Source organism: Cryobacterium sp. 10C3 (assembly GCF_034314285.1).
In the GTDB taxonomy this organism is placed as follows: domain Bacteria; phylum Actinomycetota; class Actinomycetes; order Actinomycetales; family Microbacteriaceae; genus Cryobacterium; species Cryobacterium glucosi.
On the sequence record NZ_JAVIWF010000002.1, the window covers coordinates 803,907 to 1,034,592 of the forward strand.

197 protein-coding genes, 5 tRNA genes, 26 pseudogenes and 1 riboswitch (2 of these 229 only partly in view) are annotated in these 230,686 nt (G+C 66.6%); of the genes and pseudogenes, 156 read left to right on the forward strand and 72 right to left on the reverse strand.

Annotated features, from left to right (window positions below; genetic code table 11):
- The 4 genes from RGU41_RS04415 to RGU41_RS04430 all read right to left on the reverse strand — a co-directional run.
- Positions 1 to 488 carry the start of an MFS transporter gene (locus tag RGU41_RS04415; RefSeq protein ID WP_322135646.1) on the reverse strand. 787 nt of this gene lie to the left of the window's left edge, so the window shows 488 of its 1,275 coding nt (coding positions 1–488); its start codon is at positions 486 to 488; its stop codon lies off the left edge, out of view.
- A complete protein-coding gene (locus RGU41_RS04420; RefSeq protein ID WP_134447575.1) occupies positions 485 to 1,066 on the reverse strand; it encodes a helix-turn-helix domain-containing protein in 582 nt (193 codons plus the stop codon). Before RGU41_RS04420 ends, RGU41_RS04415 begins: the two co-directional genes overlap by 4 nt.
- 24 nt (positions 1,067 to 1,090) lie before the next feature.
- Positions 1,091 to 1,906 carry a sirohydrochlorin chelatase gene (locus RGU41_RS04425; protein WP_322135647.1) on the reverse strand — a complete coding sequence of 272 codons (816 nt, stop codon included), beginning with the start codon at positions 1,904 to 1,906 and terminating at the stop codon, positions 1,091 to 1,093.
- Between the two features lie 252 nt (positions 1,907 to 2,158).
- Positions 2,159 to 3,409: an FAD-dependent oxidoreductase gene (locus tag RGU41_RS04430; protein ID WP_322135648.1), complete on the reverse strand. Its 1,251-nt coding sequence runs from the start codon at positions 3,407 to 3,409 to the stop codon at positions 2,159 to 2,161.
- A gap of 146 nt (positions 3,410 to 3,555) precedes the next feature.
- Between RGU41_RS04430 and ftsY the strand changes: the two genes are divergently transcribed.
- The 4 genes from ftsY (at position 3,556) to RGU41_RS04450 (ending at position 7,461) form a co-directional block, all read left to right on the forward strand.
- Positions 3,556 to 4,431, forward strand: a complete 876-nt coding sequence (ftsY, locus tag RGU41_RS04435; protein WP_134447580.1) for a signal recognition particle-docking protein FtsY — start codon at positions 3,556 to 3,558, stop codon at positions 4,429 to 4,431.
- 7 nt (positions 4,432 to 4,438) lie between these two features.
- Positions 4,439 to 4,942 (forward strand): DUF2004 domain-containing protein, encoded by a 504-nt coding sequence (locus RGU41_RS04440; RefSeq protein WP_134447581.1) that lies wholly within the window; start codon positions 4,439 to 4,441, stop codon positions 4,940 to 4,942.
- Between the two features lie 40 nt (positions 4,943 to 4,982).
- Positions 4,983 to 6,575, forward strand: a complete 1,593-nt coding sequence (gene ffh, locus RGU41_RS04445; RefSeq protein ID WP_322135649.1) for a signal recognition particle protein — start codon at positions 4,983 to 4,985, stop codon at positions 6,573 to 6,575.
- Positions 6,576 to 6,669: 94 nt separating this feature from the next.
- Positions 6,670 to 7,461: an LLM class F420-dependent oxidoreductase gene (locus RGU41_RS04450; protein WP_134560945.1), complete on the forward strand. Its 792-nt coding sequence runs from the start codon at positions 6,670 to 6,672 to the stop codon at positions 7,459 to 7,461.
- Here the strand turns inward: RGU41_RS04450 and RGU41_RS04455 are convergent.
- Positions 7,458 to 8,597: a glutamate--cysteine ligase gene (locus tag RGU41_RS04455; RefSeq protein WP_134447585.1), complete on the reverse strand. Its 1,140-nt coding sequence runs from the start codon at positions 8,595 to 8,597 to the stop codon at positions 7,458 to 7,460. The genes RGU41_RS04450 and RGU41_RS04455 overlap by 4 nt on opposite strands.
- Positions 8,598 to 8,877: 280 nt before the next feature.
- Between RGU41_RS04455 and rpsP the strand changes: the two genes are divergently transcribed.
- From rpsP to RGU41_RS04510, 11 genes are all read left to right on the forward strand, one after another.
- Entirely contained in the window at positions 8,878 to 9,297 is a 420-nt protein-coding gene (gene rpsP / locus RGU41_RS04460; protein WP_134447587.1) for a 30S ribosomal protein S16, read from the forward strand.
- A gap of 2 nt (positions 9,298 to 9,299) precedes the next feature.
- Positions 9,300 to 9,536, forward strand: coding sequence for an RNA-binding protein (locus RGU41_RS04465; RefSeq protein WP_134447589.1), 237 nt, complete (start codon positions 9,300 to 9,302; stop codon positions 9,534 to 9,536).
- A 16-nt stretch (positions 9,537 to 9,552) separates the two neighbouring features.
- The gene (gene rimM / locus RGU41_RS04470; RefSeq protein ID WP_241975527.1) at positions 9,553 to 10,227 is read left to right on the forward strand and encodes a ribosome maturation factor RimM; all 675 of its coding nucleotides are present in this window, start codon (positions 9,553 to 9,555) and stop codon (positions 10,225 to 10,227) included.
- A gap of 92 nt (positions 10,228 to 10,319) precedes the next feature.
- Entirely contained in the window at positions 10,320 to 11,189 is an 870-nt protein-coding gene (locus RGU41_RS04475) for a formate/nitrite transporter family protein (RefSeq protein WP_134447593.1), read from the forward strand.
- A gap of 9 nt (positions 11,190 to 11,198) precedes the next feature.
- Complete coding sequence (gene trmD, locus RGU41_RS04480; RefSeq protein ID WP_322135650.1) at positions 11,199 to 11,975, forward strand: tRNA (guanosine(37)-N1)-methyltransferase TrmD; 777 nt, start codon at positions 11,199 to 11,201, stop codon at positions 11,973 to 11,975.
- A 9-nt stretch (positions 11,976 to 11,984) separates the two neighbouring features.
- Positions 11,985 to 12,500 (forward strand): MFS transporter, encoded by a 516-nt coding sequence (locus RGU41_RS04485; protein ID WP_322135651.1) that lies wholly within the window; start codon positions 11,985 to 11,987, stop codon positions 12,498 to 12,500.
- Positions 12,501 to 12,685: 185 nt separating this feature from the next.
- Positions 12,686 to 13,030 carry a 50S ribosomal protein L19 gene (gene rplS, locus RGU41_RS04490; RefSeq protein WP_134447599.1) on the forward strand — a complete coding sequence of 115 codons (345 nt, stop codon included), beginning with the start codon at positions 12,686 to 12,688 and terminating at the stop codon, positions 13,028 to 13,030.
- 86 nt (positions 13,031 to 13,116) lie between these two features.
- On the forward strand, positions 13,117 to 13,866 hold the full coding sequence (gene lepB / locus RGU41_RS04495; protein WP_134447601.1) for a signal peptidase I: 750 nt from the start codon (positions 13,117 to 13,119) through the stop codon (positions 13,864 to 13,866).
- Positions 13,867 to 14,292 (forward strand): hypothetical protein, encoded by a 426-nt coding sequence (locus RGU41_RS04500; protein ID WP_322135652.1) that lies wholly within the window; start codon positions 13,867 to 13,869, stop codon positions 14,290 to 14,292. It begins immediately after the preceding gene.
- Positions 14,229 to 14,510 (forward strand): hypothetical protein, encoded by a 282-nt coding sequence (locus RGU41_RS04505; protein ID WP_322135653.1) that lies wholly within the window; start codon positions 14,229 to 14,231, stop codon positions 14,508 to 14,510. The genes RGU41_RS04500 and RGU41_RS04505 overlap by 64 nt, the downstream gene beginning before the upstream one ends.
- A 12-nt stretch (positions 14,511 to 14,522) precedes the next feature.
- On the forward strand, positions 14,523 to 14,846 hold the full coding sequence (locus RGU41_RS04510; RefSeq protein ID WP_134447605.1) for a DUF2469 family protein: 324 nt from the start codon (positions 14,523 to 14,525) through the stop codon (positions 14,844 to 14,846).
- A 13-nt stretch (positions 14,847 to 14,859) separates the two neighbouring features.
- Here the strand turns inward: RGU41_RS04510 and RGU41_RS04515 are convergent, their stop codons facing one another.
- On the reverse strand, positions 14,860 to 15,300 hold the full coding sequence (locus RGU41_RS04515; RefSeq protein WP_134447607.1) for a nitroreductase family deazaflavin-dependent oxidoreductase: 441 nt from the start codon (positions 15,298 to 15,300) through the stop codon (positions 14,860 to 14,862).
- 91 nt (positions 15,301 to 15,391) lie between these two features.
- On the opposite strand from RGU41_RS04515, the gene RGU41_RS04520 reads away from it, so the two are divergent.
- The 10 genes and pseudogenes from RGU41_RS04520 to RGU41_RS04560 all read left to right on the forward strand — a co-directional run bounded on the left by RGU41_RS04520 (position 15,392) and on the right by RGU41_RS04560 (position 26,561).
- The gene (locus RGU41_RS04520; protein WP_134560758.1) at positions 15,392 to 16,516 is read left to right on the forward strand and encodes a dipeptidase; all 1,125 of its coding nucleotides are present in this window, start codon (positions 15,392 to 15,394) and stop codon (positions 16,514 to 16,516) included.
- A gap of 76 nt (positions 16,517 to 16,592) precedes the next feature.
- Complete coding sequence (locus tag RGU41_RS04525; RefSeq protein WP_134560757.1) at positions 16,593 to 17,285, forward strand: SGNH/GDSL hydrolase family protein; 693 nt, start codon at positions 16,593 to 16,595, stop codon at positions 17,283 to 17,285.
- Between the two features lie 148 nt (positions 17,286 to 17,433).
- Positions 17,434 to 17,790: a YraN family protein gene (locus RGU41_RS04530; protein ID WP_134560756.1), complete on the forward strand. Its 357-nt coding sequence runs from the start codon at positions 17,434 to 17,436 to the stop codon at positions 17,788 to 17,790.
- A gap of 41 nt (positions 17,791 to 17,831) precedes the next feature.
- Positions 17,832 to 18,889: pseudogene (locus RGU41_RS04535) on the forward strand (YifB family Mg chelatase-like AAA ATPase); the annotation flags it as partial.
- A 255-nt stretch (positions 18,890 to 19,144) separates the two neighbouring features.
- A pseudogene (locus RGU41_RS20750) lies at positions 19,145 to 19,378 on the forward strand (site-specific integrase); the annotation flags it as partial.
- A 117-nt stretch (positions 19,379 to 19,495) separates the two neighbouring features.
- Positions 19,496 to 20,446: a tyrosine-type recombinase/integrase gene (locus tag RGU41_RS04540; RefSeq protein WP_322135654.1), complete on the forward strand. Its 951-nt coding sequence runs from the start codon at positions 19,496 to 19,498 to the stop codon at positions 20,444 to 20,446.
- 265 nt (positions 20,447 to 20,711) lie between these two features.
- Entirely contained in the window at positions 20,712 to 22,220 is a 1,509-nt protein-coding gene (locus RGU41_RS04545; RefSeq protein ID WP_322135655.1) for a hypothetical protein, read from the forward strand.
- 580 nt (positions 22,221 to 22,800) lie between these two features.
- The gene (locus RGU41_RS04550; RefSeq protein WP_322135656.1) at positions 22,801 to 24,300 is read left to right on the forward strand and encodes a hypothetical protein; all 1,500 of its coding nucleotides are present in this window, start codon (positions 22,801 to 22,803) and stop codon (positions 24,298 to 24,300) included.
- Positions 24,297 to 24,707 (forward strand): hypothetical protein, encoded by a 411-nt coding sequence (locus RGU41_RS04555; protein ID WP_322135657.1) that lies wholly within the window; start codon positions 24,297 to 24,299, stop codon positions 24,705 to 24,707. Before RGU41_RS04550 ends, RGU41_RS04555 begins: the two co-directional genes overlap by 4 nt.
- Before the next feature lie 603 nt (positions 24,708 to 25,310).
- The gene (locus tag RGU41_RS04560) at positions 25,311 to 26,561 is read left to right on the forward strand and encodes a serine/threonine-protein kinase (protein WP_322135658.1); all 1,251 of its coding nucleotides are present in this window, start codon (positions 25,311 to 25,313) and stop codon (positions 26,559 to 26,561) included.
- Between the two features lie 1,197 nt (positions 26,562 to 27,758).
- On the opposite strand, the gene RGU41_RS04565 is transcribed toward RGU41_RS04560, so the two are convergent.
- Together RGU41_RS04565 and RGU41_RS04570 are read right to left on the reverse strand one after the other, a co-directional pair.
- Positions 27,759 to 28,064 carry a hypothetical protein gene (locus RGU41_RS04565; protein ID WP_322135659.1) on the reverse strand — a complete coding sequence of 102 codons (306 nt, stop codon included), beginning with the start codon at positions 28,062 to 28,064 and terminating at the stop codon, positions 27,759 to 27,761.
- Positions 28,061 to 28,369, reverse strand: a complete 309-nt coding sequence (locus RGU41_RS04570) for a hypothetical protein (protein ID WP_322135660.1) — start codon at positions 28,367 to 28,369, stop codon at positions 28,061 to 28,063. Before RGU41_RS04570 ends, RGU41_RS04565 begins: the two co-directional genes overlap by 4 nt.
- A 214-nt stretch (positions 28,370 to 28,583) precedes the next feature.
- On the opposite strand from RGU41_RS04570, the gene RGU41_RS04575 reads away from it, so the two are divergent.
- Positions 28,584 to 29,174: a hypothetical protein gene (locus RGU41_RS04575; RefSeq protein ID WP_322135661.1), complete on the forward strand. Its 591-nt coding sequence runs from the start codon at positions 28,584 to 28,586 to the stop codon at positions 29,172 to 29,174.
- 121 nt (positions 29,175 to 29,295) lie between these two features.
- On the opposite strand, the gene RGU41_RS04580 is transcribed toward RGU41_RS04575, so the two are convergent.
- Positions 29,296 to 29,619, reverse strand: coding sequence for a hypothetical protein (locus RGU41_RS04580; RefSeq protein ID WP_322135662.1), 324 nt, complete (start codon positions 29,617 to 29,619; stop codon positions 29,296 to 29,298).
- Positions 29,620 to 30,052: 433 nt separating this feature from the next.
- On the opposite strand from RGU41_RS04580, the gene RGU41_RS04585 reads away from it, so the two are divergent.
- The 4 genes from RGU41_RS04585 (at position 30,053) to RGU41_RS04600 (ending at position 37,926) form a co-directional block, all read left to right on the forward strand.
- Positions 30,053 to 32,035, forward strand: a complete 1,983-nt coding sequence (locus RGU41_RS04585; protein WP_322135663.1) for a class I SAM-dependent DNA methyltransferase — start codon at positions 30,053 to 30,055, stop codon at positions 32,033 to 32,035.
- A 47-nt stretch (positions 32,036 to 32,082) separates the two neighbouring features.
- A complete protein-coding gene (locus tag RGU41_RS04590; RefSeq protein ID WP_322135664.1) occupies positions 32,083 to 33,381 on the forward strand; it encodes a restriction endonuclease subunit S in 1,299 nt (432 codons plus the stop codon).
- Complete coding sequence (locus tag RGU41_RS04595; protein ID WP_322135665.1) at positions 33,381 to 36,464, forward strand: type I restriction endonuclease subunit R; 3,084 nt, start codon at positions 33,381 to 33,383, stop codon at positions 36,462 to 36,464. The genes RGU41_RS04590 and RGU41_RS04595 overlap by 1 nt, the downstream gene beginning before the upstream one ends.
- A 145-nt stretch (positions 36,465 to 36,609) precedes the next feature.
- On the forward strand, positions 36,610 to 37,926 hold the full coding sequence (locus RGU41_RS04600; RefSeq protein WP_322135666.1) for a PIN-like domain-containing protein: 1,317 nt from the start codon (positions 36,610 to 36,612) through the stop codon (positions 37,924 to 37,926).
- Between the two features lie 455 nt (positions 37,927 to 38,381).
- Here RGU41_RS04600 and istB (RGU41_RS04605) read toward each other — a convergent pair whose 3' ends face one another.
- Both istB (RGU41_RS04605) and RGU41_RS04610 read right to left on the reverse strand, forming a co-directional pair.
- A complete protein-coding gene (istB, locus tag RGU41_RS04605) occupies positions 38,382 to 39,224 on the reverse strand; it encodes an IS21-like element helper ATPase IstB (protein WP_322135512.1) in 843 nt (280 codons plus the stop codon).
- Positions 39,221 to 40,546: a Mu transposase domain-containing protein gene (locus RGU41_RS04610; RefSeq protein WP_322135513.1), complete on the reverse strand. Its 1,326-nt coding sequence runs from the start codon at positions 40,544 to 40,546 to the stop codon at positions 39,221 to 39,223. The genes istB (RGU41_RS04605) and RGU41_RS04610 overlap by 4 nt, the downstream gene beginning before the upstream one ends.
- Before the next feature lie 245 nt (positions 40,547 to 40,791).
- On the opposite strand from RGU41_RS04610, the gene RGU41_RS04615 reads away from it, so the two are divergent.
- Together RGU41_RS04615 and RGU41_RS04620 are read left to right on the forward strand one after the other, a co-directional pair.
- On the forward strand, positions 40,792 to 41,391 hold the full coding sequence (locus RGU41_RS04615) for a hypothetical protein (protein ID WP_322135667.1): 600 nt from the start codon (positions 40,792 to 40,794) through the stop codon (positions 41,389 to 41,391).
- Positions 41,392 to 41,482: 91 nt separating this feature from the next.
- Complete coding sequence (locus tag RGU41_RS04620) at positions 41,483 to 41,881, forward strand: hypothetical protein (protein ID WP_322135668.1); 399 nt, start codon at positions 41,483 to 41,485, stop codon at positions 41,879 to 41,881.
- 50 nt (positions 41,882 to 41,931) lie between these two features.
- On the opposite strand, the pseudogene RGU41_RS04625 reads toward RGU41_RS04620, so the two are convergent.
- Positions 41,932 to 42,927: pseudogene (locus tag RGU41_RS04625) on the reverse strand (serine/threonine protein kinase); the annotation flags it as partial.
- Positions 42,928 to 43,147: 220 nt separating this feature from the next.
- Between RGU41_RS04625 and RGU41_RS04630 the strand changes: the two are divergent.
- From RGU41_RS04630 to RGU41_RS04660, 7 genes are all read left to right on the forward strand, one after another.
- Entirely contained in the window at positions 43,148 to 43,525 is a 378-nt protein-coding gene (locus RGU41_RS04630) for a hypothetical protein (RefSeq protein ID WP_322135669.1), read from the forward strand.
- A gap of 56 nt (positions 43,526 to 43,581) precedes the next feature.
- Positions 43,582 to 44,058: a hypothetical protein gene (locus RGU41_RS04635; protein ID WP_322135670.1), complete on the forward strand. Its 477-nt coding sequence runs from the start codon at positions 43,582 to 43,584 to the stop codon at positions 44,056 to 44,058.
- Between the two features lie 449 nt (positions 44,059 to 44,507).
- Positions 44,508 to 44,993 carry an ATP-binding protein gene (locus RGU41_RS04640; protein WP_322135671.1) on the forward strand — a complete coding sequence of 162 codons (486 nt, stop codon included), beginning with the start codon at positions 44,508 to 44,510 and terminating at the stop codon, positions 44,991 to 44,993.
- Between the two features lie 36 nt (positions 44,994 to 45,029).
- Positions 45,030 to 45,683, forward strand: coding sequence for a DNA-processing protein DprA (locus RGU41_RS04645; RefSeq protein ID WP_322135672.1), 654 nt, complete (start codon positions 45,030 to 45,032; stop codon positions 45,681 to 45,683).
- A gap of 2 nt (positions 45,684 to 45,685) precedes the next feature.
- Positions 45,686 to 47,179 (forward strand): hypothetical protein, encoded by a 1,494-nt coding sequence (locus RGU41_RS04650; RefSeq protein ID WP_322135673.1) that lies wholly within the window; start codon positions 45,686 to 45,688, stop codon positions 47,177 to 47,179.
- A gap of 350 nt (positions 47,180 to 47,529) precedes the next feature.
- Entirely contained in the window at positions 47,530 to 49,014 is a 1,485-nt protein-coding gene (locus RGU41_RS04655; protein ID WP_322135674.1) for a hypothetical protein, read from the forward strand.
- Positions 49,011 to 49,847, forward strand: coding sequence for a hypothetical protein (locus tag RGU41_RS04660; RefSeq protein ID WP_322135675.1), 837 nt, complete (start codon positions 49,011 to 49,013; stop codon positions 49,845 to 49,847). Before RGU41_RS04655 ends, RGU41_RS04660 begins: the two co-directional genes overlap by 4 nt.
- Positions 49,848 to 49,911: 64 nt before the next feature.
- Here the strand turns inward: RGU41_RS04660 and RGU41_RS04665 are convergent, their stop codons facing one another.
- Entirely contained in the window at positions 49,912 to 50,664 is a 753-nt protein-coding gene (locus RGU41_RS04665) for an ATP-binding protein (RefSeq protein WP_322135676.1), read from the reverse strand.
- The gene (gene istA, locus RGU41_RS04670) at positions 50,661 to 52,229 is read right to left on the reverse strand and encodes an IS21 family transposase (RefSeq protein WP_322135677.1); all 1,569 of its coding nucleotides are present in this window, start codon (positions 52,227 to 52,229) and stop codon (positions 50,661 to 50,663) included. Before istA ends, RGU41_RS04665 begins: the two co-directional genes overlap by 4 nt.
- 202 nt (positions 52,230 to 52,431) lie before the next feature.
- On the opposite strand from istA, the gene RGU41_RS04675 reads away from it, so the two are divergent.
- The 3 genes from RGU41_RS04675 (at position 52,432) to RGU41_RS04685 (ending at position 55,592) form a co-directional block, all read left to right on the forward strand.
- Positions 52,432 to 53,673, forward strand: a complete 1,242-nt coding sequence (locus RGU41_RS04675; protein ID WP_322135678.1) for an IS256 family transposase — start codon at positions 52,432 to 52,434, stop codon at positions 53,671 to 53,673.
- A 151-nt stretch (positions 53,674 to 53,824) separates the two neighbouring features.
- On the forward strand, positions 53,825 to 55,198 hold the full coding sequence (locus tag RGU41_RS04680; RefSeq protein ID WP_322135679.1) for a hypothetical protein: 1,374 nt from the start codon (positions 53,825 to 53,827) through the stop codon (positions 55,196 to 55,198).
- Between the two features lies 1 nt (position 55,199).
- A complete protein-coding gene (locus RGU41_RS04685) occupies positions 55,200 to 55,592 on the forward strand; it encodes a hypothetical protein (RefSeq protein WP_322135680.1) in 393 nt (130 codons plus the stop codon).
- A 516-nt stretch (positions 55,593 to 56,108) separates the two neighbouring features.
- Here RGU41_RS04685 and istB (RGU41_RS04690) read toward each other — a convergent pair.
- Entirely contained in the window at positions 56,109 to 56,810 is a 702-nt protein-coding gene (gene istB, locus RGU41_RS04690) for an IS21-like element helper ATPase IstB (RefSeq protein WP_322137298.1), read from the reverse strand.
- A 58-nt stretch (positions 56,811 to 56,868) separates the two neighbouring features.
- Positions 56,869 to 58,110: a Mu transposase domain-containing protein gene (locus RGU41_RS04695; protein WP_322135681.1), complete on the reverse strand. Its 1,242-nt coding sequence runs from the start codon at positions 58,108 to 58,110 to the stop codon at positions 56,869 to 56,871.
- Here RGU41_RS04695 and RGU41_RS04700 point away from each other — a divergent pair.
- Complete coding sequence (locus RGU41_RS04700; RefSeq protein WP_322135682.1) at positions 58,103 to 58,606, forward strand: hypothetical protein; 504 nt, start codon at positions 58,103 to 58,105, stop codon at positions 58,604 to 58,606. The two genes, RGU41_RS04695 and RGU41_RS04700, sit on opposite strands and share 8 nt — an antisense overlap.
- Before the next feature lie 590 nt (positions 58,607 to 59,196).
- Here RGU41_RS04700 and RGU41_RS04705 read toward each other — a convergent pair.
- The 5 genes from RGU41_RS04705 to RGU41_RS04725 all read right to left on the reverse strand — a co-directional run bounded on the left by RGU41_RS04705 (position 59,197) and on the right by RGU41_RS04725 (position 66,433).
- Complete coding sequence (locus RGU41_RS04705) at positions 59,197 to 59,580, reverse strand: hypothetical protein (protein ID WP_322135683.1); 384 nt, start codon at positions 59,578 to 59,580, stop codon at positions 59,197 to 59,199.
- Between the two features lie 100 nt (positions 59,581 to 59,680).
- Positions 59,681 to 62,248: a DEAD/DEAH box helicase gene (locus RGU41_RS04710; protein WP_322135684.1), complete on the reverse strand. Its 2,568-nt coding sequence runs from the start codon at positions 62,246 to 62,248 to the stop codon at positions 59,681 to 59,683.
- On the reverse strand, positions 62,245 to 65,109 hold the full coding sequence (locus RGU41_RS04715) for a hypothetical protein (protein WP_322135685.1): 2,865 nt from the start codon (positions 65,107 to 65,109) through the stop codon (positions 62,245 to 62,247). The genes RGU41_RS04710 and RGU41_RS04715 overlap by 4 nt, the downstream gene beginning before the upstream one ends.
- Before the next feature lie 229 nt (positions 65,110 to 65,338).
- A complete protein-coding gene (locus RGU41_RS04720; RefSeq protein WP_322135686.1) occupies positions 65,339 to 65,905 on the reverse strand; it encodes an HAD domain-containing protein in 567 nt (188 codons plus the stop codon).
- A gap of 297 nt (positions 65,906 to 66,202) precedes the next feature.
- Positions 66,203 to 66,433 carry a hypothetical protein gene (locus tag RGU41_RS04725; protein WP_322135687.1) on the reverse strand — a complete coding sequence of 77 codons (231 nt, stop codon included), beginning with the start codon at positions 66,431 to 66,433 and terminating at the stop codon, positions 66,203 to 66,205.
- Positions 66,434 to 66,666: 233 nt separating this feature from the next.
- On the opposite strand from RGU41_RS04725, the gene RGU41_RS04730 reads away from it, so the two are divergent.
- From RGU41_RS04730 to RGU41_RS04750, 5 genes are all read left to right on the forward strand, one after another.
- Positions 66,667 to 66,948, forward strand: a complete 282-nt coding sequence (locus RGU41_RS04730; protein WP_322137299.1) for a helix-turn-helix transcriptional regulator — start codon at positions 66,667 to 66,669, stop codon at positions 66,946 to 66,948.
- 79 nt (positions 66,949 to 67,027) lie between these two features.
- Positions 67,028 to 67,285, forward strand: coding sequence for a hypothetical protein (locus RGU41_RS04735; protein ID WP_322135688.1), 258 nt, complete (start codon positions 67,028 to 67,030; stop codon positions 67,283 to 67,285).
- A 496-nt stretch (positions 67,286 to 67,781) separates the two neighbouring features.
- On the forward strand, positions 67,782 to 69,449 hold the full coding sequence (locus tag RGU41_RS04740; RefSeq protein WP_322135689.1) for a hypothetical protein: 1,668 nt from the start codon (positions 67,782 to 67,784) through the stop codon (positions 69,447 to 69,449).
- 146 nt (positions 69,450 to 69,595) lie between these two features.
- A complete protein-coding gene (locus RGU41_RS04745) occupies positions 69,596 to 71,650 on the forward strand; it encodes a hypothetical protein (RefSeq protein ID WP_322135690.1) in 2,055 nt (684 codons plus the stop codon).
- Positions 71,651 to 71,946: 296 nt separating this feature from the next.
- Positions 71,947 to 72,597, forward strand: coding sequence for a DNA-processing protein DprA (locus RGU41_RS04750; protein WP_322137300.1), 651 nt, complete (start codon positions 71,947 to 71,949; stop codon positions 72,595 to 72,597).
- 26 nt (positions 72,598 to 72,623) lie between these two features.
- Here RGU41_RS04750 and RGU41_RS04755 read toward each other — a convergent pair whose 3' ends face one another.
- Complete coding sequence (locus tag RGU41_RS04755) at positions 72,624 to 74,051, reverse strand: pyridoxal phosphate-dependent decarboxylase family protein (protein WP_134447615.1); 1,428 nt, start codon at positions 74,049 to 74,051, stop codon at positions 72,624 to 72,626.
- Positions 74,052 to 74,216: 165 nt separating this feature from the next.
- Here RGU41_RS04755 and RGU41_RS04760 point away from each other — a divergent pair, with 165 nt between their 5' ends.
- The 3 genes from RGU41_RS04760 (at position 74,217) to RGU41_RS04770 (ending at position 76,749) form a co-directional block, all read left to right on the forward strand.
- Positions 74,217 to 74,774 (forward strand): DinB family protein, encoded by a 558-nt coding sequence (locus RGU41_RS04760; protein ID WP_322135691.1) that lies wholly within the window; start codon positions 74,217 to 74,219, stop codon positions 74,772 to 74,774.
- A 68-nt stretch (positions 74,775 to 74,842) separates the two neighbouring features.
- The gene (locus RGU41_RS04765; protein ID WP_322135692.1) at positions 74,843 to 75,769 is read left to right on the forward strand and encodes a phosphodiesterase; all 927 of its coding nucleotides are present in this window, start codon (positions 74,843 to 74,845) and stop codon (positions 75,767 to 75,769) included.
- A gap of 23 nt (positions 75,770 to 75,792) precedes the next feature.
- Positions 75,793 to 76,749: a tyrosine recombinase XerC gene (locus RGU41_RS04770; RefSeq protein ID WP_322135693.1), complete on the forward strand. Its 957-nt coding sequence runs from the start codon at positions 75,793 to 75,795 to the stop codon at positions 76,747 to 76,749.
- 5 nt (positions 76,750 to 76,754) lie between these two features.
- On the opposite strand, the gene RGU41_RS04775 is transcribed toward RGU41_RS04770, so the two are convergent.
- Positions 76,755 to 77,387 (reverse strand): M23 family metallopeptidase, encoded by a 633-nt coding sequence (locus tag RGU41_RS04775; protein ID WP_322135694.1) that lies wholly within the window; start codon positions 77,385 to 77,387, stop codon positions 76,755 to 76,757.
- Between the two features lie 335 nt (positions 77,388 to 77,722).
- Between RGU41_RS04775 and rpsB the strand changes: the two genes are divergently transcribed.
- The 9 genes and pseudogenes from rpsB (at position 77,723) to RGU41_RS04820 (ending at position 84,469) form a co-directional block, all read left to right on the forward strand.
- On the forward strand, positions 77,723 to 78,628 hold the full coding sequence (gene rpsB / locus RGU41_RS04780; protein ID WP_134447624.1) for a 30S ribosomal protein S2: 906 nt from the start codon (positions 77,723 to 77,725) through the stop codon (positions 78,626 to 78,628).
- Between the two features lie 10 nt (positions 78,629 to 78,638).
- Complete coding sequence (tsf, locus tag RGU41_RS04785) at positions 78,639 to 79,466, forward strand: translation elongation factor Ts (protein WP_134447626.1); 828 nt, start codon at positions 78,639 to 78,641, stop codon at positions 79,464 to 79,466.
- Positions 79,467 to 79,592: 126 nt separating this feature from the next.
- Positions 79,593 to 80,309, forward strand: a complete 717-nt coding sequence (gene pyrH, locus RGU41_RS04790; protein ID WP_134447628.1) for a UMP kinase — start codon at positions 79,593 to 79,595, stop codon at positions 80,307 to 80,309.
- A gap of 90 nt (positions 80,310 to 80,399) precedes the next feature.
- Complete coding sequence (frr, locus tag RGU41_RS04795) at positions 80,400 to 80,954, forward strand: ribosome recycling factor (RefSeq protein ID WP_134447629.1); 555 nt, start codon at positions 80,400 to 80,402, stop codon at positions 80,952 to 80,954.
- Positions 80,955 to 80,970: 16 nt separating this feature from the next.
- Positions 80,971 to 82,002 (forward strand): phosphatidate cytidylyltransferase, encoded by a 1,032-nt coding sequence (locus RGU41_RS04800; protein WP_322135695.1) that lies wholly within the window; start codon positions 80,971 to 80,973, stop codon positions 82,000 to 82,002.
- Between the two features lie 68 nt (positions 82,003 to 82,070).
- Positions 82,071 to 82,619 carry a DivIVA domain-containing protein gene (locus RGU41_RS04805; protein WP_134447631.1) on the forward strand — a complete coding sequence of 183 codons (549 nt, stop codon included), beginning with the start codon at positions 82,071 to 82,073 and terminating at the stop codon, positions 82,617 to 82,619.
- A 54-nt stretch (positions 82,620 to 82,673) separates the two neighbouring features.
- Positions 82,674 to 83,351, forward strand: coding sequence for a lytic transglycosylase domain-containing protein (locus tag RGU41_RS04810; RefSeq protein ID WP_322135696.1), 678 nt, complete (start codon positions 82,674 to 82,676; stop codon positions 83,349 to 83,351).
- 60 nt (positions 83,352 to 83,411) lie between these two features.
- A complete protein-coding gene (locus RGU41_RS04815) occupies positions 83,412 to 83,714 on the forward strand; it encodes a hypothetical protein (protein WP_134447633.1) in 303 nt (100 codons plus the stop codon).
- 31 nt (positions 83,715 to 83,745) lie between these two features.
- Positions 83,746 to 84,469: pseudogene (locus RGU41_RS04820) on the forward strand (alpha/beta hydrolase).
- 18 nt (positions 84,470 to 84,487) lie between these two features.
- On the opposite strand, the gene RGU41_RS04825 reads toward RGU41_RS04820, so the two are convergent.
- Positions 84,488 to 85,537 carry an AI-2E family transporter gene (locus tag RGU41_RS04825; protein WP_322135697.1) on the reverse strand — a complete coding sequence of 350 codons (1,050 nt, stop codon included), beginning with the start codon at positions 85,535 to 85,537 and terminating at the stop codon, positions 84,488 to 84,490.
- Between the two features lie 28 nt (positions 85,538 to 85,565).
- Complete coding sequence (locus RGU41_RS04830; protein WP_134447639.1) at positions 85,566 to 87,179, reverse strand: DivIVA domain-containing protein; 1,614 nt, start codon at positions 87,177 to 87,179, stop codon at positions 85,566 to 85,568.
- A 226-nt stretch (positions 87,180 to 87,405) separates the two neighbouring features.
- Between RGU41_RS04830 and RGU41_RS04835 the strand changes: the two genes are divergently transcribed.
- From RGU41_RS04835 to RGU41_RS04845, 3 genes are read left to right on the forward strand one after another with little or no spacing between them, the layout of a single operon-like run.
- Positions 87,406 to 88,158: a hypothetical protein gene (locus RGU41_RS04835; RefSeq protein WP_322135698.1), complete on the forward strand. Its 753-nt coding sequence runs from the start codon at positions 87,406 to 87,408 to the stop codon at positions 88,156 to 88,158.
- On the forward strand, positions 88,074 to 89,213 hold the full coding sequence (locus RGU41_RS04840; protein WP_322135699.1) for a hypothetical protein: 1,140 nt from the start codon (positions 88,074 to 88,076) through the stop codon (positions 89,211 to 89,213). Before RGU41_RS04835 ends, RGU41_RS04840 begins: the two co-directional genes overlap by 85 nt.
- Positions 89,210 to 90,184, forward strand: a complete 975-nt coding sequence (locus RGU41_RS04845) for a tetratricopeptide repeat protein (protein ID WP_134447643.1) — start codon at positions 89,210 to 89,212, stop codon at positions 90,182 to 90,184. The genes RGU41_RS04840 and RGU41_RS04845 overlap by 4 nt, the downstream gene beginning before the upstream one ends.
- Before the next feature lie 95 nt (positions 90,185 to 90,279).
- Here the strand turns inward: RGU41_RS04845 and glgB are convergent.
- Together glgB and RGU41_RS04855 are read right to left on the reverse strand one after the other, a co-directional pair.
- Positions 90,280 to 92,516: pseudogene (glgB, locus tag RGU41_RS04850) on the reverse strand (1,4-alpha-glucan branching protein GlgB).
- A pseudogene (locus tag RGU41_RS04855) lies at positions 92,513 to 94,599 on the reverse strand (maltotransferase domain-containing protein). The pseudogenes glgB and RGU41_RS04855 overlap by 4 nt, the downstream one beginning before the upstream one ends.
- 104 nt (positions 94,600 to 94,703) lie before the next feature.
- Between RGU41_RS04855 and glgP the strand changes: the two are divergent.
- Positions 94,704 to 97,292 (forward strand): alpha-glucan family phosphorylase, encoded by a 2,589-nt coding sequence (gene glgP, locus RGU41_RS04860; protein WP_322135700.1) that lies wholly within the window; start codon positions 94,704 to 94,706, stop codon positions 97,290 to 97,292.
- Here the strand turns inward: glgP and ybaK are convergent.
- Complete coding sequence (ybaK, locus tag RGU41_RS04865; RefSeq protein WP_370294844.1) at positions 97,289 to 97,777, reverse strand: Cys-tRNA(Pro) deacylase; 489 nt, start codon at positions 97,775 to 97,777, stop codon at positions 97,289 to 97,291. The genes glgP and ybaK overlap by 4 nt on opposite strands.
- 29 nt (positions 97,778 to 97,806) lie before the next feature.
- Complete coding sequence (gene glgX / locus RGU41_RS04870) at positions 97,807 to 99,849, reverse strand: glycogen debranching protein GlgX (RefSeq protein WP_322135701.1); 2,043 nt, start codon at positions 99,847 to 99,849, stop codon at positions 97,807 to 97,809.
- Positions 99,850 to 99,933: 84 nt separating this feature from the next.
- Between glgX (RGU41_RS04870) and RGU41_RS04875 the strand changes: the two are divergent.
- The 3 genes and pseudogenes from RGU41_RS04875 to ligA all read left to right on the forward strand — a co-directional run bounded on the left by RGU41_RS04875 (position 99,934) and on the right by ligA (position 104,769).
- Positions 99,934 to 101,168, forward strand: a pseudogene (locus tag RGU41_RS04875) (cysteine desulfurase family protein).
- 64 nt (positions 101,169 to 101,232) lie between these two features.
- Positions 101,233 to 102,441 carry a tRNA 2-thiouridine(34) synthase MnmA gene (gene mnmA / locus RGU41_RS04880; RefSeq protein WP_322135702.1) on the forward strand — a complete coding sequence of 403 codons (1,209 nt, stop codon included), beginning with the start codon at positions 101,233 to 101,235 and terminating at the stop codon, positions 102,439 to 102,441.
- Positions 102,434 to 104,769: pseudogene (gene ligA / locus RGU41_RS04885) on the forward strand (NAD-dependent DNA ligase LigA). Before mnmA ends, ligA begins: the two are co-directional and overlap by 8 nt.
- A 21-nt stretch (positions 104,770 to 104,790) precedes the next feature.
- Here the strand turns inward: ligA and RGU41_RS04890 are convergent.
- Positions 104,791 to 105,555 carry an alpha/beta hydrolase gene (locus tag RGU41_RS04890; RefSeq protein WP_322135703.1) on the reverse strand — a complete coding sequence of 255 codons (765 nt, stop codon included), beginning with the start codon at positions 105,553 to 105,555 and terminating at the stop codon, positions 104,791 to 104,793.
- Entirely contained in the window at positions 105,552 to 106,088 is a 537-nt protein-coding gene (locus RGU41_RS04895; RefSeq protein ID WP_322135704.1) for a PadR family transcriptional regulator, read from the reverse strand. Before RGU41_RS04895 ends, RGU41_RS04890 begins: the two co-directional genes overlap by 4 nt.
- Positions 106,089 to 106,797: 709 nt before the next feature.
- On the opposite strand from RGU41_RS04895, the pseudogene RGU41_RS04900 reads away from it, so the two are divergent.
- The 13 genes and pseudogenes from RGU41_RS04900 to RGU41_RS04960 all read left to right on the forward strand — a co-directional run.
- A pseudogene (locus RGU41_RS04900) lies at positions 106,798 to 107,142 on the forward strand (alpha/beta hydrolase); the annotation flags it as partial.
- Between the two features lie 56 nt (positions 107,143 to 107,198).
- Positions 107,199 to 107,591 carry an alpha/beta hydrolase gene (locus RGU41_RS04905; RefSeq protein ID WP_322137301.1) on the forward strand — a complete coding sequence of 131 codons (393 nt, stop codon included), beginning with the start codon at positions 107,199 to 107,201 and terminating at the stop codon, positions 107,589 to 107,591.
- A gap of 35 nt (positions 107,592 to 107,626) precedes the next feature.
- A complete protein-coding gene (gene gatC / locus RGU41_RS04910) occupies positions 107,627 to 107,923 on the forward strand; it encodes an Asp-tRNA(Asn)/Glu-tRNA(Gln) amidotransferase subunit GatC (protein WP_134447662.1) in 297 nt (98 codons plus the stop codon).
- Positions 107,924 to 107,925: 2 nt separating this feature from the next.
- Complete coding sequence (gene gatA, locus RGU41_RS04915) at positions 107,926 to 109,473, forward strand: Asp-tRNA(Asn)/Glu-tRNA(Gln) amidotransferase subunit GatA (RefSeq protein ID WP_134447664.1); 1,548 nt, start codon at positions 107,926 to 107,928, stop codon at positions 109,471 to 109,473.
- A pseudogene (gene gatB / locus RGU41_RS04920) lies at positions 109,473 to 110,979 on the forward strand (Asp-tRNA(Asn)/Glu-tRNA(Gln) amidotransferase subunit GatB). The gene gatA and the pseudogene gatB overlap by 1 nt, the downstream one beginning before the upstream one ends.
- Positions 110,979 to 111,287 carry a hypothetical protein gene (locus tag RGU41_RS04925; protein WP_134447668.1) on the forward strand — a complete coding sequence of 103 codons (309 nt, stop codon included), beginning with the start codon at positions 110,979 to 110,981 and terminating at the stop codon, positions 111,285 to 111,287. Before gatB ends, RGU41_RS04925 begins: the two are co-directional and overlap by 1 nt.
- A 5-nt stretch (positions 111,288 to 111,292) precedes the next feature.
- Positions 111,293 to 112,444 carry a VIT1/CCC1 transporter family protein gene (locus RGU41_RS04930; RefSeq protein WP_134447670.1) on the forward strand — a complete coding sequence of 384 codons (1,152 nt, stop codon included), beginning with the start codon at positions 111,293 to 111,295 and terminating at the stop codon, positions 112,442 to 112,444.
- Positions 112,445 to 112,782: 338 nt separating this feature from the next.
- Positions 112,783 to 114,417: an HNH endonuclease signature motif containing protein gene (locus RGU41_RS04935; protein WP_322135705.1), complete on the forward strand. Its 1,635-nt coding sequence runs from the start codon at positions 112,783 to 112,785 to the stop codon at positions 114,415 to 114,417.
- A 167-nt stretch (positions 114,418 to 114,584) separates the two neighbouring features.
- Entirely contained in the window at positions 114,585 to 115,643 is a 1,059-nt protein-coding gene (locus tag RGU41_RS04940; RefSeq protein ID WP_322135706.1) for an ABC transporter ATP-binding protein, read from the forward strand.
- 26 nt (positions 115,644 to 115,669) lie between these two features.
- Positions 115,670 to 116,866, forward strand: a complete 1,197-nt coding sequence (locus RGU41_RS04945) for an ABC transporter substrate-binding protein (protein WP_322135707.1) — start codon at positions 115,670 to 115,672, stop codon at positions 116,864 to 116,866.
- A complete protein-coding gene (locus RGU41_RS04950) occupies positions 116,866 to 117,777 on the forward strand; it encodes an ABC transporter permease (protein WP_134448085.1) in 912 nt (303 codons plus the stop codon). Before RGU41_RS04945 ends, RGU41_RS04950 begins: the two co-directional genes overlap by 1 nt.
- An 8-nt stretch (positions 117,778 to 117,785) precedes the next feature.
- Positions 117,786 to 118,388: an ABC transporter permease gene (locus tag RGU41_RS04955; protein WP_322135708.1), complete on the forward strand. Its 603-nt coding sequence runs from the start codon at positions 117,786 to 117,788 to the stop codon at positions 118,386 to 118,388.
- 17 nt (positions 118,389 to 118,405) lie between these two features.
- Positions 118,406 to 118,585 (forward strand): hypothetical protein, encoded by a 180-nt coding sequence (locus RGU41_RS04960; protein ID WP_322135709.1) that lies wholly within the window; start codon positions 118,406 to 118,408, stop codon positions 118,583 to 118,585.
- Positions 118,586 to 118,597: 12 nt separating this feature from the next.
- Here RGU41_RS04960 and RGU41_RS04965 read toward each other — a convergent pair whose 3' ends face one another.
- Positions 118,598 to 119,155 carry a TIGR03086 family metal-binding protein gene (locus tag RGU41_RS04965; protein WP_322135710.1) on the reverse strand — a complete coding sequence of 186 codons (558 nt, stop codon included), beginning with the start codon at positions 119,153 to 119,155 and terminating at the stop codon, positions 118,598 to 118,600.
- A 116-nt stretch (positions 119,156 to 119,271) separates the two neighbouring features.
- Between RGU41_RS04965 and RGU41_RS04970 the strand changes: the two genes are divergently transcribed.
- Positions 119,272 to 120,558, forward strand: a complete 1,287-nt coding sequence (locus tag RGU41_RS04970) for a DNA polymerase IV (RefSeq protein WP_322135711.1) — start codon at positions 119,272 to 119,274, stop codon at positions 120,556 to 120,558.
- A gap of 39 nt (positions 120,559 to 120,597) precedes the next feature.
- Entirely contained in the window at positions 120,598 to 120,957 is a 360-nt protein-coding gene (locus tag RGU41_RS04975; protein WP_322135712.1) for a spore germination protein GerW family protein, read from the forward strand.
- Positions 120,958 to 120,960: 3 nt separating this feature from the next.
- Here RGU41_RS04975 and nhaA read toward each other — a convergent pair whose 3' ends face one another.
- Positions 120,961 to 122,334: a Na+/H+ antiporter NhaA gene (gene nhaA, locus RGU41_RS04980; RefSeq protein ID WP_416172944.1), complete on the reverse strand. Its 1,374-nt coding sequence runs from the start codon at positions 122,332 to 122,334 to the stop codon at positions 120,961 to 120,963.
- 129 nt (positions 122,335 to 122,463) lie between these two features.
- A riboswitch (TPP riboswitch) is annotated at positions 122,464 to 122,573 on the forward strand.
- Between the two features lie 36 nt (positions 122,574 to 122,609).
- On the opposite strand from nhaA, the gene RGU41_RS04985 reads away from it, so the two are divergent.
- The 5 genes and pseudogenes from RGU41_RS04985 (at position 122,610) to RGU41_RS05005 (ending at position 126,480) form a co-directional block, all read left to right on the forward strand.
- Complete coding sequence (locus tag RGU41_RS04985; RefSeq protein ID WP_322135713.1) at positions 122,610 to 123,242, forward strand: ECF transporter S component; 633 nt, start codon at positions 122,610 to 122,612, stop codon at positions 123,240 to 123,242.
- A gap of 3 nt (positions 123,243 to 123,245) precedes the next feature.
- Positions 123,246 to 124,813 (forward strand): annotated as a pseudogene (locus RGU41_RS04990) (ABC transporter ATP-binding protein).
- The gene (locus tag RGU41_RS04995; RefSeq protein WP_134561231.1) at positions 124,810 to 125,601 is read left to right on the forward strand and encodes an energy-coupling factor transporter transmembrane component T family protein; all 792 of its coding nucleotides are present in this window, start codon (positions 124,810 to 124,812) and stop codon (positions 125,599 to 125,601) included. Before RGU41_RS04990 ends, RGU41_RS04995 begins: the two are co-directional and overlap by 4 nt.
- Before the next feature lie 4 nt (positions 125,602 to 125,605).
- Complete coding sequence (locus tag RGU41_RS05000; RefSeq protein ID WP_322135714.1) at positions 125,606 to 126,223, forward strand: ATP-binding protein; 618 nt, start codon at positions 125,606 to 125,608, stop codon at positions 126,221 to 126,223.
- The gene (locus RGU41_RS05005; RefSeq protein ID WP_134447692.1) at positions 126,220 to 126,480 is read left to right on the forward strand and encodes a hypothetical protein; all 261 of its coding nucleotides are present in this window, start codon (positions 126,220 to 126,222) and stop codon (positions 126,478 to 126,480) included. The genes RGU41_RS05000 and RGU41_RS05005 overlap by 4 nt, the downstream gene beginning before the upstream one ends.
- Positions 126,481 to 126,483: 3 nt before the next feature.
- Here RGU41_RS05005 and RGU41_RS05010 read toward each other — a convergent pair whose 3' ends face one another.
- From RGU41_RS05010 to orn, 4 genes are all read right to left on the reverse strand, one after another.
- Entirely contained in the window at positions 126,484 to 127,758 is a 1,275-nt protein-coding gene (locus tag RGU41_RS05010) for a hypothetical protein (RefSeq protein WP_322135715.1), read from the reverse strand.
- 23 nt (positions 127,759 to 127,781) lie between these two features.
- Positions 127,782 to 128,147, reverse strand: coding sequence for a metallopeptidase family protein (locus RGU41_RS05015; RefSeq protein ID WP_134559944.1), 366 nt, complete (start codon positions 128,145 to 128,147; stop codon positions 127,782 to 127,784).
- A gap of 72 nt (positions 128,148 to 128,219) precedes the next feature.
- A tRNA-His gene (locus tag RGU41_RS05020) sits at positions 128,220 to 128,295 on the reverse strand.
- A gap of 48 nt (positions 128,296 to 128,343) precedes the next feature.
- Positions 128,344 to 128,964 (reverse strand): oligoribonuclease, encoded by a 621-nt coding sequence (gene orn / locus RGU41_RS05025; protein WP_134447698.1) that lies wholly within the window; start codon positions 128,962 to 128,964, stop codon positions 128,344 to 128,346.
- Between the two features lie 123 nt (positions 128,965 to 129,087).
- Here orn and RGU41_RS05030 point away from each other — a divergent pair.
- Positions 129,088 to 129,163, forward strand: a tRNA-Arg gene (locus tag RGU41_RS05030).
- Positions 129,164 to 129,212: 49 nt separating this feature from the next.
- Here RGU41_RS05030 and RGU41_RS05035 read toward each other — a convergent pair.
- The gene (locus RGU41_RS05035; protein ID WP_134447813.1) at positions 129,213 to 129,893 is read right to left on the reverse strand and encodes a VOC family protein; all 681 of its coding nucleotides are present in this window, start codon (positions 129,891 to 129,893) and stop codon (positions 129,213 to 129,215) included.
- A 125-nt stretch (positions 129,894 to 130,018) separates the two neighbouring features.
- On the opposite strand from RGU41_RS05035, the gene nadE reads away from it, so the two are divergent.
- Positions 130,019 to 130,840: an ammonia-dependent NAD(+) synthetase gene (nadE, locus tag RGU41_RS05040; protein ID WP_134447815.1), complete on the forward strand. Its 822-nt coding sequence runs from the start codon at positions 130,019 to 130,021 to the stop codon at positions 130,838 to 130,840.
- Between the two features lie 125 nt (positions 130,841 to 130,965).
- On the opposite strand, the gene RGU41_RS05045 is transcribed toward nadE, so the two are convergent.
- From RGU41_RS05045 to RGU41_RS05060, 4 genes and pseudogenes are all read right to left on the reverse strand, one after another.
- A complete protein-coding gene (locus RGU41_RS05045) occupies positions 130,966 to 131,679 on the reverse strand; it encodes a hypothetical protein (RefSeq protein WP_134559940.1) in 714 nt (237 codons plus the stop codon).
- A 92-nt stretch (positions 131,680 to 131,771) separates the two neighbouring features.
- The gene (locus RGU41_RS05050) at positions 131,772 to 132,029 is read right to left on the reverse strand and encodes a hypothetical protein (RefSeq protein WP_134447819.1); all 258 of its coding nucleotides are present in this window, start codon (positions 132,027 to 132,029) and stop codon (positions 131,772 to 131,774) included.
- A 124-nt stretch (positions 132,030 to 132,153) separates the two neighbouring features.
- Positions 132,154 to 133,107, reverse strand: a complete 954-nt coding sequence (locus RGU41_RS05055) for a DMT family transporter (protein WP_322135716.1) — start codon at positions 133,105 to 133,107, stop codon at positions 132,154 to 132,156.
- Positions 133,108 to 134,117, reverse strand: a pseudogene (locus RGU41_RS05060) (aldo/keto reductase).
- Positions 134,118 to 134,323: 206 nt separating this feature from the next.
- On the opposite strand from RGU41_RS05060, the pseudogene RGU41_RS05065 reads away from it, so the two are divergent.
- The 4 genes and pseudogenes from RGU41_RS05065 to RGU41_RS05080 all read left to right on the forward strand — a co-directional run.
- Positions 134,324 to 134,620, forward strand: a pseudogene (locus tag RGU41_RS05065) (single-stranded DNA-binding protein); the annotation flags it as partial.
- Positions 134,621 to 134,889: 269 nt separating this feature from the next.
- Positions 134,890 to 135,345 (forward strand): DUF6993 domain-containing protein, encoded by a 456-nt coding sequence (locus RGU41_RS05070; RefSeq protein WP_241975440.1) that lies wholly within the window; start codon positions 134,890 to 134,892, stop codon positions 135,343 to 135,345.
- Positions 135,346 to 135,350: 5 nt separating this feature from the next.
- A complete protein-coding gene (gene ettA, locus RGU41_RS05075; RefSeq protein WP_134447826.1) occupies positions 135,351 to 137,033 on the forward strand; it encodes an energy-dependent translational throttle protein EttA in 1,683 nt (560 codons plus the stop codon).
- Positions 137,034 to 137,053: 20 nt separating this feature from the next.
- Positions 137,054 to 137,545 carry an acyl-CoA thioesterase gene (locus RGU41_RS05080; protein ID WP_134447828.1) on the forward strand — a complete coding sequence of 164 codons (492 nt, stop codon included), beginning with the start codon at positions 137,054 to 137,056 and terminating at the stop codon, positions 137,543 to 137,545.
- An 11-nt stretch (positions 137,546 to 137,556) separates the two neighbouring features.
- Here the strand turns inward: RGU41_RS05080 and RGU41_RS05085 are convergent, their stop codons facing one another.
- Complete coding sequence (locus RGU41_RS05085) at positions 137,557 to 138,006, reverse strand: ubiquinol-cytochrome c reductase iron-sulfur subunit (RefSeq protein ID WP_134447830.1); 450 nt, start codon at positions 138,004 to 138,006, stop codon at positions 137,557 to 137,559.
- Between the two features lie 217 nt (positions 138,007 to 138,223).
- Between RGU41_RS05085 and RGU41_RS05090 the strand changes: the two genes are divergently transcribed.
- Both RGU41_RS05090 and RGU41_RS05095 read left to right on the forward strand, forming a co-directional pair.
- Entirely contained in the window at positions 138,224 to 138,760 is a 537-nt protein-coding gene (locus RGU41_RS05090) for a sigma-70 family RNA polymerase sigma factor (protein ID WP_134447832.1), read from the forward strand.
- Positions 138,757 to 139,533, forward strand: a complete 777-nt coding sequence (locus RGU41_RS05095) for a zf-HC2 domain-containing protein (protein WP_322135717.1) — start codon at positions 138,757 to 138,759, stop codon at positions 139,531 to 139,533. Before RGU41_RS05090 ends, RGU41_RS05095 begins: the two co-directional genes overlap by 4 nt.
- Before the next feature lie 27 nt (positions 139,534 to 139,560).
- Here the strand turns inward: RGU41_RS05095 and RGU41_RS05100 are convergent.
- Positions 139,561 to 140,425 (reverse strand): annotated as a pseudogene (locus tag RGU41_RS05100) (acyl-CoA thioesterase).
- Between the two features lie 79 nt (positions 140,426 to 140,504).
- On the opposite strand from RGU41_RS05100, the gene RGU41_RS05105 reads away from it, so the two are divergent.
- Positions 140,505 to 141,182 carry a hypothetical protein gene (locus RGU41_RS05105; RefSeq protein ID WP_134447836.1) on the forward strand — a complete coding sequence of 226 codons (678 nt, stop codon included), beginning with the start codon at positions 140,505 to 140,507 and terminating at the stop codon, positions 141,180 to 141,182.
- A 55-nt stretch (positions 141,183 to 141,237) separates the two neighbouring features.
- Positions 141,238 to 142,110 (forward strand): pentapeptide repeat-containing protein, encoded by an 873-nt coding sequence (locus RGU41_RS05110; protein ID WP_322135718.1) that lies wholly within the window; start codon positions 141,238 to 141,240, stop codon positions 142,108 to 142,110.
- A 9-nt stretch (positions 142,111 to 142,119) separates the two neighbouring features.
- On the opposite strand, the gene RGU41_RS05115 is transcribed toward RGU41_RS05110, so the two are convergent.
- Together RGU41_RS05115 and RGU41_RS05120 are read right to left on the reverse strand one after the other, a co-directional pair.
- Complete coding sequence (locus RGU41_RS05115) at positions 142,120 to 143,082, reverse strand: helix-turn-helix domain-containing protein (protein ID WP_322135719.1); 963 nt, start codon at positions 143,080 to 143,082, stop codon at positions 142,120 to 142,122.
- Entirely contained in the window at positions 143,058 to 143,720 is a 663-nt protein-coding gene (locus RGU41_RS05120; RefSeq protein ID WP_322135720.1) for a PucR family transcriptional regulator ligand-binding domain-containing protein, read from the reverse strand. The genes RGU41_RS05115 and RGU41_RS05120 overlap by 25 nt, the downstream gene beginning before the upstream one ends.
- Before the next feature lie 142 nt (positions 143,721 to 143,862).
- On the opposite strand from RGU41_RS05120, the gene gabT reads away from it, so the two are divergent.
- The 4 genes and pseudogenes from gabT to RGU41_RS05140 all read left to right on the forward strand — a co-directional run bounded on the left by gabT (position 143,863) and on the right by RGU41_RS05140 (position 149,545).
- Positions 143,863 to 145,227, forward strand: a complete 1,365-nt coding sequence (gene gabT, locus RGU41_RS05125) for a 4-aminobutyrate--2-oxoglutarate transaminase (RefSeq protein WP_174774849.1) — start codon at positions 143,863 to 143,865, stop codon at positions 145,225 to 145,227.
- 121 nt (positions 145,228 to 145,348) lie between these two features.
- Positions 145,349 to 146,509, forward strand: coding sequence for a Glu/Leu/Phe/Val family dehydrogenase (locus tag RGU41_RS05130; protein WP_416173138.1), 1,161 nt, complete (start codon positions 145,349 to 145,351; stop codon positions 146,507 to 146,509).
- A gap of 117 nt (positions 146,510 to 146,626) precedes the next feature.
- A pseudogene (locus tag RGU41_RS05135) lies at positions 146,627 to 148,089 on the forward strand (NAD-dependent succinate-semialdehyde dehydrogenase).
- A 55-nt stretch (positions 148,090 to 148,144) separates the two neighbouring features.
- Positions 148,145 to 149,545: an NAD(P)/FAD-dependent oxidoreductase gene (locus RGU41_RS05140; RefSeq protein ID WP_322135721.1), complete on the forward strand. Its 1,401-nt coding sequence runs from the start codon at positions 148,145 to 148,147 to the stop codon at positions 149,543 to 149,545.
- Between the two features lie 143 nt (positions 149,546 to 149,688).
- Here the strand turns inward: RGU41_RS05140 and RGU41_RS05145 are convergent, their stop codons facing one another.
- The 6 genes from RGU41_RS05145 to pepN form a co-directional block, all read right to left on the reverse strand.
- Complete coding sequence (locus tag RGU41_RS05145) at positions 149,689 to 151,395, reverse strand: FAD-binding dehydrogenase (protein WP_134559329.1); 1,707 nt, start codon at positions 151,393 to 151,395, stop codon at positions 149,689 to 149,691.
- 28 nt (positions 151,396 to 151,423) lie between these two features.
- The gene (locus RGU41_RS05150; RefSeq protein WP_322137304.1) at positions 151,424 to 152,530 is read right to left on the reverse strand and encodes an HNH endonuclease signature motif containing protein; all 1,107 of its coding nucleotides are present in this window, start codon (positions 152,528 to 152,530) and stop codon (positions 151,424 to 151,426) included.
- Entirely contained in the window at positions 152,449 to 153,111 is a 663-nt protein-coding gene (locus tag RGU41_RS05155) for a hypothetical protein (protein ID WP_322135722.1), read from the reverse strand. The genes RGU41_RS05150 and RGU41_RS05155 overlap by 82 nt, the downstream gene beginning before the upstream one ends.
- A 156-nt stretch (positions 153,112 to 153,267) precedes the next feature.
- Positions 153,268 to 153,756, reverse strand: coding sequence for a globin (locus tag RGU41_RS05160; RefSeq protein ID WP_134559771.1), 489 nt, complete (start codon positions 153,754 to 153,756; stop codon positions 153,268 to 153,270).
- Positions 153,746 to 155,065 carry a mechanosensitive ion channel family protein gene (locus tag RGU41_RS05165; protein WP_322135723.1) on the reverse strand — a complete coding sequence of 440 codons (1,320 nt, stop codon included), beginning with the start codon at positions 155,063 to 155,065 and terminating at the stop codon, positions 153,746 to 153,748. Before RGU41_RS05165 ends, RGU41_RS05160 begins: the two co-directional genes overlap by 11 nt.
- 117 nt (positions 155,066 to 155,182) lie before the next feature.
- Positions 155,183 to 157,726, reverse strand: a complete 2,544-nt coding sequence (gene pepN / locus RGU41_RS05170) for an aminopeptidase N (protein ID WP_322135724.1) — start codon at positions 157,724 to 157,726, stop codon at positions 155,183 to 155,185.
- 108 nt (positions 157,727 to 157,834) lie between these two features.
- On the opposite strand from pepN, the gene RGU41_RS05175 reads away from it, so the two are divergent.
- Positions 157,835 to 158,533 carry a helix-turn-helix transcriptional regulator gene (locus RGU41_RS05175; RefSeq protein WP_174774628.1) on the forward strand — a complete coding sequence of 233 codons (699 nt, stop codon included), beginning with the start codon at positions 157,835 to 157,837 and terminating at the stop codon, positions 158,531 to 158,533.
- Positions 158,534 to 158,651: 118 nt separating this feature from the next.
- On the opposite strand, the gene RGU41_RS05180 is transcribed toward RGU41_RS05175, so the two are convergent.
- Positions 158,652 to 159,017 (reverse strand): VOC family protein, encoded by a 366-nt coding sequence (locus RGU41_RS05180; protein WP_322135725.1) that lies wholly within the window; start codon positions 159,015 to 159,017, stop codon positions 158,652 to 158,654.
- A gap of 113 nt (positions 159,018 to 159,130) precedes the next feature.
- On the opposite strand from RGU41_RS05180, the gene RGU41_RS05185 reads away from it, so the two are divergent.
- The 4 genes from RGU41_RS05185 (at position 159,131) to RGU41_RS05200 (ending at position 162,079) form a co-directional block, all read left to right on the forward strand.
- Complete coding sequence (locus tag RGU41_RS05185; RefSeq protein ID WP_322135726.1) at positions 159,131 to 159,748, forward strand: GNAT family protein; 618 nt, start codon at positions 159,131 to 159,133, stop codon at positions 159,746 to 159,748.
- Between the two features lie 52 nt (positions 159,749 to 159,800).
- Positions 159,801 to 160,607, forward strand: a complete 807-nt coding sequence (locus RGU41_RS05190; RefSeq protein ID WP_134561202.1) for a GNAT family N-acetyltransferase — start codon at positions 159,801 to 159,803, stop codon at positions 160,605 to 160,607.
- A gap of 129 nt (positions 160,608 to 160,736) precedes the next feature.
- Entirely contained in the window at positions 160,737 to 160,928 is a 192-nt protein-coding gene (locus RGU41_RS05195; protein ID WP_241975418.1) for a DUF1059 domain-containing protein, read from the forward strand.
- Positions 160,929 to 160,933: 5 nt separating this feature from the next.
- The gene (locus RGU41_RS05200) at positions 160,934 to 162,079 is read left to right on the forward strand and encodes an EAL domain-containing protein (protein ID WP_241975419.1); all 1,146 of its coding nucleotides are present in this window, start codon (positions 160,934 to 160,936) and stop codon (positions 162,077 to 162,079) included.
- Positions 162,080 to 162,141: 62 nt separating this feature from the next.
- Here RGU41_RS05200 and RGU41_RS05205 read toward each other — a convergent pair whose 3' ends face one another.
- Together RGU41_RS05205 and RGU41_RS05210 are read right to left on the reverse strand one after the other, a co-directional pair.
- Positions 162,142 to 163,635, reverse strand: coding sequence for an SDR family NAD(P)-dependent oxidoreductase (locus RGU41_RS05205; RefSeq protein WP_134561201.1), 1,494 nt, complete (start codon positions 163,633 to 163,635; stop codon positions 162,142 to 162,144).
- Positions 163,636 to 163,749: 114 nt separating this feature from the next.
- Positions 163,750 to 165,342 carry an MFS transporter gene (locus RGU41_RS05210; RefSeq protein WP_134561200.1) on the reverse strand — a complete coding sequence of 531 codons (1,593 nt, stop codon included), beginning with the start codon at positions 165,340 to 165,342 and terminating at the stop codon, positions 163,750 to 163,752.
- 186 nt (positions 165,343 to 165,528) lie between these two features.
- Here RGU41_RS05210 and RGU41_RS05215 point away from each other — a divergent pair, with 186 nt between their 5' ends.
- The 12 genes and pseudogenes from RGU41_RS05215 (at position 165,529) to RGU41_RS05270 (ending at position 175,301) form a co-directional block, all read left to right on the forward strand.
- A complete protein-coding gene (locus RGU41_RS05215; protein ID WP_134447866.1) occupies positions 165,529 to 166,131 on the forward strand; it encodes a DsbA family protein in 603 nt (200 codons plus the stop codon).
- Positions 166,132 to 166,194: 63 nt separating this feature from the next.
- Entirely contained in the window at positions 166,195 to 166,728 is a 534-nt protein-coding gene (locus RGU41_RS05220) for a ribose-5-phosphate isomerase (protein ID WP_134447868.1), read from the forward strand.
- 1 nt (position 166,729) lies between these two features.
- Positions 166,730 to 167,728 (forward strand): Fpg/Nei family DNA glycosylase, encoded by a 999-nt coding sequence (locus tag RGU41_RS05225; RefSeq protein WP_322135727.1) that lies wholly within the window; start codon positions 166,730 to 166,732, stop codon positions 167,726 to 167,728.
- Positions 167,729 to 167,765: 37 nt separating this feature from the next.
- Positions 167,766 to 168,446 carry an FMN-binding negative transcriptional regulator gene (locus RGU41_RS05230; protein ID WP_322135728.1) on the forward strand — a complete coding sequence of 227 codons (681 nt, stop codon included), beginning with the start codon at positions 167,766 to 167,768 and terminating at the stop codon, positions 168,444 to 168,446.
- Positions 168,443 to 169,933 carry an amidohydrolase gene (locus RGU41_RS05235; RefSeq protein ID WP_322135729.1) on the forward strand — a complete coding sequence of 497 codons (1,491 nt, stop codon included), beginning with the start codon at positions 168,443 to 168,445 and terminating at the stop codon, positions 169,931 to 169,933. The genes RGU41_RS05230 and RGU41_RS05235 overlap by 4 nt, the downstream gene beginning before the upstream one ends.
- 107 nt (positions 169,934 to 170,040) lie before the next feature.
- Positions 170,041 to 170,697, forward strand: a pseudogene (locus RGU41_RS05240) (sensor domain-containing protein); the annotation flags it as partial.
- Between the two features lie 206 nt (positions 170,698 to 170,903).
- Positions 170,904 to 170,978 (forward strand): annotated as a pseudogene (locus RGU41_RS05245) (hypothetical protein); the annotation flags it as partial.
- 306 nt (positions 170,979 to 171,284) lie between these two features.
- Positions 171,285 to 171,467 carry a hypothetical protein gene (locus tag RGU41_RS05250; protein ID WP_322137413.1) on the forward strand — a complete coding sequence of 61 codons (183 nt, stop codon included), beginning with the start codon at positions 171,285 to 171,287 and terminating at the stop codon, positions 171,465 to 171,467.
- Positions 171,468 to 171,471: 4 nt separating this feature from the next.
- Complete coding sequence (locus RGU41_RS05255) at positions 171,472 to 172,152, forward strand: response regulator transcription factor (protein WP_322135730.1); 681 nt, start codon at positions 171,472 to 171,474, stop codon at positions 172,150 to 172,152.
- A gap of 131 nt (positions 172,153 to 172,283) precedes the next feature.
- Positions 172,284 to 173,261 (forward strand): L-lactate dehydrogenase, encoded by a 978-nt coding sequence (locus RGU41_RS05260; RefSeq protein ID WP_134447880.1) that lies wholly within the window; start codon positions 172,284 to 172,286, stop codon positions 173,259 to 173,261.
- Between the two features lie 27 nt (positions 173,262 to 173,288).
- Complete coding sequence (locus RGU41_RS05265) at positions 173,289 to 174,104, forward strand: sulfite exporter TauE/SafE family protein (RefSeq protein ID WP_134447882.1); 816 nt, start codon at positions 173,289 to 173,291, stop codon at positions 174,102 to 174,104.
- Positions 174,105 to 174,158: 54 nt separating this feature from the next.
- Positions 174,159 to 175,301, forward strand: a complete 1,143-nt coding sequence (locus tag RGU41_RS05270; RefSeq protein ID WP_322135731.1) for a hypothetical protein — start codon at positions 174,159 to 174,161, stop codon at positions 175,299 to 175,301.
- A 44-nt stretch (positions 175,302 to 175,345) separates the two neighbouring features.
- Here RGU41_RS05270 and RGU41_RS05275 read toward each other — a convergent pair.
- Positions 175,346 to 175,419, reverse strand: a tRNA-Gly gene (locus RGU41_RS05275).
- Positions 175,420 to 175,585: 166 nt separating this feature from the next.
- Here RGU41_RS05275 and RGU41_RS05280 point away from each other — a divergent pair.
- From RGU41_RS05280 to RGU41_RS05310, 7 genes and pseudogenes are all read left to right on the forward strand, one after another.
- A tRNA-Pro gene (locus RGU41_RS05280) sits at positions 175,586 to 175,662 on the forward strand.
- Positions 175,663 to 175,703: 41 nt separating this feature from the next.
- A pseudogene (gene tig, locus RGU41_RS05285) lies at positions 175,704 to 177,150 on the forward strand (trigger factor).
- A 192-nt stretch (positions 177,151 to 177,342) separates the two neighbouring features.
- Positions 177,343 to 177,942 carry an ATP-dependent Clp protease proteolytic subunit gene (locus tag RGU41_RS05290; protein ID WP_134447888.1) on the forward strand — a complete coding sequence of 200 codons (600 nt, stop codon included), beginning with the start codon at positions 177,343 to 177,345 and terminating at the stop codon, positions 177,940 to 177,942.
- Positions 177,943 to 177,958: 16 nt separating this feature from the next.
- Entirely contained in the window at positions 177,959 to 178,630 is a 672-nt protein-coding gene (locus RGU41_RS05295; protein ID WP_134447890.1) for an ATP-dependent Clp protease proteolytic subunit, read from the forward strand.
- Positions 178,631 to 178,882: 252 nt separating this feature from the next.
- Positions 178,883 to 180,166, forward strand: coding sequence for an ATP-dependent Clp protease ATP-binding subunit ClpX (gene clpX / locus RGU41_RS05300; RefSeq protein WP_322135732.1), 1,284 nt, complete (start codon positions 178,883 to 178,885; stop codon positions 180,164 to 180,166).
- 114 nt (positions 180,167 to 180,280) lie between these two features.
- A complete protein-coding gene (locus RGU41_RS05305; protein WP_322135733.1) occupies positions 180,281 to 180,958 on the forward strand; it encodes a GntR family transcriptional regulator in 678 nt (225 codons plus the stop codon).
- A gap of 74 nt (positions 180,959 to 181,032) precedes the next feature.
- Entirely contained in the window at positions 181,033 to 182,055 is a 1,023-nt protein-coding gene (locus RGU41_RS05310; protein ID WP_322135734.1) for a 1-aminocyclopropane-1-carboxylate deaminase, read from the forward strand.
- Between the two features lie 30 nt (positions 182,056 to 182,085).
- Here RGU41_RS05310 and RGU41_RS05315 read toward each other — a convergent pair whose 3' ends face one another.
- Positions 182,086 to 184,152, reverse strand: a complete 2,067-nt coding sequence (locus tag RGU41_RS05315) for a M3 family metallopeptidase (protein WP_322135735.1) — start codon at positions 184,150 to 184,152, stop codon at positions 182,086 to 182,088.
- A 227-nt stretch (positions 184,153 to 184,379) separates the two neighbouring features.
- On the opposite strand from RGU41_RS05315, the pseudogene RGU41_RS05320 reads away from it, so the two are divergent.
- From RGU41_RS05320 to RGU41_RS05340, 5 genes and pseudogenes are all read left to right on the forward strand, one after another.
- A pseudogene (locus RGU41_RS05320) lies at positions 184,380 to 185,179 on the forward strand (methyltransferase domain-containing protein).
- Positions 185,180 to 185,648: 469 nt separating this feature from the next.
- Positions 185,649 to 186,719: pseudogene (locus RGU41_RS05325) on the forward strand (class I adenylate-forming enzyme family protein); the annotation flags it as partial.
- Complete coding sequence (locus RGU41_RS05330; protein WP_322135736.1) at positions 186,700 to 187,986, forward strand: thiolase family protein; 1,287 nt, start codon at positions 186,700 to 186,702, stop codon at positions 187,984 to 187,986. The pseudogene RGU41_RS05325 and the gene RGU41_RS05330, both read left to right, overlap by 20 nt.
- Positions 187,987 to 188,070: 84 nt before the next feature.
- Positions 188,071 to 188,634, forward strand: coding sequence for a dihydrofolate reductase family protein (locus RGU41_RS05335; RefSeq protein WP_134447906.1), 564 nt, complete (start codon positions 188,071 to 188,073; stop codon positions 188,632 to 188,634).
- Between the two features lie 111 nt (positions 188,635 to 188,745).
- Positions 188,746 to 189,917: pseudogene (locus tag RGU41_RS05340) on the forward strand (MFS transporter).
- A 20-nt stretch (positions 189,918 to 189,937) separates the two neighbouring features.
- Here the strand turns inward: RGU41_RS05340 and RGU41_RS05345 are convergent.
- The 10 genes and pseudogenes from RGU41_RS05345 to RGU41_RS05390 form a co-directional block, all read right to left on the reverse strand.
- The gene (locus RGU41_RS05345) at positions 189,938 to 190,201 is read right to left on the reverse strand and encodes a hypothetical protein (RefSeq protein WP_241985047.1); all 264 of its coding nucleotides are present in this window, start codon (positions 190,199 to 190,201) and stop codon (positions 189,938 to 189,940) included.
- Positions 190,202 to 190,212: 11 nt separating this feature from the next.
- On the reverse strand, positions 190,213 to 190,659 hold the full coding sequence (locus RGU41_RS05350) for a GNAT family N-acetyltransferase (protein WP_134447910.1): 447 nt from the start codon (positions 190,657 to 190,659) through the stop codon (positions 190,213 to 190,215).
- Positions 190,660 to 190,669: 10 nt separating this feature from the next.
- Positions 190,670 to 193,251, reverse strand: a pseudogene (valS, locus tag RGU41_RS05355) (valine--tRNA ligase).
- A gap of 84 nt (positions 193,252 to 193,335) precedes the next feature.
- Entirely contained in the window at positions 193,336 to 193,905 is a 570-nt protein-coding gene (locus RGU41_RS05360) for an ATP-binding cassette domain-containing protein (protein WP_322135737.1), read from the reverse strand.
- A 70-nt stretch (positions 193,906 to 193,975) separates the two neighbouring features.
- Positions 193,976 to 195,010, reverse strand: a pseudogene (locus tag RGU41_RS05365) (ATP-binding cassette domain-containing protein); the annotation flags it as partial.
- Positions 195,007 to 195,585, reverse strand: coding sequence for an ABC transporter permease (locus tag RGU41_RS05370; RefSeq protein ID WP_322135738.1), 579 nt, complete (start codon positions 195,583 to 195,585; stop codon positions 195,007 to 195,009). The gene RGU41_RS05370 and the pseudogene RGU41_RS05365, both read right to left, overlap by 4 nt.
- Positions 195,570 to 195,902: a hypothetical protein gene (locus RGU41_RS05375; RefSeq protein ID WP_322135739.1), complete on the reverse strand. Its 333-nt coding sequence runs from the start codon at positions 195,900 to 195,902 to the stop codon at positions 195,570 to 195,572. Before RGU41_RS05375 ends, RGU41_RS05370 begins: the two co-directional genes overlap by 16 nt.
- Entirely contained in the window at positions 195,899 to 196,153 is a 255-nt protein-coding gene (locus RGU41_RS05380; RefSeq protein ID WP_322135740.1) for an ABC transporter permease subunit, read from the reverse strand. The genes RGU41_RS05375 and RGU41_RS05380 overlap by 4 nt, the downstream gene beginning before the upstream one ends.
- Positions 196,093 to 196,902: an ABC transporter permease gene (locus tag RGU41_RS05385; RefSeq protein ID WP_322135741.1), complete on the reverse strand. Its 810-nt coding sequence runs from the start codon at positions 196,900 to 196,902 to the stop codon at positions 196,093 to 196,095. Before RGU41_RS05385 ends, RGU41_RS05380 begins: the two co-directional genes overlap by 61 nt.
- Positions 196,887 to 198,539 (reverse strand): ABC transporter substrate-binding protein, encoded by a 1,653-nt coding sequence (locus RGU41_RS05390; protein WP_134561189.1) that lies wholly within the window; start codon positions 198,537 to 198,539, stop codon positions 196,887 to 196,889. Before RGU41_RS05390 ends, RGU41_RS05385 begins: the two co-directional genes overlap by 16 nt.
- 329 nt (positions 198,540 to 198,868) lie before the next feature.
- Here RGU41_RS05390 and ileS point away from each other — a divergent pair.
- The 4 genes and pseudogenes from ileS (at position 198,869) to ndk (ending at position 204,512) form a co-directional block, all read left to right on the forward strand.
- A pseudogene (ileS, locus tag RGU41_RS05395) lies at positions 198,869 to 202,362 on the forward strand (isoleucine--tRNA ligase).
- Between the two features lie 39 nt (positions 202,363 to 202,401).
- Positions 202,402 to 203,738 (forward strand): annotated as a pseudogene (locus RGU41_RS05400) (bifunctional folylpolyglutamate synthase/dihydrofolate synthase); the annotation flags it as partial.
- 166 nt (positions 203,739 to 203,904) lie between these two features.
- Positions 203,905 to 204,093 (forward strand): DUF4233 domain-containing protein, encoded by a 189-nt coding sequence (locus RGU41_RS05405; RefSeq protein WP_322135742.1) that lies wholly within the window; start codon positions 203,905 to 203,907, stop codon positions 204,091 to 204,093.
- Entirely contained in the window at positions 204,090 to 204,512 is a 423-nt protein-coding gene (gene ndk / locus RGU41_RS05410) for a nucleoside-diphosphate kinase (RefSeq protein WP_134447922.1), read from the forward strand. Before RGU41_RS05405 ends, ndk begins: the two co-directional genes overlap by 4 nt.
- Positions 204,513 to 204,628: 116 nt before the next feature.
- Here the strand turns inward: ndk and RGU41_RS05415 are convergent, their stop codons facing one another.
- Positions 204,629 to 205,228, reverse strand: coding sequence for a vitamin K epoxide reductase family protein (locus tag RGU41_RS05415; protein WP_241985049.1), 600 nt, complete (start codon positions 205,226 to 205,228; stop codon positions 204,629 to 204,631).
- A gap of 101 nt (positions 205,229 to 205,329) precedes the next feature.
- Here RGU41_RS05415 and RGU41_RS05420 point away from each other — a divergent pair, with 101 nt between their 5' ends.
- Positions 205,330 to 208,221 carry an Rne/Rng family ribonuclease gene (locus RGU41_RS05420; protein WP_416173139.1) on the forward strand — a complete coding sequence of 964 codons (2,892 nt, stop codon included), beginning with the start codon at positions 205,330 to 205,332 and terminating at the stop codon, positions 208,219 to 208,221.
- A 107-nt stretch (positions 208,222 to 208,328) separates the two neighbouring features.
- Here the strand turns inward: RGU41_RS05420 and RGU41_RS05425 are convergent, their stop codons facing one another.
- Positions 208,329 to 208,601 carry a DUF4031 domain-containing protein gene (locus tag RGU41_RS05425; RefSeq protein ID WP_134447926.1) on the reverse strand — a complete coding sequence of 91 codons (273 nt, stop codon included), beginning with the start codon at positions 208,599 to 208,601 and terminating at the stop codon, positions 208,329 to 208,331.
- Positions 208,602 to 208,843: 242 nt separating this feature from the next.
- On the opposite strand from RGU41_RS05425, the gene rplU reads away from it, so the two are divergent.
- The 10 genes and pseudogenes from rplU to RGU41_RS05475 all read left to right on the forward strand — a co-directional run bounded on the left by rplU (position 208,844) and on the right by RGU41_RS05475 (position 215,682).
- Positions 208,844 to 209,152, forward strand: a complete 309-nt coding sequence (gene rplU, locus RGU41_RS05430) for a 50S ribosomal protein L21 (RefSeq protein WP_134447928.1) — start codon at positions 208,844 to 208,846, stop codon at positions 209,150 to 209,152.
- Between the two features lie 18 nt (positions 209,153 to 209,170).
- A complete protein-coding gene (gene rpmA / locus RGU41_RS05435) occupies positions 209,171 to 209,428 on the forward strand; it encodes a 50S ribosomal protein L27 (RefSeq protein ID WP_066595878.1) in 258 nt (85 codons plus the stop codon).
- Between the two features lie 79 nt (positions 209,429 to 209,507).
- Complete coding sequence (gene obgE / locus RGU41_RS05440) at positions 209,508 to 211,073, forward strand: GTPase ObgE (protein WP_134447930.1); 1,566 nt, start codon at positions 209,508 to 209,510, stop codon at positions 211,071 to 211,073.
- Positions 211,070 to 211,855 carry a glutamate 5-kinase gene (gene proB, locus RGU41_RS05445; RefSeq protein ID WP_134447932.1) on the forward strand — a complete coding sequence of 262 codons (786 nt, stop codon included), beginning with the start codon at positions 211,070 to 211,072 and terminating at the stop codon, positions 211,853 to 211,855. The genes obgE and proB overlap by 4 nt, the downstream gene beginning before the upstream one ends.
- A gap of 52 nt (positions 211,856 to 211,907) precedes the next feature.
- On the forward strand, positions 211,908 to 213,176 hold the full coding sequence (locus RGU41_RS05450) for a glutamate-5-semialdehyde dehydrogenase (RefSeq protein WP_134447934.1): 1,269 nt from the start codon (positions 211,908 to 211,910) through the stop codon (positions 213,174 to 213,176).
- A 70-nt stretch (positions 213,177 to 213,246) separates the two neighbouring features.
- Positions 213,247 to 213,393: a hypothetical protein gene (locus RGU41_RS05455; protein WP_241975425.1), complete on the forward strand. Its 147-nt coding sequence runs from the start codon at positions 213,247 to 213,249 to the stop codon at positions 213,391 to 213,393.
- 13 nt (positions 213,394 to 213,406) lie between these two features.
- Positions 213,407 to 214,000, forward strand: coding sequence for a nicotinate-nucleotide adenylyltransferase (nadD, locus tag RGU41_RS05460; RefSeq protein ID WP_255454114.1), 594 nt, complete (start codon positions 213,407 to 213,409; stop codon positions 213,998 to 214,000).
- Between the two features lie 699 nt (positions 214,001 to 214,699).
- Positions 214,700 to 215,116, forward strand: coding sequence for a hypothetical protein (locus tag RGU41_RS05465; RefSeq protein WP_322135744.1), 417 nt, complete (start codon positions 214,700 to 214,702; stop codon positions 215,114 to 215,116).
- 40 nt (positions 215,117 to 215,156) lie between these two features.
- Positions 215,157 to 215,533: pseudogene (gene rsfS, locus RGU41_RS05470) on the forward strand (ribosome silencing factor).
- Between the two features lie 73 nt (positions 215,534 to 215,606).
- Positions 215,607 to 215,682, forward strand: a tRNA-Ala gene (locus RGU41_RS05475).
- A 92-nt stretch (positions 215,683 to 215,774) separates the two neighbouring features.
- Here the strand turns inward: RGU41_RS05475 and RGU41_RS05480 are convergent.
- On the reverse strand, positions 215,775 to 216,026 hold the full coding sequence (locus RGU41_RS05480; protein WP_322135745.1) for a DUF1653 domain-containing protein: 252 nt from the start codon (positions 216,024 to 216,026) through the stop codon (positions 215,775 to 215,777).
- A gap of 169 nt (positions 216,027 to 216,195) precedes the next feature.
- Between RGU41_RS05480 and RGU41_RS05485 the strand changes: the two genes are divergently transcribed.
- From RGU41_RS05485 to RGU41_RS05505, 5 genes are all read left to right on the forward strand, one after another.
- Positions 216,196 to 216,492: a FeoA family protein gene (locus RGU41_RS05485; protein ID WP_322135746.1), complete on the forward strand. Its 297-nt coding sequence runs from the start codon at positions 216,196 to 216,198 to the stop codon at positions 216,490 to 216,492.
- Positions 216,489 to 218,459: a ferrous iron transporter B gene (gene feoB / locus RGU41_RS05490; protein ID WP_134561184.1), complete on the forward strand. Its 1,971-nt coding sequence runs from the start codon at positions 216,489 to 216,491 to the stop codon at positions 218,457 to 218,459. Before RGU41_RS05485 ends, feoB begins: the two co-directional genes overlap by 4 nt.
- 1 nt (position 218,460) lies before the next feature.
- Complete coding sequence (locus tag RGU41_RS05495; RefSeq protein ID WP_322135747.1) at positions 218,461 to 218,988, forward strand: NifU family protein; 528 nt, start codon at positions 218,461 to 218,463, stop codon at positions 218,986 to 218,988.
- Between the two features lie 178 nt (positions 218,989 to 219,166).
- Positions 219,167 to 220,573 carry a phosphoribosyltransferase family protein gene (locus tag RGU41_RS05500; protein WP_134447950.1) on the forward strand — a complete coding sequence of 469 codons (1,407 nt, stop codon included), beginning with the start codon at positions 219,167 to 219,169 and terminating at the stop codon, positions 220,571 to 220,573.
- Between the two features lie 67 nt (positions 220,574 to 220,640).
- The gene (locus RGU41_RS05505; protein WP_322135748.1) at positions 220,641 to 221,060 is read left to right on the forward strand and encodes a YchJ family protein; all 420 of its coding nucleotides are present in this window, start codon (positions 220,641 to 220,643) and stop codon (positions 221,058 to 221,060) included.
- A gap of 37 nt (positions 221,061 to 221,097) precedes the next feature.
- Here the strand turns inward: RGU41_RS05505 and RGU41_RS05510 are convergent, their stop codons facing one another.
- Entirely contained in the window at positions 221,098 to 221,472 is a 375-nt protein-coding gene (locus RGU41_RS05510) for a glyoxalase superfamily protein (RefSeq protein ID WP_134447954.1), read from the reverse strand.
- Between the two features lie 195 nt (positions 221,473 to 221,667).
- Between RGU41_RS05510 and RGU41_RS05515 the strand changes: the two genes are divergently transcribed.
- From RGU41_RS05515 to RGU41_RS05540, 6 genes are all read left to right on the forward strand, one after another.
- Positions 221,668 to 222,702, forward strand: coding sequence for an LLM class flavin-dependent oxidoreductase (locus RGU41_RS05515; RefSeq protein ID WP_134561183.1), 1,035 nt, complete (start codon positions 221,668 to 221,670; stop codon positions 222,700 to 222,702).
- Between the two features lie 98 nt (positions 222,703 to 222,800).
- Complete coding sequence (gene glgX / locus RGU41_RS05520; RefSeq protein ID WP_322135749.1) at positions 222,801 to 225,011, forward strand: glycogen debranching protein GlgX; 2,211 nt, start codon at positions 222,801 to 222,803, stop codon at positions 225,009 to 225,011.
- Entirely contained in the window at positions 225,008 to 227,386 is a 2,379-nt protein-coding gene (treY, locus tag RGU41_RS05525; protein ID WP_322135750.1) for a malto-oligosyltrehalose synthase, read from the forward strand. Before glgX (RGU41_RS05520) ends, treY begins: the two co-directional genes overlap by 4 nt.
- Positions 227,383 to 229,194, forward strand: coding sequence for a malto-oligosyltrehalose trehalohydrolase (gene treZ / locus RGU41_RS05530; RefSeq protein ID WP_322135751.1), 1,812 nt, complete (start codon positions 227,383 to 227,385; stop codon positions 229,192 to 229,194). Before treY ends, treZ begins: the two co-directional genes overlap by 4 nt.
- Positions 229,191 to 229,715, forward strand: coding sequence for a hypothetical protein (locus RGU41_RS05535; protein WP_134559812.1), 525 nt, complete (start codon positions 229,191 to 229,193; stop codon positions 229,713 to 229,715). Before treZ ends, RGU41_RS05535 begins: the two co-directional genes overlap by 4 nt.
- A 92-nt stretch (positions 229,716 to 229,807) precedes the next feature.
- Positions 229,808 to 230,344, forward strand: coding sequence for a hypothetical protein (locus RGU41_RS05540; protein WP_134447966.1), 537 nt, complete (start codon positions 229,808 to 229,810; stop codon positions 230,342 to 230,344).
- Positions 230,345 to 230,357: 13 nt separating this feature from the next.
- Here the strand turns inward: RGU41_RS05540 and RGU41_RS05545 are convergent, their stop codons facing one another.
- Positions 230,358 to 230,686, reverse strand: the final stretch of a protein-coding gene (locus RGU41_RS05545) for a DUF2252 domain-containing protein (RefSeq protein ID WP_322135752.1). Its footprint extends 1,054 nt past the window's final position; the window shows 329 of its 1,383 coding nt (coding positions 1,055–1,383); its start codon lies off the right edge, out of view — the gene reads right to left on this strand; its stop codon occupies positions 230,358 to 230,360.

Here is a 230,686-nt window from a genome sequence, read left to right on the forward strand (position 1 = left end):
CCGAGCGGGGCGCCGAGGAGGCGGGCGAGGCGTTCGGCTCCGTCGAGGAACCCGACGGAGCGTTCGAGACGGACGTGCGCCTCGGCAGAGAACGCGGGCAGCATGACCCGCCGCGCGGTCTGGCCGGGGGTGTCGAGGAGGCCGCTCAGGAAGACCAGGGCGAGCAGGCCCCAGAACGGGAGTCCGATCGTGAGCGCGAGGACGGGGATGGCGAGAACGGTCACCCCGCTGATCAGGTCGGCGAGGATGCTGGCGCGCCGGTAGCCGATCCGGTCGACGACGACCCCGCCGAGGGGGCCGCCGATGATGACCGGCGCCGTCGCGAAGAATGCCGCGGTGCCGACCTCGATCCCCGTTCCGCCCGTCGCGAGCACATAGAACGGAACCGCAAAGAGAGTGACGACGTTCCCGGTCTGAGACACGACGTGCGCCGCGAGCAGTGCGGTGAGAGACCGCAGCGCGCGGGTGGTCGCGACGGTCTTCGTCACGGGGTTCGGTAGGCCTGGTACACCAGGCTGACCCGCTCGGAGCCGTCCGCTTCGGTGTGGGCGGCGCTGAGTGCCAGGAACTTCTCGGTGATGACCTCGAGATCCTTCCGCAGCTCCGCGAGCTCGGCGACCGTGAGGCGCAGCCCTCGGTCGGAACTGGGGGCTGCACGCACCCAGTCCACGGGAAGAGCGGGCACGTTGTCGAGGTAGTGCGTGAAGTTGGCGGCGTAGATCTGCACGATCGCGCGCTGGAGAGCGGTCGATGCTGCCAGTGCCGCGGGGTCGCCGAGCAGGTCCGCCGGCTCCCAGGATGTGAGCGCGTGGCTCGACCGCCACCAGCGTTCGCGGCGATCGGTGCCAACGTCCGCGGCCTCCTGGATCAAACCGATGGACGCGAGTTTGGCCAGGTGGTAGCTCACAGTGCCCGGGGCCTCGTCGACGATGTCGCCGAGCAGGGCGGCGGTCTGGGGGCCGAGCTCGCGCAGGAGGCCGAGCAGACGCAGCCGGGTCGGGTGAGCCAGGACGCGCATGGATGCTGCGCTCGTGAGGTGTGCGGTACCACCGGTTTCAGGAGACATGCCGCCACGCTATCTCCACAACAACTATTGCGCAATAACTGTTGTGTTATTTGTTGGGGACGGGGAGTCGTGCCTGAGGTGCAGGACGGTCATGGCGGCGGAGGCGGAGGCGGAGGCGGCGGTGAGTGCGGTGCGATAGCGGTCGGTGACGACGGCGACGAGAAGCGGGCTCGCCGGCTCGGTGGGGAGGAGCAGGGGCGCCGTGACGGCATCCGCTCCTGCCTTCTCGACCAGCCGTTGGAAGAAGCCAGGGGCCAGCAGATAACTGCTCACCACGACCCGACGGCCGGGCCGCAGGATCCGCTCGATCGTGATGGCGCACGCGAGGCGTGGGCGCGCGGCGGACAGGAAACCGAGGGCGACATGGCGTCCGGCGGCGAGGGACAGCCGCTCGGCGACGACGCGGCACGCGGCGACTGCGCGGGCGTCGCTCGAGCCCGCGACCGCGAGCACGAGCGAGTCGTCGGCGTGGAGTGCGACCTCGTCGAGTCGTTCGCGGAGGAGCTTGATGAGGCGGTCGTCGGGTCCGAGCGCCTCGGTCAGGATGACCGAACGCGCGGAGGCCTCGGTTTCGCCGGTCACGGCATCAGTGAGATCGACGTAGACGTGGTATCCGGCGGACAGCAGCAACGGGACCACGACGGCCGGCACGCCGGCCGGGAGCGTCGCCAGCGTCGAGGGTGCGTCAGGCTGCTGGACGTCGACATAGCCGAGGGCGGTGAGGAGCTCGGGTTCCGCCAGGGTCACGGCAGCCATGAGCCCGGCGACGGCCGCCTGCCCGGCCGCGGACGAGGTGCCGTGGGCGATGCCGACGAGGGCGGGAGTGGTTGAGGCCGTCACCCCTCTATTCTGCACGCGCAGGCCGTTCGCGTGGCGACCGGTTGCCCGGTTCGGTTCGCTGCTTCCCTGTCCCGCCCGGTCGTGCTCGTCAGTCCGTGTCCGTGGTCGCGGCGGCCCCGGGCCCGAGGGGCCGGTTGCCGACGAAGATCCCGCCGGGATCGAGCCTGCGCTTGACGTTCGCGAGGCGCTCGAGCGATTCAGGAGGGAAACTGAAGGTCAGATCCTGGCCGGCGGTGAGGAAGGTCGGGAGGGTCAGGCCGAGGGTGCTCCCTCGAGCGCCCGGCGGAGCGGACCGAACACGGCCTCCGGGTCGGCGGGCCGCTGTTCCGTGAGGAACGAACCGGCGAAGGCCAGGAAACGTGCGTCGAGACGGCCGGCGACCGCCGCCGCATCCGCCCCCTGCTCGGCAATGGCACCGCCGAGGGCACGCAGGCCGAGAACGGTCAGGCCCGCAGGAGTGGCCTCCTGGAAGGCCCGCGCGAGGGCGCCGAGGCCCGCTTCGTCTCCACCGGCGAAGGACGTGATCGCGGCCGTCCACTCGATTGTGGCGGCCGGTTCGGTCGGTTCGGCCGCGACCTCGGCGAGGTGCCCGATCGTGAACGGCCGGGTCTCGTCGGCGAGCACCGGTGCGCTTGCGAGCAGCGGTGCGAGGAGGGGCGCGGCGTCCTCAGCGGTTCCGACGAAGACCACCTCGGCGCTCGCGATCGTCTGGCCGCGGAGCGGCGCGGGCACCTGTTCGATGTCGGGCAGATTGGTCAGGCCGAAGAAGATACTCAACTCGGGCGGGGCATCCGCCATGATCGCCGCAACGCTACCGAAGACGGTCCCTGCGGCGGACGCGGGGAAGACGATCGTTCCGCCGAAGAGGTCGGGAGCCGCATACAGGTCGATCTCGAGCGTGGTCACGATGCCGAACAGCCCGCCGCCGCCGCGCAGCGCCCACAGCAGTTCCGGATCGCTGTCCGCGGTGACCCGGCGCGGCTCGCCCCCTGCGTCGACGAGTTCGACCGCACGGATGCTGCGGGCCGCGATCCCGCGCCAGCGGCTGAACCAGGAGTGACCGCCCCCGAGGACGTGACCTGCGACGCTCACATCGGGATTGGACCCGGCGAGCGCCACGAGCCCGGAACCATCGAGGCGGCTCAGCAGGGCACCCCAGGACACGCCGGAGCCGACCCTGGCCACGCGTCGTTTCTGATCGATCACGATCTCGTCGAACGCGCTCGTGCGGACGAGGATGCATCCGGCGAGGTCGCCGCTCGGGCCGTGTCCGCGCGGCTGCACCACCACCCGGTGCCCGTCGGCGCGGGCGGCGGCGAGGATCCGCCGCAGGTCCTCCGGCCCGGCCGGGTACGCGACGGCGACCGGCCGTTGGTCGATCGCGAGGTTCCAGGGGGCGCGGGCACTGTCCCAGTCATCGTCGTATGCACGGACGAGCCTGCCGTCCATGGTCTCCGCGAGGTCGGTGAGCGCGCGGTCGGACGGAGATTCAGGTGTCATCATTCCTCCACAACGAGTCGGAAACGCGTACACGGCCGAGTCTCGGCCTATCCCGCCTCGCAGCCAACCCCGCGACTGAAACCGCGGCCGACCCGGTGTCGATGGCACGCTCGCGCCCGGAGGCAGGGTCCCGCGCTTAGGGTAGAGACATGGCAGAACGCACCCCGTGGTCACTCTCCGGCGCATTGCGCGGCATGTTCGCGAAGAAGACGATCGACGCCGACACCTGGGACGACCTCGAGGACGCACTCATCCAGGCCGACTTCGGCCCCCAGATCACCGAGGACATCGTCGCTGACCTGCGCGCCAAGGTCGCCAGGTACCACACGACAGACCCGGCCGACCTGCAGCGGATGCTGCGCGAAGGCCTCGAGGAACGCCTCTCCCGGCTCGACTCGACCCTCAACCTCAGCGCGCGCCCCGCCGTCGTGCTCGTCGTCGGCGTGAACGGCGTCGGGAAGACCACCACGATCGGCAAGTTCGCCAAGTTCCTGCGCGTCTATGACCGCAGCGTGCTGATCGGGGCTGCGGACACGTTCCGGGCCGCCGCTGTCGAGCAGCTCGCCACCTGGGCCGAACGCGCGGGCGCCGAGATCGTGAAGCCGCAGGCCCAGGGCCAGGACCCGGCATCCGTCGCCTTTCAGACCGTCGAGCGCGCGATCGCGACCGGCACCGAGATCGTGATCATCGACACAGCCGGCCGCCTGCAGACCAAGGGCGGCCTGATGGACGAGCTGACCAAGATCCGTCGCGTCATCGAGAAGCAGACGCCGATCGCCGAGGTGCTGCTCGTGCTCGATGCGACCACCGGCCAGAACGGACTGGCCCAGGCCGAGGCCTTCATCGAGCACGCCGGGGTCACCGGGCTTGTGCTCACGAAGCTCGACGGGTCCGCCAAGGGCGGATTCGTGCTCGCAGTGCAGGAGAAGACCGGTATTCCGATCAAGCTCGTCGGCCAGGGCGAGGGCATCAACGACCTCACCGGATTCACCCCGCACGTCTTCGCGCAAAAACTCGTCGGATAGGACGACCATGACCATCGAACACGATTTCTTCGGAATCCTCGGCAGCGACGACGAAGGCGAGATCTACTGGTCGGATTCGGCGGAACTGGGCGACCAGGACATCGAGATCGACCTCAGCTCGCCCGATGAATCCTCGGTTTCCGTCGAGGCGCTCGACATCGCGGCGTTCATGATCAATTCCCTCGAAGACCTCGACTCGCAGGCCCGCGAATCGCTCGTCGCCGAGCTCAGCGCCGAGGGGTCCGTCACCGCGCTCTACATCAACCAGTGCCTCGAGGAACTCGATGAGGAGGTCATCGACGACGCCCTGATCTGGGACTCCGGCGACAAGCAGATCGACTTCCTCCGCTCCATCCAGCTGCAGCGGATCGGCTTCCACCCGCACCACATCAAGAACGACGAGCACTTCGCGGTGCTCGACTATTCGATCAGCCCCACCGAGACCGACGCCCTGATCGTCGTGACGCTCGACGTGCACGGCGACACGATCGTGATCTCGCTCGACAGCTGAGGATTCGAGACCGGGCAACACCGGTTAAAGTAGAACCACAATGGCTACTTTTGGAAACCTCTCAGATCGCCTGGCCGAGACGTTCAAGAATCTCCGCACCAAGGGCAAGCTCAGTGCGGCGGATGTCGACGGCACCGTGCGCGAGATCCGTCGCGCCCTCCTCGACGCCGACGTCGCCCTCGACGTCGTCAAGGACTTCACCGCGCAGGTGCGCGAGCGCGCCTTCGGCGACGAGGTCAGCAAGGCGCTCAACCCGGCCCAGCAGGTCGTGCAGATCGTCAACGAGGAACTCATCCGCATCCTCGGCGGCCAGCAGCGCCGTCTCGAGTTCGCGAAGAAGCCGCCGACCATCATCATGCTCGCCGGCCTTCAGGGCGCGGGCAAGACCACCCTCGCCGGCAAGCTGGCGAAGTGGCTCGCCAAGGACGGGCACACCCCGATCCTCGTCGCCGCCGACCTCCAGCGTCCGAATGCCGTCACCCAGCTCCAGGTCGTGGGGCAGCAGGCCGGCGTGCCCGTGTATGCACCGGAACCGGGCAATGGCGTCGGCAATCCCGTCACGGTCGCCCGCGACGGCGTGAAGTTCGCCCAGCAGAAGCTCCACGACGTGGTCATCGTCGACACGGCCGGCCGCCTCGGCGTCGACGCCGAGATGATGAAGCAGGCCGCAGACATCCGCCGGGCCATCGACCCCGACGAGGTCCTCTTCGTGATCGACGCGATGATCGGCCAGGACGCCGTCGCGACCGCGAAGGCGTTCCAGGACGGCGTCGACTTCACCGGCGTCGTGCTGACCAAGCTCGATGGTGACGCCCGCGGTGGAGCAGCCCTCTCGGTCGCCTCGATGACGGGACGCCCGATCATGTTCGCGTCGACGGGTGAGAGCCTCGACGACTTCGAGCCCTTCCACCCCGACCGGATGGCGAGCCGGATCCTCGACCTCGGTGACATCCTCACCCTGATCGAACAGGCCCAGGGCGCCTTCGACGAGGACGAGGCGCGCAAGCTCGCCGAGAAGTTCCAGACCGACACCTTCACCCTCGACGACTTCCTCGGCCAGATGCAGCAGCTGCGCAACATGGGCTCGATCAAGAAGATGATGAGCATGCTCCCGGGCGCCGGGGCCATGAAGCAGCAGCTCGAGAATTTCGACGAGCGCGAGATCGTGCGCACAGAGGCCATCATCCAGTCGATGACCAAGGCCGAGCGCACCACCCCGAAACTCCTGAACGGATCACGCAGGCTGCGCATCGCGCGGGGCTCCGGCTCGAGCGTGACCGAGGTGAACCAGCTCGTGCAGCGCTTCGAGCAGGCCGCGAAGATGATGAAGACCGTCGCCCGAGGTGGAATGCCGAACATCCCCGGCATGGGGCCGATGCCCGGCCTCGGCGGTGGGCGCGGCAAGCCCCAGCAGGCGAAGAAGAAGGGCTCGAAGTCGGGCAACCCGGCCAAGCGTGCCGCGGAGAACCTCGCGATCGCGTCCGGTGAGAAGCCGGCGGGCGCCGGCGCTGAGGCACCGACCGGCGGCGGCACCGGTTTCGGCCTCGGCGGCCGCAAGCCGGCAGTCGCCGGCAAGCCCGGCGGTCCCACCGACGAGGAGATGGCCGCCCTGCAGAAGATGCTCGGCCGCTAACCGTACCGCTCCCTGTACCTTTCCGGTCGAGAGTGACCGCTCAGCGGGTAACTCTCGACCGGACAGGTATGCCTCGGGCGTTTAGGCTGGGCGCATGACACTCACGAAGCCCGGTCCCGTCCGCATCGGCGCGCAGGTGGCGCCCCAGCATGCCGAGTACACGAAGATCCGCGACACCGTCGCAGAGGTCGAAGCACTCGGCACCGATGTCGCCTTCAACTGGGACCACTTCTTCCCGCTTTCCGGTGACCCGGACGGGCTGCACTTCGAATCCTGGACGATCCTCGCCGCGTGGGCTGAGCAGACCTCCCGGATCGAGATCGGCGCCCTCGTCAACTGCAACAGCTACCGCAACCCCGACCTGCAGGCCGACATGGCCCGCACGATCGACCACATCAGCGGCGGCCGCTTCATCTTCGGCACCGGCTCCGGCTGGTTCGAGCGCGACTACGACGAGTACGGCTACGAGTTCGGCACCGTCGGCAGCCGGCTCGACGCCCTCGCGGAGAACCTCCCACGCATCGAGGCGCGCTGGGGCAAGCTCAACCCGCCGCCCACCCGGAAGATCCCGGTGCTGATCGGCGGAGGTGGGGAGAAGAAGACCCTGCGCATCGTCGCCAAGCACGCCGACATCTGGCATTCCTTCTCGAGCCCCGAGGTACTCGAGCACAAGCTCGGCGTCCTCGCAGACTGGTGCGCGACGGTCGGGCGCGACCCGGCCGAGATCGAGGTGTCCACGGAGCTGCGCGGCCGCACGGTCGACGAGGCAGACGAGCTCTATGCGCTCGGGGCCCGCCTGTTCACGATCGGGCTCTCCGGCCCGGCGTATGATCTCGCCCCACTGACCGACTGGCTGGCCTGGCGCGACGCCAAGAACGCCGCCTAAACGGGCAGCGTGCCGCCGCGGAGTTCCGCGCTGAGCGCGGCCACGACGGCGGGCAGGCTGCCGCCGTTCGCCGCGGCGACGCGCAGCTGGCGCTGGTAGCTCGCGCCGGCATCCAGGATGCCGTTCAGCTGCAGCAGTTCGGTGAGGCAACCGAGGCGTTCCGCGGTGGGGGAGAGCACGCCGATCAGCCGGCGCACGTCGTCGGTCACGAGTCGTTCGGCGCCGCTCGAGTCGAGGATGATCTCCGCATCGAGCCCATATCGCGACGCACGCCACTTGTTCTCGCGCACGAACCACGGCTGCATGCTCGGGACCGGGCGTCCGGCGTCGAGCTCGGTGGACATCCACTCGACGAGGCACTGGATGAGCGCGGCGATCGCCCCGAGTTCGGTGGCCGTCGACACGCCGTCGCAGGCGCGAATCTCGATGGTGCCCCAGCGGGCAGAGGGGCGGATGTCCCAGCGCACCTCGGTCATGTCGTCGATGATCCCGGTTCGGGTCATGTCCTCGACATACCGTTCCCAGCTCGCCCAGTCCTCGAGGATCCAGGGCAGCCCCGCCGTCGGCAGCTGCTGGAACATCTGCGCGCGATTCGACGCATAACCGGTCTCGACGCCCGCCCAGAACGGACTGGACGCCGAGAGCGCCTGCAGGTGCGGGAGATAGCCGAGCAGGCCGTTCAGGATCGGGATGACCTTGTCGCGGTCCTCGATGCCGACGTGCACGTGGATGCCCCAGATCATCATGTTCCGGCCCCACCACTGGGTGCGGTCGATGAGCTTGTGGTACCGCTCCTTGTCCGTGACCTCCTGGTCGAACCACTGGCCGAACGGATGCGAGCCGCTGCAGATGAGGTCGACGCCCCGTGGGTCCGTGATCGCCCTGACCTCGTCGACCTGGCCGTAGACATCCGCAACGGCGCCCGCCACGGTCGTGTGAACACCGGAGACGAGCTCGACGGTGTTGAGCAGCAGCTCTCCGGTGATGTGCGGGTGCGGCGACCCGTCGGGGCCGCGCAGGGCATCGAGCACCTCGTCGGCGATGCAGACGAGGTCACCGGTCGACCGGTCGACGAGCGCGATCTCCCATTCGATGCCGATCGTCGATCGCGCTGATCGGGCGAATTCGATTCCCACGTGCGGTCCTTTGGTCGCGTGGCACCCGGCTGGGTGCTGGTCACAATCCTGACACCGATTGCAGGCGGCCTCCCGCACGAACGCGGAATCCGCTTTCGGCGGACACCCGGTGCCCGGTCGATTATCACATTGGGGCCGACATCTGACAGAATGATTAGTCGAGTTCTCCTGCGCCCGACCCTCTACTCTGACGCAGGAAAAAACCATCTTGAGCTTGTGCCGAGTGTGCCCCCACGCTCACGGCCCTCAGTTCGCCAAAAATCAAATACACAGGAGAATTGTGGCTGTCAAAATCCGTCTGAAGCGCATGGGCAAGATTCGTGCGCCGTACTACCGCATCGTTGTGGCCGACTCGCGCACCAAGCGCGACGGTCGCGTCATTGAAGAAATCGGCATCTACCACCCCACGCAGGAGCCCTCGGTCATCGAGATCAAGTCCGAGCGTGCACTGTACTGGCTCGGCGTTGGCGCCCTGCCCACCGAGCAGGTTGAGGCTCTCCTCAAGCTGACCGGCGACTGGGGCAAGTTCAAGGGTGACAAGAACGCCGTCAGCACCGTCAAGATCAAAGAGGCCAAGGTCGCTTTCGTCGCCGACGAGAAGAAGAAGCCGGTTCTCAAGCCCAAGGCTGAGAAGCCCGTTGTCAAGGAAGAGGCGCCCGTCGCCGAAGCCGCTGACGCAACAGAAGAGGACAAGGCGTAATTTTGCTCGCACCCGCGCTTGAGCACCTCGTCAAGGGAATCGTTGACCACCCGGACGATGTGCACGTTGCTGCCCAGAACTCACCGCGTGGCGAGGTGCTCGAGGTTCGCGTGAACCCCGAGGACCTCGGCCGCGTCATCGGTCGTTCCGGGCGGACCGCAAAGGCCCTGCGCACCCTTGTGGCTGCCCTGGCCGATGGCAAGCGCGTGCGGGTCGACGTCGTCGACACCGATTTCTGAGCCGGCGGTGAGCCTCGTGAACGACACTCTGGTACCCAGAGCCCAGTCGCCCCGAGCCCAGCTGCGGGTTGGTCGCCTGACCAAGGCCCATGGCCTCAAGGGCGCCATCAAGCTCGAACTGTTCACGGATGACCCGGGGCGACGTTTCGTCCCGGGCGCCGTGTTCACGCTTCAGGTTCCAACCGGGTCCCCGTGGCACGGTAAGAAGATCGAGCTCGTCGAGCTCCGCTGGTACAACCAGCACGCCGTCGGCTTCTTCAAGGATGTCCCCGACCGGGAAGCGGCTGAGGCACTCGCCAAGGCCATCCTGTGGATCGACCAGGACGACGACGAAGAATCCGACGAAGAAGACGCCTGGTACGACCACCAGCTCGTCGGCCTCAAGGTCGTGCGTGACGGGGTGCAGATCGGTACCATCGGCCGTCTCGAACACCTTCCGGCCCAGGATCTCCTGATCGTCAAGACCGCGACCGGTGACGTCATGGTGCCCTTCGTGAAGGCAATCGTTCCCTCCGTCGACATCGCGACGGGTATCGTCACGATCACCCCTCCGCCCGGACTGCTCGAAGAGCTCCCCGAGGAGCCGGACGACGAGCCCGAAGCCCCGCTCGAAGCGGATGGCGCACCGCACGAACCCGACGCCGGTGCCGAGCCGGACGCCGAGCACACACCAGACCAGAACGGCGCATAGGCGCGACCGGGATCAACCCGGGGGAAGGCGCGCCGCGCCCGCTGGCTCCTCCACTCCCCACGACGCGGCAGCCCTTGCAAGGAGAACCGCCTGTGTCGTACGTCCAGCCCGACAAACTCATCGATGACATCATTCATTCGGGTGTCGTTAAATCGAACCTGACCATTAAGCAGATGATCATCCGCGGAACCCTGTCCGGGGCGATCCTGGGCGCGGCAACGGCGGTGTCCCTGACCGCGGCCGCCCAGACCGGGCTTCCCATCGTGGGCGCCGTGCTGTTCCCGGTCGGATTCGCCATTATCCTGCTGCTCGGACTCGAGCTCGTCACGGGAAGCTTCGCGCTGATCCCGCTCGCGATCCTCGAGGGACGAACGACCATTAAAAAGGGCCTCACCAATTTCGGTGTCGTCATCGCCGCCCACCTGTTCGGCGCCGTGCTCTTCGGCTTCCTCTACGTCGTCTCGATCACCTACATGGGCACCGTGACCACAGACCCGATGGTCCAGGCCATCGTGCATCTAGCCGAGCACAAGGTTCTGCCGTATGAAGCGGTCGGCCCTGGCGGAATCGTCGTCGCGATCATCAAGGCGATGCTCTGTAACTGGATGGTCGCGATCGGCACGATCATGTTCTACACGTCGAAGTCCACCGCAGGAAAGATCCTCGCGATGTGGCTTCCGGTCACGATCTTCTTCAGCCTCGGACTCGAGCACGCGATCGTGAACATGTTCGTCATCCCCGCCGGCATGATGCTCGGCGCCCCGATCAGCATCGGCCAGTGGCTGCTCTGGAACCAGATCCCCGTTCTCGTCGGCAACCTGCTCGGTGCGATCCTTTTCACCGCCCTGCCGGTGTACTTCTCGCACCGCACCCGGGTCAACCGTGCCGCCCACCTGGAAGCGAGCGCTACGACCGCGACCGACGCCGAAACCGCGGACGAGTCCGTTCCCGTCCACGCCTAGGCTTTCTTCGTGCGCATCGATATCCTCACCATCTTCCCGGAGTTCTTCTCTGTCCTCGACGTCTCCCTGCTCGGCAAGGCCAGGCAGTCCGGACTCATCGAGGTGCTCGTGCACAACCTGCGCGACCACACCCACGACCGGCACAACACCGTCGACGACACCCTGTACGGCGGCGGCGCCGGCATGGTGATGAAGCCGGAACCCTGGGGCGAGGCTCTCGACGCGATCCTCGACGAGACCACCGGCGCGCCCACTGAAGCTGGCGGCGACGCGGCAGCGGATGCCACGGCGAACGACGCAGGGCCGCTCCTGATCTTCCCGTCCCCGGCCGGCGACCTCTTCACCCAGAAGATGGCCCGCGAACTGGCCGCCGAACCGCACATCGTCTTCGGCTGCGGGCGATACGAAGGCATCGACCAACGCGTCTTCGACCACTTCGCCTCCCGCGGGCGCGTCAGGCTGGTCAGCCTCGGCGACTATGTGCTCAACGGGGGAGAGGTCGCGGTGATGGCCATGATCGAGGCCGTCGGCCGGCTCATCCCCGGCATGGTCGGCAACCCGGAGAGCCTCGTCGAGGAGTCCCACGAGGACGGACTCCTCGAATACCCGAGCTACACCAAGCCGTCCAGCTGGCGCGGTCTCGACGTACCCCCGGTGCTCCTGAGCGGCAACCACGGTGCCATCGCGACGTGGCGCCACGACCAGCAGCTCGAGCGCACCATGCGGGTCCGGCCCGACCTTCTGCCTCCAGCGAACGCAGAGCCAGCCGAAGGCGTCCGCGAGTAGTCTGGCTTCGTGTTCCTACGCAGGGTCTTCTATCGCTGGCAATTCCTTGCCGTGCTCGTGCTTCCGGCGTGGCTCCTGATCGGCGCGTCCCTCTTCAAGTCGAGCGGATGGGCCGTGCTCGGCAGCTTCTTCGGCGGCATCGTGCTCGGCCTCGGCCTGCTGGCCGTCGCCCTGCTCTTCTTCGCCCGCACCGAGGTGCGGCTGGAGCGGGCGGTGTCCTGGCGTGACGTCGGCGTGCTCACCCTGTGGCACGCCCTGATCGTGGCCTCCGGCTTCACGGCGGGTGCGAGCTGGCTGCCGTTCCTGGTCGTGCTCGTCGGGCTCGCAGCCTTCTGGTTCGCCATCTGGGAGCTCTTCGCGAGTGCCAGGAGCCGGATGCAGGCGATGATCGTGCTGATCGACAAGACCGCCAGAGGTGGCGCCCCGACCGAACCGGCCGCGGGGGAGCATCCGTCGCCCATCGGCTTCGAACCCACCCCTGACCCGTCGGTCATCGTCGTGCGGGAGAAGCCGAAAGACACCTAGCCGGCCCGGTTTTGCCGGAGGCGCGGATCGTGACATAATCAGCGATTGTGCCGTAGCATGCCTCTGCCACAGGGGAGCTGCACCGTTCGGCACGGTCTTAACCTCATCAGTCGTCGCCCAGCACCTGTGTGCGCGGGCGACCTCAGCCGTCTTCGTCCTGTGGCGGATACAGAGAGCGAACAAATATGCATATTCTCGACCAGGTGGATGCCCCATCACTCCGGAAGGACATCCCGGCGTTCCGTGCCGGCGATACCGTCAAGGTTCACGTCAACATCGTTGAAGGCGCACGCTCGCGCGTGCAGGTCTTCCAGGGTGTCGTCATCGGCCGTTCCGGCGAAGGCGTCCGCGAAACGTTCTGCGTTCGCAAGGTCAGCTTCCAGGTCGGCGTCGAGCGTACCTTCCCGGTGCACTCCCCGGTTATCGACCACATTGAGGTCGTCACCCGCGGAGACGTGCGTCGCGCGAAGCTGTACTACCTGCGCAACCTGCGTGGCAAGAAGGCCAAGATCAAGGAAAAGCGCGACTAAGACTCGTCACACCCGATTCCCAGCCCCGGCTGCGTTTCACCCTGAGCTCCTGACCCGTACACTGGGTCAGGAGCTCAGGCGGTTTAATGACAGACAATTCTCTGCCCACGCGATCGGATCGCCTGGCATCAGAAGCACCACAGCGCGGCAAGCGCGGCGTTGCGATCTTCTTTCGCGACCTCTTGATCATTTTTGTGGTGGCGCTGCTCATCTCGTTCCTGATCAAGACCTTCCTCGTCCGGTCGTTCTACATCCCCTCGGGGTCGATGGAGAACACCCTCCTGGTCAACGACCGCATCATCGTGAACGAGCTGGAACCGAAGCTCATGCCCATCCAGCGCGGTGACGTCGTCGTGTTCCGCGATCCCGGCGGGTGGCTCCTCCCGCAGGCTGCCGTGCAGCAGAACCCCGTCGCCGCCGGCCTTGACTGGCTCCTTTCCGTCGTCGGCCTCTCCGCGCCGGACAGCAACGACCACCTGATCAAGCGCGTCATCGGACTGCCCGGCGACCACGTCAGCTGCTGCAACGCCCTCGGCCAGCTGAGCGTCAACGACGTGCCCCTCTCCGAGCCGTATGTGAACCTCCCTGCCGGGGCGAGCGCCGTGTCCAAGGACAACTTCGACGTCGTCGTACCGGAGAACTCGCTCTGGGTGATGGGCGACAACCGGTACAATTCCAAGGACTCCCGGTACAACGGGGACACCCCTGGCAAGGGCTTCGTGCCGATCGACAACGTCGTCGGCCGCGCCCTCGTGATCAGCTGGCCGCTGTCCCGCTGGACCTGGCTCGACGACTACCCGGAAGTCTTCCGAGGGGTTTCCCCGGAGACGAAGTAGATGGCCGTCTGCGATCCGACCCTCGAGGTCGAGCTCGGCCTGCTCGCCGAAGGCGCGAGCTGCGTGATCGGCTGCGACGAGGTCGGACGTGGTGCCCTCGCCGGACCGGTCGGGGTCGGCGTCGCCGCGATCGACGGCACGCACGGCACGATGCCGGTCGGTCTCCGCGACTCGAAGATGCTCAGCGAGCGGCGCCGTGAGGCCCTCGCACCGCTCGCGGTCGCCTGGGTGCTGCACTCCGCGGTCGGACTCGCCTCCGCGAAGGAGGTGGACGAGATCGGCATCATCGCCGCACTCGGGCTCGCGGGCAAACGGGCCCTCGCCGAACTGTTCGCCGCCGGCGTGGACGTCCGGGGAGCGTCGTGCTGCTCGACGGCAACGACGACTACCTCAACAAGGCCCTCGCGACGCCCCTCTCCGTGCTGACCCGGATCAAGGCCGACCAGGACTGTGCGTCCGTGTCCGCGGCATCCGTGATCGCGAAGGTGCACCGCGACCGGCTGATGATCGCAGCGGATGCGGTCACGCCCGGCTACGGGTGGGCGGGCAACAAGGGCTACGGCAGTGCGGAGCACATGGCTGCGATCGGGCGCCTCGGACCGACAGGGCTCCATCGCAAATCGTGGCTGACCATCTCAGCGTAGGATTGTCTCACCATGGAAGAAGAAGAGTTCGAAGACTACGACCGCGAGGTCGAGTTGGCCCTGTACCGCGAATATCGGGATGTCGTCGGGCAGTTCCAGTACGTCGTCGAGACGGAACGGCGCTTCTACCTGGCCAATGAGGTCGAACTCGTGCGCCGGGACACCGAGCACGACTTCTACTTCGAACTGAACATGAAGGACGTCTGGGTCTGGGACGTGTACCGGTCGGACCGTTTCGTGAAGTCCGTGCGCGTGCTGACGTTCAAGGACGTCAACGTCGAGGAACTCGCCTCGAAGGAATTCGAACTGCCCAAGGAACTCGCGCTCGACGAGTAGCCGGCTGGTCGTTCTAGCGGGGCTCGCAGACCACGACGGGGATGTCCCGGCTGGTCTTCTGCTGGTAGCCCTCGTACCCCTTGTATGCGGCGACGATCTGCGGCCAGAGTTCCGCCTTCTCCGCTGCTTCTGCCGTGCGTGCCCTCAGCTTTTTCGTCGTGCCGTGCACGGTGAGTTCGACGTCGGGGTTCGCAACGAGGTTGAGGTACCACTGCGGGTTCCGGTCGCTGCCGCCCTTCGAGGCGATCAGCACGAAGCGGTTCCGGTCGTGGATCGGGGCCGTGAGCATGGTCGTGCGGCGCTTGCCCGTCGAGCGGCCGATCGTGTGCAGTTCGACCACCGGGATCGGCCCGAACGAGGCGAGCAAACGTCCACCGGATGCCTTGAGCACGGCCCGGTGCATCAGGCTCATCGTCTTCATGCCGAGGTCGACCAACCTGTCGCGTAGTCCCATGGGTCCAGCCTAGTAACCTGCATCGGTGCCGGTGCCGGTGCACGCGGGAACCCGGGTTCCGCGCGGGGAACCCCGGCACTAGCGTTGGACCATGCCCCCCGCATCCGCTGCCGAGAACCACGCCGCCACGACCGCCCCGACGAACCCTGTTGGCGCGGTCGTCGACCACGCCCTCGAACTCGCACCCCTCGTCGACGGCCACAACGACTGGGCCTGGGAATGCCGGGAGAACCGCGCGTACTCGGTCGAGGGACTCGAACGGGGACTGACGACCGACACCGACATCGAGCGCCTCCGGGCCGGCCGGGTGGGCGCACAGTTCTGGTCGGTCTATGTGAGCGACGAATCCCTCGGTGCCGACGCCGTTCAGGGCACCCTCGAGCAGATCGACTGGGTCTACCGCCTCGCCGCCCGCTACCCGGACGATTTCCAGATCGCCCGCAGCGCCGCCGACGTCGAGTCGGCCAGGTCCCACGGCCGGATCGCGTCCCTCCTCGGCGCGGAGGGCGCGCACAGCCTCAACGACTCCCCGGCCGTGCTGCGGATGTTCGCGCGGCTCGGCGTGCGGTACCTCACCCTCACCCATGTGCACAACACGACCTGGGCCGACTCGGGCACCGACGAGCCCGTGCACGGCGGCCTGTCCGCGCGTGGCGTCGAGTACGTGCGGGAGATGAACCGGCTCGGCATGCTCGTCGACCTGTCCCACGTGTCCCCGGCGACCGCGCACGCGGCGCTCTCCGTGACGACGGCGCCGGTGATCTTCAGCCACAGTTCGTGCGCCGCCGTCACGGACCACCCGCGGAACGTACCGGACGACGTGCTCGAGCGCCTGCGCGACAACGACGGCGTGCTCATGCTCACCTTCGTGCCGCAGTTCCTCTCCCCGGACTTCGCCGCCTGGTTCGACGGGCCCAGGGACAGCGCCGCGCCGACGGTGACCCTCGACGAGGTCATCGCCCACATCGAGCACGCTCGCCGGGTCGCGGGCATTCGGCACATCGGGCTCGGCGGCGACTTCGACGGCACAGACGAATTCCCGGTCGGTCTCGAGGGCGTCGACGGCTACCCGGCGCTCCTGACCGAGCTCGCCGCGCGGGGCTGGACCGCCGTCGAGCTCGCCGCCCTCGCCGGGGCGAACGTACTGCGCGTGCTCCGGGCGACGGATGCCGCGTTCGCGGCAGCGGGGAACGGCACGCCGCTGCTGGTGTCGTGACCGGTCCTTTCCCGCATTGCCGGGCAAACCAGAACGGATCCCGCTCCGAATGACTGGTGTGAGTGCACCCCGACGAATGACCCGAACCGTCATGGCCCTCTGGGTGGGGTCCGTGGCCGTCGTCGTTGGACTCGTCGCCGTGATCGGTTCGGTTGGACGTGCGGTACCGGCCGAACCGATTCCGGTGACTCCTGCGGGGTCTCCGGGTACCGGTCCCGTCGTGGCGTTCTACGGGGACTCGTACACGCTCGGGACCGGGGCTTCGAGCCCCGAACACCGGTGGTCGACGCTCCTTTCCATCGAGCACGGCTGGACCGAGGTGAACCCGAGCGTGAACGGTCTCGGTTTCGTGAACCACCGGGCAGACGTGTCAGAGGACCTCGTCGACCAGGTCATCGCCGCCCGCCCCGACATCGTGATCGTGACGATGGGTCTCAACGACAACTTCTCGATGCCCGCTCGCGCCGACCGCATCCGCTCCGCCATCACGGCCGACTTCACCAGGATCAGTGAAGCGCTGCCGGTCGCACGCGTCATCGTGGTCGAGCCGTTCTGGTACACCGACGATCGACCCGGCTCGGTTCAACAGATCATCGAGTGGGTGAGCGCGGGCGCTGCGGCGATCGACGCCGTCTACATTCCCGGCGCCTCGCACTGGCTCGACGGCCACCCGGAATGGAAGGCCGGCGACGGCCTGCACCCGAACGATGAGGGGTATCGGGTGCTCGCCGATCGCATGGACGAGGCACTCAGGAGCCTCGGCATCTAGGAGTCGCCCCTCGACGGTGTACGGACTTTCCGAAGGCGAATTCCCGACTCTCCTCACCAGGCGTCGACGTCTGCCCGCTGTCCACCGGTCGACGATGGCCCCCGCGGATGCTCGCCCACCCCCGGCATCCTGTCCGTGGGAGGCACTCGTGGCACGCAAAGATGATCTGGGCAGGCTCGGTGAGGAGCACGCGGCGCGGTTCCTCACCGACGCCGGGTATACGCTCCTCGCCCGCAACTGGCGGTGCGAGCAGGGCGAAATCGACCTGATTGTCGAGCAGGACGGCGAAGTCGCCTTCGTCGAGGTGAAGACGCGCTCGGGGATCGGCTTCGGGCATCCGTTCGAGGCGATCACCGTCGTCAAGCTCGCCCGGCTCCGCCGGCTTGCGGCGGCGTGGTGCGAGCAGGCGGATGCCTGGCCGGAGCGAATCAGGATCGACGCGATCGCGGTGATCCTCGCCCCCGGCGCCGTTCCGGTGATCGAGCACCTGCCCGGAGTGTTTTAGTGAGCGTGTTCTAGTGCGTGCCGTCTGATGGGCGCAGCCTGATGGGTCTCGCCCGTACCCACGCCGTCGCCCTGCTCGGGCTGACTGGCGCGCTCGTCGAAGTCGAGGCCGACATCTCTGGTCAGCTCCCCGGCATGGTGCTGATCGGCCTGCCGGATGCCGCGCTCTCCGAAGCGACAGAGCGGGTCAAGGCCGCGGCCAAGAACTCCGGCTGCCCACTGACCCATAACAAGCTCACGATCAACCTGTCGCCGGCGGCGCTCCCGAAGCACGGTTCGGGATTCGACCTCGCGATCGCGCTCGCGTGCCTCGCCGCGGACGGGGTGGTCGCGGCCGGGTCGGTCGGCTCGGTCGTGCACATCGGCGAGCTCGCCCTCGACGGGCGCCTTCGACCAGTCCCGGGCATGCTGCCGGCGGTGATCGCGGCGTCGCGTCTCGGCCACCGAACCGTCATGGTTCCGGCCGGAAACGCCGCGGAGGCGGAACTCGTGCCCGGCATCACCGTGATCGGGGTCGCCTCCTCCGCGAGGCGGCGATCTGGCACGGGGCGGAGCTGACGCCCGTGCCGGTCGAAACCATCGAGTGGCCCACCGAAGCCGGACCCGCCGGGAACGACGTCGTCGAAACCGGTTCGATGGACCTTGCCGACGTCATCGGCAATGAGGACGCCATCCTGGCCCTGCAGATCGCCGCAGCAGGCGGCCACCATCTCTTCATGCTCGGCCCGCCAGGCTCCGGCAAGACCATGCTCGCCGCCCGCCTGCCCGGACTCCTGCCCGACCTCGACCCGGCCGCCTCCCTCGAGGCGAGTTCGCTGCGCTCCCTCGCCGGGCGCGGACTCGGCCGGTCCCTCGTGACCCGGCCGCCGCTCGAATCACCGCACCACACCGCGACGGCGGCGGCCATGGTCGGCGGCGGCAGTGGACAGATCCGGCCGGGTGCAGCCGCCCGCGCCTGTCACGGGGTGCTCTTCCTCGACGAGGCTCCCGAGTTCGCATCGGCCGTGCTCGACGCCCTCCGGCAGCCGCTCGAATCCGGGATGATCAGCATCCACCGCGCCAACGCCGTCGCCCACTTCCCGGCGCGGTTCCAGCTCGTCAGCATTTATGTACTGCATGACACGTCAGTGGTACGTTGCGTACATGATGCCGCTCGGGACTGAGGATCATTCTCTCCAGCAACGTTGGAGGGTGTGGTTCACCACGCGCGCAGTTGCTTCAGCAACAACCGGTGGGGGGCGTGGCTTGATGACAACCGTCGGATGGAGGGCTCCCCATTCTTAATCGGACCAGATGGCGTATTCGACGTTTTGCTAAATAGCTTCTTCCAGAATTCCTGGATAGCAGGGCATTCGATGCACACTCAAGAGGCATACGCACGCGACCTTGCGAGGTTCCTCGATTTCGTGGCTGTTGAAAGCGCACAAGGTTTGACGCATCGTTTCGCTAGTCGAGGCTGGCGAGACGTTACGAGTGGAGATCGTGCAGCCTATTACCTATGGAGGAATCAGGACCCTGATGGCCCCCGAGTTACGGCGGCGACCTGGAACAGAGAGGTCGCAACTGTTTCGGAGTTTTACGGGTGGGCTGAAGACGAAGGCTTGGTGGTCAAATCCCCGTTTCTCCAACGCGATTCGAGATCGGCGCACGGAAGACGCACTGGCGTAACAGGACGTCAATCGCCGCGAGAATATCGACCCGACACGATGCAAACTCCCATGAAATGGCTATCGATCGCCGACTATAACCAATGGCGCGACGTGGGAATGAGAGGGTTCGCTTCGAAAGGCAACCGTGATCCATCGTTTAAAGGACCACTCGCCGGCAGGAATGCCAGTTTTACCGACTTGATGGTTCGCACTGGCATGCGTCTCACGGAGCAGTCGGTTCTACTGCTCACCGAAATTCCCATGCGGCGACCCGACGTCGCTCATGCGAAGGTCTGGATTACGGCGAGAACCGCCAAGAATATGAAAGGACGCCATATTTATGTGCCGAACAGTGTCCTTTCTTCGATAGACGCATATGTCCGAGGTGAGCGCCGAGCTGCGGTTAAACGAGGGACCCGAAACGGCCTTTACTCACCCGACAAGGGGTGGTTCGTCATCAACGAACGGAATCCGAAATGGGTACTGACTCCATCGGGTATGGGTCGAAGGTTGTCGTCATTGGCGCCGGTGGAGCGTGCACGCGTTCTGGTGTTGAAGGATGCTGTCCTACAGCCCGCCTGTCTCTGGCTAACCGACAAAGGTGCACCAATGTCGAGCAAGACTTGGCAGGGAATTTTCGCGGTCGCTAATGCTCGCTGCGTTCGTTTGGGAATTAACCTGAGTGCGCACCCCCATGCGCTTAGACATACCTACGCTGTCGCGACGTTGGACAAACTGCAGCGCGGCCATTTGTCAACCCTTGAGCCGCAGAACGAGCCATATCGAAAACGGTACGTCCAAGTGTTTGGCGATCCGCTCAACTGGTTGCGACTTCGACTCGGTCACAGCTCAGCGGACACGACCGCGATTTACCTCCATACGCTCGCAGAACTGGACTACGAAACAAGACTGGCCCTCATACCCGACGACGAAGAATGGGAACTTCCCTCCGAAGCTGCGGCCGATTTTGGCAACAACGAGGCCGACTTGGACTACCCGGATGTATGAGAAGGGCACTTCGTCTGGTCGGCGCTCCCCACTTCCGCCCATTGGGTACGGTGTTCCGGATAGTGTCACCACGCGCGAGGACGGTAACTTTGATGTTTTCGTCCGCGGGCTCGACGGCCGAGAGAAGACGTTCAAGACAGACAATTGGGCTCGCTCAAGCCTCACCGAGGAGGCCGTTCGCGGTTTTGCTGGGGCCACCAGCTTCTACGGATCCAGCAGGACGATTGCCACAGCCGAGGGGATTTGGACCTCCATCCGAAGATTCGTGGCATTCATGGAGGGCCACAAGCCGGGACTGACATCATTTGGTGACATAGGCGTTGGGAGCTTTCGGGAATATCGACGCGTACTCATTGAAGAAGCGGGATTCACGGCCGCTTCAGCGCACACGATGTTGGCGAGTTTGAAGGGCATCCTCAACACATTGGATGAGGAGGTCAAACTCGATGAGAGCGTCGTTGCCTATCTCAGTATCGCCGGGCCTGGCACCGGCAACCGACCCGGCGTCTCCGGCTATAGCGACGAGATCTTCAACCGCATCAAGATTTCCGCTAGGTCGGAAGTGGTGGCGATCAGAAGTCGAATTCGGGCCGGTCGCGCACTTGTCGAGCGGTTTCGCCTGCACCCCGAAGGTCTCACTGAGAGGCAACAAGACCATGCCAGGCTCCTCGAATGTCTCTTGCGAACAGGAACATTACCTAGCCAGGGGATCCGTTACACGGACCGGACGGCGTTAGCCTCGGAGGTCTTTCTGACCGAGAACGATTTGGCGCCACTTCTCATTCTGTTCGTCGCTATATCAGGAATGAACGTTGAAGCCATTAAAGAATTGCCGGCGGCTCACACTGTCCACGATTCGAGCGCCGTGCAGGTCCAGGTTGTGAAGCGGCGAAGAGGCGATGGTAGATGGTACGAGCCCGTGGTCTGGGCAGTCGGGACAAAGAGTCGGCAGCTCCATTCGCCCGGTGGCTTCTACCAACTTGTCGATGAGCTAAGCGCGCCTGCTCGCGCAATTGCTCGATCGGACAAGCTGTTAGCCGTCTGGACGAACACCTATGGGCGAAACACAGTCAGCTGTCGGTACCCCTGGGAAAAGAGGCTTTCGCACGTAAGTCTCTTCTTGAACCGGTGGGCTGAACGAAACAAAATTGTCGACGGATCGACGAAGCGCGAACTTACATTCAACAGGATCAGGACGACCTACCTCCGCCGCGAAACCAAGACCGCAGGAGGACACCTTCCATCTGCGACCCGCGGTAATACCCAAGATGTCTTGTTCAACAACTACCTCCGCGGAGACGCGACGGTCATCGACTGGGCTGAGGGAGTAATGGGTGAAACATTCGAGGAGTTAGAGGAGGATTTTCGGGCCCGCCGAAGCCATCCCAACGGACAAGGTCATCGCATTTCCACGGTGGGTGATTTGGGCCGTGCCGCAAGCGAGGCCACGCCGACTGCATTCTTGAGTTGTCGAGACATTCTGCATGGTCCATATGCCGACGGCGAAGTCTGCGACCAATCCGCGCTGATCTGTTTTAGTTGCCCAAATGCAATTGTCGGTGAGGGCAATCTGCCGGCGATAGTCAATCTCCTTGACGAACTACATAAACGGTCCGAAGAAGTCAGCGGGCCGCGCTGGTGGAGCGACTATGGCCAGGCTTGGCTAGCGATAACGGACGACATACTCCCGCGCTTCACTGCGGCACAAATAGATTCGGCAAAGTCCGATCCGTCCCTTAAAGTGCCGCTCAAGTTGTTGGAGGACAGGATCTGAATATGACTACGTCGCTGCAGAATCATTTCAGCCCAGAAGATCTCACTAATCGAGGTGCGTCGCTCTTTGGCACCCGGGCTCTTAGAATGGGCACGGTTAGATCCGAGATGTCCGTGTTCGCGGACGATATCTGGAGTCTCGAGCCCATCGTATTGAAGGAACACAGCAGGTTTCACCAGCTGCACTTTGCTTATTTTGCCAACCCTTACCGCACTACGGTGAAGGAACTGTTCTTTGCCCTTCTTGCTGTTGATGTCAGAGATGGAGCCGAGTACTTGCGCGCTGCGAGTATCCGGAGCTACTTCTCCAACATCCGACCTTTTTTGACTGGCTCACAGTGTCTGGGACGCCGCGCCTAGACACTCTCGGGCCTAAAGATATCGAGGCATTCGCGCGCTACCTAAGCGCTAAATACCCGGACCATCCGAACAAGTCGAAGCTCTCCATTTCCGCTGCGCGATTGTTTTACACGAATCGTGCAGCCCTTTCGTCGGACTTTCTCACCTTCGACCCGTTTAGGACCGTGACGTGGAAAGGGCTCCCGGGCCCTCAAAAGGGGCAGGAGAACAAGACGCAGCGGATGCCCGAAACCGTCCTGGTTCCGCTCATGACCTGGGCGATGAAATGGGTTGAGGAGCTTTCTGAAGAGGTTCTAGAGGCGATGGATGCGTATGTCAGTCTTCGGAACCGCGGCCCCAGATCTGCCCGCTACCGGACTGAAGGAGCACCGGTAGGAATTGGAATCGGAGAGCGCCGCATCGTGAAATTGTTGGACCGCTACGCAGTCGAAGGACGGAAACTGCCAGGGTGGTGGAACGAGAAGACGGGTTCGTACGTCGTCAACTATGCGCACATTGCACGCGAAGCGGATTGCACGCGGGATGCGGCCTACCGCGGTTCGAAAGCACTAATCACTCAAGCCGTCAATGACTTGGGCATCGACGATGGGTCATATCTTCAAGTACCCATCCGAGTCGTTGCACCGGGAGGCATACAGCTCCCGCGCTTCGAGTACAAGGACGTCCCGTTCTACCTGGAGATGCTTTCAGTTGCGTGCTACATCGTTATCGCCTTTTTCTCTGGGATGCGGGACGCCGAAATTAAGAGCCTTCGGCGAGGATGCCTGACGCTGGACAAGGACTCCACTGGACGGGTTGCAAGACGGAGAGTCTCTGGGATTGCGTTCAAGGGAGAAGCTGACGAAATGGGAGCCCCGGCCACGTGGATCGTTGGCGATCCGGTGCGGAAGGCAATTGCGGCTCTTGAGCGGCTCCAAGACGAGGGCCAGCTTCACCTCTTCGCCGCGTTGACCTACAGAAAGAGTGCCAGTGCTCGACAACGGGATGCCATGGACCACCGGAAGACGAACTCAGAAATGAACAGATTCGTTGCGTGGTGCAACGAATATAGCAAGGGCAAAGGCGTTGTGGATCAGATTGCCGATGACGATGAGAACGTGTGGAAATTGGCCACTAGCCAATTTCGAAGGACTTTGGCTTGGTTTATCGCGCGGCGACCGGGCGGCTCGATCGCTGGCGCCATTCAGTTTCGCCACCATAGCGTCCAAATGTTCGAGGGCTACGCGGGCACATCGGACTCCGGCTTTCGAGCTGAGGTTGAAAGCGAAATTGCTATGGCGCGGGGTGACTACCTCGTCGATTTGGAGAGCCGAGGGGTTGAACTCCTAGGCCCGGCCGGCGACATTGCTCGAGATCGCGCAAGTAAATTCGTTGGACGAATGCGGTTCGCCGGGATTGTCGCTGACAACCCAAAGCAGATGAAACTCCTAGTCGAACAAGAGGAGCCGGGTGTTTACCCTGGCGAATTCGTAACATGCGTCTTTGACGCGTCGAAAGCGAAGTGCTTGAGACATCGGGCCGATGCTCCTGAAATGGAGGCGTGCCTGCCATTCGAATGTCGGAACGTATCCCTTGACACCGCCAACGTGGAGGCTTGGCTCGAAGACTTGAATCTCATCGAGGGATTCCTGGAAAGTGGGTCGGTCACCGCCCCGTTCGTCCTGTCGCGCTTAAGGATGCGAGCTGGCAAGATTCGTGAATTGTTAGGTGTTACGTCATGAAAAACGACCTAATGAAGACACCGCGAAAACTGACCATTGACGCTGTCAACGAGATGCATCAGATCTTGTCCGCGGAAGCGTCTCGTGGCGGGCCGGCGCCTACCGTCACGGCACTGGCAGCGCGACTCGGGGTGAAGCGCCCGGCTTTCTATGCGGCGTTCCCGGACGTTGTCACGAAGATTGCTCAAGCAAGGCAGCAGTCCGGTGAAGGTCCTATCGGCAGGAAGAAAGACGACCGAGCGATTGCCGCAGAAGCGCAATTGCGCGTGGTCCGAAGAGAACGCGATGACCTCTTGTTGGAGCTCAACATCTATGCCGAACAGGTTCGTCGACTTACCGTGGAGAACGAAACGCTCCGACGAGCCTTGGAAGGTCGGGCGGACATCCCGCGAATCGGCTCTTCTTGAAGTCTCAACAGCATTGTGCGGCGAGGACTGGTCGTGCTCGTGTGGCGACGTTGCACGGAAATGCGGCTGCTGCAGCACTCTAAATTGGGTATTCGTCGCTCTGCGCACCACCCAATCGTGCGGTTCAGCACCACCGATCGTGCGAGAGAGCACCACGAGGTGCGGGACCACCGAGCCGATATTTGCGCCCGGATGAGACTTTTGGTTATGGCCCTGCAGGCCCGGTGGTCCCGGGCACCTCAAGTTGCGGATGCGCCGGTCCGTCATTGCGTCCACGTCGAAGCCGTGTCGGTCAGTTGGCACCTGGCGCCGTTGGCGACCAGCGCTCGTGAGTACGCTAGTCCTGGCACATGGTCGCGAACCCGGCTGCACTCGGGTCTGTTCGCTGCGAGGTGACGCTAATTTTGACGTTTCAGCTCATCTCCATGAGACGGGTATAGGAGGCCGCGCCGCTGCCAGTAGGGGATTCCTCACCGGACGCTTCAACTGACCCGGCGGTCCTCAGCATTGGTTCGCTGGCCTCAAGGAACCGACAGCACCGTTGATTGCGGGGTGGGGGAGATACGCCCGACATCAGAGAGCAGAAAGCAGAGAGGTGACTTCGTGGCGATACCCGACGGATACGACCTGGGGGAGAGAATCAGCGAGACGCCCGCAGCTCAAGTCTGGACTTCACAGAGCACTTCTGGCCGAACCGTTGTCCTGAAGATCGCCGCCGATGTACCCCAAGTGCAGGAGCGTTTTGAGCGCGAGCTCTTCGCCATGGTTGCGACTGCGAACAGGCACGTGATGCCGATTCTCGACTACGATTCTTCGCACAGCTGGTACACCATGCCGTACGCGTCGCACGCGCTGTCTGAGGCCGATGTGCCCTGCTCGGTAATAGAGTGCGTCGAGATTCTCGAGGCTGTTGCCGGAGGGCTCAGACCTCTCCATGCTGAAGGTCAGGTGCACCGCGACCTGAAGCCGCAGAACATTTTATGGCTCGACGGTGATGACGGAGCCCGATGGGTCGTTGCCGACTTTGGTATTGTTCGTAATCCCTTGGGCCTCACAATATCCAAGCTGACTCAATCTGGAGGTTTGACGGGAAGCGCCGGGTGGGCGGCGCCGGAGCAGTACAGCGATGCGCACGACGCGACGATCACTGCAGACGTGTACAGCCTCGGGGCAATCGCATCCTGGCTGCTGACTGGGCAGCCGCCTTCGTATGGACATGTGTCGGTGCCTCCTGACCCTCGTCTTGGCGCTGCTATCCGCAGGGCGACGAGGCCACACGGGCCGGACCGGTTTGCGAACCTGGACGCCTTTGTGAGGGCCTTCACCAAGGCGACACATCCATTCGTGGGCACGTTCGATGCGCTGATTCAGCAAGGAGAGTGGGCCGAGGTGAGCGCCTATATTCTCGGGCAACCGGGGGAACAAACGCGCGTGATCCGAGCTCTTCCGAGAGCTTCGCAGTCCGACGTGAATGCCTGGGCGGCAGCCGATAGCGCCGGCATGGTTGATGCGGTGTCGGATCTTCTTGGGGAAGTGCCAGGAATGCGCTACAGCGATATGGATCCGTTCCTCTCCTGGTGTGTGAGGGTGGTCCGGGCTCTGGTCAACGCGAACCAGTTCGAGTTGGCCGAGCAAGTCGCAGCAGTCCTGTTCGGCACCACCGCGAGTGTCGATCAGTTCGCCCCATCGCGCACGATCCTTGACTGGCTCGCTGTGCTGCCTGCGCGTGCGGGCAAAGCGATGGAGCGAGCCCTGCACTCGTCGGAGTCGTGGGAGTTCTTCCAGGAAAAGGCGCGCGACAAGTATGAGAAGTACACCGACACTGAGCTGATTGCGAAACTGCGTCAGAGCTGAAGCGCGATCTGGCCATTGTGGTTCTTGGTCGTGTGCGGCAGGTTGCCGACATACATGAGGACGAATCGCAGCGCTGGCCAGGCGCCGTCCATGACTGGTCTCAATTTCCCGGGCCGCTGCCGCCTCCGCGGGACTCTGCTACCAAACAACGTGGACTAGTGCTACCGACATGCTAATGACTCGCCAACCGTCGCGGCGCTTTTCAATCCAGACTGTGTGGCAGCCGATGGCAGTGAAAGCCGATCCAGATGGTGCTCAACCATACCGACCCTTGTGCTCAGCCATGCCAATCGCGCCGCCGTGCATTGGTGCTCAAGTGCACGACACGGGGGCTCTCGGAAGCGAATATTCATTGAATGGCCTGAACGATAAAATGTCAGACTCTCGTGCCATCGACTAGTTGACCCAGGCGAAGACTCCAGTCGCCGTAGGCCGTCCGGTTCATGCCCACTATCTTGAGTGCGGCACTTCGCGATGAACCTCTCGCGACGAGGCTGTCGACTTCAATTACTTGTTCGAAACGTGTCTCCTGGTGCGCCCGTCGCCTCGTTTCGTACGCGTTCTTCTTCGCAAAGCGCCGAACCCGCTGTCGCCGTGATTCGAAGGCCACACCCGAATTCGAGCGGATCTCGTTCACTGTGTTAGTCCCGGTCCGAAACGTAGCAAGCGCCGGATGCCCGGGATCCAGGGAACGGAGCGCATCTGCCAAGACGTCGATCTGGCGCAACAATGTGGTCCGAACGGAACGCTCGATATTGTTGAGGAGCGCCGTCGCGAGGGCTAGATGGTCGGGATTCATACATGCTCGCGTCCCACAGAGATGGTGCACAGGTGGAAGGTCGGAAAGGCGTCCAGGGAAGCCGATCGATCCCCACATCATGACTCGATGCGCGAGTCGATTCGTCTGAGCTCGGCCCAGATATGGATACCCGTCCGACCGTCGTGCACCATTCCAAATCCAGCAGGAACTTGGATTCTGACCATCAACGAGACAGCGGCTCTTGATGATTGCCAGGAGGGAAGTGAGGTCGTGGGCCCTGATAGCCGACTCCAATGATCCCAGCCTCGCCGACCCCACGTCGATACGCGTCTTTGCCGGCCTGGCGATGTCGCGCTCGATAAACGCACTTGGAGGTTCTTCTGCGGTGGGACGGGGAGCTGCGACAAGCCGCTCGAGAGACGTTGCTGACGAGATATTCATGAGGCTTCTGTTGCCTCAGTTGCCGATGCGGGTTCAATGCTTTGGATGATGCTCGAGAGATGCCAGTAGTGCTCCAAGAAGTCGGCTTCGAAATCGTCTGGTTTCATCAGCCAATATCCGCGTTCGCCAACCTTGCAGTGAACGATCTCCAAGATGGGTCGTGTCTGGTCGTTCACGGTGGGCGGGGCAGTTGGACCTGGCAAACGGGTGATGGTCCCGGCATCGAGATCGAATTGGAATGTGGAGGTAACCGTCGTGACGAGCCAGTTCCCGCCATCGAGGATGCTCAAACTCGCCTTCATGATCCTGAAACCTCCTCGGCAAGGTTCTCGATCCGTTTGACTTCGGTGCTCGCCCTCGTCGTCATCCAGACTCCGGGAGCGGCGAGGTTAATTCGGAGAATCATCCGTTTCCCGACTTCGCATTGAACCAGTTCGAGCAGGTCGACATCCTCGCCGTCTCGACGCAATCGGTGCAGTCTCGATTCAACGCCGAACTCTGGCACCCTGCTCATAACCCGCCGATCGAGGTCAAGCCGGTAGAGACTGCCGGAGGCGGTCGCTACCAGGTAGCGGCCTGTAGAGCCATCGGATAGCGAAGTCAACATGTCACGCCCCGTTTCCTCGTCGCAGCGTCGCGGGATTTCCAGTTTGTGGCTTGAGCGGAATCGACGCACAAATAACGGTAGGCAGCCGAAGCTCTTCTAAACCGCCGACTCATCGACAGAGCTGCGGCCCAATAGCGCGCCGTTGCCATCGGATGGAATGTGCCGCGCATGAATTCGTCGAGGACACCACTGGGGTGGCCACGACGGGCGACCCATGGACGGCAAGAAGGCTCGGAAGTCCCTCCACTGCAGAGCTTCGCAGATCTGGAACACTGGGAACGATCGTGACGCGCGGTCTGCAGAGTACGAGGTAGCGGACCGCTGCGGGGCCATCGACGAGGAGAGCCGGCAACGTGTCGGAAGACGCCCGTCTAACTGGGTCTCTGCCCTCTACGTCTACGAAGATTTCTGGTTTGAAAACGATCGCTCGCCACGCGAGAACACTCGTGTTCGCAGCAACATTCCACTTGCAGAACGGCACATGGGCGAGTGGGCCCGATACCAGCGTCGATTTGAGACCAGACTCTCGACTTACCAGCTGATACGCCTGGACGTGTCGCCGGCGTTCGCTTGGGACCCCCACGAGCGTGCTTGGCAGAAGCAGTTGGAAGCCTGCAAGCGTCACGTCACTGTCACCGGACAGCTTCCGTTCCTCAACGGCAATAACGCAAGGGAATTCGCGCTCGCTCGATGGCTTGGACGCCAACTGCGCCTCCTGCAGACCGGCACGCTGCTCGATAGCCGCGCCGTGCAACTTGGCGTCCTCCTTGCGCTCGGGAAGGACGGATATGTCTGGGATTCATGACGACCTTGGACTTATGACCGGACAGGCGACCAAGTTCGAGCAGGACGCGCCACTAGCTGCCCGCTATCAAACTCGTCGCGAATTCTGTGACAGTCCCGCGCGCGTTATGTCCGTTGCGGAACTATGCTCGTGTCGCCTCGCCGTCATCGTTTGAAGGGGCAACTCCATTAGCCATGTTCTCATCGGGTTTGGAAGCTTCCTCGAATTTGGCTTTCAACTGATTCTTTGCATCACTAGCAGCTACCTGATGGGCCTTGTACTTACGCGCAAGAAATTTGCCGCCCTTGACAACTCCCCTGACACCCGCGTAAACCACACCAGCCCCCAGAGCGCCCGCGGCCATCAGTTTTGGAGCCGCTTTTGTCACGGCGCCCGTTTCGATATTCTTGATGAGGTTGTCGACTCCGCCCAATTGCTTGGCCAGTCTGGTGATTTCCTCATACATGCCTAGATTTCCCATGGCCTATTTCTCACTCTCCTGCTTCTGCTTGATCCTCGCGGAGTGCCGCAATAACCACAACTTCAGGCTCGGAAATGAGCGCTTGCGGCGGGTTGGATGGTAGAGGATCCGTTAGTAGTCCTTCGGCGCAAACGTTTCTCCTACGATCATCGTCACTTGGCATTTCGGACATCGTTGGACAACTGCGAGACCACGTCGAGTCTCGACCACCGCCGCGTTCATTTCCTCGCAGCACGAGGGGCACTGCGGGCCGGTCCAGGGTACTTCGTCATCCATGACCGCAATCTTGCCCGGACCACGGCAGACGCGCTGGAATCTCATCACGCTGGCTGACTACTTGGTAGCGCCCTCAGAGTCGTAGGGTCGCCTCTCCCCATAGGCTGAGCACAGGCACTACGAGGGGAAGCACGGCACCACCATGGCTGAAGAAAACAACGGGGCATTCATCTGGTCGATCGCAAACCTGCTGCGCGGCACCTACAAGCAGTCCGATTACGGCAAGATCGTCCTTCCCTTCACAATCCTGCGTCGACTCGACGCGGTGCTGGAGCCGACAAAGGACGCTGTTCTCGCGGAGTTCGAGAAGCGCAAGGACGGCGCGATCCCGGTGGAGAAGCTCCTACCGGCGGTGTCCCTGCACGATTTCTACAACACCAGCCTTTACACAATCGAGAAGCTCAGCGGCGATCCGGCGAACGTGAAGGCGAACCTCCTCAACTACGTCGAGGGTTTCTCCCCGAACGTACGGGACATTTTCGATCGCTACGACTTCGCCGCACAGGTCGCCAAGCTGGATGAGAATGACCTGCTCTACCTTGTCGTGCAGAAATTCGCCGGCGTCGATCTGCACCCCGACCGAGTCAGCAACACCGAGATGGGCCTCATCTTCGAGGAACTCATCCGGCGCTTCGCAGAAGCCTCCAACGAGACGGCCGGTGAACACTTCACCCCGCGCGAGGTCGTGCGGCTGATCGTCAGCCTCCTCTTCACCGAGCACCCGGACGGTGACCCGGCGCGTTCCCTCTCCGTCCCTGGCGCGGTCCGCACCGTCTACGACCCCACCGCCGGTACCGGCGGCATGCTCAGCGTTGCCGACGAATACGTGCACACCCACTATCCAAACGCCTCCCTAACCCTGGTCGGGCAGGAACTCAACGCCGAGTCGTTTGCTATCGCGAAAGCCGATCTGGTGATCAAGGGCCAGGCCATCGAGAACATAATCTGGGGAGACACGCTCACCCACGACGGCCACCTCGGCAAGACATTCGACTACGGCATCTCCAACCCGCCCTTCGGCGTGGAATGGAAGAAGCAACAAGACTTCGTTCAGAAAGAATTCGCCGAGCGTGGCTTTGACGGCCGTTTCGGACCCGGACTGCCTCGTGTCTCTGACGGCTCGCTCCTGTTCCTGCTGCATTTGGTGAAGAAGATGCGTCCGAAATCGCAGGGCGGCGGCCGGGTCGGCATCGTACTCAACGGCAGCCCACTCTTCACCGGTGGCGCCGGCTCCGGCGAGTCCAACATCCGCAAGTACCTGATTGAGAACGACCTCCTCGACGCGATCATCGCGATGCCCACCGACCTGTTCTACAACACCGGCATTGCCACGTACATCTGGATCCTTGACAACGACAAGCCCACCAGTCGCAAGGGCCGGGTTCAACTTGTCGACGCCACCAACCAGTGGGTGAAGAACGTTCCCAGGTCCCTCGGCTCTAAACGCCGCATGATCAGTTCAAAACAGGTCAAAAACATCGTGCAGCTCTACGGCCACAACGCCGACGCCAGCACCGCCACGGACGGCGCGTCCAAGATCTTCACGAACGACGACTTCGGATACACCACCATCACGGTGGAACGTCCCCTTCAGCTCACATGGGCGCTCACCCGAGCGCGACTTGAAGCAGCTGTTGCTGCGAAGCCGCTCGTCACTGTCGCCGACCAGATTCGATCAGTCCTCGCCCCGGCCCTCGGGGTTGTTGGACCCACCACGTCGGACGCCAAGGCCTTCACGACCGGCATCAAGAAGACCCTCACTGCCGCAAACCTCATTCTCACCGCCGCGCAGCTCAAGGCACTGATTGCCGGGCTATCGGAGCGCGACGAAACCGCTCCCATCGTCAGAGACGCGAAGGGTAACGCTGTGCCGGACACAGACCTCCGCGACACCGAGAACGTTCCACTCACCGAGGACATCGACGCCTACGTTCAGCGTGAGATCGCACCGTACGTCGAGCACTTCTGGGTCGACCGCGCGAAGGATAAGGTCGGCTACGAGATCCCTTTCACTCGCCACTTCTACAAGTACGTTCCGCCACGTGCCCTAGTCGACATTGACGCGGACCTCAACAAGCTCGTGCAAGAGATAACTATTCTGCTCGGCGAAGTTGAGAGAGCCTAGTGTCTACAAAACGTCTGTCAGGAGCTCAAGACCAGAGCTTTCACTGGATGGGGAGCCTACCGAGCCACTGGTCAAAGGGTCGGCTGAAGGACATCGCAACGAGTACCGCCAGCACAGTGGACAAGAAGGCCTACAGCGGCCAATCCGAGATTCTTCTGTGTAACTACGTTGACGTCTACTATCAAGACCGCATTTCATCTGACCTCGCGTTCACGCATGCGACCGCTAGTCCATCGGAAATTGCCCGCTTTTCGCTGAGAAGTGGAGATGTCGTAATTACCAAGGATTCAGAGTCCGCCGACGACATCGGAATTGCAGCGTTCGTCCCGGTCGACCTCCCCGGCGTCGTCTGTGGCTACCACCTTGCGATTCTCAGGGCAAAGTCAAACGCTGACGGCTACTTCCTCAAATGGCTTTTTGACTCCACCTATGTCAACAGCGTTTTAGAGACGCGTGCCAACGGTCTGACACGAGTTGGTCTAGGACAATCTGCTTTGGCCTCGCTCCCGGTCCCAATACCTCCCGTTCGTGAACAACGCGAGATTGCTGCCTACCTGGATCGTGAGACTGGGCAGATTGACGCGCTCATCGCCAAGCAGGAGCAGTTGGTCGAGATGCTGACCGAGCGCCGCCAAGCTGTGATCGCCCATGCCGTTACTCGTGGAATCAACTCGAAGGTCGAATTGAGAGATTCCGGGGTGGAGTGGTTAGGTGTGGTTCCAATTGAATGGTCGGTCTCAAAACTTAAGCACGTAATTGCCGATCGCGAATCGGGAACCAGCGTAAACGCGACGGATACTCCAGCGGTTCTGGGAGAAATAGCGGTGCTCAAGACTGGCAGCGCGTCCAGAGGAGTGTTTGATTCGAGTCAGAACAAAGTGGTTCTAGAGGAAGATCTACCTCGAGTCTCTTGTCCGGTGCGTCTTGGAAAAGTACTTATCAACCGAGCGAACTCACCGGAACTCGTCGGTGCTGCTGCACTTGTGCGTGAAGCGCATGACAATCTCTACCTATCCGACAAGTTGTGGCAGATTGGCTTCCGGTGTGACCCGATCTTTGTCTATTGGTGGTTCCAGACTCGGACCTACAAGGATCAGGTTGGCGCTCAACGGGTGGGTTCAAGCAGCAGCATGCAGAATCTCTCCTATGAGGACTTCAGAGAGATTCGACTAGCGATGCCGAGTCGACAGGAGCAGGAGGCCATCGGGGCCTTCCTTGACTCCGAAACGGCGAAGATCGCAGATCTGGTTTCGAAAGCGCATCAAGTGGTAGGAGCCTTGAGAGAACGCCGGCAGGCGATTATCAGTGCTGCTGTGACGGGGAAGATTGATGTGAGGGGGCTGTGATGGGGGAGCACAACGAGAAGCCGTTTGAAGCGGAACTGGCGCTCTATCTGGAGTCGCAGGGATGGTTGTACTCGCCGACCAGCGCCGGGTACGACAAGGAACGCGCGATGTTCCCGGCGGATGTGTTCGGTTGGCTGGCTGACACTCAGCCGGAGGCGCTGGCGAAGCTCGTGAAGCCGGGCGACGCAGTACCTCTTCAAGCGAAGGCTCAGGAGGCGCTCCTGGACCGTCTCGTGAAGGCGCTGGACGCGCCGTTCGAGGGCATCGCCGGCGTGTACGGGGGCACCCTGTCGGTTCTGCGGCGGGGGTTCAAGCTCACACCGGTGTCATTACGGATGGCCCAGTTCAAGCCGGCGGATGCATTGAACCCGACGACGACAGCCGATTACGCGAAGATGCGGCTACGGGTGATGCGGCAGGTTTTCTACTCGACGTCGAGCAAGAAGAGCATCGATCTCGTCTTCTTCGTTAACGGCCTGCCGGTGGCGACGTTGGAGTTGAAAACGGACTTCACGCAGAATGTTCAGGACGCGATCATGCAGTATCGCACCGACCGCAACCCGAAAGGCGAGCCGCTTCTGTCATTCGGGCATCGGGCGCTGGTGCACTTCGCGGTGTCGAACTCCGAGGTCTTCATGACTACGCACCTACGCGGGCCGGAGACGTTCTTCCTGCCGTTCAACCAGGGCAACGACGGAAAAGCCGGCAACCCGGTGAATACGGATGGGTCAGCGACGGCGTACCTGTGGGAGCGGGTGTTCCAGAAAGATGCGTGGCTCGGTATCCTCGGGAAGTTCATGCATTTGCAGGTCGAGACGAGTATCGACCCCGTGACCGGGGTCGTCGAGAAGTCCGAGACCCTGCTTTTCCCCCGCTATCAGCAGTGGGAGTCGGTAACGAAACTGATCGAGGCTGCCCGGGACGAGGGGCCGGGGCATCGGTATCTGGTCCAGCATTCGGCAGGGTCGGGCAAGACAAACTCGATCGCGTGGACCGCACACCAACTCTCCACCCTGCACCGGGCGGACGGATCGAAAGTTTTCAACTCGGTCATCGTCGTCACCGACCGAACCGTGCTCGATACCCAGTTGAGGGACGCGATCACGCAGATTGATGCGAAGACTGGCGTCGTCGTCGGTATCGATACCAAGGGCGGCGGGTCGAAGTCGGCCAAACTCGCCGAGGCGCTCACGCAGGGCGTACAGATCATCGTCGTGACCATCCAGACGTTCGGGTTCGCGATGGCCGAGCTTGCCAAGCTTGAGGGCACCCTCGCGGGACGGAACTTTGCGATCATCGCCGACGAGGCGCACTCCTCGCAGACCGGCACGACCTCGAACAAGGTGAAATCTGTGCTCACCGATGAGGAAGTCAAGGATCTAGCCGACGGCGGCGAGGTCGACATGGAAGCCCTCCTCGCGGCGGACATGGAAGGCCGGGCGAACGCCTCCAACATCTCTTACTTCGCGTACACGGCCACACCGAAGGCGAAGACATTGGAGCTGTTCGGTCGGGTGCCGGCGGGCGGCGATCTGCCGCTTCCCTTCCACCTGTACACGATGCAGCAGGCCATCGAGGAAGGCTTCATCCTCGACGTGCTGCGGAATTACACGCCGTACAAGATGGCGTTCAAGCTCGCACACAACGGCCAGGAGTACGACTCCAACGAACCCTTGGTCGAGAAGACCCAGGCGCTAAAAGAGCTGATGCACTGGGTGCGGCTGCACGAATTCAACATTAGCCAGAAGGCCGCGCTCATCATCGAGCATTTCCGCGAGAACGTGGCCTGGCGGCTAAACGGCAAAGCGAAAGCCATGGTCGTCACCGGCTCCCGCAAAGAAGCCGTGCGGTACAAGCTCGCCTTCGACGACTACGTGGAGCGCAGCGGGCGATCGGATATCCGCGCCCTTGTCGCGTTCTCCGGCGAGGTCCTCGACGAGACTCTCAGCCCGGTGCCGTTCACGGAATCCAACATGAACCCGGGGCTTCATGGCCGCTCGTTGCCGGAGGCGTTCAAGACGGAGAGCTACCAGGTCATGCTCGTGGCCAACAAGTTCCAGACCGGGTTCGACCAGCCTCTGCTCGTGGCCATGTACGTGGACAAGAAGCTGTCCGGAGTGACGGCAGTGCAGACCCTGTCGCGGCTGAACCGGATGGCCAAGGGCAAGGACAACACCTTCGTACTCGATTTTGTGAACGATCCCGAAGTTATCCGAGAATCGTTTGAACCGTACTACCGGGACGCGAACCTGTCAGCGGTGTCAGACCCGAACATCGTGCACGACATCAAGACCAAACTCGACTCCCTACACATCTACGAAGAATACGAGGTCGACGCCGCCGCAGCCGTGGAGGTCTTCAAGAAAGGCAACAACGCGCTCACGGCGGCCATCGCACCGGGCAAAGAGCGCTTCAACACGCGCTACGAGGCAGCCGTGCTAGCGGGCGACGGGGTTGAAGTTGACCGGCTGGAGCTGTTCCGTAGCGACCTAACCGCGTACATTAACGCTTACGATTTCCTCTCGCAGATCATCAACTACGAGGACACGTCGGTCGAGAAGCATGCTCTCTACTATCGGGCTCTCGCGCGTGTCATCCGCGAGGATAGCCGGCGCAGCCCGATCGACCTCGCCAGCGTCGCCCTGATCGGCTATAGCCTCAAGAAACACGACACCCAGCACATTGCCCTCGGCGACGGCGATGTCGCGCTCGACCCGCTCACGGCTGCCGGCTCGAAGACACCGGTCGACCCCGTACTCGCCCGCCTCCTGGAGGCAGTCAACCAGTTGAACCAGCTCTTCGACGGCGACGGACTCACGGGCGCCGACATGAAAGGCTTCTTCACCCACGTCAAAGGCAAGGCCGCCGAGAACACCAAGATCACCACTCAGATCGCCGTGAACAGTGAGCAGCAGTTCCTAGCAAGCCCTGACCTAGGATCTACCGTGACGAATGCGATTATCACTTCGGGAAACAACTTCGGGAACATGGTCACCGAGGCCCTCAGTAGCGACGAGAAACTCGCGAGGATTATCGAACTAATCGGGCGGGCCCTCTATCAAGACGGAAAGGACGCTGCCTGATGAGTCACCTCGCTCACACGATGCGTGACCGTCGACGCTGCGGGAACGGTGCCGACGAGACCCCAGAGACGGTCGAATCCAGGAGCCAGAACTTGGCTGACGACAAACCGACACCTTCCAAAAGGTCACAGCCACAGGAGCGTCATTGAAATCTCAGTTCAGGGGCTACTACCCGCCAAGTACGGACGAATACGCCACGCTCTGGGCGGAGGGCACCGTCATCTTAGATACAAATTCGTTACTAAATCTGTACCGGTATTCAGAGGGTACCGGCCTTCAATTCTTGAATGTCCTCGAGGACCTCAAAGAACGCCTTTGGATTCCTGCTCAAGTCGCGCGCGAGTTCCTGGAAAACAGGCTGGGCGTTATTCACGAACAGACATCCGCCTATGAAAAGGTTAGGGAGGCTCTTGAGTCGAGCCGAAAAGCCTTTCGAGTTCCCGTATCTCATTTCAAGCGCCACTCCTCGCTCGACGCCGAACATCTGATTCAGTTATTTGAGGAATCTCTGGACATGGTTGCTGTGGAGATTAGCGTCAGTGAAAAGGGCCACCGTTTGACGGTTGAGCAAGCACGGGAGGCCGACGCCGTCTTGAGTGTCGTGACAAGTCTTTATGAGGGACGAGTTGGAACCGAGTTCACCGCATCCGAACTTGCAGCCGTCTACTCCGAGGGCGCGAAGCGATACGCCGCTGACGTACCTCCCGGATACAAAGACAGTGCAAAGGGCGACCCCGGCAAGTACGGCGACTTGGTCATTTGGAAGCAAATACTTCAGAAGGCCGAAGGCGCACGCTCATCAGCCATATTTGTTACTGATGACGGGAAGGAGGACTGGTGGCGAATATTCCACGGGCAGAGACTCGGGCCGCGTCCCGAGCTTGTCGATGAGTATTTTTCGATTTCCGGAAAGCGCGTGCACTTCTACAGTCCGGAACAGTTTCTCCGTGAGGCACAATCGCGATTTAGTCTCGGACTGACGGAAGAGACGATTGGCGAGGTAGAAGAGGTCTCCACGCAAAGTCCGGAGAGGTTGAAGCACGTGGCGGAGCGCCGGCTCGTCGAGCTAACAGCGCGACGAGAGAATCTTCTTAAGGTCATCGACCGGCCATCGCCTCGGAGCCGAAGAACAACTGAATTACGAAGCAAGCGCCTTGCGGAACGTGAAGGGCTACTGCAGCAGATTGAGACGCTCGAAGCTGCCTACTCGTCCCAAATTCGCGAGGCCGCAAGCCAAGGTCACGCCGATGCGGAGTCGACAGGTCTTGGTATGCGACGCATTCAGTCCGAGACTCGAGCGAGATTGCTCCGAGTTGATCAGGGCCTCGCTGAATTGGACGAGGCACCTTCCGGAATTGGGTCGCAGCATGAAGGTTTCCTGCGTCAACTGGCCATACTCGACGCGGAGCTCTCGGAGACGGCCGAGGCTCTAGCCGAGTATGAGGGGAATGAGCGAGTCTGAGATCCCGCCAGGAGGGACATTGCGTTGGTCCAGGATGTGGAGCACGCACACAGGTCCCACGCCAGCTCGTGGTCTTAGGGCAACCGCGACAGAGAGTGGGGCCAAGCAAACACCGAGTTTCAGAGTAGTTTCGTGACTTAGTTACCGGGGTGAGGTTAGTACTCGTATCTTGAGGGCATGCATTCTGGAAAACGGTCGGCGTGGTCTCAGCGCATCGAGTTAGCGGACTATAGCTGGACCCAAATTAGCCGGAAACGGCCATGACGCGGCTACCGAATCAAGGGAGCCTGTCAGCGGACCCTCACATCGGTTTCCTCGGCGATACACATGGAGATCTCCAGCACACGCTGACGGTCGCCCACACGATGTATCTCCGCGGAATTAAGAACCTCTGACGGCGCTCAGCGAATTTCCCCAGTCTTGCTCATCGGAGCTCCCCAGGTCGCGGGGTTAGGTTAGTGGAAGTTCGTGCCCGTTGTCACGCGGCGGAGCTCGTTGGATTGGGCGGCGTGGTTGCGGAGTCGGTAGGAGCCGCCGTCGAGGGTGACGACGACGGATCGGTGTAGGAGCCGGTCGAGCATCGCGGCGGCGACGGTGGTGTCGCCGAGGATCTCGCCCCAGGCGCCGACGGGGCGGTTCGTGGTGATCACGATCGATGTTTTCAGGTAGCGCTGGTTGATGACTTGGAACAGTGCTGACGCGGCCTCGGCGGGCAGCGGAAGGTAGCCGAGTTCGTCGATTATGAGCAGGGTGGGGCCTGCGAAGAACCGCATCATCGTGCCCCACTTGCCCTCGATCGCGGCGCGGTGGCAGCGGGCCGCGAGGTCAGCGGCAGAGGTGAAGTAGGTGCGGTAGCCGGCCTGGACTGCGGCGTGGCCGAGGCCGGTCGCGATGTGGGTTTTCCCGACTCCGGGCGGTCCGATCAGGAGCACGTTGGTCGCGGTCTCGAGGTAGCGGCAGGTGCCGAGCTCGGCGAGGAGGTTGCGGTCGATACCGGAGGCGGCGTCGAGGTCGAAGTCGTCCAGGGTGGCGCCGGTGGGGAGGTTCGCGAAGCGGAACCGGCCCGAGAGACGTCGGGCGTCGGTCGCGGTGACCTCGATGGCGAGCAGGCGCTCGAGGGCGTGGGTGAGGCTCCAACCCTCGGCTTGGGCCTGGTCCAGGACGCGGGGCAGAGCGTCGGCGGCGTCGGCGAGTTTGAGCTCGGTGAGGTGGCCGCGCAACTGCTGATAGACGCTCGCCGCCGTCGCCGTCGAGACAGGCGCAGCGGTCGTTTCGGTGGTGGTCAGGGGTGTGTTCATCGGAGGGTGTTCCTGTTCTTCGCGGCCGTCTCGTAAGCGGCCAGGCTGATCACGGTGGTGGGTTCGGCGGTGCCGGTCAGCGCCAGGGCGGCGCGGCGGGCCGCGATGCCGGGCGGGATGCGTTCCTTCTTCCGGTGCGGCCGGCCGGGAGGCGCTGAGGCCATCGCGATGGTCTCCAGGGCGGTGACGTGTCCGCTGTCGCGGATCGTGACTCCGAGGCCAGCCTCCGCGAGCGTGTGTCGGGCAAGGACGACGCCCGAGATCGTGGCGATGTCGATGGTTGCCGCGCCGAGGCGTTGGTGGACGACGACGCGGGCCGCGGCCAGCTCTGGCGGCACCGAGTACCGGTTCCCGCGCCAATCGATCAGGGCCTGCCGTGTCGCGGTGCGTTCCTCGGTCACCACGACCGGGAACACGGTCGGCGGCAACGGTTGGAGGCGCTCTGCGGCGAACATGACCGCGGCCGTCGTCGACCCGTCGCGGCCCTCGCGCCGCCGGCCGTCTTGCCCGGTCGCGAATGCGGTGAGGCGTTGCTGTGCTTGCTCGAGGGTGACGTCGTCGGGGAGGTTGCGCCACCAGCGCTGCGCGGCGGTGTGGTTGTTCTTCTCGACCACGCCCTTGCGGTTGCCCGACCGGGGCCGGCACGCGACGACGCTGACGGCGTGGTGCTTGGAGAACGCGGCGAACATCGGCGTCAGATCACTCGTCCCGGCCTTCAGCACGGTGCTCATCCGGTCGAACCGCCACGTTTTCGTCACCCCGCCCAGCAGCCCCAGCAGCACCGTCATTGCCGCGAGCAGGTGGGGCAGGTCCATCGATGGGGAGATCACCGCCCGCCAAACCCCGGAGTGCGCGAGGGACCCGACGAGGACGTAGGCGCGTTTGGTCGGGAACGCCCAGGCGGCTGGGGCGTCGGGCAGCTCGACCCAGTCGAACTGGGTCTCCTCGCCCGGCGGGTGCTCAATGATCGCGTTGGGCCGCTTCGTCACGTGCGCGCAGGCCGTGCAGGCGGGCCGGAGGTTCCGGTCCCGGATCTGGCGAGTCAGGGTTTGATACGACCCCGAGAAGCCCAGCGGGACGAGCTCGTCCCGCAGCGTCGCCGCCCACAAATGCGGGTCCTCGCCCAGGCGGGCGGTGACGTAGTCGATGAACGCGTCGAACGGGTCCGGGGCGGCGCGTTGACGCACTCCCGGGGTGCGTTGGCCGGCCAGGTAGGCGCGGATTGTCTTACGGTCGTGGTCGGTGCGGCGGGCGATCTCACTGATCGTCATCCCTTGCCGTTTGAGCGCGTGGATGTCCACGTCGTCCTCCTCTGAAAGCATAGGAGTAGGGCCTTCCTCGTACTGGTGTGTGGTCGAAGACCACCAGCATCGAGGAAGGCCCGCTTCTATGAGCGGAAGCGACCCGGAGTGGGGAATTTCAGTGAGCAGAACTGGGGAATTTCAGTGAGCGCCGTCACCTCGTCATTCTCGGCGATTTCGGATTCCTCTGGCCTGGCTACAACTGGGGAATCGTTGTCGACAAGCTGAGCCGACGCCTCTCCGCCAACGATCAAACCCTTTACGTTGTGGACGGCAACCACGAAGACTTCAACATTCTCTACCAGTTTCCAATTGGCGAAGATGGCCTCCGGCGGATCCGGCCCAACATCATCCATATTCCTCGGGGATATCGAAGTCTGCTCACCGCCGGACGTACGCTCGCAGTCCTCGGCGGTGCGAACTCGATCGACATCGGCAATCGCATCTTGGGAAGGTCGTACTGGAATGAAGAGTCGATTACGGAAGCTGACTTGACCGGGCTCGGCAATGTGCATGCCGACGTGATGATTGGGCATGACGCGCCGCTACACGTGCCAACCCTGGACACATCTTTGGAGGCAACCGCACATTGGTGGCCGCACACAGGACTCGCGTACGCAGCAGCCGGCCGTGCCATGTTTCATCGAGGATTTTTGCAAGTGCGGCCACGGATCTACCTAGGCGGCCACTACCACCTGCACATTGACGAACTGGTGGACTACGCGGTCGGCGACGAGGAGTTTCGCACACGAATCGTCATCCTCGATCAAGGAGGGTCAGCTACCGCGTTCAGCCAAGCAATTCTTAACGTCCGTAGTCTGCATTTACAGTTCTTCACGCGTGATGGAAGGCTATTGAGCACATGACTCTGCAACCTTGTCCGTCCGGCTTCATCGATAGACCAGCAGTGGATGGACCTGCTCTATCGGGCGGCAGACGAGGGGACGGATGCGGGACGTGACCCCAGTCAATCGTGAGGCTGAAGATCTGTCTGAGTCCCATTCGGCTATCAACCTCCACCAGAGCGGTATATGGGTATTGTCCACGGAATCGGGCGCCCGGATGCTCCTTGCAATCGTTGTGGAACCGATCTCGATGAGGCCCGTGGTGACGGTTACTAGGTACGCCGCCGACGGCAACGGATCTCAGGTGAACGGAGCGCCAATGACGGTGACTGCAACTGAAGCACCGCGCGTTGGCGCTCGTTGGCAAGCAACCGTCGTGGCTCTCGATTCGACCTATCCGGCCTACAGTGCTGTTCTCCAAGGTAGTGCGTCGCAAATCTACAGGAGCACGGCAGTTTCAAGGATCCAGAAGCTAAGTTTCGAGATGATTGCCAAGCTTGTCGATTCGTGACCTCTGAGGCCCCGTCCTGCCGCTAACTGACAAGCCCATGACTGCCGGGACTAATTGAAGTTTCGGAAGATGGATCGAAGGCGTTGAGGCAGCTGTGCCCGGGTTGCGGTCGCCAGCGGTATTGCATTACGCCCACTCGGCTGATGAGTTACCGCGATAGTCATATGGGAACTGCCGTTCTGGGTACTGGCGCAGACCTCGAGGGTTGACTTGCTCTTGACCCCAACAAAGCACTCCTCGTGACCGGGATGGCTGGGCTGCCGCGACCATTTTCGTTTGGGGTACGAATGCTTCGCGAGCGCATAGTCGAAGTCACCCGCGTTCGGATAACGATCTGACGGAAGCCGTGACATTGATTTTTCAACCACGTCACGAATGCCTCGCGGAACATGAGGCGTGAGCGAGCTGAGTGATGCTGGCGGGCCCGCGGTCACCCGAGTAAGAGTGTCTCGGACGTCATTGCCGTTGTACGGCGCTCTGCCGGCGAGAAGCCAGTAAAGCGAGGCGCCCAGGGAGTAAACATCGCTTGCAACGGAACATGGATCGGCAATTGGCGCGCCGGTCATCGCCACCAACGCAGCTGCTGCGACCTCGGGCGACATCGTCGCCGGCGTACCCCCGGTAAGAGGAGCGAATCCCGACGAATTCATCTCAGAAGCTAAACCAAGATCACCTAGAAGCGCGTCACCATTGGAGTTCAAGAACAGATTCTCTGGTTTGAGGTCGTTGTGCAGAAGACCCTGGTCGTGCATACGAGAGGCTCCCCGGCTCGCGTGGATCACCCATTGAACTGCGCGCTCGGGAGGAATCCCTATGTTGGGGATCATCTCGTCAAATGTCGTTCCGTGCTGCGCGATTTCCGTGACCACGAATGGAAGGCCCGAGGCGAGGTCCGCGTTTCGAACGGGCAATAGGAACTTACCCGACAGACGCGTCAGCAGAGATGCTTCTCGCCATACTTCGCTTGGAGCAGAACTCAAAAGTATCTTGAGTGCGCTCTCCTCTTGGAGGTGGTGGTCCAGTACCGCGTATACGACTCCCTGACCCCCTTGCCCAAAGACGAGATGACCTCATAGCGGTTTCCGATAATGAAACCGGCCGGAAGAGCGTCAAATGCGATAAGAGGAATTAAAGTCACCACCCTAGGCTATGGGGATGCGTGCATTAGGACTCTCCATTGATATTCCAGCCAGCAAAAAACCTACCCTTCGGGCAGTAGTGCTCGAGGACTCCTGCACAACTGGTGCGACCCCGTCTTTGTCAGACATGACGGTCACTGACACTTTTGAAGTCGCAGCGACAGGATCCGACCTCGCAGACCAGCTCAAGGAACTCAGTCACGCCGTAACGGGGAGGGTCGAGTCTTTGAAGCCCGACATAGTTGTAATCCGTCGCGCCGACCGATCACCGAGACCCAGCAATCTGGACGGCCCGCGACTGCGTCTCATGTTCGAAGGGGCCGTAACCGCAGCAGCGCGATCGCTCATCTCGTGTACGACCATCCGCACTGGCAAAGAGTGCGGAGCGGCGTACGGAAAGTCGAAAGCCGATATGGATTTCGATGCAGAGACGCTCGCCACGAAGAAACCATTGATCTCGGCCGTTGCGGCGGCGATGTGCGGATTGGTCGCCGATCGCAATTAGTGCGCCGCACACAGAATCTGCACTGAATCAGACGTTCCGAGGGGGATACTGTGCGCATGGACTATCGAGCGAGTGCACAGCGCGACGCGATCGCCCTGCTGTATGCCGCGCAGCGACACGCTGGAACCTTCGGAGGTGCGGACTTGTTGGCGGCGGCGCAATCGGCTTGGCGGCTGGCGAACGAGAATGGCTGGGCAATTATTGCCGCCGACTCGTCAGGAGAGCGAATCGTTGGAACCGCCACCACGATAGGCGAGTGCTCCACTGTGGACACGTCTCGCCGACAAGATGGCCTCGATGTCTTGGTTATTGCCGGAATGATCGCCGGCCCATACGGCCTGATGGAAACAGCGGCTCGTTCCCGTTTCATGGGCGCTAAGACGGTGCACTGCTTCTATGTCAGCGGATGGTCGGGAGACATACCCGGTTGCGACACGGTGCACCGCCTGATCACAGAATCAATATGGGAAGACGAGTCGCTCAGCCAACCAGCAACGGCTCATGAGACTCAGGTCGCCGCGTCGTTCACCTGAGATCGAGAAGCGCGCGTGATCTGCGTGCAGACCGTGACTCTCTCGGCGAGGGTTAGTCGTCGGGAGGCTACATTTGGGTGTGTTTTGTCGAGGGCGATTTCTGTATTCGGAGCCGAGAGAGTTGTGTGGCCGAGTCAAGAGACATCGCGTACGTGAAGGACTCATTTGAGAATGAGTTTCCGTCTCTGAATGGATGCTTCTCCTCGAATAGTAATGCCGGACCGTCATGTCACGGAGGCTCGTCCTGTTTGCGCGGGAGAGGCGGCCGGTAGCCAAGAAGTCCTTGCCGGTGCCTCCAAGAGGAGCGTTGAGGCTGCGTTGGACCTCCTGGCGTGAACTGGGACGTTCGTCAACACTGCGAAGTTGTCCCACCCGCACTGGGTCCGATGCCTCAATCCAAACATCAAACACTTATTGACATCTGACGCGTTCTAAATACCCGTCATAAGATGGCCGCGAATCCGTGCCCGTGCGGGCAGTACGGTGTTGCCGGCCTCGAGTGCTCGTGCCCGCCGAGCGCGCGCCGGCGGTACCTCGCCCGCATCTCCGGGCCGCTCCTGGACCGGATCGACATCCAACTTCACGTGAACCGGATCACGGCGGCCCAGCTGCGGCTCGCCGCCGAAGAACCGCGCCTGACGACCTCGGCTGCGCGGGAACGTGTGATCCGGGCCCGGCGCGCCGCACGGGAGCGCCTCGCCGGCACACCCTGGTCGCTCAATTCAGCGGTCCCAGGGTCCTGGCTCCGCAGCAGGCACCTGCGGCTGGACCGGGCGACGACCGCTGCGCTCGATCGAGCGCTGGAGCGCGGCGGCATCACTATGCGCGGCTATGACCGGGTGCTCCGCGTCGCCTGGTCGATCGCCGACCTCGAGGGCGCCGATCGGCCGGGTGTCGAGCAGCTCGGACAGGCGCTCTACCTGCGCACCGGCTGAAGCCGGACATCCACCGACGGAAGGACACGACGCACGATGCCATTCGAACCCGATGAGACCACCATGATCGACCTCGCGACCGGCGTGCGCGCACCCGGGCCCACCCTGACCCGGGAACTCGCGGCGGAGCTGCACGCTCGAGCGGCGTGGTCGTGCATCAGCGAACCCGGCGACGGAACTGCGGGCCTCGTTGTCGCGGCGCTCGGCGCCGTTCGCGCCCTGCGGATGATTATCGAGGCCTGGACCCACGACCATATCGCCGGGGAACTCCTGACCGCCGGGGTGGCGGAGGGTGTGATCGCTGCCGCCGGACTCGACCGCGCTCTGGAGCGCTGGCGTCCGCGGCTCGATCCCATCGTCGTCACGATTGCGCTGCGGCAGGCAGCCCGATCGGGGGCACGGCTGGCGATTCCCGGTGACCCCGACTGGCCGGCCGGGCTTGAGGACCTCGGGGTACACGCCCCGCTCGCCCTCTGGTGGCGCGGCCCTGCACATGCCCTCGGCGCGTTCGCCCAGTCGATCGCCCTCGTCGGCGCCCGGGCTGCTACCCGATACGGCGAGCATGTCGCGATGGAAGCCTCTGCCGGCCTCGTCGACCGCGGATTCGCGATCGTCAGCGGCGCGGCTCTCGTTCTCTGGACACTCAGTGTGTTGCAGCCTGCTTCTGAACACGATTTGGCTAGGTTTTGAGTATGGGCTCAGGGACGTTGCTAGGACAGTGGAACGTCTTCTTTCATCCTGCTCCCGATTCGGAGAACGAACCCATCGACGTTGACAGGTATGTGGCCGGGTTGGCTCAGGCTTCATCTCGTCGCATTCGTAAGCCAGGCACACCATTTCTGATCGGGCCCGATGGCTTCCCGGATCCATTGCTCAACGATTTCTTCGTGGGGCTTGGCGGCGGTCGAAAACTCGCCCTGTCGTCAGCCCGCGCCTATGCCTATAGTTTTGCTTCGTTCTGCAATGTTCTGCACTCCTGGGGCGTGTCTTGGCGGGAAGCGGATCAGAACGATATTGAGGCCGTTCGAACTTGGCGACTGCATGACCCTCGGAACCCGCGTCGGGTCCAAGACAAGACATGGGAAAAGCAATACGCGATGCTTACGTCGCTGTACTCGTGGGCGGCGGTGAAGGGTATCCGAAATCCCCTCCCTCGTTCTGTGGACAGCAGGGGAAGACGCGTTGCGAACGGTGGCGGCTCGTTTGTATCGAACGCCTCAGTTAAGTGGTTTTCCCCGTCAAGCTATGAGCGATGGCGCGACATCGGCTTGGTGGGAATACTGCCTGACGGCCGTGAGAATGAATCCTTCCGCGGCCGGAATTCGCAACGCGATTCGGCATTTGCCAATGCACTGTTTCAGACGGGGCTACGAGTTCAAGAACTGGGCAATGTCCTGCTTGGGCTGGAGTGGCCGGACACGACCGAACCGGGCCGCCGTTTCTACACGCGTGCGTTGGCAGATGGTTCTGCGAAAGGGAGTTCAGGGCGTAAGTACTGGATTCCCGCGAGCGCAGTTTCTGACACAAGAGGATATGTACTGGGTGAGCGAATGCGAGGTGTCTTGAAGGCTCAGAAGAATGGGGTCTACGACGCGATTCCGAGGAAGAGAGTGATCAAGAAGGTGCTCGGTTCCTCACTGCAACTTCTGGACTCCGATGGGGTCACTCGCACGATAGATTTGCGCGCCCTTGTGCCAGAAGAGAGGCTGCGGATCTACTCACGGGTCAACGGGGTGCTTGAACCCGTTGCGCTGTGGCTAGGCGCTGATGGGGTTCCCTACGCCCACCAGAACTGGAACAAGACCTTTGCGCGAGCAAATGATCGGATTGCAGACCTTGGGTTAGATTTTTCTCGACTCACGCCACACCACCTTCGGCACAGTTTCGCACTTCGATGGTTCAGCGTTGGCAGCATTCTTTGGAGCGAACGAGCTGTGGGGTTGACGCACGCTCAGGTACTGGACCTCCGTGAGGAAATGGGGTCCCATTGGTATTTGGTTCAAACGCTGCTCGGTCACAGGAACGAGTCCACAACGCGAGATATCTACCTGGAGCCGTTCCAGGGTCTCGATGTCGAGATATTGCTCGACAGCGCGAACGATGAATCCGTATCGCAGCTTCTTTCCTATTTTCTTTCCAAGAATTCTCGCGTTCACACAGTGGGTGCGCCCGGTGACTTGACGTGAGGGGTCGCCCCGCTGCCCTTCCGACAGCGAATGAACGACCCTCGTCAAAACGAGTTGGCCTTGTTGTTCGTCATGTCGATGCCGTCTCGGGCAAAGAAACCACGATGGACGTTTCGGCTCTGCCTGTTTCGGCTCAACTGCAAACAGATTTCGCTGAAGCTCTTGCTAACGCGGTTGGGCCCTTAGGGACACGCCAGACTCGTGGGTCGGTTCAGAAGCTCTTCATGGAGCTTGGCGTCTTTTGCCGCGTTCTACACCGTCAACCTAACCCGCCAGTTTCCTCCAGGCAGCTGCTCCCCAGCCATTTGTCGGAAGCCCGTTTCGAGCTGCAGTCGCGACAGATCGGTAGCTTGAAATCCCTGCTGCGCCGAAATCTCAACCTCTACAATCCCAATTTCCAGGTCGCGCTGAATGCTAAGAACCCAAAACGAGAGCCTTCGCTGGTTGACAGCGAATCGTATACTCAATCGGAATTGCGCAGGATCTTGGATGCTGCACGAGCCGATATCAGGGTTGCTCGCGACAGGATTCGTTCGGCTTTGATCCTGATGGACAGATGGCGCAGAGGTGAGTTCGATCAGGAACCACACGGCCCCGATTGGGTGCGAGGTGCATACCTGGACAATCTCGCCCGGACCGGCGATCTCCTCCGGTACCCAGCTTCCCCAGCGCATCCGGAGCGGGCGGCCGTTAACCCGGTGGCGTTGCGCAAGGCCGGTTTCTTGGGCGCCGCCGAAGCCCGGGGCGCACTTTTCCTGACGCCACTTGAAGCCATGGCCTTCGCAGTTCTACTCGTCGGGCTCACGGGAGAAAATGTCGGCACGATCTACTCATCGAAGGCATCGAGCCATCAGGCGGCCGCAGGAGACAAGGATCGGCCCGCAGTCGCAATCATTGATCTCATTAAGCCGAGACGAGGCAAGTCGCGCGCAGCCATGGCCAAGCCGCTCACCAGTGTTCCTGCTTGGGCTCACGCTGATGCCTATGAAGAGGGTCCGCAACTTCTGACTTCGTTCGGTGTATTCGCGCTTCTCGTGGAATTGGCTGGACCTGCTCGGTCGATAATGAGGTCCGACCACCTGTTCGCGTGCTCGAAATGGACAGGTGCCGGGGGACGAGGTTTTCGCATCGGCGGTTCAAAAGATGTGCCAGGGGAGTGGGGTGAAACGCATCGGCTGCTCCATGACGATGGCAGCCCTCTCAGAGTTCTCTTTCCGAGGCTCAGGCTGACCTATGTTCAGGCGCACGACGAACCGGTCGCACAAACCCGTTACACCCTGCGAGACTCCTACCAAGTGAAGGATCGTGGGTCACTCAAGCAGTACCAGGAAATTGTAGAGAAGACGCTCACCCAGCAGATTGCGTCTGCCCGTGCAGCTAATGCCCTCACCTTTCTTACGGATGTCGACGTTCAAGAAGCCAGGACCAATCCAGCTGAGGCAGCGCTGCGATATGGTGTGACCCCACACGTATTGACCCGCATACTCGATGGTCACCTGGACACAGTGTTGTCTGCATGTTCGGATAACGAAAATGGGCCGCTGACCCCTGGGCGGCCGTGCGAGGCGTCTTTTTTGATGTGTGCTGGGTGCCCGTGTTCAGTGTCGATTCCTGCACACTGGCCCGTGCAAGTTGCAACTCACGACGCGCTTGTTGCTCGTCGCAAGGACATGACGGCGTTGCAATGGGCGCAACGATACGCGGAACCTTGGGCGAGGTTGGCGGACATTGTGTCGAAGATGCCTGTCGGATCTGCCGAGGTCGCGAGGAAACGAATTACGCAAGACGATAGGAATCTGGTGGAACGCTTGTTGAACAGAGAGATGGACCATTGACGAAGGCCAGTGGGCGCATCCAGGCATTGGGCGAGGTCGATCCCCGATCCTTCGTTCTCATGGAGCGCCAGATGAACTCGACCTCGCCGTCCCTATCTCGTTTCGAGGACGAGCGCTGGCATCTAACGCCCGCAGTGATGGAGGCCCATTCGTCGGCGATTTCGATTAGTTGGAAGAGGTTTCATCCGTCATTTGTTTTGCCGATAAAGACTTACGTGTGGTTCCTTCTGAACTACCAGCCCACGGCCGACGACAGCACAAATGGCTATCGTCGCCTCGCGGTCGGGACTATTAGCCAAGCGGTATTTCGTTTGTTCCTATTTACCGAGTTCATCTCTAATCGAGGGTGCAGATCGCTGACAAACGTGGCCGAGTCAGACTTGGACGAGTTTGCACTTGCTACGTCTGCGTCCGGAATCGGCGTCAAAGCTCAACGAACAATTCTGCGGGAAGTCCTCCGGCTGTGGGAAACGCGCGATCTTCTTCCAGCTTCATGCCGTTTACCCGATGCGCCGCCATGGGGCGCGCTGCGGCCCGCTGACATCAGTGGCGACCTACCTGATGCGCCTGAGAACCGCACTCCGAGAATTGCTGAAGCGACCATGGGCGGACTTCTCGTGTGGAGTCTTCGTTTCGTTGAAGAGTTTTCGGTCGACATTGTGCCCGCCGTCAACGCGTATCGTGCGATCCGGAAACGATGTGAACTGTTTGATCCCGCATACAGAGAACAACACGGCCTGGGGAGTGTCGAGCGCACGACTACGTCCCAGATGACGGCGGCTGAGTATTTGCGGGTTTGGGGGCCAGTGAGTATTGCCTTCGGGGGCCACTGATATTGCCGCCGGGTGCCAGGCTGTCGCGCGGTCGGGGGCCGCTGGCTCCCGACCGCGCGAACCTTTATGCGTTGACCTGTCCGGCGGTGTGTTCTCGCATGTTGTGTCCGCCGGTCTCGACCCAGATGGTGTTGTGCACGATGCGGTCCATGATCGCGTCGGCGTGAACTCCGGAGCTGAGGCGTTGGTGCCAATCCTTCTGGGCGTATTGAGTGCAGAACACCGTTGATGCCTGGTCGTAGCGGCGCTCGAGGAGTTCGAGCAGCATGCTCCTGGTGCTCTCGTCGGGCTCGTCCAGGAGCCATTCATCGATTACCAACAGCGAGAACGCGGCGTACTTGTTCAGAAACTTCGTCGACCCGGACGGCTTATCGCGGGCCAGCTGCCAAGCCTCTTCGAGCTCCGGCATCCGAATGTAGTGCGCTCGCACCCGGTGCCGGCAGGCGGCCTTCGCCAGCGCGCAGCCCAGATACGATTTCCCCGACCCGGTGAAGCCCTGGAAAACGACATTCTGCTGTCGATCGATGAACGAGCAGGTGCCGAGCCCCGCGAGCATTGACCGGTCGAGGCCGCGTTCTTCGACGAGGTCCAGGCGGCGCAGGTCAGCGTTTGGGTAGCGCAGGTTCGCCCGGCGAATCAGCCCCTCGACTTTGGTCTGGGTGAAGACGGAGTGCGCGTCGTCAACGGCGAGTTTGACTCGCTCCTCGAACGCGAGGCCGAGGGTGAGGGTGGCGTCCTGGGCGTCGAACGCGTCCAACAGGGTGGCCACTCCCATTTCACGGAGCTTGCGTTTGGTCTCGATATCGATCCGGCTCACCGTGCACCGCCTCCGTAGTAGTCGGCGCCGCGGACGTATCCGCCCGATTCAGGTTCGACGGGTTCGAAGCGTGGAATCCTGCGGATGCCTGTCTTGTCTTGCCCGGTCTCCAGGATCGGTTGCAAGTGCGCATACCGGGGCGAGCGAACACGACCCTCCAAAGCGATCTGGCACGCTTTGTCCACTCGCTCGCTGGAGTAGCGGCGGCTCAGCCGCAGCACGGCCAGCGCGGCGTCGAACCCCTGTTCTTCCACCGGCACGGCCTCGAAGATCCTGTTCACCACGGTCACCATGTTCGGTCCGACTCGTTCGGCCCAAGCCCGGATCCGGACGGTGTCCCACTCCCGATACTTCTCGCCCTGGGGCTGGTCGCCATCGTTGGTGCGGTATTCGTTCACGACATGCTCACCCAACAACAGGTGGCTGGTGAGCCGCTCATGGTTGCGATAGACCTCGAGCACCTGGCTGGTGATGCGCAGGTCGACGCCCTGTCCGATATGCGCGTAGGGGACGGAGTAGAAGTTCTTCTCCCAGACCACATGCCCGTTCTTTTGCACCCGACGCCCCACGATCCACCGGCTGATCTCGAAAGGCGCCGACGGCAACGGCCGCAACAGCGCCTTCTCCTCAGTTTCGAACACGCTGAGGCGGGAGCCGGCGCGTTTCTGGAACGGTTCCCGGTTGTAGGCATTCATCCGCTCCCGGATCGCGGCCCGCAGTTCGGGAAGCGTTCCGAAGCTCCGATGACGCAGTCCGGCGATCACCCAAGTAGCAACATGAGAGACCGTGTTCTCCACGGACGCCTTGTCTTTGGGTGACCGGGGTCGGCCCGGCAGCACCGCGGCCGAGTAGTGCGCCGCCAGTTCCCGGTAGGCGTCGTTCAACACGACCTCACCCTCGCGAGGGTGCTTGATTACGCCGGTCTTCAGGTTGTCGGGCACGATCCTAGGAACCGTTCCGCCAAACCACTCAAACATCGCAACGTTCGCCAACAACCAGGTGTCTTGCCGCATATCCAACGCCGGTTCCACGAACGCATACCGAGAAAACGGCAGGCACGCGACGAACAAATACACCCGAGACGTCTCGCCCGTGACCGGGTCGGTGAGTTGCATCGTTGGCCCCGACCAGTCGACCTCGACCGTCCGCCCGGCCTTGTGGCCCACCCGCGACGCCGCCCCCGTGACCAGGGTGTGCGCCGCGTAGGACTTGCAGAATCGGTCATATCCCATCGCCGGCTGCCCTGTCACCGTGCAGCCGTCGACGTACTCGCCATGGAGCAGCTTCAGCGTCACCCCGACCTTGGCGAGCTCTTTGTGCACCCCGTCCCAATCAGGCTGCACGAACACACTCTCGTGTTCGCCCCGGCCCGGGAACAGCAGCGCATACACCTCGGCCTCGCTGCGGCCGGCATGGCCGTCACTGCCGACGCCGGTCTTCTCCGCGGCATCGAACACCGCCAGCACACTCTTCCGCGACATGCCCTGCGCGAGAGCGATCGCGCGCCCCGTCATGCCCTCGGCGCGGAGTTGAAGCACGAGCTTCGCGTTGATCCTTCGTACCATTGTTGATTACTCCTTCTGCCGGGTGCCTATACACGCGGCGGAAGGAGCTAAGCAGACGGCCCCCAACAGCAATATTCGGTGGCGGTTGCGTCCAATAGCGTGGTGTAACCCCGGCCCTGATGGGCGTGTTGCACCGATGTGAGGCGGCCACCGCGTGATTCTTGGAAAGACCGATCAAGTCTTTTCCGAAGGAGTACACGCGATGACCGCACCCCATTTTATTGACCCTGCCCGTTTCCTGTCCGAACAACTCGAGCAAGCCTCGCCGGACCTGATGCGGCAGATGCTGACCACCTTCATCAACGCGCTAATGAGCGCCGAAGCCGAGGCCGTCTGCGGCGCCGAATACGGCCAGATCTCCGCCGACCGAACCAACTCGCGCAACGGCTACCGGCACCGGGACTTCGACACCCGCACCGGCACCCTCGACGTCGCGATCCCGAAGCTGCGCACCGGCACCTACTTCCCGGACTGGCTCCTCGAGCGCCGCCGCCGCGCCGAGGCCGCCCTGACCAGCGTCGTGGCGACCTGCTACCTCCTCGGGGTGTCGACCAGGCGGATGGAGAAACTCGTCGAGTCCCTCGGCATCACCCGCCTCTCGAAGTCGCAGGTGTCGATCATGGCCAAGGACCTCGACGAGCAGGTCGAGCAGTTCCGCACCCGCCCCCTCGACGCCGGCCCCTACACGTTCGTCGCGGCCGACGCCCTGGTGCTGAAGGTGCGCGAGGGCGGCCGTGTCGTCAACGTCCACGCGCTCCTCGCGACGGGCGTGAACAAGGACGGGCACCGCGAGATCCTGGGCTTGCAGATCACCAGCGCCGAAGACGGCGCCGGCTGGCTCGGCTTCTTCCGCGACCTGACCGCCCGCGGCCTGACCGGGGTGAAGCTCGTCACCAGCGACGCCCACGCCGGCCTCGTCGCCGCCATCGGGGCCACCTTGCCCGGTGCGACTTGGCAGCGCTGCCGCACCCACTACGCCGCGAATCTGATGTCCGCGACCCCGAAGTCCAGCTGGCCGTGGGTCAAGACCCTGCTCCACTCCGTCTACGACCAGCCCGACAAGGACGCCGTCCACGCCCAGTTCGACCGGGTCTTGAACGCTCTCGAGGAAAAGCTCCCCGCGGTCGCCACCCACCTCGAGACAGCCCGGGCCGACGTGCTCGCGTTCACCGGGTTCCCGAAGGAAATCTGGCGTCAGCTCTGGTCCAACAACCCCCAGGAACGCCTCAACCGTGAGATCCGCCGCCGCACCGACGTCGTGGGCATCTTCCCCGACCGCGGCTCCCTGATCCGGCTCGTCGGCGCGGTCCTGGCCGAACAACACGACGAATGGATCGAAGGCCGCCGCTACCTCGGCCTCGACGTCCTCAACCGCTCACGCCTCACCCCCACCCCGACCGAGAAGGAGGAACCCACAACCGAACTCAGCGCCCTCAGCGCCTAAAAATCCAAGAATCACGCGGAAAACTCGTTACACCACACATTTGGACTTGACCTCGGTGGCCCCCGAGCGCACTACTGGCCACACCGCCCGGTGGCCCCCAAAGTCAATAACGGTGGCCCCCACAAGCGCTAATACTCAGGCGGCGGTAAGCATGCTGATCGACTCCCTTCGCCTGGCGGGGATGACCCTTCCTGGACAGCGGGTCGACGGTGAGCTTCGTCTGGACCGCAATCACCTCTCGCGTCTTCTCACGGGCCGAAAAGGGAGAGTCTCGACACGCGTCCAGAACCAGATTCTAGAAAGCGGCCTGGAGGTCGCTGAATTCGCGGCATTGACGCCCGGCAGGGCAACTGTTCCCTTTGACGGTCAACCTTGGCTAATCAGGCCGATCGCCTATGGGGAGGCTGAGGAACATGAGCGAAGGCTACGGACAGCTTGCATGGTGGTCATTGCATATCTGTCCGGGATGCGTCCAGGTGAGGTCCTGAACCTCGAGAGGGGATGTGTCAGCCAAGAGGGAGGACTGTGGGTCGTAACGGGCAGAACGTTCAAATCGATCACAAACGAATTCGGCGAAAAGATGCCTGAAGGTGAAGAGCGCGAAGTTCCCTGGGTCGTTGTTGAGCCGGTAGCCAAGGCTATTCAGGTTTTGGAATCGCTTCATAGCGATCAGCTACTTTTCCCGGCTAAGAACTTCCGCCCCCGAGACGGGATCAGTGGTCGCTCGATGAGATCCTCGGCCGCGGCAGTCGACATTGGACTCTTCGTGGCGTGGGTAAACGAATATTGCGCATCGAGCGACAGGCCGGACTTTATCCCGAGGGATACCGCAAACCCAGGATTGAATTTGAGTCGGTTCAGACGCACTTTGGCTTGGCATATCTGTCGACGCCCACGAGGATTGGTGGCCGCCGCGATTCAGTACGGCCACGTCTTCACACAAGTCACGCAGGGGTACGGGGGCAATGCAACCTCTGGGTTTCCAGATGAATATTCATTCGAGCGTTTTTTGGCCCGCATGGAGGACCTGGGGGAGGCGGAAAGACGAATGGTTGAAGGCGAGCAGGTCAGTGGACCTGCGGCGGATCGATACAGATCGAGGATTGCTACAACGAATAGCACCTTCGCCGGCTTGATGGTCAAGACTGGCAAGCAAGCGCAGGCGCTGCTGAACAACCCTGGATTGCAAATATTCCAGGGCCGCGGCATGGTCTGCGTTTTTGATCCGGACCGGGCACTGTGCCAGCTCCAAAGAGGACTGGCACGAGAAACAAGTACGCCGGACCTGACTGATTGCCAGTCGAACTGTAGAAACATCGCTCGCACTGACACGGACCTGGAAGATATATCGTCCAGAATCGACATGCTGCGACCGATTGTGGCCGATCCGTTTGCACCTTCGATACGTCTCCAACGTGAACGTGCAGAACTGACGCGCCTCGAACGCATTCAGGAGGAGCACCAGATGGCTTGTGGTCGTTATGACGAACCGAAATCTGACCTTGATCTGATGAAGGACGCGTGAGGTGACCAAAGAGCACGCCGACGAACGCGCGGCCATTGTCGAAGCTTCAGCCAGACTTCTTGATCGTTCGCCTACGGAGGCGAGACCCACGATCGTCGAATTGCTGAGAAACGTCGAGATACCTCGCTGGAAATTAACGCATAGGCACCGAGATCTCAACGATGGCTTTCTGGCTGCCGTGGAACGAAAATGGGGTTCAGATAGTCCCAGCGCAGCAGCAGGTATCGTCAAGCTGGCGGCTCTCCAGGCGAAATACCAGCTCGCAAACGAACGACTAGTCGAGCTTGAAGCCCTAATCGATGTGTACGCTGTTGCGTTAGAGGAACTCCGCAGGCAGAACGACGAGTTGACGCAAGCCAGCAAGAGAAACGTTCTCGCTTTTCCGACACGCTAAGCGGGTGTCCAAGCTGTGGCCGCTGACCGTGGGAGCCAAGGCCTGGTTATCCGATCACGGTCCCGAATACGACTTCGATCAAGCCGCGCATGCCCAGAGCCCAAGAACGCTCCTAGCATGCCCCGCTGGCTCAAGTACGAGCACCAGTCGAATGTGTACTTCCGTGAGCGACATATGTGGTGCGCGTGAGAACCAATGCGTGGCGGCGCGATTGGTTTGGCTGAGCACCACCACGGCGGGCCTTGTCGAGCACCACCTCGATCGGCGACAAACGTTACATAATGGTGGGCTGGACGAATGCGTGGCGTCCCGATGGCAGACCCTTCTGCCGACGGCAGCCGTTTTCGTCCGGAATACACTGACCAGGACAGGACTCGGGCCAGCGATCTATTCCGGGCGCACACTCTGCCATTGTTAGGTCATGGACCTTGACGCTTTGCATGCCGCCGTGTGTTAACGCCAACCGAAAATAGGGCCACTTCTGCCAACTGAAAACAGGGCCACTCTCGTGTGGTTCTAGTGTGCCGTAGTCGCGGTGGGTTGGTGTTGCTTGAGCCGGTAACTGTTGCCTTTGAGGCTGATCACGTCGGCGTGGTGAACGATGCGGTCGATCATCGCGGAGGCGATGGTGAGGTCGCCGAACACGTCGCCCCAGCGGGCGAAGGGCAGGTTGCTCGTCATGATCAGTGAGGCGTGTTCGTAGCGAGATGACACGAGTTGGAAGAACAGGTTCGCGGCGTCCTGGTCGAAGGGGATGTAGCCGACCTCATCGACGATCAGCAGGCTGTAACGGCGCAGCCTGATGAGTTCGGCGGCGAGTTTGCCTCGTGAGTGGGCTTCTTGGAGTCGAGTCACCCAGCCCGTCGCGGTGTCGAAGAGGACCCGGTGGCCGGCTTTGGCGGCCTTGATCCCGATGCCGACGGCGAGGTGCGTCTTCCCGGTTCCGGGAGGCCCGAGGAGGACGACGTTCTTCGCTTCGGTGAGGAACACGCTCGTGCCCAGGTGCGCGATCAGTTTCCGGTCTGCGGAGGGCTGGTGGTCGAAGTTGAAGTCCTCGAGGGTTTTGTGACCCGGGAACCGGGCGGCCTTGATGCGGAGCGCTGCCCCGGAGGCTTCGCGTTCGGAGACCTCTTTGGAGAGCACTGCGGCGAGGTATTCCTCGTGGGACCAGCCCGCGTCGCGGGCCTGGTCGCCCAGGCGCCGGAAGGCTTCGCTGATCCGTGGGCCCGCAGCGCGCGGGCGTAGTACTCGATCTGCGAGGCCGCTTCCGACCCGGTCATGACGCGACCGCCAACACGGTCGGGGTGGTGTCTAGGTCAACGCTGAAGAGTTCGTCGTAACGGGCCAGTGAGGCCATCTCGACGACGGCCGTGACCGCGGGCCGGCGGGCGCGTTGGGCTTGGAACTGTGCGCGCAGCTCGGCCGCGCGGAGGACATGCGCCGGGTCGGTCACGGTCAGTTGCCGAGCCCATTTCCGGCGGTGGCTGGCGATGAGGACCCCGTCGTGGTGGACGGTCACGCGCTCGAGGCTCGCAGCCACGTCAACAACCCGGCCGATCATGGCCGGGTCGACGGAATAGTCGTTGCTGAACGCGCGAACGTAGTAATCCCGTGGGAGCCGGACGCTATTTCGGAACATCACCTCCGGCGCCAGCGGAGGCAGTCCGCGCATCGCCGCCCGGTCGATGCGGACCAGATCGCCCGGTCGCCCTCGCCGCGACCGGGAGAGACGGTTGTTCGCGATGGGCAGCCACCCGGCCAACTGCTCGTTGAAGTCGTCGGGCGACGTGAACGCCCGGCCGGACATGAAGCGGCTCCGGAAGAAGCGATTCATCCGCTCGACCATGCCCTTGGACTCGGGGTCACGGGCCTTGAGTAGCTTGATCTGGGTGCCGAGCGTGCCGGCGAACGCGGCGGCGGGCTCGGTGAGTTTCCCGCGCCCGATGCCGGTCTCGTTGTCCCAGGTCAGCCGGGCGGGAACGGCCTCGGCCTCCTGCAGCAACGACCACATCCCGCCGAGCAGATCCGGCGTCGTCCGAGACGGCAACATGCGGGCCTGGATGAATCCGGAGAACGTGGACGTCATCACCAGCACCGGCGGTGCAGCAGCCTGGTCATGGCCCAGCGGCAGGTCTTCGTGCGGGAACCAGAGATCACACTGGACCTGGAACCCGGGCGGGTGCACGAGCCGGTCCGCGGGGTCCGGCACCGCGTACTCCGGCCGGAGCTCGGCGATTTTGGCCCGGAACAGCGATGGAGACCCCGACCAGCCCACCCGCTCAGCAGCGGTCGCTGCCGGCATCGTTGGCGTTGCTGCGAGCAACACACGCACCTGGCCGGCGAACGCGTCGAAACTCGACCCGGTCGGCTCGCGCTGATACGTCGGCGACCTATCCACGGCCAACGCCCGATCCACCGTTCCCCGGGACACTCCGACCAGCCGGGCTATCTCCCGTTTCGAATGCTTCCCCGTCGAATGCAGGTGGCGAATCTCTGCCCAATCATCCAATTTGATCACCTTCCATAATGGTTGGTGGCCCTATTTTCAGTTGGCGTTTCTGGCCCTGTTTTCAGTCGGCGTTAACACCGTGGACGACACGCTCAAGGCCATGTTGGCGACTGATCCCATGGAACATCGATTTCTCCGGGGGTTCGGCTGGCCCGCTGGGTCGTGCGAGGACGCCTCGGCGGTGTTGGCGGCCGTCCTGGAAGACCGGCGATTGGGGCAATGGATCTTCGTCTCGGCTGGTCGGCCCGATGGCGAGGCGGACGGTCACGCCTGGCTTGAATGGCGTGCAGCAAACGGCGGAGTGCTCTTCTCGATCGATCCGACAATCGAGCAGTTCCCCGGGCATTCCGAGCCCTACATCGGCGAGGGGCAGACGCCGGTCGCCGCAATTTTCTCAGTTATTCGGTGGGAAGGAGTCATTTGGGATTGGCCCGATCTCGGATATCCTGACATGCCGCTTAGACGGCTGATTGCGGCCGTGAGAATGCGGCTCGTCAGCTCCTAGGCGATCAGACCACGCTGCAAGCGGTTGGCGCAACGAGGCTACCGTGGACTCTTGACGAAAGATAGGCATTACCCATCTTGCTCAAACAGAACCAGTAAGAGCGGCGTCACAACGGTCCAGCTGCGCCACCCACGGGAAGGCGCCGACGGCCCAAGACGGTTCCGCCGGCTGCAAGGTTGACGTGGGTGCAATGCGCACGATACATACGCCGGGTAGACGGCATCGGAGATTGAATATCAGGCCATAGACCGCACCCATAACGCTCAGCCGCGTTGGGTAGGTGATGGAGCACGCTTCTTGGCTAAAGCGATTGACTCGGTCGTCCTGTGGATAACTCGTGGACCCTCAGCAGCCTTCTGGATAAGGTCTGAAGGCATGTGGATCTGTCCCAACGATTGCGGCGAACTGGTGTCTCTGTTCGAGTGCGATGCCGGCTTCTATTGGGGATGTCAAGAGTGCCTCTGGGCTGGAATAATCAGCGACGTTGCAACGGGGATTATGGATGCGGAGCCCCAATGAGTGGGTGATTCCACGGCACCATACGACAGGTCCCGACCGTTCGTTTCGTACCTGATGTCTTTCGTTTCGCCTTAATGGTTCCAAGTCTCGACGAAATTCGATGCCTCCATGAGAACAGTGTCGACCTCGCCTGACCGCAGAAGTTCGACGGCGCTTGTGTCCCTCTGGGGGTCGTCGTTGACGAGCCAGAGCGCGGTACTCCAGTCATTGAGGTTGCTTCGACGCATGATTCTCAACACCAAGGAGAGGTGCGGGAGGAATGCACCCTCCTGACCGAATTGCTTGGAGGGAAAGAGCAACTCGCCCTCCATCGTCTCGACCGAGAGAATGTGCCCTTCGACCACCAAATCGAGGACAGCCTGTTCCGACAGTCCGAGCCAAGCTTGGAGTCCGTCCATGTCGTAGAATGGTCCAAGTGCGGCATCGAGCCTCTTCGTCGCCTCTTGTTCATCCATACTCAGGACGCTACCCAGGCTTGACGTTCGAAACCATCGATATCCCATGTTTTGCGCCGAACCGCGAAACGGACATTGCGGTTCCCACCCATTCGTCCATCTAGCGGTCGAATACTTCGGCGACATCAATGGACTGCAGCAGTTCGGAGTTCTCCGACGACAGCAGCTCATCGAGCCAATCCCCGGGCGGAAGCCTAGGGTCAACCAGTTCGCGTGCCTGCCCTCGCTCGACAGCGGATCCTGCCCCTGAGGCCGACTGATAGGCCACGAAGCGCTCGGCCATCGCGTCGTAGAGTGCGAGTGCCGCATCCGTATGGACAAGAGCTACGTGAGCGTTTGCAGCGGCTGTAATCGCAGCCGCAGTCAACTCGGTGGTGTTGGTCAGGTGGCAACCAACGACTCTGGATTTCGGGTGAAGATGCTGCTCCTCGACAGCAGCACCAACAACTTCATTGATATCTGCGCGGTCAATACGTGTCGAATTCGCATCTTGAACCGACCAGATTCTGCGTTGACCGTTTACAGAGCTAGCCCATGCCCATTTGCTTCCACTGTTTCGGGCTCCTGCTGCTCGATTCGCGCTTGCGCCGCACAAACGGCCGAGAACTGTCAGAGCTTCCACGGTTTCTTCGTGGGTCCCACGAAGTCCCTGGCGAGACGAGGCAATGATCGGCGCAATCTTGCTTCCAGCCTCCCGGATCCATCCGTCCCAGGCCAGAAAGAGCCTGTCATGTGAGATGCCCCCTGGTGCGGATCCGTCCATTCCGTCAGCTGTCCGCTGAAGACGGACGAACCATGCCGTCTGAGGTGCTGCTGCCACAGCTGATTCCAACGCCGCCCTGGAACGCTCGACATCTCCGGGACCTTGTCTATCGAAGTACGCGTGTGCCTCGACATATTTCCAGAAGGCGGCATGTTCAAGTTCGGCTGAATCATTAAGAGTGGCAGCGGCATGTGAGGCGCTCTCCGCTGCGTCGGCGTGCGCGCCAAGCCAGAGCCGCGTGGTTGCGGTCACTTCCATCGGTGCGCTTTCGACCTGCGCAACACCACCTACACGTCTGCCTGGCCGCGTCCGAGTGGGAACCGTGGCGGGGATGCTTTCAAGAGGCAACCGGTGCGTAGCCCAGAACTTCTTTGCGGCCTCGCTGACCTGCGCCCATGAACCTCCGTGTAGTTGTAGGCCTTCCGAGATTGCGGGTTGAACGTCACTCCCGAGTGCGGCATGCACTGCAGGATCGGCGAGGATCGCGCCAAATCCCGGATCCAAACCAAGGTACATCGCAGAATCTGTGGGCGTGCGATTTGCACGCCCCAGCGCCTGTGTCAGTCGTTGTCCAATTCGATACCGCATGTATGCAGCGTCGCCCAGGTACGCGACGACAAACCTCTCGAATTCCGTTGAGGCTGCAGGAACCGATGGAACGATCACCAGCCGACACACCTCGTCCGGAAAATCCAGCCCATCGAAACGGCCAGCCGTTACCAAGTGCGCGAAGTCATGATCCTTCCAACGATCGACGGCCGCGTCGTCGCCAGTTTGCAGTCGGTAAACCGTGTACGCCGCATCTTCGAGTTTGCCCGCGACCTCTGCCGCTTCCGCCGAGCTGGCGCACAGCCAGGCCACCCGACCCTTCCCATGGAGACCCGCTGCATCGACCTGATCAATCGCGAATTGCCAGGTTGCATCATCAAGCGCAGCGTCTGTACCGGGATTGAAAAGGAACGTACGACGCCCCAGACGTTGGGGATCGGATTCAATCCTGGGCGTCGTCACAACGGTGCGCGTTCCGAGTCGGCGCTGGATATCCCCGGGCTGGCCGAGGGTTGCGGAGAGGTAGACCCGTTCAGTTGACCTGGCGTAAGCCTGGATCGTCTGGGTAGGCACATGGTAGGGACGGATTTCGATCCCTGTGGGTCCAACCAATACACCGCACCGCCTCAGCGCATGCTGGATTGTCTTCCACACAAACCGAGCAGAATTGTCGTTGGCGAGGAACTCTGATTTGGCTATTTCGCCGATAATTCCGTTCGACACCGCCGCCCAATCGACGAACGAGATCAACTCAGGTGGATTGCCACGAGGGGCCGCTCCATCACGCATCGCTGGGAGGCTCGGATAGAGACCAGGTGAAACCTGCAGAATTGCTTCACATATGCTCTGATACAAAGCAGCACCGCCCTGTGAGTCACGAGGGATGCGGAGTGTATACATTCCTGCGATAGCTTGCTCTGCAAGGTGCGCGTCGTCAAAAATGATGAGGTCTGCCGGCTCCACCCGGGGGTTTGTATTGAAGTAGACCCAATAGTTCATGACACCGACTGCTTGGGCCTGATGGTAATCAAGCAACTGGGCGGCCGGATAGTTCTTACCCCAGAAATGGTGTACTTCCAAACCATCGAGGTGATCAGCCTGATCGAGCACCTGTTTGGATAGTTGCTTCGTCCCAGTCAGATAGGCAACCCTCAACCCGCGATCCAGGGCAGCGTCGGCGATCAGCAGCGCGATCAGTGTCTTACCGGCCCCTGTCGGTAGTTCGATCCCAATATCCGTAGCCATCGCGGCAATTCGCAACTCTTCGTACTTTTCCAGCGTTGAAAGCTGTGCTGGACGCAACGATGGGAATGCTGGCGATTGGAAGTCCCGCAATCGCGCTGAATAATCGGTCATTTCGTAAGCCCTTCCATACCCTCAGGAATGCGAAGGTCGCCGCCAACTGATCGCTGTTCGTCGAGGATTACAATCACTTGACGTAGCCAAATGGCCGCATGTGCTTCAGTCACCGGTAAAGAATCCACGGCAGACATCAGCCTTTGCAAGATCTCCTCGTCCCTAAGCGCAGCCTGCAATTGCGGGATAACCTGCGAACTAATGACATGGCGCGAGTATCCAGTGGCCTCGGCTGCGCTAATGCCAAGCATTACCTCTTGGCCGTCTAGTAGGGTCAGGATTCGCTGATGGGCGGCGCCCTGACCTTCAGTAAGATTTTCTGAGGTGAAATACGGCGAGATTGCTTCACTGATAGTGTGGCGCGCCTTGGCCGGGCGGTCGGCATCTGTGGGGTCCGGACGCCATCCGGTGGATTGAGCAAGAAGCCGGTTTGCCAATGCGCCACCGTGCCCTGGCTTCCGCATCCAGATCTTCAATACGGAAACAGCGCTTATATTCGCTCGACCGGTCGAGGAAAAGGCATCTGTCAATGCACGTTTGACGATATCCGCGGCTTGTTTGTCCGTGCCATCTATCGCCAATTGTGCGGCGTACGCGAGGCGGCGAATCTCTGGCTGTGGCCATCGATCCAACGCGCCCAGCGATTGGTCCAGAAGCGCCTTTCGGATTCTCGGTACAGCCAATGCCAAGTCGTCATTCAGGAGATCCAGCGCGAGTCGTTCTCCGTGCCCCACGAACATGCCGATAGACGTTGTCGTGTTTAACTGCATTATGCGTGCGACTACCGCGTCCCTGAGATGGGGCTTGGTGGTGAAAACGCGTCCAATCGTGAGAAGTAGAGTGTGTCGCCAGTACGCGGACGAGGCTAGCGCGTCGATTCGCTCCAAGACCAGTTCGTCTGGTCCGGAAGCTAACGCTCGTGCGGCCATGTACTCCTGGAGTGCGCGGACCTCGAAGCCGACGTGGTCGGCCCGAACTGGGACTAATAGAACAACGCGCTGGCGAGCCGCCTTCTTCAGATCAGCTGCAAGCAGCTTCACGTCATCTTCTGGGTGTCCTTCGTGTCTAAGCCGATCAACGAAGGCCTTTTCCAACTCTTCATCTCCAAGTAGCGTCTCGGAGGTCCCTCCCAATTCGCCCTGTATCTGCAGATACAGACCCACCTGCGCATGAACGAAATCCACATCGTCTCGATGGAGATCCAATATGCTCCCCAGCCGTCCGGCCTTTGTCACCTCGCGTGCGTAAATCGTCCCGTAGTAGGCGTCGAAGAGTGCGTGCCTAGTGTTGGGTACCCGCGCAATTTGTTCCAACAAAGTGGACATGATGGTCACTTGGAGCGGCGAACACATGAGTCGCGCTGTATCGACGTTGGTCGTCGCTGCCTTTAGGCGAACAAGAACCTGCTCTGCTAGCTCTGGGTCATGGGCGTGACGCACACTGACTAGCTTCTTTCCATAGTCGAGGCCCTCATCCGGATTGAGGTCGCGTAACTCAAGCTGTTCTGGCCTGAACTCCGCAAATTCGCCGTGGTACCCCTGCGGCCTCGTTGTAGCGACTATGAGCACGTCGTCGTCACGCGAGTTCGTTTCGATAACAAAATCAGACACGCGGTCGATCACGTTCTTTCGAGTCTCCCGGGCGGCAACTTCATCAAGTCCATCTAGCACCAAAACCCATGGCCAGTCGCGTCGCCATCTCTCAAGCTGACTTGCCTTGAGCTTCTTCCCGGAGACAGTGATGGCATCCGCAATGAATCGCAGCAGGGACGTTTGCGGGTCCTTTTCTAGGGCATCTGCGAACGCCGAGAGCTCCACAAGAACCGGCCAGCGCCTGTTAACCGGGAGGTTCAAACCGAGGCTCTCAATATTCGCCCGCGCCGCAGAAAGTAGCGACTCAACATTTTCGCCAAGGCTCGGTCCTGACAAGTTGTCGAGCAACGCAACTCGATACGCCTGGCACACCAATTGCCCTAGAGTGCTCTTCCCTTGACCAGGGCCACCCACAACCACGATGCCAAATGCGTCAGACCCGCGGTATTTTTCGCGAAGGCTCAAGTCCCCACGCCTCAATACGTGTTCGACCACATTCACTTCAGATGCTGGCTCAGGTCTACTCTCGTCTTCTTGGTCTGAATCGACGTTGCGTCGAACGATTAGCGCGGGTAAATCGATTCCTACTTGGCTAAGTGGCAGTTTCGATTCGTCTGGTAGGCCCGAGTCCGCCATCCGCACCCATTGTTTGGCCCGCAACTGCTGACCGGCATTCGTCCGTAGCTGCGTGGCAATAGGAACGGTTGCACCACTGAAATAGTCCGCCATCGAGGACAAGACATCACCCGCGGTGACGAAGCCTGCGAATGCACGTCGGATATCCTCGTGGTTTTCCAACAGTCGAGAAATACTCGAATAATGCCACACGTGCGTACCTCGAAGGCCCAGCTTGGTTTCCCAAGTTGCCAATTCCGCGAGGACCGAGTCGAGACCGCCGTCCTCGCCTGGTGACAATCGGACATTACTCGCGATCAGGTAATACTCCGGCATCGGCGTCCGGGCTACCCGACCGTTCTTGTCCGCCATGAACTTCTTGAGTTCACCCCGGATGTCCTGAATTAGAGATGCTGCGTTTTCCGCTGGCGATGGTGATGGAAAGTGCTGATGCTTTGCCTGGATCACCCCGTATCCGTTCCACTTCGCGCCATCGCCTTCGGGGAAGTCCAGCAACCCCCGAAAAGTTGCTTCCCTACCCCCGTCTGACCCGTCGCCGTAGATCTGCACACCATTCCCAAGTTCAGCCAGGGAAAGAGCCTGCACTAAGTGCTCAAACTGACGCCACCCCATACGGTCCAAGTCGAAGTCCATATCTGAATCATGTCGCACTCATGAAAGGACAATTACCCAAACGCATTGCGATCTGAGTTCAATTGGTCACCGAGGAAATCGCCGACCGGAAGCCGAATTAGGTCGGCGCGGGTCGAAACAGGAACACATGAACTTGCGAAAACCGCCTAGCCCCCGCAGAACGGAATGAGCACGGCGTCAAATCAACGCGCTACCCCGTGATCACGTCGATGCCAGCCGTCGCTGACTCTTATGGTTCCGACCTGAGCGCTTCCAACCAGCTGCGCATTGCGCGAATGTCGTCCGGGCGCAGACCGACCATGGGGTGTGGAGGGATCATCAGGCTGGGGATGCCGATCGTCGCTCCGAGAACTTTCCACCCGTGCAGTTCAACTTCGCTATCGTCGACCCAGATGAAAGGGCTCGCGTTGGAGGCTTGATCCTCGAGGATGCGTTGCGCTTTCCACCAGCCCCGAGTCTCGCCCGGGCGGCGAGGTCCGGGTGGCAGGCGCAGGATTCGTGCGTCCGCTAGTCCGCCCAGGTGTGGGACCAGGAAGCGGCGAACAGCGTCGGCTTCCACCCAAGTGGTCACCCAGACGAGATCTATGCTGAATTCAGCACGAAGGCGCTCCAAGCTATCAATAAGTGCGGGCGCCCAGACGACGTCGTATGTAATGGTTCTGTCTTCGCCATAGTCCACGAAAACTGAAGCCGAGGTTGCAGGACCCCATCCGGAGTCTGGGCGACCAAACGGGCAGACGCATCCGTCGATATCCAAGTACAGTCTCGCCGCGACCGCTTTAGTCTCCTGGCTCATGACGGCCTCCTCTCGCTTTTGCCGGGGATGTGGAGAAAGTCTGCTGAGCAGACTTGCTCTGCTTCGGACGACGGCAAGTCCCACAGGGACGGGAGTTAGCCTCGTTGATTAGGCCAGCCGCGAATTTACTGTGGGGTACCTAGCCCCTTGAATGCGAGCGGTAGATCGCGAGCCAGTTCCAGTCATCACGGTCTCAATATGTGACGCGCACGCGGGGAGTTCGCTCGCGTGGCAGCAAGAGTTCTCGGAGCTAGCGGGGCGTCAGGCGACGGCATCTCGATCATCTTCGACCCGCGGTTAAAATGGCAGACCCCGTTCAGCCAGGTTGTGCATAGCCTGATCCTGAGCGACAAAGACACCAGCAATGTTCTCCGTCAGATTGTTCTGTTGCACGCTGGATATATCGGCCCAACGTGGACGCTGCCCAGCAGTGGCCGTGGATTGCTGATCTGCCAGACACCGAGCTGTCTCGTCGACGAGAGCCACCCGAAACGGCGGCCAATAGTCGCGCCAGCTTGTTTCAGCCATTCTGCACTCCTCCACTGTTTGAACGGATCGCTTCGCCGCTTAGGCGTCAGGCGATCGTCGCCACGATGTTTACGTCACCGACAGTCGGTCGTCGGCATCGGGATACGCCGGCAAACGCGCATAACGATCGAAGCGAGGCGCGGCGTACGAGTCAATGATTCTCATGGCCTCTCGAATTATGCCATATAGATTAGGCCACCTCGATTGAACATCACCGCGAGCCTTGACCAGTGGTGAAGCGAGCCGAGGTAGATGACGACGCTTGGCGCACTTACGTCGCTGAACTGGCGACCAACCTTCGACGTGTCCGCCTGGCCGCGGCCTTGAGTCAGGAGGATGTCGCATATCGCGCAGGGCTCACGCGGTACACGTACCAGAAGTACGAGAAGGGCGAGTCTGCGCCTGGACGGCCCGCGAACCCCACGATACGGACCTTGCTCGCGATAACTCAGGTGCTCCAGGTGCCACTTTCTGACCTCTTGCCAAAGGATGCGCCGGACCTGAGGCTGCGCTGAACAAACGAACTCATGCCAGTTCTTCAGCAAGGCTTCCACGGCATTCTGCGGGGAGAAGGGTCGTGCTGGGGTCGCATACGTGGAGATCGTCGACAGTTTTGTGCCCAAGTTCGGAAAACTGCTCGCACATGCCGCGACTTTTCCGGCGGTGATTGCCGTGTCCGTGCGGCATAACCCCAACTTCGGCGATCTGAGCGACACGGCGATTGAATATCGATGGGTAGTTGGGATCGACGAAGAAGAAGTACCCGTATCAGCCTCCTTGAAATCAGTGGATGGCGACGGATGGCAACAATCAAGAGATCTCGCCTGGAATGAAAGGGGGGAAGCGCCCTGACGATTCCGTGCGCACAGCAGTCGGACTCTTCGGCATTCACACCACGAGCAGGGTGGACAACTCACTGTTGAAGTCTCGGCCTGCAACAGCGCTGGCACTTGAGTGGGTCGCAGCTGACTTACAGCGACTCGGATGGTTTTCGACGCCGCTTCGCAGACCTATCAGCTGACGCGAGACACGTTCTCGCAGTTGGCCGATCGTGTCCGTAGGGTTGCTCGAGCGGGCGCGATGGTGAAACTGAACCTGGCGACCAGCTCTGCGAATCCGAGTCTGCCCGGTGTCTAGACCCATGGCCGCGCCAAGGAATCCCCTAGTTGTCTTCACTCGATGGGAAGATGGCCGCATGGTTCGCGATTCCACAACTCATGTCGACAAGTTGGCCGCCACAACTACTGGTCCGGGCGTCGATTCCTGGCGCTCCTCAAGGTCAGGGGCGCGAGCAGGCAGGGGCTTCCATTATCAAGACGTAGTCGGTGCCTGGCTGACGGCCCGTCTCATGTCGGGAATCCTCGACGCGAGCCGCGTCGTACCTGAAGGCTATGAGGATCTGTCGTGTGAAGGCAACGAGCCATGGCAGGTGCAGGTGAAGTCTCGTCAGGAGGGCGTCAGCGATTTTTCGACTCGAGAGGCAGCCCTTTTTATTGCTGAGATGTGGCAAAAGCAGCTAGAACGGGAACCTGACTCGCCGGACGTAGCTATGCTCGCGCTTGTTCTCGAGCGGCCGGTTTCTGGTCTTCGTTTCGACGCTTGGGGAACCGAACTAGCCGCCCATACCGACGGCGAAGCACTCGCTTCAGCGCTGCGTCGAGTGGGAGAAGAGCGACGATGGCCGGAAGGAACCGTCGCGCGCGTGATGAAATCAACAACCATTTTCGTATTGGCTTGGGACGATGCCATAGAGGAGCTTCGTCGCGAGGTGCTCTCCGTGAGAGACGTTTATCCAGTCGTTGCCGACCTGATCGGCCGTGCATTCCGCGAAACAATTGCCGATGCCGCGGATCAGAACGCTTCTGCGAAATCAGCTGAGCAATCGGCAGGGATCGATGTGAGTCGTGCGGCCGGTATCGCTGACGAGATTGTCGGGTTGGTGGATCGTGCTGCACTGGAAGATGCGATCTCAGACGGCCTTTGCGAAGTAGTTAGCTATGGTGGGCCTGCTGACTCTTCGGACTTCTTTGAAGGAGTGTCGGCGCAGCCATGGCACATTGCGGCTGGGTTGCCAGCGTCTCGTCCTGATGTCCAAGGTGCAATCATCGCTGGGCTGGATCGATCATCGGCTGTTCTGATAACTGGCCCTTCCGGTGTCGGGAAATCCACAGCGCTCTGGTCGACTGCGCACGCGATGCGAGACGTGCTCTGGTACAGGGTGAGGAGCCTGGACAGGGACGCAGTTGCGCGCTTGATACGACTTGCGCGTGCCTCCCTGCCCTCTGCACGATCGAAGATCGGATTTCTCGTCGACGGGATAGGTGTCGGGTCCGCGGGCGGTTGGGATCAACTGCTTCAAGAGGCCGCTCTAGTTCCGGGGGTCCTCTTACTCGGTTCGGTGCGGAAGGAGGATCTCCTCCCAATCCGAACCCTGGCCGACTCCGTAATCGTCGAGGTCGGACTGGACGAAGCAGTTGCAGAGCGCATCTTTGCAAAGCTAAAACTGTCAGACCGCACCAACGCGGCCCATTGGCGAGAGGCATTCGAAGCCGCCAACGGTCTCACGCTTGAATACACCTACCTGCTCACTCGCGGACGCAGACTCCAAGATGTGCTCACGGATCAAATTCGGCATCGAGTTGATGAAGGTCGAGAGACCGAACTCCGAATCCTGGCTCTAGCCAGCACCGCGCACCGCTGGGGGGCCGCCCTCCAAATTGACACTCTCCAAACTCAGCTCAACGTCAGCCCGGGCGACTTCAGGGCCGCACTGGCAAGGCTCAAGGACGAGCATTTAATTCTCGTTGGAGCAACTGACGTGTCGGGTCTTCACCAACTGCGGTCAAGCTTCCTCTCGTCCGGAGTCCACAACTTCCCCCGCCCACGCTCGCAGAGACGCTCGAGGTGCTGGTTAGGAGGATCGGGTCGTCTTACCTGTCCGGTGTTATCGTCGGTGCGCTGTCCGAAGTCCCCGACCTGGAACAGGATGTTTTGCGGTTCGCGCAGGACCGAGTAAGGGAGCAACCCACCCCCGAGATTCTGAGCGCAGTCCTCGGTGGCCTTCGGATCGCAGACTTCAAGAAGAAGAGTCAGCTATGGGTCGGGGCGATGGACAGACACTCCGTTGAACCCCCACTCCGGTCCATCGCATTTCAGCTCGCGATGCTGGACGACACGGACGGACTCAGCCTTAAGCCCGGTCTTGGGGAGGCCATCGCCGAGATCAAACCAAGTCTGAACAGTCATTCCCAGTTGTGCAGCAGTTTCATTGGAGCAATCGGAGCGGACCTCGTTGGAGAGATACTTGGCGCATCTGACGACGCCGAGCAAGCGACTGCGCTCATGTCAATACTGAGCGAGTCTGCGCGAACACTCGATTTTTCCGGAACTGCGTGGGTGGCCTCTTCATTCGCGGGCGTCTTGCAGACTTCAACAGCAGTCGACTATGGAAATCTGGTCGACGCCGCCCGTTCAATCGACGTGAAATTCGCCATCGCAATTTCCGAAATTGCGGGAGGCGAGGGGGCCGCGATCGAGCGGCTAATGCGCCATTGCAAATGGCTCACGGAAATATCCATAATCCGAGAGGGCGCCGTCCCAGTTGCACAAGCCAAGACCCTTCACATCTCTGATGAACTCCAAGGCGATGCAGACAAAACCACCCGGGACTTAGCCCGTGTGCTGCTTAGATGTTTCGCAGAGTGCGAGAGTGTCGATCTGCAGGCGTTTCGTCCCGGTGGTCTTTCGGCAGGGATCATGCATCATCCAACAGCTCATTCGCTTCTCCAGAGACGATACGACCACTCCGATCATGAAGTCGCGTGGAACAGGCAACGCGCCGCCATCGCCGTCGCGGCATTTAGCCAATCGGGACGCGGAAGAACCGAACGTGCAGCACTGGCCGCAGAAACAGTGCAACTCCTTGCGGACTATGTCGCGGACTTGGCACAGGTATGGATCACTTCGCGAAATCGACCTGCGGATCTTCGGCGACTGACTGCCAAACGATCACGAGTTATGGAGCTGACGCAGACCATAGTTCCTTTGGAGCCAGGCCACGCGTCAACGGTTGCCGTACCGAACGTCGTCGCGAACGATAACTTGCATTCCCTTGCGGACGGACTGGCCGATAACTTCACGGGGCGGCTGCTCCAGCAAGGCACCAACCTCGCGGCTTTAGCGGCATTCGTGGGGGATTCGCTTCGCCAGTTTGTAGTGAAGGTCAGGGAAGAGGAGGAATGGGATCTGCTCGATCTCGAGGCACCGTCCGGGTTAGCGTCGATAGACGCAACACTAGTTTCGATGCACGCGATTTTGTCCGAACTCGCTCACGGGAACACGCCCGCTCGCCGACTTACCGACGCCGCCCGAGCGGGCCGAAGCGAAAGCGCAGCGGAAAGAGCTGCGGAAGTGGCGCAACGAGCGGCTGAGACTCGCCATGAGCGCCGTTGGGCTGCCGTCCGAGAACAGCTAGCTCAATCCGGTTTCAGTGCGGAAGTTCATTCCCAGATTCACAAAACAGCGTCGGCCACCGAGTGGCCGCCTCGCCAGGTTGCTATTGGAATCCACGTCCAGTGTGTTCAGGACTGGACGAGCCGTCTCGAAGAGGTTCAGGCCATTCTCGCTCCGAGCAACGCAGACAGTTATCACCCTGGCCTTCTCGTTGTTCCGCTCATTGCCGGGCGCCCCATCGCGAAACTCTCGCGACACGTCATTTCCGCATTCCTTCCTGGAGAATCGCAATACAACGACTGGGCGGACCAGTTCTCCAATGCGTTCGAGACTCCACTTACCAATGCCATGGCCCAGGCGCACAATGCACTGGTGGAGTTGTCCGGGCTGGCGCTGCTATCCACGATGCGCGACACGGCCGACCTTCAGGCCGTGGCCGAACAGGTCCAGGCTCGGTTTATGGAAGGAATGCGGAGTATTGAGAGTATTGATCCGCGGCATCCGCCCATCGCAGCGGTCCTTGAGTACCTCACCGAAGTCGCAGTTCGGGTGCAAGGTGAGATGGACAACGTAGCCGCGGAAAGACCGGTTGAGGAGTTCCTTTCAGTCGCGATAACGAAAGGAATGATGCTGACCCTAAACGGGGAATCTGCGACAACAGTAGGTGCCTTCAGCGCATTCAGCTTCGTGAGTTTGCTTTGTCTGGAACACGATGTCGATCCGCAAGCAGCCAACGAGCTGCTGGCGAAGGCGCTGGCGGACTAGCGTCAGACTGTCAGCACGAATCCGAGACGCTGAGCAGGATTGTTTCGTGAGGAAGGCGACGCTTTGTCGTTACAAAAGGTGACGCAGTTCCCCGCTCGAACCCCAGTGCACGCGTTTTGATTTCTCGACGTTAGTCCGTCCCCTCACACGCTCCCTTAGTCGTCCATATTTAGTTCGGTCGCTGCCAGCGGGTTGAGGACGTTGCGGAAGGACGAGTCGGCCTCTTTCTTCCAAACTTTCCGCTGACTTCACGGTGGCATTTTGCAACAGTCTGAAACGGTAAGAGAACGTACGGGATCGACGGGATGGCGCACAAAGCGGCACTCGCGAGCCGTGGTCGAACCGTGGCGTTTCTCGCCGGGGGAGTGGACCGGCCATACCCGAGCGGGCACGTCGACCTCCTCGAACGGATCGCCGGGGAGGGGGCCGTCATTTCCGAGCTCCCGTGCGGGGCCGCGCCCACCAAGTGGCGGTTCCTACAACGGAACCGGCTGATTGCGGCGACCAGCCTGGCCACCATCGTCCTGGAGGCCGGGTGGCGCTCCGGATCGCTCAACACCGCCGGGCACGCGGCCACCCTCGGGCGGCCGCTCGGCGCCGTACCCGGCCCGGTCACGTCACCGGCCTCGGCCGGGTGTCACCGGCTGATCCGCGAGTACGACGCCGTCTGCGTGACGACGGCCGCCGAAATGGCGGAACTCGTCGCGGAGCACCTGGTCCAGGTGACACTGGACTTCCCCGAATCGGAACTCGGGCTCGAGGGTTCCAGGCGCACAAGCGAACAGGTGCGGGTCTTCGACGCCCTGAGCGGGCGGTCCCCGCGTGGGATCGGCGACCTCGCCCGCCGCGCAGGCCTCTCCACCATGTCCGTGCGTGCCGCCCTCGGCGCCCTCGGGCTCGAAGGCGCCGCGCGCGAGCGAGAGACCGGCTGGGTGCGGAACGCCTGAGCCAGGCTCGGCCTGCCGCGAAACCGTCAGCCCTGGTACAGGCCCCCAGGCGTCTCCTCGCCGTCGTGGCCTGCGGCCTCGCACGCCCGCCGCACAGCCGCGAGGGAGTCGGCGACATCGGCGGCATCCGTCGACCAGTTGCTGACCGAGATGCGCAGCACCTCGCGCCCGCGCCAGACGGAACCGGACATCCACGTGGTGCCCTGGCCGAGCAACAGCTCGGTCACCCGCCGGGTGCGGGCATCGCTTCCGAAGCTCACGCACACCTGGGTGAAGACCACGTCGTTGACGACCTCGGCGCCGGGAATGCGCGCGAGGCCCTCGGCAAGCGAGCGGGCGTGACCGGCCAGGCGCTCGACGAGGTCGATCGTGCCGGATCGCCCGAGCGAGCGCAGTGCCGCCCACACCGGGATGCCCCGTGCCCGGCGGGAGAGCTCCGGCACCTTCTCGAAGGGGTCGCCCGGACCGTCCGTCGCCGGTTTCAGTAGATAGCTCGTGTGCACGCCGAACACGGACCGGACAGTCGCCGGTTTCTCGACGATCGCGATCCCGCAGTCATAGGGCACATTGAGCGTCTTGTGCGCGTCGGTCGCCCAGGAGTCGGCTCCCTCGACGCCGGCCACGAGCCCGCGGTACTTCGGGCTCGCCGCGGCCCAGAGGCCGAACGCGCCGTCCACGTGCACCCAGGCGTGGTGTTCCCGCGCCACCCGGATTGCCGTCGTCATCGGATCGAAGGCACCGGAGTGCAGGTTCCCCGCCTGCAGGCAGACGATGGCCGGACCCTCGCCGTCCTGCATCGCAGCCGCGAGGGCACGGGGATCAAGTCGGCCCTGCTCATCGGCCGCTACGGCGACGGGTTCGCCGAGGCCGAGGTACCGGAGTGCGAGGTCGATCACCGCGTGCCGCTCCTCGCCCACGAACACCCGCACGCGGGGCGAACCGGAAAGTCCGTCCCTGCTGAGATTCCAGCCCACCCGCTCGAGCACTGACTGGCGCCCGGCTGCGAGCCCGACGAAATTGGCCATCGTCGCCCCGGTGGTGAATCCGACATCCGAACCGGACGGCAGCCCGAGCAGGTCGAGCACCCACGCTCCGGCGGCCTCCTCGGCCGCGGCAGTGGCCGGCGTCGCGAAGCGCATGGCGGCATTCTGGTCCCAGGCGCTGACGAGCCAGTCTGCCGCCAGCGCTGCCGGGAGGGTGCCGCCGATCACCCAGCCGAAGAACCGACCAGACGGCATGGCCATCAGCCCGGGTTCGGCGAGGGCGGCCAGCTCGTCGACCACGGATGCCGCGGCGGTGGGGGACTCAGGCAGCGGACCGGCGAACATCCCGGAGAGGGTGTCGGCGTCGGCGCGCGGACCGACCGGGCGGGTACCGAGCGAACCAAGCCACGCGAGAGCGTGCTCCCTGGCTCGCCCCAGTGCTTCGTCGTATGCGCCGGGCTGAGCTGACATGGCGCCATGGTAGTCCGGGCCGTCCCCGGCAACCAGTGCCTGCGCGCATCGCGGGCCCGCGGCCAGATGCCGCCCGCCGCTGGTCCGCGAGAGTGCGCTTTTGGCCCATGAACCGCGGGTTAAAGGGCCGAAAGCGCACTCTCGCGAAACAGGATACAAAGGGGTATGCCTGATTACGCGAACCCGGCCTCCGACGGCTCCGGCAGCATCAACGGCGTGCGCGCCGGAGTCACCGAAGCCGCGCACTTCGGCGATGAACGCACGACGATAACGGGGTTCCTGCAGCGTCAGCGGGACCTCGTCGCATGGAAGGTCGGCGATGCCTCCGACGCGGCTCTCCGGCCCGTCGCCACTCCGACCGGCATGACCGCGCACGGCATCGTCCGACATCTCATGAACGTGGAGCGATCCTGGCTGCGCGATGTCTTCGCCGGTGAGGAGGGTCTGAGCTTCGACTGGACCGACGCGGATCCTGACGGGGAGTTCCACGTGCCGCCCGAAGTGACCATGGCCGAGCTGCTCGCCGACTATGCGGAGGAGGCGCGCCGCTGCGACGCGATCATCGCGGCAGCGGGCTCGCTCGACGCCGTCTCGGTGCGCCGCAGTTTCAGCCTGCGCTGGATCCTGATTCACCTGGTCGAGGAGACCGCACGGCACGCCGGTCACCTCGACCTGTTGCGCGAACGCGCCGATGGCAGCGTCGGAGAAGACCCGCAGGACTGATCGACGCGGCCGGGGCGCCGGGGAGTGTCGGCGCCAGGCCCTAGTCTGGAGCGGACGAAGGGTGAGTCATGAGTGGCGTTCCAGTGGGGCAGGTTCAGTTGGGCCAGTACGGGCCGGCGAGTCACGTGATCGCGCACATCAGCGACACGCACTTCCTCGGTGCCGGTAGACCCCTCTATGGCACCGTCGACACCGACACGCCCCTGCACGAGGCCCTCGCCCAGCTGGAACGTTCGGGGCAGCCGATCGACGCCCTCGTCTTCACCGGTGATATCGCCGACACCGGCGAAACGGATGCCTACCGGCGCATCCGGGACCTCGTCGAGTCCGCGGCCGACCGGCTCGGGGCCCGCGTCATCTGGGTGATGGGCAACCACGACAAACGGGCGCCCTTCCGCAGCGAACTGCTCCGCGAAACCGGGAACGGGGCATCCGCTGCCGCACCCGTCGACGCGGTGCACGACCTTGACGGACTCCGCCTGATCGCTCTCGACACGAGCGTTCCCGGCTACCACCATGGCGCGATCTCCGCCGAGCAGCTGGCCTGGCTCGCCGAGGTGCTGCGCGAACCAGCCCCGCACGGCACGCTCCTCGCCCTGCATCACCCGCCGATCCCGACCATGGTTTCCCTCATGAGCCTTCTCGAACTCCGAGACCAGGCCGGCCTGGCCGAGGTCATCGCCGGAAGTGACATCCGTGGCATCCTCGGTGGGCACCTGCACTACGCCACGACCGGGCTCTTCGCCGGCATCCCCGTCTCGGTGGCCGCGGCCACCTGCTACACCATCGACCCGAGTGCGCCTGCCCGGCAACTCACGGGTGTGCGCGGCGGCCAGTCGATCAATCTCGTGCAGGTCTATCCGGAGAGCGTCGTGCATTCGCATGTCGTGCTCGGCGACTTCGACCCCGCGACGCGTTTCGACTCCGAGTTCCTTGCCCGTATCGAGGCGATGAGCCCCGACGAGCGGACCGAGGCCTTCTCACGCCAGGCGTGAGTGCGCCGGCGGGCGGCGGACGGATGCCCCTCGCAGCCCTTCTCGAGGACTTCACCGTCTACCTGGCGGCGGAGCGTGGCTTCTCGCCGAACACCGTCCGGGCCTACCGGACGGATCTCCGCGGTCTCCTCGGCTTCGCCGACGGTCGTGGGGTCGCCGATGCCGAGGGGCTGTCCCTGGACCTGCTGCGTGACTGGCTATGGGTGGCGACCCAGGCGGGTCTCTCCAAGGCGACGATCGCGCGTCGGTCCGCCTCCGCCCGCAGCTTCACGGCCTGGTTGACCCGCACGGGCGTGAGTGCGCTCGACCCGGCCGTGCGCCTGCGCTCGCCCAAACCGGGTCGAACCCTGCCCCGGGTGATCAACCGGGCGCAGATGCAGGCCCTTCTCGATCACCTCGAGCTGCGAGCCAGGGCCGACGGTCCGCACGAGTTGCGCGACCAGGCCATCGTCGAACTGCTCTATGCTTCCGGGCTGCGCGTGTCCGAGCTCGTCGGTCTCGACGTCCCGGATGTCGATCTCTCCCAGCTCACCGTGCGCGTGACCGGCAAGGGGTCCAAGGAACGAGTCGTTCCCTTCGGCGTTCCCGCCCAGCGTGCACTCATCGCCTACCTCGAGCGCGCCCGCCCGGTGCTGCTCGCCGCAGCGGAGGAACCCGCCGGGAGCACCACGGTGGGTTCCGTCTCGAGCTCGGCAGGACGCCCCGCTGCGCTGTTCCTCGCGACCCACCGACGCCGCATCGGAGTGCGGGCCGTATACCGCCTGGTCGCAGGGCTCCTCGCCGAGATCCCCGGCAACGGTCCCGCCGGGCCGCACGCCCTGCGCCACACGGCGGCGACCCACCTGCTCGACGGCGGGGCCGACCTGCGCGCCGTGCAGGAACTTCTCGGTCACGCGAGCCTCGGCACGACCCAGATCTACACCCACGTCTCCGCGGAACGTTTGCGGCAGAGCTACCAGAACGCTCACCCGCGGGCCTGAGCAGGTCACGCGTCCCGGAGAATCGCTCGCCAGAGCAGGTTTGCACGTGCGCTTCGCCGGGAGTCCCCTCGCACCGTGAGCAGGGCGGCCGACTCTGTCGGCAGCAGCACGGCATGTGGGACGCCGCCGAGGTACCGCATCGGCGACACGTACCGGCCGGAGAGCCGCGCGCCGAGGTGCAGGCAGCCGTCGCCGCAGTGGCCACCGGTCGCCACGTGGCCGATGAGCTGGCCGCGGCGCACGGGGTCCCCTGACGCGACAAGCGCCGTGACCGGTTCCAGGCTCGAGACGAGGCCCCCGGCGTGGCTGAGGGAAATCGCGGGTCGGTCGACGACGATCTGGGCGAAGGTCACCGTGCCGTCGGCAACGGCATAGACCGGCTCGCCCGGGTGCGCGGCCAGGTCGATTCCCCTGTGCCCGTCGGCGTACTGGGTGAGAGGCGCCCGGAACCCCCGCACCACGGCATGCGGAATCGCGAGCGGCCACTCCCACGCCTCCGATCCGGTCGTCGGACCTCGCTCGGGCATCGGTTGCGGCTGCGCGCGTGGCCCGCCCTGGTCGGTCGCCGCGAGTGCGACGGCGGAACAGACCAGAATGGCGGCGACCAGGGCGCTGACGGTGCGGCTGTGAATCGACATGCCCACAGACTGGAGGTCGGGCAGGTCCGATGAGCCCACTCGCGCGGGGTGGTGCAGGGGTCGACGGGGACTCCGGCTGTTGAGGACGGGTGGCGGGGGACATCCGTTCCCCCGGACCTGGCTGGAACCGGGTTCGCCGGGTGCTAAAGTTATGGCAGCAGCGCTTCGTGCGCTGACTACGCGTGCCCATTCGGCCAACACCTCCATTCGGTCCTTACTTCCTCGGAAGCCAGGCGGCGGTGCGCCGGGCACCAGGAGTCGTGATCGACCGATCAGGACACGAACCGATTGGCGTTTTGCCGCGTATGCGGCGCGCCGGACAAGGAGTACGGCTCATGGCCGTCGTCACCATCCGCCAGCTGCTCGACAGCGGCGTGCACTTTGGACACCAGACCCGCCGCTGGAACCCGAAGATGAAGCGATTCATCTTCACGGAGCGCTCGGGCATCTACATCATCGACCTGCAGCAGTCCCTCGGCTTCGTCGACAAGGCCTATGACTTCGTCAAGGAGACCGTCGCCCACGGCGGCACGATCCTCTTCGTCGGCACCAAGAAGCAGGCGCAGGAATCGATCTCCGAGCAGGCCATCCGTGTTGGCCAGCCGTACGTCAACCAGCGCTGGCTCGGTGGCCTCCTCACCAACTTCCAGACCGTCTCCAAGCGTCTGGCCCGCATGAAAGAGCTCGAAGAGCTCGACTTCGAGGACACCGCCAAGAGCGGGTTCACGAAGAAGGAAATGCTCATCAAGAAGCGCGAGCTCGTCAAGCTGCACAAGAGCCTCGGCGGTATCCGCAACCTCACGAAGACGCCGTCCGCGCTCTGGGTTGTCGACACCAACAAGGAGCACCTCGCCATCGACGAAGCCCGCAAGCTCGGCATCCCCGTCATCGCGATCCTCGACACCAACTGCGACCCCGACGACGTGCAGTACCCGATCCCGGGCAACGACGACGCCATCCGTTCCGTCGGCCTGCTGACCCGCATCATCGCGGACGCAGCAGCCGAGGGCCTGATCCAGCGCCACGCCAAGCCGGAGGCCGAAATCGAGCCCCTCGCCGCCTGGGAAGCAGAACTGCTGAAGACCGAGGATGTCGCCGCAACCGACGCCACCCCCGAGCAGTCCTCCGCCGAGACCGTTGAGGTCGCCGACGCAACCGTCGCCGCCGAGCAGGTCGTCGAAGAAGCAGCCGACGTGGCAGCCGTTGCTGCCGTCGAAGCTCCCGCCGAAGAAACCAAGTAAGGAACCCGGTATGGCCAGCATCAGCCTGCAAGACGTCAAAGCCCTCCGTGAACGCCTCGGTACGGGCATGGTCGACACCAAGAACGCCCTCGTCGAAGCCGACGGCGACATGGAGAAGGCCGTTGAGATCCTGCGTCTCAAGGGTGCGAAGGGCAACGCCAAGCGCGCTGACCGTTCCACCTCTGAGGGCCTCGTCGCCGCCAAGGAGATCGGCACGACCGCAACGTTGATCGAGCTCGCCTGCGAGACCGACTTCGTCGCCAAGGGTGTCAAGTTCGGCGCCCTCGCCGAGAAGGTCCTGGACGCGGTTGCCGCTGCCGGTGCCACTTCGGTCGCCGAAGGCCTGGCCGCCCCCGCCGGCAGCCAGACCGTCGCCGAACTGATCGATGGCGAAGCCGCGATCATCGGTGAGAAGTTCGAGCTGCGTCGCGTCGCATCCGTCACGGGTGAGAAGTTCGCGATCTACCTGCACAAGACCAGCAAGGACCTGCCCCCGCAGGTCGGCGTCGTCCTGGGCTACTCGGGAGAGGATGCTGACACCGCACGCAGCGTCGCCCAGCACATCTCCTTCGCGAACCCGGAGTACCTGGACCGCGAGAACGTCCCCGCTGACCTCGTCGAGGCCGAGCGCCGCATCGTCACCGAGATCTCGAAGAACGAGGGCAAGCCGGAAGCGGCACTGCCCAAGATCGTCGAAGGCCGCATCCACGCCTACTTCAAGCAGGTCGCCCTGCTCGAGCAGGACTACGCGAAGGACAACAAGCAGTCCGTCGCGCAGGTGCTGAAGGATGCCGGTCTCACGGTTTCCGGATTCGCCCGCTTCAAGGTCGGCGCCTAGGCAATAGGCTCGCAGTACCAATGATGGAGACCGGCTTGCGCGAGCAGGCCGGTCTCCATTGCTGTGTCCGCCCTGAGTCGGCACGCAGTAGTTTTAGATCACGCACAACGGAAGGACCCCCAGGGCATGTCAGATTCGGGTAAGAAGCGCAGAGTCCTTCTCAAACTCTCCGGCGAAGCGTTCGGCGCAGGAAGCCTCGGCGTGAACCCGGATGTGATCAGCTCACTTGCCCGGGAAATCGCGGAGGCCGCACAGACCGTGGAGGTCGCCGTCGTCGTCGGCGGCGGGAACTTCTTCCGTGGTGCTGAACTGTCCCAGCGCGGAATGGACCGGGGCAGGGCTGACTACATGGGCATGCTCGGCACCGTGATGAACGCCCTCGCCCTCCAGGACTTTCTCGAGCAGGCCGGCGCCGAGACCCGGGTCCAGTCCGCGATCGCCATGACCCAGGTCGCCGAGCCGTACATTCCGCGCCGCGCCGAACGTCACCTCGAAAAGGGACGCGTCGTCATCTTCGGGGCCGGGGCTGGACTGCCGTACTTCTCAACCGACACGGTCGCGGCTCAGCGCGCGCTTGAAATCGGTGCCGACATCGTCCTCGTCGCCAAGAACGGCGTCGACGGCGTTTACTCGGCCGACCCGCGCACCGACCCGGACGCGGAAATGATCCGCCACCTCACCTACCAGGACGCCCTGCAGCGCGGCCTGAAGGTCGTCGACTCGACCGCCTTCAGCCTCTGCATGGACAACGGGATGCCGATGCAGGTCTTCGGAATGGCGCCGCAGGGCAATGTGACGGCCGCCATCCTCGGGGCCGATCTGGGAACCCTCGTCTCCAACTAAACTTGTCGATGTCACCTGCGGTCGAAACGGCCTCAGGTTGAAGTCACCAGGTCGAAATCACCAGGTCGAAGCCTCAACGAAGGAGTTACCGTGATCGCGGATGTTCTGTCCGATGCAAGCGTACGAATGCACAAGGCCCTCGAAGCCGCCAAAGACGATTTCGGGACCGTGCGCACCGGACGGGCGAACCCCCAGATGTTCGCAAAGATCCTGGTGAACTACTACGGAACCCAGACACCGCTCGAGCAGCTCGCGTCCCTGCAGAACCCCGAGGCACGCACGCTCCTGATCGGACCCTATGACAAGGGTGCCCTGCGCGACATCGAGCAGGCCATCCGGGACACCCCGAACCTGGACGCCAACCTCGGCAACGACGGCAACGTCATCCGGGCGACCCTTCCGGAACTCACGGCCGACCGCCGCAAGGAATACGTCAAGATCGTACGGACCAAGGCGGAAGACGCCAAGATCTCCGTGCGCAACCTGCGACGCAAGGCGAAGGACGAACTCGATGCGCTGAAGAGCGAAGTCGGTGACGACGACGTTGCCCGGGCAGAGAAGGAGCTCGAGCAGATCACGAAGACCCACGTCGACGCGATCGACACCGCGCTCAAGCACAAAGAGGCCGAACTCCTCGAGATTTAAGGGCGGAGCCAGCGTCATGACGCACGAGCCACGCGACGAAACCGGCGACACTGCACCGGTTCCTCCCAAACGACCCCATGGGGCCGGTAGCTCTGAGTTCCGGGCCCAGGTCCACGCTGCCCGCAACGACCTCGAACGGCAGATGCAGTCCACCCGCGCGGACATCGAACGCCAGGTGCAGGCGACGCGCGCGCAGCTGGACGCGACCAACGAACGGATCGCGGCCCGAACGGGTCGGAACCTGATCCTGGCGACCCTGATCGGCCTCGCGCTCGGCCTGTTCATGCTCGTGAGCCTGATCTTCATCAAAGAGCTCTTCATGGTCTGCGCCGCCGCATTCGTCGGGTTCACGGCCTTCGAACTCGCGCAGGCCCTCAGGCAGTCCGGACGCAACGTGCCGCGCATCGCGGTCGTCGTCGCAGCGGTCTCCGTCGTCCCTGCGGCCTTCTACTGGGGAGCGAGCGGCCAGTTCCTCGTCACCCTCTCCGGCATCCTCTTCATCGGCCTCTGGCGGGTGTTCCTGCTGCTCAGCCCCGCCCACCGGGGGACTGCCCGCTCGGTGTTCGGTGATATCGGAGCCGGTTTCTTCATCCAGACCTACGTGGTGTTTCTCGGCAGCTTCGCCGTGCTGCTCGTCGCGCAGCCGGACGGGCAATGGTGGACCCTCGCCTTCCTGCTTCTGGTGATCTCGAACGACACCGCGGCGTATGCGAGCGGGCTGTCCTTCGGCAAGCACCGCATGGTGCCGACGATCAGCCCCAAGAAGACCTGGGAAGGCTTCGCGGGTGCCGGCCTGGCGTGTCTGATCGTCGGTGTGGTGCTGTCCCTGTTCATGATCGGGGAACCCTGGTGGTTCGGCCTGGTCTTCGGACTCGTCATCCTGCTGAGCGCCACCTTCGGCGACCTCGCGGAGTCGCTGATCAAGCGCGACCTCGGTATCAAGGACATGAGCTCCTGGCTTCCCGGCCACGGTGGCTTCCTCGACCGGATGGACTCGATTCTTCCCTCGGCGGCGGCAACGTACGCGCTGTATCTCATCTTCCGCTGACCAGCGGAAAGCACCCCCGGTGGGGGCACGCTTTCGACAGCGGCCTCCCCGTGGGGCAGAATGATCCAGTGAGCACCACATTCCCCCGGGCCGGCAAGAAGACGCTCGGCTACAACGTCACCCAGGTCGACGAGTTCCTGGCGAGCGCGCGTCGTGCGTACGACGCGACCGACGACTCCGAACCATTGACGGCCGAAAGCATCCGCCACACCGCGTTCTCGATGCAGAAGGGCGGCTACTCGTCCGCACACGTCGACGCTGCCCTCGAACGCCTCGAGGACGCATTCGCCGTGCGCGACCGCGAACGCGAGGCGGGAGCCCACGGCAAGCAGGCCTGGCTCGAGAGTGCCCGCGACCGTGCTCAGGAACTCGTGAACCGACTCGGACGGCCGGCGGGGCATCGTTTCAGCCGGGTCAGCTTCCTGAGCGTCGGGTACAACCGGGCGGATGTCGACCGGTTCGCGAACAAGCTCACCAAGTACTTCGAAGACGGCTTTCCGATCACGGCGGACGATGTGCGTTCGTCCGTTTTCCGACCGCAACGCGGCGGGTATCGGGAAATCCAGGTCGATGTCGTGCTCGACAGCGTCGTCGACGTGATGCTCGCGGTTCGGTGAATCTCGGACCGTTATCTGGCTGTTATCCGAAATCTGGGTTAGGCTCGAGAAATCGTGGGAAGACACCTAAGCGTAATTGAGTCCGGGAATACCACCACTCCGACAATTCGGAGGGCCGAGAAACCCCGACCTCGTGCCCGTGTCCTGTTCCTCTTCGCCTTCACCGCAGCCGCGGCCTTCGTGCTCGTGACCGTCGTCGATCCGTACTCCGGCGCGACGGCATCGCCGTACTACCAGTCGGCCGGCGGCCGCTTCGCAGGCCAGGCCACGCAGGTCGTCCAGGTGAACGGCTCATATTCCAACACGATCGTGCGCGAGTCATACACGGTCACCGAAAAGCCCAAGCCGGCCGCGGTCCCCGTCGTGGTCGCGGCCAAGTCGTCGAGCAAGTCGAGTTCGAGCGCTTCGGCGCCGACCGCCGCGGTGGCGAACCCCGGCTCTGCTCAGGCATACGCTGCCGGGGCCGTCGCCGCGCGCGGCTGGGGCGAGGACCAGTACAGCTGCCTCGTCGCCCTCTGGAACAAGGAATCCGGCTGGCGCGTCAACGCCGAAAACCCCAGCGGTGCATACGGTATTCCGCAGGCACTGCCCGGTTCCAAGATGGCGTCTGCAGGCGCCGACTGGGCCACGAACGCGGGCACCCAGATCGAATGGGGCCTCGGCTACATCACGGGCCGTTACGGCACTCCCTGCGGCGCCTGGGCGCACTCCGTCGACTCCGGCTGGTACTAGGGGTCCGGCTGTCGCACGGCGCGCTTCGCCGCGCCCGCCGACCAGACGTAGACTGACCCAATGCCACGCAGCAATCATCCGAGGGGTCGCAGGCGCGGTCCGGACGATGCCGGCGAGGACGACAGCCTCGACCGCATGCGGGCAGGCTGGCGTCGAACCGAGGAACGGCGCGACGGCCTCTGGACGGTTCAGCCGGTGACGGCGAGCCGGGCGACGAAGAGTTACGTCTGTCCCGGATGCAATCTCGAGATCGCACCGAAGACTCCTCACCTGGTCGCGTGGCGCGCGGACGGGCTCATGGGGGAGGCCGCCGACCTGGCGGGACGCCGGCACTGGCACAGCCACTGCTGGAGAATCAGATGATGCCGGGCGACACCGGCACGAGGGAGACACCGTGAGTTCCACCGTGGCCGAGATCCGGGGCGGCATCGAACTGCCCGCCCGCCGCGAGCACATCGAGTTGCACACGAGTGACGGCCTCACCCTCGTGGGGGAACTGGCCCTTCCGCTCGACCGCGAGCCGGTCGCGACACTCGTGACGCTGCATCCGCTGCCGACTCACGGCGGATTCATGGACTCACACATCCTGCGCAAGGCGGCAGGGCGCCTGCCTGCCCTCGCCGACCTCGCCGTGCTGCGGTTCAACACCCGGGGGACGACCTCACCACGGGGTACGAGCGGCGGAAGTTTCGACCACGGCAACGCCGAGCGGCTCGACGTCGCGGCGGCAATGGCGTTCGTCGCCGAGCGGAAGCTCCCCAACCCCTGGCTGGTCGGCTGGTCCTTCGGCACCGAACTCGCGATCAAGTACGGCCTCGAACATCCCATCCTGGGGGCGATCCTCTTGTCCCCGCCGCTGCACCGTGCGACGGATGCGGAACTGGCGGCCTGGGCGGGCAACTCGCGCCGGCTCGTGGCGATCATCCCCGAGCACGACGACTACCTGCGACCGGAGGCCGCCAGGGAACGATTCACGAGTGTCCCGGAGACCCTGTTCATCGCGGTCGACGGAGGCAAGCACCTGTGGGTGGGGAGACCCAGACCAAGCGCATCCTCAACGAGATCGTCGCCGTCGTGAACCCGGCGGCCGCACCCTTCCGACCGAGTGGCTCGGCTGATCGAGCTGCGAGCCCGGGTCAGAGGTCGTTCTGGCGGGGAATCACGACCTGCTTGATGATCATGATCACCGCCGCGGCGACCGGAATCGCGATGAGCGCGCCGAGGATGCCGAGGAGTGACCCGCCCGCGAGGGCCGCGACGACGACGACGGCACCGGGTACCGACACGGCGCGTCGCATGATGTTGGGGCTGAGGACATAGGCCTCGACCTGCATGTACACGATGTAGTAGATCGCCGCGACCAGTGCCGTGAGGGTCGAACTGCCGATCCCGGGGATCAGGCACGCGAGCACGATGATGACCGAACCGCTGATCGTTCCGACGAGCGGGATCAGCGACCCCAGGAAGGCGATCACGGCGAGCAGGGCGGGGAAGGGGGCGCCGATGATCGACAGGAACGTGAAGCTCAGTACGCCGTTGCATGAGGCGAGCGCGGCCTGCCCCACGACGAAGCGACCGACGGACGTCGTGATCTGCTCGCTGAGGTCGGCGAACCGCGCACGCTTCGAGGCAGGTACGAGCTGGTAGGTCGCGGTCTTCAGGCTGTGCAGCGACGCAGTGAAGTAGAGCGACAGGATCACGATGATCAGGGCACCGAACAATCCGCTGACCACGGCGAGCCCGGACTGGATGATCGCGGTGGTGATCGTCGTCACGTTGGTGCTCACGTAGTCGGTGATCGACTTCACGATCCCGGAGACGGGGAGGGCTGGAAACTGTTTCTGGATGTCCGACAGGAACGTCGACGAGTTGACGGACCTGACGAGCTCGGGAATGGCCTGCGACAGTTTCGTGATCTGGTCGACGATGATCGGGACGATGGCGAAGATGACCCCGGTGAGCACGCCGATGACCGCGATCAGCACGGCGAGGATCGCCGCCCAGCGCGGAAAGCCCTTCTTCTCGAGCCAGGACACCGAGGGGTCCAGTCCGAGCGCGATGAACAGGGCGGCACCGATGTAGGTGATGATCGTCGACAGGCTGACAATCGAGCTGAGGATCAGGATTCCCACCCCGACCCCGAGGGTTCCGATCAGCCCCAGGCGGAATGCGTTCTGGATTTTCACTCGGATCTCCTCGGGATGGCGGTGGCGTTCAATCGTCCAGTGCTGTGACCTTTTCCGCCTGCGTGAGGAGGCCTCGCAGGCTCTCGAAGTAGCCGGCGACCGAGTCGCGCTCAATCCTAATCTGGGAGAGGCGCTCCTCCGCGTCAGCGACGAGTGCGCGTGTCCGCTTCTCGGCCTCGGTGACGAGCGCGGTGGCGCGGGCTTCCGCGTCCTGAACGATCTGCTCGGCATGGGCTTCCGCGGCCAGGCGGGCCGTCTTCGCCTCTGCGCGGGCGCCGGAGTCCAGCTGCTCGTTGAGTGCCCGCAACTCGAGGGTGCGCTGGTTGGTCTCCGCGAGCTGCTTCAAGGCGTCGTCGAGGAACTTCTGGGTTTGGGCGACGGCCTCCTGGTGCCGGGCCAGGTGACCCTGCTCCGCCTCGTCGCGGCGGGCCTTGAGCTCGACGTCGAGGTCCGCGCGAGTCTGGTCGATGTCGCGGCGAAGGCGGGCCTGTTCGTGCTCTCCGCGCTTGCGCTCGGCCGTGAGCTGGTTGTCCAGGTCGATCCTGAGCTGCTCGCCGTCCGCGGTGAAGTCCGCGCGTACCTGCTCGTTCTCCCTGGCGAGGTCGGCGGCGGCCTGCTCGGCCCTCGCGGCCTGGGCGGCGCGAGCCTTCTCGAGCTCCTGGGCGAGGGCTGCGCGCTCGCGGGCGAGGTCGAGTGCGAGTTCGGTCTCGGCCTGCTCACGTTCGATGCCGAGGTCGATGCGGGCCTGGTCGATCTCGCGGGCGAGGTCCGTGCGGGCCTGTTCGACCTCCGCAGCGAGAGCCGTGTGCGTCTGCTCGGTCTCGTGGGCGAGGTCGATGGCGGCCTGCTCTGCCTCCCTGGCGCTGTTGAAGCGGGCCTGCTCGGTCTCCGCGGTGAGGTCGATCCTGGCCTGTTCGGTCTCCCTGGCCAGATCCGCGCGCTGCTGGTCGAGCTCGAGGGCGACCTCGGCCCTGGTGAGTTCGGTTTCGCGCGTCAGTCCGGCGGCGATTTCACGGGCATCCGTCGCCTCACGTTGTGCGACGACGCGCACTTCGGCTGCTTCACGTTCCGCCTCTGAGCGGATGGCGGCGACCTCGCGCTTGACCGTGGCCCGGAGCTCCGCGGCCTCTGTGGCGACGGCACCGCGGATTGCGGCTGCCTCCTGCACGGCGTCGCCGGTTACCGTGGTGTAGTCGTCGTGGGCACGTGCGAGCAGGTCGTCGGCTTCGGCGCGGGCATCGTCGAGGAGGCGGCTGGCCTTGACGTTCGCGTCGGAGAGGGCGCGTTCTGCCCGTTCGGTTGCTTCGCGGCGCAGGGTGTCGACCTCGCTCGCGGCGGAGGCTCGCAGGCGCTCGGCATCGATGTCGGCCTGGGCGATCACGCGGGTGGACTGTTCCTCAGCGACCCGAAGGGTGTTCTCGAGCTTCGTGCCGAGTCCGGAGAAGGTGGGGCTGCCGACCTCTTCGATCTCAGCGTTCAGATCGTCGATGTGCGCGGTGAGGCGCTTGATTTCCTTGTTGGCTTCCGTACCCTGGCTGTTCGCCTGGATCAGGTCACGACGCAGGCCCTGGATTGCCCTGTCGACCTCTTCTTTGTCATAACCACGGAAAACCTGGGTGAAATCAGCTTCGTCGATCGCCACGCTATCTCCTTGTATTGGAACTCTGACCCCGCATTTAGTCCGGCCAAGGGGGCCACGACAATTTTAGTGGGTTGACGCGGCGGCCGCGCGTCCCGTCTACAGGGGTCTATTAGGCAGCTTTCAGGACGAGACAGTATCGTGGAATGTCCTGTCCGCTGCTTCCCGGACCCGCTCCGGGTTCAAGCACCCGTGTGTGCGGAGCGGCTGGCGACACAGGAGGGTATCAGTGCGTTTCCTTTTTGCCATCGTGGCGCTCGTCCTAGCGGGTGTGATGATCGTGCTCGGCATTGCCCAGCGGACGGTTTTCCTCGAACCCGCGACGAGTAGCCTGAGCGCGACCATCGCCGCCGACGCTCCGTACGCCGTGATCGATTCCAGTGCCCTGACGGAGCACCCGGGCGCCCAGACCGTCACCCTCTCCGGATCCGACACCCTGTTCGCGGCATATGGCCGCACGGCGGATGTGAAGGCGTGGCTGGCCGGACACGAGTACGTCAGCATCCATTCGACCGATAAGAACGGGCCCGGCCTCGGAAGCGACACCGTCCCCGCAGACACCGATGTTCCCGCAGGCACGGCGCCGGTCGCCGCAGCGACCGTGACGAACCCGGCCGGTTCGGACCTCTGGCTGGAGGAATTCACCGGCACGAAGGAACTCACGGCGACCGTGAACCTGCCGGAAGGCATTTCGATGATCGTCGCCTCTGACGGCACCAACCCCGCGCCGTCGAAGGTGAGCATCACCTGGCCCGTGGACAACTCGACCCCCTGGGCCGGTCCGCTGATCATGGGGGCGCCATCCTCGCCCTTGTCGGGCTCATCCTGTACCTGTGGGCACTCCTCCACCTGCGCAGGTCGCACGGCCCTCGCCGCAACCTGCCCAAGGGTCCACGGATGCCGCGACTTCCGCGCGCGCCCCGCCCCAAGTCCATCAAGGCGAGCGAGATCACCGGGCGACGGTCGATCGGGCGGTCCCTGATCGCCGTTGTTCCGATGTTCCTCGTGTCCGGACTCGTCCTCACGGGATGCTCTGCGGAATTCTGGCCGGGCAGCACCCCGACCGATGCTGCCTCCCTCAGCCCGACGCCTGACGCGAGCGGGGCGGCCGTCGTGATCAAGGACGTGCCTCCGGCCGCCGTGACGGTGCCGCAGCTCGAGCGGATCATGACCAAGATCTCCGCGGTCGCAGCGGACGGTGACAAGAACCTGAGCGCAGACATCCTCGCGACCCGATTCACCGGTCCCGCCTTCGACCAGCGCCTCGCCAACTACAAGGTGCGAGCCATCGCTCCCGACTTCCCCGCACTGGCCGCGCTCCCTGCCGGACCGCTCACGCTCTCGCTTCCGCAGCAGTCTGCGACCTGGCCTCGGGTCGTGATGACCGTCGTCCAGAACAAGGACACCCCGGATGTCGCGCCGACCGTCGTCGTGCTCCGCCAGGAGTCGGCACGGGCGAGCTACCTCGTCGAATATGCGGTGCAGCTCGAGCCCTCAGCGAAGATCCCTGACCTGGCCCCCGCCACGATCGGCGCACCCATCATCGCCCCCGACTCGAAACTGATGCTCCTGCCGCCCGATCAGGTCGCGGCCGCATACGCGGACATCCTCAGCAATGGCGAGGCGAGCCCGTCGTTCGCCCTGTTCGATGCGACAGGGGACAGCTTCCGCACCCAGATCGACGCGAACAAGGCGGACAAGAAAGCCAAGCTGCCGACGACGGCGTCGATCGAATTCGGTGCCAAGGCGAGCACAGGGCCCACGATCGCCCTCGCGACGAACGACTCGGGGAGCATCGTCGCGGTCAGCCTCGAGGAGACGGAAACCGTCAAACCCGTCGACGCCGCTGCGACGGTCAGCCCCGGCGAGGGCGCGGTCGCCAGCAAGGCGCTCTCCGGCCTCACCGCCACCGCGAAGGGCTTCAAGAACAACTACGCCGACCAGCTTCTGTTCCACGTTCCCGCCGCCGGTTCGAGCGATAAAATTGTCCTCCTTGGCTTTGCCCAGGGACTGATCTCGTCTACGGAGCTTCCATGAGCATTGTCCCCCCGTCCGCCGCCAGCATGCGCGGTGCGGTCGATCTGTCCTCCCTCCTGAACCGGCCGCCGGCACCGGCGGCCGGGGGAGCCGGCTCAACCGGAGCTGCCGGACAGGCGGGTCAGGCCGGGGCGGTTTCGGTTCCGAGTCTCGTGTTCCAGGGAACGGACGCGAACTTCGGCGAGATCCTCGACCTGTCGGCGAACGTTCCGGTCATCGTCGATCTGTGGTCGGCGCGCAGCGAGCAGAGCGCTGAACTGACCCTCGTCCTCACCAGGCTGATCCTCGAGTACGGCGGTCGGTTCGTGCTCGCCACGGTCGACGTGGACACGAACCCGCAGCTGACCCAGGCCTTCCAGGCCCAGTCGATCCCGACCGTCGCCGCGGTCATCGGCGGCCAGCCCGTCGCGCTCTTCAACGGCGTGATCGCGGAGGATCAGGTCCGTGCGGTCCTCCAGCGGGTGCTCGAGCTCGCGGCGGAGCACGGCGTCGTCGGGACGGCGGTCGCTCCGGAGGGAGCGGATGCGGCGACCCCGGTCGCCCCTCCGGAGCCCGAACTCCCGCCGCACCACGTCGAGGCCTACGAGGCGATCGAACGGGGCGACTACGCCGCCGCGATCGCGATCTACAAGACGGCACTCGCCAGGGATCCCAGGGACAACCTCTCCGTCGCCGGGCTCGCCCAGGTGGGGCTGCTCGCCCGGCTCCAGGGCAAGACGCTCGCGGAGATCCGTGCAGCGGCAGCGGCCGCGCCGGATGATCTCGAGGCGCAGCTCCTCGTCGCCGACCTCGATCTTTCCGGCGGGCACGTCGAGGATGCCTTCGACCGGCTCCTCACGCTCTTTCCCGCCCAGGACGCCGCGGGCAAGAACCGCATCCGCGAACGCATCCTCGACCTGTTCGAGGTCATCGGCCAGGACGACCCCAGGGTCGCCCCCACGCGCAAGCGCCTGACAATGCTGCTCTACTAGCCGGCGTAGCCTCCGCGAGAGTACGAAAATGGCCCCCTCCCGACCGGGGAGGGGGCCATTTTCGTACTCTCGCGAAGTTCAGCAAGCAGCGGCGTCTAGCGGCGCAGGCGCAGCCAGACGCCGGCGAGGGCCGGCAGCGTGACGAGGGCGGATGCCGGTCGCCCTGTCCACGGTTCCTCTGTCGCCGTGACCTGGCCGAGGTTCCCCATCCCGGAACCACCGAAATTCTGCGCGTCCGTGTTCAGAATCTCGTCCCACACGCCCGCGAACGGCAGCCCCACCCGGTAACCAGTGTGCGGCTGGCCGGCGAAGTTGAACACACACGCGATCGGCGTGCCCGAGTCGTCCCAGCGGAGGAACGAGACGACGTTCTGCGCGGCGGCCCCTCCGTCGAGCAACTCGAACCCGGCAGGGTCGGTGTCGCGTTCCCAGAGCGCCGCGTTGCCTCGGTAGACCCGGTTCAGCTCGCCGACGAGGGTGAACAGTCCGCGATGGGGGGACTGGTCGAGCAGCCACCAGTCGAGGCCACGGGATTCGCTCCATTCCTGGAGCTGGCCGAATTCCTGTCCCATGAACAGGAGCTGCTTGCCCGGGTGAGCCCACATGAAGGACAGGTACACCCGCACGTTCGCGAGCTTCTGCCAGTCGTCTCCCGGCATCCGGGCGACGAGGGAGCCCTTGCCGTGCACGACCTCGTCGTGGCTGATCGGCAGGAGGAAGTTCTCGCTGAACGCGTAGACGAAGGAGAAGGTGATCTCGTTGTGGTGGTACGAGCGGTACATCGGGTCGATGCTCGTGTACTCGAGCGAGTCGTGCATCCAGCCCATGTTCCATTTGAAGCCGAAACCCAGTCCGCCGCGACTGGTCGGAGCCGTGACGCCGCCCCAGTTGGTGGATTCCTCGGCGATCATGACCGTGCCGGGGTTGCGCTTGTACGCCGTCGCGGTGACCTCCTGCAGGAGGCTGATCGCCTCGAGGTTCTCGTTTCCGCCGTAGATGTTCGGCTCCCACTGGCCGTCCTCGCGGGAGTAGTCGAGGTACAGCATCGACGCGACCGCGTCCACGCGGAGACCGTCGATGTGGAACTCCTCGAGCCAGTAGAGCGCGTTCGCGACGAGGAAGTTCCGCACCTGGGTCTGGCCGAAGTCGAAGACGTAGGTTCCCCAGTCCATCTGCTCACCGCGGCGGGGATCCGCGTGCTCGTAGAGCGCCTGGCCGTCGAAACGGGCGAGGGCGAAGTCATCCTTGGGGAAGTGCCCGGGCACCCAGTCCATGATCACGCCGATGCCCGACTGGTGCAGCCGGTCGATCAGGTAGCGCAGGTCGTCCGGGTGGCCGAACCTGCTGGTCGGGGCGTAGTAGCCGGTGACCTGGTAGCCCCACGACCCGCCGAACGGATGCTCGGCGAGCGGCATGAACTCGACATGCGTATAGGCGAGCTCGTGCAGGTAGTCGATCAGCTGGTCGGCGAGGTCCCGGTAGCCGAGCCCGGGCCGCCACGACCCGACGTGCATCTCGTAGATGCTCATCGGCCGTTTGTGGGCCTGGGTCCTGGCCCGCTCGGCGAGCCATTCCGCATCCGCCCACTCGTAGTGCGTCTCGCCGATGACCGACGCGGTCATCGGGGGCACCTCGGTGTACCTGGCCATCGGGTCAGCCTTGCGCACCCACTCGCCGGACTGGGCGAGAAGTTCGAACTTGTAGTTCGACCCTGGGTGCAGGCCGGGGACGAAGAGCTCCCAGACGCCCGTGCTGCCCATGTTGCGCATGGCATGCAGGATGCCGCTCCAGGAATTGAAATCACCGATCACTCGCACGGCCTGCGCGTGCGGAGCCCACACCGAGAAGGACGTGCCTGCGACCAGACCGGCCGTTTCGTCGGTCGGGAGAGGAGCGACGGTTGTGCCGGAATGATAGTGGGCTCCGAGTACGTCCCAGAGTCGCTCGTGCCTGCCCTCGCCGATGAGGTGCAGGTCGAGTTCGCCGAGAGTCGGCAGGAAGCGGTACGGGTCGTCGACGATCCAGGTGGGGGCGTCCGGATACCGGGCCTCGAGCTCGTATGCCTGGAGGCCGACGGTGCTCACGCCCTGCCAGACTCCGTAGCCGATGTGCACGAGCTCGATGTGGGCGCCGGACTCGAGGATCGCGAAGACCTCGCTCGCGAGCGGGCGCAGCGCACGGATGACGGTGAGCGGGTCCGCGATCGTCGTCCCCCGATCAGGTGCTGCCCGAGGATCTCGTGGGGGTTGTAGTAGCGGGCTTCGGCGATCGCCTGCAGGATGCCCGGGGGAACCACCGGCACGGTGGCGGGGCGTGGGGTCTTTGGCGTCATCGTGCTGCTCCTCTGACGTGCAGGATGTGTACCGGTTCGGCAGCGGCATCCAGTCGCACGAAGTTGTCTGCTGTCCAGGTCCAGATGGCACCGGTGATCAGTTCCTCGACCTCGAAGACCGTGCCGGGCTCGAGCCCGAAACGGGTCACGTCGAGGCGCACCATGGTCTCGCGCACCGAATGCGGGTCGACATTCACGACGACGATGATCGCGTCACTTGTCCCTGTGCCGGTGTGTGCCGCATCGAGGTACTTGCTGTACACGAGCACCGCGCCGTCGTCACTCGTGTGCAGGTCGAGGTTCCGCAGCTGGCCGAGTGCGGGATGGGCGCGGCGGATGGCATTGAGCAACGAGACGTACGGCGCGAGGGACTCGCCTGCCGCTTCCGCGGCCGCAAAATCGCGCGGGCGGTACTCGTACTTCTCGTTGTCGATGTTCTCCTCGGCGCCGGGGCGCGGCACGCTCTCGAAGAGCTCGAAACCGGCGTACATGCCCCAGGTCGGGGCGGCTGTCGCGGCGAGGGCCGCCCGGATCTTGAAGGCGGCGTGTCCGCCGACCTGGAGGAACTCGGAGAGGATGTCCGGGGTGTTCACGAAGAGGTTCGGGCGGTAGAAGTCCGCCGTCGTCGTCGCGAGGCCGTGGAAGAACTCCTCGAGCTCGGACTTGGTGTTGCGCCAGGTGAAATAGCTGTATGAGCTGCTGGGAATACCCGACCTTGCCGAGCCGCGCTGCATGAGCGCAGGGCTGCGTGAACGCCTCGGCGAGGAAGATCACGTCGGGGTTCTCTTCGGTGACCCGGTTGATCAGCCACTCCCAGAAATCGAGGGGCTTGGTGTGCGGGTTGTCGACGCGGAAGATCCGCACGCCGAGACCCATCCAGTAGCGCACGATCCGCAGCACCTCGGCACGGATGCCGGCTGGATCGTTGTCGAAATTGATCGGGTAGATGTCCTGGTACTTCTTCGGCGGGTTCTCGGCGTAGGCGATGCTGCCGTCCGGGAGGGTGGTGAACCACTCAGGGTGCTCGGTCACCCAGGGGTGGTCCGGCGAGGCCTGCAGTGCGAGGTCGAGGGCGACCTCGAGGTCGTTCTCCGCTGCTGCGGCGAGGAAGTGCCGGAAGTCGTCGACGGTGCCGAGGTCCGGGTGGATGGCGTCGTGGCCGCCGTCCTCCAATCCGATCGCCCAGGGCGAGCCGGGGTCGTTCGGTCCGGCGTTGAGGGTGTTGTTCGGGCCCTTGCGGTACGAACGGCCGATCGGGTGGATCGGTGGGAGGTAGAGCACATCGAAGCCCATCGCGGCGACGCCGGGGAGGCGGTCCTCTGCGGTGCGGAACGTTCCACTCTGCCAGGAGTGGTCCGCGCGCTGCACGGCGCCCTCTGAGCGGGGGAAGAACTCGTACCAGGAGCCGACGCCGGCCCGGGTGCGCTCCACGCGCACGGCGCGCTGTGCCGATGTCGACGACAGTCCTGCGAGTGGGCGTGCGGTGATGAAAGCGTTGAGCGAGGGGGTGTCCAGCAGGGCGAGGCGATCGTCGACCGAGATGCCCGGGTTGGTGAGGTCCGCTGCGGCGTGCGCGAAAACGCGACGCTCGGCGGCCGGACGGCGCTTGTCCGTTCCGGCCGCAGCGAGGAGCACGGAACCCTCGAGGAACGTCAGCTCGATGTCGATCCCGGCGGGGACCTTGATCTCGGCGGTGTGGCGCCACGTGGCCCACCCATCGGCCCAGGCGCGCACCCGGTACTGCCAGATGCCCTGCCTTCCAAGTGTGACGAGGGCTGTCCACCTGTCGGTGCCCGGGGCCCCCGGGTGCATCGGATGCTCGGACCGGTTCCCCTCGGGATCCGTCAGGAGCAGGGTGACCCCGATCATGTCGTGACCCTCACGGAATGCCGTGGCCCCGAAGGGGACGGCCTCGCCGACGAAGGCCTTCGCCGGCCACAGATTGTCGGCCAGCTGGGGTGCGAGGTCGAGGATCGGAATGCGTGAGATGCGCGTCGGCTCCTCCTTGCCTCGCTTGCCTTGACCCGCAGGGGAGCCAGGTCCGTGCCGGCGTCGGCGCCTGCCACGGATTCGGGAACAACATTTGCACGTTTAGCTGTCTTTGCCACAAGATGACCGTAGCGCGAATTGTGCGGTTTCCGGGGAGGAACGGGACAGAGACCTGCCAGCGCCTCTAGGCTGGGACGCGTGAAGGCGATCCGTAAATTTACAGTCCGCACCGTCGTGCCCGAGGCTCTAGCAGCCCTCGATGAGCTTGCCGGTAACCTGCGCTGGTCCTGGCACGAGCCGACCCGCCAACTCTTCGAACACATCTCACCAGAGTTGTGGCGCGAGATCGGTACTGATCCCGTTGCCTTGCTCGGCGCCGTCGATCCGGCCCGGCTCGTGGCGCTCGCCGCAGACCACGAATACGTCTCCTGGGTCAACTCGATCAGGGACGGGCTGCGCTCCTATCTGCAGGAACCGCGCTGGTACCAGGGCCTCGAGGGTGACAAGCCCGCGTCGATCGCCTACTTCTCCCCGGAGTTCGGCATCGCCGCCGCGCTCCCGCAGTACTCCGGCGGCCTCGGGATCCTCGCGGGTGACCACCTGAAGAGCGCCTCGGACCTGGGCGTCCCTCTCATCGGCGTCGGCCTGTTCTACCGGGCAGGCTACTTCAGCCAGGCGATCTCCCCGGACGGCTGGCAGATCGAGAGCTACCCCCTGCTCGATCCCGACGGACTGCCCCTGTCCGTGCTGCGCCGTGCCGACGGCTCCGCCGTGCAGGTCTCGCTCGCCCTCCCCGACAACCGCACCCTGCACGCCCGCGTCTGGCAGGCGAACGTCGGCCGCATCCGCCTGCTCATGCTCGATACGGACATTCCCGAGAACGCGGACGACCTGCGCCTCGTCACGGACCGGCTCTACGGCGGCGGCGGCGAGCACCGGCTGCTGCAGGAATTGCTCCTCGGCATCGGCGGCGCCCGCGCCGTGAAGGTCTGGAGCGCCCTCAACAACCGGCCGGAACCCGAGGTATTCCACACCAACGAGGGCCATGCCGGGTTCCTCGGCCTCGAACGCATCTCGAGCCTGATCGGTGACGGACTGAGCTTCGCCGAGGCCCTGCAGGTCGCGCGGGCGGGAACGGTGTTCACGACCCACACACCCGTCGCCGCGGGAATCGACCGGTTCGAGCGCAGCCTCGTGCAGCGGTACTTCGAGACCGACCTCCTTCCCGGTGTCGGCGTCGACGAGCTCCTCGCCCTCGGCGCGGAGAACTATCCGGGCGGGTCTCCCGACGTCTTCAACATGGCGCTGATGGGCCTGCGGCTCGGCCAGCGCGCCAACGGCGTCTCCAAGCTGCACGGCGAGGTCAGCCGACGGATGTTCAAGGGACTCTGGCCGGGCTTCGACGCCGAGGACGTGCCGATCGATTCGATCACCAACGGCGTGCACGCCCCGACCTGGACGGACCCCTCGCTGCTTCACCTCGCCGAGGACCGCCTCGGCACGAGCGATACCTCTGAGGCCGACTGGGCCTCGCCCGCGATCACCGACGACGACCTCTGGGCCGTGCGCGGCACGATGCGCCTGCAGTTCGTCGAGGACGCCCGCCGGCGCATCGCCGCGGCCTGGCTCGTGCAGAACCCGGGCGGGATCGTGCCGGCATGGATCGGCCAGGTCTTCGATCCGAAGGTGCTCACGATCGGGTTCGCCCGCCGCGTCCCGACGTACAAGCGGCTGACCCTGATGCTGCACGACCCCGAGCGGCTCCGTGCCCTGCTGCTGCACCCGGAGCACCCGATCCAGATCGTGATCGCCGGCAAGTCGCACCCCGCGGACGAAGAGGGCAAGCGCCTCATCCAGAAGGTCGTGCAGTTCGCGGCCGACCCGGAGCTGCGCACCCGCATCGCGTTCCTACCCGACTACAACATCGGCATGGCGCAGCTGATGTACCCCGGCACGGATGTCTGGCTCAACAATCCGCTGCGTCCCCTGGAGGCCTGTGGCACCTCGGGAATGAAAGCGGCACTCAACGGAGCGCTGAACCTCTCGATCCTCGACGGCTGGTGGCCTGAGTACTACGACGGAAAGAACGGCTGGGCGATCCCGTCGGCTGATGCCGCAGGCGACTCCGCCGAGCGGGACCGGATCGAAGCCGACGCGCTCTACGAGCTCATCGAACACCATGTCGCTCCCCGCTTCTACGACCGCAACGGCGACGGTGTTCCCGAACGCTGGGTCGCCTCGATCCGGCACACCCTCGCCACCCTCTCCCCGGAACTCAACGCCGGCCGGATGGTGCGCCAGTACGTGCAGAAGCTCTACCGCCCGGCCGGGGCCGCCGAGGCACGCCTGTCCGCGAACAACTACCGTGCTGCGCGCGAACTCGCCGTGTGGAAGGGGCGCATCGTCGCCAAGTGGCCGGGCGTCTCCGTCGCCCACGTCGAGTCCGGCGGGGTCGCCGCCGTTCCCAAGGTCGGCGACGAACTGCACCTGCGTGCCCATGTGCAGCTCAACGGGCTCGACCCCGCGGATGTCACCGTCGAGGTCGTCTACGGGAAGAGCCTGGCCAACGACGAGCTGAGCGGCGTGCACACCCTCGCGCTCGAGGCGGTCGTCGACCCGGATGCCGCGGACGGTTCCGACTCGCCAGAGCAGGGCGGTGCGACCCTCTTCACTGGGACGGTCGCGCTCGACCGCGGCGGCGCGTTCGGGTACACGGTGCGCGTCGTCCCGAAGAACGACCTGCTGGTGAGCTCGGCAGAGATGGGCCTGATCGCCGTAGCCGGCTAGCGCGCGATAGGGGCGGTGAGGGCGTCGGTGGCGGCGAGGAGGTCCGCCGGCGCCAGCTCGATGTCGAACCCGCGGCGGCCGCCGGACACGAACACGGTGTCGTACAGCAGGGCGGTCTCGTCGACGACGGTCACCAGGCGGGTCTTCTGCCCGACCGGGCTGATGCCGCCGAGCACATAGCCGGTCTTCCGCTCGGCGAGTTTCGGGTCGGCCATCACGGCCTTCTTGGTCCCGGCCGCGTGCGCCAGGGCTTTGAGGTCGAGCTGGCCGGCGACCGGCACGACGGCGACGACGAGCGTGCCATCGGCATCCGCCAGCAGGGTCTTGAACACCCTGGCCGGGTCGAGCCCGAGTTTTGCAGCGGCCTCGAGGCCGTACCCCGTCGCCGACGGGTCGTGGTCGTAGGCGTGCGGCGTGAACCGGATGCCCGCGTGCGTGAGCGCGACGGTCGCGGGCGTCCCACCGGCGCCGTCGTGCTTCTTCACCACTGCGACTCCTCTGCGACCAGGCCGGACTAGCTCGCCCGGAACAACTGCATCGACGCACCCGGCACGAGCAGCCGGGTGCCGGGGATGTGCTCGATGACCGCGTCGCTCAGGTCGTCGTGACTCGAATCCCAGAGCAGCGAATACGAGGAGACGCCGGCGTGCTCTGGCAGCGTCACCGTCACGTCGCGCTCGCGGCCCTGCACGATGAGGAGGATCCGGTTGAACTCCTCGAACTCGGGCGTCGACGCCGCGAGGTACTGCAGGGTGCGCTCCTTCGGGGAGTGCCAGTTGTCCTCCGACATCGACTTGCCCTCGATGTTGTACCAGTCCATCTCGCTCGCGCTCAGGGTGGTTTCGCCGGAGCGGCCGAACCACACCGGGCGGAGGGCCGGGTTGTCACGACGCAGCTGGAGCAGCTTCTTCGTGACACGGTGCAGGTCGATCTGCCAGTCGTCGAGGTCCCAGTTCAGCCAGGTCAGCTCGCTGTCGTGGCAATACGCGTTGTTGTTGCCGCGCTGGCTGCGACCGAATTCGTCGCCGGCCGTCAGCATCGGGACGCCCGCGGAGAGCAGAAGCGTGCCGAGGAGGTTGCGCATCGCCTTGCGCCGGGTCGCGAGGATGCCGCGGTCGCGCGTGGGTCCCTCGGCCCCGTGGTTGAAGGAGTTGTTGCTGTCGGTGCCGTCGCGGTTGGACTCGCCGTTTCCGACGTTGTGCTTGACGTTGTACGCGGTCAGGTCGGCCATTGTGAAGCCGTCGTGCGCCGTGATGAAGTTCAGCGACGCGAGCGGGCCGCGTTCGAGGGAGAAGGTGTTCGCGGAGCCGGCCAGCCGGGTCGCGAAGCGGCCGATGCCGCTCCCGGAGTGGCCGTCCCTGGCCGCCGCGATGTCGGTGAGCCAGAACGAGCGCATCCGGTCACGGTAACGGTCGTTCCACTCCGTCCAGCCGTCCGGGAAATTGCCGGTCTGCCAGCCGCCCATGCCCACGTCCCACGGCTCGGCGACGAGCTTGACGCCGGCGAGTTCCGGATCGGACTGGATGGATTTGATCAGGGGATGGTCGCGCTGGAACTCCACGTTGTCCCCGCGGCTCAGCGTCGCGGCGAGGTCGAAACGGAAGCCGTCGATCTGCACGTCGTTCGCCCAGTACTTGAGAGAGTCGAGCACGAGCCGGCGCGGCACCTCGTTGGAGACGTTGAGGGTGTTGCCGCAGCCGGTCACGTCGATGTAGCCGCCCGCATCGTTCTGGCGGTAGTAGGTAGCGTTGTCGATGCCGCGGAGGCTGCTCGCGGGGCCGCCGGGACCCTCCTCGGCGGTGTGGTTGTAGACGACGTCGAGGATCACCTCGAGGCCGGCCTCGTGCAGGAGCTTGACCATTCCCTTGAACTCGCGCAGCACGGCTTCCGGACCTGCCGACTGGGACGCCATGGTCGCATAGTCGGCGTGCGGGGTGAAGAAGTTGAAGGTATTGTAACCCCAGTAGTTGGTGAGACCCTGCTTGAGCAGGCGCTGTTCGGAAACGAACGCCTGCACGGGGAGGAGCTCGACCGAGGTGACGCCGAGTTCCTTGAGATAGGTGATCGTCGACTCGTGCGCCAGGCCTGCGTAGGTGCCGCGGAGGTCGGCGGGAATGGCCGGGTTGAGCTTGCTGATGCCCCGCACGTGCGCCTCATAGACGACGGTGTGGTCGAGCGCGATCTTCGGCTTCACCGAACCGGCCCAGTCGAAGGCGTCGTCGACGACGGAGGACTGCCACTGCTCAGGGCCGACCCTGACGAGGCCTCGAGAATAGGGCTCGACCATGGTCTTCTCGGGGTGGAACGAATTCGTGGGTGCGGCAGGCCCCGAGACGCGGATGCCGTAGTGGCGGCCCGCGGACAGGGTGCGACTGCGACCGGACCAGACATTGTCCGCGTCGCGGGTCATCGGCACGGTCTTGACGATCCAGTTCGGGTCCGTGGCGTCGAAGATGCAGAGGTCCATGGCCTCGGCGTTCTGCGACCAGACACGGAGTTCGCCGACCCCGGCTGAAAGCCGCACGCCGAGGTTGTGCAGGGGATCGGCGTGAGTCATGCGTTCTAGAGTAATGAGTACGGAGACTGGCCGTGACCACCGGCGCACGCTCAGCCAGCCGAAAACCGAGCGGAAGAGGGTATTTTGTCGATTTATCTCGACCACGCCGCGACGACGCCGATGCTGCCAGCGGCCATCGAGGCATACGTCGACGCCATGAGCGTCGTCGGAAACCCCGCCTCCATCCACAGCCAGGGCCAGAATGCCAAGCGGATGCTCGAGGAAGCCCGCGAGACCGTGGCACGGAGTGTGGGCTGCGATCCGATCGAGGTCGTGTTCACCGGGGGAGGCACCGAGGCGATCAACCTCGCCCTCAAGGGCCTGTTCTGGGCGCGCGCCCCGCGCAGGCGCATCCTCGTCCCCGGCGGCGAGCACCACGCGACCATGGACACCGTCGAGTGGCTCGAAAACCACGACGGCGCAGAACCCGGGTGGCTTCCGCTCGACAGGGCAGGCCGGGTCGACCCGGCCCGGGTGGCGGATGCCCTCGAGACCGGCGCAGAGGATGTCGCACTGCTCAGCCTGCTTGCCGCGAACAACGAAGTCGGTACCCTGCAGCCCGTCGCCGAGATCGGCGAGATCGCCGCCGTCCACGGGATCCCGGTGCATATCGACGCCGTGTCCGCGTACGGCCAGGTGCCGATCGACTTCCGCGCGCTCAGCGGCGCGGGCCGCACCGGTGCCTCCGGCGGCGCCGGAGGTTCCGCGGGCGGCATCGTCGCCCTCAGCCTCTCCGCCCACAAGATCGGCGGGCCGGTCGGCATCGGAGCACTCGTGCTGTCGCGCCGGGCCAGTATCGTCCCGCTGATCCACGGCGGCGGCCAGCAACGCCAGGTGCGGAGCGGTACCCAGGACGTCGCAGCGGCGGTCGCGTTCGCGGCCGCGGCATCCGCCCTCGGCGACCTGCCCGCCCGCAACGTGCACCTGAGGGCGCTCCGCGACCGGCTGATCGCGGGGGTGCTCGCCGTCGTGCCCACCGCGGTGCTCAACGGTGCGGCACCCGACGGGCCGGATGAGCAGCGCCTGCCCGGCAACGCCCACTTCACCTTCCCCGGCTGCGAGGGGAGTCGCTGCTCTTCCTGCTCGACGCCGCCGGAATCTCCGTATCGACCGGATCGGCGTGCCAGGCCGGCATCCCGGAGCCCTCGCACGTGCTGCGTGCCATGGGCCGCAGCGAGGCGGAGGCCCGCAGCGCCCTGCGGATCACCCTCGGCCGCGATTCGACAGGGGCCGACGTCGACGCCTTCCTCGCCGCGCTGCCGGCAGCGCACGCCCAGGCCAGCCGCGCCGGCATGAACGACCGCGTGCCCACCCGCTGACCTCCCGGGCTCGACGTGCCCGAGCCGCATTGGCCAAACCGGGCCGTCCGATTACACTTGCCCGGTGAAGGTTTTGGCAGCAATGAGTGGCGGGGTCGACTCCGCGGTGGCGGCGGCGCGCGCGGTGGAGGCGGGGCACGAGGTCGTCGGCGTGCACCTCGCCCTGAGCCGCATGCCCGGAACCCTGCGCACCGGCAGCCGCGGCTGCTGCACCATCGAGGACTCGATGGACGCCCAGCGGGCCGCGAACATCATCGGCATCCCGTACTACGTCTGGGACTTCTCCGAGCGGTTCAAGCTCGACGTCGTCGACGACTTCATCGCCGAATACGCCGCCGGCCGCACCCCGAACCCCTGCATGCGCTGCAACGAGCGCATCAAGTTCGCCGCCCTGCTCGACAAGGCGATCGACCTCGGCTTCGACGCCGTCTGCACCGGCCACTATGCGAGCATCCAGACGGATGCCGCGGGGAACCGCGAACTGCACCGCGCGAGCGCCTGGGCGAAAGACCAGTCCTACGTGCTCGGCGTGCTGACCGCCGAGCAGCTCGAGCACTCGATGTTCCCGCTCGGCGAGACGCCGTCCAAGGCCGAGGTGCGTGCGGAGGCCGCCGAGCGCGGCTTCTCGGTCGCGACCAAGCCGGACTCCTACGACATCTGCTTCATTCCTGACGGCGACACCCGCGGCTGGCTCGCCGAGCGCGTCCCTGCATCCGCAGGCGACATCCTCGACCGCGAGGGCAACACCCTCGGCAGGCACGAGGGTGCCGCCGCGTTCACCGTCGGCCAGCGCAAGGGCCTCCAGATCGGCACGCCGGCCGCGGACGGCAAGCCGCGATTCGTGCTCGAGGTGCGCCCGATCACGAACACTGTCGTCGTCGGCCCGAAGGAGGCGCTCGCGATCGGCCTCATCGCCGGCTCGAAGTTCACCTGGACCGGCCTGGCGCCGGAGCACCCCGGGATCGCCTTCGACTGCGACGTGCAGATCCGCGCGCACGCCGACCCGGTGCCCGCCGTCGCGCAGGTCGTGAGTGTCCCGGTTCCGGCTAGCGCAGACTCGGCCGGCGCAGGAGCAACCGACGCAGGAGCAATCGAACTCGTGATCACGCCGCGCGAGCCCCTGACGGGCGTCGCCCCCGGCCAGACCGCGGTGCTCTACGTCGGCACCCGGGTGCTCGGCCAGTGCACGATCGACCGCACCGTGAGCGCCGTACCCGTGCCATCGGCTGCCGTTGAACCAGCCCCGGTCGCCGTTCCCGCCGCCCGTGCCTGACGCCGCGAGCGCCGCGCCCGACGACTCCACGCCGCCGGAGCTCCAGCGGGCCGCCGCCGAGGTCGCCGACCTCACCGCGAGCATCATCGACGCCAGGGACGCATACTACGAGCGCAACGAGGTCGTCATCTCCGACGCCGACTATGACGCGCTCGTCCGCCGGCTCGCGGTTCTCGAGGGTGAGTTTCCCGAGCTCGCGAGCCAGGACAGCCCCACCCAGACCGTCGGAGGCCGCGCCGAGACGAGCCTGTTCGCGCCCGTGCAGCACGCCGAGCGGATGCTGAGCCTCGACAACGTCTTCTCGGTCGAGGAATTCGAGGCGTGGGCCGCCAAGGTCGAGCGGGACGCCGGCCGCCCCGTCCACTACCTGTGCGAACTCAAGATCGACGGCCTCGCGATCAACCTCCGCTACGAGGACGGCGTGCTCGTCACCGCGGCGACCCGCGGCGACGGCGTCGTCGGCGAGGACGTCACCGAGAACATCCACTGGGTGCCCGGCATCCCCGAGCGACTGTCAGGCACCGGGCATCCGCCGCTGATGGAGGTACGCGGCGAGGTCTTCTTCCCCGTCGTCGCCTTCGCGGATCTCAATGCCCAGCAGGTCGCCGCCGGGGAACGTCCCTTCGCCAACCCGCGCAACGCCGCGGCCGGCTCGCTGCGCCAGAAGGCAGAGGGCAAGAGCCAGGAGGCCCTGCGCCTGATGCGCGCGAGGCTTGGCCGGCTGCGGATGCTCGTGCACGGCATCGGGGCCTGGGCCGATCCGCAGGCCGACGCCCAGTCCGCGGTCTACGGACTCCTGGCCGGCTGGGGACTGCCGACGAGCAGCTACTTCCGCGTCGAACCGGACGCGAGCGGGGCATCCGCCTTCATCGCGTACTACGGAGAGCACCGGGCGAGTGTGTCCCACGAGATCGACGGCATCGTGATCAAGGTCGACGAACTCGCCCTGCACGCCGAACTGGGCGCAACGAGCCGGGCGCCACGCTGGGCGATCGCATACAAGTACCCGCCGGAACAGGTGAACACCAAGCTGCTCGACATCGTCGTGAGCGTCGGCCGCACCGGCCGTGCCACCCCTTCGCCGTGATGCAGAAGGTGCGGGTCGCGGGCTCCGAGGTGCGGCAGGCCACCCTGCACAACCAGGACGTCGTCAAGGCCAAGGGCGTGCTGATCGGCGATACCGTCGTGCTGCGGAAGGCCGGCGACGTGATCCCCGAGATTCTCGGCCCGGTCGTCGAACTGCGCGACGGCAGCGAACGCGCGTTCGTGATGCCGGCGAACTGTCCGGAGTGCGGCACCCCGCTCGCGCCGGCCAAGGAGGGCGACATCGACCTGCGCTGCCCGAACGCGCGCAGCTGCCCGGCCCAGGTGCGCGGGCGGGTCGAGCACATCGGTTCCCGCGGCGCGCTCGACATCGAGGTGCTCGGCGAGGTGGCCGCGGCCGCCCTCACCCAGCCGACCGTGCCGATCGAGCCGCCGCTGCGCACGGAAGCCGGCCTCTTCGACCTCACCCTCGACGACCTGACCCCGATCGAGGTGGTCGTGCGCGATGCCGAGACCGGGCTGCCCCGCGAGGAGGCAGACGGCACGAACCGGCTGCGCACCCCGTTCCGGCGGAACCCGACGGCTGCCGAGAAGCGGGCGGGCCTCACCGGTCCGCAGCCGTCCTCGAGTGCGATCAAGCTGCTCGCCGAGATCGAACTCGCCAAGACGAAACCGCTCTGGCGCCTGCTGGTGTCGCTCAACATCCGCCACGTCGGCCCCGTCGCCGCGCGCGCCCTCGCCGGCCATTTCGGCAGCCTCGACGGGATCCGAGCGGCGACGCGGGACGAGCTCGCCGAGGTCGACGGCGTCGGCGGCATCATCGCAGACGCCATCATCGACTGGTTCGAGGTGGACTGGCACCGCGACATCGTGGACCAGTGGACCGCCGCCGGCGTGCAGTTCCGGACGCCGGACCACCCGGGACCGGGCGCTGCCGCGGCCGCCGGGGGAGTGCTCACCGGGCTCACCGTCGTCGCGACCGGGTCGATCGAGGGCTTCACCAGGGAAGAAGCCCAGGAGGCGATCATCTCCGCTGGCGGAAAGAGCGCCTCGAGCGTGTCGAAGAACACCGACTTCGTGGCCGCCGGACCGGGCGCAGGTTCCAAGCTCACCAAGGCGGAGGCCCTCGGGCTGCGCATCCTCGACGCAGCGCAATTCCGGCTCCTCGTCACCGGAGGCCCCGCCGCGCTCGACGCGGCTGATGGCGCCGTCTCCGACGTGACCGGCGCCGACGTGACCGGCGCCGACGTGACAGAGGGTACGGTCACCGCACCGACCGACTGACGGGGCCGGACCGGTCACCGGTCAGTCCGGTTCGGGAGCCGTGAGGCGATCGACCCAGCCGAGGACCATCCGGTTGAAGAGGTCGACGTTCTCGATGCTCCAGACGTGGTGCATGCCGGGAGCGATCCAGGTGAGTGTCTGCGGGAGCCTGCTGCGCAATTCGGGAAAGCTGCGCCGCACCAGGCGGGACTCCTTTTCTCCAGCGACGGCGAGGAGCGGACCCCGGTAATCGCCGAGCGAATCCGGGCAGCCGCCCCGGTTGACGTCCGCGAACACGCGTGCCGCGTTGTCTGCGCGGATGCCCAGGCCGTGGCCGACGAACAGGTCGACGGCGTCGGCAGGCAATCCGAACGCCTTCGCCTGCGCCTTCCAGTACCAGGCCCTGTCCCACAGTCGCAGCTGGAGGGTGTTGAGGAACCGGGCAGCTCCATGGATGCCGGTCATGGGTGCGCCCGAGATCAGACAGGACTGGATCAGCTCCGGGTGCCGGGCCATCAAGTGCACGGCGACGAGGCCGCCGAGCGAAAGCCCGATCACGTGGGCGCTCCCGCCCCTGGCCTGGGAGCGGATGATCTCGGCAACGTCGTCAGCGGTGCGATCCAGCGAATGCCACTCTTCCCCCGACCGGGAGCCGAAGCCCGGCAGGTCCGGTGTGAGGATGTGCCGGTCCGGCATACCCTCGACCTGCGGCTGCCAGGACCAGGAGGCGACGGTGCCGCCGTGCAGTAACACGATCGTCTCCGAGCCAGGGGCGTCTACGCCGTGCTCGAGCGGATACCCGGTCACCGTGAAGCCGTGACCAGGACGGATTCGGTTTCGTCCAGCCAGGCGAGTTCCGCCTCGGCGTGGACGATTCCGTTGCGGAGCGTGGCCCGGCGCAGGGCCTGGCCGATGGTTTCCGGTCGCCCGGGATCCCGGGCCTCGATGGTGGTCAGGCGCGCGAGCAGCCGGCTCGCTTCCTCCCTCCGCGCTCGGAGGAGTTCGCGGACGCCGTCGATTCCGAGCGCTCCGGCGAAGAAGATGCGCATCAGGAAGGACTCGTGCGGGGTCTCAGGTTCCAGCGGCGCCCTGAGCGCGGCGTCGAGGGCCGCGTGACCCGCCGAGGTGATCCGGTGTTCGCGCCGATCTGGCTTGCCGTCCTGGGCGATGACCGTGACCTCGGCGAGTCCGTCAGCGACCAGGCGGCTGAGCGTGCGATAGATCTGGGACTGGTCCGCAGACCAGAAATGAATGACGGATGCCTCGATCCTCTTATTGAGGTCGTACCCGGAGAGGGGCGAGAGCTCGAGCATCCCGAGCAAAGCAATGGTCAGTGACATGCCTATATAAGACCACGCATATATGCCCGCGCGCAATACCCGGTTTCACTGCCCGAATATTTGCACCCGGACCGGGGACAAAGTTCATCCCCAACGGGCGCATTCTTCGATACTCTAAAAGTGCAGGGTGTGCACTTGATACCGTGCCGATCCACCGCTCGGTGTTCGTGAGGGGACGTACCCAGGTTTGCTGTTAGGCGCGGCAATTCTTCTTGCATCCTCGCTGGTATTCAATGGGGCCAGCGAGGCCTTTCAGGTGCACGAATACGCGGTCGTGTCGAGCGACACCGACCTGGGACTGCAGCCCCTCGGCCTCGAACCGGTCGTATCGATCGACGGAGACGTCAACTCCCTCCGCTTCCTGCGCGGGTCGAGCCTCCTCGCCGGCCTTGCCCGGCTCTCGGTCGCAGACATCTCGAGCTTCGTGCTGGACTTCCCCGAACAGCTCGACTCCCTCCTCGCGGTTCCGCCGGCCGCGACAGAGGTCACCGGCTGGTGGACGTCCCTCGGCGGCACCGAACGCTCCTCCCTCATCGCCGCGGCACCCCGCCTCGTCGGCAACCTCGAGGGCATCCCGTTCCGGGAGCGTGGCCGGGCGAACGCCCGATACCTGAACGAGAGCATCACCGAGACCCAGCAGCGCCTCGCGGGCACGCTGAGCGACGACGACCGCACGAGCGCCACCCACGAGCTCGCCGTCCTCGACCAGGTGCGCACCGCACTCAGGCAAGCCGACGCGGGGCCGCGCCGCTCCCTGATCCTGCTCGACAGCACGGGCGGCGGTCGCGCGGCCATCGCGCTCGGCAATCCCGACACCGCCGACTACGTCGGCTTCCTCGTTCCCGGAATGAACTACACCGTCGAGGCCGAGATCGTGCACTGGACGGACACGGCGAACGACCTGTACATGGAACAGGAGAAGGTGCTCGCCGAACGCGCAGGCCAGGGCGCGGGCCAGGCGAATGCCAGCATCGCGACGGTCGCCTGGATCGGCTACGAGGTCCCCGACCTGTTCAGCGTCGGCGGCCTCGACAAGGCCATCGTCGGAGCCGACTTCCTCGAGAAGTCCTCCTCGGCATCCGCTCGGACCGCGGGGGGCACCAGCCTTTCATCTCCGTCTACGCGCACTCCTACGGCTCGACCGTCGCGCTCACCGCCCTCGCCCGTGGCTCCTTCGATGTCGACGCCCTCGTGCTCGTCGGATCGCCGGGCAGCCAGATCCAGTCCGCGGCCAGCCTGCATGTGACGGGCGAGAACGTCTGGGTCGGCAAGGCCGACTGGGATCCGGCCGTCAACAGTGCCTTCTTCGGGAGTGACCCGGGGGCCGAATCGTACGGGGCGCATCCGCTCGGGGTCCGCGGTTCGACCGACCGGATCACCGGGGCCAGCCTCACGGCCTCGCTCGGCCACAACGCGTATTTCGAGCCAGGGAGCGAGTCGCTGCACAACATGGCGCTGATCGGAACGGACAACGCGGATTTGGTCACCAACGGCTCCGAATAGAATTGGGTATTCACCTCAACCACAATCGGAGCAACATGTCTGAAATCACGGCCGAGCAGGTTGCGCACTTGGCAAACCTCGCCCGGATCGACCTCAGCCCGGAGGAGATCACCCGCCTCACCGCCGAACTCGGCCAGATCGTGGACTCGGTGGCGAAGGTCGCCGAAGTCGCAACGCCCGAAGTTCCCGCGACGAGCCACCCGATGCCGTTGACCAACGTTTTCCGCGCCGACGTCGTCGTGCCGTCCCTGTCCGTCGAAGAAGCACTTTCCGGATCGACCGACCGCGACGGCGACAAATTCCGCGTGCCCGCGATCCTGGACGAGGAGTAACCATGACCGATCTCACCCGCCTCTCCGCCGCCGACCTTTCCATCCTCCTCACGAGCGGCGCCGTCAGCTCCGTCGAGGCGACGCAGGCCCACCTTGACCACATCGCGGCCGTCGACACCGACGTACACGCGTTCCTGCACGTGGCCGGGGCGAACGCCCTCGCCGCGGCCGCCGTCGTGGACGCCCAGCGCGCCGCCGGTGCCGTGCTCGGTCCGCTCGCGGGCGTGCCCATCGCCATCAAGGACGTGCTCGCGACGCGCGACATGCCCTCGACCGCCGGCTCGAAGATCCTCGAGGGCTGGATCCCGCCCTACGACGCCACGGTCGTGCGGCTCGTCCGCGAAGCCGGGCTGATCCCGCTCGGCAAGACCAACATGGACGAATTCGCGATGGGCTCGTCCACCGAGTTCTCCGCGTACGGCCCGACCCACAACCCCTGGGACCTCGACCGGATTCCCGGCGGCTCCGGCGGAGGATCCGCCGCAGCGGTGAGCGCGTTCGAAGCGCCCCTCGCCCTCGGCAGCGACACCGGCGGATCGATCCGCCAGCCCGCAGCCGTCACCGGATCCGTCGGAGTCAAGCCGACATACGGCGGAGTCTCCCGCTACGGTGCGATCGCCCTGGCCTCCTCGCTCGACCAGGTCGGACCGGTCAGCCGCACCGTCTACGACGCCGCGCTTCTGCACGACGTTCTCAGCGGCCACGACCCGCTCGACTCCACCTCGCTGACCGACCGCTGGCCTTCGATGGCCGCCGCCGCGATCGCGGGCCGGGTCGACGGTGCCCTCACCGGCGTCCGGATCGGTGTCGTCAAGGAGCTGTCCGGCCCCGGGTTCCAGCCCGGAGTCCTGCAGCGCTTCAACGAAACCCTCGCGATGCTCGTCGCAGCCGGCGCCGAGATCGAAGAGGTCAGTGCACCGAGCTTCGAATATGCCGTCGCCGCGTATTACCTGATCCTCCCCGCCGAGGCCTCGAGCAACCTCGCCCGCTTCGACTCGGTGCGTTTCGGCATCCGCGTGGACCCGGCAGAGGGACCGCTCACGAGCGAACGGGTCATGGCCGCGACGCGCGACGCCGGTTTCGGACCCGAGGTCAAGCGCCGGATCATCCTCGGCACCTACGCTCTGAGCGCCGGCTACTACGACGCGTACTACGGCAGCGCCCAGAAGGTGCGCACCCTGATCCAGCGCGACTTCGACGCCGCATTCGAGAAGGTCGACGTGTTGTTGTCCCCGAGCGCGCCGACCACGGCGTTCAAGTTCGGCGAGAAGATGGACGACCCGATGGCGATGTACCTCAACGACGTCACCACGATCCCGGCGAACCTCGCCGGCATCCCGGGAATGAGCCTGCCGATGGGCCTCGCGCCGGAGGACGGCCTGCCCGTCGGGCTGCAGGTCATGGCGCCCGCCAAGCAGGACGCCCGTCTGTACACCTTCGGTGCCGCCGTCGAGCAGCTGCTCGAAGCGCACTGGGGACACACCCTGCTCAGCCTTGCGCCGAAACTGGCACCCACACAAATGTTCGCGAGCGAAGGGGGAGCCGTCTGATGAAGAAGGCTGAACTGATGGATTACGACAAGGCCCTCGAACTGTTCGAGCCGGTGCTCGGCTTCGAGGTGCACGTCGAACTCAACACCAAGACCAAGATGTTCTGCGGCTGCGCCAACGAATTCGGCCAGGGTGCGAACACGAACACCTGCCCGACCTGCCTCGGACTCCCCGGCGGGCTCCCGCAGGTGAACGCGAAGGCGATCGAGTCGAGCATCCGCCTCGGGCTCGCCCTCGGCTGCGAGATCGCGGAATACTCGCGCTTCGCCCGCAAGAACTACTTCTACCCGGACACCGCGAAGAACTTCCAGACCTCCCAGTACGACGAGCCGATCGCGTTCAACGGGCAGCTCACGATCGAACTCGAGAGCGGCCGCCAGGTCACGATCGACATCGAACGCGCCCACATGGAAGACGACGCGGGCAAGCTCACCCACGTCGGCGGCGCGACCGGCCGGATCCAGGGCGCCGACTACTCGCTCGTCGACTACAACCGCGGCGGCGTGCCCCTCGTCGAGATCGTCACGCAGATGATCGAGGGCGGCGAGGCCGACTCTCCCGAGATCGGGCGCACCTACGTTGCGGCGATCCGCGAGATCGTCAAGGCGCTCGGCGTGTCCAACGCGCGGATGGAAGAGGGCAACGTGCGCTGCGACGCGAACGTGTCCCTGCGCCCGCGCTGGCTCCGGAAAGCTCGGCACCCGCACGGAGACCAAGAACGTCAACTCGCTCCGCAGCGTCGAACGTGCCGTCCGTTACGAGATCCAGCGCCAGGCCGCACTCCTCGCCGCCGGCGGAACGATCACGCAGGAGACCCGGCACTGGCATGAGGACACCGGCATCACGTCCGCGGGCCGGCCCAAGTCCGACGCCGACGACTACCGCTACTTCCCGGAGCCCGACCTCGTCCCCGTCGCGCCCTCCCGCGCCTGGGTCGAAGAACTCCGCGCGACCCTGCCGGAGCCGCCCGCGGCACGCCGCAAGCGCCTCCAGGCCGACTGGGGCTTCGCCAACCTCGAGTTCCAGGACGTCGTCAACTCCGACCTGCTCGACGCTGTCGAGGCCACCGTCGCAGCCGGCGCATCCGCCCAGTCCTCCCGCAAGTGGTGGACCGGCGAGGTCGCCAGGCTCGCGAACGTCGCCGGCGTCTCCGCTGACTCCCTGGTCGAGCCGGTGCAGCTCGCCGCTCTGATCGAACTGGTCACCGCGGGAACGCTGACCGACCGCCTGGCCCGCCAGGTGCTCGAGGGCGTCATCGCCGGCGAAGGCACCCCGCTCGAAGTCGTGGAGATCCGCGGTCTTGCCGTCGTTTCCGACGACGGCCCGCTCATCGAGGCCATCGACCTCGCTCTCGCCTCCCAGCCCGACGTGCTCGCGAAGATCCGCGACGGCAAGGTCCAGGCGGCCGGCGCCGTGATCGGTGCCGTCATGAAGGCCATGCGCGGACAAGCGGATGCCGCACGGGTACGGGAACTTGTCCTCGAAAGGGCAGGAACGGCCGAGTAATGGCCCTCTGGAAGCGACGCGAGCCCGCACCGGACGGGCCCGCGAGCCGAGCCGTTTTCGGCGTCGGGATGCAGGTTCTGGTGCGGCTCGACCGGAGCCGCTACCCGGAGTCGATGGTCGAAGACCCCATCGGCGTCATCGTCGGGGCCGGGGACACCGACGGCGCAGCCCTCTACGCCCCTGTCTCCGGTCGGGAGGCGATCTGGACCGTGCAGTTCGACGAACCGTTCTACGGGCTCGACGGCTCGGGCCCGCACGAGTCAGCCCGGGTCGCCCAGACCTCCCTCGAACCGGCCCCGGAAGCGTGATTGCGATGAGCGCAGCCCAGGAACGTCCCGATTCCCCGAGCGCTGAGACCACGGCGACCCCCGCTGACATTCGTCGCTGGCGCCAGTACCTCGCCGATGAACGCGCGGAGGCCGCGGTCTACCGCGACCTCGCCTCCCGCCGGACCGGTGAGGAGAAGGAGATCCTGCTCGCCCTCGCCGAGGCGGAAGCCCGCCACGAGGCGCACTGGCGGGACCTGCTCGGCGACCAGGCCGGCCCGCCGAAACGTGGAGCCGTGCGCACCCGGTTCCTCGGGTTCCTCGCGAGACGATTCGGTTCCGTCTTCGTGCTCGCGCTCGCCCAGCGGGCGGAAGCGCGCTCGCCATACGATTCCGACGTGGACGCGACGAAGACGATGGCGGCCGACGAACGCATCCACGAGGAGGTCGTGCGCGGGCTCGCCGCCCGGGGCCGCCAGCGCCTCGCCGGATCGTTCCGCGCCGCCGTGTTCGGCATCAACGACGGCCTCGTCTCCAACCTCGCCCTCGTGCTCGGTATCGGCGCGACCGGCGTCCCCGCCGCGACCATCCTGTTCACGGGCATCGCCGGCCTGCTCGCCGGCGCCCTGTCGATGGGTGCGGGTGAGTACGTCTCGGTGCGGTCGCAGCGGGAGTTGCTCGAGGCATCCACCCCCCAGGCGACCGCGCGCACGGTGCTCTCGCACCTCGACCTCGCAGCCAACGAGCTCACCCTCGTCTACCGGGCGCAAGGCATGGCGGCGGACGAGGCCGAGGCGCAGGCGCACGAGGTGCTGCGCACGCTGACCATGGCGACCGGACCGGTTTCGGTTGCCGCCCCGGTCCAGGGCGCCGACATCGCGCACGGGGCTCTCGACCCCGCGACGGACGAGCACGAGGCGATCGGAACCGGCTGGGGTGCCGCGTCCTCGAGCTTCTGCTTCTTCGCCTCCGGCGCCATCCTCCCTGTGCTGCCCTACCTGTTCGGCCTCGAGGGGCTTGCGGCGATCGTGGTCGCGTCCGTGCTCGTCGGGCTCGCCCTCCTTGCGACGGGCGCGATTGTCGGCCTGCTTTCCGGCGGGCCGCCGCTCCGGCGTGCGCTCCGCCAGCTGCTGATCGGCTTCGCGGCAGCCGGGGTCACCTACGTGCTCGGCCTGCTCTTCGGCACCTCGCTCGGGTAGCGCCTTCTGGAGCGATCTACGGGCGGGGTGTCGGGGCTTCGAGCCGCGACGGACGTTACACAGTCCATCCAGGATGAACGGAGTCTCACCGCTCGTCGGCGGTGTTGGCGTCTGCTGCCTCGGGTCTGCACCCGGTGTCGAATTCAGGAGATTCTTGGTGTCGGGTGGGATCGGCCGCACTGGTCCGCGGACCGGAGTTGCCCGCCCGGGAGGATCTCCTGAATTCGGAACCACGGGCAGGAGAATCAACCGTCTTCAGGTATGAAACTCGGAATGAGAAGCCCACAATTATGTGAGTAAGTCTCGTCTTTGTGTTCTATTCGGCGTAGAATCGGGGTATGGCAGGAGCTACGGATCCCCAGTCACACACCCCGCAGACACCCGGTTCCGGGGCCGCGGGGGACCAGCCCACCGTGGGTGCCGAGGGTTTCGAGGGCGCGGAGGGTCTGGTCGGCTCGGTGCCGTCGGTGCATGCGGATGCTGTCGCCCGGCTCGCCGAGGCGCAGGCGGTTCTCGCCGATGCCCTGGCGGCGATCCCGGTGGGGCTGCTCAGCGACAGAGAAGCGGTGACGGCGCTGAGCACCGTGGAGGCGATCGGTCGGACGGTGGATGCGGCCCGGGTGAGCACCGCGACGGATGTGGACCGGCGGGCTCGGGTTTTGGGCCGGGAGGGCCTGGCCTGGCGGATGGGCTGCACGGGCCCGTGGGATGTCCTCACCCGGGTGACGCGGGTGTCGGCCCGGGAGGTGAAGCGGCGCACGAAGCTTGGCGACGCGGTGTTGCCGCGGCCGTGCGGCGGGAGCAGCTGGTTGCCGCCCTTGTTCCCGACCGTCGGGGCCGCCCTGGCAGCGGGGGAGATCGGGGTGGAGACGGCGGAGTTGATCGTGGCCGGGCTGCAGGTGATCAGTCACCGGGTGGCGCCGGATGACCTGTTGACGGCGGAGCGGGCCCTGGTCGCCACGGCGGCGGGGCTGATCACCCCGGAGACCGAGGATTTGGCCGGGGCAGGTGTGCCGGTGACGACGGACCTGATCCGGGGCATGGTCGCGCAGTGGCAGGCGGCCCTGGACCCCGACGGGGTCCTCCCGACCGAGGACCTGTTCGAGGCGAAGTCCAACATCGGCTTCGGACAACTCAAGAACGGGTTGTATCCGGTGAAGGGTGGGGTGACGCCGGAACTGTTCGGGGTGATGAACACCCTCTTCGACGCCTTCCTCAGCTCCCACGCCCGCCCGGCGTTCCCCACCGCCGAGGAACAGGCCCTGATGGATTCGGGGCAGATGATCCCCGGCGCCGAGGCCGCGGGTACCGACGCCGACACGGGCTCGGATCTGGACGTGATCGAGGCGGAGCTGCGGGAGCGGCGGGCGGATACCCGCACGAGTGGGGAGAAACGCGCGGACATCCTCCGGGCGTTGTTCGAACACGCCGCCCGCGACGAGGACACGCCCAGCATGGGCGGATCCGCCCCGACGGTGATGGTGCAGGTGAACGCCGCCGACCTCGCCTCCGGGGTCGGGGTGGGATGGATCGACGGGGTCGAGGCCCCCGTGTCTTTGAAGACGGTGCACCGGCGCATCTGTGACGGCGGCTTCCAAGGGGTCCTCTTCGGGGCGAACAACGAAGTCCTCAAGCTCGGTCCGGAGCGGCGCTATTTCAACCGGGCGCAACGCCGGGCGATCACCGCCCGGGACGGCGGCTGCATCATCCCCGGGTGCAAAGCCCCGGCGCACTGGGCCGAAGTACACCACGTGAAGCCCTGGGCCAAGGACGGCCCGACGACCGTCGATAACGGGGTCCTGCTCTGCTGGTTCCATCACCACACGATCGACACCTCGGGGTGGGAGATCCGCATGGTGAAAGGCTCACCGCAAGTGCGGGCCCCTGGGTTGATCGATCCGCAACGGCTCTGGCGGCCACCGAACCGGCACCGCGCCCACCAGGTCCTCACCGGACCACCCAACCGCGACTGACCGGCCCGACTGACCAGGGCGAACGGGGGCCATGCCGGACGCGGGCCGTCGCTATAGGGTGTCGTTCTCGGAGGCGTTCGGTCATCGTGACCTGACCGCAACATGCGGAACCGGATTTCAGACATCCGTTTCCATATGATTTAGCCGAGGGTGACAAAGGAGGCTCCGTGTCCGCAGACCGACCGGCAATCCGCTTGCGGGGGCTGACCAAGTCCTTCGGCGCGGGAAACGCCGTTGACGGGGTTGATCTCGACGTCGTCGAGGGCGAATTCTTCTCGATGCTCGGCCCTTCCGGCTCCGGAAAGACGACCGTGCTCCGGCTGATCGCGGGCTTCGAACAGCCCACGAGCGGAACGGTGTCGCTCCAGGGAAAAGACGTGACCGACCGCGCCCCCTTCGACCGCGACGTCAACACCGTGTTCCAGGACTATGCGCTCTTCCCGCACATGACCGTGCGCGACAACGTCGCATACGGGCTGCGCGTGCGCGGCGTCGGCAGGCGCGAACGCCACGAGCGGGCCAGGGCGGCCCTCGACACCGTGCGTCTCGGCGGGTTCGGCGACCGGAAGCCCGGACAGCTCTCCGGCGGGCAACGGCAGCGCGTGGCCCTGGCCAGGGCCACGGTCGTCCAGCCCAAGGTGCTGCTTCTGGACGAGCCGCTCGGCGCCCTCGACCTCAAGTTGCGCGAGCAGATGCAGGTCGAACTGAAGGAACTCCAGCGCGAACTCGGCATCACCTTCATTTTCGTCACCCACGACCAGGAGGAGGCGCTCACCCTGAGCGACCGGATCGCCGTCTTCAACGAGGGTCGGATCGAACAGCTCGGAACCCCCGCCGAGATCTACGATCACCCGGTATCGCCCTTCGTAGCCGCTTTCGTAGGCACGTCCAACGTGTTCAGCGACGAACTGTCCCTCCGTGTGCTCGGCCGAGGAGGCATCCACTCGGTGCGTCCGGAGAAGATGACGGTCGAGAGGCTGGAGGCCCCGCTCAGCGGCGACCGCTCGGCGACAGGCGTCCTCGCCGAGGTGATCTACCTGGGCAGCAGTACCCGGCTCATCGTCGACCTCGACGCGGGCATGCGCGTCGTCGTGCAGGAGCAGAACGATGCGCGGCGGGTCGGCGACGAAGAACGCGGCGCCCGTGTGCGCGTGGCCTGGTCCGACAGGGACACCGTCGTGGTCGTCGCAGACCGCCGCACCGAATCACTGGACCCGGCACCTTAAACAGCTCACCAAGAATGGAGACCGTAATGAACCGCCACGCGCCCCACCGCAACTCCAGACTGACCGCCCTGACCGGGCTCGCCATCGCCTCGATCGCGCTCCTCACGGCGTGCGGAACCACGACGTCCGGGGCGACCAAGCCCACCGCATCCGCACCGACGGCCCTCGGCGCGAACGAGGGGGCCGTGTCGATCCTCGCGTGGCCCGGCTACGTCGAGGACGGCAGCAACGACCCGACCGTGGACTGGGTCAGCGCCTTCCAAGACGAGACCGGCTGTAAGGTCACGAGCAAGACCTACGGCACCTCCGACGAGGCCTTCAACCTGATGAAGACGGGCGACTACGACGTTGTCGCGGCCTCGGGAGATGCCTCCCTGCGCCTGGTCGCCGCTGGAGACGTTGCCCCGGTGAACACCGACCTGATCCCGAACTACGCCGGAATCTACGACTTCCTCAAGCTGCAGGCCTGGAACAGCGTCGACGGTGTCTCCTACGGCATCCCGCACGGCTACGGCGCCAACCTGTTGATGTACAACAAGGATGTCGTCACGCCGGCCCCGACGTCGTGGGACGTCGTGTTCGACAAGTCTTCGCCGTACAAGGGCAAGGTCACGGCATACGACTCCCCGATCTACATCGCGGATGCCGCCATGTACCTGATGAAGCACCAGCCCGATCTCGGGATCAAGAACCCGTACGCCCTCGATGAGAAGCAGCTCGCGGCGGCCGTCGACCTGCTCAAGCAGCAGCGCCCGAATATCGGAGAGTACTGGTCCGACTACCTCAAGTCGGTGCAGTCCTTCGAGACCGGGGACACGGTCGTCGGAACCACCTGGCAGGTGATCCGCAACTCGCTCGCCGCCGGGACCGCCGCCGAGGTCACAGTTCCGTCGGAAGGAGTCACCGGCTGGTCTGACACCTGGATGATCGCCTCGAAAGCGGCGCACCCCAACTGCGCGTACGCCTGGCTCAACTACATCGCGAGCCCGAAGGCGAACGCGCAAGCGACCGAGTACTTCGGAGAGGCCCCGTCCAACCAGAAGGCCTGCGAGTTCATGACGGACCCCAACCAGTGCGCGACCTATCACGCCGGAGACGCCGACTACGCGTCGAAGATCTGGTACTGGACGACGCCGATCGCCAAATGCGTCGACGGCAGGACCGACGTGACCTGCACCGACTACGCGGCCTGGACGACCGCGTGGCAGGAGATCAAGGGCTGATGCTCCAGGCCGATTCCGGCGGGCCCGTTCCGGTGCCCCGCGACACCGGGGCCCGCCGGATCTCGGTCTTCCTGAGCCGGCACCCTCGGCTCCGACTCTCCCTGCTGCTCTCGGCTCCGCTGTTCTGGCTCGGGCTGGTGTACATCGTGGCCCTCGCGGCGCTGCTGATCACGGCCCTGTGGACGGTGGACACGTTCACGGGAACCATCACGCAGACCTGGACGCTCGACAACATCGTCACCGTGCTGACCGGCTCGCTGTACCAGACGGTGACCCTGCGCACCCTCGGCATCGCCGTGGTCGTGACCGTCGTCGACATCCTGGTCGCCCTGCCGATCGCGTTCTACATGGCCAAAGTCGCGAGCACCAGGTGGCAGCGGGTGCTCGTGATCGCCGTGCTGATGCCGCTCTGGGCGAGCTACCTGGTCAAGGCGTATGCGTGGCGCTCCGTGCTGTCGAGCGACGGCATCGTCGACTGGCTGGTCGCGCCCTTCGGCGGCCAGACCCCGGGATACGGGCTGCCGGCAACGGTCATCACCCTCGCTTACCTCTGGCTGCCGTACGTGATCCTGCCGATCTACGCCGGACTGGAACGCGTGCCGGACTCCCTGCTCGAGGCCTCAGGCGACCTCGGGGGCCGGACCGGATCCACCCTTCGGCTCATCGTGCTGCCGATGATCTGGCCGGCGATCATCGCCGGTTCGATCTTCAGCTTCTCGCTCACCCTCGGCGACTACATCACGGTCAACATCGTCGGCGGGGCCAACCAGATGCTCGGGAACCTCGTCTACACGAACGTCGGCGCGGCGAACAACCTGCCCCTCGCGGCGGCGATCGCCCTCATCCCGATCGTGATCATTTTCGGATACCTCGCCGCCGTGCGCCGCACCGGCGCCCTGGACAACCTGTAAGGGGAGAGATGCGCCTCAGCAGACCGGCACGGATCGTCCTCGCCGTCCTCACCGGGATCATTCTCGCGGTGATCTACCTGCCGCTCATCGTCGTGCTGATCAACTCCTTCAGCACGAGCACGAACCTGACCTGGCCACCGCCCGGCCTGACCTTCGAGTGGTGGGTGAAGGCGTTCCACAATGAGGGCGCCCTCAACGCGATCGGGACGAGCGTGCAGATCGCGATCGTGGCGACCCTGGTCTCCCTCGTCCTCGGCACCCTGATCTCGCTCGCCCTGCAGCGGTTCGCGTTCTTCGGCCGCGACGCCGTGAGCCTCCTCGTGATCCTGCCGATCGCGCTCCCCGGGATCATCACGGGCATTGCGCTCAACAATGCGTTCCGCACGATCATGGGCATTCAGCTGTCGATCGCGACCGTGATCATCGCGCACGCGACCTTCTGCATCGTCACGGTGTTCAACAATGTCATCGCGCGTCTCCGCCGCGTCGGCATGAACTTCGAGGAGGCGTCCGCCGATCTCGGAGCGGGGCTGTGGACCACCTTCCGACTCGTGACCTTCCCGCAGCTGCGTTCTGCACTTTTCGCGGGGGACTTCTCGCTTTCGCGCTGAGCTTCGACGAGATCATCGTGACGACGTTCACGGCGGGGTCGAGCGTGAAGACCCTGCCGATCTGGATCCTCGACAACCTGTTCCGGCCGAATCAGGCCCCGATCGTCAACGTCATCGCGGTTGTCCTCGTGCTGGTCTCGATCGTGCCGATCTACGTGGCACAGCGCCTCGCGGGGGCCGAGAAAGTCACCCCCTGAGGCCCACTCGGTTCAGCGCGCGTCGCGCCCGGTGAGCGCGAGGAGACGGGACTGCAGCGGCGCGTCGTCGGGGAGGGGAACCGGGGGAGCGAAGAGGCCGCTTGCTTCGAGGGCGTCCTTCTGGGGCTCGAAGACCGTCCAGACGGCGGCGACGAGCTCGTCGTCGAGGGACTCGTCGGCGGAGACGGCCCTGGCGAGATCCCAGGTGTGGATGGTGACCTCCGCGACCTGTTCCCGCAGGTACTCCGCGGCGGTGACGGTTTCGGACGCCAGCCGGACGGGAGCATCCGCCGGGGCCTCCGACCAGGCGGCGGTCGCGAGGGCGGAGTAGGTGTCCCATTCCGCCTGCAGGTCGGAGCCGAGCGGGGCGCGGGTGAGGCGAGCCTCGATGACCGACCGTCCGGCGAGGAGCCGCGGTACACTCTGCTGGCCGCGGACGACATGGCGCACGAGGTCGCGGACGGTCCAGTCCGAGTCGGGGGTCGGTGCGTCCCAGCTGGTGACGTGCGCGAGCCGGGCGCTGAACTCCTGGTGGGCCTGCTGCTGAAGTGCGATCCAGTTCGATTCCATGAAGGCTCCTTTCGTTGCACGATGCAACCCCTGCGGTCGCCGGTGCATTCCGCCTCGCACGCTACCCGTGGAACGGGTCTGCCCGCACGGTCGGCGGTGTGGGTTAGGGTCTCAGGGTGAGCAGGCAGGACGGAAGCGACCGCACGGTCTCGGCGGCAAGCGTCGACGACTCCTCCGCGACCCTGCTTCACATCGACATGGATGCGTTCTTCGCGTCCGTCGAGCTGCTCGACCACCCGGAACTCGTCGATAAACCCGTCATCGTCGGCCACCGCTCCGGCCGCTCCGTCGTGACCGCCGCCAACTACGTCGCCCGGCGCTACGGCGTGAACTCGGCCATGCCGATGGCACTCGCCCTGCGGCGCTGCCCGGCGGCGGTCGTCCTCGAACCGCACATGAGCCGGTATCGGGATTTCTCCGAGCAGGTGATGGGCATCTTCACGGACATGACCCCACTCGTCGAGCCGCTCAGCATCGACGAAGCCTTCCTCGACGTCTCCGGGGCCCGCCGCCTGCATGGCTCGCCCGCGGTGATCGCGGCGCTGATCCGAGAGCGGGTCCAGAACGAGACCGGGCTCACCTGTTCCGTCGGTGCCGCGTCGACGAAGTTCGTCGCCAAGATGGCGTCGAGCAGGGCGAAACCTAACGGCCTGCTCGTGGTGCCGGCTGAGGACACCCTCGTGTTCCTGCATCCGTTGCCTGTCGGCTCACTCTGGGGCGTCGGCGCCATGACCGAGAAGTCGCTCCTCGGGCTCGGCCTCCGCACGATCGGCGACCTCGCCGCCACGCCGCTGGCCGTGCTGCAGAAGTCCATCGGCGAGGCCTCCGGCCGCAAGTTGCACGAGCTCGCGTGGGGGAGAGACCCGCGCGGAGTGACCCTCGAACGCGAGGAGAAGAGCGTCGGCCACGAGATCACCTTCGAACACGACGTGACGGATGTCGCCCGGTTGCGCAGCGAGCTCCTCCGCCAGTCCGACGCGGTGGCGGTTTCCCTCCGGCGGGCCGGGCTCGTCGGGCGCTGCGTGGTCCTGAAACTCCGGTACACCGACTTCAGCACCGTGACCCGCTCGCGCACCCTCGCCGAGGCGACGAACGTGGGCCGCCGCATCTACGAGGAAGCTGCGGCGAGCTTCGACGTGCTCGCGGCCCGCGGCATCCGGGTGCGACTGATCGGAGTGCGGGTGGAGCAGCTGGGCGACGGCGATGGGGCAGGCCTCGGCCTCTGGGACCCCGACGACGACTGGCGCGGCGCCGAACTCGCGGTGGACTCCGTCACCGCGCGGTTCGGTCGCGGTTCGGTGCGGCCCGCCTCACTGCTCGGGCCGAGCCAGGCCCGCCCGGTGGGCCTCGACGCCACCAAGCCGAACCCCCGTGCGGGAGAACGCGGCGACGCGAATCCCTGATGCCGGGCGTTGCGGAGCGCGGCGGAGTATCGTGAAGAGATGACTAGCCTCCCCGAAAAGCTCGCAGAAATCTCCCGCTCCGCCGGCGTGCGGTCGGCATACGGTGACCCCGTCCTCGTCGACGGGATCACGATCGTTCCCGTTGCGCTCGTGTACTACGGTTTCGGCGGCGGCGAAGGTGAATCGACCGAGGGATCCGGTACGGGTGGCTTCGGCAGCCCCGGACACGGCGCCGGCGGCGGTGGTGGCGGAGTCTCCATCCCGGTGGGCGCCTACGTGAAGTCCCAGGGCACCGTTCGCTTCGAACCGAACGTCATCTCGCTGCTCGCCGTCGGCATCCCCTTCGTCTGGGTCGTCGGCAAGACGCTCAGTCACGTGATCCGGGCACTCAAGAAGTAGCCCCTACTCGAAGGCGTCCGGGACCCCGTCGTCGTCCGCGTCCGCCTTCTCCTTGAGGTCGATCTCCCGGTAGTGCCGGTTGCGGCTGCGCAGCACGACGGCGGCGAGGAGAGCCGCGAGCAGGGACGCCGTGAGGATGGCGACCTTGGCGTGGTCGTCCTCGATCGTGCCGTGCCCGAAGCCGAGCTCGCTGATCAGCAACGACACCGTGAAGCCCACCCCGGCGAGCATCGCGACGCCGATCACGTCGACCCAGGCGAGGTCGGGGTCGAGCGATGCCTTCGTCGTGCGGGTCACGAGCCAGGTGGCGCCGAGGATGCCGACCGGCTTGCCGAGGACGAGCGCGACGATGATCCCGATCGCGACGGGGTCGCTCAGCGCTGCCGCGAGACCGGCGGGCCCGCCGATCGCGACACCCGCGGAGAAGAAGGCGAAAACCGGGACGGCGAATCCCGCCGACAACGGCCGGATCCGGTGCTCGAGGGTCTGGGCGAGCCCCGCTCCCGCGTCTGGTCCGCCACCACGACGACTGCGGAGCACGGGCACCGCGAAACCGAGCAGCACGCCGGCAACGGTGGCGTGGATGCCGGACGCATGAACCAGAACCCAGGTCAGCACGCCGAGCGGCACGAGAACGAGCCACGCCAGCCACGGTTGCGTCCCGAAATGGTACGAGTATCGGCGCGCGAGGAATGCGAACACGGCGAGCGGCACCACGGCGGCCGCAAGCAGGAGCGGCTGGAGGTTGCTCGTGTAGAAGAACGCGATGATCGTGATCGCCAGCAGGTCGTCGACGACGGCGAGGGTCAGCAGGAACACCCGGAGGGCGCTCGGCAGGTGTGAGCCGATCACGGCGAGCACGGCGACGGCGAAGGCGATGTCCGTCGCGGTCGGTACGGCCCAGCCGCGCAGCGCCTCCGCGCCACCGCCGAGGTTCACGAGCGTGAAGAAGAACGCGGGGGTCAGCACGCCACCGACGGCCGCGGCAACGGGAACGACAGCGCGGTCGAGGGTGCGCAGGTCCCCGGCGACGAATTCGCGTTTGAGCTCCAGGCCGGCGAGGAAGAAGAAGATCGCGAGCAGCCCGTCGGCCGCCCAGGCCCCGACGCTGAGCTGGAGGTGCCAGGGCTCGTAACCGAACTGGAAGTCGCGTACGGCGAAGTAGAGGCCGGAGGCCGGCGAGTTCGCGAGGACCAGGGCGATGACGGTCGCTACGAGGAGGAGTGCCCCGCCGACCGTCTCACGACGGAGGATCTGACTGATCCGCACGTATTCCGGATAGCTGCTGCGCCGGAAGACCGCGCCGATTCCCCGAGGATTGCGAGGGGAGGGGGCGCTTCCTGGTGGAGTCATCGGCGGATTCGTGGGTGGGGTCATGGGTGGATCCTCTGGTTTCGGGCTCGATGAGCGGACGCCGACCAGACTTCCCGGCACACCTGCTTTCACTGTACACGGGGCCCTCGCCGCGCCCCTGCCCGCGGCGGGAAGCCGGTGCGGTCTATACTCGGAATCGAACACGGGAGTCCGGTCAACCGGGCTGAGAGGAAGCTTCCTAAGCTTCGACCGTCAAACCTGATCTGGATCATGCCAGCGCAGGGAGGCAGAAACACTCATACCCGTGCCCTCAATTGCCATTGAAAGGGCGCGACATCATGCATTCAACAACCACCACACCCGCAGCCCGGGTTCGCAACTACCGCTGGCGGGTCGTCGACATCGTCGTCGCCAGCGTGATCGGCGTCGCGAGCGGCGTCATCTTCTGGGCGTGGGGCCTGGCCTGGACGCCGCTCAGCACCGTCCTGGCTTTCACGCCCGGCCTCGAGGGCCTCCTCGCCGGCGGCTGGCTCTTCGCAGCCGTGCTCGGCGGACTCGTCGTGCGGAAGCCCGGCGCCGCCGTCTACACCGAGGTCGTCGCAGCCGTCGTCTCGATGCTCATCGGCACCCAGTGGGGTTTCTCGACCCTGATCTGGGGCGTCGTCGAGGGCCTCGGCGCGGAGATCGTCTTCGCCCTGTTCCTCTACTCGAGCTGGAAGCTCGGCACCGCACTCCTCGCCGGCGCCGGCGCCGGCGTTGCGGTCGGAATCCTCGACGTGCTGAACAGCTACGCAGCCGTCGACGACGCGATCAAGGTGACCTACTTCGTCTCTGCCGTGATCTCCGGCGTGCTCCTCGGCGGGCTTGTCTCCTGGCTCGTCCTGCGCGGCCTCGTGCGCTCAGGAGCCCTGAGCCGCTTCGCCGCAGGCCGGGACAGTTCGGGCCGGGCGGCCCAGCGAGCCACCGCGTAGCGGATGCCCCTGGATCCCGATTCCGTACGCCCGGTCGCGGGCGCGCATGTGCGCGCCCGCGGCTGGGGCTGGCGGCACGCCGGACGGGGCGCGCCTGCGGTCTCCGGACTCGACCTCGACATCCGCCCCGGCGAACGGGTGCTCTTGCTCGGCGCGAGCGGCGCGGGCAAGAGCACTCTCGTGCACGCGCTCGCCGGAGTACTCGGATCTGAGGATGAGGGCGATGAGACCGGCGAACTTCTCGTCGACGGGCGGCGTCCTGCGGATGCCCGCGGCCGGGTCGGTCTCGTGCTGCAGGACCCGGATTCCCAGGTCGTGCTCGCGAGGGTCGGCGACGACGTCGCCTTCGGCTGCGAGAATCTCGCCGTGCCGCGCGACGAGATCTGGCGCAGGGTCGGTGCCGCCCTCGACTCGGTCGGCCTGCGGCTCCCGCTCGACCACCCGACCTCCGCGCTCAGCGGCGGCCAGAAACAACGCCTCGCACTGGCGGGCGTCCTCGCGATGCGGCCGGGCCTGCTCCTGCTCGACGAGCCGACTGCGAACCTCGACCCGGAGGGTGTCATCGAGGTGCGCGACGCCGTGCGCCGCACCCTCGACGCCTCCGGGGCGACCCTGATCGTGATCGAACACCGGGTTGCGGTGTGGCAGGACCTCGTCGATCGGGTCATCGTGCTCGATGCCGCCGGTGGAATCCTTGCCGACGGGCCGACCGGCACCGTGCTGCAGTCCGAGGGCGAACGGCTCGCAGCGGCAGGGGTCTGGGTGCCGCACCTCCCGCCGCGGCTTCCCGGCCGGCTGCCGAGCCGGCTACCTGCCGACCTCGGACTCCAGGCCGGGGAGCCCAGACTCCCGACCTCCTGTTGAGCGCGAGCGGCCTCGCCGTCGGGCGGGTGCCGTTCGCCCGACGCACCGCACGGGTCGTCGCTGGCGGGATCGACCTCACCATCGGGGCGGGAACGGCGACCGCGATCACGGGCCCGAACGGCGCGGGTAAATCGACCCTCGCGCTCACCCTGGCCGGCCTGCTCGCCCCGGCGGGCGGCCGTCTCGCTGCGAGTCCCGGCCTCGCGGGCGGCCTCGGCACCGAACCGGTCCGCTGGCGTTCCCGCGCCCTGCTGACCCGGATCGGTACGGTCTTCCAGGACCCGGAACACCAGTTCCTCTCCGGCTCCGTGCGCGCTGAACTCGCCGTCGGCCCGCATGCCCTCGGCCTCGCCCCCGCGGAACAGGTCCGCCGGGTCGACGAGCTCCTCGAGAGGCTGCGGCTCGACCACCTGGCCGAAGCGAACCCCTTCACTCTTTCCGGCGGGGAGAAACGCCGGCTCTCGGTCGCGACTGTGCTCGCGAGCCGCCCGCGGGTGCTTGTGCTCGACGAGCCCACCTTCGGGCAGGACTCCCGGACCTGGCGGGAGCTCGTCGCCCTCCTCGTCGAGGTGCAGAGCGCGGGCACAGCCCTTGTCTTCGTCACCCACGACGAGCTCCTCGTCGACACGATCGCCGACTCCGAATACCGGCTCGCGGGTGGCAGGGCCGGGTCGGCGGCCGGCTCAGCGGCGGGGGCGCGCCGATGAGCCTCCTCACGCCGAGCATCCGCCCGAGCGCGGTCGCCCGGCTCAACCCCATCTCCAAGCTCGGTGCCGCGATCGTCGTGAGCCTCGCGCTGCTGCTCTCGATCGACTGGGTCTCGGCACTGGTCGCCCTCGCCCTCGAGGGCGTGCTGCTGTACTGGTGCGGGCTGAGCGCGCGGCAATTCTGGCTGCGCACGTCGACGCTGTGGATCGCAGCGCCCTTCGCGGGCCTGACGACGGTGCTGTATGGCCGCGACTCCGGAGCGGTGCTCCTGACAATCGGTTTCGTGACGGTGACGGACGGCTCGGTCCAGCTCGGCCTGGCCATCGCGCTCCGGGTACTCGCGATCGGCCTGCCGGGAATCGTCCTCCTGGCCACGACGGACCCCACCGACCTCGCCGACGGGCTCGCGCAGGTGCTGCGCCTGCCGGCCCGGTTCGTGCTCGGCGGACTCGCCGGCCTGCGTCTCGTCGGCATGTTCATCGAAGACTGGCGCTTCCTCAGCCTCGCCAGGCGCGCACGGGGTGTCGGCGACGGCGGCGGACCGATCGGGGCCCTCCGCCGCTTCTTCGGGCCGGCCTTCGCCCTGCTCGTCATCTCGGTACGCCGCGGGAGCAAGCTCGCAACGGCCATGGAGGCCCGCGGCTTCGGGACGGCGCCGCGCACCTGGGCCCGCGCATCGGCGATCGGGGCAGGGGACGCCGTGATGCTCGGCCTCGGCCTCGGCATCGCCGGCATCGCGATCGCGGTCGCGGTCTGGGCGGGGACGTGGCATTTTGTCCTCTCCTGACCAGGTGCTGCTCGCCCCGGTGCTGGCGGCGATCGCGGCGTTCCAGAGGGCGGATGCCGGGCCCATCGTGATCCTGATCGACGGGCCGAGCGGTGCGGGCAAGAGCACCCTCGCCGACCGCATCCTCGACGCCTGGCCGTCGACCGCCGGGCCGACGAGAGTGCGGCCCGCACTCATCCGTCTCGACGACATCTATCCAGGCTGGAACGGACTGGCCGCCGCGAGCGCACACCTGACCGAACACGTGCTGCGCCCGTTCCGGGCCGGACTGCCCGGCGCCTGGCGCCGCTATGACTGGGGAGCGGACGCGCCTGCGGAATGGCATCCGGTCGACCCGGCCCTTCCGCTCCTCGTCGAGGGCTGCGGCACGCTCGCAGCGGCCAATGCCGGCCTGAGCGACGTACGGATCTGGCTCACTGCCGACGACGAGGAACGCAAGCAGCGGGCCCTCGCGCGGGACGGTGAGGCATTCCGGTCGCACTGGGACCAGTGGCAGGCAGAATGGCAGGGATTCCTCGTGCGGGAGGAACCCGGACGATGGGCGACGATCGAACTCGACGGGACCCCCGGCCTCCGTGGAGATCGGGGAGATCGGGGAAATCGGACTAGCGTTAGGTCATGACTAGTCCAGCTCCCGAAGAAGTGTTCTACACCGCCGAATTCATCGATGGCCCCCTCGAGGGACAGGTCGATTCCCGAGTCCTCGTGCGGGGCGCGCATGACAGCCGGATCAGCATGGTCTCGCTCGTCGAGGGCATCGAGACCCTGTTCTGGTACGACGAGGTCGACGAACGCGACGTGCAGGGCCGGATCCATGTGCGCTACCGCTTCGACGCGACGGACAGCGACCCGTACGTGCCGGAAGACCAGCCGGAGTAGCCGCTACTGCTCCAGGAGTGCCGAGATCATCGGCACCGGGTTGAGCAGGCGCCAGCCGGGTCCGGGGGCGCTGATCGTCGTATCGAGCACGAGGGGTGAGGTCACGGCCTCCCCGCTCGCATCCACGGTGACCCGGCCGACCGTCGTACCGGAGCGGCCGGTCGCGAACGCGTCCAGGTCAAGCGTGGGTGCTCCTACCGGAGCGGCCTGCCAGCCGAAGCGGGTCTTGGCCGTCTTCACGACGCCAGAGGCCGTCGCGTCCCAGGGAGCGTCGAAACGCACGTACGCCGCGCCCTCCGCGAGGATCGGGAGGTCGGTGACTCCGGCCTGTGCACTGGCCATGAGCGCCTTCAGGTCGGCCGTCAGCGTGTCGTAGTCCGGCTCGCCGATCACGGCACCGGCGAAGGTGAAGGCCGCCGGCGCGGTTCCCACGCTTGCGGTGAACAGGAAACAGACGCCGCCGGCGTCCGTGTAGCTGCGGGAGAGGCCGGTGATGCCCTCCTCCGGCAGGTAGGCGGTCGTGTTGTCGACTCCGCGCTGGCCGACGAGGGCGGATGCCGGGCTCGCGAGGATCTGACTGATCACCGGGTTGGTCGCAGCGAGGCCCGCGAGCCGCGCCAGGTCCGTTCCGGTCCCGACGCTCGCATCCGCGAGGCCCGTGGCGTCCGCGACGTGGATGCCGGCCAGGCCCTCCTTCGTGAGCCAGGCGTTGGCGGCCGTGACGTAGGCGTCGAGGGAGCCGAAGGCCCACCGGGCGAGGGTATCCGCGTGGTTGTTGCTCGAACCGAGGATCATCGCCTGCAGGAGTTCCTGCTGCGTCCAGGTTTCGCCGGGGAAGACGATGACCGTGCGCGCACCGTTGGCCACGTAGTCGAGGTAGTCCTGGTAGTCGGCCGGCGTGATCGGCACCCCGGGCCCTGCGGCGCCGGCGTCGAGGGGCTTGGCCGAGAGCACGACCAGGGCGGCGACGATCTTCGCCGCGGCGGCCATCGGCAGCGGGGTTGTGCTGCCCGCTGCGGCGATCGGGGTGGTCGCGACCGTCGTCGCGGTCGTTGCCGCGCCGGCGGCCGGCGGCACGAGGCTCACGACGGCGCTCGTGCCCGCGGCAGGGAGCACCGGGGGAGTGGCGGCTGTCGCGGCGGCCGGTGCCGACACCACGGTCGCCTTCACCATCGGGAGCGGCCCGAGGAGCGTCGCGGGCCCGTAGACGCCGATGACAAGGATCGCCAGGGCACCGACCGTGATACCCAGGGCGCGGCCGGGCCGGAATTTACTCATGAGTCGAGGCTAACAAGTGCGGGTCATCCCCAGCCGAGCTCGTGCAGCCTGTCGTCATCGATCCCGTAGAAATGGCCGATTTCGTGCACGAGGGTGATGTGCACCTGATCGCGGAGCTCATCGAGGGAGTCGACGATCGCGAGCAGGGACTCCCGGTACAGGATGATGCGGTCCGGCATCTCGCCGAAACCGTACTGGTCGCGGTGCGTCAGGGCGACGCCGTCGTAGAGGCCGAGCGTGTCGAGGGAGCCGTCCTCCGGACGATCCTCGACCACGAAGATGACGTTCTCGAGCCCGTCGACCATGTCGTCGGGCAGGAGATCCAGCTCGTCGACGACGACCTTCTCGAATTCCTCGTGACTGAATTCATCGGGGCTGAGCTGCGGCATCCGTTCAGCATCTCACAGTGTTGATTTCACACAGTGTTGATCGTGAGGTGCTGAACGGATGCCTGCTCTACTTGGGGTGACTGACGGGGCTTGAACCCGCGACCTTCCGGACCACAACCGGACGCTCTACCAACTGAGCTACAACCACCATGTGCTGCGCTTTTCCCGAAGGAGCAGCGGCAACTCAAGAATTCTATTACACGTTTGGAGTGAATGCTGACACGGCTTCTGCCGCGCTCGCTTTTGCCTCGTCGCTCGTGGGTCCGGGGTCGGCCACGAACACGGTCTGGCGGTAGTACGCGAGTTCGCGAATCGACTCGAGGATGTCTGCGAGTGCGCGGTGCCCGCCGTCCTTCACCGGGGCGTTGAAGTACACCCGCGGGTACCAGCGACGGGCGAGTTCCTTGATGGAGGAGACATCGACGTTACGGTAGTGCAGCTGGTTGTCGAGGCGCGGCATGTACTTCGCGAGGAACGAGCGGTCCGTTCCGATCGAGTTTCCGGCGAGCGGCGCCTTCTGCTCCGCGGGAATGAACCTGAGAACGTACTCGAGGACCTCGAATTCGGCTTCCGCGGCGCTGACCCCGTTCGGGATCTCCTCGATGAGGCCGGAGGTCGTGTGCATATTGCGCACGAAGTCGTTCATATTCGCGAGCGCGGAGGCGTTCGGCTTGATGATGATGTCGAGGCCCGGGTCGATCACGTTGAGGTCGTAGTCGGTGATGACCACGGCAATCTCCACCAATTCATCGTTTTCCAGGTCTAACCCGGTCATCTCGCAATCAATCCAGACCAACCGGTCACTGCTTTTTGTCATGGTCCGAGTCTAGCGGCGGGGTCCGACGCGGTCCCCGGCCCGCCAGCGAGCCCGGGCCGGGCCTGGCCGGCGGATGCCCGGGGCGGCGGGGTCTGGGTCTGCGGTATCGTTGAAGCGCTCCGCGCCCCCGTAGCTCAGTGGATAGAGCAGCGGCCTTCTAATCCGCTTGTCGTTGGTTCGATTCCAACCGGGGGCACCACACCACACCACGCACGGCATTTCCGCGCAGCGGATGCCACGACACCCATTCATCGGATCCGGAGCAGGCTTCCGGCGCCCAGCGGGTACTCTCCCGGCCGGGGTCCCGTGGCCTCGACCAGGATCGGCCCGCTTGACGCCCCGCGGTCCGTGGTGGGAAACCAGGGACGGCCGGGTGAGACGAGGATCAGCAGGCCGTCGGTGTCTCCGACCGGTGCGAAGCTGCGGCCGGGCTCACCGGCGTACGGCCGGACATCCGCTTCGGTCTTCAGGAATTCGGCCGTCGCAAGCACGTCGTCCGTCGCGACGCCGACCTCGCTGATGCAGAGCAGGTCGGCGCTCGTGAATGCGCCGCGGGTGTTGTTGTCGAGGTCGCGACGGACGATGAACTCGAGGACCGAGCGGTCCGGCCCGGTGAAGTAGAGCGAGCGGGCGTTCCAGGCTGCGAACTCGAACTCGTCGGCATCGGGAGTGCCGATCAGGGCGGATCGGGGCTCGAGCCACTGCCGGGCTGCTGCGAACGTGTTCGAGGGGATCGTGACGGCCAGGTGGTGCCGGCCGACGGCGTCCTGGTCCTCAGAGAGTTCGAGCAGGGTCGTCCCGATGCGCACCTCAATCGTGGTCGGTTCCCTGGCGACCGTCCTGTCGACCGTGAGGAGGAGGACGTTCTCGAAGAATTCCGCTGCTTCGCTCGTGTCCCGAATGCGCGCGGACACCTTCGTGATCTGCATGGCTCCAGTCAAGACCTCCGCGTGGATGAAACAAAGCCCGCCGGACACACCCCGCTGAACAAACGCCGCTGAACAAAGCACCTCTCGCCGGGCGGCCGGGCCGGCCGTTTTGATAGATTCGATGCATGGGAGAACTTCAGGCGCGCATCATCGCCGAACTGCATGTGTCACCGACAATTGATCCGGCTACCGAGATTCGACGACGGGTGGACTTTCTCAAGGAGTACCTGGTGGGCTCGGGTGCGAAGGGGCTGATCCTCGGCGTCAGCGGTGGACAGGACTCCTCCCTCGCCGGGCGACTGGCCCAGATCGCAATCGAGGAGCTCGACGACGCCGGACAGGAATTTGAGTTCGTCGCCGTACGGTTGCCGTATGCCGTGCAGCACGATGACGCCGATGGCGAACTCGCGCTCGACTTCATCCAGCCGCACACCGCGCTCACCTTCAACGTGCAGCGCGCGGTCGACGGCATCGCGGCCGAATACGAGGACAGCACCGGCGAGACGCTGCCCGACTTCGACAAGGGCAACACCAAGGCCAGGGAGCGGATGGTCGCCCAGTACGCCATCGCCGGGGCGCGCGGACTCCTCGTGATCGGCACCGATCACGCCGCAGAGGCCGTCACGGGCTTCTTCACCAAGTACGGGGACGGCGGCGCGGACGTGCTGCCGCTCACCGGCCTGACCAAGCGCCAGGGCAGGGCGCTCCTCATCGAACTCGGGGCGCCGAAGCACCTCTACCTCAAGGCGCCGACGGCCGACCTGCTCGACGGCAATCCTGGCCAGACCGATGAGGACAACCTCGGCCTGCGCTACGAGCAGATCGACGACTACCTCGAGGGCCTCCCCGTCGACGAGGAGGTCGCTGCGGCGATCGAGGCACGGTTCCTGAACACGGAGCACAAGCGCCAGGTTCCGGCATCCCTCTTCGACCAGTGGTGGCGCTGAGCCCCGTGGCACCTGCAGTACGTCCCGCCGGACGCCGTTAAGCACGAATCGCCCGGAGCATCGAATGCTCCGGGCGATCTGCGGTACTGCCTGACCTGAGCTACTGCCTGACTACGGCTGCCTGACTACGGGTGGTTGATCGGTGCCGGACGCACCTCGAGGGCCTGGACATCGTCGAGGAGGCGCTGGGTCTCCGTCGACGGCGTGGACTGGCTCGCCGCGTGCACACTCGGCGTGGGCGGTGCGGGGACGGGCGCTGCCGGAAGGGCCTCGTTGAACTGGTCGTGGTGCTGCTGGGCTGCCCACGCATCCTGCTGGGCGAGAAGGCTGGATTCCGAGGTGGAGTTCTGCGTCTTCCACCGGTCGAGGTCGCTCTGGAACACCTTGCGGGTACGGCGGGGCTTGTCCTGCCACTCGATCAGTCGATCGCGGAATTCCAGCAGGGCGGGCTCGAGCTGGTAGCCGAATGTCGCCGAGGTGCGCTTGAGCTCGTTGAGCTGGTGCGAGGCCCAGTTGGCCGCGACGCCTGCGCCGGGAATCGGAAGCAGGCGAACCTGGATGTCGGCCTGGCCGACGGCACGGTCCGCCATGACCTGTTCCTGCGGGGTGAGCGAATTCCAGACGGATGCCTCGGTTGCGGCATCGATGAGGGCGCCGATGGCCGCAGCCTTGAGTTCCCTGTCGTGCTGGACGAGGAGCTGCTTGATGGCGCCGCGCCCGATCAGGGCCGTGAGAACGCCGGCGATCAGGATCGCGACAATGAACACTACGGCTGTGTTCACCACGGTCTGGTTGCTGGCTGCCGTGAGCCAGGATACGAAACTATTCCACCACGTCATGTGCGGCACTTTATCCTGAGCGCGGCGGGTTGGACGGCTTTGCCGACGGCGTGCCTCAATGTGGTCGGATATCTCACCGTGGCCACGGCGGGCTAGCGGAAGCAATCCGCGGCATCCGCCAGCTGCCAGAAGGTGCCCAGATCGAGGGTGCGGGTGGCCGGGAGCAGCCGCCGGGCCGCGAAGGACTCTCCGCGGTCGTCGAGCTTGCGTTCGATGTGGCCGAGGACGGCGCCCGAACGGCCGGTGACCCGCCAGAGACCGTCTTTCACCGGGACGAGGGCGAGGCCGCGAACGGACGCGACCTCGGGGAGAGCGGCTCGAAGCGGGGCCAGGAACGGGGTGTCGGTCATGGGGTCCTCCGGTGCCGGGTGGCGGGGTCTCGGGTAGCTGGTGCTGTGCTCAGCACGCTACGGGGGACCCCCGACATTCGACCGGCTGCCCGGTCGGCACCGGTAAACGAGGATGTCAGGAGCGCTAAGGCAGCTGGATGGCGCCGGTGACTCCGGGACCGGCCAGGTCCAGGTCAACGGGCCGGTTGGCCCGTGCCGTCTGCGCCACCACGATTCCAGCGAGGACGAGCAGTGCGCCGAACGCCTGGACGCCGTCGAGTGTTTCCCCGAGCCAGAGGAATGCGAACGCGAACGCGAAGATGACCTCAGACGCGGACACGATGCCCGCAGCCGTCGCGGTCAGGCGGGCGAGGGCCATATACGAGAGCAGGTACGGGGCGAAGGAGCCGAGCACCCCGTTCCAGAGCAGGAGTGTCCAGAGCGGAGCTGCCACGGTCGCGAGGTTGCCGTGCAGGTGCACGGTTTCCGTGAGGAGTGCGGGGTCGATCTGCCACCATCCGCTGAACAGCAGCCAGAACGCGCTCGCGAACAGCATCGACCAGAACGCGACGGCGAGGGGCGAGGAGGTCGCGACCTGGCGCTCACCGACGAGGAAGTAGATCGCGAGGCAGATCGCCGCCGCGACGCCGGCGATGACCCCGAGCGTCGACAGCGGGCTCGCCCAGATCTGCGCGACGATGGCCATGCCCACGAGGACGCCCCCGATCGCCCACCAGATTCGTGGCTTGACGCGCTCCTTGAACGCGAAACGCGCCACGAGGGCGATCAGGAGCACCCCGGAGTACTCGAGCATGAGCGCTATCCCGACGGGGAGCAGACTGACCGCGACGGCGTAGAACCACTGGATGAGTGCGACCCCGGCGACGCCGAGCAGCGCCATGACGGCGAGCTGGCTCCTGTCGATGCGGAATGCCCGCCGGTTCGTCACGAGCAGGACGGCGCCCGCGAGCGCCATGATCACCGTGACCCTGACGAAGGTCAGCTGCGCGGGGGACAGCCCCGCCTCAACGATGACCTTCGTCGTCGAGCCGTTGAGCCCGAAGAGCAGGGACGCGAGGAGCGCGTACAGATACCCCAATCAGGAGTCCCGGCCGGTGCCGTGCACCGCGAACGGTTCGATGCCGGTGATCTCGGCCTCGCTGAGAGCCGGCGCGTCGAGGGCGGCGACGGTCTGTTCGAGCTGGTGAACGCTGCTTGCCCCGACGAGCACGCTCGTCACCTGCGGCTGACGCAGGATCCACGTCACCGCCAGCTGGGCCAGGGTCTGGCCCCGGCCGAGCGCGATCTCGTTGAGGGCCCTTGCCCGCTCGAAATAGGTGTCCGTCAGGGCGTTCTCCGAAAGGAAACGGCTCGTCGCCGCGCGAGAGCCCTCCGGGACACTCCCGCCGAGGTAGCGGTCGGTGAGGAGACCCTGGGCGAGGGGGAGAAGACGATGCTGCCGATGCCGAGCTCGTCGAGCACGGGGAAGAGGCCGTCCTCGATGTGCCGGTCGAACATGGAATACCGCGGCTGGTGGATGAGGAGCGGGATCCTGTGCTCGGCGAGTGCGGCGGCAGCGGCCCTGGTCTCCTCAGGGGAGTAGTTGGACACGCCGACGTAGAGCGCCTTGCCCTGCTGGACGGCGGTCGCGAGGGCGCCCATCGTCTCCTCGATCGGGGTCTCCGGGTCTGGACGGTGCGAGTAGAAGATGTCCACGTAGTCGAGGCCGAGGCGCCCGAGGCTCTGGTCGAGGGACGACAGCAGGTACTTGCGCGAACCGAAGTCGCCGTATGGGCCCGCCCACATGTCGTACCCGGCTTTGCTCGACACGATGATCTCGTCGCGGTACGGCCTGAAGTCCTCCGCGAAGACCCGGCCGAAGTTGGTTTCGGCAGCTCCATACGGCGGGCCGTAGTTGTTGGCGAGGTCGAAGTGGGTGACGCCGAGGTCGAAGGCCCTGCGGAGGATGGCCCGCTGGGTGTCGATGGGGCGTTCGTTTCCGAAGTTGTGCCAGAGGCCGAGCGACAGGGAAGGGAGCTTGAGGCCGCTCCGTCCGGTCCGGCGATAGGTCATGTCCGAATAGCGGTTCTCAGCGGCGACAAAGCTCATGGAATCACTCTAGGGCCGGAGGGGAGGGTCCCCTCCTCAACAGGCATCCGTTCCGTGGCGTCTTCCCCGCACAGGGATGCCGCGGACCGTCCTCCCGCACGCGGCGGCACACTCGGAGGTGACCCGGGGGCGTCGGAGACAGGCACGAGCGTCGCCCCCGGGCCGACGCCGGGCGAGCGTCCGGCGACGACCAGGACGGGAGACCCATGAGCAACAGCATTACCGTGACCGGAATCGTGGCGACGACGCCGCGCCACCTCGTGACGAGCGCAGGCCTCGCGATCACCTCCTTCAGGCTGGCCTCCGGGCAGCGCCGGTACGACCGGACCCTGCACAGCTGGGTCGACGCCGACACGAACTGGTACACCGTGACCGCATTCCGTCACCTTGCGCACAACGTCGTGCGTTCGGTGCGGAAGGGCGAGCATGTCCTCGTCGCCGGGCAGCTTCGGGTGCGGGCGTGGCAGAACGCCGAACGATCCGGCACCTCCGTCGAGGTCGAGGCCGAGGCGGTCGGCCACGACCTGTCCTGGTGCACGACGAACTACCTGCGCCCGGTCACGGACGCGGCCGCGGTCCGGGGCTCCCGACTGCGCCGGATCCGGCCGGCGCGTCGGGCGCTTCCTCCGGCGAGACAGTCCCGCCCGCCGGTGTCACGACCGTCGTCACTGGCGAGTCGGCCGTGCGGTCGGTTTAGACTCGATGGCACTGGCCGCACCGCGGCCTCGGGAGGACACACGTGCCGGCAGTACACAGGACGACAATCCGGCCCGTGGTCGCCGTCGTCATCGCCGGCCTTGTTGTCGCAGCCCTGGCCGGCTGCTCCGCAAGCACCGCTGAACCCACGCCCGTCGCGGCCACACCGACAAGCGTTCCGGTTGCCACCGCCACGGCGGCGCCGGCACCGGCCGTGCGGCCCGAACTCGGCGCCCAGGCGAACCTCGCATACTTCAACCAGGTCGCTGCGGCCGTTGATCCCGCGACGGGCGGTCGCGGCTTCGTGGACGCTCTCGTCGCCGCCGGATTCGACAAGGCGATGATGGAGGTCGGGTTCGACAAGACGAGCGTCAATCTCGACGCCGACTCCGTGCAATTCTCGGTCCGCTTCCCGGACGGCTGCCTGATCGGACAGAACGGGTCGAAGTCCGGCGGGTACCACAGCATGGTCACGTCCGCGATCTCGACCGGCCGGTGTCTGATCGGGGCCACGCGGCAAATAGACTGGTAAGCACTATGGCCGAATTTATTTATACGATGGTCCGCGCACGCAAGGCGGTAGGCGACAAGCTCATCCTCGACGACGTCACGATGTCGTTCTTCCCCGGCGCCAAAATTGGCATCGTCGGGCCGAACGGCGCCGGAAAGTCCACGATCCTCAAGATCATGGCCGGGCTCGACACCCCGAGCAACGGCGAGGCGAAACTCTCGCCCGGCTACAGCGTCGGCATCCTGATGCAGGAGCCGGAACTCGACGAGACCAAGACGGTCCTCGAGAACGTGCAGGAAGGCGTCGGCCCGATCAAGGCCAAGGTCGACCGGTTCAACGAGATCAGCGCCGCCCTCGGCGAACCCGACGCGGACTTCGACACCCTCCTCGCCGAAATGGGCACACTCCAGGAAGCCATCGACGCCGCCGACGCCTGGGACCTCGACTCCCAGCTCGAACAGGCGATGGATGCCCTCCGCACGCCGCCGGGAGACTCTGCCGTCGCCGACCTCTCCGGTGGTGAGAAGCGCCGCGTTGCGCTGACGAAGCTCCTGCTGCAGAAGCCGGACCTGCTCCTCCTCGACGAGCCCACCAACCACCTCGACGCCGAAAGCGTGCTCTGGCTCGAGCAGCACCTCGCCCAGTACGCCGGCGCCGTGCTCGCCGTCACCCACGACCGGTACTTCCTCGACCACGTCGCCGAATGGATCGCCGAAGTCGACCGTGGCCACCTCTACCCCTACGAGGGCAACTACTCGACCTACCTTGAGAAGAAGCAGGAACGGCTCATGATCGCGGGCAAGAAGGACGCGAAGATGGCCAAGCGTCTCGCCGATGAACTCGAGTGGGTCCGCTCGAACGCCAAGGGACGCCAGGCCAAGTCCAAGGCACGTCTCGCCCGCTACGAGGAGATGGCCGCCGCGGCCGAGAGCACCCGCAAGCTCGACTTCGAAGAGATCCAGATCCCGGTCGGCCCGCGTCTCGGTGCCCAGGTCATCGACGCGAAGAAGCTGCACAAGGGCTTCGGCGACCGCGTGCTCATCGACGGGCTCAGCTTCACCCTCCCGCGGAACGGCATCGTCGGCATCATCGGGCCGAACGGCGTGGGAAAGACGACCCTGTTCAAGACGATCGTCGGCAAGGAGCCGCTCGACGGCGGCGAGCTGAAGATCGGCGAGACCGTCGACATCTCCTACGTCGACCAGGACCGCACCGGAATCGACCCGAACAAGTCCCTCTGGGAGGTCGTCTCCGACGGCCAGGACTACATCCAGGTCGGCAAGACCGAGATCCCGTCCCGCGCCTACGTGTCGACCTTCGGATTCAAGGGACCCGACCAGCAGAAGAAGGCCGGCGTGCTCTCCGGTGGAGAGCGCAACCGCCTCAACCTCGCGCTCACACTCAAGCAGGGCGGAAACCTGCTGCTCCTGGATGAGCCGACTAACGACCTCGACGTCGAAACCCTCGGCTCCCTCGAGAACGCGCTCCTCGAGTTTCCCGGTTGCGCCGTGGTCATCACTCACGACCGGTGGTTCCTCGACCGGATCGCGACCCACATCCTCTCCTACGAGGGCACGGATGAGAACCCGGCGAGCTGGTACTGGTTCGAGGGAAACTTCGAGTCCTACGAGCAGAACAAGATCGAGAGGCTCGGCCCCGACGCCGCGAAGCCGCACCGGTCCGCGTACCGCAAGCTCACGCGCGACTAGGCCGGGAACGGGCCAGCGAGATGAAGCTGCACGTGCCGATCAGCCTGCGCTGGTCAGACCTCGATGCATACGGCCACGTCAACAACGCCTCGATGCTGCGCCTCCTCGAGGAGGCGCGCATCCAGGCGTTCTGGCTCGACGACGAGGTTGAGCCGGGCTCGGGGGCCGGGACCGCCGTTCTCGACGGCCGGCCGGGCGCGGCAACGCTGACCGTGATCGCGCGCCTCGAAGCCGAGTACCTGTTGTCGATCCCGTACCTGCGGCAGCCGGTGGACATCCGTCTCTGGCTCGGCAAGGTCGGCGGGGCGAGCCTCGAGGTGTGTTACGAGGTGTGGGGGCCGGTGGAGGCCGAGTCGGCGGTGCTGTACGCGCAGGCCAGCACCACGATCGTGCTCATCGATGCGGCAACCCAGCGCCCGCGCAAGATCACCGACGAGGAGCGTGCGGCGTGGCTGCCCTACCTCGAAGACCCGGTGCGATTCACCCGCAGGGCTGCCCTTCCGGAAGACTGAACTCCATACGTTCAGCTTGCGGTGACGGAGTCTCCCGAAACCGAGACGGTGATGCCGATCAGTGGCTTCGGGGCGGGGCCCGCGAGAACGGCGCCCGTTGCCGTGTCGAACTTCGAACCGTGGCACGGGCAGTCGAAGGACGTGTCGACGAGCTTCACGATGCAGCCCTGGTGCGTGCACACGGCGCTGAAGGCCACGACCTTGCCTGCGGTTGGCTGGCTGACGAAGATGGCCTTGCCATTCAGGGCGGTCTCGATCGAGCCGCCGACCGGGATGTCGGAGAGCTTGGCGACCACGGTCCCGCCCGCAGACGATGTTGCGGCCCCGGTCGAACCTCCGGCCGATCCGGCGCCGGTGCCGCCCGTCGTGGTCGGGGCGCAGGCGGCCAGGGTCACGGCGGCGGTGCCTGCGGTGCCGATCAGCAGTGCGGTGCGGCGGGAGACCGCGGTGTCGTTCGTCATGATTCTCCTCGTGATGGTGGTCGTGGCGGTCGGTGACGGCGAATGGGCTGCTCCCCGTTCGCAAGCTGGCGCTACTCGTTAGGGTGCTACTAGTTACTACGAAACTGCCCGGTCAACGGTTCAAAGCCCATCACGGAAAATCGACGGACTTCGACAAAACCCGGCGGAAACTGAACGAACGGCGCAGCGAGCCCGTGTTAACGATAGGAGGTGTGCCGTGGCGGAGAAACCCGGACGCGGGGAGCGGCCCGTCGACGCGCGTGCCGACCTGCTGCGCGCCCTGCATGATGCGCACGCCGTGGCGCTCCGTCGGTACGTGACCCGGCTGACCGGGGATTCCGCCCTGGCCGATGACGTCGTGCAGGAGACCCTGTTGCGCGCCTGGCGACTGCCCCGGGTGCTCGACGATGCTGACTCGGCACGCGCCTGGCTCTTCACCGTCGCCCGCCACCTCGTCATCGACGAATGGCGTTCCGCCAGGAACCGCCACGAAATCAGCACAGACGAACTCCCCGAGCGTCTGACGAACGACGCGACGGCAGCGCTCCTCGACGCGTGGCTCGTGGCGGATGCCCTCGACGGCCTCTCCGCAGACCACCGGGCCGTGGTCGTCTTCGCCTACTACCGCGGACAGTCGGTCGCCGAGACCGCGCGCTCCCTCGACATCCCGGAGGGCACTGTGAAGTCGCGCCTGCACTACGCCCTGCGTGCCATGCGCCTGAGTCTCACCGAGAAGGGAGTGACCGAGCGATGACCACGACAGGATCCGGTGCATCAGACACCGGGCGCGTACCCCGGTCAGGGCGTGACCCGTACGCCGAGTGGGACGCCGCCTACGTGCTCGGCGCGCTCGCGACCGAAGAACGCCACGACTACGAACGCCACCTGCGCACGTGCGCGGACTGCACCCGTCGGGTTGCCGAGATCGCCGGGATCCCCGGTCTTCTCGGCCTCGTGCCGACCGCCGAGGTGTTGGAGACCGCGGCGTCACCGGGCGTCCTCCCTCGCAGCGACGGCCTGCCGCGGCTGCTCGATGCTGCGCGGCGGCGCAGGCGGCGCGGGCGGATACTGCAGGCCGGGCTCCTGCTCGCCGTGGCGGCCGTCGCTGCGACGGTCGCGATCGTGCTGCCGGCCCGGCTCGCCCCGGCGTCGATCGCGGAACCTCCCGGGGAGCTCGTCACACTGCACCAGGTGGTCCCGAACCCGCTGAGCGCGGATGTCCGCCTGGCGGCTCAGCCCGGCGGCACCCGCATAGACGGCTCGTGCAGCTATGGCCTGCCCGAATCCGGCACCGAATCCGGCACCGGCACCGGCGCCGCGGCCGAGCGGGCGTACGCGATGTTCGTCACGGACCGGAACGGGGAGGCGACGCAGGTCGCGAGCTGGCTCGCGGGTCCCGGCATGACGGTCCCCGTCGCGGGAACCACGAAACTGGACACCGACGAGATCGCGTCCGTCGACATCCGTTTGCAGCCCAACGGCATCGTGCTGCTCGCGGCCGAGCCCGGGGTGGAGCAGGCGCAGTAGTCCCGCGCAGTGATCCCGGGCCGGCTGCTATTCCTTGTTCGCGGGAACCCGGACCATGCCCTCCTGGGCAACGGTCGCGAGCAGGAGACCCTCACGGCTGTAGATGCTGCCGGTGGAGAGTCCTCGGCCGCCCTGGGCGGTGGGGGAGTCCTGGACGTAGAGCATCCACTCGTCGACGCGCCCGAAGCGGTGGAACCACATCAGCGTGGTCGAGGCTCGCGACCTTGAGCCCCGGCGTCGACCACGCGATGCCGTGGCGGCGCATGACCGGCTCCATGATCGAGTAATCGCTCGCGTATGCGAGGGCGGCACGGTGCAGGTCGGGGTCGTCGGGAAGCGCGCCGAGGGTCTTCATCCACACGGCCTGGTGACTGGTGTGCTCGCCCTTGACCTGAAGGTAGATCGGCGAAGGCACGTGCCGCATGTCGAACGGGCGCTCGCTCGCCCAGTAGCGGGCGATGGTGTGGTCGACCTGGGAGAGGGACTCCGCTGCGGTCGGCAGCGACTCGGGGTCCGGCAACCCGGCCGGCATGTCGATGTGGTGTTCGAGGCCCTCGTCATCGTCCTGGAACGACGCGATCATCGAGAGGATCGGGTGGCCGTTCTGGTACGCCTGGGTGCGCCGGGTGGAGAAGGAACGGCCGTCGTGGATCCGGTCGACGGAGAACGTGATCGGCTGGCTGACGTCCCCCGGACGGAGGAAGTAGCCGTGCATCGAGTGCGGGTGGCGGTCGTCAGGCACCGTGCGCATCGCCGCGACGAGGGACTGGGCGAGAACCTGCCCGCCGAACACGCGGCCGAGGGGCATCCACTGCGACGGGCCGGTGAAGATGTCCTCGCTCGTGCGCGCCCCTGTGTCGGTCAGGTCGAGGGCGTTCAAGAGACCTTCCATCGGCATGTCCATGCGTCCTCCTCGGCAGTGTGTGCGAAGTCGGTATGAGCCTCGCCGTACCTTGGTAGTTTAGGAGCAGATGAGCCAGTCATTTATTCTCACGGATTCCTTTGCCCTCAGCGATCTGCAGGTCTACCTGTCGCGCGCCAGCCGTATCGAGGACGGTTCGGTGCGCCTGATTTCGGCCGCCGGCGCGCTCGCGGTGTACTCCGCGATCCTCTACCCGCGCGGCCTCCTCGACGGGAGCCCGACCGTGCTCGGCCTGCGCACCTTCGGCCTCGACGAACCCGTCGAACTCGACGCCGTCGTGCCGGTGCGTTCCCTGCTCGATCGGGTCGCCCGCCTCGCCGCCGCGGGAAGCGACCCGGAGGCGCCGGTCGCGGTGACCGTGCCGCTCGAGGTCACTACCGTGACCTGGGCCGGTATCTCCCCGCCCCGGGGTGGCTGGAAACTCCTCGGCGAGACGGATGCCGCGCTCCTGACGGGCGCTGCGGCCGCCGGTATCGACGAGGTCGCCTCCACCGTGCCGCGGGACTCGGGCGCGCAGGTCGTGCAGCGGGTCCGTGCAGAGGTCTGGGGTCGCCCGATCGCGGGACTCGAGATCGTTCCGGCCGGGGCGGCGTTCGCGGCGGTGAGTCTCGGCTTCCTGCCCAAGGACGAACCGGTGCGGCTCTTCGAGACCGGGCCCTGGACCCGGCTCAGCACGAGCCGCGGCCACATCCTCGTGCGTCGCAAGCCCTGGTCGTTGCGCGCCTGACCCGTGCCCGGGAATTCCGGTTGTCCCTCCCGGATCGCGGACTACGATGAACGCGATGACGGAACGAACCAGGGTTGAGGTCGGGCGCCGCGAGGACCTCGGTGCCGACTGCGCCAGTTGCTTCGGACTCTGCTGCGTCGCCCTGGCGTTCACCAGGTCCGCCGACTTCCCGTTCGACAAGCCGGCCGGCGATCCCTGCGAGAACCTCGACGAACGCGACGCGTGCCGCGTGCACGCGGAGTTGCGTCCCCGGGGATTCACCGGCTGCACCGTGTTCGACTGTTTCGGTGCCGGCCAGAAAGTCTCGCAGCAGACCTTCGCCGGCCGGTCCTGGCGGGACGATCCCGGGACTAGGGACGCCATGTTCGCCATCTTCCCGATCGTTCGGCGGCTGCACGAACTCCTCTGGTACCTCGAGCAGGCGATCAGCCTTGTCGGGGACACGGGTGATCCGGCTCCGCTGATGTCGCGCTTCGATCGCGTCAGCGCGCTCAGCCGGGAGCAGCCGGATCGGCTCGCGAGCCTCGACGTCGACGCGGAGTACGACGCGGCCCGGTCGCTGCTCCTCCAGGCGAGCGAGGACGCGCGCAGGGGAATCCTCGGCGAAACCCGGGATCGAGGAGTTCGGCGCCGGCTCGGACCGGGGAGAGACCTGGCGGCCGCGGCACTCACCGGTGCGGACCTTCGTGGACTGAGCCTGCGCGGCTCCCTCCTGATCGGAGCGGATCTCAGCGGAGCCCGGCTGTCGTACTGCGACCTCCTCGGCGTCGACCTTCGCAACGCGAACTTGGCCGGAGCGGACCTCGCAGGCGCGATCTACCTGACCCAGATGCAGGTCAGCAGCGCCAGAGGCGACCAGCTCACCGTCCTGCCCCGGGGATTCGTGCGCCCAGCGCACTGGAGCGCGGGCGAGCAGAACCGCCCGTGAGACGGTATCTCAGATACTGAGGTGCTCAGGGGGTGATCCGGCGTCGTCACCGGACGCGAGCAGCGCCGCCCAGATGTCGGCGCGGGCGTGGAAGGTGCCGAAGTCACGGCCGAGGAGCGCCTCGGCCTGGCTCACCCGGGCGCGCACGGTGTGCCGGTGCACACCGAGCTCGGTGGCCGCTGGACCGAATTGCCCGTTGTGCTCCAGCCAGACCCGGAGCGTGCGGACGAGTTCGGTGCCGTGGACGGCGTCGTGCGCCGTGAGCGGCTGGAGCGTCGCGCGTCCGACCTCCGAGGCATCCGTGCCGGCGAGGAACGCGAGAACGCCCTGTCGGGAGATCACGTCGAATTCGACGATGCCTGGCGCGCCCTCGTGCGAGCGTTCGAGGGCCTGGCGGGCCTGGGCGAGGGCGTGCGGCAGCTCACGGTACCTGGTCCGGTCCGAGAGCCCGAGGTGCAACCCGAAGCCGACGAGCTCATCGAGCAGGGGCCCGGCAGTGGCGTCGACGCACAGGACCACGAGGCCGCCCTGGCGCGCGAAGAACAGGTGTCCAGGGCTCTCCTCCACCCGGAGCTCGAGGAACTCGGTCAGGGCGTCCAGCCGCCCTGGCGCGGGGTCGGTCACGGCGACCCGTACCGGCTCGAACGGGAGCGGCCCCCACATCTCCCCGGAGGTCGCCTGCACGAGGTCGACGTCGCCGCCGAGCAGCGCGTGCAGCAGCCCGGACCTGAGGAGCCCGCGCGCCCGGTCGAGTGCACTGTTCTGCTCGAGCGCGAGCCCCGCGAGCGCGATCACGCTCGTCACGACCTCCTGGCTGGCTTGGTCGAGCTCGCCGGGACCCCCGTGGGCGAGGACGCCGCGCAGCTGGTCGCGTCGACCCAGGGTCTGCAGGGTCAGCGTCTCTCCGCCGGTCGAAACCGACGTGCTGGCCCGCTGCCCGCGTCGGATCAACTGGGCTGCCTCGCGCTGCACCCGGTCGAGAGAGCCGCGTGAAGCGGATGCGCCCGCGAAGGTGTCCCGGGGAAGACCCGGTCGAGGGCGCCGCTCATGTCGAAGAGCGCGACCCAGTGGCCGAGTTGCCGCGACAGCTCGCTGAGGGTAGCGCTGAGGCCGTCCGGGCGGAGCGCCGCGAGCGCGATGGCCCGCTGGGCGCCGAGCGCCCAGGTGCTCCTGGCATAGCGGAGTTCGGCGACGAGGTCGCCGGCGGCCCGGGCGACGGCGATGAACGGCGTCTCGTACGGCACTTCGACGAGGGGGAGTCCGCGGGACTGGCAGGCCGCGACGAGGGCGTCGGGGGTGCCGGAGCGGAGGACTTCCGTGCCGAAGCCGAGGCAGACGATGCCGCGGTCGCGCAGCCGGGTCACGTAGTCGACGTAGAACGCGTCCGTGACAGCCTCCGCGAACTGGCGTCCTGTCGTCAGCAGTACCTGGTGTGCTGACAGGAACGGGGTCGGGTCGGCGAGGTCTGAGCTGTGCACCCATTCGACGGGCTGGTCGAGGGCGTGCGGCGGCAGGCCGGCCTCCGGAGTGAGCAGCCGCAACCGCAGGTCCGGCCGGTCGAGGAGGCGGCGCAGCCCGGGCAGCGGCGGCGGTGCGTTGAGCGGGGGCATGCGCCGAGTGTACATCGTGTCGAAACTTAGCCGGCATTCTGTACATAGCGGCGAGCGCGCTGCCGTCGGCGCTCTGCCTAGCATGGCACCTGACATCGACGCCGCCCGGTCGATGCACCTCGGTTTACGAACTGGAGCAGTCATGACCCTCGTCGCATCCCCGCCCACCACCGTTCCCGTCGGCGGCCCGTCCCTTCCGCAGGAACGTCGCCTCACGACGAGCATCCCCGGACCCCAGTCGCAGGCGCTCCAGGCGCGCAAGACCGCCGCGGTCTCCGCGGGCGTCGGCGTGACCCTGCCCGTCTACATCGTCGCTGCCGGCGGCGGCGTGCTCGTCGACGTTGACGGCAACTCCCTCATCGACCTCGGCAGCGGCATCGCCGTGACCGGCGTCGGCAACAGCGCGCCCCGCGTCGTCGAGGCCGTCGCCGCCCAGCTCGCCCAGTTCACCCACACCTGCTTCACGGTCGCCCCGTACGACTCCTACATTGAGGTCGCCGAGGCGCTCAACCGGGTCACCCCCGGTGACCACGCCAAGCGCACCGCCCTGTTCAACTCCGGCGCCGAGGCTGTCGAGAACGCCGTCAAGATCGCGCGGCACTACACGGGGCGGCAGGCCGTCGTGGCCTTCGATCACGCGTACCACGGCCGCACCACCCTGACCATGAGCCTCACCGCGAAGAACCAGCCGTACAAGAACGGCTTCGGCCCGTTCGCCGCCGAGGTCTATCGGGCGCCGATGTCCTACCCGTTGCGCGACGGCGGTCTCGACGGCGTCGTCGCCGCGAAGCGCGCCATCTCCCAGATCGAGAAGCAGATCGGCGCCGAGAACCTCGCCGCGCTCATCATCGAACCGATCCAGGGCGAGGGCGGCTTCATCGTCCCGGCCGCGGGCTTCCTGCCGACCCTCCTGGCCTGGTGCCGCGCCAACGGGGTCGTCTTCATCGCCGACGAGGTGCAGACCGGCTTCGCCCGCACCGGCGCCATGTTCGCCTGCGACCACGAGGGCATCGTGCCCGACCTGATCGTGATGGCCAAGGGCATCGCCGGCGGCCTCCCGCTCTCCGCGGTCACCGGCCGCGCCGAGATCATGGACGCCCCGCAGGTCGGCGGCATCGGCGGCACCTACGGCGGAAACCCGCTCGCCTGTGCAGCGGCCCTCGCCACCCTCGACACCTACGAGAGCGAGAACCTGGTCGAGCGCGCCCGCGAGATCGGCACGATCCTCACCGGCCGGCTGAACGCCATCCGCGCCTTCGACAAGCGCGTCGGCGACGTCCGCGGCCGTGGTGCCATGATCGCGATCGAGCTCGTCGACTCGGCGACGGGTGAACCGGATGCCGCACTCACCTCCCGCGTCGCGGCCGCCGTCCACGCGCAGGGCGTCATCGTCCTCACCTGCGGAACCTACGGGAACGTGATCCGGTTCCTGCCGCCGCTGAGTATCTCGGACGAGCTCCTCGTCGAGGGCCTCCAGGTCGTCGCACACGCTCTGGCGAACGCATGAGCCTGCTCGAGGCCCGGCCGGCCGTTCGCCAGGTCACGCCCTCGCCACGCCCCTCGTCGACGCCCGGTCGCAGCTCAGCGACGCCGTCGCCCTGCTCGGCTACCCGGAAGGCCTGCACGCGTTGCTCGCGACCCCGCGCCGCGAGCTCACCGTCGCCGTTCCGTTGCGCCGGGACGACGGCAGCACCCGACTGTTCACCGGCTACCGGGTGCAGCACAACTTCTCCCGCGGCCCGGCCAAGGGCGGCCTGCGCTACAGCCCGCACGTGACCCTCGACGAGGTGCGCGCCCTCGCGATGTGGATGACCTGGAAATGCGCCCTGCTCGACGTGCCGTACGGCGGTGCCAAGGGCGGTGTCACGATCGACCCGCGTGAATTCTCGCTCCCGGAGCTCGAGCGCGTGACCCGCAGGTACACGAGCGAGATCCTGCCGATCATCGGCCCGGAGAAGGACATCCCGGCCCCCGACATCGGCACCGACGAGCGCACCATGGCCTGGATGATGGACACCTACTCCGTCAACGTCGGCTACACCGTTCCCGGGATCGTCACGGGCAAGCCGATCAGCCTCGGCGGTTCCCACGGCCGTGCGAGCGCGACCAGCCGCGGCGTGACCCACGTCGCACTTGCCGCCCTCAGGCACAGCGGCATCACGCCGTACGGAGCGACCGCAGCCGTGCAGGGCTTCGGCAAGGTCGGCCACGACGCTGCCGTGTTCCTCGCCGACGCGGGGGTGCGGGTCGTTGCGGTCAGCGACCAGTACGGCGCCGTCTACAACGAGCGGGGCATCGACTTCGCCGGGCTCGACGCGCACGTCGCGGCGACCGGCAGGGTCGTCGGCTTCGGCGGGGCGGACCCGCTCGACGGTGAAGCGCTGCTCGAGCTCGACGTCGACCTGCTGGTCCCGGCCGCGGTCGAGGGCGTCCTGCACGCCGGGAACGCTGCCCGCGTGACGGCACGCGTGATCGTCGAGGGCGCGAACGGCCCGACCTCCCCGGCTGCCGACCGGATCTTCGCTGCGAACGGACAGCTCGTGGTGCCCGACATCCTTGCGAACGCCGGCGGAGTGCTCGTCTCCTACTTCGAGTGGGTGCAGGGCAACCAGGCCTACTGGTGGAACGCCGCAGAGGTCGAACAGAAGCTCGAAGAGCGGATGCTCGCCGCTTGGCAGCAGGTCGTCGAAACCGCCGCCTCCCGGGACCTTTCCCTGCGGGCAGCGGCGACGGTCCTCGCCGTCGAACGCGTCGCCGAGGCCCACCTGCTCCGCGGACTCTACCCCTGACGCCCGTTCGTTTCCCACCGCCTGCCGTACCTGCCCCGTGACCGAAAGAGAACACCCGTGACCAGTCTCAGCACCGAGAACCGCCCCCTGAGCCCCGCCTCCGGCGACACCACCACCATCGGCACCGAGCGGGAGGCCGAACTCCTCAACCGGGTCCCAGACGGTCTCTACATCGACGGCACCTGGCAGCCCGGCACGGGGAGCCGATCATCGTGACGGACCCTGCGACCGGGCGCGAGCTCAAGCGGATCGCCAACGCGGGCGTCGCGGACGGCGGACGCGCCCTCGACGCCGCCGTCGCAGCGGGTCCCGCCTGGGCGGCGACCGCGCCGCGGGTGCGGGCCGAGATCCTGCGTCGTGCGTTCGACCTGCTGCAGGAACGCCGGGAGGACTTCGCCCTGCTGATGACCATCGAAATGGGCAAGCCACTCGCCGAGGCCCGCGCCGAGGTCGGTTATGGCGGGGAATTCCTGCGTTGGTTCAGCGAGGAGGCCGTACGAATCAATGGGCGCTACGGGCCGGCACCCGAGGGTACCGGCCAGATGGTCGTTTCGCAGCGCCCGGTCGGCCCGTGCCTCCTGATCACCCCGTGGAACTTCCCGCTCGCGATGGCGACCCGCAAGATCGCCCCCGCGCTCGCCGCGGGGTGCACAGTCGTGATCAAGCCCGCGGAACTCACGCCGCTCACCACCCTCTTCTTCGCCCAGTTGCTCGAGGACGCGGGCGTTCCCGCCGGCGTCGTCAACGTGATCACGACCTCGGAATCCGCTGAGGTCTCCGCCCCGCTGATCGCAGACCCGCGGCTCCGGAAGCTCAGCTTCACCGGCTCGACCGGTGTCGGCCGGGCGCTCCTCCGCCAGGCCGCGGAGGGCGTGCTGCGCACCTCGATGGAGCTGGGCGGGAATGCGCCGTTCCTCGTCTTCGCCGACGCGGACCTCGACCGGGCCGTCGACGGCGCCATGCTCGCCAAGTTCCGCAACATCGGCCAGGCGTGCACGGCAGCGAACCGGTTCATCGTGCACGCGTCCGTCGCCGAGGATTTCGCTCGCCGCCTCGTCGCCCGCGTCGAAGCCCTCCGGATCGGTCGGGGCACCGAGCCGGACGTGACGATCGGCCCGCTCGTCAACGACGCGGCCGTCGCCAACACCGAGAAGCTCGTGAGCGATGCCCTCGACCGCGGTGCGACCCTCCTCACCGGCGGCTTCCGCCCGGAGGGTCCAGGGTCGTTCTACGCCCCGACCGTGCTGACCGACGTCGCAGCCGACAGCGACCTGCTTCGCCAGGAGATCTTCGGGCCCGTCGTCGGGATCGTGACCTTCACGGAGGAGGACGAGGCGATCCGGCTCGCCAACGACACCGAGTACGGGCTGATCAGCTACGTCTTCACCGAGAACATCGCCCGCGGCCAGCGGATGATCGCCGGGCTCGACACGGGCATGATGGGACTGAACACAGGACTCGTGTCCAACGCAGCCGCCCCCTTCGGAGGCGTCAAGCAATCAGGGCTCGGCCGGGAGGGCGGCCTCGAGGGAATCCACGAGTACCTGTCCCCGAAGTACACCCTGATCCCCGCGTCATGACCGACTTGCACAACTTCCGAATGACCTCGCAGCACCCACGTATGGAGGAGTTTTCATGACAACCAGGATCGACCGTGACATCGTCATCATCGGCGCAGGGGCATCCGGCCTGACCGCAGCAACGTCGCTGCGCCGGGCCGGCCTCACCGTCGCCGTGCTCGAAGCGCGCGACCGGGTCGGCGGTCGGCTGTGGACCGACGACATCGAGGGAGCCACGCTCGAGATCGGCGGCCAGTGGGTGTCACCGGACCAGCACGCGCTCAAGGAGACCCTCGCGGAGCTCGGTCTCGAGACCTACTCCCGGTACCGCGCCGGAGAAAACGTCTACATCAACGACTCCGGGGTACGCACCCGCTTCGAGGGCGAGATCTTCCCGGTCTCCCCGGAGACCCAGGCCGAGATCGTCGCCCTCATCGCAACGCTCGACGAGCTTGTCGCCGAGGTCGACCCCGATCGGCCGTGGGCGCACCCGCGGGCCGTCGAACTCGACCGGATCTCCTTCGCCGGGTGGCTCGCAACCCAGACAGCCGACCAGGAGGCCCGCGACAACGTCGCGATGTTCATCGCCGGCGCCATGCTGACCAAGCCTGCGCACGCCTTCTCCGCCCTGCAGGCCCTGCTGATGGCCGCGAGTGCCGGAAGCTTCAGCAACCTCGTCGACGCCGACTTCATCCTCGACGAGCGCGTCGTCGGCGGCCTCCAGCAGGTCCCGCTGCTGCTCGCGGAGCAGCTCGGCGATGACGTGCACCTCGGGCAGCCGGTGCGCACCCTGCGCTGGAGCGACGAGGGTGTCGTCGCGGTCACCGACGGACTCGAGGTGCACGCCCGCCGGGCGATCCTCGCGCTTCCGCCGACTCTGCTCAGCCGGATCTCCTTCGAACCCGCCCTGCCCCGCCGCCAGCACCAGCTGCACCAGCACCTTTCGATGGGTCTCGTGATCAAGGTTCACGCCGTCTATAAGACCCCGTTCTGGCGCGAGGACGGCCTCTCCGGCACCGCGTTCAGTCCCTACGAGCTCGTGCACGAGGCGTACGACAACACCAATTTCGGAGACGACCGCGGCACCCTCGTCGGCTTCGTGTCCGATGAGGCGGCGGATGCCGTGTTCCGGCTCCCCGCGGAGGAGCGCCGGGCGCGCATCCTGCTTTCGCTCTCGCACTACTTCGGGGACAAGGCTCTGTCGCCGGCGGTCTACTACGAAAGCGACTGGGGCAACGAGGAATGGACCCGGGGTGCATACGCCGCGAGTTTCGACCTCGGCGGCCTCGCCCGCTACGGCGCGGACCTGCGCACCCCCGTCGGGCCGATCCACTTCTCCTGCAGCGACCTGGCCGGCAAGGGCTACCAGCACGTCGACGGGGCGATCCGGATGGGCCGCGACACCGCTGCCGCCATCGCGGCCGTACTCGAGCCGGTACTCGAGCCGGTCGGGGCGCTGACGAGCGTCCTGGACTAGGCGCCGCCGGGCGCGGACTCGCGGCGCCGTTTGCGTCTCGCGGCGATGTATCGGGCGCGCGCCGCGAGACACGGTGCGCGCCCGGAGACGCACCGCGCGCCGCGAGGTGCGGCGCGTGCGGACGCTCCCGTGACAGCCGGGGGTCAGACCGCCGCCGCGGCGGCGCGCCCCGCGGTGCGTCCGGAGAAGAGGCATCCGCCGAGGAAGGTGCCTTCGAGCGCGCGGTAGCCGTGCATCCCGCCGCCGCCGAAGCCGCTCGCCTCGCCGGCGGCGTAGAGGCCCGGCACGGGTGTGCCGTCCGGCCCGAGGGCGCGGGCGGAGAGGTCCGTCTCGATGCCGCCGAGACTCTTCCGGGTCAGGACGTGCAGCTTGACCGCGATCAGCGGGCCCGCGTGCGGGTCGAGCAGCCGGTGCGGGCTCGCGACGCGGATGAGACGGTCACCGCGGTAGTGCCTGGCCTGGCGGATCGCCGTGATCTGGGCATCCTTGGTGAAGGCGTTGTCGAGCTCGCGGTCGCGGGCGCGGATCTCCCGCTCGACCTGGGCGAGGTCCAGGGGAGCATCGGGGGAGAGCCGGCGCATGCCCGCGAGCAGGTCGGGCAGGGTGTCGGCGACGACAAAATCGGCGCCATGCTTCTTGAAGGCCTCGACCGGCCCGGGAGCGCCTTTCGTCACCCGTTTGGCGAGAAGGGCAAGGTTCTTACCGGTGAGGTCGGGGTTCTGTTCGGACCCGGAGAGTGCGAACTCCTTCTCGATGATCTTCTGCGTCAACACGAACCAGCTGTGTTCGTAACCGGTGCGCAGGATGTGCTCGAGCGAGCCGAGCGTGTCGAAGCCGGGGAACAGGGGAGCGGGCAGCCGGGTCCCCGTCGCGTCGAGCCAGAGCGAGGACGGACCGGGCAGGATCCGGATTCCGTGCGCGGGCCAGACCGGGTCCCAGTTCGCGACGCCCTCCGGGTAGTGCCACATCCTGTCTCCGTTGATCAGCCGGGCGCCGGCCCGCTCGCTGATGCCGAGCATCCGCCCGTCGACGTGCGCGGGCACGCCGGACAGCAGTTCCCGGGGCGCGGTGCCGAGCCGGGTCGGCCACTGGGCGCGGACTTGCGCGGGGTTTCCGCCGATGCCGCCGCTTGTCACGACGACGGCGGATGCCCGCAGCTCGAAGTCGCCGACGACCTCGCGTGAGCTGGGCGCGCCGCGCGGGGCGTCGCTCGGGGCGAGGATGCTTCCCCGCACGCCGACGACCGTGCCGTCGTGGGTGAGCAGCTCGTCGACCCTGCGGCGGTGCAGCGCCGTGACGAGGCCGGACCGCACGCCTTCCCGCACGCGCTCGATGAACGGGGCGAGAATCGCCGGACCGGTGCCCCAGACGATGTGGAACCGCGGCACGGAGTTGCCGGGGCCGAGGGCCGTGGTGCCGCCGCGTTCGGCCCAGCCGACGACCGGAAAGAAGCGGATGCCGCGGGAGTGCAGCCAGGCGCGCTTCTCGCCGGCGGCGAAGTCCAGGTAGGCCTCCGCCCAGCGGCTCGGCCAGAGGTCCTCGTCACGGTCGAAACCCGCGGTGCCGAACCAGTCCTGTCTGGCGAGTCCGGCGGAGTCGTGCACCCCGAGCCTGCGCTGCTCCGGCGAGTCGACAAGGAACAAGCCGCCGAACGACCACCAGGCCTGGCCGCCGAGCGAGGCGGGCGGCTCCTGGTCGAGCAGGATGACCCGCTTGCCCGCGGCGACGAGCTCCGCGGTCGCGACGAGTCCGGCGAGGCCGGCCCCGACTACGATGACGTCGGCTTCGCTCGGATCCGTCCGAGGGGATGTCGCTCGGGGGCCGGTCGCGTGCGGGGGAACCGTGCTCATCGTGACTCCAGTGTCAGAAGGGGCAGTGTCAGAAGGGGCAGCGGGAGTCGAATGCGTTTCGGGGCCCGCGGGGCGTCGCTCGGAGCGACGCTGGCTCCATGCTAACTGTGCGGTACCCCGGATTCACTCCACCTGGTGAGCGCGTTTTTGCTGGTGGGGGGATGGGTTTCTGTTCGGGGTCGAGTCCGGGTGGTGGGGTGAGCCAGTACTGGCCGGTGTCGTCGCGGGTGATGCGCCAGTGTTCGTTGTGGAGCCGTAGGTGGTCGGCGCGGCAGAGCAGGATTCCTTGGTCGAGGTTGGTCTGCCCGGTGTCGTCTTTCCAGTGTTGGATGTGGTGGGTTTCGGTCCAGGACGGTGGTCGGTCGCAGCCGGGCCACATGCAGCCGCCGTCGCGGAGGGAGAGGGCCGCGCGTTGGGCGGGGCTGAACGTGCGCTGTTCGCGGCCGAGGTCGACGCCGTGGCCGTGGTCGTCGAAGGTGACGTCGAGGAGTCCGCTGTCGCACCGGTTCCGTTCCAAGGTCTCGGCCGAGACCGTCACCGCAGTCCCCTCGATGACGCCGGGCTGGAGCGCGGGTGACGCGGTTTCGGGGTTCGCCGCAGCGTCGGCTGCGGGTGACGGGGCCTCGGTTGGCACGGCATCGGTGGGTGCGGTGCCGGTGGGGCGGATGGTGACCATGCGGACGGCGGGGCTTCGTCCTCCGGCGATGCGTTTCGGGTCGGCCTTCACGCCGAGTTTCATCAGGGCCAGGAACGCGTCCGCGGTGAGCTGTTCGGTGGTGCGCGGGTCGTCCTGCACCCGCTTCGCCCACGCGACCTGCTCCTTGTCCACGAAGCGCACCCCGCCCCGGCGGGGACTGGTAATGGCGTCGTAGGTACTCATCAGGTACTCGCCGTCTTCCGGGGCGAACAACCCGACCATGCGCACCTGCCCGGTGTGGAGTCGCCAGAACCGTAGGGACCGGTCGTCGTAGACGGCCTTCTCGCGGGCGGCGATGCCGGCCTCATCGAGCACGTCCCGCACCCGCCGGGCGCGCTTGAACAGCTGGTCAGCGTTCACCGTGCGCGCTTCGGTGAGGAGCCGGGCCAGGGCAGTGGCGAGTTTCTCCGCGGTGATCGCCCGGTCCAGATCGCCCAGGCCCTTCCGGAGCGAGTCCGCCTTCTCAACACTGAGCCAGCCCTCGCGAGGGCCCGGCCGATCGGCGCGTGCCACGGCGGAACCGCGGCAGCAGGAACCGGCGGGTCGACTGGCGGCAGGTCTGGAGCGGCCTCGTTGAGGGGCGGAGTCCCGTCGAGTAACTTCTGCGCCTCGGCGGCTTCGCGGGCGGCCTTCTGGGCGGCGTCGGCCTCGGCCAGCAGCCGGCCCACCCCGAGGAGCTTGACAGCATCGCCCTTGCTTGACCCAGACACGCTCTGCAGCAGGTCTTCCGGGGTCCGGAACCCGTGCCGGGCCGCGAGCCCGTTCCCGCCGAGTTCAGCCCGGGAACGGCGGGCGAGGGTCGCCGCCATCCACGCGGCACACGTCTCCAGCGCCCGCCGGGAATCCGCGATCAACGCTTGCCCGGCAAGAACCTGCTCGTCGCTGAGCGCGTCGTAGTCAGCTGATGACCTTCCCAAGGCCGCGACAGCATCCGGCACCAGCACGGTGACGGGCGTACTGGGAGACGCACCGCCATGCGGCCGATCGGGCGAAGCGGGCGACTCCGGGAGGTTGGTCATGCCCTCACGTTACGACCCACCACCGACATTCTCTGAGCATGGCTCAGGTCTGTGGAAATCTACTCTGATCAGGTACGTGTTGAGGCGAATTCACAACGTTCTCGTTCTTTCGAGAGCCTGTTCTCCCCTCCAGGGACGGTTGGAGACGCCCTGAGATCAGTCGTCGAACGTGTTCAACATGGCGTGTGCCGCGCGCTCGAGGTAGTCCCAGAGCACGGTTCGCTGCAGCTCGGGCAGCTCGCAGGAGTCGACCGCGGCACGCATGTGCAGCAGCCAGCGGTCCCTGGCGTCCGGGTTGACCTTGAAGGGCTGGTGCCGCTGGCGCAGCCGCGGGTGTCCGCGCTGTTCGCTGTAGGTGCCCGGGCCGCCCCAGTACTGCTCGAGGAACCCGGTGAGGCGCGCTGCCGCTGGGCCGAGGTCGTCCTCCGGATACATCGGCTTCAGCACGGGGTCGCCGGCGACACCCCGGTAGAACTCGGTGACGAGCCTCTCGAAGAACGGTCGCCCGCCGACCTGCTCGTAGAACGAGGCACCGATCGCGGCACCGTTCTCACCGTTGCGCAGCAGCACCCGGGCAGGCAGTGCGGGGTCGACCGGGGTCGGGGCGGGGGCGGATGCCGGTGGCTGGGCGGGGTCAGTCGTCATGGGATCCCTCGGGGGTGGGTTCGGTTTCGGGAGTCGGCGGGCCCGGGTGGGCGGCGTCCGGCGTCGGAACAGTCGGAGCCTTCGGGGCTGCCTGAGCCTTCGGGGTGGCTGGAGCGGTCGCGGTGGTCGCGGTGGTCGGGGTGGTCGGGGTGGCGGAAGCCTTGGGGGCTCGCGGAGCGCGGGGTGCGGTTGCCCGTGGGGCGGGGGCTTGGGCAGCCTCGCCGGGAGCGTCGTCGACCGGGGCTTCCTTCTTGGGAACGGACTTGGCCTTGCGGGGCCCGCGTGGGGTCCTGGCCTTCTTGAGCGGAACAACCTCGATGTGCGGCAGCGGATCGGGTTCCGCGGCCGCGGCGACGGCGGCGATATCGACGGGGTTCGTCGGCGGTGTGGCATCCGAGCCGTCGTCCGACCCCGTCATCACGACGCTGTTGAGCGGAGTGAGCGAGACCCCGAGGCTGTCGAGCGCGAGCTTCAGGTGCAGGCGCAGGTCGCGGGCGAAGTCCCACTTCGCCGAGACACGCACCTTCACGGCGAGCCGGGTGACAAGGGCCTCGGCGGAAATCGACTCGAGGCCCCAGATCTCCGGCTTCTCGAGGATGATCGACCGCCATTTGCGACTCGAGGCGAGCGCCGTCGCGACCCGCAGCATTTCGGACTGGATGGCTTCGACGTCCGAGCTGTACGGGATGGGCAGGTCGATGATGACGCGGGCCCAGCCCTGCGACATGTTGCCGACCCGGAGGATCTCGCCGTTGCGAACGAACCAGAGCGTGCCGTTCACGTCGCGGATCTGGGTGATGCGGATGCCGACCGTCTCCACGACGCCGGAGGCGAACCCGGTGTCGACGATGTCGCCCACGCCGAGCTGGTCCTCCATGACCATGAACAGGCCGTTCAGGATGTCCTTGACGATGTTCTGGGCACCGAAGCCGAGGCCGGCGCCGATCGCGGCCGTCAGCAGGGCGAACGAGCCCAGGATGCTCGGGGCCATCACCTGCAGGATGAGCAGGCCGGCGATGATCACGACGAGCACATTGACGATGTTGGTCAGGACGGAGCCGAGCGTACGGGTGCGCTGCACGACGCGAACGGCGGCGACCGGGGACACGTTGAGCGCCCGGGTGTCCTCAACCTTCTGGGTGCGCTTGACGCCGGTGACAATCTGGATCACCACGCGGCGGATCACGAACTGCAGGATCCAGTGCACCGCGAACGCGACGATGAGGATTCCGAGCACCTGCAGCAGCTGTAGCCCGAGGGTCGTTGTGAAGTATTTGACGATTTCAGCCCAGATAATGTCCCAATTCATAGCGCTTTCGAGTCTACCGAGAGCCGACCGGGCGAACCCTGAGCGCCCCGCCAACGTGAAAACGGCCCCGCCCCCTGAGAGGCGAGGCCGTTCGGGCCGGCGGATGCCGCGGTGCGGTTACTCGGCGTCGCGTGCCTGGGCGGCGAGGGAACGTTCCACTCCCGCGAGGTTCTCGATCACGAGGCGACGCAGTGCGACGGGCTCGGGGTTGGCGTCGAGCCACGTGCGGGTCGCCTCGACGAGCGCCTGGTTGGCGAGCGGGGACGGGTAGAGGCCGATGATGAGCTTCTCCGCGATCGAGAAGCTGCGGGAGACCCAGATCGGCTGCAGCATCGCGAAGTAGGTGTCGACGAACGGCTCGAGCAGGCTCGTGTCGTTCGCGCGCAGGAACCCGGCCGCGGTGACGCGCACGATCGTATTCGGGGCGGTGTCCGTCTCGATCAGGGAATCCCAGGCGGCCTGCTTGGCCTCCGGGGTCGGAAGAGCGGCGCGAGCCTGCGCGGCCGACTGGGCGCCGGTCGCGGTGTTGTCCGCAGCGTGCGCCGCGTCGATCTCCGCGCCGTCGACCTTGCCGCCGGCGGCAAGGGCGATGAGCAGCTCCCAGGCGAGGTCGGTGTCGATCTCGAGCCCCTCGAGCGGGACCGTTCCGTTCCGGAGGGCCGCGACGCTCGCGAGCTGGCTGTCGGTGGCGGCGACGGAGGCGAAGAACTTCACGAACTGGAACTGCGCGTCGCTGCCGGGCTCGGCGTGCTGGGCGAGGGACCAGAGCGCGTCGCCGACCTCGGTCAGCGTCGAGGCCTGGAACTCGGGAGCCACATAAGAGTTCGCGGCGAGCACGAGCTGGCCGAGCACGGTGCGCAGGGTGGTCGACTCTGTCTCGCTCGCGATGTTGCCGAGCACGAGGCTCACGAAGTCGCGGGCGCCGGTCTCGGCGTCGCGGGTGGCGTCCCAGATCGCACCCCAGACGATGGCGCGGGCGAGCGGGCTCTCGATGGCGGCGAGGTTCTCGAGGGCCACCTCCTGCGAGGCCGGGTCGAGCCGGATCTTCGCATAGGCGAGGTCGTCGTCGTTGAGGAGCACGAGGGCCGGGCGGGCGCGGCCGACGAGCTCGGCAACATCCGTCTTCTCTCCGTCGACGTCGATCTCGACCCGGTGGGTGCGCACGAGCTGCCCGTCGACGAGGTCGTAGAACCCGATCGCGAGGCGGTGCGGGCGGATCGTCGGGTAGTCGGCGGTCGCGCTCTGCAGCACGGAGAAGCCGGTGATGACCCCGGCGGCGTCCACGGCGATCTCGGGGCGGAGGGTGTTGACGCCCGCGGTCTCGAGCCACTTCGCGGCCCAGCCGGAGAGGTCGCGGCCGCTGGATGCCTCGAGCTCGACGAGGAGGTCGTTGAGCTCGGTGTTGCCCCACTGGTGCTTGGCGAAGTAGGAGGCGACGCCGGCGAAGAACTCGTCGCGGCCGACCCAGGCCACGAGCTGCTTGAGGACAGATCCGCCCTTGGCGTAGGTGATGCCGTCGAAGTTGACGAGCACGTCATCGAAGTCGGTGATGGTCGCGACGACGGGGTGGGTCGAGGGCAGCTGGTCCTGCTTGTATGCCCAGCTCTTCTCCATCACGGCGAAGGTGGTCCAGGCCTCTGTCCACTCGGTCGCTTCGGCAGTGGCGATGGTCGAGGCCCACTCAGCGAAGGACTCGTTGAGCCACAGGTCGTTCCACCACTTCATCGTGACGAGGTCGCCGAACCACATGTGCGCGAGTTCGTGCAGCACGGTGACGACGCGGCGTTCCTTGATGGCATCCGTGACCTTGGACCGGAAGACGTAGGTCTCGGTGAAGGTGACCGCTCCGGCGTTCTCCATCGCGCCCGCGTTGAACTCCGGCACGAAGAGCTGGTCGTACTTGTCGAAGGGATACGGGTAGTTGAACTTCTCCTCGAAGTAGGCGAAGCCCTGGCGGGTCTTCTCGAAGAGGTAGTCGGAGTCGAGGAACTGGGACAGGCTCTTGCGGCTGAACAGGCCGAGGGGGATGATCCGGCCGTCGCTCGAGGTGAGCGCGCTGCGGATGACCGCGTACGGTCCGGCGATGAGCGCCGTGATGTAGCTCGAGATCGTGTGGGTGGGCTCGAAGGCCCAGGTCTTCGCACCGTTGCCGGCATTCGTGGGCTCGGGCGTCGCCGAGTTGGAGACGACCTCCCATTCGCCGGGCGCCGTCACGGTGAACTGGAACGCTGCCTTCAGGTCGGGCTGCTCGAAGACGGCGAAGACGCGGCGGGAGTCCGGAACCTCGAACTGGCTGTAGAGGTAGACCTCGTTGTCGACCGGGTCGACGAAACGGTGCAGGCCCTCACCGGTGTTGGTGTACTCGGCGTCGGCGACGACGGTGAGCGTGTTCTCCGCGGCGAGACCATCGAGCTGAATGCGGATGCCGTCGCTCACGCTTGACGGGTCGAGGTCGACTCCATTGAGGGTCACCGCGTGCACCGTGCGCGTGATCGCGTCGATGAACGTCGAGGCACCCGGGGTCGCGGTGAAGGTGACCGTCGTGGTGCTCGCGAAGGTTTCGGGACCCGTCGTGAGGTCAAGGCTGATCGCGTACTTCTGCACAGTGACGAGCGCTGCGCGCTCCTGGGCTTCGATCCGGGTGAGGTTCTCTCCTGGCAACGTTTTCTCCATCTCAGTCTCGACCGGCGCTTCTGGCGCCGGTCGCACGTCTCTTAAGCCTACCGATCCTTGACGGCAAGGTCGGTGCCTGCCGTTAGAGTGGCTGGCGTGAACCGGACCGACCGCCTCTATGCGATCGTGGAGGAACTGCGCGCGGTCGCGCCACGCCCACGCAGTGCGGGATGGCTGGCCGGGCGCTTCGAGATCAGCTCGCGCACGATCGAGCGCGACATCAGTGCACTGCAACAGTCCGGGGTGCCGATCTGGGCCGAGCACGGGCGCACCGGCGGCTATTGTCTGGACCAGCGGCGGACACTTCCACCGGTGAACCTCACCCCGGACGAGGCCGTCGCCCTCTCCGTCGGTCTCCGACTGCTCGAGGAAACGCCGTTCCGGGCCGCCGCACGCTCCGCCCTGCCCAAACTCCTGGCCGCGATGCAGGCTGACGACGCGCGTGCCGCACGGGAGCTGGCCGGGCGCATCCACCTGCTCGGCGACGGGCATCCGCTCCCGGCGGTTCCGCACAGCGTGGCGAGCGCCCTGTCGACCGGCCGGGTGCTGCGCCTCGCCTACCGGGACACGGCAGGCGCCCTGACCCGGCGCGACGTCGAACCGCTCGGCTACGTCGGATCGCCGACGCACTGGTACCTGCTCGGCTGGTGCCGGCTGCGCGACGGCGTGCGCGCCTTCCGCGTCGACCGGATCGTGTCCGTGTCGGTGACGGCAGAGACGCCCGATCCCCGCCCGCTGGCCAGGGACGATCTGGACATCCCGTACGGCGTCGTCACCCGGCTCGACCTGGGGTAGGCGACGGGCACACGGAGGTGGCCGGTGTACACGCCGGCATCGCGGCCAGGGCCCTGGGCCTGAGTCTGAGCCCGGCCCTACCGGTCGTGGCCGGCGAACCTGGCGACGGCGTCCGCTGTCACGGGTGTGAAGAAGTTGAGCAGAGTACCGTCGGGGTCGCGCACCAGCAGGGACCGGTTGCCCCAGGGCATGGTTGTTGGCACGGTGACGACATCGGTGAGCCAGGGGAGAGCCTGGCGTATTCGGCGTCGACGTCCGCGACGAGGAACTCGATGATCGCGGTGTGGTTGTCGGCCGGGCGCGCGGCTCCGGGCCCGAAGAGGCCGACGGTCCGCGTGCTGCCGATCGCCAGAGTCCCCGTCGGGGTGCGTATCTCGGCGAAGTCATCGGTCGACCAGCTGGCCGGTGTGCGGAGTGCGCGTTCGTAGAAGGCGACAAGGCGCTTCACGTCGTCGGTGATCAATCGAACGGATACGAGGTTCATCGGTACGGTCCTTGTCTGGCCGGGAGCATCCCGGCAGGAGCCAGTCTCGAGCCCGCGTGCGACAACCCCCTGTCGGTGTTTAACGGCAGAATCCGATCGAATAGGGTCGAGGCATGGAATTCGCCGCAGCGCCCCGACTCTCCGGAACCCGCGTCACCCTCGAGCCACTCGCCCCTGAGCACGCGGCCGAACTCGCCGTCGCCGTGGCGGAGGGCGAGCTGTGGCGTGCCTGGTACACGGCGGTCCCGCGGCCGGAGGCCATGGCCGCGGAGATCGACCGGCGCCTCGCGCTCGCCGCGTCCGGGCAGATGATGCCGTGGGGCATCCGCCTGACCTCGACGGGGGCCATGGTCGGCATGACGACCTTTATGCACCCGAGCCCCGACCAGCAGCGGCTCGAGATCGGCTCGACGTGGCTGGGAAAGAGCGCCCAGGGCACCGGCGCCAACCGGGAGGCGAAGCTGCTGCTGCTCGGGTATGCCTTCGAGGAGCTCGACTGCATCGCGGTCGAGTTCCGCACGCACTGGCACAACCGGCAGTCCCGCGCCGCGATCGCAGCGCTCGGTGCGAAGCAGGACGGCGTGCTCCGCAGCCACTCCGTCGGGCCGGAGGGCGCCGTGCGCGACACCGTGGTGTTCTCGATCATCGCTGCCGAGTGGCCGGCCGTGCGCCTCGGCCTCCGCGAGGGGCTCGCCCGGTATGCAGCGCTCGCCGAAGCCCCGGGCGCGTGAACGCCGACCGAACCGGATGCCGGCGGTCGCGCCGCGTCGTAGGCTGACGCCAATGACATCCACCGTCGCATCTGCAGCAGCCCTGCTCTCCGCCTACGACGACCAGCTCCGCCTGTGGGTGCCCGCTGTGCCGCCAGCTTCCCCCGTCTACGAGCTCGAGGGGCCCGTGCTGCGGGTCGTCGGCCGCACCCGCGGCTTCGTCGAGACGGCGCAGGACGTCGGCGTGCGTGGCGCGGACCTCGACGCCCTGATCCGCCGCCACCGCGACTTCTTCGCGGCCCGCGGCGAGCCCGTCGAATGGAAGACGCGTAGCCACGACCTGCCCGCCGACCTGCCCGAACGGCTCGAGGCCGCGGGCTTTGTGGCCGAGGACCGCGAGACCGTCGTGATCGGGCTGACCGGGCCGCTCGCATCCGCCCCGACAGTGCCGGAGGGGATCACCCTGCGCCGGGTCACGACTCGAGCGGACTTCGAGCGGATCGCCGCGCTGCAGACCGAGGTGTGGGGCGAGGACCATGCCTGGCTCGCCGACGACCTCGAGTCGAGCGTGCGGGAAGCGGGCGATGACGTCGTGATCATCGTCGCCGAGGCGGGGGACCGGCTCGTCTCGTCCGCCCGCCTGGAATTCCAGCCCGGCACCGATTTCGCCGGGCTCTGGGGCGGGTCGACCCTCGCCGAGTGGCGCGGCAGGGGCGTCTACCGGGCCCTCGTCGCCGCCCGTGCGCAGCTCGCCGCCCGCCGCGGCGTGCCCTACCTCCAGGTTGACGCCTCGGACGACAGCCTGCCGATCCTGCTGCGCCTCGGCTTCGAGGCCGTCACGACGACAACGCCATACGTCTGGACCCCGACGCACGACTGAACCCGGTTCCCGGCGATCCAATCCGCACGGCCGCACACTCCGAACATAATCGTGGGCGGAGAGGCTGCGTCTCCGAGTGCATGGCGCGGCGACGACCGTCGGCGGGATGCGTTTATGCTTGCAATCTAGATGAGGGTGGGGCTCGTGAAATCGTTTGCTTGTGGAGATGTGGTGCCGGGCTGCGAGGCCCGTTGGGTGTGCTCGACGGATGACGAAATCCTGTTTCAGGTGTCGGCTCATGCCGCCGCCGTGCACGGATTGAGCGAGGTCTCGCCAGAGCTCGAACAGGCCGTGCTGGCCACCATCGTCCCGGTCGGCTGACGCTCGTGCCGGCCGACCGCGTTCGGGCCGATCGCGCCCCCGGCGACGCAGGCTGGGACTCCATGCTCGCCGCGGCCTGCCGGGGAGAGGGTGTGTCGAGCGTCTACCAGCCGATCGTCGACTCCGCCAGAGGCGTGATCGTCGGGTATGAGGCCCTGACCAGGTTCTCGGGATACTCCGAGCGGAACCCGGAGAGCTGGTTCGCCGCAGCCCGCGCGCACGGCCGGGCGGAAGAACTCGAGGTGCTCGCACTGCGCACGGCGCTCGTGGCGCGCCCGACCCTGCCGCGGAACTGCTTCCTGACCCTCAACGTGTCGCCGGACCTGCTGTCGTGCGAGAGTGTCCGCGAGGTGTGGCGGGACGAGGGTGACCTCGGGGGCCTGATCATCGAGTTGACCGAACAGGCGCCCATCGAGTCCTACCTGTCCCTCGAGCCCTATCTCCACGAGGTGCGTGCGGCGGGCGGTCTGATCGCCGTCGACGACGCCGGATCCGGGTATGCCGGCTTGCGGCATCTGCTTTCGCTCCGCCCCTCGATGATCAAGCTCGACAGGGCCCTGATCCAGGATCTCGATCGTGACGAGGCGAAACTCGCGCTCGTCGAAATGGTCGGAACCTTCGCGGGCCGGGTCGACGCGTGGCTGCTCGGGGAAGGCGTCGAGACCGTCGAGGAACTCGACGCGCTCGTCGCCCTCGGGGTGCCCCTCCTGCAGGGCTACGTGCTCGCGCGGCCGGCTCCGCCGTGGGCCGGGATCGACGTCGACGTGGCGCTCCGCCTCGCCGCGCGACGAGTGTCCAGCGCGGCCGCGGTGATCCGGGACGTACTCGAGGTCGTTCCGACCGTCGAAAGCGTCGCAGCAGCCGCCGCCGCCTTCGGCGCACAACCGAGGCTGCGCTCCGTTGTGCTCATTGATGAGCACCATCGCCCGGTGGCGGCGCTCGGCGGTGGATCCGCCCGGCTCGGGGTCGTGAGCCAGGGCCTCAGGGTGAACCTGGACACGCCCATCACCGAGGCACTCAAGCGCGCGATGACCCGCGACGAGACGAGCAGGTTCGATCCGCTCCTCGCGACCGACAACGCCGGCCGTTTCACGGGCATCGCCCGCCTGGAACGTCTGGTCACCGCGGTGGCCGGTTCCGACCGGTCGTGAGTGCGGTCGACAGCCCCGCTCCTCCGGCGGCAGCCGTGCAGCCGTGCAGCCGGGCCCCCGGGCTACCAGGCTGCGGGCTTGTAGTCCTTGAGGAAGACGCCGTAGAGGTCCTCGCCTGCCTCGCCGCGCACGATCGGGTCGTAGACCCGCGCTGCACCGTCGACGAGGTCGAGCGGGGCATGGAAGCCCTCCTCGGCGAGGCGCAGCTTGGTCGGGTGCGGCCGCTCGTCGGTGATCCAGCCGGTGTCGACGCTCGTCATCAGGATCCCGTCGCCGAGCATCTCCTTCGCGCTCGTGCGGGTGAGCATGTTGAGCGCGGCCTTGGCCATGTTCGTATGCGGGTGGCCCGGCCCCTTGTAACCGCGGCCGAAGACGCCCTCCATCGCCGACACGTTGACGATGTACGTGCGCCGGGCAGTGGATGCCGCGAGCGAGGCCCGCAGACGGCTCACGAGCAGGAACGGCGCCGTCGTGTTGCAGAGCTGCACCTCGAGCATCTCGAGCGGGTCGACGTCCTCGACGTTGGCGGTCCAGCTGTTGGCGGAGTGCAGGTCGGGAACGAGGCCGCCCGCGTCGATCGCGGTACCGGCCGCGTGCCGGGCGAGCGAGGACGAGCCGGGTGCGAGCGCGAGCGCGGTGAGGTCGTCCGCGGTGAGCGCTTCGGTTGCAGACACGGTCGCCGCGGCGAGGATCGGGTGGCTCGTCACCGAGGCGGCGAGGGCGCTCGGGTGGGCGTCGTTGGTGTGGCCGAAGCTGACGATCTCGGGCACGGAATCGGCCGGCAGCGGCGAAGACTCCGCCTCGACGAGCATCGAGTACGAACCGGGGGAGCGGCGCACGGTCTGCGCCGCGTTATTGATCAGGATGTCCAGGGTGCCTGCTGCCGCGACGGAGTCGGCGAGGCCGATCACCTGGGCGGGGTCGCGCAGGTCGATGCCGACGATCCGCAGCCGGTGCAGCCAGTCGCCGGAGTCGGGCATCGCGGTGAAGCGCCTGACCGCGTCCCGGGGGAACCGGGTCGTGATGGTGGTGTGGGCGCCGTCCCGCAGCAGCCGCAGCGCGATGTACATGCCGATCTTGGCCCGGCCGCCGGTGAGGAGTGCGCGCTTGCCGGTCAGGTCGGTGCGGGCGTCGCGCTTCCCGTGGCTCATCGCAGCGCAGGCCGGGCAGAGCTGGTGGTAGAACGCGTCGACGAGGGTGTACTTCTGCTTGCAGATGTAGCACGCCCGCGGAACGAGAAGCTCGCCTGCCGACGCCCGGTCGGTGCCGAGGCGCAGCTGGGCGCCGACGGTCTCGTCGTCGATCCGGGTCGGGGCGCCGGTCGCGGTCGCCGCGATGACCTCACGGTCGGCCTCCGCGATCAGGGCCCGCTTCTCGCCGCGGCGCACCTGCTTGACAGACTTGAACATCTTCGCGGTCGCCTGCCGGACGGTGACGAAGTCCGGGTCTTCCTGGTCGAGTGCGGCGAGGGAGGCGAGCACTCGCAGGGCGGTCTCGAGGTCGCCGGGGTCGATGCTCGGGACGGGCACGGACTCTGCGGAAGGCTCGATGGTCATCCGTCAATAGTACGGGCCGCTCCCGGACGCCGCCCGGGCGGACCGCCTGACGAAGAAGCGGCGTCCGTCCCAGGGGACGGACGCCGCGTGCCCCTGGGGCGGATGCCGGTGGTGCTAGACGCCGACCGGGTGGCGCTCTGGCTCGGTTTCGGGCTCCGGGAGAATGGCGTCGATCGAGCTCGTCGCCGGCTCATAGGTGTGGTCGAACGGCATCTCATTGGTGTCGAGGTTCGGGTTCTCGTCCTGGGTGGCGACGAGTTCCCGTGCCTCGAAGACGGAGTCGACGCTCGGCATCGAGCCGGGCAGGGGGCGCTGGGCGCTCTCCTTGAGGAAGAAGATGCTCACCGCTCCGACAGCCGAGGTGGCCATCAGGTAGTAGGCGGGCATCATGTCGTCGCCCGTTGCCTCGATGAGGGCCGCGATGATGAACGGGGTGGTTCCACCGAAGATGGCGACCGCGAAGTTGTACGCGATGCCCATCGCGCCGTACCGGCTCTCGGTCGGGAACAGCGCGGGCAGGGCCGAGGCGAGGTTCGACACGTAGAACGTCACCGGGAACGCGATCAGGGCAAGACCGAGCAGGGTCGACCAGATCTCGCCGACACCGATCAGCATGAACGCCGGGATCGAGAGCACGACCGTGCTGATCGCACCGACCCAGAGCACCGGTCGGCGGCCGATCTTGTCGGACAGGTGCCCGGTCAGCGGGATGCAGAGCGCCATGATGACGAGCACCGGGATGGTGAGCAGGGTGCCGTGCAGCTCGTCGTACCCGAGCGAACTCGTCAGGTAGGTCGGCATGTACGAGGTGAGCGCATAGCCGACGGTGTTGGCTGCTGCGACGAGGATCATGGCGAGCAGGATGCCCCGCCAGTGCGCCTTGAAGATGGTCAGCGGGCCGTTCGGGGCCGCGTCGGTGCCGTTCGGATCCAGTGACGCTGCTTCCTTGGCGTCGAGGGTGGCCTGGAAGGCGGGGGATTCCTCGATCTTCATCCGGAAGTAGATGGCGATCAGGCCGAGCGGTCCGGCGAGCAGGAACGGCAGGCGCCAGCCCCAGTCCTCCATGGCCGGCTGGCCCAGGGTGACCTGCAGGATCGACACGAGTGCGGCGCCGATCGCGAAGCCGAGGTAGCTGCCCATGTCGAGGAAGCTCGCGAAGAACCCGCGGTGCTTGTCCGGGGCGTGTTCGCTGACGAAGGTGGTGGCACCGGCGTACTCGCCACCGGTGGAGAAGCCCTGGACGAGCTTGGTCAACACCAGGAGAGCGGCGGCCCAGCTGCCGATCATCGCGTAGTTTGGCAGGATGCCGACCACGAACGTCGACGCGGCCATGATCATCAGCGTCATGGCGAGGACCTTCTGGCGGCCGATCTTGTCGCCGAGCCAGCCGAAGAAGACGCCGCCGATGGGGCGGGCGATGAAGGTGGCGGCGAAGGTGCCGAGGAGGAACAGGGTCTGGACCGACTTGTCGGCCTCGGGGAGGAACACCGGTCCCATGGTCGTGATGAGGTAGCCGAACACGCCGACGTCGTACCATTCCATGGTGTTTCCCACGATGGTTCCGCCGAGTGCCTTCTTGAGCATCGGCTGGTCGACGACGTTGACGTGGGAGACCCTCAGGCGACGCTGCAGGAGGGGCTTTTTGGTCTTGATTATGGCGCGCTTGGCACCGGGCATAGAGTCTGACAAACTACGGTCTCTGGGCATTTGAACTTCTCTCGTGGAGATCACTTGCTCGCGACGTGGAGCTGGCCCTTTTCGGGCATAACGAGCAATTTTAGTCCAAAAACGCCGTCAAACCGAATTTTTTGGTGGGATACCGACGCTGGGCAGGGGTTTCTTCACCTTCGCGGAGCGAGCGGATGCGGGTGTGCGTGCACCTAGGCTGGTGCGATGACGGACACCGTGAAGTTCTGGTTCGACCCCTCCTGCCCCTGGGCCTGGATGACCTCCCGCTGGGTGGATGAGGTGGCCTCACAGCGTGACCTCGACGTCACCTGGAAGGTGATGAGCCTCGCGGTGCTCAATGAGGACAACGACGTGAGCGAAGAGTACGCCGCGTTCTTCCCCCGGGCTCTCCGGTACACCCGCCTCGTGCAGGCGGCGCAGGAGCTGCACGGGCAGGCGACCGTGAAGGCCCTCTACGACGCACTCGGCACCCGGATCCACCCCGGCGGCAGCACGAACCCCGACGAGGTCATCCCGGCGGCGCTCGCCGAGGTCGGCCTTCCGGCGGACTTCGCCGCGTGGGCCGACAGCGACCACTACGACCCGGAGATGCGCGCAAGCCACTTCGACGGGATGAACCGGGTCGGCCAGGACGTCGGCACCCCGGTCATCGCGGTGAACGATGTCGCCTTCTTCGGCCCGGTCATCTCGCCGGCGCCCAGGGGCGAAGCCGCGACGAAACTGTGGGACGGCGTCGTGGCCGTGGCCGCGTACCCCGGTTTCTTCGAGATGAAGCGAACCCGCACGGTCGGTCCGATCTTCGACTGAGCGGATGCCGGCGGCGCCGGGAGCAGGACGGCGATCGCACGGGACGGCAAATAGTATGGGGTCATGCGCATTCACCTCGCCACTGACCATGCCGGCCACGATTTCAGCCGTTTCCTCGTCGGTCACCTGACCGAGGCCGGCCACGAGGTCGTCGACCACGGGCCCACGAGCTACGACCCGCTCGACGACTACCCGTCGTTCTGCATCAATGCCGCCCAGGGCGTCGTCGACGACCAGGCCGCGGGCATCGACGCGCTCGGCGTCGTCTTCGGGGGATCGGGCAACGGCGAGCAGATGGCCGCGAACAAGGTCGTCGGGGTCAGGGCCGCGTTGGTCTGGAACCTGGACATCGCCCGGCTCGCGCGTGAGCACAACAACGCGAACGTCATCTCGATCGGCGCCCGCCAGCACACGATCGAGGAGGCGACCTCCTTCATCGACGCGTTCATCGCCGAACCGTTCACGGGCGAGGAACGCCACGCGCGACGGATCCGCCAGCTTTTCGAATACGAGACCACCCGGTCCATCTCCGGCATCAGGGTCGACCCGGCACGCATCGACCCGTCCAGCGTCGACCCGGCCCGCAGCGCGCGCTGACGTGCCAGAGGGTCATTCCGTCCACCGGATCGCCCGGCAGTTCGCGCGCAACTTCGTGGGCCACCGGGTGCAGCTGTCCTCGCCGCAAGGCCGTTTCGTCGAAGGCGCCGCCGTGCTCGACGGGCACGTGATGACCAGGGCGCGCGCCGTCGGCAAGCAGATGTTCCTCGAATTCGACAACGGGCTCTGGCTGCGGGTGCACCTCGGCATGTACGGAGCCTGGGACTTCGCCGGTGAGATCCTGATGGACGCCACGATCGCATCCGCCAACGGCCGGATGGGCCAGACCAACCAGCGCGGCACAGACCTCGACGGGCCGGCGGATGCCGTCCTCGACTCCGCGGGGGAGAACTCGCTCCGGAGCATCGGGGCTCCCCGGCGCACCCGGGTGCGGATGGCCGAGCAGGAGAAGGAGATCGACCAGCGGGGCACCTTCCCGCCCGAACCGGTCGGGCAGGTGCGGGTGCGCCTGCTCACCGACACGGTGTGCGCGGACCTGCGCGGCCCCACCGCCTGCCAGGTGCTCGACGCCGCAGAGGTGCAGGCGGTCATCGACAAGGCCGGCCCAGACCCGCTCCTCGATGACAGCCCAGCAGCGGAGGACCGGTTCACGGCCGTCGTGCGCCGCAAGCCCACCCCGATCGGACTGCTCCTGATGGACCAGTCCGTGGTGAGCGGCATCGGGAACGTCTATCGCGCCGAACTGTTGTTCCGGGCCGGGGTCAACCCGCACGCGCCGGGCAAGAGCCTCACCGAGGACACCGTGCGCGGTCTCTGGCGGGACTGGGCGCACCTGCTCACGATCGGCGTCGAAACCGGCCAGATGATGACCATGGACGACCTCGCCGGGGCCGACTGGGTGCTCGCGATGAAGAATCGCGCGGACCGGCACTGGGTCTACAAGCGCGAGGGCCTGCCCTGCCGGGTCTGCGGCACCCACATCCTGCTCGAGGAGATGGGCGCCCGCAAGCTCTACTGGTGCCCGACCTGCCAGGCCTGAAGATCACCCTCCGCCAGCGAGACAGACAGGACGCAACATGCGCAACACCCCCAGCTTCGTGCTCACCGATCCCGCCGAAATCCGGAGGCTGATCCGGGAGAACCCGTGGGCGACCCTGGTCAGCCACACGAGCACGGGCGATCTCGTCGCCTCGCACTACCCGATGCTTCTCGACGAGTCCGTTTCAGGAACGGATACCGATTCCGGCGAGCTCGTTCTGGTCACCCACGTGGGTCGTCCAGACGAGAAACTGCACGAGCTCGGGCAGCACGAGATGATCGTGATCATCCAGGGCCCGCACGGGTACGTGTCCCCGGGGTGGTACGACGCCAACCCGGCCGTGCCGACCTGGAACTTCATCACCGCGCACCTCTACGGCACGCCGGAGATCCTCAGCGCCGAGGAGAACCTGCTCGTGCTCGACCGGCTCGTCGATCACTTCGAGGAGCGCCTGCCCGAACCGCGCCGCCTGCACGGGACGGCCGCGAACTCGGCGTACGCCGACCGGATCTCGGCCGGTACCGTCGGCTTCCGCCTCCGGGTCACCCGGGTGGTCGCCAAGAGCAAGCTCAGCCAGAACAAGCCTCCCGAGACCGTCGACCGCATCATCTCCGAACTCGAGGGGACCGGTCCGTACGCGAGCGTGAACCTCGCCGCCGAGATGCGGCGCGCGCACGGGCGGCTCTCCCGCGCCGCCCGGGCCGGAGACGGCTCATGAGCCCCGATCCGCTCGTCCTCCGGAACGCCCGACTGCCCGGGAGCGACGAACTCACCGATGTCGAGATCGTCGACGGCACGGTCACGAGGCTCGGCTTCCTCGGTGGCGAGGGCGGCATGGGTGGCGACGGTCCTGCCGTCGAGTCGATCGACCTCGGCGAGCGCTGGCTGATCCCCGGACTGTGGGACAACCACGTGCACTTCACCCAGTGGGCGCAGATCGCCCGCCGACTCGACGTGTCGACAGCAGGCAGCGCCGCGGAGGCCGCCCGGATCGTCGCGGGGCGCATCCCGCTGCTCACGACAGGGGAGACCCTGATCGGCTTCGGCTTCCGCGACGGGCTCTGGCCGGATGCCCCCGGCCGCGCCGTCCTCGACGCCGTCTCAGGAACGGTCCCCGTCGTCCTCGTCAGCGGTGACCTGCACAGCGTCTGGCTCAACTCCGCCGCCCTCGCCGCCCGCGGACTCGGCGACCACCCCACCGGCCTGCTCCGCGAGGAAGATGCCTTCGCGGTGGAACGGGCACTCGACGCCGTCCCGGACGCGATCAGCGACACCTGGGCCGACGAAGCGGCGCGGGTCGCCGCCGCCCGCGGCGTCGTCGGCATCGTCGACCTCGAAATGGTCTGGAACCTCGACGTCTGGCGCCGCCGCATCGCCGCAGGCACCGATTCGCTCCGGGTCGAGTTCGGCATCTACACCGAACACCTCGAGCGCGCCGTCGCAGAGGGCCTCCGCTCCGGTGCCGTCATCGACGGCACCGGAGGTCTGCTCAGCGTCGGCCCGTACAAGGTCATCACGGACGGTTCGCTCAACACCCGCACCGCATACTGCTTCGACGACTACCCGGGGCTCACGGGCGCCGACGCCAACGGCGTGCTGAGCGTGACGCCAGACGACCTGCTCCGCTGGATGCGCCTCGCGAGCGAGTCCGGCATCCACCCCGCCGTTCACGCGATCGGCGACCGGGCCAACCGGATCGCCCTCGACGCCTTCGAGACCCTCGGCTGTGCGGGAAGCATCGAACACGCCCAGCTGCTCAGTCACGCCGATGTCGACCGGTTCGCCGCCCTCGGCGTCGTCGCGAGCGTGCAGCCAGAGCACGCCGTCGACGACCGCGACGTCGCGGACCGCTACTGGGCCGGCCGTACCAACCGCGCCTTCATGCTCGCGAGCCTGCTCCGCGCCGGGGCACGACTCGCGCTCGGCTCCGACGCGCCCGTCGCGCCGCTCGACCCCTGGGTCGGCATCGCCGCCGCGGTCGGGCGCACCAGGGACGGCCGTGAAGCCTGGCACCCCGAGCAAGGCGTGTCCCGCCAGGCCGCGCTCGCCGCATCCGCCCGCGGCAGGCACCGGGTCGCGGTCGGCGACCCGGCCGACCTCGCCGTCTGCGAGACCGACCCGTTCGTCGCGTCCCTCGACGACCTGCGGCGGATGAACGTCGCAGCGACCCTGCTCGGCGGCCGGTTCACCCACCGCGCGCTCTGACCCGATGCGGGCCGCGGGGGTTTTCCCCCGCAGCGATTGGGACGCAGGCCCGATGGGCGCGCCGGGCGTTCACGGCGAGGCTGGAGTCATCCACCAAGGAGGACACCATGACCACGAGGACACCCGCAACCGTCCCGCACTCCGGGGAATCTGGCAGTCTGGAGACCGTGCAGACCCCTCTGAGCGAAAATCCCGGCTATCGAGGCCTCTGGCGGTCGGTACCACGGGAACTCGGCTTCCTCCTGCTCGCCCTTCCCGTCGCGGTCATCGCCCTGAGCGTGCTGAGCACCGTATTCTTCACGGGCGTCGGTATGGTCGCGATCTTCGTGGGGCTGTTCGTGATCGTCGCCGCGCTCTATGCCGCGCGTGGTTTCGGCCTCGTGGAGCTGACCCGCCTGCGCTGGGCCGGCCAACCGGCCATCCGGCCTCCCCGGTGGGAACGTGACGGCCAGCCGGTCACCCCGCTTCGAACCCTGCTGGGCCCGCTTGTCGGCGGCCACTACTGGCTCTACCTCCTGCACGGCATGGTCGTGAACTTCGTGATCTCGCTCGTGAGCTGGACCGTCACCGTCGTCTGGCTCTCGATCGCCCTCGGCGGGGTCACCTTCTGGCTGTGGGGCTGGTCGATCCCGCAGGGCCAGGAGGGGGCAACCGGGCTGTTGGGCCTCGGCGAGCTGATTCTGCCGGGTACCCAGGGCGTCGGCAACCCGTACCTCGTCGAGAGCCTGCTCGAACTAGCGCTCGGCCTCGCGTTCCTCGCCACGCTGCCCTACGTCACCCGGGGCCTCGTGCTCGTGCACCGGTTCATCGGCCAGGGCATGCTCGGGGCCTGGCGCTCCGAGGCGCTCACCCGCGAGGTCGCCGACCTGAGCGCCTCCGCGGCGCGGCCGTCGTCGCAGAGGACCGCGGCCTCCGCCGCCTCGAACGCGATATCCACGACGGACCCCAGCAGCGCCTCGTGCGCCTGCAGATGGACCTCGCGAGCGCCGAACGCAAACTCGACACGGACCCTGCCGCCGCCAGGGCGCTGCTCGCCGAGGCGCGGGAGCAGGCCCACGACACCCTCGAGGAGCTCAGGGCGCTGTCCCGTGGGCTCGTCCCGCCGATCCTGCAGGACCGCGGCCTCACCGTCGCGCTCGAGTCCCTCGCAGCCAGGAGCACCATTCCCGTCGCTCTCGAATTCCAGCTCGAGCCGGGGCTGCGGCTGCCCTCCGAGATCGAACGGAGCGTATATTTCATCGCGGCCGAGCTCCTCACGAACGCCGCCAAGCACTCCCGCGCGAGCGGCATCCGCCTGCACCTCGCCCTGCGCCGGGTGCCGGACGACGACTCAACCTGGCTCGACCTCTGGGTGATCGACAACGGCATCGGTGGGGCCGTCCTCACCGAATCGCACGGGTTGTGCGGCCTCGACGAGCGCCTGCGGGGGCTGCGCGGCCTGCTGTCGATCGACAGTCCGGCCGGAGGTCCCACGAATGTCGGTGCGCACATCCCGCTGGCCGAAACCCTGCCAGGTTCGATCGTCGTATCCTGAACGGGTGACCTCGCCAGAGCAGACCAGCGCAGCATCCGCGGCTCCGCTCCGGCTCGTTCTCGCCGAGGACTCGCTCCTGCTTCGTGAGGGGCTCGTGCGGCTCTTCGACGAGGCCGGGTTCGACTGCGTGGCCGCCTATGGCGACGCGGACGCACTGCTCGCCGACGTCGATCGCCTCCGGCCGGACATCGCCGTGCTGGACGTGCGAATGCCGCCGACGTTCCGGGACGAAGGGGTGCGTGCCGCCCTCGAGCTGCGGCGCCGGCTCCCCGGAGTCGGGATCCTGCTCCTCAGCCAGTACGTCGAGGCCACCTACGCGCACGAACTCCTCTCGGCCGGCGACGGAGGACTCGGCTACCTGCTCAAGGACCGGGTCGCCTCCCTCGACGAACTGCAGGATGCCGTCCTGCGGATCCACGCCGGTGGAACGGTGCTCGACCCGCAGGTGGTCCGTGAGCTCCTGGGCCGCCGCACCGACCCGCTCGAGAGACTCACTCCCCGGGAGCGGGACGTGCTCGGGCTGATGGCCGAGGGGCGCACCAACGTCAGTATCGCCTCCCGGCTCGTGATCGGGGTCGGCGCCGTCGAGAAGAACGTCACCGCCATCTTCCAGAAGCTCGGCCTCGACGATTCGGGAACGGACCACCGCAGGGTGCTCGCCGTCCTCGCCTTCCTCCGCCACTGAGTATTCTGCTGGCACTGAGTATTCCGCCGGCGCTGAGTATTCCGCTGCCAAGAGGCGAATTGAACGTAGATAATTCGGTTTAATCTGATGAAACAGGTGCGAACGCGTCCTGGTGCGGGCAGACTGGAACCATGAGCGCAATCGAGAATTCCAAGCTGGCCATCATCGGAGCGGGCGCCGTCGGCACCTCCCTCGCGTATGCCTCCCTGATCCGGCAGTCGGCCCGCGAGGTGGTGCTCTACGACATCAACGAGCCCAAGGTCGAGGCCGAGGTGCTCGACCTCGCGCACGGCACCCAGTTCACCGGCGCGTCCTGCGTGTCCGGCGGTGCCGACCTCGACATGATCTCGGACGCCAACATGGTCGTGATCACCGCGGGTGCCCGGCAGCACCCCGGCCAGTCCCGCCTCGAAATGTCCGGCGTCAACGTCGGAATCCTCCGCGAACTGATGCCCAAGCTGATCAAGCGCGCCCCCGACGCGGTCTACATGATCGTGACCAACCCCTGCGACATCCTCACCTACGCCGCGCTGCACTTCAGCGGACTTCCCTCCAGCCGGGTGTTCGGCTCCGGCACCGTTCTCGACTCCTCCCGCCTGCGCTGGTTGCTCGCGCACCGGGTCGGCGTTGCGATCGCCAACGTGCACGCCACGATCGTCGGCGAGCACGGCGACTCCGAGTTCCCGCTCTGGTCCCAGGCCAGGGTCGGTCCGATCTCGCTCGACCAATGGGTCGCCGATGACATCTCCCCGGTGACCAACGGACGCGAGAAGTTCTCCGAGGCCGAGTTCGCGGCCATCACCGAGGACGTCAAGACCGCCGCGTACCGGGTGATCGCGGGCAAGGGTGCCACGAACTACGCGATCGGGCTCTCCGGTGCCCGGATCGTCGAGGCCGTGCTGCGCGACGAGGGCGCCGTGCTCCCGATCAGTTCTGTGCTGACCGACTACCGCGGCGTGAGCAACGTCGCCCTGTCCGTCCCGACGGTCGTCAACGCCGAGGGGGTGTCCCGGGTGATCGAGGTGCCCTTCTCCGAGTCGGAACAGGCCCTGTTCCAGCACTCTGCCGACACCCTGCGGGCGACGCTCGACACCCTCGGCCTGAAGTAGGGCGCGGCCCCCACTACGGTGGGAGGCATGTGGCCAGAGGCATTTGCAATCGCCGCGGCCGGTTTCGCCGCGGGCATGATCAACGTCGTCGTCGGTTCGGGGACCCTCATCACCTTTCCGATCCTCGTGCTTCTGGGATACCCGCCGCTCGTCGCCAACGTCTCCAACAACCTCGGACTCGTGGCCGGCGGCGTCGCGGGGACGATCGGCTACCGGCGCGAGATCGCCGCTCATCGCGGTTTCGCCTTCGCCCTTCTCCCTGTCGCCCTGGCCGGCGGCCTCGCCGGTGCCACCCTGCTGCTCGTGCTCCCCAGCAGCGCCTTCAAGGCCATCGTTCCTGTCCTCATCCTCGTCGGGATCCTCCTCGTCGCCGTCGGGCCGTGGATTCAGCGCCGGATCGCCGCACGAACCGCGCCGGCCAGCGAAGCGGATGCGGTGGCGGCGCCGACTGCCGAGGCGGCCGGCATCCCCGGCGGTCGTGGCCGGCGCGTCGGCATCATGGTGAGCATCTTCATCCTCGGCGTCTACGGCGGTTATTTCGGCGCGGCCCAGGGGATCCTGGTGGTGGGCGCCCTCGGCATCCTCACCACGGTCTCGCTCGGGTCACTCAACGCCGTGAAGAATCTCCTCGTCACCGGCGTGAACCTGATGGCCTCGATCATCTTCATCCTGTTCGCGCGCGACTCCATCGACTGGGCCGTGGTCGGTCTCATCACCGTCGGCGCGGGCCTCGGCGGCCTCCTCGGCGCGCGGGTCGGGCGGCGCCTGCCGCCCACTCTCCTGCGCGTGATCATCGTGACCGTCGGCGTCGTCGCGCTCGTCAACCTGATGCTCCACTCCTGACAGTTCTGTCCTCGGGGGAGCAGTCCGGAGTAGGTTGATCGCGGGGGAATTCACATGACGCTCGCAGCTTCAGCACTGGTCCGCTCCGTAACTTTGATCTGCGCCCTGACCGCGGTAGTGACGCTCGCCGGGTGCACGCAGGGTTCCGGCGGTTCCTCTCCGGGTGCCTCGCCAGAACCCACGGCATCCGCGACGACGACGTCCCTGCCCGTCGCGCTCGACTGTGGCCTGGTCCTGCCGGTCGACCGGGCCGCAGCCGCGCTCGGACTCCCGACGAACAGCCTCTTCGATCAGGCCACCCGGGCCACCGCCGAGCAGCAGCCGAGCAGCGGCGCCACCCAGATCATCGTGCAGGACGCGGCCGATGCCCTCGGCGGCCTGGTCGACTGCAGCTGGTCAGCCCCGGACAACGGCACCGGAGCGCTGACGGACGACGGCAGCCGGATGATCCCGCGCGTGAGCGTCCGGGTCCTGCCGCACTCGGCCGCCGAGTTCACAGCGAGTGAACCCGATTCCGACGACGGCCTGCGGGGCCTGCACCCCGTCGACCTTGGCGACACTGCTTACGTGGCCTGCCACCCGCCGGAGCACGATTCCTGCCGGGCCGAGATCCTGGTGGGAACCACCTGGGTGAACGCGACGGTCAGTCCGCAACCCACCGAGGAGAGCTTCGTGACCTTCGCTCGCACCGTTGTGGAGGCCGTCCAGACGGCGGACGCGGTGCCGGCGACGACGCCCCCACCGCGCGTCGGCTGTGACGCTCTGCTCGCCGCGGCCGACCTCGCGGATGCCGTGGGCATGGCGGACTCCCGGTCGACCGATTATGGAGTGCCCGGACCGTACACATCGGGCGTTCAGCCGATCGCAGAAAGCCGGGCAGGCCTTCTCCACTGCGGCTGGTTGAGCGGGGACGCCGGTGCACTCTCCGGCGGCGTGTCCGTGACCGTGCTGCCGGGCGCTGCATCGGTGTGGCACGCGTCACCGCCGAACCAGGCCAATTCCAGCATCCGGTTCGAAGCGGTGACCGGGCTCGGGGACGAGGCATTCGCCGGCTGCGGAGGGGACACCTGCGAGGTCGACGTGCTCTCCGGCGGTGTCTGGGTACTCGTGCAGCACTACGCGCAGCCGACCGGCAACCTGGACGGCGCGAAGACGCTTGCGGCCGCCGTCCTGGCCAACTACCTCGCCAACCGATAGGGCGCCGGGGCAACTGCCGGATTCGGAAAGGGAATGACCGGATATGGAGGGGATGACGGGAATCGAACCCGCGCCATCAGTTTGGAAAACTGAGGCTCTACCATTGAGCTACATCCCCAAGAGTGCCGAACTGCGCACTCAAATACCTTAGTACAGCAACGGCGACCTCGCGTACGCGAACCGGCCATGGGCATCCGGTCGGTGCAGTAGACTTACCGAGGTCAATCCGCTGTCGCGTGCACCTGCGTGGCGTCAGGCTGACTCCAACGGGTTGAGACAATATCCGGGGCGTAGCTCAGCTTGGTAGAGCGCTCGGTTTGGGGCCGAGAGGTCGCAGGTTCGAATCCTGTCGCCCCGACCATCACCCCCTCTGAACCAGATCGAACACAGGAGATAACCCACGTGAAGTCCACGGTCGAAAAGCTGAGCCCCACGCGCGCCAAGGTCACCATTTCGGTGACCCCGGAGGAGCTGAAGCCCAGCATCACCCACGCATATGGTCACATTGCCGAAGACATCAACATCCCCGGCTTCCGCAAGGGCAAGGTTCCGCCGCCCATCATCGACCAGCGCGTCGGTAAGTCGGCCGTCCTCGAGCACGCCGTCAACGAAGGCCTCGACGGTTTCTACCGTGCCGCCGTCGACGAGCACAAGCTCCGCCCGCTCGGCCGCCCCGAGGCCGACATCGTCGAGTGGCCGTCCGACAAGGACTTCTCCGGCGACCTCAAGCTCTCCATCGAGGTTGACGTCCGCCCCGAGATCGACCTTCCCGCATACTCCGGCCTCAAGCTCGTCGTCGACACGGCCGAGGTCACCGATGAGGACGTCACCGAGGAGCTCGACAAGCTGCGCAGCCGCTTCGGCACGCTCATCACGGTCGACCGCCCCGCTAAGACCGGCGACTTCGTGCAGATCGACCTCGTCGCCTCCATCGGCGACGTCGAGGTCGACAACGCGACCGGCATCTCCTACGAGGTCGGCACCGGCGACTTGATCGACGGCATCGACGAGGCACTCGACTCGCTCAGCGCGACCGAGACCACGACCTTCAACTCCACCCTCATGGGCGGCGACCACGAAGGCGAAACCGCGGAGATCACCGTGACGGTCCTCGCCGTCAAGGAGCGCGAGCTTCCCCCGTCGACGACGACTTCGCGCAGATCGCCAGCGAATTCGACACCGTCGCAGAGCTCACCGAAGACCTCAAGGCGCAGGCGCTGCGCTCCAAGATCTTCGGCCAGGGCACCCAGGCTCGCGAACTGCTCATCGAGCAGCTCCTCGCCTCCGTCGAGGTCCCGATCCCGACCGCGATCATCGAGGACGAGGTGCGCCGTCACCTCGAGGGCGAGAACCGCCTCGAAGACGACGTGCACCGCGCCGAGGTCACCGAGTCGAGCGAGAAACCTTCCGCCAGCAGATCCTGCTCGACACGATCGCCGAGGCCGAGAAGGTCCAGGTCAGCCAGGACGAGCTCACCCAGTACCTGATCCAGGGTGCAGCCCAGTACGGCATGGACCCGAGCGAGTTCGTCCAGGCGCTCAGCGGCAACGGCCAGATCCCGTCGATGGTCGCAGAGGTCGCCCGCAACAAGGCCCTCGCGATCGCCCTCGGCAAGGCGGAGGTCGTTGATGGCAACGGCGCCGTCGTCGATCTCGCCGAGTTCACCGCGATCGCGGGCGACGAGCCCGAGGCCGCCGCAGACGGGACCACCTCCGTCGACGTCGACATCGACGCCGTCACGGTCGACCCCGCCGCGGACGCCGCAGCAGCCGCCGCGTCGGAAGACGCTGACGACGAGGCCGCCGAGGCCCCCGCGAAGCCGAAGAAGAAGGCCGCAGCCAAGAAGTAACACCCGTGGGCAGCATCCGCTGCCAGCACCCGCTGTAGTCCAGCGAACGAGGGCCGGGCGTCTCAGGACGTCCGGCCCTTCCGTGTTCCCGGGCGCGGGGAGCCGCGCAATCTGCCGAGGGCGAACACGGCCGTTCTGGCTCTCAGGCTCCTATAGATTCAATCTCAAGCGACAAGTGAAACGGAGCGCGACATGGCCGATATGACCCCAACACCCGGCGTTTTTGACCGACTGCTGAAAGACCGCATCATCTGGCTCGGTTCGGAGGTCCGGGACGAGAACGCCAACGAGATCTGTGCCAAGATCCTGCTGCTCGCCGCGGAGGATTCTGAGCGGGACATCTTCCTGTACATCAACTCGCCCGGCGGCTCGATCACGGCCGGCATGGCCATCTACGACACGATGAAGTTCGTACCGAACGACATCGTCACCGTCGGCATCGGGCTGGCGGCCTCCATGGGCCAGTTCCTGCTGTCCTCCGGCACCAAGGGCAAGCGGTACATCACGCCGAACGCCCGGGTCCTGCTGCACCAGCCGTCCGGCGGCTTCGGCGGCACGGCGGCAGACATCCAGACGCAGGCGAAGGTCATCCTCGACATGAAGAAGCGGATGGCGGAACTCACGGCGGAGCAGACCGGCAAGTCGGTCGAGCAGATCCTGATCGACAACGACCGCGACAACTGGTTCACCGCCCAGGAAGCAGTGACCTACGGCTTCGTCGACCACCTGCGCGGCTCCGCGTCGGAAGTAATCGGCGGCGGCGGCACCGACGACTCAGTGAACAAGATCTAGGACGGGCGTACACGACATGGAATTCACGAATTTTGGTCACCAGGCCGGTGGCCGCGCACCGCAGGCTCCCGAGTCTCGGTACATCCTCCCCACCTTCGAAGAACGCACGGCCTACGGCTACAAGCGCCAGGACCCCTACGCGAAGCTCTTCGAGGACCGCATCATCTTCCTCGGCGTCCAGGTCGACGACGCGTCCGCTGACGACGTCATGGCCCAGCTCCTCGTGCTCGAGAGCCAGGACCCGGACCGCGACATCGTGATGTACATCAACTCACCGGGTGGCTCCTTCACCGCGATGACGGCGATCTACGACACGATGCAGTACATCCGTCCGCACATCCAGACGGTCTGCCTCGGCCAGGCGGCCTCCGCTGCCGCCGTGCTGCTGGCCGGCGGAACGCCCGGCAAGCGCCTCGCGCTGCCGAACGCGCGCATCCTCATCCACCAGCCCTCGGCCGGTGGTCAGGGCGGCGGCCAGGCTTCCGACATCGAGATCCAGGCGGCGGAGATCCAGCGGATGCGCGACTGGCTCGAAGAGACGATCGCGCACCACTCCAACCGGACCTCGGCGCAGGTCCACAAGGACATCGACCGCGACAAGATCCTCGGCGCCCCCGAGGCCCTCGAATACGGCCTGATCGACCAGATCCTGACGAGCCGCAAGAACGTTCCGGTCCTCGTCAAGTAGCAGTTCCCTTTCGCGACGGGGCAGGTCCCCGTTCTCCTGTCGCCCGCGCGGCGGCCGGTCGGATGCGCAAGCACCGGCAGGCCGCCGCGTTCCGGTTTTCGCCGGTCGGGCGCCGCGCGATATCCCACCCGCGGGGGATTATTACGGGTTTCCACCGATCCGCGTCGCTTGCACCCCAGTGTCACCCCCAGAGGCTAGGCTCGGTTCAGCGAAACAAGCGTTACCAGCACGACCGATGGAGGAGGCTGACGGATGGCCCGAATAGGCGAAAGCGCCGACCTGCTGAAGTGTTCCTTCTGTGGGAAGAGTCAGAAGCAGGTCCAGCAGCTGATCGCCGGTCCCGGTGTCTACATCTGCGACGAATGCGTCGACCTGTGCAACGACATCATCCGAGAACGCCTGGCCGAGGCCGGCGCCGAAGAGACCACGGGCGAGTTCGAACTGCCCAAGCCCAAGGAGATCTTCGGGTTCCTTGAGGAATACGTCATCGGCCAGGAAGCCGCCAAGCGCGCACTGGCCGTCGCCGTCTACAACCACTACAAGCGCGTGCGCTCCCGTGCCACGCTCACCGCCGCCGACGCGATCCACGACGACGTGGAAATCGCCAAGTCCAACATCCTCCTGATCGGCCCGACCGGCTGCGGCAAGACCTATCTCGCCCAGACGCTCGCCAAGCGCCTCAACGTGCCGTTCGCCGTCGCGGACGCGACCGCACTCACCGAGGCCGGATACGTCGGCGAAGACGTCGAGAACATCCTGCTCAAGCTCATCCAGGCCGCCGACTACGACGTCAAGCGTGCCGAGACGGGCATCATCTACATCGACGAGATCGACAAGATCGCCCGCAAGGCCGAGAACCCCTCGATCACCAGGGACGTGTCCGGTGAGGGCGTGCAGCAGGCTCTGCTGAAGATCCTGGAAGGAACCGTCGCGTCTGTGCCCCCGCAGGGCGGGCGCAAGCATCCGCACCAGGAATTCATCCAGATCGACACGACCAATGTGCTGTTCATCGTGGCCGGCGCGTTCGCGGGACTCGACGACATCATCTCCACCCGTGCTGGCAAGAAGGGCATCGGCTTCGGCGCCCCGCTGCACAGCAAGGGTGACGATGTGAACCTCTTCAGCGAGGTCCTCCCCGAAGACCTGCACAAGTTCGGACTCATCCCCGAATTCATCGGCCGGCTGCCCGTCGTCACGACGGTCACCCAGCTCGACCAGGTCGCCCTCATGCAGATCCTCACGGTTCCGAAGAACGCCCTCGTGCGCCAGTACCAGCGGATGTTCGAGCTCGACGGCGTCGAACTCGACTTCGAGCAGCCCGCGCTCGAGGCCATCGCCGACCTCGCCGTGCTGCGCAAGACCGGCGCCCGGGGCCTCCGCGCGATCATGGAAGAGGTCCTCGGGCCGATCATGTTCGAGGTGCCGTCCTCCAGCGAGGTCGCCAGGGTCATCGTGACCAGGGCTGCCGTGCTCGACAACGCCGCCCCGACCATCGTGCTGCACAAGGCCGCCCGCCGCGTCGAGAAGTCCGCCTAGCCCCGAAACCCATCACGACCTGAACCGCCTCCGACCACAGTCGGGGGCGGTTTTTGGTGCAGGCGGGTCGGCGGCCACTTGACAGGGCGCCACTGGCAATATCTAATATATTGCATGCCGGTTCCCGTTCCCGATGCGCTGCATCGACCAGTCTCCCTGCGCGACTATGCCTACGAGGCACTCCGCACCGCAATCGTCGACGGAAGGCTCGCCCCCGGCGAGAAGCTTCGTGACGCCGAGCTCGAGTCCTGGCTCGGGGTCAGTCGCACGCCGATCCGCGAGGCCATCGCCCGGCTCGAAACCGCAGGTCTCGTTCGAACCGAGCGTGCCAGGCAGACCGTCGTCGCGCCGCTGGACGAACGGACGGCACTGAACGCGCAGGCGATCGCCGCAGCGCTCCACGAACTCGCCGCGCGCGAGGCGGTCGCCCAGCTCACCGCCGGGGACATCGCCGCGATGAAGGCGGCCAACGACCGGTTCCGGCTCGCCCTGGCGACGAACGACGTCGATGCCGCCATCGCCGCGGATGACGATTTCCACGACGTCGCGGTGCGCGCGAGCGCGAACCAGCTGCTGCCGGCACTGCTCGAGCAGGTCACGCCCACCCTGAGGCGCCTGGAACGCGCCCGGTTCTCCTCCCTCGCGGGGCGGGCATCCGTTGCCGACCACGAGCGCATCATCGGATTCTGCGCTGCCGGGCAAGCCGACCAAGCCGGCACGGCCGTACGCGAGAACTGGCTCACCCTCGGGCGGATGCTGGCCGCGACTGCCAACGTGACCCTGAACCCCTGAACCCCTGAACCCCTGAACCCCTGAACCCCTGAACCCCTGAACCCCTGAACCCCCACCCCGATCCAAAGGACCCCATGGCACTGCGCGATTTTCCCCGTCACCCGCTCACCTTCGGCCCGAGCCCCATTCACCCGCTCGACCGGCTCAGCACCCACCTCGGTGGCGCCCGTGTCTGGGCCAAGCGTGAGGACGTGAACAGCGGCCTCGCTTTCGGCGGTAACAAGACCCGGAAGCTGGAGTACCTGATTCCGGAGGCCCTTGCCCAGGGTGCGGACACCCTCGTCTCCATCGGCGGCATCCAGTCCAACCACACCAGGCAGGTCGCCGCGGTCGCCGCCCACCTCGGCCTGAAGGCTGTTCTGGTGCAGGAGCAGTGGGTGGACTGGCCGGACAGCGTCAACGACCGGGTGGGCAACATCCTGCTCTCCCGGCTCACCGGCGCCGACGTGCGCATCTCATCCGAGGGCTTCGGAATCGGCTTCAAGGACTCGTGGACGCAGGCCATCGCCGACGTCGTGGCCGCGGGTGGAATCCCGTATCCGATCCCGGCTGGTGCCTCCGACCACCGATTGGGCGGACTCGGCTTCGCGAACTGGGCCCACGAAGTGGCCGCCCAGGAGAAAGAGCTCGGTGTGTTCTTCGACACGATCGTGGTCTGCAGCGTCACCGGGTCGACCCACGCGGGCATGATCGCCGGATTCGCCGACCTCGAGGCGAACTTCGGGGGTCGCAAGCGGCGCGTGCTCGGGATCGACGCATCCGCCACGATCGAGGCCACTCGCGACCAGGTCGCCCGCATCGCGCGCAACACGGCGGAACTGATCGGCGTGGGGCGTCCCATCACCGACGACGAGATCACCGTGCTCGAAGGCTGGGCGGGGAACTTCTACGGGATACCGGTGGAGTCGACGAATGCCGCCATCCGGCTCACGGCGAGCCTCGAGGGCGTCATCATCGACCCCGTCTACGAGGGAAAGTCGATGGCCGGACTGATCGACCTCGTCACGACGGGCGACATTGCCAGGGACGGCAACGTCCTCTACGCCCACCTCGGCGGCCAGCCGGCGATCAACTCATACAGCGCGCTGTATCACTGAGTCTCTGCCGGGACAGGGAGGTCGGCGCGGCTAGTTCAGGCCGCGCCGGTCGAGCAGCGGCTGGATGATCGCATCGCGCCCCCTGAAGTCCCGGTACGCCTCGAGCGGGTCGATGCCGCCCCCGCGAGCGAGCAGGCGTTCCCGGAACCGCTCACCGTTCTCCCTGGTCAGGCCGCCGTGCTCGGCGAACCAGGCGCCGGTGTCCGCGTCCTGCACCTCGCTCCAGATGTACGAGTAGTAGCCCGCGTCGTACCCGCCGGAGAAGGTGTGCGCGAAATAGGTGCTCGCGTACCGGGTCGGCACGGCGGGGTTGTCGAGGCCGGCGGCGGTGAGACAGGCGGCCTCGAAGGCGGCGACATCGGTGATCTCGGTGCCGGCATCCGCTTCGATGCCGTGCCAGGCCTGGTCGAGCAGTGCGGCGGCGAGGTATTCGCTCGTCGCGAAGCCCTCGTTGAAGGTCGCAGACGCGTGGATGCCCGCGACGACCTCCGGGGGCAGCGGCTCGCCGGTCTCCCGGTGGAGCGCATAGTTCGCGAGCACCTCCGGGTCGAAGCGCCACATCTCGTTGACCTGGCTCGGGAACTCGACGAAGTCCCGGTACACGTTCGTCCCGGCGAATTTCGGGTAGGTGACCCGTGCGAAAAGCCCGTGGAGGGCGTGCCCGAACTCGTGGAAGAGCGTGGTGACCTCGTCGAGGCTCAGCAGCGTGGCCTCCCCGGCGGCCGGCTGCGGCACATTGAGGTTGTTGCAGACGATCACGGGCGTGCCGAGCAGATCCGACTGCGAGACGAGGGCGTTCATCCACGCCCCGCCGCGCTTGGAATCCCGGGTGTACACGTCGAGGATGTACAGGCCGACGGGGGAGCCGTCCTCCTCGCACACTTCGAACACCCGCGCATCGGGGTGCCACGCGGCGAGCGAGGCACGTTCGGTGAAGGTCACCCCGTAGAGGCGCTGGGCGGCGTAGAAGACGCCGTCGCGCAGCACGCTCTCGAACTCGAACCAGGGGCGCAGGGCGGCCGTGTCGACGTCGTACCTGGCCCGGCGCATCCGCTCGGAGTAGAACGCCCAGTCCCAGGCGGCGATGTCGAAGCCCTCGGCGAGGATCCCCGCAGCGACGTCGGCGTCGACGAGGGCCTGCAGTTCGGCCTGCTCGGCGCGCGCGTTGCGGGCGGCCGGAACCGCGAGCCGGTGCAGCAGGTCCCCGACGGCGGCGGGCGTCCTGGCGGTCTCGTCGGCCGTGACCGCGGCCGCGTGGGTCGCGAAGCCGAGCAGGCGGGCGCGTTCGGCGCGGAGGCGGGTGATCGACAGCACGAGGGCGCGGTTGTCGTGCTCTCCGCCACGGATGCCCCTGGCACGCGAGGCGGCGAGCAACCGTTCGCGCACGCCCCGGTTGGTGAGCAGCGCGAGGTAGGGGTGGCCGGTGAAGAGCACGAGGGTGATCACGAAACGGCCGGGCATGCCACGGTCGGTTGCGGCCTGGGCCGCGGCGGAGAGCTGGCCGGCAGAGAGACCGTCGAGCTCCGAAGCGTCGTCGACGACGAGGGCGAGGTCGTTGGTGTCGGCGAGAAGGTTCTTCTCGAACCGGGTTGTGGCGACGGAGAGCCGCGTGTTGAAGTCGCGGAGCAGTGCCTTGTCTGCGTCGGACAGCCCGGCGCCGGCGAGGGTGAACTGGGTGAAATACCGCTCGAGGAGGTACCGGGTCTCCGGGTCGAGCCCGAGCTCGTCTGCGCGCGCGTGCAGGGCCGCGATGCGCGCGAAGAGCTCGGGGCGCAGCCGGATCGCGTCGGAGTGGGCCGCGAGCAGGGGAGCGAGCTCCTCCTCCAGGGCGATCGTGAACGGGCTGGAGTCTGAGGAGCTCCGGTTGAAGAACACCGCGGCGACCCGGTCGAGCAACTGGCCGCTCCGTTCAAGCGCCAGCAGGGTGTTCGCGACGGACGGCTCCGCGGGGTCGGAACAGATCGTTTCGACCTCGGCGAGCTGCTCGGCCATGCCTTCGAGGAACGCGGGCCGGTAGTGCTCGTCGCGAATGGCGGCATACGGCGGGAGTTGGAACGGGAGCGTGCTCGGCGGGGCGAAGGGGTTGTGCTGGTCCATGCCTTAAACCTAGTTCCGAATTCAGGAGTACGACCGGCAGTGGGGTGCCGGAGCCCGGATCAGTGCGGCGGATGCCGGCGAGCGGTGTCCTCCGGGATCCCGACTCCTGAATTCGGTACAGGTCCTAGGCTGTCAGCATGACCGCCGAGCAAACACGCGAGCCCGCACACTCCCAGCCGGAAAACAGGGACGCCGACCGCGTCGAGATCGCCCCGCACGGCGAGGCGATCCGCGACACCTATACGCACGGGCACCACGAGAGCGTGCTCCGCTCGCACACCTGGCGTACCGTCCTGAACTCGGCCGCGTACCTGATCCCGCACCTTACGCCGGGGCTGAGGGTCCTCGATGTCGGCTGCGGGCCTGGCACGATCACGGTCGACCTCGCGCGCCGGGTTTCTCCGGGCACGGTCACCGGCGTCGACGCCTCCGCTGCGATCGTCGCCCAGGCGGCCGGGCTCGCCGTCGACGAGGGTGTGCCCAACGTCACCTTCCGGGTCGGCGATGTCTATGCCCTCGACTTCGCGGACGACAGCTTCGACCTCGTGCACGCGCACCAGGTGCTTCAGCACCTGGCCAACCCGGTCGCCGCCCTGAGGGAACTCCGCCGCGTGCTGAAACCGGGCGGCATCCTCGCCGCCCGCGATGTCGACTACGGCGGCGTGGCCTGGTACCCCAAGCTCCCCGGCCTCCAGTCCTGGATGACCGCCTACCGTGCGGTGCACTACTGGAACGGAGGTGATCCAGACGCCGGCCGCGCACTCAAGGCCTGGGCCAGGCTCGCCGGCTTCGACGCGGTGACGAGCAGTGCGTCCATCTGGTGCTTCGCCACGGATGCCGAGCGCGACTGGTGGGGGAATCCTGGGCCCTGCGCGCGACCGAGTCCGATTTCGCCGCGCACGCGATCGAATCCGGGACCGCCGACCTCACCGACCTGCGCGCCATGGCCGCAGCCTGGCGGCAGTGGGCAGGCGACCCCGATGGCTGGTTCGGCATGCCGCACGGCGAGATCATCGCGGTCAAGTAGCTTTTGTCACCGAGCAGGGGACCTCAGGAAAAGTAGACTCGACCGTGCCCTTCCTCGACCGCCTCCAGCACTGGGCCGCTCTGCAGCCGGACGCGAACGCCGTCACGATCGGTGCGGACCGGCTCAGCTACGCCGAACTCCAGGGCCGGTCGAGCCGCCGCGCCCGCGAACTGGCGGGGAGTCGTCCGGCGGCCCGACCGTGCTCTGCCTGCCGAACGGTCTCGACTTCGTCGTGGACTTCGTCGCCGCGGTCGCGGGCGTGGGCACCGTCGCTGTGCTCGACCCGGACTGGCCGGCCCTGCAGCGCACGGCGATCGAGCGGATGCTGCGCGAGGCCGGCTCGACGCCGCTACCGGCGTCTTCATCGCGGGCGCCGACGACGCCACCGGCGCCAGCCGGCCTCCGCGACGGGCCAGCGGATTCGGTCTTCCTCTACGGCTTCACCTCGGGCACCACCGCGCTGCCCAAGGCTTTCACCCGCGGCAGGGACTCCTGGCAGCGGGCCTTCGCAGCGAGTTCCGCCTTGTTCGACCTCCGCGCCGACGACCGGGTCCTCGCCCCCGGACCGCTGTCGGCGAGCCTGACGCTCTACGCCCTCGCCGAGACCCTCTACGCGGGGGCTGCGTTCCACACCCTGCCGCACTTCGACGTCGGCGATGCCCTCGACTCCGTGGCACACGCCGGCGTGACCCGCATCGTCGCCGTCCCGACCGCGCTCCGAATGCTCGCCGAGCGGGGTTTGATCGCCGGCGTGGACGGAGGCGCGCTCACCGCGATCGTCAGCGCGGGCGCCCGGCTCGACGCCGCCACTCTCGCGAGTGTCCGGAACTGGGCGCCCCGAGCCACGGTCTTCGACTATTACGGCGCCGCGGAACTGAGCTTCGTCACCGCCAGGCGACTCCGCCCCGGTGAGGACCGGACCGAGTCGCCGACGGCCGTCGGCCGGCCGTTCCCCGGCGTCGACGTGCGCGTCCTCGATGACGCGGGCCGGGCATCCGCCCCCGGAGCCACCGGGACCATCGTCGTGCGCAGCCGCCTGGTCAGCGCAGGCTACGCCTGGGGCGACGACGGCACGGCGTTTGCCCGCGTCGCTGCTGACCAGACCGGCGAGTGGTGCACGGTCGGCGACCAGGGCCATCTCGACGACGCCGGCGAACTGCACTTCGAGGGCCGCCGGGCCGACATGATCGTCACCTCCGGTCACAACGTCTACCCGCAGGAGGTCGAGGCGACCCTCCTCACCGGCCTCGGCGGCTCCGCTGCAGGCGGGGCCGGAGCACAGGTCGTCGTGACCGGCCTCGCGGATGCCCGGCGCGGTACGCTGCTCGTCGCCGCGCTCCTCGAAGCACCCGACCCCGGCGCTGGGGCGTTCACCCTCGCCGACCTGCGGACGGCCGCGACCGGCCTCGCCCCGCCGAAACGCCCGCGCGCCTATTACCGGATCACGGACCTGCCCGTCACCCGGGCGGGCAAGGTCAGCCGGCGCCTGCTTGCCGACTGGATCACCGAAGGAGACCCCCGTGTCGAGCGCCTCGACTGAGCACACCGCCTCGGCTCCTGCCGCCGACCGCGAGCCCGTCATCCTCTGGGGTCGTCGCACGGCCTTCGGGCGAAGCGGCGGAGCCCTGTCCCTGATCACCGCCGACCGGCTGCTCGCCCCCGTGCTCTCCGCGGTCGTCGCCGACCTCGGCCTCGATCCCGCGCACATCGACGACGTGATCATCGGGAACGCCACGGGCGGCGGCGGGAACCTCGCCCGCCTCGCGCTGCTCGAGGCCGGATTCCCGGTGAGCGTGCCAGGCCTGACCGTCGACCGGCAGTGCGGGTCCGGGCTGGAGGCGATCGTGCTCGCCTGCCGCCTCGTCGCCGCGGGCGCCGGCAGCCTCTACCTGGCCGGCGGTGTCGAGAGCTGCAGCACCGCGCCCCTCCGCGCGCACCGCGTGAGTTCGGCGCCGGGGGAGCCGGACTTCTTCGATCGCGTCCGGTTCGCGCCGGATTCGGTCGGCGACCCCGACATGGGCGTCGCCGCCGAGAACGTGGCCGCGCACTTCGGAATCGGCAGGGAACGCCAGGACGCCTTCGCCGCCCGCAGCCACCGTCTCGCCGTCGCCGCCGCGGGTGCGGGAGCGTTCGAGGCAGAGATCGTCGGGATCGCCGGCATCGACGGGATGGGCGCACGCGTCACGGCCGACGAAGGCCCCCGCCCGAAGCTCGACGCTGCCCTGCTCCGCCGCTTCCCAGCGGCCTTCCGCCCGGGCGGAACGGTCACGGCCGGCAATTCCTGCGCAGACGCCGACGGCGCCGTGGTCGTGCTCGTCACGAGCAGGGCCCGCGCGAGGGACCTCCTGGCGAGCGGCTCATTCCAGGCCGGAACGGGCAGCCCCGGCTTCCTCACCTTCGTCGACGCCGTCCCGGCCGGAACCGACCCCAACCTGCTCGGTGCCGGCGGCGGCGAGGCAGGCAGGTCCCTGCTCGCGCGCACGGGCATCCCTGCCGAGGCCCTCGCTCGTGTCGAGATCGTCGAAGCCTTCGCGGCCCAGGTGCTCGCCTCCCTCGACCTGATCGACGTGCCGGAGGACAGAGCCAACCGGCAGGGCGGCGCGCTCGCCCTCGGGCACCCGTTCGGCGCATCCGGTGCCCTGATCGTGCTGCGGCTTCTGGCACAGTCCCGCGCCGACGGTGTCGAGGGGGCGGATTCCCCGAAGGGGGCGGATGCCCCGAAGGGGGCGCACGCCCTCGCCATGGTCAGCATCGCGGGCGGTCTCGGGCTCGCGGCGCTCTTCCGTTGGGAGGGCGCGCCCGGCTAGGGGTTCGTTCGTCTCAGGGCTCTTCCGCTGGGCGACAGGGCAGGCCAGTATGAAGCTGCAGACGCAGGGGCGACGGGAGGACACATGGCCAGGCTGATCTACTCGGGCATCACGTCGCTCGACGGGTACACAGCGGATGCAGCCGGTGATTTCGACTGGGCGACACCCGACGAGGAGGTGCACGCCTTCATCAACGCCCTCGAACGCAAGATCGGCACCTACCTGTACGGACGCAGGATGTACGAGACGATGGCGTTCTGGGAGACCGCGAGAGAACTCGTCGATCCGCCCGACGTGGTGCGGGAGTACACCGATATCTGGCAGGCCGCCGAAAAGGTCGTCTACTCGCACAACCTTGCGGCGGTCACGACGACGCGGACGCGCATCGAGCGCTCCTTCGACGCCGCCGAGGTACGCAGCCTCGTCGCGGACAGCAGGCTGAGCGTGTCCATCGGCGGTCCTGGGCTCGCCGCGCACGCGCTCAAGGCGGGCGTTGTCGATGAGATCCACCGTTTCGTGACGCCGATCATCGTCGGCGGCGGCACCCGGTTCCTGCCGGAGCACCTGAGGATGCCGCTCGAGCTCCGGGGTGAACGACGGTTCCGAAACGGAATGGTGTACCTGCGGTATGTCGTGCCGCAGGCCTGATCCGCGGGCCCGGCGGCCCGGCCCCTGCCGCCGGGATCCGGGGGCGGGCGACCGGTCGTGACCCGGCAGAAGCGCCAGCGGCTGCTGATCGCGCTTGTCCAGGTCCTGGCCATGTCCGCCTGGTTCTCCGCGTCCGCGGTCGTTCCTGCGCTCAGGCTGGAGTGGAATATCTCGACGGTCGACGCGGTCTGGCTGACGGCATCCGTGCAGCTCGGTTTCGTGGTCGGCGCCGTCCTGTCCGCGGTCCTGAACGCGGCGGACCGGATACCGCCCCAGCTGTTGATGGCTGGGTGCGCGCTGGGCACCGCCGGGTGCATTCTCGCGTTCACCGCGACGGCGACGGACCTCGCGACGGCGCTCCTCCCGCGCTTCCTGACCGGTGCACTGCTGGCGGGCGTGTACCCGGTCGGGATGAAACTCACGGCGTCCTGGGCGCCGTCCCTGGCCAGGGGCGGGCCTTCGGCCTGATGATCGCGGCCCTGACCCTCGGCTCAGCACTGCCGCACCTCGTCCGCGGACTGCCCGATCTGGCGTGGCGGGACGTGATGAACGTCTCCGCGGTTCTCGCCGCCGTCGCCGCGGTCGTTGCGGCGCTCCTGATCCGGTCGGGCCCGCACGGTTCGTCCGGGAGCGCCCCGATCAACCCGCGGTACGCCGTGGACATGTTCAGGGACAGACGTTCTCGCCTGGCCAATTTCGGCTACTTCGGCCACATGTGGGAGTTGTTCGCGCTCTGGACCTGGCTGCCCGCCTTCGTTCGCGCCGGCCGGTCGGCGGCGGGAGAGTCCGTTGCGGCCTGGGACACACTCGTCATCTTTCTCGTGATCGGGGTGGCCGGTGCGTCCGGCGCCCTGCTGGGCGGGTGGGCGGCCGACCGATACGGTCGCGGTACTGCGGGTGCCGGAGCCCTGATCGTCAGCGGCAGCTGTGCCCTCGCCTCTCCGCTGTTCTTCACTGCGGCGCCGGTGACCCTCGTCATCGTCCTGGCGGTGTGGGGCGCATCCGTCATCGCCGATTCCGGCGTCTTCTCCACTTCGCTCAGCGAGTCCGCCGATCTGCGCCACGTGGGCACGGCATTGACCGTCCAGACGGCCATCGGCTTCCTGATCACAGTCGTCACGATCCAGGTCGTCCCGGTGCTCGCCGGACTCGTGGGCTGGCAGTACGCCCTGCTGGTCCTGGTGCCCGGTCCCATCCTGGGCGCCGCCGCGATGATCCGTCTCGCCCTCTCGGCGGGACCGGACCGGCCGGGCGCGACGGAACCGGTGATCCCGCGCGACTGATACCCGCGGGACCTCCGGGTCTAGATCCAGTCCTCGTCGTCCTCGACCTCGATCGAGGGCTGCGTGATCGTTGCGCTGTCGTCGACCGCGTTGTAGCGGATGACGGTGCCGTCATCGAGCTCGATCACCGGCTTGGCCTCGAGCCAGGTCAGCGTCCAACGCCACGAATCCGTACCGTCCTTCGGGGCGACAGTGAGGTCCTGCTCGACCGTGCTGACCGCGAGGAGGACGACCTCGGGCAGACCGGACGGCGCCGTGCCGCCGAACGACCAGCGGGTTCCCACCTGCAACGGGCTCAGAGCTCGATCTCGTAGGTGACCCAGTCGGTGCGGGTGCCGACGTCGTCGTAGAGACGCTGGGCGGTCTCGTTGTCCGCGGCGGTGATCCACTGCACGGTCGTGAGCTTGTGCTCGGCCGCGTAGTCCTTGGCGAACTCGATCAGCGAACGGCCGACGCCGCCCGTACGGTGCTCCGGCACGACGAACAGGTCGTCGATGAAGAGACCGCGGGTGGCGCTGAGCGTGTTCGGCACCTCCCGGTAGTGCGCGAAGCCCACGAAGTCGCCGTCGTCACTGACTGCGACCGCGCCGTTCAGCACGTGGTTCCGATCGATGATCCAGCTCCAGACGCGGAGGGCCTTCTCATCGGTCAGTTCGCTCTTGTAGAACTCGCTGTAGCCCTCGAAGAGGCCCAGCCAGGCGAAAAAGTCCTTGTCGCCCAATGCTCGTACGTGAATAGCCATCTGGTTCTCCCTAACTCTCCGACACCGTGGCGAGCACGATTTCCGTGACTGCCAACTCGCCGCCTTCGACAAAAACCAATTCCGAGATCCGGCCGACAGCCTGCAGATCTGCGGCAGCCTGCGCGAGCAGGGCAACCTCTGCAGCCGTACCGCTAATTACAGCAGATGCGACGTCGGTTTTCTGGGACGCTTTCGCATCCGTCTTTCCGCGCCGGATGCCGGTGAGCGCGCGACTGGACAGCTCGAGCAGTGCGGGGTTCCCCCTGAACCTGCGGCGAGGTCTGCCGCGATGGGCCAGGCGGCCCGGTGCACGGATCCCTCGTTGGACCAGGACCACGCCTCTTCGGTCGCGAACGGCACGAACGGGGCGAACAGACGGAGCAGGGTCGACAGTGCGGTGCGGAGCGCCGCGACGGCCGAGGCCTGCCCGGCGCCGGCTTCGCCGTACGCGCGTTCCTTGACGAGCTCGAGGTAGTCGTCGCAGAACGTCCAGAAGAAGCTCTCGGTGACCTCGAGGGCGCGGGCGTGGTCGTAGCTGTCGAACGCGGTCGTCGCCTGGGCGACGACACTCGTGAGGCGGGCGATCATGCTGCGGTCGAGGGGCTCGGTGATCGCGGCGTCCGCTGCCCCGTCGAAGCCGAGGATGAACTTCGACGCGTTCAGGATCTTGATCGCGAGGCGACGGCCGATCTTGATCTGCGTCGGGTTCTTGGGGTCGAAGGCCGCGTCGGTGCCGAGGCGCGAGGAGGCGGCCCAGTAGCGCACGGCATCCGAACCGTGCTGCACGAGCATGTCGGCGGGGGTGACGACGTTGCCCTTGGACTTCGACATCTTCTTGCGGTCGGGGTCGACGATGAACCCGGACAGGGCCGCGTGCTTCCACGGGGACCGGCCGTCCTCGAGTTCGGCGCGGAGCAGGGTGGAGAACAGCCAGGTGCGGATGATGTCCTGGCCCTGCGGGCGGAGCGAGTACGGGTAGACGAGGTCGAAGAGCTGTGGGTCGCGCTCCCAGCCGCCGGCGAGCTGCGGGGTGAGCGAGGACGTCGCCCAGGTATCCATCACGTCGACCTCGCCGACGAAACCGCCGGCCTGGCCGCGCTGGGTGCTTGCGTACCCCGGCGCGGTGTCGGAAGAGGGGTCGACCGGGAGCTGGTCGCGGGTGGCGACGATCGGCTGGTCGAAGACCGGGTTCGCGTCGGCATCCAGCGGGTACCAGACCGGAAGCGGAACTCCGAAGAAGCGCTGGCGGGAGACGAGCCAGTCGCCGGTGAGGCCGTTGACCCAGTTGTCGTAGCGGACCTTCATGAATTCGGGGTGCCACTGCAGGTCGGCGCCGTGCGAGAGCAGGCGGGACCGGAGTGCCTCGTCGCGCGCTCCGTTACGGATGTACCACTGGCGGGTCGACACGATCTCGAGGGGCTTGTCGCCCTTCTCGAAGAACTTGACCGGGTGCACGATCGGCTTCGGTTCGCCGATCATGTCGCCGCTCGCCGTGAGAAGGGCGACGACGGCCTGCTTGGCCGAGAAAACGGTCTTTCCGGCGAGCTCGGCATACGCGGCGATTCCGGCTTCGCTCGTGATGACCTCGGGCGCCTCGGCGATGATGCGGCCGTCGAAGCCCATGATCGCGCGGTTCGGCAGGTCGAGCTCCCGCCACCAGACCACGTCGGTCACGTCGCCGAAGGTGCAGATCATCGCGATGCCGCTGCCCTTGTCCTTCTGGGCGAGGTGGTGGGCGAGGATAGGAACTTCGACGTCGAAGAGCGGGGTGCGCACGGTCGTGCCGAAGAGGTGCTTGTAGCGCTCGTCGTCCGGATGCGCGACGAGGGCCACGCAGGCCGGCAGCAACTCGGGCCGGGTGGTCTCGATCTCGATCGTGGAACCGTCGGGCTTGCGGAAGGAGACCCGGTGGTACGCGGCGGGCATGTCCTTGTCCTCGAGCTCGGCCTGCGCGACGGCCGTGCGGAAGGTGACGTCCCAGAGGGTCGGCGCCATGGCCTGGTAGGCCTCGCCGCGGGCGACGTTGCCGAGGAAGGCGAGCTGGGAGGATGCGATCGAGTGCGAACCGATCGTGCGGTAGGTCTGGGTCCAGTCGACGCTCAGGCCGAGGTCGCGCCAGAGCGCTTCGAACTGCTTCTCGTCTTCGAGGGTGAGGCGTTCACAGAGTTCGATGAAGTTGCGGCGGCTGATCGGGACCTGGTCGGCGGCCTTGGTGCTCTTGCCGTCGCCGCCCTCGAAGGGCGCGGTGAAGTCGGGGGCATACGGCAGCGACGGGTCGCAGCGCACGCCGTAGTAGTTCTGCACCCGGCGTTCGGTCGGCAGGCCGTTGTCGTCCCAGCCCATCGGGTAGAACACGTCGCGGCCGCGCATCCGCTGGAAGCGGGCGACGACGTCGGTGTGCGTGTACGAAAACACGTGGCCGATGTGCAGTGAGCCGGACGCGGTCGGCGGGGGAGTGTCGATGGAGAAGATGTTCGCCCTGGTCGCGGAGTCGCGGTCGAAGCGGTACGTGCCCTCGGTGTCCCAGGTGCCGCCCCATTTGTTCTCGAGGCCCTCGAGGGCTGGCTTGTCCGGAACGTTCGGGATCGTCATGGTTCTCCGATTCACTGTCTGCGGCACCGTGTCTGCGGTGAGGTGCCTGAATATTGGCCTAACCCAACCTACCCGATGCCCCGTTCACCGGCGATTCGGGGGGGGGGCAGGGGCGGGCAGGCGCGGCACGGCGTCGAGCAGGCGCCGGGTGTACGGATGCGCCGGCGCGGCGAAGACCTGCTCCGTCGGGCCGGTCTCGACGACCGATCCGTTCTCGATGACGACGATCCGGTCGCTGACGTGCTGCACGACGCCGAGGTCGTGCGAGATGAACACGAGACTCAGGCCGAGGTCGCGCTGCAGCTCGTCGAGGAGGTCGAGCACCTGGGCCTGCACGGTCATGTCGAGCGCGGACACCGGTTCGTCGCAGATCAGGACCTGCGGCCGCTTCGCGAGGGCGCGCGCGATGCCGACCCGCTGTCGTTGGCCGCCGGAGAGCTCGAGCGGGCGGCGGCCGAGCACGGCCGCGCCGAGCCCGACCCGGTCGAGGAGCTCGACCGACCGGTCCGCGGAACCGGCGGCGTTGCGGAGGACGGCGCCGACGGTGAGCCGCGGGTCGAAGGAGGCCAGGGCGTCCTGGTAGACGGCGCCGAGCGCCGGTCGCATCGGTCGGCGGGCGCGTTCGGTGATCCCGGTCCAGGTCTCGCCGAGCACCCTGACCTCGCCGGCGTCCGGGGACTCGAGCGCTGAGCAGCAGCCGGGCCAGCGTGGTCTTGCCCGAACCGGACTCACCGACGATGCCGAGCGTCGTGCCGCGGTCGAGCGTGAAGGACACGTCGTTGACGGCGAACAGCCGGCTCCGGTCGGGCATCCGGAAGCTCTTGACGAGCCCGGAAGCCTCGAGCACGACGCGATCGGCGACCGCGGGAACGGCAGCAGGAACGGCCCCAGGAACGACACCGGGTGCCGGCCGGTTCGGCCGGTCCTGCGCCGAGAGCCGGGCTCCTCGGGGCTGCCCGGCCGGGACCGCGGCGATCATCCGCCGGGTCTCGTCGTGCCGAGGGTCGTCGAGGAGCGCGCGGGTCGTGCCGGTCTCGACGATCCGGCCGCCGCTCATCACCGCGACGCGGTCGGCGATCCGGCTGACGACGGCGAGGTCGTGGCTGATCAGCACGAGGGCCGTCCCGGCGTGCAGCAGAGCCTCGAACAGGTCGAGGATCCTGGCCTGCACGGTCACGTCGAGGGCCGTCGTCGGTTCGTCGGCGATGAGCAGGGGCGGCCGCAGCGCGATCGCCGATGCGATCAGGGCGCGTTGACGCTGGCCGCCGGAGAGTTCACCGGAACGCTGGCGGGCCCGGAGCTCGCCGTCGGGAAGCCCGACCTCGGCGAGGAGCTCGAGCACCCGGCGAGCCCGCGCGGCCGCAGAGAGGTTCGTGTGCAGCCGCAGGGTGTCACCGATCTCGCGCCCGATCGGCCGCAGCGGGTCGAGCGACACGAGCGCGTCCTGGAGCACGAGTCCCACGTCCCTGCCGCGCCTCCGCCGCCAGGCGTTCTCGCTCAGACCGAGCACGGATGTCCCGCCGACGCTCAGCTCGTCGGCGTGCAGCCACGATCCGGTCCCGGCCAGGCCGAGCAGGCTGCGCGCCGTGAGGCTCTTCCCCGAACCGGATTCGCCGACGATCGCGAGGCATTCCCCGGGAGCGACCTCCAACGACACGTCGTCGACAAGGGGATCCCGTCCGGGTTTACTTCCGAAACCGACGCTCAGCCCGCGGACCAGCAGGGCCGGCGCGCCGGCATCCGCCCGCGCCCCCGTCACGCGTGCCTCAGCCGTCGCTCGATCGCGCGCCCGAGAACGGTCGCGGAGATCGCGGTGAGCACGACGAAGAGTCCGGGGAAGAAACTCATCCAGACGGCGGTGTTCAGGTAGGTGCGCCCGGCCGAGAGCATCGCGCCCCATTCCGCGGCGGGCGGTTTGGCGCCGAGGCCGAGGTAGCTGAGCGCCGCCGCCCAGATGATGGCCTGGCCGATGCCCAGGGTACCGAGCACGAGGAGCGGTGCGAGCGTGTTCGGGAGGATGTGCCGCACGAGGATCCGGGTGCGGCTGCGACCGAGAACGGTCGCGGCCTCGACGAAGGCCGAGGATCGCACGGAGACGAGCTGGGCGCGGATGATGCGTGCGTAGCCGGGCGCGGTCGCGAGACCGACGGCGAGGGTCGCCGTCGCCGGCCCCGGCCCGAAGACCATGATGAACAGCAGGGCGAGCAACAGGCCGGGGAACGCGAACATGACCTCGAGCAGTCGGTTCACGGTGAAGTCCACGATCGAACCGAGCATGCCGGCGATGATCCCGAGCACGGCCCCGAGGCCGAGGCCGATCAGTGTCGCCGCCACGCCGATCTGGAGCGAGCCCCCGGTGCCGTGGCTGACCCGGGTGTAGACGTCGCGCCCGGATTCGTCCGTGCCGAACCAGTGCGCCGACGAGGGGGCTGGAACGCCGCGCGCGGGTCGATCGCGAGCGGGTCTCCCGGCGCCACGAGGCCGGGTGCGAAGGCGGCAAGGAGCAGGAACAGCACAAAACCGGCGGCGAGGACCTCGGTGAGGCCGACCCGACCGCCGAACCGCGTGCCGAACCTCGTGCCGAGGCCCCTTCCCGTCTGGCGCCGCGCCGCAGCCCCGGCGAGGCCGGCCTGGATCTCGAGGTCGCTCATGCGCGCCGCAGCCTCGGGTCGGCGATCCGCTGGGCGACATCGGTCAGAAGGGTCATCAGGATGTAAGCGGCGGCGACGAACAGCACGACACCGATCACGACAGGCACGTCCCGCACCGTGACGGCGTTCAGCAGGGTGCGGCCGAGTCCCGGCCTGGCGAAGATCGTCTCGACGACGACGGCCCCGCTGATCAGCGAACCGAACGCCCAGCCGGAGAGGCTGATCCCGGGCAGGCTCGCGTGCCGCAGCACGTGCACCCGGCGGATGCCGCCCTCACTTTCCCCCTGGCCCGCGCGGAGACGACGAACGGGGCTTCGAGCGCCGTGAGCATCGACTCCCGCATGAGCTGGCCGAGGAAACCGGCGAGCGGGATGGCGAGGGTCAGCACGGGCAGCACGAGTCCGGCAGGGCCTGGGGTGCTGACCGGCGGCAGCACGCCGAGCCAGCTGCTGAACACCACGATGAGCGCGCTCGCGAGCCAGAAGTGCGGCAGGGCGGCCGCGCCGATTTCGAGGCCGGAACCGAGCATCCGCCCCCAACGGCCTGCGCGGGTGGAGAACAGGGCGAGGCCGATCGCGAACAGCCACGCGAGCAGCAGGGAGAGCACGGCGAGAAGCAGGGTGCCACCGAGCTGCCCGAGCAGGAGCGGCGCGACGGGGACGCGGAGCGCGTACGAACGGCCGAGGTCGCCCGTGACGAGGCGGCCGAGCTCGGCGACGTACTGCACAGGGAGCGGCTGGTCGAGGCCGTACTGGGCCCGCACCGCCGCGAGCGCTTCCGGCGAGGTCTGCGATCCCGGTCCGCCGAGCACGGCCTCCGCCGGGTCGCCGGGGACGAGCCGCATCGCGAAGAAGGTGACGGTCGCGACGAGCCAGAGCACGAGGACGGCCCCGCCGAGCCGGGCCATCGCTCGCAGCAGGGCTCGACGCGGCAGGGCGCGCCGCAGTACGGCCGGCCGGGAGAGGCCGGCCGGGTGGGCTCCGGTTACCGGTTCAGCCACGCGTCGTAGAACGTGGGCGTCGACACCGTCGGCATCGCCCGGGTGCCCGAGACGACGGAGGAGAGCAGGTAATGGTTCTGCTGGTCGTACAGCGGCAGCACGTAGAAGCCCTCGAGGACACGGTTCTGCGCCTGGGCGTACAGTGCGGCGCGCTTGGGTGCATCCGCCGTCTGGGAGGCCTCGGTCAGCCAGGCGTCGACCTCGGGGTCGTTGACCTGGGCGTGGTTGGCGAAGTACCCGCTCGGGGCCGGCACGATGCCGGCCGAGTCGAAGAGGGTGCGGAGCACGTCGGGGCCCACCTTCGTGTACGGCGCGCTCACCGCATCATAGGAGTTCGAACCGAGGGCGGTGTACCAGGCCGACAGGTCGAGCGGCGAGAGCACCACGTCGAAGCCCACGGCCTTCGCGGTCGCCTGCAGCTGCTCGAACAGGGACTGCTCCGCCGGGATCGACTGGTTGGTGCTCACCGGGAAGACGACGGACAGGCGCACGCCGCCCTTCGTGCGGTACCCGTCGGAGTCCCGACCGGTCCAGCCGGCCTCGTCGAGAAGGGTGGCGGCGGCCTCGGGGTCGTAGCCGAACAGGTCCGGCCGGGACACCCCGAGCGGCTCGATGCTCGAGAGCGCCGAGAACGAGCGGGTCGCCGTGCCCTGGAACAGGCTCGCAACCGCGGAGTCGACGTCGGAGGCACGGACGAAGGCCTCGCGCACGAGCGGGTCGTTGAACGGGGCCCTGCCCGAGTTCAGCTCGATCCGGTTGGATGCGCCAGGCCGGGGCGCGTCGAGGTGGCGGATGGTGCTGCTCTTCCCGGCCTGCACGATGGTGTCCGGCTGGGCGTTGTCGATCACGTCGACGGCGCCGGACTGCAGGGCGGCGTAGCGGGAGGCCGAGTCGGGGATGAACCGCCAGACGATGGAGTCGAGGTAGGCGGGCCCGGTGTGGGCGGCGTCGGCAGGCGGGGAGGTGTACGCGTCGTTCCTGACGAGGGTGATCGCGTCCTGCTTGACCCAGGAGGCGACCGTGAACGGACCGGTCCCGACCGGGGCCGCGCAGTTCTCGTCCTGGCTGCGGGCGAGCGCCGTCGGCGACTCCATCGCGAGCCACGGCTGGCTGAGTGACTCGAGCAGGGCACTGTCTGGTTCGCTCAGGGTCAGGCGCACCACGGTGGGGGAGACGACGGATGTCGACACCACCTTCCGCACGGCGAGGTACCCGGTCGACGATCCCGTCTTCGGGTCCTGCACGTGCGCGATGTTCGCCTGCACGGCCGCCGCGTCGAAGGGCGTCCCGTCGGTGAAGGTCACGTTCTCGCGGAGGGTGAAGTCCCAGGCGAGGCCGTCGGCGCTCTGCGACCAGCTCGACGCGAGCCACGGGATGATCGTGCCCGCGCTGTCGCGGGAGACGAGCGACTCCAGGAACTGGGTGCCGACGAGGGCCTGCGGATAGTTGCCGCCGACGTGCGGGTCGAGGCACGTCGGTTCGGCATCGCCGGAGGCGTAGTTGAGCGTGCCGCCGGAGACGGGAGCGGTGCTCTCCGTGGCCTGCGGGGATGCGGAACACCCGGTCAGGAGCAGGGCGAGGGTGGCGACGGCGACGAGCGAACGCGGCACGCGGGAGTGGTGAACCAGAGGGGGCATGGGGAAGGAATCTCTCTCGGCGTAGCGGGGCCGGGCCGGGTCCCATCGTAAAACATCACCGTCCGGCCTGAAATTCCCGTAAGTATCGCTCCGACGGGATAGAATTGCGCTCGCATGACAGTGATCCGGCCATCACCGGTGAGTCTTCGGAAGAACGGGAACCGTCGAAAGGCGGACCCCTGGTAGAACCGAACGGGTCGGGCCCGTCACAGCCTCTGAACAAGCGGTCGTCACAGCACGAAGACGGCAAGCGAGGTGGTACCGCGTCGAGTCTTCCCGGAGTCGGCGTCCTCGTGGAACAGGGCCTGTCGGCCCCTTTTGTCCAGGAGATGCACGTGTACCCCAAAGCCCCGCCCTTCCCCGCAGCAGACGACCAGGCCGCAGCACCCGAGCAGGCCGCGCTCGCCGCATCCGCCCCCATCGTGCCCTCGCCGAACTTCCCGGCGATCGAGACAGAGGTGCTCGCGTACTGGGCGGCCGACGGCACCTTCCAGGCGTCGATCGACAACCGGGCGGATGCGCCGGAGTGGGTCTTCTACGACGGCCCGCCCTTCGCGAACGGCGTGCCGCACTACGGGCACCTCCTCACCGGTTACGCGAAGGACCTGTTCCCGCGCTTCCAGACCATGCGCGGCAAGCTCGTGCACCGCCGCTTCGGCTGGGACACCCACGGCCTCCCCGCCGAGCTCGAGGCCGAACGGCAGCTCGGAATCACCGACAAGGCCGACATCGAGAAGCTCGGCATCGCCGCCTTCAACAAGGTCGCCCGCGACTCCGTGCTCAAGTACACCGACGACTGGCAGCGCTACGTCAACCGCCAGGCCCGCTGGGTCGACTTCGAGAACGACTACAAGACCCTCGACATCACCTTCATGGAATCCGTGATCTGGGCGTTCAAGACCCTGCACGACAAGGGCCTCGCCTACGAGGGCTACCGGGTGCTTCCGTACTGCTGGCGCGACCAGACGCCGCTCTCCAACCACGAGCTCGGCATGGATGCCGACGTCTACAAGATGCGCCAGGACCAGACCGTCACCGTGACGTTCCCGCTCGTGGGCACGAAGGCGGAAGCCCTCGGCCTCACCGCGGTGCGCGCCCTCGCGTGGACGACGACCCCCTGGACCCTGCCGACCAACCTCGCCCTCGCCGTCGGGCCGGACATCGTCTACGCCGTCGTCCCGGCCGGTCCGAACGGCACGCCAGACGCGACCGTGCTCCGCGAGGAGTCGGTCACCGGCAGCGACGACGCCCGCGTGGACGTGTCCGTCCTCGGCGCCGAGTACCTGATCGCGATCGACCTCGTCGGCAACTACGCCAAGGACCTCGGCTACGACACGCCTGAGGAGGCCTCCGCGGCCGTTGCGCGCACGGTCACGGGACGCGAACTCGAGGGTGTCGCATACGACCGTCTCTTCGACTACTACGCCGACGCATCCGTCTGGAACACCCAGAAGGCCTGGACGATCCTGCTCGCCGACTACGTCACGACCGCAGACGGCACCGGCATCGTGCACCAGGCGCCCGCGTACGGCGAAGAGGACCAGAAGGCCTGCGAGGCCGCCGGTATCCCCGTGATCATCTCCCTCGACGAGGGCGGCAAGTTCCTCTCCGACGTGCCGGAGGTCGCCGGCCTGCTGTGGTCAGACGCGAACAAGCCGCTCACCCAGATGCTCAAGGCCGAGGGCCGGCTGCTGCGCCAGGCCAGCTACGAGCACTCGTACCCGCACTGCTGGCGCTGCCGCAACCCGCTGATCTACAAGGCGGTGTCGAGCTGGTTCGTGCGCGTCACCGAGTTCCGCGACCGCATGGTCGAACTCAACCAGGACGTCACCTGGGTGCCGGAGAACGTCAAGGACGGCCAGTTCGGCAAGTGGATCGGCAACGCCCGCGACTGGTCGATCAGCCGCAACCGGTACTGGGGCTCGCCGATCCCGGTCTGGAAGAGCGACGACCCGAACTACCCCCGCACGGATGTCTACGGCTCGCTCGACGAGCTCGAAGCCGACTTCGGGGTGCGCCCGACCGACCTGCACCGCCCGTACATCGACGAGCTCACCCGGCCGAACCCGGACGACCCCACCGGGGCTTCCACGATGCGCCGGATCACCGACGTGCTCGACGTCTGGTTCGACTCCGGGTCGATGCCGTTCGCGGCCGTGCACTACCCCTTCGAGAACCGCGACTGGTTCGACACCCACAACCCCGCCGACTTCATCGTCGAGTACATCGGCCAGACCCGCGGCTGGTTCTACCTGCTGCACGTGCTCTCGACCGCTCTCTTCGACCGGCCGGCGTTCACCAACGTCGTGAGCCACGGCATCGTGCTCGGCAACGACGGCCAGAAGATGTCGAAGTCGCTGCGCAACTACCCCGACGTCTTCGAGGTCTTCGACCGCGATGGAAGCGACGCGATGCGCTGGTTCCTGATGAGCTCATCCGTACTGCGCGGCGGCAACCTCATCGTCACGGAGGAGGGCATCCGGGAGGCCACCCGCCAGGTGATGCTGCCGCTCTGGAGCACCTGGTACTTCTTCTCGCTCTACGCCAACGCCTCGGGGAGAACGGCTACGACGCCGTCTGGCGCACCGACTCGACCGACGTGCTCGACCGGTACCTGCTCGCGAAGACCCGCGACCTCATCGTCGACGTCACGAGCGACCTCGAGGCGCTCGACTCGACCCAGGCGACCGCCCGGCTCCGCGACTTCGCCGACGTGCTGACCAACTGGTACGTGCGGCGCTCCCGGGACCGCTTCTGGACCGGCGCCGTCGCCGGCGGTACGGCCACGGAAGCCTTCGACACCCTGTACACCGTGCTCGAGACGGTCTGCCGGGTCGCCGCGCCGCTTCTGCCGCTCGTCACCGAGCGGATCTGGCAGGGATTGACCGCTGGCCGCAGCGTGCACCTGACGGACTGGCCGGACGCCGGCCTCTTCCCGTCGGACCACGGGCTCGTCACCGCGATGGACCAGATCCGCACGATCAGCTCCACCGTGCTCTCGCTGCGCAAGCAGGCGGGCCTGCGCGTGCGGCTGCCGCTCGCGCAGCTCACCGTCGTCACGACCGGAACGGCGGCACTCGCCCCGTTCGAGGCGATCCTGCGCGACGAGCTCAACGTGAAGAGCGTGAACCTCGTCGAACTCGCCGAGGACAGCGCGGCGAACTACGGCATCACCTCCCGGCTCACCGTCAACGCCCGCGCGGCCGGGCCCCGGCTCGGCAAGCAGGTGCAGGCCGCGATCAAGGCCGCGCGCAGCGGCGACTGGAGCGAAACCGACGGGATCGTGACCGCAGGCGGCATCGCGCTCGAGGCCGGCGAATACGAACTCGTGCTGCAGGCTGGCACAGGGGCGAGCAACGCCGACGCGGCATCCGCGGCCGTCGAGCAGACCGGACCCGCCCTCGCGCTGCTCCAGGGCGGCGGCTTCGTGCTGCTCGACACCGTGACCACGCCGGAGCTCGAGGCCGAGGGCTTCGCCCGCGACCTGATCCGCGCCGTGCAGGACACCCGCAAGTCGGCCGGATTCTTCGTCGCGGACCGGATCCGCCTCGACCTCGTCTTCTTCGACCAGGCCGACCTCGACACCCTGCGCCTCGCGCCGGGAGTCGACGTGGCCGCGGAAACGCTCACCGTGCGCTTCGCCGCGCACGCCCCGACCGAGGTCGACCCGGCCATCCTCGCGGGCACGGTGCCCTCCGAGTGGCTGGAACAGCTCGCGGGGGCCCCCGTCGAGCACTACGTGCGCTTCGAGGCCGGCCACTACGCCAACCGCGGGCCGGTGCTCGTCGCCGTCGCCCGAGAGAACGGAATCGTGAATGTCTGATTCGATGGACCAGAACCTGCCCGAAGACGACGAGTACCGCGACGCGGAGAGGCCGTCTTCGCAGCCCTCCTCGACCGGGTCGGCGAAGCCGCTCCACGACCGCGGCTCGCCCCGACCCGGCGGGTCGTCGAACTGCTCGGCGACCCGCAGGCCACCTACCCGGTGATCCACATCACGGGCACCAACGGGAAGACCAGCACGAGCCGGATCACCGAGAGCATCCTGCGCGCGTACGGACTGCGCACCGGCATGATGACGAGCCCGCACCTGGTCCGCCTCAACGAACGGATCGTGATCGACGGGGAACCGATCAGCGACCGCGCCCTCGCCGCGAACTGGGAGGACATCCAGCCGTACCTCGCGATGGTGGACGCCGAGCTCGGTGCGAAGAACGAGGAGCCGCTCACTTTCTTCGAAGCCCTCACCGTGCTCGCCTTCGCCTGCTTCGCGGACGCTCCCGTCGATGTCGCCGTGATCGAGGTCGGCATGGGCGGCGAATGGGACTCCACGAACGTGGCCGACGGCCTCGTCGCCGTCGTCACCCCGGTCGCGCTCGATCACACCAAGCGGCTCGGAAGCACCGTCGCGGAGATCGCCCGCACCAAGGCAGGGATCATCAAGCCTGCGGCATCCGTCATCAGCGCCCGGCAGGCCGAGACCGTGCAGGCCGAACTGGAACGCGCCGTCGAACTGACCGAATCGACCCTCGCGAGCGAGGGGAAGAGTTCGCCCTGCTCGACAGCCAGGTCGGCGTCGGCGGGCAGCTCATCACGGTGCGCGGCCTCGCCGCGACATACCCCGACCTGTTCCTGCCGATGTACGGCACCCACCAGGCGCACAACGCTGCCGTCGCGATCGCCGCCGTCGAGTCCTTCCTCGGCGCGGGCACCCGCCCGCTCGACCACGACATCCTCACGGAGGGGCTCGCGACCGCGACCTCACCCGGGCGGCTGCAGCTGATCGGCATCGAACCGACCGTGCTCGTGGATGCCGCGCACAACCCGCACGGGGCCGGCGCCCTCGCCGAGGCACTCGGCACCTACTTCCACTTCGATGAGGTCGTCGCCGTGATCGGGATCCTCGCCGACAAGGACGCAGCGGGCATCGTCGCGGCGCTCGCTCCCGTCGTGACCCGGTTCCACGTCACCCAGTCCCAGTCCGACCGGGCGATCCCCGTCGACGACCTCGCCGACATCGTCGCGGCCGGAACGGACGAGGATGCCGTCAGCCGCTTCGACGACGTCGCCGACGCCCTCGACGCCGCGAGGACCTGGGCCGCAGACGCCCCACGTCGCGGCGTGATCGTCACCGGTTCGATCACCCTGGTCGGCGAGGCCCTGTCGCTCGCCGTAGCCAGGGAGTGGCTCAAGAAATGACCGACGCCCCGCGTTCGCGGCGGAACCGTTCTGTGCGCGAGTCGCTCGCGTCGATCGTGCTCGGCTTCGAGACGATCATCGTGTTCCTCGCGGCGCTGCTGCTCTTCGGGCTCGGCTCGCTGCCGGCCTGGCTCGCCCTCGGCGGGGAGCACTGCTCTGCCTCGTCATGGTCGCGACGATCGGCCTGCTCCGCTACAACTGGTCATACGCGATCGGCTGGATCGTCCAGGCCATCATCGTCCTGACCGGGTTCGTCAACCCGGCCATGTTCATCGTCGGCGCACTGTTCACCGGCATGTGGGCATACTGCATGGTCACCGGCTCGAGACTAGACAACAACAAGGAGAACTCATGAGTACCCCGGTCCAAGAAACCCTCGTCCTGGTGAAGCCCGACGGCGTCGCACGCAACCTCTCCGGAGAGATCCTGCGACGCATCGAGCAGAAGGGATACTCCCTCGTCGACATCAAGCTCGTGCAGGCCGACCGTTCGCTTCTCGCCGAGCACTACGCGGAGCACGCGGGCAAGCCCTTCTTCGAGCCCCTCGTCGAGTTCATGGAGAGCGGGCCGATCCTCGCGATCCGCATCGCCGGCGAACGCGTCATCGAGGGCTTCCGCTCCCTCGCGGGCACGACCGATCCCACGACCGCAGCACCCGGCACGATCCGCGGCGACCTCGGCCGCGACTGGGGTTCCAAGGTCCAGCAGAACCTCGTGCACGGTTCAGACTCGCCAGAGTCCGCGTCCCGCGAACTGGCGCTCTGGTTCGACTAGAACCGCAGCCCCGTCGCGCCGAGTGTCGCCGTCCCCGCCGAAACCAGGCGGAGGAACGGCGACACTCTGCGGTTAAGGCGACGGTCGGCATCCGCCCGGCTGGAGGCGGTGCAGTGCTAGAGGCGGTGCAGGAAGTCCATCTTGAGCTGGGCGACCGTTGCGGCCACGAGGTAGCAGCCGATCGTGATGACGACGATCCACGAGGAGGCGCCGGCGGCGAAGCGCCGCACCCCGGCCGGAACCGGGAGGGTGCCCGTCCTGAGGTTGTAGAGGGTCACGGCCAGGAACATCGGGATCGTGACGACCCAGGTCACCATGCACCACGGGCAGAGCACGTCGAGCACGAAGAAGCTCTGGCCCATCAGCCAGATCACGAAGACGAGCGCGAGCGCCACGCCGACGTTCAGTCCGATCCAGAACCAGCGGGCGAACCGGGCGCCAGCGAGGATCGCGGCGCCGATCGTGATGACGACCGTCCAGGCGATGAGTCCGATCAACGGGTTCGGGAAACCGAACAGCGCACCCTGCCAGGAACCGAGGTTGGTGCTGCAGCCGACGAGCACGCTGAAGTTGCAGGAGAGCTGCGCCTGCGGATCCTCGAGGATGGCGATCTTGTCCAGGGTCAGCGCGAAGGCCGCCGCGAGGGCGATCGCACCCCCGATGATCATGAAGATGGCGAGCCCGGTGGGGCGCCTGGATTGCTCGGTCTGTTGCACCTCAGGATTATGTCATGCGCCTCGCACTCGATCCTGAACAATACATGCGATAATCAACACGGATGCTTGGGCCGCGCTCAAGCACAGCCAGAGAAGGCTTAATGGGCCGTAACAGCCCAGATTCATTGGTCCCACGACCAAAGGTATTAGCAGCCAGAGCCAAGAGCCGGTTGCGAACGAAGAGGATTCCCGAGGTGGACGCGCAAGCGTTTTTCTCGCACGAGAGAGTAGCCGGATGGGTGGCGCGGTCGCCCAAAACGGTCAAGGAGCGCACCAGTAATGGTGGAAGACAACGAAAACACCAAAAAACGCAAAGGTCTGTTCGGATCCCGCCGTCGGCGTGTAGCCGCCGCGGCGATCGCGCCAACGGAAGCACCGGCCACGGTACCCGGCGCCGCGACCGGCGCCGTGGAGGCACCGACAGCACCATTCCTCGAGGGGAGCCCGCACCCTGGGCGTCCACCGCGACGACCCCAGCCGAACAGGACACCACCGTGGACCAGCCGACTCCGCCCGTCGAACCCGCACAGCCGGTTCGCAGGCCCTCGACCTCTCTTCTTTTCCAGGCGCCGAACATCGTGCCGCTTCCGGCACGTGCCGGAGCCAGGCGCGACGATTCGCGTGCCTTCGACGATCGTCAGGACGGCAACCGCCCAGACGGGGATCGTCAGGACAGCCGCTCGGGCAACCGCCAGGACAACGGCGCGGAGAACCGTCACGACCGCAACCGCTCGGACAGCCGCTCGGACAACCGTCCCGACGGCCGCTCGGACCGCGATGAGTACCCGGACGAGACGTCGACCGTCCGCCGCCGCGCCCGCCGCAGGCCAGGCGACGAGAACCGCTCCGGTGCCGACGACCCCGCCAACACCGTCGTCCGGGTCCGCGTTCCGCGCGAACCCGAGCTCATCACCGAGCCGCAGCGGATCAAGGGCTCGACCCGCCTCGAGGCCAAGAAGCAGCGCCGCCGCGACGGCCGCGACGCCGGGCGTCGCCGTCCGGTCATCACGGAGGCCGAGTTCCTCGCCCGCCGTGAATCGGTCGACCGGGTCATGGTCGTGCGGGCCAAACACAACAAGATCCAGATCGGCGTCCTCGAGGACGGCGTACTCGTCGAGCACTACGTCGCCAAGAACCAGGACGCATCCCTGATCGGGAATGTGTACCTCGGCCGGGTACAGAACGTGCTCCCGAGCATGGAAGCCGCCTTCGTCGACATCGGACGCGGCCGCAACGCCGTGCTGTACTCCGGTGAGGTCGACTGGGAGGCCGCGGCGGAACATGCCGCCAACAGCAACCAGGCGCGTCGGATCGAGCTCGCGCTCAAGCCAGGCGACAAGGTGCTCGTCCAGGTCACGAAGGACCCGATCGGCCACAAGGGCGCCCGGCTCACGAGCCAGGTCTCGCTTCCCGGCCGGTACCTCGTCTACGTGCCGAACGGCTCGATGAACGGCATCAGCCGCAAGCTTCCGGACACCGAGCGTGCCCGCCTCAAGAAGATCCTCAAAGAGGTCCTGCCGGACAACACCGGCGTGATTGTGCGTACCGCCGCGGAAGGTGCCACCGACGAGCAGCTGACGCTCGACGTCAACCGCCTCACCGAGCAGTGGGCATCCATCTCCAAGCTCGTCGACACTGTCCAGGCCCCCGCGCTGCTGCACGGTGAGCCCGACCTGCTGATCAAGATCGTGCGCGACGTCTTCAACGAGGACTTCCAGAAGATGGTCATCTCCGGGGACGAAGCCCGCGAGACGATCCAGACCTACCTCGGCCAGGTCGCCCCCGACCTCGTCGACCGCGTCGAGCGTTACGAGGGCGAAAACGACGCCTTCGACGAGTACCGCATCTCCGAGCAGATCGAGAAGGCCCTCGACCGCAAGGTCTGGCTGCCCTCCGGCGGTTCCCTCGTGATCGACCGCACAGAGGCGATGACCGTCGTCGACGTCAACACGGGCAAGTTCGTCGGTTCCGGCGGCAACCTCGAGGAAACCGTCACGAAGAACAACCTCGAGGCCGCAGAGGAGATCGTGCGTCAGCTCCGGCTGCGCGACATCGGCGGCATCATCGTCGTCGACTTCATCGACATGGTCCTCGAGACCAACCGCGACCTCGTGCTGCGCCGCCTGCTCGAATGCCTGAGCCGCGACCGCACCAAGCACCAGGTCGCGGAGGTCACCTCGCTCGGGCTTGTGCAGATGACCCGCAAGAAGCTCGGACTGGGACTCCTCGAGTCGTTCAGCGAGAACTGCGAGGCCTGTGCGGGCCGCGGAGTCGTCATCCACCACGACCCCGTCACCAAGCACCGCCAGACCGCCCAGCCGCCCCAGGAACGCCGCCCGCGCAGCAAGTCGGGCAACTCAGGCAACGACAACGGCAACGGCAACGGCAACGGGAGCAACGGGAACGGCAACGGGAACGGCAACGGCGGCAACAACGGCCACCGCGGCGGTAACTCCGGCACCAACGGATCCGTGTCCGAGCAGGCGAAGGCCACATCGGGCACGCACGGGATCACCGAGGATGCCAAGCACGCACTCGCCCTGATCGCGGCCAGGACCATCCCGCGCGCCCTGACCGGGTCCATCCCGATCATCCACGTGCCGGATGCCCCCGCGTCCGTCCCCGTCTCCGCAGAGCAGGAGGTGCACGCGAACGAGTCCACAGCCCCGGTCGAGCCCACGGTCACGCCCGTCGCCGAGGCATCCGCCCCCGTGGAGGCGCCGAGCATCACCCAGGCCGTTGCCGCGGACCTGACGGAGGCCAACACCGGTTCCGTCGAGATCCTCGACATCCCGGTGCGGAAGTCGTCCCGCGCCCGTCGTACCGTGAGCAAGCAGGTCACCGACCAGCTGCTCGACTCGGTGCTCGAGTCGCTCCCTGAGCCCAAACAGCCCGGCCAGGGCCGCTCGCGCAGCCGCAGGGTCACGACGGCCGGCGGCTCGACGTCGAACGCGCAGCCCATCGTGCTGCCGGCACGGGAGACGCAGAACTAGTTCAGCACGAGCCCAGGGGCATCGGGGCCGTACGGCGGTCGACTTCGGTCGGCCGCCGTTTTCCGTACCCGCGACACGCCGAGACACGCCGCCGGGCCGCGGTGGGTTCAGCGTCCGGAGCGTTCGCGTCCGGACACGCGGAGCCCGCTCGCGCGCAAGCGCAGCACGAGCTCCCTGTTGCCCACCGGAAGCGCCCCAGCCGCCACGAGGGCCTCGTAGCGGTGCGCGGGCACGTCATAGTGGTCCAGGTCGAAACCCCGCAGGGGAATGCCGTTCGCCGCGGCGAAACCGTGCAATTCTTCGAGCGACACGTCGCTGACGAGGTGCGACCAGACCGTATCGTGCGCGGGCCATGTAGGCTGATCTATCAACACGGTCATCCCAAGATTGTATGTTCCCCGCAGCGTTGTGCCGGGGGAGCAGGCGATCCCCGGTCGATCCCAGCCCCAGTTTGACCGGGGCAGGTTGATCAGCTAAACTCGACTGTTGGTGTGCGTTGGGCCTGAGCCCGCGCTGACACCTAAGGTTTTCTGACAGAGACGGGCCGACTTGGGCCGTTTACGCAGTAACTTTCCATCATAGGAATCGGGGCCTCACGGCTCCCCAGAGATAGGTACGTAACGTGGTTTACGCAGTTGTGCGCGCCGGTGGGCGGCAGGAGAAGGTAGAGGTCGGGACCATCGTAACGATGGACCGAATCAAGGCTGACAAGGACGGCAACGTCGAGCTGGCCGCAGTGCTCCTCGTCGATGGCGACAAGATCACCTCTGACTCGAAGTCTTTGGCCAAAGTCACCGTGACCGCCGAGGTCCTCAACGACCTCCGCGGCCCGAAGATCGTCATCCAGAAGTTCAAGAACAAGACCGGTTACAAGAAGCGTCAGGGGCACCGTCAGGAGCTCACTCGCGTTCAGGTCACCGGCATCGCCTAGGCCCGAGGAGCAGAACAAATGGCACACAAAAAAGGTGCGAGTTCCACTCGCAACGGTCGCGACTCCAACGCCCAGCGCCTCGGCGTGAAGCGCTTCGGTGGTCAGGTTGTCGGAGCGGGCGAGATCATCGTCCGCCAGCGCGGCACCCACTTCCACCCCGGCGTGAACGTCGGCCGCGGTGGCGACGACACGCTGTTCGCCCTCGAGGCCGGCTCGGTCGAGTTCGGCGCGAAGGGTGGCCGCAAGGTCGTCAACATCGTGGTGGCTGCCGCGTAGGCATCCACAATCTGTAAGCGTGAGGGCGGGCTTCGGCTCGCCCTCTGCTTGTTTTACGCCACCTGAAAGGGGCACCCCCATGGCCACATTCGTTGACCAGGTCACGCTGCACCTGCGCGCGGGCAACGGCGGCAACGGCTGTGTGTCCGTCAAGCGGGAGAAGTTCAAGCCCCTGGCCGGCCCCGACGGCGGCAACGGCGGAAACGGCGGCGACATCGTGCTCGTCGCCGATCCCCAGGTGACCACGCTCCTCGGCTTCCACCGGTCCCCGCACCGCAGCTCCGTCAACGGCGGTCCCGGCATGGGCGACCACCGCGCCGGTTTCAGCAGCGAGATCATGGAACTCTCCGTACCCCTCGGCACCGTCGTCAAGGACGTCGACGGCAACGAACTCGCCGACATGACCGAACCGGGTTTCCGGATCGTCGTGGCCCCCGGCGGCCAGGGCGGGCTCGGCAACGCCGCACTCGCCTCCTCGAAGCGCAAGGCCCCCGGTTTCGCACTCCTCGGCACCTACGGCTGGGAAGGCGATGTCCAGCTCGAGCTCAAGACCGTTGCGGACGTCGCCTTCGTCGGCTATCCCTCCGCAGGCAAGTCCAGCCTGATCGCGGCCATGTCCGCCGCGAGGCCCAAGATCGCCGACTACCCCTTCACGACCCTGTTCCCGAACCTGGGCGTCGTCGACGCCGGCGAGGTGCGCTACACGGTGGCAGACGTTCCCGGCCTGATCGAGGGCGCGAGCGAGGGCAAGGGCCTCGGCCTCGAATTCCTGCGCCACGTCGAACGCTGCACAGCTCTCCTGCACATCCTCGACTGCGCGACCCTCGACCCCGACCGCGACCCGCTCAGCGACCTCGACGTGATCCTCGGAGAACTCGGCGCCTACCCGGTTCCCGAAGGCCAGAAACCCCTCCTCGACCGTCCCCAGCTGGTCGCGCTCAACAAGATCGACGTTCCAGAGGCCCGCGAACTCGCGGACTTCGTCAAGGCAGACCTCGAAGCCCGCGGCTACCGCGTCTTCGAGATCTCCACCGTCAGCCACGAGGGCCTCCGCCAGCTGAACTATGCCCTCGCCGAACTCGTCGAAGCAGGCCGCATCGAGTCCGCCGCCGCACTCGCGGCCAAGCCGCGCATCATCATCCGTCCCAAGGCCGTCGACGACAGCGGTTTCGTCGTCAAGGTCGAGGGCGGCTCGTTCGGCAACATCTACCGCATCATCGGCACCAAGCCCGAGCGCTGGGTGCAGCAGACCGACTTCACCAACGACGAGGCCGTCGGCTTCCTCGCCGACCGCCTGGCCAAGCTCGGCATCGAGAACGAACTCTTCAAGGCGGGAGCCGTCGCCGGCTCGACCGTGATCATCGGCGCAGGCAACGGTGTCGTCTTCGACTGGGAGCCCACTCTCACGTCGACGGCGGAGCTCATCACGGCCCCCCGCGGCACCGACACCCGCCTCGACGACTCGAAGCGTCGCACGAGCAGCGAGCGCCGGGAAGAGTACTTCGGCCGGATGGACGCCAAGGCGGCCGCCCGTGCCGAGCTCATCCGCGAGCGCGACGCCGGAATGTGGACCTCTGGCGAGGTCGAGTACAACGGCGAGAGCGCCCCAGCAGGCTCGGAAAGCAGCCAGGAAGACTCCGAGTGAGCGTCCTCGGGCGGGACGACATCAAGACGGCGGCACGCATCGTCGTGAAGGTCGGGTCATCCTCGATCAGCGGAGCGAACGTGTCGCAGATCTCCCCGCTCGTCGACGCCCTCGCCGAGGCGCACGCCCGCGGCGCCGAGATCGTCCTGGTCTCCTCCGGTGCGATCGCGACCGGGATGCCGTACCTCAACCTCGAGGAACGGCCCACCGACCTCGCAACCCAGCAGGCCGCGGCCTCCGTCGGCCAGAACCTCCTGATCTTCCGCTACCAGGACAGTCTCCGTCGCTACTCGATCATCGCCGGGCAGGTGCTGCTCACCGCCGGCGACCTCGAGAACCCGTCACACCGGTCCAATGCGCGCCGCGCGATGAACCGGCTGCTCGGGCTGCGGATCCTCCCGATCGTGAACGAGAACGACACCGTCGCCACCCACGAGATCCGCTTCGGCGACAACGACAGGCTCGCGGCCCTCGTCGCGACCCTGATCGGAGCCGACCTCCTCGTGCTGCTGAGCGACGTCGACGCCCTCTACACCCGCCCGCCGCATCTCCCAGGGGCGGAACGCATCCCGCACATCGCGGCAGGCGACCGGCTTCCCGGCGTGGAATTCGGCGCGAGCTCCTCCGGTGTCGGCACCGGTGGGGCCGGTACGAAGGTGTCAGCGGCCCGGATTGCAGCGGAAGCAGGAACGGCCGTGCTGGTTACCTCGACAGGGCTCGTCGCCCAGGCCCTGCGCGGCGACTACGTCGGCACCTGGTTCGAACCGACTCCCCGGCTGTAACCTGTCCGGTCCTGGCCCCGCGGGGGTGGGAAACGTGCCGTAAACTACCGGCATGCTGCAGTCACCCGTCGACTCCCTCCGGCTCACCCTGACCCTCGATGCGGCGCGCAGGGCCTCGATCGTCCTCGCGTCCACTCCGACCTCGCAGAAGAACAGGGCGCTCACCGCGATCGCGGACTCCCTGCGCAGGAACACGGCAGACATCCTCGCGGCGAACCGTGACGACCTCGCCGCCGGCGCCGCAAACGGACTCAGTACCGGTCTCCTCGACCGGCTCACCCTCGATGAGGCCCGCGTGGCCGGCCTCGCGGACGCCGTGCTCCAGATTGCGCTCCTGACCGACCCCGTCGGCGAGGTCGTCCGCGGCAGCAGCCTGCCCAACGGTGTGAAGATCAGCCAGGTGCGGGTGCCCTTCGGCGTCGTCGGCGTCATCTACGAGGCGCGGCCCAACGTGACCGTCGATATCGCGGCGCTCGCGCTCAAGAGCGGCAACGCCGTCGTCCTCCGCGGCGGATCCGCCGCCGAGAACACCAACCGGGTCCTGGTCGCCCTCCTCCAGTCGGCCATCGACTCCGTCGGCCTGCCGGGGGACGTGGTGCAGACCATCGATCCCTTCGGGCGCGAGGGCGCGACCGAACTCATGCAGGCCCGCGGCCAGGTCGACGTGCTCATTCCGCGCGGAAGCGCCGGCCTGATCAATGCCGTCGTCACCCAGTCGAAGGTCCCGGTCATCGAGACCGGTGCCGGCGTCGTGCACATCTTCCTCGACGAGAGCGCCAACCGGGATTGGGCCGTCGAGATCGTGCACAACTCGAAGGTGCAGCGCCCGAGCGTCTGCAACGCCGTCGAGACCCTCCTCGTCCACGAGGGCGCCGCTGACCGTCTCCTGCCTGCCGTCCTCGGTCGTCTCGCCGCCTCCGGGGTCACCATCCACGGCGACGCCCGCGTCCAGGCGCTCTTCCCGGACGCCGTCCCCGCAACCGAATTCGACTGGGAGACGGAATACATGAGCCTCGACCTCGCGGTCGCGGTCGTTCCCGGCCTCGATGGGGCGCTCGCGCACATCCGCCGGTATTCGACGGGCCACACCGAGTCGATCATCACGAACGACATCGTCAACTCCGAACGGTTCCTGAACGAAGTGGATTCCGCGGCCGTCATGGTCAACGCATCGACCCGGTTCACCGATGGCGGCGAATTCGGCTTCGGTGCCGAGGTGGGCATCTCCACCCAGAAACTGCACGCCCGAGGCCCGATGGGACTCCAGGAACTCACGAGCACGAAGTGGATCGTGCGCGGCAGCGGACAGGTGCGGGCCTAGTCCGAACGGCCCCACTAGAATGGTGCGGTACTGCACGTCACGCGTGCCGTCCCGCAGAAAAGGAGTGTATATGCCGACGTTCGTCTACGGCCTGATTGCCCTGGTCACCTTCGGCGCCCTCGGCGGGGTCGTCTGGTCCTACCGCGATGTCGCCAACCGCCACGCCGAAAAGGCGCGCGCATACGCCGCAGCGCACGGCCGCGTCGACGAGCACTAGGGACACCGTCTCCGTGACTGAGCGCCGCCCCCGCATCGGCGTCATGGGCGGCACCTTCGATCCCATCCACCACGGCCACCTCGTCGCCGCGAGTGAGGTGGCGCAGAGCTTCCACCTCGACGAGGTCGTCTTCGTGCCGACCGGGCAGCCGTGGCAGAAGAGCGACGTGACCGAAACCGAACACCGCTACCTGATGACCGTGATCGCGACGGCGTCGAACCCCCGTTTCACCGTGAGCCGCGTCGACATCGACAGGGTCGGCCCGACGTACACGATCGACACCCTGCGCGACCTGCACGCCCAGCGCCCTGATGCCGAACTGTTCTTCATCACCGGTGCCGACGCCATCCGCCAGATCCTGAGCTGGAAAGACGTGCAGGAACTCTGGGACCTCGCCCATTTCGTCGCTGTGAGTCGACCGGGACATGAGCTCACCATTTCGGGATTGCCGAACCAGGACGTAAGCTTGCTTGAAGTTCCGGCATTGTCGATATCGTCCACCGACTGCCGTGCACGCGTGAACCGGGGTTTCCCGGTCTGGTATCTGGTTCCCGACGGGGTCGTCCAGTACATCTCAAAGCATCATCTGTATCGGAGTGTGGCATGACGTTGGGTATCAACCCACCGCCACTGACGCGTCGTCAAGCGCGCGAGTTGGCAAACGGGCACCAGCCCGACGCGCCCTCCGCTGCGCAGAAACACTCCCCGCACCACACGCAGCCCGCGCAACCGGTCACCCCGGCGGCCCCGTCAGCGGATGCCCCCACTGTCGAGCCCGAGTCTCTTCTGGTCCTGCCGTCGACCGGTGGACCCGCGGCCGAATCCGGACCCGTTATCCTCGCTGAGCTCGTTCCCGAAGCCGAAGCTGAAGCCGAAGCTGAAACCCCGGCGGCGCCGGAATCCGGCGCAACGACCGACGCCGTCGAGACTCCCGGTGAAACCAGCGCCGGGACTGCCGCGGACGTTCCGGTCCGCGAGCACACCCTGACCCGGCGCGAACTCCGCGCCTTGCAAGCCGCCGAAGCGCCTCCGGCCGAGGATTCCCTGCTCGCGGCCGTCGCGACGCTCACCGCATCCCGACCCCTCACTACGCCAGCTTCCCCGCCGAGGAGCAGGACAATGTCCGCCCGCAGGGTCGCCCGGTCGAGCCGGAACCCATCGCCTTCATGGTCGACGTCGCGCCGAGCCCCTCGGCGAGACCCGTCCCGGCTCCCTGCACCCTCCTGTCGGGCACTGGTCGCTCGACCGCGGCGAAGAGAACGACCTGCTGCCCGGGTTCGAGACGCTCGCCCCGTTCGACCAGCTGGTGAACCAGGGCGTGAGCGCCGGCGGCATCCCGACCACGACGAACGCGCTGATCCTTCCCTCGATCCCGCACCAGGGCAACTCCTCTGGTCCGCTGACGAGTACCGGTGAAATCATGATCACGGGCTCGATCGACCTGCCACGCAGCCTCGGCGAAACCGGGGTGCACCCCAACGTCTACGACTCCTCCGAGATGGACCGCATGCTCGACCAGCTCGACGAGGGCGGCCACCGCAACGGGATCGTCCCGGTGAGCGCCAGTCGCGCCGTCAGCACCCACGCGTCGACCCGAGGCGTCATGGCCCCGCCGAAACAGCGCGGACTCACGCTTCCCACCGTTCTCACCGTCACCGTCGGCGTGCTCGCCGTCGGCGTGCTGGCCCTGTTCGCGGTCGGCTACTTCCTCCACATCTTTTAATGCCATTTCACTCGCTTTCACTAACACAGGGATTCATTCGATGACCGCTTCTGCCCACGCTCTCGAGCTCCTCAAGCTGGCCGCCGCCGCCGCAGACTCGAAAGCGGGGAGGACCTCGTCGCGATCGACGTTTCCAGCCCTCTCCCACTGACCGACATCTTCCTCATCGTCACCGGCCGCTCCGAGCGCAACGTCGTCGCCATCGCCGGCGAGATCGAAGACCAGCTCACCGCAGCCGGTCACAAGCCGCTGCGCCGCGAAGGCCGCGCTGAGGGTCGCTGGGTTCTCGTCGACTTCGGCGACCTCGTCGTGCACGTCTTCCACGAGGAGGAGCGCGTGTACTATTCCCTCGAGCGACTCTGGAAGGACTGCCCCGTCATCCCGATCGAACTGCCCGTCCACAAGGTCCAGGACTGACAGTGGTCACAACAGGCTTCCGCATGTAGTAGCCTAGAGAAGTTGTTTCGGGGGAAAACCTGAAACATGATCTGGGTCCGTGGCGCAGCTGGTAGCGCACCTGCATGGCATGCAGGGGGTCAGGGGTTCGAATCCCCTCGGATCCACCAAGACATGAAAAGCCCCGACTTCGGTCGGGGCTTTTCCTGTATCAGAGCTGCTTCCAGCACGATGTCAGCTCGGAATATTCAGCTCGGAATATTCAGTCCCGGATATCCAGCACGGAGTGTGCTCCGCTGTCGGTGTCGATCGGGGCGAACCGGGGAACCGCCTGTCCGTCGATGTTGACGGACTCCAGGAACATCACCAGGGGACGCACCCACAGGCCACGATCGCCGTAAAGCGCCGTGTAGACGACGAGCTCCTCCTCGGTCTCCGAGTGCCGGGCGACGCCGATCACGTCGTACAGATTGCCCTTGTAGTGCCGGTGCCGCCCTGGCGTTATTCCTGTCATTTTCGCTCCCGCTTTCCGAACCCAGTATCCGGCATAGGCGCAGCGAGCGAGCGGGCGAACCCACCCGGCCGGGAGCGGGTGTAGGTAAGCCTGCCCTAACTTCAGCTAGGCTGAGGGTGAGCGCTCCGCAGTCGGCGGGGAGGCCCGACGACGCCGAGGAGAACGTGAAGTGAGAGTGTCCAGCCGGGTTGACGGATCGCCTGCGGCCACCGCACCTCCCCTGTCGAACCCCTGCGGCCTGGAGGCGCTGCCGATCGGAGTGCCTGCCCGCATCATCGATGTGGGAGACCACGGTACGGCCCCGTACGCCGGTCGCCTCGGTGACCTCGGCTTCGTCGCCGGCGCCAGGATCGAGCTCCTCCGCCGGGCGCCGCTCGGAGACCCTGCCGTGTACCGGGTCCGCGGCTACGACATCTGCCTCCGACTCGCGCAGGCCCGCGGCATCCGCGTGACAACGACTCTGTGACGGACGCATCGAGCGGGCCGGACTGCCACGGCGGACCGACCGGCGGCACCGTCGTCACCGGCGCCCCGCGCACGGCGCTCGTCGGCAGCCCGAACGCCGGCAAGACGAGCATCTTCAACGCCCTCACAGGACTCCGGGCGAAGACCGGCAACTATCCCGGCGTCACCGTCGGCCGGTCCGTCGGCGTCTTCCGCTCGGGCGGCCAGGATTTCGTCGTCGAGGACCTGCCAGGCACCTATGGCCTCGAGCCGGTGAGTCCGGACGAGCAGATCGTCACCGACCTGCTCCAGGGCCGGCTCACCGGGGTCGAATCGCCCGACGCCCTGGTCGTCGTGATCGACGCGACGACGCTCTGGCGGTCACTGCGGCTCGTGTCGCAGGTCCTGCGCCTGCACCGGCCGGTGTGCATCGCCGTGACCCTCACCGACGAACTCATCACCCGCGGCGGGCGCCTCGACATCGCCGGGCTCGAACGGGCCCTCGGCGTGCCGGTGGTCCGGGTGATCGGCAACCGGCGCATCGGCATCCCCGAACTCCGCATGAAGATCGCCGGCTGGCGGAACTGGGCGGTGCCCGTGCTCGATCCACCGACAGACCCGGCCGAGCTCGAGGCCTGGACCGAATCCATCCTTTTGGCGAGCGAGTACCGCCCGGCGCAGCCCGACAAGACCACCCAGCGGATCGACGCGGTGCTGCTGCACCCGGTGTGGGGCACCGCGATCTTCATCGCGGTCATGGTCACCTTCTTCCAGATCATCTTCTCCTTCGCAGCACCCCTGCAGGGACTCGTGGAGACGTTCTTCGGCTGGCTCGCCGGACTGGTCGACGTCTTCGTGCCGGTGCCCTGGCTCGCGGGCCTGCTCGGTGACGCGATCATCGGAGGGGTGGGCGCCGTCGTCGTCTTCATCCCGCAGATCATGCTGATGTTCCTGCTGATCTCCCTGCTCGAGGGCGTCGGCTACATGTGCCGGGCCGCGTTCCTGATGGACCGCATCATGTCGCGGGCGGGGCTCGAGGGCCGGGCGTTCGTCGCGCTGATGAGTTCCTTCGCGTGCGCGGTCCCCGGGATCATGGCGACCCGCACGCTGCCGTCGGCCAAGGACCGCATCGCGACGATGATGGGCGCGCCCCTGATGACCTGCTCGGCACGGCTGCCGGTCTACATCCTCCTGATCGGGATGCTCGTCAGCCCGGAGTCCCGCATCGGCCCGCTGCAGACCCAGGGCGTCATCATGTTCTGCCTCTACTTTCTCGGGGCGGTGTCTGCCATGCTCGCGGCCTGGATCGTGAAGACCGTGCAGGACCGGAACGGCCTCCTGATGCCGTTCTACATGGAGATGCCGCCGTATCGCGTCCCGACGCTGCGGTCCATCTGCCTCACGATGTGGGATTCGTCCCGGGCCTTCCTGCGCAAGTGCGGAACGATCGTCATGCTCACGACGATCGTGCTGTGGCTCCTCCTGAACTTCCCGTTGCACTCGACCGCAGAACTGACGGCATCCGGTGTCGACGTCACGGATGAGGGCGCGGTGACGTCCTTCGTGATGGACCACAGTGCGGCGGCCTCGATCGGCCGTGCCGTCGAACCGGTCTTCGCGCCGCTCGGCTTCGACTGGCGCGTCAACATCGGCGTCGTCGCCTCCCTCTCCGCGCGGGAGACCTTCGTGGCAACGCTCGGCCAGATCGCCGCAGCCGACGACCCGGACAACCCGTCCGCTGCCCTCTCCGCCATGACGTACACCGACGGCGCCCATGCCGGCGACCGGGTCTTCACGGCCCCGACGATCGCCGCGCTTCTGGTCTTCTTCGTGTATGCGCTGCAGTGCATGTCCACGGTGAGCGTGATGAAGCGGGAAACCGGCACCTGGAAGTGGCCGGCCATCGCGTTCGGGTACATGTTCGTGCTGGCCTGGAGCTCGGCGTGGATCGTCCACGGCATCGTCGCACTCGCGACCGGGACGGCCTGAGATGATCCCGCTGCACCCGGAAGCCGTGCACGACCGCCCAGAGGCGCTCCGCTGGGTGATGCCGCCCGGTGCGCTCGGATTCACCGGTGCCGTCCGATCGGCACCGGGCGACCTCGGTCGCCTGCTCGACACCGGCGTGCTCACCGGGCTCACGGTCGGTGTCGGCTCCGTCACGACGTGCCTTTCCGCGACCTGCAGCTGGTCCTCGGAGGGCGCGGCGGTGCGGAGCGCGCTGCACGCCGCCCTCGAGAATCCCGCGGAGTGGGTTCCTGCCGTTGCGGGGACTCCCGGCACGCGCGACGCCGACCTCGCCGTGGCGGCCCGCACCGTGCTGTCCGGGCGCGTCGGCGACTTCATCCGCTCCCACGGCGGCGTCGTCGAGCTCGTCTCTGCACACGACGAGGTCGTCACGGTGCGCCTGACCGGCTCCTGCAGCGGATGTCCCGCCGTCGGGTTCACCCTGCACGCCCGCGTCGAGCGCGCCCTGCGCGACCTCCACCCCGGACTTCGCTCGCTCGTGGCGGTCTGAATCGCTCGTCCACCCGGTCGCCGGTGCGACTTTCGGCGATCCGCCACCCCTCCGGGATTCATTCCGACCGCGGAATGAATCGGCTTTCGGCCGTGCCCGTCTCGAACACGCCCTATTGCGATTCGCCGCACCGGACCATGATGGTGAACGATTCTGCAGTCCAGAGGAGGTGGGGGCGATGGTCCTGTTCAGTGACCGGGTGGATGCCGGCCGGCAGCTTGCCGAGCGGCTCGAGTACCTGCGGGGTACCGACACGATCGTGCTCGGCCTGCCCAGGGGAGGGGTGCCCGTCGCTGCGGAGGTCGCGAGGGTTCTCGCCGCGCCGCTCGACGTGATCGTGGTCCGAAAACTCGGCGTTCCCTTCCAGCCGGAACTCGCGATGGGAGCGATCGGCGAGGACGGCGTCAGGGAACTCAACCCGGACATCCTCTCGATGGCCAGCATCAGCGCGGACGAGCTCGCGACGGTCGAACGCCACGAACGGGCCATTCTCGACGCCCGCGTCGCGGAGCTGCGCAAGGGCAGGGAACGGGTCGACGTGCGCGGTCACACCGTCGTCATCGTCGACGACGGGATCGCGACGGGTGCGACGGCGCGCGCCGCCGGGGACGTCGCCCGGCTGCACGGCGCAACGCGGGTGATCCTGGCCGTCCCGGTGGCTTCGGCGGAAGCGCTGCTCGACCTCACGAGCTTCGACGAACTGGTCTGCGTGAACGTGCCGCGCCGCCTGGTGGCCGTCGGCAACCATTACATCGACTTCGCGGCCACAACCGACGACGAAGTGACCGCGCTGCTGGACGCCGCCGCCAGGCGGATCCGTTCCGGACGCCATGCCGGCGGATCCGGGCTCGACCGTGACGTGGAGATCCCGGTCGGCACGGTCGTCCTCGAGGGGCACCTGTACCTTCCCGAGAACGCCCCCGCGGTCGTCGTGTTCGCCCACGGCAGCGGGAGCAGCCGCCACAGCCCGCGCAACCAGTTCGTCGCCGACGTCCTGCACCGCGCCGGCCTCGGCACCCTGCTCCTCGACCTGCTCACGCCGGGGGAAGAATCAGACCGGGCCAACGTCTTCGACGTCGGGCTCCTCGCCGGGCGCCTGGCCGCGGCGACCGAGTGGCTCCTCGGCCGGCCGGACACCCGGTCCTGCCGGATCGGCTACTTCGGTGCGAGCACAGGTGCCGGCGCCGCGCTCTGGGCCGCTGCCGACGCCGACGAACGGCTCGCGGCCATCGTCAGCCGCGGCGGCCGTCCCGACCTCGCGGGGGACCGGCTCCCCGAGGTCACGGCCCCGACGCTCCTGATCGTCGGCGGCGCAGACCCGGGCGTGCTCGACCTCAATCGCCGGGCCAGGACCCGGATGCGCTGTCGCAACCGGCTCGCGGTCGTCGAGGGTGCGACCCACCTCTTCGAGGAACCCGGAGCCCTCGCCACCGCGGCGAACCTCGCGTGCGACTGGTTCGTGTCCTACCTGTTGGCCGGGGCCGAGACCGGAGAATCCGGCGAGGCTGCCGGGCTGGTCGGCGTTGCGGAGGGTGACGACGCCACCGAGGTGCGCGCCCAACCGGAGTCGGACGTCCAGTACTGATCTCCTCGCCCCTGATCCCGTTGCCCGGAATTCGCCCCGGTCTTCCGGCGGCGGCGATAATGGTGCTGTGCCGAACCCCCGTGACCCCCGCGCCGATCCGCACGCGCAACGCCCGGAACACTGCCCGTGCCTGAGCGGCGAGCGCTGTTCGGCGTGCTGCGGCCCGCTGCACGCCGGGGTCAGTTCCGCACCGACGGCTGAGCGCCTGATGCGATCGCGCTACTCCGCCTTCGCCGTCGGCGACGTGGACTACCTGCTCGACTCGTGGCATCCGAGCACCCGACCCGCGCACTTCGAACTCGACGACACCCTCCACTGGACACGTCTCGATATCGAACGCACCGAAAAGGGCGGACCATTCGACTCGACCGGTGTGGTCGAATTCACCGCATACTGCCGCCAGGGTGGTGTGCGGAGCGCCCAACACGAGGTGAGCCGCTTCACCCGCGTCGCCCAGCGCTGGTACTACGTCGACGCCGAGGTCTGACCCGACCCGTGCCCCGACCGGGCGCGGGAGGGCCCGGTCATGAGTCGCGCGGAGGGAGCTCCTGGAGCGTCCAGGCGTTTCCGTCCGGATCGGCGAAGGTCACGAAGCGACCCCAGGGCTGCTCATCGACGGGCGTGGCGTCGACACCGTGGTCTCGCAAATGCCGCCAGGCCTCGTCCGCGTCCGGCACGACGACCTGCACCCCACGCTGGGAGCCCGGTGCCATATCGGTGATCCCGGTGCCGAATGCGATCGAGCACGCGGAACCGGGCGGGGTCAGCTGCACGAAACGAAGCGTGTCGCTGACCTGGGAATCGAAGTCGGCATGGAAGCCGACCTGATCGACGTAGAAGGATTTCGCCCGGTCGACGTCGGTCACGGGAACGAAGATGAGCTCGATCTTCCAGTCCATGCTTTCTCCATTCGTGGGGGGCGTGCGACGCGACGTGGCGATGAACGACGGATGCTGACACGATAATGCGATCCGGGCGGAATACCAGCGTGGTGCCGGAGGTTCGGGTAGTGGATGCATTTGCATAGACATGTGCAGGGATGCGCGGCAGGACCAGACCCGGCAACACCACGACCGGCAACAGAGGAGCATGGCATGGCACAGGAGCTTGAACTCGGACTCGACACCTTCGGAGACGTGACCTGGGATGCCGACGGCGCGCCCCTGCACCAGGCGCAGGTGCTCCGCAACGTCGTGGCTGAAGGGGTCCTCGCCGAGCAGGTCGGCCTCGACTTCTTCGGCATCGGGGAGCACCACCGCACGGACTTCGCGGTCTCGGCGCCCGAGGTCGTGCTCGCGGCGATCGCAGGGCGGACCGAACGCATCCGGCTCGGATCTGCCGTGACGGTGCTGAGTTCCGACGACCCGGTCCGGGTGTTCGAGCGCTTCGCGACCCTGGACGGCGTATCGAACGGCCGCGCGGAGGTCATCCTCGGCCGCGGCTCCTTCACCGAATCCTTCCCGCTCTTCGGTCTCGACCTCGGTGACTACGAACGGCTCTTCGAAGAGAAACTCAACCTCTTCGCCGAACTCCTCAAGGAAGAACCGGTGACCTGGACGGGAACGACCCGCGCGGGGCTCACCGACCAGAGCGTGTACCCGCCGACGGAGTCCGGGTCCATGCGCACCTGGGTCGGCGTCGGCGGCAGCCCGCAGTCCGTTGTCCGCGCCGCCCACTACGGGCTCCCGCTCATGCTCGCGATCATCGGCGGCTCACCCCTCGCCTTCGCACCCCTCGTCGAGCTCTACCACCGCGCCCTCGGCGAATTCAAGCGTCCGACCCAGCCGATCGGTGAACACTCCCCGGGGTACGTCGCCGAAACGGATGCGCAGGCGCGCGAGGAGATGTGGCCGCACTATGCCGCGATGCAGGAGCGCATCGGGCGGGAGCGGGGTTGGGGTCCCGTGAGCCGCGCCCAGTTCGAACACGATGCCGGACCGGAGGGCGCCCTGTTCGTGGGCTCGCCGGAGACCGTGGCGGCCAAGATCGTCGCGACGGCGCAGGGCCTCGGCCTGTCGCGTTTCGACCTGAAGTACAGCCTCGGCACCCTCAGCCACGAGAAGCTCATGTCGAGCATCGAGCTGTACGGCACCCGGGTGGCTCCGCTGGTGCGGGACGCGCTGGGTTGATCTCCCAGCTGGGGAGGTTCGTGACGCGGTAGCGTACAAGGGGTGCCGCCTGCCCGCTCGGGTGAGCGCATCCACCGGAAATCAGCATAAGGAGTCCCTTGGAAACCTGGCCAGGCACCGCGTACCCCCTCGGAGCGACGTTCGACGGAACCGGAACGAACTTCGCCATCTTCAGCGAGGCGGCGGAACGCGTCGAACTGTGTCTCTTCGACGATGACGGCACCGAGACCCGGGTGGAGGTCATCGAGTCGAGTGCGTTCATCTGGCACTGTTACCTGCCGCTCGTGCAGCCGGGGCAGCGGTACGGCTACCGGGTGCACGGCGACTACAACCCAGCAACGGGACACCGACTGAACGAGAACAAGCTCCTGCTCGACCCGTACGCCAAGGCCACCTCCGGGACGATCGACTGGGATCCGTCGCTCTTCTCCTACAACTTCGGCGACCCGGATTCCCGGAACGACGACGACTCTGCGTCGCACATGATGCTCGGTGTCGTGGTGAACCCGTTCTTCGACTGGCTCGGCGACCGCCCGCCGCGCACGCCCTACAGCGAATCGTTCATCTACGAGGCCCACGTGAAGGGCCTGACCGAGCTCATGGAGCTCGTCCCTGAGTCGCAGCGCGGCACATACGCGGGGGTCGCGCATCCCGCGGTCATCGACCACCTGCAGAAACTCGGAGTCACGGCCATCGAACTGATGCCGGTGCATCAGTTCGTCAACGACGGGACGCTCGAGGAGAAGGGGCTCCGCAACTACTGGGGCTACAACACGATCGGCTTCTTCGCCCCGCACAACGCGTACTCCTCAACGGGGGATCGCGGCCAGCAGGTGCAGGAGTTCAAGGGAATGGTGCGCAGCCTGCACGATGCCGGCATCGAGGTCATCCTCGACGTCGTGTACAACCACACCGCAGAGGGCAACCACCTCGGCCCGACCATCTCGTTCAAGGGCATCGACAACGAGGCGTACTACCGTCTGATGGACGACGACAAGCGGTACTACATGGACTACACGGGCACGGGAAACACGCTCAACGTGCGCCACCCCCATGTCCTCCAGCTCATCATGGATTCCCTGCGGTACTGGGCGATCGAGATGCACGTCGACGGCTTCCGGTTCGACCTGGCCTCCGCCCTGGCCAGGGACCTCTACGACGTCGACAAGCTCTCCACCTTCTTCGAACTCGTCCAGCAGGATCCGATCGTTTCCCAGGTGAAGCTCATCGCCGAGCCGTGGGACGTCGGCCCCGGCGGTTACCAGGTCGGCAACTTCCCGGCCCAGTGGACGGAATGGAACGGGAAGTACCGGGACACCGTCCGCGACTTCTGGCGGGGTGAGCCGTCGACCCTCGGAGAGTTCGCCTCGCGGATCACGGGCTCCGCGGATCTCTACGAGCACTCCGGGCGGCGTCCGGTGGCCTCGATCAACTTCGTCACGGCGCACGACGGCTTCACCCTCTCCGACCTCGTCTCCTACAACGAGAAGCACAACGACGCCAACGGCGAGGGCGACAACGACGGTGAGTCGCACAACCGGTCCTGGAATTCCGGTGCGGAGGGCCCGACGGACGACGCGGAAGTCCTCGCCCTGCGAGCCAGGCAGCACCGCAACTTCCTGACCACCCTCCTTCTGTCCCAGGGCGTGCCGATGCTCCTGCACGGCGACGAGCTCGGCCGCACCCAGCAGGGCAACAACAACACCTACGCCCAGGACTCCGAGCTCAGCTGGATCCACTGGGACACGGCAGACCAGCCGCTCATCGAATTCACCGCCGCGATCTCCCGGCTGCGCAAGGACCATCCCACCTTCCGCCGCAGCCGCTTCTTCGACGGACATCCCAACGTCCGCGCCGCCGACGGCGACACCCTGAGCGACATCGTCTGGCTGAACAGCGACGGCGAGGAGATGCGCACGGAGGACTGGGACGAGGGCAGGGCAGGCACGGTCGCCATGTACCTCAACGGCGACGGCATCCGGGAACGCGACTATCGCGGCCAGCCCGTCGTCGACGTCAACTTCCTCGTGTGCTTCAACACGGACGCCGAGGACGTCGAATTCCGGCTGCCCCCTGCGATCTACGCCCCGCAGTGGGAGATCGTGGTCGACACGGCCGGCGAAGGCGCCGACGCGATCCCGCGCCCGGCCGGCGCGATCCAGACCGTCAAGTCCCGGTCCGTCGTCGTGCTGCGTGCCTACCAGGCGCCCGAGGTCGCGCCTGACCATTCCGTGGCAGCCTCCCTCGCCGGCCTCGCCGGAACGCCGACGGCGCTCGCGCTCAACCCGGACCACCCGGTCGAACCATGAGGATCCCGCACTCGACCTACCGGTTGCAGATCACCGCGGCCTTCGACCTCGCCGCCGCTGAGAGGGTCCTCGACTACGTCGTCGGCCTCGGCGCGGACTGGATCTACCTCTCGCCGCTCCTCACCTCCGCCGACGGCTCCGACCACGGTTACGACGTCGTCGACCACGCGGCCATCGACCCCGCCAGGGGCGGGCCTGAGGGGCTCCGCCTGCTCGCTGCAGCGGTGGCGGATGCCGGGCGCGGCATCCTCGTGGACATCGTGCCCAATCACATGGGCGTCGACGACCCGCACCGCAACGCCTGGTGGTGGGACCTGCTCCGATTCGGGCAGGACTCCCGTTATTCGGAGGCGTTCGACGTCGACTGGGCGGCGGGCGATGGAAAGATCCTGCTTCCGGCCCTCGGCGACGCGGGAGAGGGCAGCGAACTCGACCGGCTCGAGATCGTCGGCGACGAGCTGCACTACTACGACCACCGGTTCCCGATCCTCCCCGGCACGGCCGACGACGGCGCCGATCCCCGGACCGTGCACTCGAGGCAGCACTACACGCTGGTCAACTGGCGCCGTGCCGACCGGGACCTCAACTACCGGCGCTTCTTCGCCGTGAACAGCCTTGCGGGCATCCGCGTCGAGGTTCCCTGGGTCTTCGACGAGTCGCATCGCGAGATCGTTCGCTGGGTGCGGGACGGCCTCGTTCAGGGCATCAGGGTCGACCACCCCGACGGCCTCGCCGACCCGGGCGGTTACCTCGACCGGCTGCGCCTGGCGACCGACGGAACGTACGTGCTCGTCGAGAAGATCCTCGAGGGCGACGAGACCCTGCCGACGAGCTGGTCCACCAGGGGCACGACGGGCTACGACGCCCTCGCCGACATCGACCGGATCCTCGTCGACCCGGCGGGACGGCCGGCCCTCGACGCGCTCGAGAAACGCCTGCAGGACGATTCCCCGGAACCGGGGGAGAACGGCCGCCCGCAGACCTGGGCCGAGCTCGTCTCCGAGCGGAAACGAGGCATCGCCGACGGCATCCTGGGCTCAGAGGTGCGCAGGATCGCACGCCTCATCCCCGGGATCCCCGGGCCGGAGGCGGTCGACGCCCTCGCAGAGCTGCTCACCGCCATGCCGGTGTACCGCTCCTACCTCCCGCTCGGCTTCGAGCTGCTCGACGAGGCCGCACGGCGCGCGTCCGACCGCAGGCCGGACCTCGCCGGAACGATCGGCCGGCTCCTGGCCGTGCTGGCCGACCCGCGGACCCCCGCTGCCGTCCGGTTCCAGCAGACCTCCGGCATGGTGATGGCCAAAGGCGTCGAGGACACCGCGTACTACCGCTACAGCCGGCTCACCTCGCTCAACGAGGTCGGAGCAGACCCCTCGGAATTCTCCATCGATGCGGATACCTTCCACGCGCGCCAGCAGGCCAGGGCGGCGACCTTCCCTGACTCGATGACGACGCTCTCCACCCACGACACGAAACGGGGAGAGGACGTCCGCGCCCGCATCACCGTCATCGCCGAGATCCCCGCGGAGTGGGAGGCGACCCTGGACACGCTTCGCACGAATGTGCCGCTCGGCGACGGCCCGCTCGAGAACCTGCTCTGGCAGGCGGTCGTCGGGTCCTGGCCGGCCAGCCGCGAACGCCTGGGCGCATACGCGCTCAAGGCCGCCCGCGAATCCGGAACGTCGACGACCTGGAACGCCCCGGACGCCGCCTTCGAGGAGAAGCTCGAGACCCTGGTAGCCGCGGCCTTCGACGACCCCGCCGTCACGGCCGCCCTCACGGACTTCGTGGAACGGGTGCGGCAGGCGGGCTGGAGCAACTCCCTCTCGGCCAAGCTCGTGCAGCTCACCATGCCGGGAGCACCGGACGTCTACCAGGGCAGCGAACTCTGGGAGACCTCCCTCGTCGACCCGGACAACCGGCGCCCCGTCGACTACACCGTCCGCCGCGGCATCCTCGCCCGTATCGACGACGGATGGCTGCCGCCCATCGACGAGACCGGCGCCGCGAAGCTGCTCGTCACGAGCCGCGCGCTGCGCCAGCGCCGCGACGCCCCCGAACGGTTCTTCCGCCACGCGGCCGTTCCGGCATACGGCGCCGCCGCGGCACACCTGCTCGCCTTCGACCGCGGCGACGCCGTCACGGTCGCCACCCGGCTTCCGCTCGGCCTCGCAGCACAGGGAGGCTGGCGGGACACCACGATCGTGCTCGCCGGCATCCCGGTGACCGACGTCCTCACCGGCGAACGGTTCGCCGGCGGCACCCTCCTCGTGCGCGACCTGCTGCGCCGCTACCCGGTCGCCCTCCTCGTGCCGGATCAGGGCACGGGCCAGGGGATCGAATCACCGATCGTCACGGGGGAGGCCGGCAGATGAGCAGAGCAGAGCCCACCAACGAGGCCTGGGATGTCGAGGTCTGGGCGCCGCACGCCCAGGCGGTCGACCTGTTCCTGCGCGACACCGCCCCCGGCTCTGCCGGGGAACCGGTCACCCGGTCCCTGGCCAGGGCGGAGGGCGGCTGGTGGCGCCTGCGGATGTCCGACGGCCGGGCAGAGCCTCGCGACTACGGATTCGTGATCGACGGCGCAGGGCCGTTCCCCGACCCGCGTTCCCGCCGCCAGCCCGACGGCGTGCATGCCCTGTCCCGCACCTTCGACCCCGGCGCGCACGCCTGGCAGGACTCGCGGTGGACCGGCCGCCAGCTCGCGGGCGCCACGCTCTATGAGCTGCATCTCGGTACCTTCACCCCGGAGGGCACCCTCGACGCCGCGGCAGCACGCCTCGGCCACCTGGTCTCACTCGGGATCGACTTCGTCGAGCTCCTGCCGGTCAACGCCTTCAACGGAACCCACAACTGGGGCTACGACGGCGTGCTCTGGTACGCCGTCCACGAGGGCTACGGGGGACCCGCCGCCTACCAGCGCTTCGTCGACGCCTGCCACCAGGCCGGCATCGGAGTGATCCAGGACGTCGTCTACAACCATCTCGGGCCGAGTGGGAACTACCTGCCGGAATTCGGGCCGTACCTCAGCGAGGCGGCCGGGAACACCTGGGGTTCCTCGCTGAACCTCGACGGACCGGACTCCGATCCGGTCAGGCGGCACATCATCGACAACGCCCTGATGTGGCTCGACGAATATCACGTCGACGGGCTGCGCCTCGACGCCGTGCACGCCCTCCGCGACGATCGGGCAACCCACCTGCTCGAGGAAATGGCCGGGGAGGTCGCCGCGCTCAGTGCCTTCGCCGGTCGCCCGCTGACCCTGATCGCCGAGTCCGACCTCAACGATCCACGCCTGATCACCCCGGCGGAGGCCGGAGGCTACGGCCTCGACGCACAGTGGAGCGACGACTTCCACCATGCCGTGCACGTCGCACTGACCGGGGAGACCACCGGCTACTACGCCGACTTCGCCCCGCTCAGTGCCCTCGCCAAGGTCCTCACCGACGGCTACTTCCACGACGGAACGTTCTCGAGCTTCCGCGGCCGCAGGCACGGCCGTCCGATCGACAGGCAACGGATGCCGGCCTGGCGTCTCGTCGTCGGCAGCCAGAACCATGACCAGATCGGAAACCGTGCCACCGGCGATCGCCTGACCGGCACGCTCGACGCAGGCCAGCTCGCCATCGCCGCGACCCTGACCCTTCTCGGCCCCTTCACCCCGATGCTCTTCATGGGGGAGGAATGGGGTGCGACCACGCCGTGGCAGTTCTTCACCTCGCACCCGGAGCCGGAACTCGGCGCGGCGACCGCGACCGGGCGGATCAGCGAATTCGCGCGGATGGGCTGGGATCCCGCACTCGTGCCCGACCCGCAGGATCCGGCGACGTTCACGAGGTCCCGGCTCGACTGGGACGAATCCGAGCGTCCAGGACCCGCACGGCTGCTCGGCCTCTACCGACGGCTCGCAGAACTGCGCCGCGAGGTGCCGTCCTTCACGGAACCGCGCCTTGACCGGGTCGGTGTCGAGTACGACGCCGAGGGGTCCTGGCTGCGCCTGGTCCGTGGTTCCGCGGAGATCCTGGTGAACCTCGCAGCGGATGCCCGGCGCATGCCTGCCGGGTCCGGCGCCGTGCTGCTCGACTTCGGGACGGACGGGCCCGCGCTGCTCTCCCGCGCGGACGACGGGTCCGTCGTGCTGGCACCGCACTCCGTGCTCGTCCTCGCCCAGGCGGCCTCGTGAGCGGTCAGCGCGGCTTCCTGTCCGCGGAGACCGGAACGGCCCTTGCCGCACTCGCGGCCCTCGATTCCGCAGCGGACCCGCTCGACCGCGTACGCGGCATCCGCCGGCTGCTGCTCGCCCTCGACGCCGACCCGGCGACCCTCACCGCGGTGCGGGACGCCCTCGCCGCCGGTACCGGCTGGGAGGCCATCGCGGCGGCGGCCGGGCTGAAACCACCGGCGGCCAGGTGGCGGTGGAGCGGTTCGGATTCCGAGATCGCCGCCCGTCTCGAGGCAGGCCGGAAGCGATCGGCCCGTCCGAGTTCCGTGCCGACCGAACTGCCCGGATACTCGGTCGCGGAGGCGGCGACGAGGCTCGGTATCACCGTCCAGGCCGTCTATCTCCGGGTGAGCCGGGGTAAACTGGCCAGCCAGACCATCGAGCTGCCGGACGGCCGCTCGTATAAACGGGTCTTCCTCGACGCAGCGGACGACGTGCCGAGCCCGCCGGACGCGTCCGGCCGGGCCGGCCGGACCACGTGAACCGGATCGGGCGGATGCCCGCAACTTCAGACCCACACACACGTGCCGAAACCACATACGTGCCGAAACCACAGGGATGACGGAGTACCACCATGACTGATTTTCCGACAGAGAACTTCAACCGCACCACCCCGTACAACACGGGTGACAACACGGCCGTGACCCCGGTCGTTGGAACGGAGACCGGGTCCCGGGCGATCTCGGCCCCGCCGGAGAAGCAGCCTCGGCCGGCATCCGCCGTTTCGGCCAGCGGGAGCGGCGCGTCGCGCACTGCGCTCGTCGTGCTCGCCGCCATCGGGATGCTCGGACTGGCGTTCGTCGTGATGATCCTCGTCGGCGTCTCGAGCGAGAGCATCAACGCCCTCGCCGTCTTCGCGACTCCGATCGCGTCGATGGTCGCGGCGTACTACGGAATCACCCTGAGCATCCAGCAGGTCAAGAACGAGCGCGCCGAGAAGGAGACCGCGATCAAGCGGGCCGACGTCGCGGACGCGTCGAGCCGGGAGACCGAGGTCTGGGCTGCCCAGATGGAATCGGGACTCCGCGTGGCGATGGCCAAGCTCACCGCAGCCCACATCGGCACCGATGAGGTCACCAAGGCGGCGGGCACGCCGGACGGTTTCTTCTAGGCGACGGTTTCCACTAAGCGCTGACGAGGCGCCCTGACCTGGTCGCGGCGACGAAACCGGCGTAGTCCGCCGTGGCCTGCTCCGCGTATGCGACCGCGAAGTCGGCGAACGCCCTGTCGGCCTTGCCGCCCAGGCCCAGGTAGGCGGCGATCGGCACCGGGTCTCCGGAGCGGGCGTGGGCGCGCGCGAGTGTCGTGCCGGTCAGCCGGGCATAGGCGAGCAGCCCTGCCGCGGTGAACGTCGCAGGATCGGGCGACCACTTCATGTCGCGCAGCTGACGCCCGTAGTACTGCCCGCCGAGCGGGGTCGTCGCCCAACCGAGGAACACGTCTCCCGAGGCCT

Excerpts from the sequence above, each read along its gene's own strand:
- RGU41_RS04430 (WP_322135648.1), bottom strand. The coding sequence starts at position 3,409 with ATGATGACACCTGAATCTCCGTCCGACCGCGCGCTCACCGACCTCGCG.
- RGU41_RS05165 (WP_322135723.1), bottom strand. The coding sequence starts at position 155,065 with ATGAATTGGGACATTATCTGGGCTGAAATCGTCAAATACTTCACAACG.
- RGU41_RS05120 (WP_322135720.1), bottom strand. The coding sequence starts at position 143,720 with ATGCCCCCGCTCAACGCACCGCCGCCGCTGCCCGGGCTGCGCCGCCTC.
- treZ (WP_322135751.1), top strand. The coding sequence starts at position 227,383 with ATGAGCAGAGCAGAGCCCACCAACGAGGCCTGGGATGTCGAGGTCTGG.
- RGU41_RS04710 (WP_322135684.1), bottom strand. The coding sequence starts at position 62,248 with ATGACCGATTATTCAGCGCGATTGCGGGACTTCCAATCGCCAGCATTC.
- orn (WP_134447698.1), bottom strand. The coding sequence starts at position 128,964 with ATGACAAAAAGCAGTGACCGGTTGGTCTGGATTGATTGCGAGATGACC.
- RGU41_RS05080 (WP_134447828.1), top strand. The coding sequence starts at position 137,054 with ATGAAGCTGCACGTGCCGATCAGCCTGCGCTGGTCAGACCTCGATGCA.
- RGU41_RS04540 (WP_322135654.1), top strand. The coding sequence starts at position 19,496 with ATGCAAACTCCCATGAAATGGCTATCGATCGCCGACTATAACCAATGG.
- RGU41_RS04640 (WP_322135671.1), top strand. The coding sequence starts at position 44,508 with ATGGCCGCGAATCCGTGCCCGTGCGGGCAGTACGGTGTTGCCGGCCTC.
- gatC (WP_134447662.1), top strand. The coding sequence starts at position 107,627 with ATGTCTGAAATCACGGCCGAGCAGGTTGCGCACTTGGCAAACCTCGCC.
- RGU41_RS05015 (WP_134559944.1), bottom strand. The coding sequence starts at position 128,147 with ATGCCGCAGCTCAGCCCCGATGAATTCAGTCACGAGGAATTCGAGAAG.
- RGU41_RS05420 (WP_416173139.1), top strand. The coding sequence starts at position 205,330 with ATGGGCCGTAACAGCCCAGATTCATTGGTCCCACGACCAAAGGTATTA.
- ftsY (WP_134447580.1), top strand. The coding sequence starts at position 3,556 with ATGGCAGAACGCACCCCGTGGTCACTCTCCGGCGCATTGCGCGGCATG.
- RGU41_RS04520 (WP_134560758.1), top strand. The coding sequence starts at position 15,392 with ATGCCCCCCGCATCCGCTGCCGAGAACCACGCCGCCACGACCGCCCCG.
- RGU41_RS05515 (WP_134561183.1), top strand. The coding sequence starts at position 221,668 with ATGGCACAGGAGCTTGAACTCGGACTCGACACCTTCGGAGACGTGACC.
- RGU41_RS05235 (WP_322135729.1), top strand. The coding sequence starts at position 168,443 with ATGAGCCCCGATCCGCTCGTCCTCCGGAACGCCCGACTGCCCGGGAGC.
- RGU41_RS05290 (WP_134447888.1), top strand. The coding sequence starts at position 177,343 with ATGGCCGATATGACCCCAACACCCGGCGTTTTTGACCGACTGCTGAAA.
- RGU41_RS04745 (WP_322135690.1), top strand. The coding sequence starts at position 69,596 with ATGCTGGACGACACGGACGGACTCAGCCTTAAGCCCGGTCTTGGGGAG.
- rpsB (WP_134447624.1), top strand. The coding sequence starts at position 77,723 with ATGGCCGTCGTCACCATCCGCCAGCTGCTCGACAGCGGCGTGCACTTT.
- RGU41_RS04550 (WP_322135656.1), top strand. The coding sequence starts at position 22,801 with ATGCCCGAAACCGTCCTGGTTCCGCTCATGACCTGGGCGATGAAATGG.
- RGU41_RS04930 (WP_134447670.1), top strand. The coding sequence starts at position 111,293 with ATGAGCGCAGCCCAGGAACGTCCCGATTCCCCGAGCGCTGAGACCACG.
- RGU41_RS04590 (WP_322135664.1), top strand. The coding sequence starts at position 32,083 with ATGGGGAGCCTACCGAGCCACTGGTCAAAGGGTCGGCTGAAGGACATC.
- RGU41_RS05425 (WP_134447926.1), bottom strand. The coding sequence starts at position 208,601 with ATGACCGTGTTGATAGATCAGCCTACATGGCCCGCGCACGATACGGTC.
- RGU41_RS05295 (WP_134447890.1), top strand. The coding sequence starts at position 177,959 with ATGGAATTCACGAATTTTGGTCACCAGGCCGGTGGCCGCGCACCGCAG.
- RGU41_RS04740 (WP_322135689.1), top strand. The coding sequence starts at position 67,782 with ATGTCGGGAATCCTCGACGCGAGCCGCGTCGTACCTGAAGGCTATGAG.
- RGU41_RS04935 (WP_322135705.1), top strand. The coding sequence starts at position 112,783 with ATGGCAGGAGCTACGGATCCCCAGTCACACACCCCGCAGACACCCGGT.
- RGU41_RS04675 (WP_322135678.1), top strand. The coding sequence starts at position 52,432 with ATGACCGCACCCCATTTTATTGACCCTGCCCGTTTCCTGTCCGAACAA.
- RGU41_RS05500 (WP_134447950.1), top strand. The coding sequence starts at position 219,167 with ATGGTCCTGTTCAGTGACCGGGTGGATGCCGGCCGGCAGCTTGCCGAG.
- RGU41_RS05180 (WP_322135725.1), bottom strand. The coding sequence starts at position 159,017 with ATGAACCTCGTATCCGTTCGATTGATCACCGACGACGTGAAGCGCCTT.
- RGU41_RS05450 (WP_134447934.1), top strand. The coding sequence starts at position 211,908 with ATGCTGCAGTCACCCGTCGACTCCCTCCGGCTCACCCTGACCCTCGAT.
- RGU41_RS04650 (WP_322135673.1), top strand. The coding sequence starts at position 45,686 with ATGGGCTCAGGGACGTTGCTAGGACAGTGGAACGTCTTCTTTCATCCT.
- RGU41_RS05145 (WP_134559329.1), bottom strand. The coding sequence starts at position 151,395 with ATGAGCACGGTTCCCCCGCACGCGACCGGCCCCCGAGCGACATCCCCT.
- RGU41_RS05260 (WP_134447880.1), top strand. The coding sequence starts at position 172,284 with ATGAGCGCAATCGAGAATTCCAAGCTGGCCATCATCGGAGCGGGCGCC.
- RGU41_RS05195 (WP_241975418.1), top strand. The coding sequence starts at position 160,737 with ATGAGGGTGGGGCTCGTGAAATCGTTTGCTTGTGGAGATGTGGTGCCG.
- RGU41_RS04510 (WP_134447605.1), top strand. The coding sequence starts at position 14,523 with ATGGAAGAAGAAGAGTTCGAAGACTACGACCGCGAGGTCGAGTTGGCC.
- RGU41_RS05190 (WP_134561202.1), top strand. The coding sequence starts at position 159,801 with ATGACATCCACCGTCGCATCTGCAGCAGCCCTGCTCTCCGCCTACGAC.
- RGU41_RS04925 (WP_134447668.1), top strand. The coding sequence starts at position 110,979 with ATGGCCCTCTGGAAGCGACGCGAGCCCGCACCGGACGGGCCCGCGAGC.
- RGU41_RS05305 (WP_322135733.1), top strand. The coding sequence starts at position 180,281 with ATGCCGGTTCCCGTTCCCGATGCGCTGCATCGACCAGTCTCCCTGCGC.
- ettA (WP_134447826.1), top strand. The coding sequence starts at position 135,351 with ATGGCCGAATTTATTTATACGATGGTCCGCGCACGCAAGGCGGTAGGC.
- RGU41_RS04420 (WP_134447575.1), bottom strand. The coding sequence starts at position 1,066 with ATGTCTCCTGAAACCGGTGGTACCGCACACCTCACGAGCGCAGCATCC.
- RGU41_RS04725 (WP_322135687.1), bottom strand. The coding sequence starts at position 66,433 with ATGGCTGAAACAAGCTGGCGCGACTATTGGCCGCCGTTTCGGGTGGCT.
- RGU41_RS05140 (WP_322135721.1), top strand. The coding sequence starts at position 148,145 with ATGACAACCAGGATCGACCGTGACATCGTCATCATCGGCGCAGGGGCA.
- RGU41_RS05265 (WP_134447882.1), top strand. The coding sequence starts at position 173,289 with ATGTGGCCAGAGGCATTTGCAATCGCCGCGGCCGGTTTCGCCGCGGGC.
- RGU41_RS04515 (WP_134447607.1), bottom strand. The coding sequence starts at position 15,300 with ATGGGACTACGCGACAGGTTGGTCGACCTCGGCATGAAGACGATGAGC.
- RGU41_RS04500 (WP_322135652.1), top strand. The coding sequence starts at position 13,867 with ATGGCCGTCTGCGATCCGACCCTCGAGGTCGAGCTCGGCCTGCTCGCC.
- RGU41_RS04965 (WP_322135710.1), bottom strand. The coding sequence starts at position 119,155 with ATGGAATCGAACTGGATCGCACTTCAGCAGCAGGCCCACCAGGAGTTC.
- RGU41_RS04450 (WP_134560945.1), top strand. The coding sequence starts at position 6,670 with ATGACACTCACGAAGCCCGGTCCCGTCCGCATCGGCGCGCAGGTGGCG.
- RGU41_RS04945 (WP_322135707.1), top strand. The coding sequence starts at position 115,670 with ATGAACCGCCACGCGCCCCACCGCAACTCCAGACTGACCGCCCTGACC.
- RGU41_RS04680 (WP_322135679.1), top strand. The coding sequence starts at position 53,825 with ATGCTGATCGACTCCCTTCGCCTGGCGGGGATGACCCTTCCTGGACAG.
- glgX (WP_322135701.1), bottom strand. The coding sequence starts at position 99,849 with ATGACTCACGCCGATCCCCTGCACAACCTCGGCGTGCGGCTTTCAGCC.
- RGU41_RS05005 (WP_134447692.1), top strand. The coding sequence starts at position 126,220 with ATGACTAGTCCAGCTCCCGAAGAAGTGTTCTACACCGCCGAATTCATC.
- RGU41_RS04765 (WP_322135692.1), top strand. The coding sequence starts at position 74,843 with ATGAGTGGCGTTCCAGTGGGGCAGGTTCAGTTGGGCCAGTACGGGCCG.
- RGU41_RS04645 (WP_322135672.1), top strand. The coding sequence starts at position 45,030 with ATGCCATTCGAACCCGATGAGACCACCATGATCGACCTCGCGACCGGC.
- istA (WP_322135677.1), bottom strand. The coding sequence starts at position 52,229 with ATGGTACGAAGGATCAACGCGAAGCTCGTGCTTCAACTCCGCGCCGAG.
- ndk (WP_134447922.1), top strand. The coding sequence starts at position 204,090 with ATGAGTACCCCGGTCCAAGAAACCCTCGTCCTGGTGAAGCCCGACGGC.
- RGU41_RS04610 (WP_322135513.1), bottom strand. The coding sequence starts at position 40,546 with ATGCTTTCAGAGGAGGACGACGTGGACATCCACGCGCTCAAACGGCAA.
- RGU41_RS04770 (WP_322135693.1), top strand. The coding sequence starts at position 75,793 with ATGCCCCTCGCAGCCCTTCTCGAGGACTTCACCGTCTACCTGGCGGCG.
- RGU41_RS05220 (WP_134447868.1), top strand. The coding sequence starts at position 166,195 with ATGCGCATTCACCTCGCCACTGACCATGCCGGCCACGATTTCAGCCGT.
- RGU41_RS05270 (WP_322135731.1), top strand. The coding sequence starts at position 174,159 with ATGACGCTCGCAGCTTCAGCACTGGTCCGCTCCGTAACTTTGATCTGC.
- RGU41_RS04975 (WP_322135712.1), top strand. The coding sequence starts at position 120,598 with ATGACTAGCCTCCCCGAAAAGCTCGCAGAAATCTCCCGCTCCGCCGGC.
- RGU41_RS04995 (WP_134561231.1), top strand. The coding sequence starts at position 124,810 with ATGAGCCTCCTCACGCCGAGCATCCGCCCGAGCGCGGTCGCCCGGCTC.
- RGU41_RS05095 (WP_322135717.1), top strand. The coding sequence starts at position 138,757 with ATGACCACGACAGGATCCGGTGCATCAGACACCGGGCGCGTACCCCGG.
- obgE (WP_134447930.1), top strand. The coding sequence starts at position 209,508 with ATGGCCACATTCGTTGACCAGGTCACGCTGCACCTGCGCGCGGGCAAC.
- RGU41_RS05480 (WP_322135745.1), bottom strand. The coding sequence starts at position 216,026 with ATGACAGGAATAACGCCAGGGCGGCACCGGCACTACAAGGGCAATCTG.
- RGU41_RS04815 (WP_134447633.1), top strand. The coding sequence starts at position 83,412 with ATGCCACGCAGCAATCATCCGAGGGGTCGCAGGCGCGGTCCGGACGAT.
- RGU41_RS04775 (WP_322135694.1), bottom strand. The coding sequence starts at position 77,387 with ATGTCGATTCACAGCCGCACCGTCAGCGCCCTGGTCGCCGCCATTCTG.
- RGU41_RS05105 (WP_134447836.1), top strand. The coding sequence starts at position 140,505 with ATGAGCCAGTCATTTATTCTCACGGATTCCTTTGCCCTCAGCGATCTG.
- RGU41_RS04580 (WP_322135662.1), bottom strand. The coding sequence starts at position 29,619 with ATGTATGAGGAAATCACCAGACTGGCCAAGCAATTGGGCGGAGTCGAC.
- gabT (WP_174774849.1), top strand. The coding sequence starts at position 143,863 with ATGACCCTCGTCGCATCCCCGCCCACCACCGTTCCCGTCGGCGGCCCG.
- RGU41_RS05155 (WP_322135722.1), bottom strand. The coding sequence starts at position 153,111 with ATGACCAACCTCCCGGAGTCGCCCGCTTCGCCCGATCGGCCGCATGGC.
- RGU41_RS04705 (WP_322135683.1), bottom strand. The coding sequence starts at position 59,580 with ATGGATGAACAAGAGGCGACGAAGAGGCTCGATGCCGCACTTGGACCA.
- RGU41_RS04555 (WP_322135657.1), top strand. The coding sequence starts at position 24,297 with ATGAAAAACGACCTAATGAAGACACCGCGAAAACTGACCATTGACGCT.
- RGU41_RS04720 (WP_322135686.1), bottom strand. The coding sequence starts at position 65,905 with ATGAGCCAGGAGACTAAAGCGGTCGCGGCGAGACTGTACTTGGATATC.
- RGU41_RS04595 (WP_322135665.1), top strand. The coding sequence starts at position 33,381 with ATGGGGGAGCACAACGAGAAGCCGTTTGAAGCGGAACTGGCGCTCTAT.
- gatA (WP_134447664.1), top strand. The coding sequence starts at position 107,926 with ATGACCGATCTCACCCGCCTCTCCGCCGCCGACCTTTCCATCCTCCTC.
- RGU41_RS04755 (WP_134447615.1), bottom strand. The coding sequence starts at position 74,051 with ATGTCAGCTCAGCCCGGCGCATACGACGAAGCACTGGGGCGAGCCAGG.
- rplS (WP_134447599.1), top strand. The coding sequence starts at position 12,686 with ATGCATATTCTCGACCAGGTGGATGCCCCATCACTCCGGAAGGACATC.
- RGU41_RS04955 (WP_322135708.1), top strand. The coding sequence starts at position 117,786 with ATGCGCCTCAGCAGACCGGCACGGATCGTCCTCGCCGTCCTCACCGGG.
- RGU41_RS04525 (WP_134560757.1), top strand. The coding sequence starts at position 16,593 with ATGACCCGAACCGTCATGGCCCTCTGGGTGGGGTCCGTGGCCGTCGTC.
- RGU41_RS05185 (WP_322135726.1), top strand. The coding sequence starts at position 159,131 with ATGGAATTCGCCGCAGCGCCCCGACTCTCCGGAACCCGCGTCACCCTC.
- RGU41_RS05495 (WP_322135747.1), top strand. The coding sequence starts at position 218,461 with ATGATCCCGCTGCACCCGGAAGCCGTGCACGACCGCCCAGAGGCGCTC.
- lepB (WP_134447601.1), top strand. The coding sequence starts at position 13,117 with ATGACAGACAATTCTCTGCCCACGCGATCGGATCGCCTGGCATCAGAA.
- RGU41_RS05350 (WP_134447910.1), bottom strand. The coding sequence starts at position 190,659 with ATGGCTATTCACGTACGAGCATTGGGCGACAAGGACTTTTTCGCCTGG.
- nhaA (WP_416172944.1), bottom strand. The coding sequence starts at position 122,334 with ATGACCCCACCCACGAATCCGCCGATGACTCCACCAGGAAGCGCCCCC.
- RGU41_RS04565 (WP_322135659.1), bottom strand. The coding sequence starts at position 28,064 with ATGAAGGCGAGTTTGAGCATCCTCGATGGCGGGAACTGGCTCGTCACG.
- RGU41_RS05045 (WP_134559940.1), bottom strand. The coding sequence starts at position 131,679 with ATGACGTGGTGGAATAGTTTCGTATCCTGGCTCACGGCAGCCAGCAAC.
- RGU41_RS05035 (WP_134447813.1), bottom strand. The coding sequence starts at position 129,893 with ATGCAGATCACGAAGGTGTCCGCGCGCATTCGGGACACGAGCGAAGCA.
- RGU41_RS05455 (WP_241975425.1), top strand. The coding sequence starts at position 213,247 with ATGCCGACGTTCGTCTACGGCCTGATTGCCCTGGTCACCTTCGGCGCC.
- ffh (WP_322135649.1), top strand. The coding sequence starts at position 4,983 with ATGGCTACTTTTGGAAACCTCTCAGATCGCCTGGCCGAGACGTTCAAG.
- RGU41_RS05205 (WP_134561201.1), bottom strand. The coding sequence starts at position 163,635 with ATGACCATCGAGCCTTCCGCAGAGTCCGTGCCCGTCCCGAGCATCGAC.
- RGU41_RS04950 (WP_134448085.1), top strand. The coding sequence starts at position 116,866 with ATGCTCCAGGCCGATTCCGGCGGGCCCGTTCCGGTGCCCCGCGACACC.
- RGU41_RS05390 (WP_134561189.1), bottom strand. The coding sequence starts at position 198,539 with ATGCCCCCTCTGGTTCACCACTCCCGCGTGCCGCGTTCGCTCGTCGCC.
- RGU41_RS04715 (WP_322135685.1), bottom strand. The coding sequence starts at position 65,109 with ATGGACTTCGACTTGGACCGTATGGGGTGGCGTCAGTTTGAGCACTTA.
- RGU41_RS04575 (WP_322135661.1), top strand. The coding sequence starts at position 28,584 with ATGGACGGCAAGAAGGCTCGGAAGTCCCTCCACTGCAGAGCTTCGCAG.
- RGU41_RS05315 (WP_322135735.1), bottom strand. The coding sequence starts at position 184,152 with ATGGACCAGCACAACCCCTTCGCCCCGCCGAGCACGCTCCCGTTCCAA.
- RGU41_RS04585 (WP_322135663.1), top strand. The coding sequence starts at position 30,053 with ATGGCTGAAGAAAACAACGGGGCATTCATCTGGTCGATCGCAAACCTG.
- RGU41_RS05160 (WP_134559771.1), bottom strand. The coding sequence starts at position 153,756 with ATGACGACTGACCCCGCCCAGCCACCGGCATCCGCCCCCGCCCCGACC.
- RGU41_RS05540 (WP_134447966.1), top strand. The coding sequence starts at position 229,808 with ATGACTGATTTTCCGACAGAGAACTTCAACCGCACCACCCCGTACAAC.
- rpmA (WP_066595878.1), top strand. The coding sequence starts at position 209,171 with ATGGCACACAAAAAAGGTGCGAGTTCCACTCGCAACGGTCGCGACTCC.
- RGU41_RS05110 (WP_322135718.1), top strand. The coding sequence starts at position 141,238 with ATGACGGAACGAACCAGGGTTGAGGTCGGGCGCCGCGAGGACCTCGGT.
- istB (WP_322135512.1), bottom strand. The coding sequence starts at position 39,224 with ATGAACACACCCCTGACCACCACCGAAACGACCGCTGCGCCTGTCTCG.
- RGU41_RS04800 (WP_322135695.1), top strand. The coding sequence starts at position 80,971 with ATGACGCACGAGCCACGCGACGAAACCGGCGACACTGCACCGGTTCCT.
- RGU41_RS04630 (WP_322135669.1), top strand. The coding sequence starts at position 43,148 with ATGACGGTCACTGACACTTTTGAAGTCGCAGCGACAGGATCCGACCTC.
- RGU41_RS05085 (WP_134447830.1), bottom strand. The coding sequence starts at position 138,006 with ATGACGAACGACACCGCGGTCTCCCGCCGCACCGCACTGCTGATCGGC.
- RGU41_RS04840 (WP_322135699.1), top strand. The coding sequence starts at position 88,074 with ATGCCGCGACTTCCGCGCGCGCCCCGCCCCAAGTCCATCAAGGCGAGC.
- tsf (WP_134447626.1), top strand. The coding sequence starts at position 78,639 with ATGGCCAGCATCAGCCTGCAAGACGTCAAAGCCCTCCGTGAACGCCTC.
- RGU41_RS04570 (WP_322135660.1), bottom strand. The coding sequence starts at position 28,369 with ATGTTGACTTCGCTATCCGATGGCTCTACAGGCCGCTACCTGGTAGCG.
- RGU41_RS04440 (WP_134447581.1), top strand. The coding sequence starts at position 4,439 with ATGACCATCGAACACGATTTCTTCGGAATCCTCGGCAGCGACGACGAA.
- RGU41_RS04760 (WP_322135691.1), top strand. The coding sequence starts at position 74,217 with ATGCCTGATTACGCGAACCCGGCCTCCGACGGCTCCGGCAGCATCAAC.
- RGU41_RS04895 (WP_322135704.1), bottom strand. The coding sequence starts at position 106,088 with ATGTCACTGACCATTGCTTTGCTCGGGATGCTCGAGCTCTCGCCCCTC.
- RGU41_RS05230 (WP_322135728.1), top strand. The coding sequence starts at position 167,766 with ATGCGCAACACCCCCAGCTTCGTGCTCACCGATCCCGCCGAAATCCGG.
- RGU41_RS05215 (WP_134447866.1), top strand. The coding sequence starts at position 165,529 with ATGACGGACACCGTGAAGTTCTGGTTCGACCCCTCCTGCCCCTGGGCC.
- RGU41_RS05050 (WP_134447819.1), bottom strand. The coding sequence starts at position 132,029 with ATGACCGACACCCCGTTCCTGGCCCCGCTTCGAGCCGCTCTCCCCGAG.
- RGU41_RS05335 (WP_134447906.1), top strand. The coding sequence starts at position 188,071 with ATGGCCAGGCTGATCTACTCGGGCATCACGTCGCTCGACGGGTACACA.
- RGU41_RS05375 (WP_322135739.1), bottom strand. The coding sequence starts at position 195,902 with ATGAGCGACCTCGAGATCCAGGCCGGCCTCGCCGGGGCTGCGGCGCGG.
- RGU41_RS04845 (WP_134447643.1), top strand. The coding sequence starts at position 89,210 with ATGAGCATTGTCCCCCCGTCCGCCGCCAGCATGCGCGGTGCGGTCGAT.
- RGU41_RS05510 (WP_134447954.1), bottom strand. The coding sequence starts at position 221,472 with ATGGACTGGAAGATCGAGCTCATCTTCGTTCCCGTGACCGACGTCGAC.
- treY (WP_322135750.1), top strand. The coding sequence starts at position 225,008 with ATGAGGATCCCGCACTCGACCTACCGGTTGCAGATCACCGCGGCCTTC.
- clpX (WP_322135732.1), top strand. The coding sequence starts at position 178,883 with ATGGCCCGAATAGGCGAAAGCGCCGACCTGCTGAAGTGTTCCTTCTGT.
- RGU41_RS05010 (WP_322135715.1), bottom strand. The coding sequence starts at position 127,758 with ATGAGTAAATTCCGGCCCGGCCGCGCCCTGGGTATCACGGTCGGTGCC.
- RGU41_RS05310 (WP_322135734.1), top strand. The coding sequence starts at position 181,033 with ATGGCACTGCGCGATTTTCCCCGTCACCCGCTCACCTTCGGCCCGAGC.
- RGU41_RS04635 (WP_322135670.1), top strand. The coding sequence starts at position 43,582 with ATGGACTATCGAGCGAGTGCACAGCGCGACGCGATCGCCCTGCTGTAT.
- pyrH (WP_134447628.1), top strand. The coding sequence starts at position 79,593 with ATGTCAGATTCGGGTAAGAAGCGCAGAGTCCTTCTCAAACTCTCCGGC.
- nadE (WP_134447815.1), top strand. The coding sequence starts at position 130,019 with ATGGGAGAACTTCAGGCGCGCATCATCGCCGAACTGCATGTGTCACCG.
- RGU41_RS05405 (WP_322135742.1), top strand. The coding sequence starts at position 203,905 with ATGGTCGCGACGATCGGCCTGCTCCGCTACAACTGGTCATACGCGATC.
- RGU41_RS05210 (WP_134561200.1), bottom strand. The coding sequence starts at position 165,342 with ATGCCCAGAGACCGTAGTTTGTCAGACTCTATGCCCGGTGCCAAGCGC.
- RGU41_RS04985 (WP_322135713.1), top strand. The coding sequence starts at position 122,610 with ATGCATTCAACAACCACCACACCCGCAGCCCGGGTTCGCAACTACCGC.